Below are 221,739 nucleotides of genomic sequence, written 5' to 3'. Positions count from 1 at the left end.
AATTTCAAAATAATGAAAAAGAAAAGCGAGCGGCTGAACTCGTTATCGCCAATAAAGAACTTGAATTTCAAAATAATGAAAAAGAAAAGCGAGCGGCTGAACTCTTTATCGCCAATAAAGAGCTTGAATTTCAAAATAATGAAAAAGAAAAGCGAGCGGCTGAACTCGTTATCGCCAATAAAGAACTTGAATTTCAAAATAATGAAAAAGAAAAGCGAGCGGCTGAACTCTTTATCGCCAATAAAGAGCTTAAATTTCAAAATAATGAAAAAGAAAAGCGAGCGGCTGAACTCGTTATCGCCAATAAAGAACTTGAATTTCAAAATCATGAAAAAGAAAAGCGAGCGGCTGAACTCGTTATCGCCAATAAAGAACTTGAATTTCAAAATCATGAAAAAGAAAAGCGAGCGGCTGAACTCGTTATCGCCAATAAAGAGCTTGAATTTCAAAAAGATGAAATCAAGAACCTAGCTTACTATGATATGCTGACGCAGTTACCTAACCGCTGGCAATTATTTGATAAACTTAATCAAGCTTTAGCCGCTAGTGCACGTAGTGGTCATCAGGGTGCGGTATTGTTTCTAGATTTAGACCACTTCAAAAACCTCAATGATACGCTCGGACATGATATTGGTGATTTGTTACTGCAACAGGTGGCTGAACGACTAATTACCTGTATACGTGCAGAAGATACTATTGCTCGCTTAGGGGGTGATGAGTTTGTGATAGTGCTAGAAGATTTAAGCGATAATGTCATCAAAGCCGCTGCTAAAACCAACGATGTAGCCGAAAAAATATTCCTCACACTTAATAAACCCTATCAACTTAATGCTCATTACTACCAGAATACCACCAGCATAGGGGCCACACTATTCATGGGTCATGAACTCAAACCAAATGAACTATTAAGGCAAGCTGATATTGCTATGTATGAATCCAAGAGTAAAGGTCGTAATACTCTGAGCTTCTTTAATTCAATCATGCAAGAGATAATTACTGCTCGTGTTAATCTTGAAAATGAGCTATGCAGAGCGATTGAGCAAGAGCAATTTCAATTATATTATCAAGTACAAGTTGACAGCACCGGGAGGGCCTTTGGTGCTGAAGCTTTAATACGCTGGCAGCATCCAAAACGTGGCATCATTTCTCCTTTGGACTTTATTCCAGTCGCAGAAGAGACAGGACTTATTATCGCCATTGGGCAATGGGTACTGCAAACCGCCTGTGCACAGTTGAAGCGATGGGAACAAGATCCACTGACGCATCATCTCACATTGTCAGTCAATGTGAGTCCTAAGCAATTTTTTGAAACAGAATTTGTAGCGCAAGTGCAGGCAACTATACAACTTTATGGCATCAACCCTACTAAGCTTAAATTGGAATTGACCGAGAATATGTTGGTAGATAATATTGAAAAAATAATTATTACTATCAATACGTTAAATGAAATGGGCATTACTATATCATTAGATGACTTTGGGACGGGCTATTCATCATTATACTACCTAAAGAAATTACTCATTTATCAACTCAAAATTGATAAATCATTTGTACATGATATTGTCACGGGCATCCAAGATGAAGCAATTATTCGTGCAATTATTGCCATGGCACACAGCCTAAATATAAGTGTAATTGCTGAAGGGGTTGAAACAGAAGAGCAAAGACAGTTTCTACTTAATAATGGCTGCATTCACTTTCAGGGTTATTTATTTAATAAACCTGTTCCTATTGATGAATTTGAGCTTTTAATTAGAAAAAGTTGAATAATGTTTAATTGGTAAAATATATTAATTTCTGTTTGATACGTTTTTTTGCCTTACCATATGAATCGGCAACCGCAGCAATGAGTCTTAAAGCAGCCACACGAGTGAGCTGCAAATATTGGCTAATATTGCCCTAAATTTTCTCCTGAATTTGCAAAGGCTGAATGTCCGCAATTGGCTAGGAGCTGAAGTATTGAGTTAGTCACTCGTAGCTTCCGCTATGCGCACCAGGGGATATTAGTACTAAAAACTAACCAGCTTTAGGTATTGTAATCAGCATTAAAAACATTAATCATCTCTTCATTCACATGATTTAAGAGTGGAAATACTTGCTCATTATCTGAATTAAACCAATAATCGGCGTGTTCAGGCAATATAAGTACTGGCATGCGCTTATGATACTCTCCACATTTGGCATTAGGGGCTGTCGTTAATGTGACTAGTTCAGTTATTTCGTGTTCGAATAATATGCCAGCCATGTACAGTGGCATTTTGTCAGCATGCTCAAAAAGATATTTAACTTTCTTACCTTCTTCTGTGCGCCATTCAAACCAACCGTTACAAGGCACTAAGCATCGTTGATGTTGAAAAGCTCGCTTGAAAGTAGGTTTTGTTGCTACTGTTTCAGACTGGGCATTGATTATTAATCTTTTGGACCAGCTTGGCTTTATTCCCCAATTGGCATTTACTTGTTGGTACCCTAATGGGGCAGTTGTGATTGTTGCCGCTAACTGACTAAGGCTAAAGTTAGTATTGGCCGTTACTTTAAAAGAAGTATCGAACAGGTTACTAACTAGCGGAGCTATTCTCTCAACAGCACTAAATCGACCACACATTTAAAATGCCTTAACAAATAATTTTAGGAATATCATGCCATTTACTTGTATAGCTTGGCGATAAAAATTCACGCCTCATGTTCCATTTATGTACTTGGCCTGCGCTAGCGACTTCAACAGTAGCATTCCCGTATCGATTATTTATAACGTCATAGCAGTTCATTAGCTCAGGATCATCTGTATTCACTGTAAATAGATCATGTTGCTGAAACTTACTATCTTGTAATTGTATTGCACCCACGCCACAACGGTAATAGTTAACGCCATTAATAAAAACATCAGTCATAACCGTTGAGATAGCGTTAGCAATTTTTAATGTATTGTCTGTTGCGATAGGAAATTCATAGATCACCGATTTGTTGAAGTAATTATCATCATGTGGCGAACTAGCAGCAAAAATTAATAACCTTTTGATTAACGATTGTTGATTCCTTACTTTACGTGCGACAGTCGAACCATGGGTTGTTAATGCCGCTTTTAATGCATGGTAGTTAGTGACTCGTTCACCAAACGATCTGGTAGAAAATATTTCTTTTTTCGGTTGTTTTATATCTTCCCAATTGAGACAAGCAACGCCATTTAATTCATTAATAGTACGTTCAACGACAACACTAAATTGTTTACGCATCACTTTAGGTGATTGGTTAGCTAATTCCCACGCTGTATTTATACCTAAGGTGTTTAATCGTTTACCTGACCGAGAGCCAATGCCCCATACATCCGTTACTGTCATGCGCGATAAGACTTCTTTGCGCGATTTGTCATCATTAATAACCGCGACACCATCATAACCCGATAATTTTTTAGCTGCATGATTTGCAGCCTTAGCCAATGTTGGTGTTGTTCCAAAACCTACACCAACCGGTAATCGTGTTTCACGCCATACCGCTTTTCTGATGGTATGACCATACTCGTGCCAGTCAGTGATGAGTTTGTTGTAATTTTTGAACTGTAAAAATGATTCATCAATTGAATAAACGTACTGATTATCGCAGAACCTTGATATGACATTCATCATCTTGTCGCTTAGATCTGCATACAGCTCATAGTTGGAAGAACGGATCACCACATTATGCTTTGCTAAGAAATGTTTAATTTGAAAGTATGGTTTGAACTTGGGCACACCTAAACGTCGTGCAATAGGGCAAACTGCACATATACAACCGTCATTGTTCGTCAATACAACAACAGGTTTATTTCTTATGGACGGGTCAAATACTTTCTCGCAAGATGCGTAATAAGAGACAGCATCAACTAACGCATACATGCGGTAAGCTCTCTTGCTTGTCGATGTAAGCGTATTGAGCGAGTAACTACGCCCTCAATCTGAAACTCATCTTCAGGTGTTATTTTTACAGGTTGATGCAGTACGGAGGCTGATATCAACTGTGCATGCTTCTTATCAATAAATTTACAGGTAAAACAGCCATTGTAATTAGCGACTATGACATCACCATCTTTTACCTGTTCGGAGCGGTCAACTAACAACAAGTCACCATCAAATATGCCTATATCTTGCATTGATTGTCCTTTAGCCACACCGATAAAAGTAGCATCAGGGTTTGCAATTAATAATTGGTCTAGAGATAATCCAAGTTCTTTATATTCTGCTGCGGGTGATTCAAAGCCAGATATACCAGCCTCGATAAAAATAGGAATAACTTTCATAATACACAACAACTATACTGTACAAAAACACAGTATAATTTATAAGTGAAATTTTATATAGACTTTGTAATAATTATTGTGTCTTGATGTAATTATTAATAGGTTATTGACTGTTCCTGCCACACTGAAGACATTAGCACTTGAGAATTGTCACTAAAATCTTTTGTATGTTTTGATCAACAGTGGAGATGGCAGAACAACCACATTACGCTAGTAGTTTCCTGATAGCTGACATTCCCCTTAGTTGAATACAAGTGTCGTTTGATAATAACTTTTTACCAATAAGCAGCTAAGTTCGAGTGTGAACTAAGCCACCAAAGCGGTCATAGACTTCAAATAAAAGCGACTGAACTGCCTGGATAGCAGATATAATGGCCCTGATTTGGCATGCTGTTCTTATCACTTTGAGGCATTACTACTTACTAGTATTATCACAAAAAACCATCAGGCTTTACGTACAAACTTTAGGGCTTAACATTTTAGTAATTAAGTCCTCAGGTAATTCTTTTTATTGTTTCTCTCTAATTGCATTAATTCCACCCCAAAAAGAAATGTAGTTTACCTCTCCTTTATCATTAGGATGTAAGAATAAACTCATGCCAGTCATGGAGAATAACTGTTGTTCACTTTCAGGAAAAAATACTTCATTCTTAACAAACTTTCCAATATTAACTAAAAACTTACCACGTTCTTCGGTTATAACTAAAGTAGTTTCAAATGGTTCCGTTATTTTATACTCACCTAGGATAGACTTGAATAACTTAGGTGCTAATGTGGATTCAACTTTTTCTGTCGGTTTAAATTCATTCCAATGATAAATTTCACTTGCTCTAATCATGATTTCATCAATCAGTGAAGTACCATTTTCGCCATTAGTCATAATCACGATTCCATCGCCCGTTTTTGTGTGAGCAAATAAATGCGCCATAAAACCTTCGTTAGCGCCACCGTGACTAAAAGAACTAATTTCACCATCACCTTCTAAGAAAAAACCAATCCCCATAGGGGGTATTTGAGGGGTTAGCATTTCATCAATGGTACTTTTAGAGAAAAAAGAGTCTTTATTACCTAAGTCTGCAAGCTGTATTTGTGAAACTAAGCGTAATAAATCAGATGGTGTAGTCCATAGCCCCGCAGCAGATAAAGTTGCATACGTATGCGCACCACCAACTACAGGTTTACCGTCCGCATTATGGGCAACTGCCGCATTACTTTTTAAAGCACCGACTAAAGGCTGACTAAAGCTACTATGTTGCATCATTAAAGGCTCAAAAATAGTTTTTTTAGCTAATTCGGTTAATGAGCTTTTAGTTTGATCTTGCAAAACAAGTTGGGCTAAAGTTGTTCCTCCTCCTGAATATCTGAATTGAGTGCCTGGCTCAATATCTATAACAACAGGGGCAGAATTTGCAGGTTTGACACCATTGAGTAATGAAGTAATAGAAGGGACATCAGAACCATCTGTATAGCCTGCGAAGCCATGAACAGTAGTACCCGCAGAATGGCTGAGTAATTGGCGTAATGTAACTTTATTTTTACTAGCCCATTCATGAGCAGGTAGTTTCCAGCTTTTAAGTAATGTATTTACATCTACATCTATATTTAATCCATTATCTTGACGGTATTTCATCAATGCACTAGCAAAAACGGGTTTAGAAATGCTTGCCGCTTGAAAAACAGTATTCTCATCAATAGGTCGATTACTGTTCAGGTCAATAACGCCTTCAGTGTGCGTCCAGCTAATTTTGTTATCTTTTAGAAATCCTATTGAAACAGCAGGTACTTTATAATGTGCCATTCGTTCTTTTAAACTACTAAGCTTTGAAGGTTTACCCTTTATACGGACAGTAGGTTGAAGCCCTACACTTATAGGCTGTATATCCTCATCAGATCCCTTTGCTTGAACGTGAGATGGAAAAAAGCTAGCTAGTATACAAAAAACAAATATATTAAATTTCAAAGTTCATCCTTATAATATTATGAAATCAGTTAGTTATTTATAACACAGTAAAAATACGAAGCAATAGGTAGAAAAGAAACATCAAATGTTCACCTTCTAGGAAACCCTGTTGTGAATGGTAAATATTGAGCTTCAAGCAATATTTAAACTGCTAAAATTTTAATTTTTCTATACGCACAAATCATTTCGAACTCAAATTAAGTTAACGGCAGCTAAGAGCTTGAAACGGACGTTAGGTATAATGATGTTCTAACTTCCCCCTTTGCGCACAAAGTGATCATTAATATCTTTCTGTCTCGACAACTTGTGAGCGAATCTCAACTCGATGACTAAAAATCGATTTAGTTCGAAAACATCATCTCATGGAGGTGTGATTTCAATGGGCCGACTTGTTGAGATAATCTCATTTGTAATGTCTATTCACAAAAAGAGCTTGAACCGCGTCATCGCTGGGCTGTTTGTCAGGATATGAATCAGCCCAAAAATCGATAATATACCAGTGCACGTCAAGAATAGCTGTTTCCTCAAACTCACTGCTTTTAATGCATTATCAGAAAGATAAGTTACTTTAGGTTTAAGTTACCTTGTAATAAAATGACTTTGATGTGAGACTCTTACTATGGTGCATCATATCTAATACTATAATTCATTCTTGTGTTATAAATATAAGCCATTCAAAAAAGACAAATAACAGTTGCTATTTGCTCACTCGTCATTTAATTTTTCCAACTATTATTTGTCTCTTCGTGAGACGTTATGTTTTTTTTAACAGGAGTTTATTTCCTAAATGAAATCTTTGCCTCGATTATTAACCGTAATAATGATTTGTTTAATTAGTCTGTGGATTTTAATTGCTAGACCATTTATCACATCACATTCAGTGAAAATTCATGATATTGATCCGAAACTTTTAAAAGAAGAAGTGAGAAGGATTAGTCAAGATTTTTATCCAAGAGATAGCCAAAATCCTGAAATACTAGCTAGCCTTTCTGAGTATATATTTACAAAGTTTAAAACAAATACCAAAACGGTAGAGTTTCAGAAGTTTAAAGCTGGAGGGCACGAATATAGGAATGTTATTGCCAAGTTTGGGCCCAACACTGACAATGTCATAGTTATAGGCGCTCATTATGATTCATACTCAAATTTACCTGCTGCTGATGATAATGCATCAGGGGTTTCAGGATTGTTTGAACTAAGTCGATTGCTAAAAAAAATGAACCTAAAAAAGCAGGTGCATTTGGTTGCGTTTAGTCTAGAAGAACCTCCGTACTTTGCATCCGAAAAAATGGGAAGTTATATTCACGCAAAAAGCTTAAAAGAAGCTGGGATCAATATCGATTTAATGATCAGTTTAGAAATGATCGGATTTTTCAGTGATGAAGATAATTCTCAAACTTTTCCAATACCTATGCTAAGTTTAATGTACCCATCAACTGGTAATTTCGTCGCTATAGTTGATCAGATTTTTTCAAATAAAGCGTTTGAAGTTAAATCAGCAATAAATATGCATACTAATATTAATGCTTATTCGATTAATGCTCCACACAGTTTAACCGGAGTTGATTGGTCTGATCACCGAAATTATTGGGCCATGGGGTTTCCTGCTGTAATGATTACAAACACATCGTTTTATCGGAATAAATCTTATCATACTGATGCGGATACCTTTGATAAGCTTAATTATGAAAAGATGGCTGAAGTGATTTATGGTGTATTCAGGTATATACAAAGCTCTAATTCAGAAACATAGTAAGCCATTAAACAAGGAAAAAAGCAGTTGGTTTTTTTTGCTTCTTCGTTAATTTTAACCAACAATTATTTGCCTCTTAGTGAGGCGTTTTAGGTAACTAAAGGAAAAACAACCTATGTTAATTATTCACATTTTTACAGACTTTATTGCAATCCCAATTTTTATTATTGCGCTGTTAGTTTCATTCTACGTATACAGAGGAAGTAATAATAAATCACAAAAATTATCAAGTGTATCGTCGTTTAGTTTTAATATTTGTATCCTATTAGGTGTTAGCTACTTTATGTATGGTTTATCATCGGATATGGGTATTGAAAATGTAGGACCTTATGCCGCTGCCATGTTATTACCAATCCTTTACTCCGCATTGTTTTCTCTTAGCGTAAAAATTTATCTAAATAAAAGTGTTGCTTAAAATAAAATAGGAAATACGACTAGAAGTATTGTAACTCTATCTTGCTCTGTGCCCCTATTCGCCATAGAAGTAGAAATTTATGTCCGCTATATGATCGGAAAGTTGTCCTTAACATTCAGGAAGTCTTTATGTCAGGAATGCGCACAAAGTGATCCTAAATATTGCTGATTGAGTCTCAAGTATTATAACTGAAAAGTCGTCTTTTGAGAAAAGCGATCTTGGCTGTATCCCTTTAAAAATAGACAACCGTAAATGAGACTAATATCAATCATTATGCGTAGTCACAAAATTGTTCATTCAATTCTTATCTTTGCTAATGATTGATTCACCACTCATTGCCCTATGAATGGATTAGGGCAACGCAGAATAATGAGTGCAGTAAGTTATTACCCACTTTTTATTATCCGCTTTAGTCGTTTTTACACATAAACTTCATTTAACTCGACCTACATTTTTTTAACTATAGATCTATTTCATTTGCTATTTCATTTGCTATTTAAGTCAGCTGATTAAATGTATAAGCTAATTTATGTAGTAGTATAAGATGAAGTTGAAATAAATGTCGGTCAGCAGAATAACCAAAAAGGCCGTGACTTTTTGTCTAATGGAGACGCTTTATGAAAGCATCAGATCTATTTGTAAAAGCCTTAGAAGCTGAAGGTGTTGAATACATTTTTGGTATACCTGGTGAAGAAAATCTCGATATTCTTAACTCACTTGTCAACTCTAAAATCAAACTTATTTTAACTCGTCATGAACAAGCGGCTGGATTTATGGCAGCCACTTATGGTCGTTTGACAGGAAAAGCTGGGGTCTGCATGTCTACACTTGGACCGGGCGCAACTAATTTAGTTACAGCGGCAGCTTACGCACAATTAGGTGCTATGCCTATGATGATGCTTACGGGGCAAAAACCCATTAAGAGCAGTAAACAGGGGCAATTCCAAATTATTGATGTGGTTGACATGATGCGGCCAATCACAAAATATACTCGTCAGATCGGCGGCGCTGATTTAATTCCCGCTAGGGTGCGTGAGGCTATTCGACTCGCAGAAGAAGAGCGCCCAGGAGCGACACACATAGAACTTCCAGAAGATATTGCCAGTGATGTTACTGATGTACCTATCATTCAAAAGAGCTCTTTTCGCCGACCAATAGCAGAAGAAAAATCAGTCAGCGCGGCGGTTAAAATGATTGAACAAGCCAAATCCCCGCTGCTATTAATTGGTGCAGGGGCTAACCGAAAAACTACCTCAAAGATGTTACGTGAATTTGTCAGTAAAACTGGCATTCACTTTTTTAGTACACAAATGGGTAAAGGCGTGATTGATGAACGTGATCCGCTCTTTTTAGGTAATGCCGCTTTGTCTTCAGGGGACTTTTTACACTGCGCTATAGAACATTCTGATCTAATCATTAACGTAGGCCATGATGTAGTTGAAAAGCCGCCTTTTTTTATGGAAAAAGGAGGCTTTAAGGTTATTCACGTAAATTACACCACGGCATCAGTAGATGCTGTTTACTATCCACAACAGGGGGTTATTGGTGATATTGCTAATAGTGTTTGGCAATTATGTGAAAATATTAACGTGCAAGAAACATGGGATTTCTCATACTTTTTGAGCGTAAAAGAACATGTTGAACAACATTTAAGTGAAGGAATAAATGACAGTAGGTTCCCGATGTATCCACAGCGTATTGTTGCCGATATCAGAAAAGTAATGCCAGAAAATGGGATCATAGCACTAGACAATGGAGTATATAAAATCTGGTTTGCTCGCAATTATAAAGCCTATCAAACGAATACGGTTTTACTCGACAATGCACTCTCTACAATGGGAGCCGGTTTACCTTCTGCAATAGCCGCAAGTATTGTTTACCCAGATAGAAAAGTGATGGCGATCTGTGGTGACGGTGGTTTTATGATGAACTCTCAGGAACTTGAAACTGCGGTACGTTTAAAAGTAAATATCACCGTGCTAATTCTTCGAGATGATGCATATGGCATGATTAAATGGAAACAGGAAAATATGGGGTTTAAAAATTTCGGCTTAGATTATGGTAACCCTGACTTTGTAAAATATGCTGAAAGCTACGGTGCATATGGTCATCGAGTTGAAAGTAGTGATGCACTTATTCCCTTACTGGACGTTTGCTTTGCCACAGCAGGGGTTCATGTTATTGATGTTGCTGTGGATTACTCAGAAAATGACAGAATATTGCATCACGAGATCCAAGAAAAAAGCCGCTTAGTCAACGAGTAATACGTCACGTTATATTGGCAACATCATTGAAAATTAAGGCTGTGCATAGACAGTGAAGTTAATAGTGAACCCGTCATGATCACACTGAATGTTTATGGTTAAAAGTTTTAAGCCTCTGTGTGCTGGCGTACATACAAAAAGTCATACCACCTTGTATGGTAAAGGTATTACTTATTTATAAATAAAACCTTAATGAATATAGGAGGGTAGGGGATGTTACGAAGTTTTAATGAAATTATACGTTTCCAACGTCAAGGTATTGATGAAGAAATAGGCCGTTGTAAATATTTTCTCTTTGACACACGTTCTGGGAGAGTAAGTTATATGGTGGCTGACACCAATAAATGGCTTCCTGGTGGGAGAAAAATATTAATCAGCCCATATCACTCTTTGCTCCTAACTGGGAAGAACATTAATTTCCGATTAATTTAACCCGAGAAGAAGTTAAAAATAGTCCTGTCCTTAATGATCATCAATCGGTATCTCATTTATATGAATCTGAGTTTTTTAAATACTATGGTTACGGTAATCATTGGACGGATGAAGCTGAAGATTGGCATTTGCGATCAACAGATGAGGTAAAGGGATATGAGATACATGCTACGGACCAAAAAATTGGCCATATTGACGGTTTTATTTTAAATGATGAGGATTGGAGTCTTCCTTATATTATTGTTGATACGCGTAATTGGTTACCCAGTGGATATAAAGTTCTGATTAGTCATAAATGTATCGAAGCAGTAAACTGGGCTGGGGGATCTATAGTGGTTAATGTAAGTGCTAAAAATATAAAGGAAAGTCCACCTTTTGATTTATAACGACTTGTTGATCCTCAGTATGAGGTTCACCTTCGTCAGTATTATGATCTTTCGAAAAATTCAAAATACTCACAAGATCTCAAGGACAGATTATAAACAGAGATGACAAATGAGTTAAACAAAAAATTATTCACCATTCGCTTGGTATTTTTTATTAGGTTTTTATGAATTTTACTTAGCGCTTTAGACATAAAGGAGGCTCTCATGAACTCTAACAATTCATTACCGGATGATAATACAAAACGAATGCTCGTTGATATTGAATCAACTGACAGACTTACCTCAGATTCAATTGATAAGTTCTCGCGTAAACCTGCTTTGTTAAAGAGCTATTTGGACGCTTCTACTGGCCATACCTTTTCAGAATTGATTTTTCGTTTGACGCATGAAATTTATACAGAAAAAAAAGCATCGAATCTTTGGCATAAAATCGTTAAACATAGGAAAGATTTAAAAAATAAACTTAACCGTGATATGGGTATGCTTGTGTCCGCGCTTGACTATCTCTCTAATATTTCTGGCGATATTTCGAGCCCAAAAATAATGGGGGATCTGCGCATTGAAGCCGCAGCTGCTATGGCAACCCGTGATGCGTTGACCGGACTATACTTGCATGGTGTATTGGACTTTATGTTGGAACAGATGGTTGCTGAACATAGTAGATATAACAAAAGTCTTTCCCTGCTTATGTTAGATATCGATGACTTTAAGCAAGTGAACGATGTTTATGGTCACCAATTTGGTGACGAGATACTACAAAAACTGGGGAGAATAACCAAAAAAACTATTCGTGATGCCGATTTCCCTGTACGTTATGGAGGTGAAGAGTTCGTTATTGTTTTCCCTGATACTGCGATTGATTCAGCCGCTGAAATGGCAGAAAGGTTACGAATGGAAGTGAGTAGATACTGCTCGGAAAATGGACCAAAGATCACCGTGAGTATTGGTGTTTCATGCATACGTGATCCGGATGTTATTACCGCGTCTGAATTAATTCGCCAGGCTGACGATGTAATGTATAAGGTCAAAAGTAGTGGTAAAAATTGTGTCGGAAAAATGCTTGGCTCCTCTGGTTAACAAAGTACATTGAACCGACACTACAGCGTAAAAATGCTAACTATTATGGGAGTGGTTAGGAAACATTTTTCATTAAATTATAATGAATCTGTATCAATTAAATTGACTACAAATGCTGACTATTTAATCGCACCATCGTTACCTATGAGTCTTTTGGGGTCTAATCGGGCAATAAGTTCTACTTCGCTGATATCGGTTAGCTCTTTGGCAACATCTAAGACGCTTCTTTTCTGTGCATAGGCTTTTTGGGCTATTTCCGCGCTTTTTTCATAGCCGATCAAGTTTGTTAATGCGGTGGCTAATATAGGGTTTTTGACTAAATTTTGATTAATCATCAAATGATTTACACTCATGTCTTGTATAACTTTATCAGCAAGTGCAGTGCTGCTTGAACTGAGCAGTTGAATACTTTGCACTAAAGTATGAGCAATTAAAGGTAACATGGTGTTGAGCTGAAAATTACCCGATTGTCCTGCTAAGGTAATGGTTGTGTCATTTCCTATTACCTGCGTGCAGGCCATTAATACAGACTCGGGTATCACAGGGTTGACTTTACCTGGCATAATACTACTGCCTTTTTGATGTTCGGATAGCTGTATTTCATTTAAACCATTTAATGGTCCACTGCTAAGCCAACGAATATCATTGCTAATTTTACTCAGACTAACCGCGGTAGTTTTAAGTAAGCCACTTATATGTACGGCAGTGTCTTGAGCACTTATTGCTCTAAAGTGATTTTCAGCGGGTATAAATGTTAACCCTGTTTTTGCTGTTAATAGGCGAGTAACAATAGCGGAAAAATCCGGATGTGTGTTAACGCCTGTGCCAACGGCAGTGCCACCAATAGCAAGCTTGCATAAACTGAATAAGCTATTTTTAAGCTGTTCGTATGCATAGCTAACTTGAGCACTCCAACCACTTATCTCTTGGGCAAAACTCAGCGGCATCGCATCCATTAAATGCGTACGGCCTGTTTTTATGGTGTCATGATGTTCATTGGCTTTTTCATCTAAGGTGTTACGCAAATGATCTAACGAGGGCAGTAACTGTTCCGCGACAAGTTTTGCAGCACTTAAATGAATACAAGAAGGGATGATATCGTTAGAACTTTGCCCCATATTTACATCATCATTTGGATGAACGTTGATTGTATTGTGACTAGCTAACTTGACTAATGAAGCAATGACTTCATTAGCATTCATATTCGTGCTGGTACCAGAGCCTGTTTGAAATACGTCAATGGGAAATTGATTATCGTGAAAGCCATCAGCCACTTCCTTAGCCGCTAATTGAATCGCAGTAGATTTATCTGTATCGAGCAGTCCCAGCTCTTGATTAGCCTGTGCACAGCTGCCTTTTATCGTTCCCAACGCCCAAAGAAATGCGCGCGGCATTTTTAGATCGCTAATGGTGAAATTAGTCAATGCTTTGGCTGTTTCACTACCATATAAACACTCGGTTACATGCTTGTTATTGGACGTTGTATTGTCGTCTTTTTTTTGCATTTCTTTGTCCTTGTTTTTTTGGTCAATGGAATAAAGCCACTCGCCAACTACATGTTACGTTTGTGAGCCATATTAATATTTATAGTAGCTTCTATTTTTAGAAATCACTTACTCATCATAATAGAGTAAGGTTAAGAAGAGTAAATTCAATAGGGCTATTAATTAGACATTAGTGTGTTTTAAAACGCTTTGAGATAATCTGCATCCTTCAATTTATCAACTTTATATTCATGGCAAAATTTTATCTTTGCCAAATCAAGATTACAGGTGACTGTTTAATCTTGGCAATTTAAAGTTTCAAGATGCCCAGGCATAATAAGCACCTTTTTACCACCAGGAAATCAATCCCGTGTATCAACGACAAGACAACGCAGTGACCAATTGTAGGTATCCCACATTAAGTCTTTTTTATCATCTAAATCTAAAGCATGAATACTGCTACCGCTTAATGTTTTTAAATTGATTAACATTACCTTCTCCTGACTGATGAATTAGATTTCACAACTGACTTTAACCAAACAACATTAATGGCCCACTCTTAAGCGAAAACAATCACTAAGACGATCACGGTCAAAGGGGATACCGATTAAATAATTGAATACTAATTACATTACAACCAAATTGTATCGTCTCATTATCTCTAGCTCTGTGCGTTACCGTACAGGTTGTACTAGGTTAAAATGGGCTCTGTACTAAATGTTTGTGAATAGTAGATTGATACATAGTAAGCTGTTTGGCATTTTAAATACCCATACAAAAACTCGTGCATAAAATAAAGATTGATTCAATTATTTTTTTAAGTGGGGCTAACCATCACTATTTGCATATGCTCTTGTGACCATAGTCGCGCGTCACTATTTTATAGTTGATTAACATGGAGGGGGGCAGTTAACGACTTTACTCCTTAATTTATCATGCGTATTTATCGTCAGTTTAACGATGAGAAATGACATATCGTGCTCTATTTTATTTATTCATATTTTTTCACTTCCTTTGTCTTCTTTAATAACACGCTATTCACTTACTCTTTGATATTTTGCAAAATAAAATTAGTCTACATCCCTTGTTCTACCTGACCACTTGGATAACTTTTGCAGGAGTGACTGTTTTTTATGCAATTAATGGTTGACTATTTGGTCAATATTTTCAAAAATATTATATGAAAATAACAAAATTGTAACATTAGACGTTCAGTATAAAGTTGGAACTTTAACCAACAGGCGTCTTTTTTAGCTAATAGTAATTATAAATCTGGAGAGATAGAATGAATAATAGTCAGGCAAGGCCAAGTCGATTTTTCGGCTATGGTAAATTAAATTTAAGTTTGATCGCACTTTGTGTTGCTTCAACCTTCGTTACTCATAGTGCATTTAGTGGCGAAACACTATGGTCAGAAGATTTTAATGACACACCGTTAAATAATAAAGGTGCCGTGTTTGATACCCTTGATATGAGCGGTGTTACGCGTTGGTCTATTGATATTAGTAATGCTCAATTAACGGCGAACAGTGATTGGTTTAAAGTAACCAATAGCAACCTTGAGGCAAGAGATGTCGATGGTCGTGTTGATTGGCTGTCAGAGCCTATTAGTATTGTAGGAAAGACCAACATTGAGCTATCTGTTTTAGCTGAGGAAAATGGAAATCACGAATCATCAGACTTTTTTGATCTTTCATACGCTATAGATAACGGTCCCTTTGTCAGGGTAGAGAACTGGCAAGGTAAGGGAAATGATAGTCATACGTTAATTGATGACTTTACTTCGGTTACCATCACCCAAGTCATTCCTGAAGGAAGCACTTTGCAAGTTAAAGTGTCGATGGCTAATAATTCAGGCAGTGAATACATCCGTTTAGATGATGTTTTTATTACTTCGGGTATTGTCGATGGAGGAGGCAATGATGATAGTAACCTCGTCACTGATGCTTGCTTTAACTGCCCGGACTTGGGCCGGATAGCAAGTGCAGCTGAATTTGATGATGCTACTTATTATGCACCCGTTATTAATGCGATCAATTCTGAACAAAGTGCAGAGGTGATACGCATTAACATCAATGATGTTATTTCTGCCAATCATAAGCAATTAACTTATTCAGAAGCCTGGACCGCTTTAACGGTTACCGATGAAGATCCCCTTAACGCCGATAATGTTATATTATTTTACCGTGGCATTTCTAAAGCAAAATTCTCAAACGGTAGCGGTCCACAATCAACCAACCCAGATAACTGGAATCGCGAACATGTATGGGCAAAAAGCCATGGTTTCCCAAGTTCTAGTGCACGTGCTTATTCAGATATTCATCACTTACGACCTACTGATATTTCGGTTAACTCATCAAGAGGTAATTTAGACTTTGATAACAGTGACGCACCTTTACCAGAGTCACCAGAAAATCGTGTCGACGGTAATTCTTTTGAGCCAAGAGGGGCAGTAAAAGGTGATGTTGCACGTATAGTGCTATATATGGATACGCGCTATGCCGGATTAGACTCGGTGACACCTGATTTACACGTTGTTGATATGCTAACTTCTGGTGGTGAGCCAAAGTTAGGTAAATTATGTACGCTTTTAGCGTGGAGCGAAGCAGACCCTGTTGATGAATTTGAAATTAACCGAAATAACAAAATTTATGAGTTTCAAGGAAATCGTAACCCGTTTATTGACCACCCTGAGTGGATTTCAACACTTTATAGTTCATCATGTTCTAATGTTGACCCAGTAGATCCGGTAGATCCGGTAGACCCGGTTGATCCAGTAGAACCCGGCGTTGATTTGTTTTTCTCTGAATATGTTGAAGGGTCAGGCTATAATAAAGCGGTAGAGATTTATAACCCTACCAATGAAACGATTGCTTTAGGCGATTACCAATTCAACTTTTATGCTAATGGTAGTCCGTCTGTCACCAGTAGCTATACATTAACAGGGCAGTTACTTGCCAATGATGTTGTAGTACTTGGTTCAACTCAAATCGCAGATGACTCTACCTTAATCCCTTATATTGACCATTTTGTCAGTGCTATTAATTTCAACGGTGATGATTATATCGAACTTGTTCATGGCGATATCATTATTGATAATGTTGGCACTTACGGCGTTAGACAAAATTGGGGTAAAGATACTTCATTAGTTCGTTTAGCTTCAGTAAACTCGGGTGACAGCGACCGAACAGATGAATTTATTAAAGCTGACCAATGGCAGTCAAATCCAAAAGATACTTTTGAGAATTTAGGCGTACATCTATCAGCGCCACCAACTACAGAGCCCGGTGACTCGCCTGTCATAGGTATGTGTGGTGATGAAGCTGATTTTATTCATACCATTCAAGGCAGCGGCAGTGATTCAACGGTTATTGGCGCGATTAAGGTTATTGAAGGTACCGTTACTTTTGCTGTGCCAAGTTTAAATGGTTACTTTGTGCAAGAAGAAACCGTTGACACTGATGCTGATACCACAACCTCTGAAGCCATTTTTGTTTATTTTAGTAATATTACAAACTTTCCTACCCAAGGTAATAAAGTCAGAATAAACGGTACCGTTAAAGAAAATTTTGGTCGTACACAATTGACCGCGACCACGCCTTTTGTTGATTGTGGTGTGGGTGAATCTATTGAAGCGACAATGGTGTCTTTACCTGTTATTAGTAACGACTATTGGGAAACAATAGAAGGTATGGCGGTTAGTTTTTCTGAGACATTAAAAGTCAGTGATACATATAACTTAGCACGCTTTGGTCAGTTAACCTTATCAAATGGACGCTTGATACTTCCTACCAATATTTATAACGCAGGCAGTGAACAAGCTATTGCTTTAGCGGATAAAAATAGCCGAAATCGTATCACCCTCGACGATATGAATAATACGCAAAACCCTGATAACGTGGCATTTCCTGCGCCAGGGTTAAGTTATCAGAATACGCTACGTTTAGGCGATTCCGTTGCTAACTTAACCGGAGTTATTGACTATAGCTACAGTACCTTCCGTGTTTTACCAACCGTAACACCACAATTTAGCGCGAGTAATGCGAGAACGTCACAACCCAATATTAGCGGCGGTGGTTCTTTAAAAGTCGCTAGCTTTAATGTACTCAATTACTTTAATGGAGACGGTGAGGGTCAAGGTTTTCCAACCGCTCGAGGGGCTGATACTTTTGAAGAGTTTACCCGTCAAAGTAGTAAAATTGTTTCTGCTCTTGTTGAAATTAATGCCGATATTGTTGGCTTAATGGAACTAGAAAACGATGGTTTTGCCAGTACTAGTGCTATTGCTGAACTTGTTTCGCAGTTAAATTTCAAGTTAGGTGAAGGAGCATATAACTACGTTAGCCTTAATCAAGCTGGTGTCGGTGGTGATGCAATTACTGTGGGTTTACTTTATAAGCCAGCGACCGTTGCCTTAATCGGTAATGCGGTCACGACAAGTCAGAGTCCATTTGATTTTGGTAATCGTCAACCGCTTGTACAAACGTTTAAAGAAATTGCGACTGATGAAACATTAACGATTGCCGTTAATCACTTTAAGTCAAAAGGCAGTTGTGGCAGTGCTTCGGGTAATAACCTTGATCAAGGTGATGGACAAGGATGCTGGAATGAACTGAGAACTCAAGCAGGCAGCGCATTAGCAGCCTGGTTAAATACTAACCCTACGGGATCTGCAGATACTGATTTTCTTATTATTGGTGACTTAAATGCTTACGGTAAAGAAGATCCAATCAATGCGATAACAGCCAGTAATTACCATAACTTGGTCGCTGAGCATATGGGCAGTGCAGGTTATTCTTATAGTTTTGGTGGTGAAATAGGTTACTTAGATCATGCACTAGCCAGTAATGATTTGGCTAGGCAAGTCGTTGATACAACGGTTTGGCATATCAACGCTGATGAACCTCGTATTTTCGATTACAACACCGAATTTAAATCATCAGAGCAATTATCAAAATATTTTGCTGAAGATGCTTATCGAGCATCAGACCATGATCCCGTTATCGTTTTACTTAACTTAAATAGTCAAGTTGAGCTGGTAGGTGATTTTGATGCAGATGGTGATATTGATATAAATGATGTTAGAGAGTTCTCGATGCTGATCCGCAGCGGCGAGCTTAACGATATTAAATACGACTTTAATCAAGACAACGTAGTAAATGGTCGTGATGGAAGAGCATTAATGTCTTTGTGTACGCGTTCGCGCTGTGCAACACAATAAAAATAATTTTAAGTTACTCAATACATAATTAAAAAGGACGTAATCATGAAAAAAATAATCATACTATTAACAACACTTTTTGTTTCGCTAAGTAGTCAGGCAACATTAATTACTGTTGAGCTAAACCAAAATACCTACCAAGTTGGCGATGTGCTAACAGCAAACTTTATTATTTCTGAGATTGAAGATGACGCCTCAGCGTTACAAAGAATGCTGAGTGGCTTTGGTTTTGATGTCTCATGGAATAATATGATGATTGAATATTCAGCCGTGCGTTTTGGCGATAAACTTGATGCAGCCCCAGGATTTAGTGTTCAATCACCTATTAACCTGATGGCAAACAGTTTAACGCTGTCAGAAACCAGTTACTCATGGTCTGATGAACTCTTTGCAGTACAAAATGGTTTAAGCCGTTTTCTATTAGCGAGTGTTGATTTTAACGTGGTAGGTGCCGGTAATGGTTTGGGATCTTTAGATTTATCAAATGTCGTATTATGGGATGATTTCAATATTGACTTTTCTGACATTAATAGCAGAAACAAAGAGTATTCAGTGACATCATCAACCCCTATTGATGTGCCAGAGCCTTCGTCAATGGTGTTAATGCTAATGGGATTCATCTTCTTGGTTCGTAAAAAGATAATGAGTTAACCACTTTGTTTTACTTATCGGCATTAGGTTGTCGATAAGTCAGCGAACTAACTAAAACCCTTATCTTTTTGATAAGGGTTTTTTATTTTAACCTTTGAGGCTAGCTAAGCGGTGCAAGCAGTGAGCTTAAAATATCATCAGTTAAGCTTAACTTATTATCACTCACTTCTTCAGATAACAGTGCTTTTGCAAGCGCAGCTTTATTTTGCTGTATTTTTTGAATTTTTTCTTCTATTGAGTTTTCAATAATATATTTGTACACAAAAACAGGTTTGTCTTGGCCAATACGATAAGCTCTATCGGTGGCTTGGTTTTCAACTGCAGGGTTCCACCAGGGGTCAAAATGAATAACCGTGTCTGCTGCTGTTAAGTTTAAGCCCACGCCACCGGCGCGTAAGCTAATTAAAAATACGGGTACTTCACCTTCTTGAAACTTATCAACAACTTCTTGTCTTTTCGTGGTTGCGCCTGTCAATTTAACAAAGTCGATTTTAGCGGTTACCAGCTCTTCTTCTATCAAAGCAAGCATACTGGTAAACTGTGAAAAAATTAATATTTTACGTCCTTCAGCAATTTGCTCCGGTAGCGTTTCCATTAAATGGTCAAGCTTAGCTGATTGATTTACTTTTTTAGCGCCTTCAAGTGACAGTAACTTAGGATGATTACAGACTTGTCTTAACTTCAATAACGCGTCTAAAACTTCTATCTGGCTACGTTTTAAACCTTTGTCTGCAATGATATCTTTTAAGCGACTGTCCATCGCCAAGCGCACTGATTCATAGAGTTCAGCTTGCTGGCCTTCAATACGTAACTTTTGAATTATTTCAGTTTTTGGTGGTAATTCAGTGGCTATTTTGTCTTTAGTTCGGCGTAAAATAAACGGTTTAATACGTTGATTTAATAACTGCTTACGCTCAAGTTCACCGTGTTTTTCTATCGGTGTTCGAAAGAGTTTAGTAAATTGTCTTTGTCCACCTAAAAAACCCGGCAGTAAAAAATTAAATTGAGCCCAGAATTCGCCTAAATGATTCTCCATAGGCGTACCCGTTAAACACAACTTATGCTGCGCTTTAAGGGTTAAAAAAGCTTGGTATAATTTAGTTTTAGTATTTTTTATATAATGAGCTTCATCAAGAATAAGGTAATAAAAACTTTGCGCATTATAGAGCGCTAAATCTTTAGTAATTAACGCATAGCTAGTAATAATTATATCAACCGGATTTTCAATACCTTCAGCACCTTCAAGGCAACCAAAGTGTTGCTGGCGTTTACTACCGTGCAATACTTGATAAGATAGCTCTGGGGTAAATTTTTCTATTTCATTTGCCCAGTTAAAAATAACACTGGTAGGCGCAACAATTAAGACGGGTTTGTTAAGTCGGCCTTGCTGTTTTTCAATTAATAAATGCGCTAAGGTTTGAATCGTTTTGCCTAAACCCATATCGTCAGCCAAAATACCGTTTAATTGATACTCTCGTAAAAACTGTAACCAGTTTAGCCCTTGATGCTGATAAGTTCGCAACGTTGCATTCAAGCCTGTTGGTACCGGAACTGTGGTAACTTGTTGGAAATCTCTTAGTTTATCAGCCAATACTCTTAATTTAGTGGTGCCAGTTGCTATCATTCCTTGGTCATCTAACATGGATAACGTTTGATGCCCTTGAAAACGCGATAGCTCCATTGTGCCATTTTCATTTAAAGCATTAGGCATAAACAATTCAATAAACTGTTTTAATATCGGCTGGACACTTTGATAGCGTAAGGCAACAAAATCGCCATTTTCGAGATCAACATATATAGGGGAGTTAGGCGCGATAAGCTTTTCTTTTTCTCGGTCAAGTAATGCCGACTTTGGGAGTTGTTCAATAGCACCAAGCAAAATAGGAAACGCGGGCATTTTTTTACCATCGATGGTTAAGTTTAACCCCAATGAGAAAAAGTCGTGGTCATCCGTTTGAATGACCTCGGCATCAAAGATGCTGTCGGTAGCGAGGGCTTTATAATAAAAATCATCAGCAAAGCTAATATTCCAGCCAAGATCTTTAAGTAATTGTACTTCTTGGTGTAAAAAATGATGCCAAAGGTAGCGACCTTGCATGAGCATTGAGAACTTAGGCGTTTTATCTTTATTTAAGTAGTCTTCATTGGTAAACGTGTAACGCTTAGCTTTGGGCTGAGGGGTAAATTTTAAACCGGTTAATTTATCAACAACAGCCTGTTCAAAGGTTAAATCTCGATACAATTTAACCTTAGTGTCGATGTCGCTTGTCTTAGAAGGTGTAACCGTAACATTTTCATTATGCGGATTAACTAAGTTGCCTTGATAAGAAAAATTAACTTTGACAAAGCCTGACTGCGGATCTTTTTCTCGTGGAGTAGAAAAGTGTAAATACACTTCAGGTTTTGTTAATTCTTGAGAAAATTCTGTTTTGGGTTTAGGCAAGCGCTGCACAGCATCACCTAAAGACATAGACAGCTTATTCATGACCCAGGGTAATTTGTCTTCTTCAAAAATAGGTGAATTAAGTAGGTCTGCTTCAAAATTACACTGAGTATTGGTATTAATCTTTCCAAAGCAATTTTTTTGTTCATCATAATAACAAAGAGGTTGTGCTTTTATAATAAGAATACTTTCTGAAGGTTGCATAAAGACAAGCTGCAAAGTGTGTAATTTATTATCAAGCGCTAACCATTGCCACTGAGCCTCTAATGGCTCACCTAAAGTTATTGCCTCGTTAAGATCATAACTTGTTTGCCAAAAACAGCGATTAGTTTTGATAATGCGCTCGAATAAATCAAAATACTTAATGTTATCGCCATACTGATTGGTACGGATAAGTTCAGTAAGTACAGCAACATCGTCGTTATTGGCATAAGCGCTATTTATTAACGAGCTTGCAGAAAATTCACTGCCAAGCGAGCTACTCCAGCCACCACTATTTTTTGGGCGTGCTGATTTTATACCTAAAGTAAAATAGTCGTCTTCGTTATAGCTGTTGGGTTTTAAAAAGTATAATAATGATTTTTGCTGACTGTTGGGCTGGTATCTACTTGGCTGAGCTTGAAAGCGGCTAAGCCATTTATCAATTACTTTTTCAGAGGTGGCAATACTATTTTGGTCAAAGTGTTCATGAATAAAGTACTGCGCGAGGGCAGCGCCATGTTTACAGTCACGTCCTATGTAACAATCACAATAACTGGCCATACCATCATACTTAACATTTAACACTAAGCGCGTTAAATAACTGCTTTGGCGAGAGCGCTCACTAAATACGACTCCCCGAATTATTTCACCATCAAGGGCGCAGGTTTTAATACCTTTATCCTGAAAAATGCGTGTTCCTTTTTTCCATTCATTTTTGGTAAAGTGTTTTTCAAGTAATTCAGGTGTAAAAGTGTTTGTAGCCATAAGTTTTTAATTATTCAGAATTCAAATAGAGTGTAAATGGATAAATTAGGTTTTATCTCCTCTTGATAGAATAAAAATATCAAGAGGATGATAAATATACATTACTGCAATAGCATTTTCAGGACTTATTGCTAAGAGCTGATCATTTATTATATCATCTCAATAGTATCACTGAGAATTAAAACCTTCAATTTGTCTTAATACTTGTCATTAATAACAATATTTTTAAGTAAAGTTCATCAATAGCCAACATTAATATTGACCTATCTCTCTATTTTTCCATGCGGTGATTAAATAAGATGAAATAGAATCACCACTGCTTGTTCTATATTCATGCTTTTCTTCATTATTATCTAGAGTAGTCTCGGTAATATTACCCGTTTTATTGGGAGCATGAGCACCGACATAAAATTCGGCTAATTGTTCTCTAGAAAACCATTGGCAATCCTCTAAGTCGTCTTCACTAATATCAATAGAGGTAGAGGTCGCAACTGCAGTAAAGCCTAACATCACTGAAGCGGGAAATGGCCAAGGCTGAGACGTTATATACTGAGGATTTTCAACATCTACAGCTGTTTCTTCTAAAACTTCCCTTATTACGGCTTCTTCTAGTGTTTCACCCGGGTCTACAAAACCGGCTAATGTTGAATAAATCCCAGCTTTCCAGCTGGCTTGTCGGCCTAATAAACAGCGAGCGATACCATCAGGAAACATATGCTCAACAAGCATTATTACCGCGGGATCTGTACGGGGAAATGACATGTTACGACACTCAGTGCAGCGCCTAGCGTGTCCTGCATAAACAGATCGATTGGCGTTGCCACATTTACCACAGTAAAGATGTGTTGTATGCCAATAAACTAAAGCTTTAGCTAACGCTTGAATTGACACATCTATAACAGTTAAATTTGGTGTCGCTTCACGAAGTTTTTGCCACTTACCTAGATTAAGTAATTGCGCTTGGGTTGAAAAACGTAATTTTTCAAAATCTACGGTGAACAATGAGATACTTCTGGTAGGTTCGTCTGACGTAGACTCTTTCCCCAGAGTCCCTTTACCTAAATAAATGCAACTTTCAATCGTTAAATTATCAAGCTGAGATTGATTTAAATAAATCGGGGTAAAAGTATCATCATGAGAAAAAAGGCCCATGCCGTCGTTAATAACGCAAAACAAGGTTTTTTGATGATTAAATTCTGATGTTAGCCAGCGTTTGTCTTTACGTTGATTACTACACCGGTCGAGCGGCATATTTGCGTATGTTAAACTCATACATCGTCCTTTTTTATTTGGCTAGCCCATTGCAGGGACCATTCTCCGAGTGGAGAAATCACTGAAAACAATCCTTGCCCTGTTAGCGTTAATTGATAACCATTTGGCGTTGACTCAACGAGTTGTAAAACTTTTAATTCTTTTAAACGGGTGTTTAAAAGGCTTGGTGAAATTTGCTCACAACGTTGCTGTAATTGTCTAAATGTTGCACTTCCTTGGCTTAACTGCCAAACAATACCCAATGCCCATGTTCGACCCAGTAAATCGAGTAACGCCATAATAGGTTTACCGGTTTTAGAGCCTCTAACTTGCTCTCCGGGTATCGGTAATGACATAATTTCTCCTTAATAACCAATATAACAATGCTACAATATTAGTAGCGATATTGCTAGTGGTGAGTATAATGCAGTACATAAGTAGATAACGAATTCTCTGAAAAGGAATAGTTTATGATTTCAAAAAAAGTAAGAGAGTTGTTCGTCTCTTTAATGGAAGCCACAGATGCTTCTGCCGTTTCTTATGATATTGAAACTGAACAATACAGTGGCAACTTCAATGCCGCAGTTGTTGATAAATATGCTGAATTAGGCGCGCTGGTACTTGTTGAAGGAGTAAGCAGCTCAACAACCATCTTGATCAATAACAGAGATGATTTTTTAAGCTCTTTTGCTGCTGGCGCTAGAGAGGCTAAAAATGGGAGTGATCAGTCTTACGCAGACTACAATGCAAACCCATTTGCCTTCTCTGTTGGTTATGAACATTACTATCAAATAGCAAAGAAAAAACGGCCAGTAAGTGGTTATCTATGCCATGGTTTTGAAAGAGAAGACACTGGTTTAATACACCAACAATAATGTTTTACTTACCGTGGTAAGTCAGTGCTGAATAAATTGTTGTCTTGGTATTATCCCATTGAAATGAGATGCGCAGGAGAAAAAAATTAGAGAATCTCGTTAAAAATCATTCCATATATTTTTTCTAAAGTGTTTGATAATGGCTATCTTTTTTGATTTTATCTAATGCTTCCTGTAATTGGACTATTGTTTTATTTGATGTTTTTTTACTTATGTGCAAAATAATATTCAAGCTCGCCTGAAAGTAGGTAGACGGGGTCAAAAATATTTACGTTTATCTCCGGTGTAAGCAATTTTAATCGCCATTCCAATTCGACAGGACTAAAGGTAACAAAGTCAATTCTGCCCTTGATTATCTTATTGATGTTTTGGTTTTCCCTCGTCACAAAGGCTAAATTATTCCCTTCTTCAAAACCAGCGTTAATTAACTTCTCAGAAGATGAAGAAAGATCTTAACTGGACAACAGGTAATTCAAGTGGTGGTTCAAATGGTTTAGGCGGAACCGTTGTTTGCTTGGGCTTTAGTTCTGGTAATGGTAGCGATTTCAATGAATTAAATGCCTCAGAAAATCAAGCAGCAATGTTAGGTTTAACCGGTACTTTAAATGTAGGTGTTGCTGATTTATATCGTTTTGAAGTTAGAAATGGTCAAATTGCTCCTCCAACAGACGTTCCAGAGCCTACAATATTCGCAATTTTGTGTTTAGGCTTACTGGGTTTAGTGGGCTTTTTATTGCTTGTCATTGTATGTTTATAAAGTCCCCCTCCTACCTTTAAAGCTAAATTAATAATAAAAAGTATAGTCACTCCTTTTTAGAACAAATGATAAATTTTATTACAATGTTGAAGCAAATAACGTATAAATTAATAGGCATTAAAATGTTAGTAAGGTTTCCTAATGAGTTCTTTAATCATTTGCCGATAGATATTCAAATATATAAAAAGGACTATTGTTCATACTATTAAGTAAAAGTTATTCAATTCAGAAAAAATCCCTGTGTTGATTATTGATATTGTTGTGCTCTGCGCTATTTGCTCGGTCTATCAGGTAACCGATTTACCCAACCTTATTAACAATGACTCTTATTTTACTTTACACAACCTCAAAACATTGGTGAGTCACCCAGAACATGGTTGATTATATTCCATCAAGTACGGCAATTTTACTTAATCAATGTTGATAGCAATTCTCGATTATGGGTCATATTAAAGTCTATATGAGGACCTACCGGTAAAATACGGGTTGAATTAATCGTTTCGTGGCTGTCATAGTAATGTGCCTTGATCTAATCCATTGCGACAGTTTCTTCAATACCGTGCACTTGATACAAGTCGCGTAAGTAACCCTAAATATTTGGGTAGTCGACGATTCGACGTAAATTACACTTAAAATGCCTGACATAAACGCTGTCGAAACGCACTAAGGTTGTACATAATCGCCAGTTAGCCTCTGTTATCGTATTACCCGTTAAGTAACGACGATTTTCTCAATGTACTTCTAAGGTATCTAGTGCATCAAAGACTTCGACCACCGCTTCGTCATAAGCGGTTTGTGTTGTAGCAAAGCCAGCGCGATATACACCATTATTAATGGTTGGATAAATAAACGCATTTAGCTCATCTATTTCAGCTAATAACTCTGGTGGTGAAAAGTCACCCAGCAAGGCCCCTATGTCGTCAAATGCTGAATTAAACATGCGTATAATTTTAGGAGATTCCTTGCTAACGATGGTATTGGTTTTTTATCCCATAAAATAGGCACGGTTACTTGCCCCGTATAATCAACTTACGCTCTGGTATAGATTTCATGCACGTTAATTGCGTTCAAAATGGGATCAGCTACCACACCGTCACCTGGTGCGAATGTCCAGCCTTCGTCACCCATAAACGCATTCACTATCGACATGGATATGATGTTTTCCAAACCTTTAAGTTTGCGATAAATAATGGTGCGATACGCCCAAGGGCAGGCCAGCGATACATATAAATGGTAACGATTAGCCTCTGCTTTAAAGCCGGCAATACCTCATTTTCCAGCACGACCATCTTTGGTGTTCCAGTGACGAAAGCTGGGGGCTTTTCGTTCAAAACAGCCACCACTCGATTTTGTGTCGTACCATTGGTTTTGCGATTTTCCTTCAACTAATAGTCTCATAGTGCTCTCCTTAATTATTCGATTAAAACGTTAGCCAAGTGAAGAGGAATGAAGCCATCATCCCTTAGCTTAGTTGCTCATTAATAGCATAACGTCTTTATTTAATATTAATTAAGTGTGTTTTTAAACGTGGATTATCTAGAGAAAAAACTCCTGGATCATAAACAAATAAGGTTAAAAGCCACCCGCAATAGCAATATTTTTCATGAAGTTAGTCATTTCTGCTTGGTTACTAAAATCGGCATGAAAGAGTATTGCTGAAAGTATGCTAAAACTGGCTAAAGCAATGGCAGCATATTTTGTTTTCCATCCTAAAATAATCGCTAAACCACCCAACACTTCGAACAAAGTAACTAAAGGTAATAAAGCCCCCAACACGCCCATTGCTTCCATATAACCTTGTGTTCCGACATATTGTGATATTTTTGTTATTCCAGACATAAAAAACATGACAGCTAACAAGAAACGTCCCGTTGGGGCTGCAAAAATTTGTAAGGTATTCATTGTAAATCTCCTCATATATTTGAGTGAAAGTTCATGTTATTTATCAACGTTAGGCGTTTTGTAAAGTGACTTACTTTGTTGATGAGGCTATCTTATTCGTAATTAAAAAGTGAACAAACATAAAAAAATAAGTATTTGTTCTTATTTTGACAATAATTAGATGGGTAAAACTGATAGTTACTTGATCACGTATATAGAGACAGTCATAAATATAAAGAGGGTGGTGGTGTTTATAGTGATAAAAAGGTTATTTTGATGGCGTAAAGCTAGTTTAGCTGACTTTCAAAAGGTAGTGTTTTGTCTGTGTTTAAACAAAACACCTCAACTTCACCCCTATTGATCCCAATAGGGATTATCACCAAATCGCTCAACCAAAAAATCAATCAAGCTACGCACTTTAAATGGCAGGTGCCTGTTGGGAGGATAAACGGCATAAGCATGCATGGTAGGGAGTTTATATGCCTCTAACACGGGGACTAATGTTTGAGTGGCTAGTGATTGCCACACAATGAACGTGGGTAAATAGGTGATCCCGTGACCCGATTCAGCGAGTGATTTTAGAAAGTCGCCATTATTTGCGATAATATTGGGTTCAAGATGCACAATATGTTCTTGCCCCTCTTTACTGAGAAGTTTGATACCACTTTGTTCAGAACTACCATATCTAATAACGCTGTGTTGTTTTAAATCGTCTGGTGTTATTGGCTTTCCATGTAACACTAAGTAATCAGGACTCGCACATAACACATGTTTTATCGGGGCAATTTTTCGCGCTTGCAAAGTAGAATTATCTAATTGACCAATGCGAAAGGCCAAATCAACTCCCTGTTCAACGATATCTATTTTTTGATCTGAAAAATTAATATTTAATTTTAAATCGCTATGCTGTTGTAAAAATAAATCAAGTGCTGGAGCAAGATGAGTGAGTCCAAACGATAACGGGACGGCAATATTTAATGTTCCTTCTAATGCGCTATTACTGCTTGTTGTTTGACTATTTAATTCATCTACTTCATCTACGATTAATTTACTTCGATGGTAATAACGCTGTCCCGCTTCTGTAATACTCGATTTTCGAGTGGTGCGATTGATCAGCTTAATGCCAAGTTTTTGCTCTAACAAAGAGAGTCGCTTACTGACTGCTGATTTAGCAATATTCATTTGCTCAGCTGCTTTGGTGATGCTGCCTGTTTCAACAACACGCAAAAATATATACATATCTTCAAGTTGTCCCATATCATCTCCACTTATGTTCAAGAACGATTGTTTCTTTTTGGTAAACTATGTTTTTAGTTAACGGGTGTTTATTCTCGTAATGTAAACAATTATTATGTGTCTATCAAGTTTGAATTATCTACTGAGAGTTAAGAACTATCTTAGCGATATACTTATACTTACAGCAAAATTAACAAGGTACATTAATATGACTCAAGCGACTGTAAATATCACTATGCGAGAGCTGTCATCTCTCTCTCAAGGACAACTTGGCTCAGATGGCGATGGCGTAAAGCTTACGCGCTTTATTGGCAACAACGTGCTGAATATGCTTGACCCATTTTTGCTACTCGATCTTTTTGAATCTGACCAACCCAATGATTATATTGGTGGTTTTCCAGAACATCCACACAGAGGTTTTGAGACCGTTACTTATATGTTGGCGGGGAGAATGCGCCATAAAGACAGTGCAGGTAATGAAGGGGTTATCTCTGCGAATGGTGTGCAATGGATGACGGCAGGAAAAGGCATTGTACACTCTGAAATGCCTGAACAAGAATCTGGCTTGCTTAAAGGGTTTCAGCTTTGGGTCAATTTACCTAAAACACATAAAATGACCGAGCCGGTATATCAGGAGTTTCCCGCGGATAAATTAGCAATGGAATACGGTGACGATGGTAGTGAAATAAGGATTATTGCTGGGGTAACGAATAAAGGAACTGTTGGTCCAGTTATTAATAACCATGTTAAACCTACCTATATGGATGTGCATTTACCCGCAGGAACGATATTTGAACAAACCCTGCCTATTGATGACAATGCCTTTATTTTTGTTATTAAAGGGAGCATCTCGGTAGGTAGTACGGGTAAAAACCTTCCTCAAAATCATCTTGGATTATTATCTAAAGGTGATTTGGTGTCAATTACTGCATCATCGGAAATGAGTCAGTTTTTACTGATATCAGGCAAGCCACTTAATGAAGCTGTTGCTAGAGGCGGGCCCTTTGTAATGAATACCGAGGCCGAAGTTATGCAAGCATTTAGTGATTTTCGAAACAATAAATTTTAGCAGGGCAGGATGAAGCATTACGTTTACTTTAGCTAGCACTCGAGTTTTTGGAGTAAAAATATAGTCGTTTGGCCAAGTTCTTTATCATTGAACAGCTGATAGGGGATATTTTCTAGCATATAAATATTTAGGTATTTTAACCCCCAAAGGTGCTGTTTTAAGTTTGAGTAGAGTTACTAACTTTACCTATAGAGGGTAATTCATTCACTTTTTTAACATTATAAAGTTAATAAAATTGAAAACCTGCCGATACAATAGTCAGTAGTAATTAATTAGGTATTCAAATGGAAACTAAATTAGACGTAAATTCAATCAAATTAACCTCAAAATATATTAATAATGCGGTTGCTGATCAATCCATCCAATTTAATAAAAATTTACTAAGAAAACTAAGCGAGAAAGCACTCAACAGAGCATTTGAACTTGACAGAGCTCGCACATAATACGGGTGATTTTTACTCATTTTATTAAAATCACCTTCGGTTTTTTATTGATAGTGATCTTAAGCCTATTATTGTAAATTAATCACAAACTATTTTTATTACCAGAATATATAAATCAGTGGAATGCTACCTCCCACAATAATTAACCAGCCACGCTTTAAACGCCAAGCACTATATTTTCCCTTCACCATAAAAAGTGCCGACAAAGCCAAGAATAGCAGTAAACCCGCATAAATATCAGAAAAAACAATCCAACCCTTTTTTGCTTCATTGAGATGTAAAGTATTAAATTGTTTAAAAATAACACGTTCCTGAAAATATTCGTAAACGGCAGTTTCTTTAGCAAAATTGACCGTTATTGCACCACCATTTTTAAAAAACAATTTGTATTGTGTAACTGATTCCCAATAAGTTGCCTTAATCGGCTCACTGTTTGGAAATAACATTAATAGCTCAACGTTTAATTGTTTGTCTGGTAAGTCACTCTTAGCAAGAAATACTTTTTCAGTGCGCTCAACAATATAATTTGGATCCCAATCTCCTACATGGTTTAAAGCGATGCCAGAGATAGCGAAAACAATGGTAAAGCCGATACAAAGATAACCAATATCTCGGTGTAAGGTGCTATTGAGTTTAAACCAGTCAATTGAACCTACTTTAATCAAGAATTTTTACCCCAATTGGTGAAAGTTGATAAATTGACATTGCCACCGTTATATTTTCGGTATCTATTGTGTCGCCACGACGTTTAGCTAAATTTACTTTGTACTTTTTTGTTTCTTCTAAACTTAATTCAATCGCCTGAAGCGTGCCGGTTGCCAATGCCTGACGGCCTTTCGAGTGAATGGGAAAAACCATATCGCCATCACGTACTTTAATACGTAATTTTTCGAACTTTGCATCTGAGGCTATATCCACCCAACATCCACGACTACTACAAACACCAACAATAGTGCCTGAAATAGTCACTTCTTTATCTAAAAATTCAGTTGGGCTTGCAAGTAATGTAGAAATACTGACTTTTGCCTCTTCATTGACGGCTTTGCCAAATAAAATTTCTTCAGAAAATACTGACGTAGACATTATTAACGTCATGAACAATAACGATATTTTATTTATAATTTTCATTTTACATTCCAAATTTAATATTAAATATAGAGGTAATTCTTATAATACTATTTTACACATTACCTCCCCATGAAAAACTTGGCTTGGTGGTGTTAGTGGTGTTTTTAAATTAAATCAAAGGGAATATTCTAAAGCGCTAATAAAGGGGCAGGGCTGTTTAACGTTTTTAATAGCGCTAAATGTCTCACCGCTTATTATGGGACGACCCTTAAATTTCTTCCATAAAATTAAATTTTTCTTAATATTACACAATATCAATAAATTATAAAACGAAAACAAATTGTTTTTTATAGCATGAACTCGCTTACTGATCATTTTTTGATCACTTAACTTAGTTACTCTAAGTTTTTAATCACATAGTAACGTTATTTATGGTCACTACCATTGAAGTTAGCTTCGCCTATTGGTTTACACTTGCTACAAAATCTATATGATTTAAGAAAATATTAAAATAAAAGTAATATATGTCAAAGGGTTTAATTCTAATCGCTGATGATAAGCGTGATGTGATCATGGCGCTTGAAGCGTTGTTACGTAGCAGAGGTTTTACGACGAGTTCAGCTCAAACACCTGCTGATGTTATACGTTTAGTGCAGTGCAAAGCATTTGATGCCGTGTTACTCGATCTTAATTATTCGAGAGATACCACTTCAGGTCAGGAAGGCTTGAGCCTGTTGTCTGAAATACAAGATATAGCGCCACATTTACCGGTCGTTGTTATGACCGCTTTTGCCAATATGGACATTGCCCTTGATGCAATGCGCAAAGGGGCACGAGATTTCATCGAAAAACCATGGGATAACGAACGTTTACTGGCTATTTTGCAAAATCAGGTTGCTCTGGGTCATGCCCTTGATCAGGTAGATAATCTTAAAACTGAAAACAAACGTCTATCCGGCGCAGATAAAATAGACTTTGTTGCTACCTCAAAAACCATGCAACCTGTGCTTAATTTGATCGCGCGTATTTCAAAAACTGATACTAATGTAATGATCACTGGCGAACATGGAACGGGCAAAGGCGTTATCGCTCGATTGATTCATGACCAGTCTGACTTTTCTAATAATACAATGGTCAGTGTTAATATCGGCGCAATTCCTGATAACTTATTTGAGAGTGAGCTTTTTGGCCATGTCAGAGGCGCTTTTACCGATGCAAAGTCTAATCGCGACGGTCGCTTTAAATTGGCCAATAATGGAACGATTTTTCTTGATGAAATTGGCAATTTATCTATGGGTATGCAAGCCAAGCTCCTTCGGGTAATTGAAACGGGTGAATATGAAGCTGTGGGTTCATCGTTAACTGAGCACACTAATGCTAGATTAATTTCAGCGACTAATGCCGTGCTAAGTGATTTATGTGGCTCGGGACAGTTTCGCGAAGACTTGTTGTTTCGTCTTAATACCATAGAGATAAAACTGCCACCACTGCGTGAGCGTGAGGAAGATATTCAAGCGCTGGCGGATAATTTTCTGCAAACCTATAGTCAAAAATATAATCGAGCAGCGTTAACCTTTTCGCGTGATTGTCTTGAATTAATGCGTGTATATCCTTGGCCAGGTAACGTCAGAGAAATGGATCATTGTATACAACGGGCGGTATTAATGGCTCAAGGTTTACAAATTACCTCCAAAGAACTGGGTTTAACTGCTAAATCGAGCAGTGCGATTGATGATTATGAGAACATGACTCTAGAACAAGTCGAGCAACTGCTGATTGAAAAGGCAATAAATCAATATCATGGCAATATGAAAAAAACCGCCGAAAAACTTGGTATCGCCCGAAGTTCATTATATCGACGTATTGAGAAATATGGACTGGAAGTGAATCGATGAGTTCACCAAATAAGTCTAAAACCAAAGGCGAACGTAAATCAGAACATAAACCCGAACTTTGGGTACTTATCGCTTCCTTAATTGCGATATTACCACTTTGCTTTGTCAGTTTAATTTTACTTTCTATGGCTAAATTGCCAGAACACCTTTTTTGGACATTGCTATTTATGGTCGTTGGCTCGTTTATTTGGTCATTGGTCTATTTACAAAGGCGAATATTGTTTGCCTTGCGAAGTATCTCAAATGCATTGATGTCTCTAGCAGAGTCGGACTATTCTATTCGACTTGGGCTTTGTGAGCGTGGTCAAATACTTGATGAAGTCGTGCGTTCAGTTAATCGACTCAGGGATTTATTACATGCTGAACGCACCGGAGCTGCCGAAACGGGTGCCTTGTTTGCAAGGGTGGTTGAAAAAGTTGATGTAGCGCTTTTTGCTTTTGATCCCCACGGCAATCTTTGTATGGTCAATGAACGAGGTTTGTTACTGCTTAACCGATCACGCAAAGAGGTATTAGAAAAAAGTGCGCAAATGTTGGGGTTGGCTGCTTGCTTGGCTAGTGCAGATAACAAGGTGTTGCGCTTAAATCTTGCAGGTAGTGCCAGTAATTGGTTGATTAAAAAAGCACAATATAGAGAGTTTGGTGCACCAAGAGAATTGGTAATTATGTCAGACCTTACCGCACCATTAAGAGAAAAAGAGCTAGAAGCTTGGCAAAGGTTAGTCGCTGTATTGCGTCATGAAATAAGTAATGCTCTCGCGCCGATAAAATCTTATAGTCAGACATTAGGCTGGACGCTCAGACAAACAGAACGTCATGAAGGTTGGGAACAAGATTGTATTGAAGGGTTGGCTGTTATCGAACGTCAGACAACGGCACTCAATTATATGATGCAATCTTATAAGAACCTCAATCAGTTACCTACACCTGTGCCTCATTATTTTGATTTACAGCCTTGGCTTGCTGAAATAGTGAAGCAAGAGTTACGCCTTCCAGTGCAAATTTTTTCAGGTGAACCGTTAGAGCTTTATGGCGACCGTGAATTATTAAGCCAAGCTTTGGTCAATATTATCAATAATGCGATTGAGGCGAGCACCAATGCACAACCACCAATAATTAGTTGGCAAGTGCTTACTCGGCCAGGTAATAATCACACTTGGTTAACGTTAGATATTACCGACTTTGGAGAGGGTGTTGCCAATGAAGATAATTTGTTTGTGCCATTTTTTACCACCAAAGCTAAGGGGTCAGGTATTGGTTTATTAGTTTGCCGCGGCATAATTGAAGTCCATGGCGGTCATTTTAACTTGATGAATAAAGCGCATGGTCAAGGGTGTATTGCCAGAATACAATTACCACTGCCATTAAGTGCTCATCATTAAAGTGTCCCGTATCGGGACAGTACTCTGTCTCATTACGGACATTAATCACAAATCTTACACCGTCTAATTAATCTAAGTGTATGAATAAATTGAATTAGTATCACTTGGCATGGTCTCTGCTGTCTTATAGTCATAGTTAACCAAGGAATAAATAACATGAAAAATAAAAAGCAGCAGCTGTCTCCAGTGATTAATATGCAAAATATTCAAAAGCACTTCAGCGGTAATGGTGTTGAAACTCTTGCTCTTAGTGGTATTAATCTTGAAATATATCCAGGTGAATATACGGCGATTTGTGGCCCGTCAGGTTGCGGTAAATCAACATTATTATCTTTGATCGGCCTGCTCGATGGTGCGAGTCAGGGAAGTTACCAGCTTAACGGTGCAGATGTTTCCTCGCTAAACCTCAATCAACGTTCGGCAATTCGTAACCGTGAAATAGGTTTCATCTTTCAAAACTTTAATCTTATTGGCGATCTTAACGTTTTTAAAAATGTCGAGTTGCCTTTGGTCTATCAAGGTGTACCTGCCAAAGAGCGTAAAGAACGGGTTGAAGCGGTATTGGCTCGAGTGGGTATGTCTGAGCGAATGGCACACTTTCCCACGCAGCTCTCTGGTGGTCAACAGCAGCGCACCGCTGTTGCTAGAGCATTAGTGACTGATCCGGCGATTATTCTTGCTGATGAGCCTACTGGAAATCTAGATTCAGAGCAGGGTAATGCGATTATGTCTTTGCTCGACAAACTGCATGGTGAAGGTGCGACTATTTGTTTGGTGACCCACGACCCCCGATATAATAATTATGCTGAGCGTCAGATCAATTTACTCGATGGAAAAATAATCAGTGAAAATATTACTGATAGTAGCGTTCGTCTAAACAAAAAAAGCGCATAAGGAGATGATGATGATTGACTCTTTATGGCAAGACATTCAATACGGCTTTGTTCAAATAACAAGGCGTTTTAAGCTCAGCCTAGCGATCATTTTTTGTATTGCGCTGGGCATAGGGCCTAACACCACACTATTTAGCATGTTCAACAGCTTGTTGTTAAATGAACCTGCCGTTATGGCACCCGAACAGTTGGTTTCAATTCATAAGTACCGCCCAGGAAAAGAGGGGCTTCCTACATTTACTTACCCTGATTTAGTTGATTTTAACGATCAAGTGTCTCAGCTTGAGGGCATTTTGGGCTTCAGCTATCAAAGTGCAAGTGTCTCAATGCCCGAAGGCCCTGAAATGTTACCTGTTGAGATGGCAACATCGAACTTTTTTGATCTTTTAGGTGTTCAACCCTTGTATGGCGAAACCTTTCACCGCCAGACCAGCCAAGCGCCGGGTTCTATGCCGGTTGTTGTTTTGTCATATAGCTTCTGGCAACAACGATTTGCTGAAGATAAAAGCGTTGTTGGCCGCAAGATAAAATTAAATGGCAGTGACATGACCATTATTGGTGTGATGCCAGCAGATTTTACCGGTGCGCTTGGCGCTTTTGGCTCAAAAATGTGGTTGCCGATGGTGATGATGAATATTATTGATCCCGATTCACCTGCTCGCTTAATATCACGTAATGATAACTGGATCATACCGGTTGCGCGTTTAGCGAAAAACGCCACATTGGAGTCGGTTAATCAGGAAATGGCCACTATCGATAGTAAACTTCAGGCACAATATCCAGAAACTAACGAAGGCAACACGCATAGAGCAGTGCCTTATTCGAACATTCCGTTTATACCTGAAACGGCTCGTTCTATGGTGGTCTTCGGTGCCTCATTGGTTGTGGGGTTAATCTTACTGGTGGCTTGTTCAAGTGTGGCTGCGTTATTGTTATCGCGCGCTACAGAAAGGCGTCAGGAAATATCGGTAAGGCTTGCGCTAGGCGCGCCACGTTACCGGGTTGTACGTCAGTTGATGATTGAAAATTTAATGCTGGCATTGGTCGCGAGTGTGGTTGGCTTTATCTTTTCGCTTTGGGCTGTGGTGGTATTTAAACAAAGTTTGCCAGCAGAAATTCCCTTTCAGCTCAGTTTAGATCCAAGTCTTGATGCCAACATGTTGCTTTATACCTTAGGCGCCGCTTTTTTATCTAGCCTGTTATTTGGTTTAGTGCCCGCACTGCAGGCAACTAAAACTGACTTGTTCAGCGCGCTTAAAGAGCAGCCTCAGGCTGGCGGTACGCAGGTACAAAGTTCAAAGTTACGTAGTTTCTTTTTGATCACTCAATTTTCGCTCAGTGTTTTTCTCTTGGTTATTGCGGGTTTAACCATTAAAGGACTGCACAATTCTGTCAATATTAATCCAGGTTTTGATGCCACTAATCTGTTGACATTTAAGACCGACTTGTCTTTGTATGGCTACCTAGATGATGAAAAAACAGCGTACTCTCAGCGGTTAAATCATGAGTTAGCAAGCCTTGCTGGCGTTGAGTCGGTGGTTATCTCGCGGACCCCGCCAATGAGCGGCGACAAAACCGCAACGTTAGTTTCATCTTTTAATGAGGCTATGGAAGCCGGAGAGGAGACTAGAACCTTTTATTCGATTATTACCCCTGGCTATTTTGCGACTATTGGCGCAAAACTTCTGCGAGGACGTGAATTTACCCTTGATGATCAAAGTTACTTATCGCCTAAGGTGATCATTAATCAGGCAATGGCCAAGACGTTATTTGTTGGAACAGATGCCATGGGTAAATATCTTTCTGTACCGAGCAGTGACGATGCTTTTGAAATCATAGCCATTGCTGAAAATATTGCTAATAGTAGCATTGGCAGTATGGATGAGCCTTATATGTATATTCCGCTAGGGCAACGCTTTGACCATGGTTTGGTTTATGTGGTTCGTACCGAGCAAGACCCAGCGTTACTGATCGATAACGTAAAAGCTAAAATTGCTGAGCTTAACCCTGATATCGCACTAAATATGATAGAAACAATGACAGATACCGTCTCTCGCTCGTTGTTCTCGTTACGTGCGCTGGCAATTGCTACCAGTGGTCTAGGTTTACTGGCACTGTTACTCGCTACTATTGGTACTTATGGTGTGGTTTCTTATAGCGTTAAATTACGTCAGCACGAAATAGGCGTTAGGTTGTCGTTGGGCGCCCAACCCCGAGCGTTGGTCTTTATGCTAATGTCTTCTGGCCTAAAACTGATCATCATTGGTTGCGTCTTAGGATTAGGACTATCGTTTGTTGCTGGCGAATTGTTAAGTCCAATGTTGTCGGGTGTTGGCCCGCGAGATCCCCTGGTATTTATACTGGTACCATTATTCATGTTGAGTCTCTCTTGTTTGGCGATATATTTTCCTGCGAGAAAGACCAGTCGAGTGGATCCCATGCTGGCACTTCGCTACGAATAACCCCCATTTGTAATCTAATATCGGCAAGGCTTAGGCTAGCAATAGCTGTAGATTTGGCGAAATAGGAACACTAATATGACAATTGTTAATTTTACTAAGGCGCTTATTTTTAAGCTGCTCTTTCTTACTCTCTTGGTAAGTGCTGATGCTCAATCGATGGCGACGAGCGGGCCATTAAATATTGAAGGTGTTGCAATTCACCGTGATACCATTGTATTTGCCAGTAATGGACAACTCTGGATGGTGGCTGTTACAGGAGGAGAGGCCACAGTACTGACTCCTGCTAAAGGGGATGATGCTTTTCCTGTTATTTCAAAAGATGGCTCTAAGGTTGCTTTCACTCGCCGTAGTACAGGGCGAGGCGATGTGTATGTACTTGATTTAACAAGCCGTCTGACCAAACGTCTAAGCTACCATCCGTTAGCTGATGTGCCCGTTGCTTGGAGCATAGATGATACTAAGGTAATTTTTCGCTCAGCACGTGAAAATGGTCGTGCCCATCGCTTATATCAAATTGCGGTCAATGAACAATGGCCAACTGAATTATCCCTTCCTTTTGGCGTACAGTATGCCTTTGGTGATAGCGATGCGGGTAATTTTTATGTGCCCATGGGCATTTTTCCGGGCTTAAGTGAATTTCGCTATTACCGAGGTGGCATGCGTGCGGGTATCTATAAGCTAACACCTAAAACGTTTGACACTCAGCTGATTGTCGGCGAAAAATACAATGCGTTTTCTCCAATGCTTTATAACACCAGCATCAGTTATATATCTGATCAAACCGGTACTCATAATCTTTTTGTTTGTGATGTGTCTGGCGCTAATATTAAGCAACTAACCGATTTTGATAAATATGGCGTGCGCTTTGCGAGCATTGATAGCGAGCAAGGGAATATAGCGTTTGCCCGTGATGGCGCTTTGTATACCTTAAACTTAGCGAGTAACCGGGTAATCAAACTGAATGTAAGCGTCACATTAGATCGTTCTTTGATGAGAGATCGTCGAGTCGATGTTTCACGTTGGTTAACTGATTATCAGCTAATGCCCGAAGGTGAAAAGGCAATTTTATCAGCGAGAGGTGATTTATTTAGTTTTGATCTCAATAGTAAAAAATCAATTAATTTGACACAAACTCCAGGGGTAAGTGAATTTGGCGTCGCCATTGCTCACAATAGTAAGCATATCGCTTACTTCAGTGATGTCCATGGCGATAATCGTCTGGCATTAATGAACCTTAAATCAAAGACAACAGAAGCATTTATTATCGAAGAGCATCCGTCGGTTTATTATGAGTTAAGTTGGTCGCCTAATGGTCAATATTTAACGTTTGCTGATCACCGGTTGAATTTATGGTTGTTTGATAGAGTCACAGGTAAGGCAAGGATAATCGATAACTCCAACGATCCCGGTCAAGACTCTTGGTCTGGGGTCTGGTCTGGAGATGGTCGTTATTTTGCCTATATAAAAAAGCTTTATAATTATTTACCAACATTGTTTGTACGTGATTTAACAACAGGAAAAAGTCATCAAATGACTAAGGGCGATATCTATGTGGCATCACCCGCTTTTGATCAAAACGGTCAGTATCTTTATTTTATGTCGAGCTATAATCGTGCTGCATCAGACTTTAAATGGAGTGTCTTGAGTGCTTATGATCAAAGTAGTCATCTTAGTGGTCATTTGAATGTGATTTTACTGCAAAAAAATACTCCCCCTCCGGTGTTACCTGTTATTAATCAACCTAATATGAATGTAAATTGGTCTGTTACTCAACAAGGGGGCGAGATTGATTTTAATGAGATAGGTGAACGGATTATGCCGTTAGCATTACCTCATAAAGGCCTAGAAAGTATTACTGCATTATCGCCGGGGAAAATGCTGCTACAAACCATGGAATGGCCAGTTAACCCTGCGCAAGTGTCAGAACCCAGATTGGCGTTATATCTTTATGATCTTAAAAAACCTGCGAAACTTACCCAGCTAAGCTATTCAACCCAGCAGTTCACTGTTGACGCTTCGCGCCGATATGTTCTTTATAAAAAGGGCGCTAACTTTACTCTCCAAGATTTTGGTGAAGAAAAACCTCAAGTAATTGAAGTTAGCATACCGTCACTGGGGGCAAAAATTGATGTGATTAAGGAATGGCAACAGATCTATCAGTCTTCTTGGCGATACCTTAGAGAACAGTTTTACGATGCCAACGTTCATGGTTATGACACGATTGAGTTAGAGCAACACTATCAACAGTTTATACCTAACATTACCAGCCGTAGAGGGTTGAAGCGTTTTAATGATCGTATTTTCTCTCATACCTCCGTTAGTCATTTAGGGTTAGGAACTGGTGACAATGGCATTAAAATACAAAAAAATAGTCAGCCGGGATTATTAGGTGCCGATTTTATAGTGGCTAATGGCCGTTATCGGGTATCTAAAATATATCAGCAAGGGCATTACGATCGCAGAGATGGAGTTTATGGACCTTTAGATCAGCCAGGCAGCAGAGTGAAAAACGGAGAATACCTAATTTCAATTAATGGTCAAGCATTAACCGCTGAGCAAAATCTTTATCGTCCGCTAATGAATATGGCAGGGAGAGTCATATCTTTGGAAGTCTCTACCAGCGCGAATGGTGATAACAGTCGAACAGTAAAAGTAATTCCTTTGATGAGAGACGATCAACTACGAATCGCTGATTGGGCTGAAAATAACCGACGTAAAGTGGAAAAGCAAAGCGCTGGACAAGTAAGTTATTTACATATTGACGGTTATAACGCTCAAGGTATTGAAAACTTTTTGCGCGGTTATTACGGCGCGAAAGCTAAACGAGGGTTAATTATCGACCAACGTTTTAATGGTGGCGGTATCACTTCTGATCTTCTGATCTCAATGCTACAGCGCAAGCCTCTTTACGCGTATAAATTTAGATATGGCCAAGACCTTAAGGTTCCCGTCAATAGTTTTGAAGGCAAAAAGGTTTTATTGACCAATGAATGGAACGCTTCGGCAGCAGAAACATTTGCAACTATGTTTCAAAAGGCAGAGCTTGGCATTAGCGTTGGTAGACAAACGTTTGGTGCAGGTATAGGTCCGTGGGGTTTTAAAATGCAAACGATAGATAACGCAAAAGTTCAAATTCCAAATCGAGGAGCTTATCTCCCCGATGGTGATTGGGGGATTGAAAATCAAGGAGTACCGGTAATGATTGAAAAACAGATTTGGCCAAAAGACTATATTAAAAACATAGATCCGCAATTGCAAACGGCTATTAATGAGGCAATGAAGAATAATCAGAACGTTATTTTTTCTAACCCCAAATACCCTATTCATCCTGGAAGTTCCAGCTATTTAAACAAAATAATGCCGCTAGGGTTAATTCAGTAATACACAACATTAGTCGGGGGAATAGTTTATAAAGCCTAAAAATAATCGGTAAAGGACCTATATAAAAAGATAAGTTACCATTTTTTTAAATGCTTTTACAAAATATACAGTGGGTGGTGAGAGAAACCAATTCACTGTATTTCGCTGCAAGGGGGGAGAAGTAAAGTCATATACGGTCTATGTCAGGTTACTTTTTAAATAAATGACAGAAAGTTTGTCTCTATTACTGCCAAAAGTGAGCAATTAAAATTAACGTAGCAATTTTCTGCTTTTAGCGATTAAAAGTCATAAGTAAATTTTCGATGCTAACGTCTGCACTGCCCAAGAAACTGGTCTTACAACAAGGGCTAAGGTATCTATTTGCTTACTTTTAGGTGTTTTGGCAATGGTCTTTAGCTAAATAAATAAAGTTTAACAACTCACTTGACTCGCTTTTGGTAACTTAAGCAGTCGTCTTGATAGGATATCAATAACGACATTGAGCAGGGCGGTACAGGTGATCAGTACCAGTGCATTGCTGTAGCGTATTTCGCTGAAGCTACTGTCGATATAAAATCCTAAGGTCATAATACCTAAAATGCCAAACACGGCAGTTTCTCGTACGATTATCTCAAAACGATAGAACATTAAGGCCATTATATTAGGATAGATACTCGGCATTATGTGGTAGTTAAATTGGTTTAGCTTACTTATCTGCATTTGCTGTGGTGCAATGGTGTTACTTTGTCGAACAGCCAAGTAGGCGATAACGCAGCCATTGTGTATGGCTAATGCGATTATTGCCGGTAACATTGAAGGGCCAAGCAGCATTAAAAAGATAAATGCTAAAATATATTCTGGTACGCAGCGGCCTATTAATAACATTAACTGTCCCAACCAAGTTAATGGCACTGGCGATAATTGTTTACTTGCTAAAGCATGAGCATTTAAAGTAACAAAGTGGGTAGCTGACAAGGCAAGTAAGGCTAAAGTCATGGTCGCTATTACGCCTGGAATCGCTTGCAGTGTTATAATATCGCTAAGCCAAACATAGAGTGAAAGCCATTGCACTTCTGCAAACGTCGCCGTGTTTACCAACATCGGTGGCAATATATCTTGGCTAATAAACCGGACTAATAAGCTGCTGTCTACCGCAGGAATCTCTACCAATGTGACGCAAGCAATAACGAGGTAAACCCCGAGTAATTTAGGTGGGCACCAATAACGAATGGTGCCAATAAGAGCAACGAATAGCATCAATAATGCGGCGCCTTCGTTATAATTCCCTTGTTTAAAAGCTGTTTCCATATAAAAACCTAGCGTTGGCATACCAATAAAACCGAGGACGGCGCTACTGCGTAGGGCACATTCAAAGCGGTAACGAGTGTAGGCCATAAGTTGCGGCAGCACCTGAGCTATTTTTCCATAAATATAACGGCTAATAATATCTGCGCGGCTATCGATAATTTCTAAAGGGCTGTCTGATGATTGGTTGACAATATCGTGAAATACTCGGGCAAAAGTTGCGGCAAATGGGATCGCTATCGCTAAAATCCCGGTGATGGGAGAAAGACCAAAAACCTGTAAGAATAACAGTGCCCAAAAGATTTCATGAATAGCCCGAAAAAAAGAGCAGCAGCCAGAGACTATGGGGTTTTGATATATTAGGGCAAGGGGTGCACCAACTATTAACCCTAAAAATACACCGATAATGGCAAAATTAATGGTTTGAATTACCGCTTGAAAGAGGTATTCGGTGGCAAAAAAATTGGGGGACATTAACCCTTGTGCCATCAGCGTTAATTCAAGAAAAGGGTCGAAGTTTACAATTTCTATATCGGCGAAAGGAAGAATAACCAAGGCGATAAGCCAAATTGATAAAGTGACTTTTTGCCAATAGCCCAAAGGATATTGTCTATTTTTAAGCGGCGCCATAAAATAAACCTACGCGACAGCGCTCGTTTGAAAGAGCTTGGTAATTTGTTGTTGGTTAATACTCTGCTGTTTGCTGTCGAGTACCAGTCGACCTTTATCTAAGGCGATAACACGGTCGAAGGCGTTCATTGCAAGTTCTCGGTCATGCATCACCATAATGACGCTGTTGTGCTGTGCGAATACGATGTCGAGTAATCTTGCCGTCATTAATGGGTCAAGCGCAGAAAAAGGCTCGTCACCAATAAAAATTCCTTGTTGCTGATACAAGGCTCTTGCTAATGCAACTCGTTGTCTTTGCCCTCCAGAAAGCTGATTTACTTTTTTAGCCAAGGGTTGGTCTAACTCTAACTGCTGACAAAGTGCGGTGATCTCGTTGAGGTTTTTTTTGAACGGCTTAATTAAATTTATTAAGTTATATAACCAGTGATGGCGGGCTAAAGTGCCCATAAATACATTGTGATAAATACTTAAATTATCAACTAAGCCTTGTCGTTGAGAACAAAGAGCTGCACGGCTTTGTAAGGTTTGATACAAATGGTGCAGTAAGCTAGATTTTCCTGCACCTGATGGACCAATAATCGCAACTTTTTCACCTTCATTGATGGTTAGGCTCAGATCAAAAATAACCTGTGTAGATGCCTTATGCTTACCGGTGCTTTTACCTGTGTTCTTATCGGTAGTTTTACCAGAGCTATACTTGGCTGTTTTATTATAATGAAGGTTTAGGTTGTCGATTATTATCATTAATCGATAAGTCCTATCTTTTTAGCGACGGTTAATACCGGTTCAAAATCTTTATTTGTCGCGTTAACAAATGAAGAACGAGGAAAACTTTTTAGTAGCTCAAGATTATTCATGTTAAGCAATGCCGCCTGTACTTTATCTTTGAACCCTTTGCCAAACTTAGCATCAACACCTGCGCGTATTGTCCATTGGTAGTCAGGGTAAGCAGGTGTTTCCCAAATCACGCTGACTTTATTCGAGTCTATTTTTCCTGAGACAAGGGTTGTTTCCCAGACTTTATAATTAACGGCACCAATTTCATAAGCCCCCGCTTGCACTTGGGCAATAGTACGGCTATGGTCACCGGAAAAACCAACACGTTTAAACGCTTGCTGTGGCTTTTTCTCTAAATGCTTTTCGATATAATATTGTGGCATCAATCGACCTGATGTAGAGCCTTTTGAACCAAAGGTGAAGGTTTTCTGGCTAATAGCAGGAAAACTTTCGCTGCGCTCTAAGCCCGTACTATAGTGAGCAATAAAATAGCTTTTAAAAAACTGGTCTTCATAACCTTGGGCGATCGCTTGCGAATCTGGTACTAATCGTCTGGCTTGTACACCAGATAAACCGCCAAACCAGGCAAGTTGCACTTGGTTATTTCTAAAGGCTGTTACCGCTGCAGAGTAAGACTTTACCGGTACATACTCTACTTTAACGCCAAGTTTTTGCTCTAAATAAAGAGCAACCTTCTCGAAACGGGTTCTAAGTTGAGATTCGTCTTCATCAGGGATCGCAGTAAAAGTAAACGTCGCGGCGCTTGTGTTGATATTTACAAATAGGCTTAGGGTTAACGCACATAATGTTATTAGTTTAGTGACTGTTTTCATCATATCTCTGTTTATTAGCAATTTATCAATACAATCAACGTTATATCGTTAATATCATAAACTACGGAAGTTCGATGGCGCATTATCACTTAAAAAATAGGAATTCACACTCTTTTGCTTTGTTATTGAATTTATATCCCATAACCTCAATTTTTTTGATAACACATTATTAAAGAATAGCTTTATGTTTACTGATGTTAGGTTGATTCTGAATCGCCAGTTGTTATGGGTCTTAATTTTTTGGCAAATTTTTAACGGATTAGAAGTAATAGCAGTGTAACGTCTAAAGATAATGATTGATTATGTAACTACGGGGAGTTGAGTCAGTTATGCATATCTGATACTAATTACACTCATTACTTTGAGAGGCAATACATAAAGGTCAGTATTTCTCTATTTCTGTATTTGAGTGTTAGGGTAAAACCAAGTTAAATATTGGGTTAACATAAAATAAAACGAATATGATGGTTTGATAACGTCGTGCTGAACAACATTAAAGTATTGTCTGATCGAATTCACTAACTTACCCGCCATAAATAAGCTAAAATAGCGGCACTTATCTAAGCTTTGAGCCCTTTAATTAATGACTTCTGTCGCAACCCCAGCAAATTTTAACGAACTTGGCCTTATTCCCCCTTTGTTAGCTCGATTAACTGAACTGGAATATCAGCAACCTACGCCTATTCAAGCACAAGCTATACCCAGTGTATTAGCGGGGCATGACTTAATTGCAGGGGCAAATACAGGCTCGGGTAAAACAGCCACTTTTGCATTACCACTTTTGCAGCACCTTTTTCAGCAAAAAAGCGTGGATAAATCATTAAGTAACAAAGGTAACTATGTATCTGGACTGATATTAGTGCCGACCCGTGAACTGGCTAAACAAGTTGCTGACAGTATTAAGTCTTATTCGGCACATTTTAACGGCGCGATTAAAACGCTTGCTGTTTTTGGTGGGGTATCAGCGAATACACAAATGCTGGCATTACGTGGTGGTGCTGATATTTTGGTTGCAACGCCGGGTCGACTACTCGATTTGATCTCAAGTAATGCCGTCAAGCTTGATTTGGTGAAAACCTTAGTGCTTGATGAAGCCGACAGAATGTTAAGTTTAGGCTTTACTGAAGAGCTAACTGCGCTGTTAGCTCTATTACCTAAGAAAAAACAAATATTATTATTTTCAGCAACTTTTCCTGATCAAGTAAAAGCGTTAACTCAAGCGTTACTGCACAATCCGATTGAAATACAAGTGCAAAGCAGCGATGCGAGTACTTTGGTACAGCGTGTTTTTACCGTTAACAAGGGTGATAAAACCGCTGTGTTAGCACATTTAATTAAAGAAAATGAATGGCGACAAGCGCTGATTTTTGTTAATGCTAAACACCATTGTGAGCATTTAGCTGAAAAATTAGCTAAACGTGGTATTACCGCCGAGGTGTTTCATGGTGATAAAGGCCAAGGTGAACGCAGTAGAGTACTTGACGGCTTTAAAGCCGGTGAGATTGACGTGCTAATTGCTACTGATATTGCTGCACGCGGTATAGACATTGAAAAACTGCCTGTGGTGATCAATTTCAATTTACCGAGAAGTCCATCAGACTACATGCATCGTATTGGCCGAAGTGGCCGCGCGGGCGAAGTAGGCTTAGCATTGTCATTAATAGATCATGAAGACTTCCACCACTTTAGTGTCATTGAAAAAAAGAATAAAATTCGTCTTGAACGTGAGCAAGTAAAGGGGTTTGAAGCGGATGAAGTGAGTAGTGATTCAATAACTGCCGCAGAGAAGCCAATGGCAAAACCTGAAGGTACAGGTAAGAAAAAACGTAAAAAGAAAACGCCAGTCAATACCATCAACGCCGATATCTGGTCTGGGTATGCTGATCCAGAATAAACGGCAAATACTGATATAGTCTCCAGTCTTTTGTGGGTTCATTGATTTATTAGATTCATTATATCGTGGGTCCTCGTGGCCCAGATAAGTGTGCAAGGGATTGGCGCGTATAAAAGGCTATACAGGTATCTAGCGGTTAACGTTAATTTTGAGCTTTTTAGTGGTATTTTAAGCCATAAGCCAAACCAAGAGATGCAGATTGATTTTAGCATCTCTTTAGATACATTTATCATAGAGATGCTGGTATATACTTTGTAAACTTGCCCACCTATTAAAGTCTACGATTACCTCATTTATTTCATTTTATAATCCAGTGTTAACCAAGCTACATTATATGAAAATCTATGGCACACCACTCCATCGCTAAATACTGGGTAGAAGCGTTTTACAACCAACTAAAAAATGGTAAAACGTTTTTGGAAAAAAAACATGCCCTCTTAAACGCCCTAAATAGTTTATAATAGCCTTAAAATAACCCTTTATTTTAGTACGTTGATTTATATTGTTGTCGGCTCATCAATTAAGCATCATTTTAATAATAAGCTTGTCTCCATGGATGAAAGCTCACTGAAGTTTCAGGTATTGAATTTGATAAAAAAGGTAAGCTTTGGTCAATAAATGATGGAGGAGATCAACCTAATTTATACAGAGTTGAACCTGATGGGACAATAAGTAAAACGGTTTTTATCACTAACGCTAAGAATATTTACTGGGAAGACATGACTCAAGATGATTTTGGACATTTCTTTTTAGGAGACTTTGGTAATAACGAGAATAAGCGAAAATGGTTAACGATATATAAAATAGAAAACCCTATTGATATTAAAGGAGAGACTACCAGCGCTGAAATAATTAAATTTATGTATCCAGAGCAAATAAGTTATCCGCCAAAAGAAAATCAGAAAAAATATGATTTAAAAGCGTTTGTTTTTTACAAAAAGAAATTGTATTTATTGACAAACAATAGAACGGTGCCGTTTGATGGAGAAACTAACTTATATCGAATAGGGGCTTATGCAGCTAATCACCAAGCCAAGAAACTCAGTGCATCTAGCACTTGTACCCATCATGAGAAACTTTGTTGGATAACTTTGGCGGCACTAAGTCCAAACAAAAAGAAATTGGTATTACTCGACTCACAAAGACTAGGGTTATTTGAAAATTGGCAAGATGATGACTTCTGTTCAGGTGATGCTTATGAAATAGATCTAGGCACCATTACGCAAAAAGAATCGGTGACTTTTTATGATGATAATACCGTTGTTTATACTGACGAAGAGTTTATGGGCATTGGTAGGAATGCCTATTTAATTAAACTTGATGAGCAGAAAAAAATCCCTGTTCGATAAACCGCTTAGTTACACGATGTAAATATCTCTATTATTTTGTATTCGCTCTAAAATAAAATATGCGGAGTAAACTTTACTCACATTAAATAGAGTGAGTGAATCAAGAAAATATATTGGTAAATGTCTGTTGAAATAGCGACAATAGCAATTATATAATTTTTATAGTTTTAGGAAAAATAATGAACCCAATTATTCAGGCGTTAAAAGAATTAAATGTAAGTGAAGAAAAAATTAAAGAACTTTTTCAAGTGCTAACTGAAAATCCAATGATGGCGATGATGAATATTCAATCATTAGGTTTACCACCTGAGAAGCTGCAATCAATTATGATGATGGTGATGACTAGCCCTGATCTCATTAAAGAAGCGGTTGAAGAATTAGGTTTAGATTTTGCTAAGGTTGAAGCGGCTAAAGCTAAACTAAAAGAAAATCAATAACGGCTGACATTTTTAACTGATGGCTAAGCCTAATAAGAAAGTCCCGGAAAAGTCTGTCGATATTTATTGCAGTAAGTGCAGAGCACCTTTGTATAAGTATAAAAAAGGCGGTAAAGGGGCTTTAGTTAAATGTTTTAAAGTACGTATAGTTAAAGACTTTACTGTTATCCCTTGCGTTTGTCCAAACTGCGAAAGTATCTTTTCACGTGAGATGTTAATTCGTGGCATGCCTGCATTTAAAATGATTGGCGGCAAAGTTACTTTTAAATAAATCTTGTTTCATTAGCAAGCGGACTAAGGTGTTGTAAATGAACGAAGACGATATTTTAAATTTCTGGTTTAAAGAAATAGAACCGTCACAATGGTGGGTGAAAGATTTAGCGCTTGATGAACTTATTATCAACAGGTTTTCAACGGTCCATCAGTTGGCCAACAACTGTGAGTTATTTCTATGGCGATCAACACCTAAAGGTCGGCTTGCTGAAATTATTTTATTAGACCAATTCTCTAGAAATATGTACCGTAATACGCCACGTTCTTTTGCTGCTGATAAGCTTGCTTTAGCGCTTGCCCAAGAAGCGATTAATGTTGGTGCTGATAAATATTTAAATGCACTTGAAAGAAACTTTCTCTATATGCCGTTTATGCACAGTGAATCTCTAGCAATACATGAAGTTGCTATTAAGTTGTATTTTGACAATGGCGTTGATTCAAGTATAGATTTTGAACAACAGCATAAAATAATAATAGAAAGATTTGGGCGTTATCCGCACCGCAATAAAATACTAAACAGAGTATTAAGCAATGAAGAAATTGAGTTTTTAACACAAACTAATTCTTCTTTTTAATGAAGGAGCAGTGATCTACATGGATTCAAAAATTGACTTTACGTCATATACATTAGAAGAACTACATTCAGCAGCAGACACTATCGATAGTGAGAAGTACCCTGAAAGAGCAGAGGAAATTAACCGGTTGATTCAAGAAAGGCCTGTTATTCATCCTGAGGAAGTTGACAATACAAAAAGAGTTGGCGAAAAAGCAACAAGAGGTGATCGCTTCATTGCCGCCTTAATCGACGGTGTTATTGGCATAATTTCTGTCATACCTATTTTTATTTATGTTGATTTTGAAATACTTACTGACCCCACGTTTTCTTTATCGGTGATGTTACTTGCTTATGGCATTATGGTAGGTTTTATTTTACATGGTTATCTTCTTTACCATTATGGCCAAACGATTGGTAAGAATTTTATGTCAATTCGTATTGAGAATTTAGATAATACCAAGGCAAATTTAACGACAATTTACTTTAAGCGTATGATACCGATGCAAATACTTTCAATAGTGCCTTTTGGTGGTCAATTTATTGCAGGTATTGTTAACCCACTCTTTATTTTTGGTAAAGAAAAGCGTTGCTTACATGACTATGTAGCGAAAACAAAAGTGTGTTATACCAATAATTAGACGCTACAGAGAAGGGGTGAATATTCACGATAAGCTGCAGCGTTTTATTATTTACTATGATAATAGACGCTGCAACGTTATGAATTATAAGGGCTAGTTACAATCCCGTGTGATACTGGCTGTCAGTTGACTCTGGCACCATAACATTCAGTGTTTCAGAAACGTTTGAATTACCTTTAAGTAACGCCTCAAACTGAGTAATTAACAACGCTTTTTCAGGCATTTCTTTATCACCAGAACCAATGTTCGTTAAATCAACCATAAAGCCGTCAAATAAATCACTTAGGTCTTCAATAATCTCAGTATTTAAAAACTGATCTTGATTATAAATACTTGGGTAACCTGCTTTTTGTTTGTCGATAGCAAACGAAACACCTTTCAAATTAGTAATGCTGGTTGATTTATCACATGACAGCATACAGCCATTATCAATACGTGGTTTTTCACAGCCAACACTTTGTTGAAAGAAACACTGTCTGCTGGCCATTAATAAAATGGGGTGGTAAATACTATAAAACAGTTTGAAATTTTCAGGGCGAGCAATATTTCTGATTTGCTGACGGTTTATTTCGTTAGAAATAAACGCTCCTTTACAATCAAACCCTTCTTGCATCGCAAGTAAAGCGTAAGAGTTCGTGGTGTTTAGAAATGGACCTGCTATCCATTGAATACCTAACCGGTTGGCTTCATAAGCGATACCGGTATTATTAGTCACAATAAGCTCAGGTCTTACTTGTTCTAATATGTTAACTGCGACGTCGTAATCTTTACCAATTAATACCGAAGAAAACCAAGGGATAAGACGAGGGTTGTCTTTTAGAAAACCAACATATTTAGTGCAACCGCGTTTATAAGCTTCAGGCAGTTTAAAGTAAATGTCAGCATCAGTTAAACTGGCTAATTCTACATCACTTTCATCACAAATAAGAATGGATAGCTCTGCTTTTGCATCAACCGTGGTTGTTACTTTCGGATGCCTAGTTAACTTAGGTAATTGCACTTCAGCTATTACGGGTTTTGAATTGTTTAAAAGGAATGCGGCTTGATTTTTTAACACCGTTAATTCTTTAAAAGGAATACTTAAACCGTCTTCTAAGCCTTGTGTGAGTATTTCTACAAGGTTGAAATGTGCATTATTGAAACTCTTAAAGCGCTTTTCAACGGTCTCCCTATCAATACTGATTTTGCCACTTTTTACTAAAACACTTTGTGACTTTAGTTCAAAACTTTTAGTTTCTATGCCTTTATCGCTGTTGTCAGCATCAACAAAAGGTTGTTGTTGAGAAAGTTCTTTTGTGGTTACTGTTAAGGTGAGTGGTTGATCACTCTGCCCTGAAAAAGTTAACGTTAACGGTATTTTATCAATCGTTAAGTGTTTTATTTTATCGTCAACAGAAGCGTTTATAACTTGCTTCTCATCATTAAGCTTTTGCTCAACTTCTTGAATTTGTACAACAGAAATCGCATTACTTTTATCTACGGCATAATATTTAGAATTATCACGCGGGTTTTCTGTAAACATTGATTGGTTTAAATCGCCACGTAAAAAGGCGTTAGAAAAATCGCGGTTAAATACTTTGTATAGTCTTTCACCGTCTTCAAGTAGCTCACCCGTTTTAAGAAAACCATCAATTTGCTTACGAAAGCTGTCAACAACCGTGTGTACATAGCTCGCGCCTTTAATTCGGCCTTCAATTTTAAATGAATGAACACCCGCTTCAATAAGTGCAGGTAAATCAAAAAATGCAGAGTTATCTTTAATATTTAACGGGAATTTATTACCTGTTGCCGTTGGCTCATATTCTTCACGACAAGCTTGGCTACAACGACCACGATTACCTGAATTACCGACACTGGCAGAAGTTGAATAACACAGCCCAGAAAATGCGACACATAATGAACCATGCACGAAAACTTCAGTTAACGTATCATGCGCTTTACCTGCTGCTGCCATAGCCGTTATTTCACGTAAATCTAACTCTCTTGATAAATTCACGCGTGACGCGCCAAGTTTTTTCAAGAAAGGTATTTGACCAACATTATGTGTTGTTAATTGTGTTGATGCGTGAATATCAAGTGTTGGGAAATACTTTTTAAGAATGTAGAACATACCAATATCTTGCACAATAACGCCATCGAGTGTGGTGTTAGCAAGTTTGGTTAATAATTTAGCCAGTGAAGCAAATTCGCGTTCTAAAATAACAACATTCAAGGTTAAAAAAATTTCGCATTGATACTGATGAGCTAAGCGAATAACACCCACAAGCTGATCAAATGAGATATTAGTAGCACGATTTCTGGCGTTAAAAGTATCTAGGCCACAGTAAACGGCATTGGCGCCAGCAATAATAGCTGCTTTAATTGCTTCGACATCACCGCCGGGTGCTAATAATTCTATTTTTGGATCCATGAGGTCACTTATTCTTCACTTAAATTTAAAGGTGGCGATTTTACCGATATATTTCCTTAATGAATACCGTTAAAGTAACTTATTCTTGTATATTTTTTATAAATAAAATCACCATGACGTCAAATTTACCCTTACCTATATTATATTCTCTTCGAAACTGTCCGTATGCTATGCGTGCAAGAATCGCAATATATTATGCAAAACAAAAAGTTGCACTGCGAGATTTAGTGTTAACTGACAAACCTGATGAAATGCTCAAGGCATCACCTAAAGGAACTGTGCCCGTTTTAGTCACTGAACAGGTCCCAGATAAAATAGTCGTTATTGAAGAAAGTTTAGACGTTATGTTATGGGCTTTACATGAAAGTGACCCTGATAACTTGTTGCATAGCGAAACGCCTCACTTATTATCTGAAATGTTATTGCTAATTTCACAGTTCGATAATGAATTTAAAGCCTGTTTTGATAAATATCAATGTGCAAAACGTTATCATGAAGATTCACTTGAAAATGACAGAAAAGCATGTGAAAAGTACATCGCAGATTTAGAGCAACGTTTACAGTTCAATGATTTTTTGATGTCAAACAAAGCCAGTGTAGCTGATATCGCCTTGTTGCCTTTTATTCGTAAATTTTCAAAAGTCGAGCGCCAATGGTATCTACATTCACCATACCCCAGACTACGAGCATGGTTAAATAACTATTTGCAAAGCCGAATGTTCAGTAAAGTGATGACCCAATATCCATTATGGCTAGAAAAAAGAGAGCTCGTTATTTTTGGTGGCGAAACTTAAAAAATACTTTCTTAAGTTTTCCTTAAGAAAACTGAATTATCATTGAATTACTTATATTTTTTGATGGTATTTTAGTGAATATACACCTTATCGAACATCCCTGTAAAACCGCTCCTTCGGTGGCTCAAAAACTTCAATTCGTTTCTTTATTAACGCTAACTTTTTTTCTGTTTTTAAGTGCTGCCCAAGCACAAAGTGTCGCAAAAATTTCAGCTAAAACGCAATTAGACCGCTTAATCGCTCAGCACCGTGGTGAAGTGATTTATGTTGATTTTTGGGCGTCTTGGTGTGGACCTTGTCGTAAATCATTCCCGTGGATGAATAAAATGCAACGTGAGCATCAATCAAAAGGCTTTACAGTGGTTAGTATTAATCTTGATGCGGAACAAGCCTTGGCAAAAGAATTTTTACAGGATAATTCTGCCAACTTTGCAGTTGTTTATGATCCTAAAGGAGACTTAGCGCGCTTTTTTAAAATTCAAGGTATGCCAAGTAGTTTGATTATAAACAAGGAAGGCGAGATTAAATACGCACACAGTGGTTTTTTTACCGCAAAAGTTTCACAATACGAACAAGAAATTCAACAGTTACTTGCTCTCTAACCGATAATACAAAGAAAATAACGAGGTTTTTAATGAAAAATAAATTTAAGTACTCATTCATCTTGGCTACGGTAACTTTAGCATCTGGTTGTTCTAGTTTAGGTGTCGAACCTTGGGAACGCGATCTGTTAGCAAAAGAGCAAATGGCCTTAACATCTTCGCCAATTGATTCAGCACTTGATGACCATATTTATTTCAGTAAAGAAGCATCAAGTGGCGGTAAAAGCTTTGGTGGAGGAGGTTGTGGATGCAATTAATTAATGATGATAATGAAATGAAAAAAACGGTGAATAAAGCTAACCTTAAAGCGGCGTTAACTTTAGCAACAACAGCTTTGTTAGGCAGTGTTCAGGTTGCGGCTGCGACAACTTCGGTTGAGCCTACTGAAGATAGCTGGTCTTTTGATTCAGCCTTTTTATACTACAGCGAGGCTAATCGTGTCTCAGCGGCAGAAGCCGTTTTTAATGCGAATAAAATCTACAGTGACGACAGTATTTTAAATGTAAAGTTAACCATCGATGCATTAACGGGCGCTTCAGCCAATGGCGCGGTGGCACAGCCAAAGGTACAAACATTTACCCGACCTTCAGGTAAAGGCGATTACGATATCAAACCGGGTGATACACCACTCGATGATACCTTTCATGATACTCGTGTGCAGTTGAACGGACAATGGACTCAAGCATTAGCTCAAAATTATACTGGCAGCGCAGGGGGACATATTTCAAAAGAATATGATTACCTATCTTTAGGGGTGAACGGTAATATTGCTTATGATTTCAATAAGAAAAACTCCACCGCTTCGTTTGGCTTAAGTCATTTTCAAGATACCTTTACGCCAGAAGGTGGTTTACCTAAACCTTTTGCGTCGATGACCGCTGCCTATCATGATGATGGCGATGAAAGTAGCCACGATGCAACTCGAATGGGAAGTGATGACGATAAAACCACCACCGATATTATGGTCGGTTTTACGCAAGTGATTAATCGCAATATGGTGACGCAACTTAACTATTCATATTCAGTCGTTGATGGTTATTTAACGGATCCATTTAAAATATTAAGTTTGCTTGATTCAAACGGTATTGCGCAAGACTATTTATATGAAAATCGCCCTGATAAACGCACTAAGCAAAGTGTTTTTGCACAAACAAAATATCATTTTGATGAAACTATTTTAGATGTGTCTTATCGTTATATGTGGGACGATTGGGAAATAGATTCTCATACGGTTGATACACGCTTTTATATTCCATTAGGAAACGGTAGTTATTTAGAGCCACATCTACGTTTTTATCAACAAGCTGCTGCAGAATTTTATCAACCTTTCTTGATGCAAGGTGATGCACTACCTGAGTTTGCTAGTGCTGATTACCGTATTGGTGAAATGACAGCTTATACGGTGGGTCTAAAATATGGTATGAAATTAGCTGATGGCAACGATTTATCTTTTAGACTTGAGTATTATCGCCAAGACCCAAAGAGTGCTGGGCAAAAGTCTCCTGGCGTTTTAGCAAATATGGAAATATATGAACGTATCGATGCTATTATTGCGCAGGTCAGCTACTCGTTTTAAGCGGTAAACTTTAGCCAAGAGTCTTTATTTTTTTATAAGTTATGTTGTAAGCTCTTATTTCATTAATAAGGGCTTTTTTATTTAGCGCCTAACACTCTAATAGGTTTTGAAAAACATATCGTGATCGGTAATAAATATAGCAGGTTAAAATTTGAGTAAGCGAAGAAAAATAATAACGACTGAACGTGAAGACGGTTATTGTATTGAGTTTGATGCAATGGCAAGTCCGTGTGAGGTCATTATTGAAACGTCGGATAGAGCACTTGCCAACTTTGTTGGTAAAGCAATTAGTACAGAGGTGTGGCGTATAGAGGACAAGTATAGCCGTTATAATCGCCAAAGCCTTTGTAGCCAAATAAACCAAAGCCAAGGCAACCCTCTCGCTATTGATGATGAAACGTTTGCTTTATTAAATTTTGCAGACACCTGCTATCAACTCAGTGATGGGGTTTTTGATATAACGTCAGGGGTGTTAAGAAAGGTCTGGACTTTTGATTGCTCGAGTAATCTTCCTAGCCCGCTGGCAGTTGCTAATGTCATGAAAAATGTTGGTTGGCATAAGGTCAAATACAACCAGACACAAATAATATTACCTGCTGATATGGAAATTGATTTAGGAGGAATTGGCAAAGAGTATGCGGTAGATCGCGCTATTTTGTTAATTACCTCCTTAACGCAGCAACCAGTACTTGTAAATTTAGGGGGAGATTTAGCCACAAATTCACCCAGAAAAAATGGTCAACCTTGGCAGGTAGGTGTAGAGCATCCAGGATTTGTTAATAAGAAAAAAATGGTGGTGTCGTTATTTAAAGGGGCACTAGCAACAAGCGGTGATGCTAAACGTTTTTTATTAAAAAATGATCATAGATATAGCCATATTCTTAATGCTAAAACGGGGTGGCCAATCGAGAATGCACCTCGTTCAGTGACAGTTTCTGCGCCACAGTGTATTCAAGCCGGAATATTAGCCACATTGTCACAAATGCAGGGTGAGCATGCTGAAACGTTTTTAGAGGAACAAGAAATTAAGCACTGGGCTATTCGTTAATGTTACCTCGTGATTTTTTGTCCATATATTTATTTAAGTGCAATAATAAAGTCACGACGCCTCGATGAGAATATCCGTGGCTACCGTCATTCATGACAAGGACTAACACTTAGGAAAACCATGAAATATATATTCATTATTATTATCAGTTTATTTTCTACGCTTATTACCGCTGAACAGTTTGTTAAAAAGGGTATTGAAGTTATTGGCAAAGGCTCTGTAAGCGCTGAGCCCGACCAATTTACTTTTACCGTTTCAATTGACAAACGCGGTAATATTGCCAGTAAAGCTAAAGCATGGGTTGACCAAAAAAGTGGTTTAGTTACCAACCTGTATTTATCAATGGGGATTGCAAAAACGGCTATCGAGTCTTCTCGCTTAGAATTAATGCCTCGCTATGAAAAGCGTACGGTGCTCCCTGAGTATGAAATACATCAAAGATTGCCTACCCCAAATGAAAATAAGCTAAATAAAGAAAGAAGTAATACAAAAGTAGTGATCAGTAGTCGTGAATTAGCGAACAATACGTTGCATGAGCAAGAAAAAATTTACTTTGAGGTATCTCGAACAATTACGGTGACCTTTACTGACTTCTCTCTTTACGACCAGCTACTTGATAATGTGGTAAGAATAGGTGTTAGTCGGATCTCTGCTCTGCAAACAGAAACAACAAACAATGAAATTTTGTATCAACAAGCCCTACTTAAGGCTTTAGAAAATGCGCAGCTAAAAGCAAGAGCTATCGCAAATAAAATAGGTGTTCAACTTGGTAAAGTCTCCAGTTTTGAAGAATCTTCTTACCACACACCAAATGCTTATGCTATGGCAAGTAGAAGTAACGATGGCTTTAGTTCGCAAGTTGGCAAAAAGCATGTTTCAGCACAGGTAAGTGTTACTTTTGCTATTAAATAGGTAAATAATGACGCTAAGTTTACTAAAACAGGTGAAATATAAGTTAAAACCACATAAAATCTATAATAAGTACTTTAACTTCACGGGTTATCGGGTTATGTTATGCGCTTTTTGACCATCACTTATCTTTGATAAACTAAGAATACTGTTATTTATGAACAAAAATGAATTATATCAAGAACTTTACCAACAAGTTGATGCCTTAATCAACGACGAACCTGATCTTATTGCTAATATGGCAAATATTAGCGCCTTACTTTTTGAGCATTTATCAGAAGTTAACTGGGTTGGATTTTATCGTTTAATTAATAATGAACTGGTATTGGGTCCTTTTCAAGGGAAAGTAGCTTGTATTCGCATTCCTGTTGGCACGGGCGTTTGTGGTACAGCCGTTAGCGAAAGTCTCACACAACGAATTGCAGATGTTCATTCATTTGATGGTCATATCGCTTGCGATGCAACCAGTAATTCAGAAATTGTTATCCCTGTAAAAGTAGATGGTAAGATCATTGCGGTACTTGATATAGACAGCACCTCTTACGATCATTTTGATGAAGGTGATCAACAAGGACTGGAAGCAATAATTAATTTATTTGAAAATATGATCATCAAGCACAGCGTGATAAACTAATGAAAGAAATTATTGTTATTCATGATTACCTCGTCAGCGAAAGTATTGTCGGTGACTGGGATGGTCAAGAAGAATTCGTTGCCGAACGAATAAATGAAATTTATCACCTGATTTATGATTTAGCCGAAGAAGATATTGAACCAGAGATATTAGCGCAATTATTATCTTTGGTTTGGGACACTTGGATTTGCCAAGAATCACTACCTGATATAGATAGTGAAGATATTTATGACTGGTGCCAACATTTGTTGGATAACCGTGAACAGTACCTTCAGGATTTAACCTCTTAAAATTTAAGAATTTTTAAAAAGTTGTATTTATGGACACTAAAATAGAAAACGAAGTGAGCAAAACAGAAATGACTGACACTGAAGCTAGTATTGAAATTAGTACTGAAGTTGCAGAACTAACACCGGTAACCGCTGAGCAAAACACTGAAGTTAAGCGTTTAAGCACAAAAGAAATTATCGCTTATTTAGCTAATAAATTTCCGAAATGTTTCTCAATTGATGGCCCAGCTAAAGCCCTTAAAATTGGTATATTCCAAGATTTGTCTGCAAAATTAGCTGAAGACGAAACGGTGAGTAAAACTCGTTTACGTCAAGCGTTAAGACATTACACAAGCAGCTGGCGTTACTTGAAAGCCGTTAAGTTAGGAAGTTTTCGCGTTGACATTGACGGTAACGACTCTGCTGAGATTGATCAAGAGCAAGCAGATTATGCGATTAAGACGCTTAAAGAGAGCCAAGACAAATTTGGTAACAAAAATAAACACGACAAAGCAAGCAAAAAGCCTTATAAGGGATCTAAGCTTAATAAGTCTGATAATTCATCTGAAGTAAAACCGTCTACTCACAGCCAAGAAACAAAGCAAGACAAACAAGCTAAGTTTAAATCAGTAAAGTCAACTAAACGTACTCCTATAAAGGAAGAAGTTAAACTTGTTCCTGTTGAAGACAGTGCCGTTGTTGTTGGTAAAAGCGTTAAAGTTAAATTAGGTAATTCACCTATGACCGCTATTATTACAGAAGTTGCTGGTAAAGATGTGAGTGTTCAATTAAATTCAGGAATGGTTGTTAAGACGCAAATTAAAAATATATTTACTGAATAAATTGGAGTACTTGGGCATGCTAAAAATTTGTCGTATCGCAATTGCCGTTTCTTTATCGATATCAGCAATGAACGTATTTGGTTTTGAAAGTCTTGCTAATGTGGATAACCTTCCTATATTGGCGCCTGAAAGCCAGCATGCCATATCGAGTAAACGCATTACCGCGCAGTTTACTCGTGCTCATTACACCCAAGTTAAAATGGATAATGCACTCTCTGAAAAAATATTTGATCGTTATATAAAACAACTTGATTATGCTCGTAATGTTTTTTTAGGAACAGATATTGATGATTTTCAAAAATATCGCTTTGAATTTGACCTTGTTATTTCTCGGGGTAAATTAGATATTGCCTATGAAATATTTAATTTAAACCTTCAAAGACGTTTAGAACGCTATGAATATGCGCTAAGTCTCCTAGAAAAAAAGCCTTTCGATTACACCACAGATGAAGTCTATAACTTTGATCGAGAAGAATCCGATTGGCCACAAGGTATAAAAGAATTAAATGAATTATGGCGTTTAAAAGTTAAATATGACGCTCTTAATTTAACGTTAGCGGGAAAAGAGTGGCCTAAAGTTCAAGAAGTTCTGGGTAAACGTTACCGCTATGCGATTAAAAGATTAAAACAAAGTGAAAGTGAAGATGTTTTTCAAGTTGTCATGAATAGCTTTGCTCGTGTTGTTGAACCTCATACGTCGTATTTGTCACCGAGGAATGCTGAAAAGTTTCAAATGGACATGAATTTGTCTCTTGAGGGCATTGGCGCGGTACTTCGAGCGGAAGAAGACTATACGGTTATTAATAGTGTTGTTCCGGGTGGCCCCGCAGACAAATCAAAAGATGTTAAGCCTAAAGACCGAATTGTCGGCGTTGCTCAAGATGATGATAAATTTGAAGATATCATCGGTTGGCGTTTAGATGATGTTGTTGATCTAATTAAAGGGCCTAAAGGGACAAAAGTCCGCTTACAAATCTTACCAGCAAAAGCTGAAAATGATGCGGTCATTAAAGTTGTTACTATCGTTCGCGATAAGATAGTACTTGAAGATAGAGCAGCAAAGTCTGAAGTTTATTTTGAAACCAATGGTGATGAAAAATCGAAAAAACTAGGCGTTATTACTATACCTAGTTTTTACAATAATTTGTCCCGTGACGTTAAAAAAGAGCTCGATAAATTAAAAGCAGAAAAAGTTTCTGGTATTATTATTGATTTACGTGGCAATGGTGGCGGTTCGTTACGCGAAGCAACACTACTAACGGGTTTATTTATTGATAAAGGCCCCGTCGTTCAAGTACGTGATGGCGCAAATAGAGTACAAGTTAACAGTGATGATGACGGCGTAAGCTCTTATGATGGCTCATTAACGGTCATGGTTGATCGCTACAGCGCTTCTGCCTCTGAAATTTTTGCTGCAGCAATCCAAGACTATGGCCGTGGCGTTATTGTTGGCGAGCATACGTTTGGTAAAGGCACTGTTCAGCAGCATCGAGGATTAGGGCGGGTTTATGATCTTTATGATAATCCATTAGGCAGTATTCAATTTACTATCGCTAAGTTTTACCGTATAAATGGCGGCAGTACTCAGCATAGAGGGGTACTTCCTGATATTTCTTTTCCTACAGCGGTTAACCCTGAAGACTGGGGTGAAAGCCGTGAGAAAAATGCGTTACCATGGGATCAAATTCCTAAAGCAAGTTATAAACGTATAGGAAACTTATCGACAGATTTATCTTATTTGAATTCATTACATATTGAACGTGTTAAATCTAATCGTGAATTTAACTATCTACTTGATGATATTATTACTTATCAAAAAGAAAAAGATGATAAAACTATTTCTTTAAAACTTATCGAGCGTAAGCAGAAGCGTGAAGAGAGTAAAGAAAAACAACTTATCCGTGTCAATGAGCGTTTAGTTGTTATGGGTAAAGAAAAAGTAAAATCATTAGAAGATTTACCTGACGAGCTGGAGGCATTAGATCCGTTTTTAGACGAAACCGCTAAAATTACTTTTGATTTAATTTCCCTAGGTAAGATGGCTAAAAAGTAATCAAAAAACAATTCAACAAAAGCCGCTTTATTGCGGCTTTTATGTAAGACAAAAGGCCAAACTAATTTTTCAACAGATTAGTCAATAAACGTTATCCTGACTTTCAGGGTTTTGTGATTAAAACATTAAAAATTATAACTATAATAAAACTTAAGGTCAGCATCGCACATGACAGAGCCAGAAAATAATAACCAGACCCCTTCAATGCACTTGCCAAAAGAACCCAGTATGCTTGATGCGTTAATTCCTATTTTTGCATTGGTTGTTATGTTAACAACGGCTGTATTGTATTTCGCTGATAACTCATCTTATGGACCAAATCAAATTGCTTTATTACTCGCCATGGGAATTGCAATTGTTATTGGCATTAAAAATGGTTATACATGGCAATCTATTGAAAAGTCTATTGTTGGTGGTATCTCTATTTCCCTGGGAGCTATCTTAATCTTATTGGCTGTTGGCTCATTAATAGGTACTTGGTTACTTTCAGGCACCGTGCCTACAATGGTTTATTACGGTCTGAAAATTATTGACCCAAGTTGGTTCTACGCGGCTGCTTGTTTAGTTTGTGGTATTGTTGCTATGAGTATTGGTAGCTCTTGGACGACAGCTGCGACCGTAGGTGTTGCCTTTATTGGTATTGCTAATGGCTTTGAAATGTCTACTGCGGTTACTGCTGGTGCGGTCATTTCGGGTGCATATTTTGGTGATAAATTATCGCCATTGTCTGAAACAACAAATCTTGCACCTGCCGTAGCTGGAAGTGAGTTATTTGAACATATTCGCTATATGTTATGGACTACTATACCTTCGATTAGCATTGCTCTTATTTTGTTTTTACTTATTGGTTTTGACCACTCTTCAACTGTCACAGGTGATACGGCAAGTATTGATGCACTATTAAATACACTTGATACTACTTATAATATATCTGTTCTTAACCTTATCCCGCTCTTTATACTACTTTATTTAGCCTTTAAAAAAGTGCCTGCGTTTCCCGCCGTTGCTATTGGCGCTTTAATTGGTGCTGTTTGGGCGTTAATTTTTCAACAAGACCTTATCTTGAGCATGGCCGCGGAAGGAGTAAGTGGTGTTAAAGCTTATATTACTGTCGTTTGGACAGCCTTCTTTGATGGTGTTGTGGTTAACTCCGGCAATAAACAAATTGATGAGCTGCTCAGCCGTGGTGGTATGTCTAGCATGCTAAACACCATTTGGTTAGTGATGTGTGCACTGAGCTTTGGCGCGGTGTTAGAGCATTTAGGCATGCTAAATAAGTTTGTTAAGGCTATTTTATCAACAGCTAAATCTACCGGTAGTTTAATTGCGAGTACCGTTGCAACATGTATTGGCACTAACTTAATAACAGCGGATCAATACATGGCGATTGTTATGCCAGGTAGAATGTTTAAAGCTGAATTTAAACGTCGTGGTTTTCATCCAACCCTATTAAGCCGTACTTTAGAAGATTCAGGGACCATCACTTCACCTTTAATTCCTTGGAATACTTGTGGTGCTTTTATGTTTGCTGCATTAGCATTAACTTCATATGATTATATTTTTTATTGTTTTTTCAATTTAATTAATCCAGTACTTGCCATAATTTATGGCTATACCGGCTTTAAAATTAAAATGTTAGCAACAAGTAGTGATGAACTTATAAAGAGCTAGCATTAAATACAAAGAGTATTGCCGGAGAATAATACATTCTTTTATTTGCTCTTAATCCCGACTTAATATGAAGCCTGTTTATGCAGGCTTTATATTTTTTTCAAAAGGAATATCTCATGACTGATTTTACAGCACGCTATTTATCTGACTACCAAGTGTCAGATTTCTCAATTTCCACGGTTGATCTAACATTTGAGCTTGCCGATACGGCGACCATAGTTACGAACACAATGACAATAAAGCGTGAAAATAAAAAGGCTAAGCAATTAGTACTTGATGGTGAACAACTCAAACTTGTTTCGCTGCAAATCAATCAACAAGCTTTACCTACAAGCTTTTATCAAGTGAGTTCAACACAGTTAACTGTTGATGTTAATGCAGAAGAGTTTATGTTGACGATTGTTACTGAAATTGACCCACTCAATAATACGTCACTTGAAGGCCTGTTTAAATCGGGAGGCGCTTTTTGTACACAGTGTGAAGCCGAAGGTTTCAGACGGATCACTTATTATTTAGATCGCCCTGATGTTATGGCAACATTCTCCACTAAAATTATTGCTGATAAAAAACTATACCCTTACTTATTATCAAACGGTAATAAAACTGGTGAAGGGAATTTACCACAAGGCAAACATTTTACGTGTTGGCAAGACCCTCATCCAAAGCCTTGTTACTTATTTGCCGTTGTTGCAGGGGATTTTGATTTATTATCAGATACGTTTACGACAAACGATAAACGAGATGTTGCTCTAGAAATATTCGTTGATAAAGGTAACTTACATAAAGCTCATCATGCGATGTCATCACTTAAAAAGTCAATGCGTTGGGACGAAGAAACGTTCGGTTTAGTTTATGATCTTGATATTTACATGATTGTTGCAGTCGACTTTTTTAATATGGGTGCAATGGAAAATAAAGGCTTAAACGTTTTTAATTCCAAATTTGTTTTAGCTGATGATGAAAGTGCTACCGACACTGATTTTTTTAATATTGAAGCTGTTATTGGCCATGAATACTTTCATAACTGGACAGGCAACCGTGTTACTTGTCGTGATTGGTTTCAGTTAAGCTTAAAAGAAGGTTTAACGGTATTTCGCGATCAACAGTTTAGCGCAGACATGCATAGTGCAGCGGTAAACCGTATTAAAAATGTTAGATTGTTACGCTCTCAACAGTTCGCTGAAGATGCTGGGCCTATGGCACATCCTATTCGTCCAGAAAAAGTGTTGGAAATGAATAACTTTTATACCTTAACTGTTTATGAAAAAGGTGCTGAAGTGATCCGAATGATCCATACCTTATTAGGAAAAGATAACTTCAGAAAAGGCATAGATTTATATTTTGCTCGTTATGATGGTATGGCCGTTACTTGTGCAGACTTTATTAATGCAATGTCTGATGCTTCAGAGGTAGATCTCGCTTTATTTAAAGCTTGGTACCATCAGTCGGGCACACCTACTTTAACGGTCAAAGAAAGCTTTTTAAATGGAAAGTACCAGTTAAGTATTACGCAGAGAAGCCCTGCACAAAAAGATGGCAGTGCAGGTAAGTCGTTACATATTCCTGTTGCGATTGAACTTATTGAAAATAATAAAGTAACAAAGCGCCAGCTACTTGAGTTAACTTCTGAGCAGCAAACGTGGACTTTTGACCATTTTTCTGAAAAACCTGTAGTAGCGATCTTAGCTGATTTTTCTGCGCCAGTGAAATTGAGTTTTAACCAAACAGATAAAGAGCTGGCAACCATTATGGCTTTTGCGGATGACGAGTTTTGTCGTTGGGACGCGGGTCAGCAATTAATGTTGAATTACATTAAAGCATTAGTGAATGACGATACTTTTGTTTTACCTAAGAGCTTATTAATTACCTATCAAGCTATTTTTGATGCAAGCACTGACAATGCATTTAAAGCTGAGCAGTTGTCCTTACCTAGTTTTGATGAAGTTGTTGCTGAAATTACACAGGTAGATCCCATAAAAGTAGTCAATGCAATTTCAGCCGTGAAATTATTTTTAGTTAAAGGCTTAACGGCAAGTTTTGAAAAAGCATTCACTGATAACAAAAGCTCACAGTATGTATATGGTGGCAATGAAGTGGGTAAAAGAGCATTAAAAAATGTTTGCTTGTCTTATTTATCGCTACTCAATGAACCACAAAAAAATGTGGGGTTACAATTTAACTCATCAGATAATATGACAGATACTTTGGCTGCTTTGGTATGTTCAGCTAAAAATAACTTAGTCGACTTTGATGAGCAATTACAAAATTTTGAGAAAAAGTGGCACAATACACCATTAGTTATGGATAAGTGGTTCAGTATTGCTGCCCAGCAATGTGATACTGATATTTTTAGTTCACTTGATACTTTACTCGTTCACCCCTTATTCAGTTTAAAAAATCCAAACCGAGCACGTTCATTACTCGGTAACTTTAGCGCAAATAATCCTCGTTACTTTCATTGTAGAACAGGACAAGGTTATCAGTTTCTGGCGAAACAAGTCGCGTTGATGAATGAAATAAATCCACAAGTTGCCTCAAGGTTAATAACGCCACTTATTCAATTTAAAGCTTTTGATTTACCGAGACAGCAATTAATGCGAGCAGAACTAGAAAAATTGACTAAGCTTAAAAAATTATCAAAAGACTTAAAAGAAAAGCTTGATGCTGCCTTAGCTGGCTAATTGCTTTATGAAATATTACTTTTTAATCAATATGACTTCTGCTGAGTTTTATCCCTATTATGAAGGTAAAGCTCAGCACATGGTTGTTACAACAACTGAAGGTCTGCGAGTGCAATTTCCAGCAATGCACATGAGAAAATATTTATTATCTAATGGAATTAAAGGCTGTTTTTGTATGGAAACTAAAAATAATAAATTTTTGTCTTTAACTAAAATCACATAGTTAGAGTATTAGCTTTAAACAGTGGTCGGACCATCTAGTGTGTTTGAAGCTATCTAGTCAGTTTCGCTGTAACACTTAATACAAGTCACTACTTGTTGAAAACTATATGAAGAATTTTTTGTTTTAAACGGTTGTTTTAAACAAGAGTGTGTGATTAGGCTTTTATTGATTAGAAGTCATTAAAACATAGGGTCTTATCAATTTTTTTTAGCTCTTGCGCCATTGATAAAATGATGCAATTATTGTTTTAGACCACTTATTTCAAATAGTAAGTAGCGATGATAAAAATAAAATATAATTTACACGCTCTGGGGAGAGAATAAATGAAATATAGCCCTCGCAACAGGTTTTACAAGAAGCCTTTGGCTGCAAGTATAACCGCTGCACTTGTTTGTTTAGCGACAGTAAACCACGTACAGGCAGAGAATTTTACATTAGGTAACTTTGATGTAAGTTTTGATTCAACATTTAGTTACGGCCAAAGTTGGCGTGTAGAAGACCGCAATTGGAACGATAACGTCGGAAAATCAAATAATCCTAATAATGGTTTTGATTTCAGTAGTTACCATCCATCATTAAATCCAACGCCTGATACTGGGACTGTATGGAACGGACAGGGTGGTTACTCAACAAATGGTGATAACGCTAACCTCAATTATAATTCAGGCGAAAGCTTTTCTCAGATAATCAAGGGTTCACATGACCTTGAAGTTCGTTATGAAAATTTTGGATTGTTTGTTCGTGGTATGTACTTCTATGACTTAGAAATGAGTGACAGTGACCGAGCATGGGCTAATCCTTTGTCAGGGGTAACTAACGATCCTTGTCGTGACGGTGAAGCGAGTGATCAATTATGTAGTGACGTAAGGTTGCTTGATGCCTTCGTTTATGGTGATTTTTATGTTGGCGATATGCCGCTTTCAATTCGCGTAGGTCAGCAAGTTATTAGCTGGGGAGAAAGTACTTTAATTTCTCATGGTATCAGTGAGCTAAACCCTGTTGATATTGCACGTCTTCGTGCGCCTGGTTCAGAATTAAAAGAAGCTTTTATTCCTTTTGGCGCTGTTTGGGCATCATTAGGTATATCTGAAAATTTCAATATTGAAGCTTTTTATCAGTACAACTGGGAAAAAACGGTATTACCAGCGCCTGGTAGTTACTTCTCAACCAATGACTTTGCTGGTGATGGCGGTCAATATAATAATGTTCAATTAGGCTTCGCTAGTAACCCAGATCTCGATTTAGATTACCTTATTTCAGGTCTTAATACCCTCAGTGGAGCAATTGCTGCAGGTGCTGTTCCTCCTGCAAGTATTGGTGGTGCTTATTTAGGCGCCTTTCCAACCAAAGTGACACTACGTCAAGATGATGCTGAGAATGAGCCTGAAGATGGCGGTCAATACGGTTTACGTTTATCGTGGTTTTTACCCGATTTCAATGATACCGAAATTAGCCTCTACCACATGAATTACCACAGCCGTCGTCCAATATTTGCAGGTGTTACTGCAGACTTCAGTGACGCGGCAATTGGTGACGATATTGGTATGTTACTTTCAGGTCCTATTACTGAAGACAACTACACTAATTTAAAAGCTTTCTCACGAGTTGAGCTTGACTACGTTGAAGATATTAAAGTTTACGCAATGAGTTTTAATACGGTGTTAGGTACTACCTCAGTAGCGGGTGAAGTAACTTTCCGTCAAGACGAACCATTACAAATCGATGATGTTGAGTTGTTGTTTGCAGCTATGCCACAACAATTAGCGAATGACCAAGGTCGTAGCGAACTTGATGGCATTTCTCAAATGCCAGTATTCCAAGGGGGAGAGCACGCAGATGGTTTTGTCTTATCTGATACACTTCAAGCACAAACAACGCTAACTCACCTTTGGGGTCCTTCATTTGGTGCAAGTCAATTAACAACATTACTTGAAGTGGGCGGCATTAATATTCAAGATATGCCTGACCAAGATGTATTACGACTGAATGGTCCTGGTACTGCACGTAATGGTGGTATTGCAGGTAAAGAAGGCTTAGAGTTGGCTGTGCAAGACGGTGTCGAAACTAACCCATTTCCAGATGCATTTGCTTGGGGGTACCGCGCAATTGTCAAGTTAGACTTTAATAACGTGGTTGCAGGTATTAACGTTTCACCACGTATGGTTTTTTCACATGATGTGAAAGGGACGACACCAGATCCATTATTCCTCTTCGTTGAAGAACGAAAGTCAGTAGCTTTAGGCATCAACTTTAATTATCAAAGCCGCTGGTCAGCAGATATAAGCTATAACGGCTTTTGGGATGGCGTAGGAACAACCAATAAAATGGAAGACCGCGATTACATTTCATTCAGTATTAAATATTCAATATAAGGCTAAGTTAATGATCAATATTATAAAAAATTCACTTAAAAAATTAACATTAGCCTCAGTTGCAGTAAGTTTGGCTATTGTGTCAACGGCAACTCTCGCTAAAGTTTCACCGACAGAAGTCGCTAAGTTAAGTAAAGAATTAACGCCAATTGGCGCGGTTCGTGCTGGCAATAAAGACGGTTCTATTCCTTCATGGAGCGGTGGTATTACTTCGGTTCCTGCTGGATATACCGTGGGTGACCATCACATCGATCCATTTTCCACAGATAAAGTAAAATATACGATTACTGCGGCTAATGTTGCAGAACACAAAGCAATGTTAACACCGGGCCAGGTAAAGCTTTTTGAAACTTACCCTGATACTTATAAAATGAATGTCTATCAATCAAGGCGTTCAGCTTCTTATCCTGAACATGTCTATCAAGCAAGTATTGATAACGCCGGGCGTACAGAATTAGTTGAGGGTGGTAACGGCATTGAGAATGCAGCTGTTGGTATTCCATTTCCTGTACCAAAAGATGGTCTTGAAGCTATTTGGAACCATATTTTACGTTACCGTGGTGAATCTCTTTCACGTGAAGGCGGTCAAGCCGCACCAACAGCTTCAGGTGATTACACTTATTTAGGTTTTGATGACCAGTTAATAATCCCTTACGGTGTTAAAGGAGCTTCAGCTGAGAAACTTAAAGAAACTAATATTTTGTTTAAGTTTAAGCAAAAAGTTACTGAGCCTGCACGTTTAGCGGGTACCGCATTATTAGTTCATGAAACAATGAACCAAATACAAACACCTCGCCAAGCTTGGACATATAACACGGGTCAACGTCGTGTTCGCCGTGCACCTAATGTTGCCTATGACACGCCAGGTACAGCGTCTGATGGTTTGCGTACCACTGATGATTTCGATATGTTTAATGGTGCGCCAAATCGCTATAACTGGACACTAAAAGGGAAACAAGAGTTGTTGATCCCTTACAATGACTATCGTTTACATAGTGACAAATTAAAATATGCTGATATTTTACAGCCAGGTCATATTAACCCCGAGCATGTTCGTTATGAAAAACATCGTGTGTGGGTTGTCGAAGCTAACTTAAAATCAGATACACGTCATACTTACAAAAAACGTGTTTTCTTTATTGACGAAGATAGCTGGCAAATAGCGGTTACCGATATTTACGACAACCGTGATGAGCTGTACCGTGTTGGTGTTGCACATGGTTTGAATTATTACGAGGTTCCGACGCAATGGTCTACACTTGAAGTATTTCATGATTTACAGTCTCGTCGCTATATAGCAATGGGCTTAGATAATGAAGCTAAAATGTATGACTTTTCTGCAGAGTTAGAAGATATTTCATTTACTTCTTCTGCATTACGACGTGAGGGGCGCAGATAGCATTTAGCGCCTAAAACTTATAACGGCTGGCGAATGTCAGCCGTTATACATTATGAAATATGATGATTTCACAATTTCATCGACGATGAAACAACAGAAAAACCTTAATTTTTAACCAATGAGTACCTTCTCTTATGCAACGTTTGTTGGCTTTCCTTTTTAGCACCTTATTTTTCCTTAGCGCTTCTTCACAGCAATTACCTGCTATGCAAGCACCTCTAGCCAGTAAATCACTTATGCTTGATATTTTCAAAATCAATGATAAGCAGATTGTTGCTGTAGGTGAACGTGGCCATATTCTACTTTCAGATGATGCAGTAACTTGGCATCAAGCTAACGTACCTGTTCGCACCACATTAACCGCTGTCTATTTTGTTGATGAAAAGCACGGTTGGGCTGTTGGACATGATGCGACAATATTATTTTCCAGTGATGGCGGAGAGAATTGGGAAATACAGCAACACCTCCCAGAGAAAGAAAAACCATTACTTGATATAATATTTAAAGATAAAAATCAGGGGATTGCTATAGGTGCATACGGGCAATTATACCGTACTATTGATGGCGGTCTAACTTGGAATTTTGAATTTCACGGCGAATTTTTATTTCCTGAAGATTTAGAGTATCTAGCAGATCTTAAGGAACACGATAAAGAAGCTTATTTAGATGAGCAAGGCAGTATTCTTGCGCATTTCAACAGTATTTTTAAAGATGGCCTTATCCTTTATATGGTTGGCGAAGTCGGGCTGATTGCCAAAAGTGATGATTTTGCACAAATATGGCAACCACAGGATAAAATTTATCAAGGGTCATTTAATGATATTGCTCGTACTCAACAGGGTAATTTATTAGTGGTTGGTTTGCGTGGTAACGTTTTTCGCCGTTTGGAAAGTGGCTCACCCTGGCAGCAGATCCCTACGGGAACGAATGCTTTACTAAACTCAATCCTTCTTGGTGATAACGGTAGCATTTATGTTTTAGGTAATAATGGCGTTATTTTAAAGAGCGATGATGACGGAATGAGTTTTTCTTTAAATATTCAAGCTGACGGCAAAGCCCTTATTAGTGGTATTTGGTTTAATAACCAGCTTGTGATAGTTTCTGAAGTGGGTATTAAAGTCATTCCGCTGATGAAGTTAAAGTAAAGTAAAAAAATTGTTGTTATTACCGTCAATCCAAATGAAGTAAATTAAATGAAAATTGAATCCCTTATTAATGTTATTGAAGCCACGATGTTCCGCAAAAGAGTTCTTGTGCTTCTGGCTTTCGTACTCGCGAGTATTTTTCTTGTTTTTCAAGCAAGTCAAATAAAGCTTGATGCAGCTTTTGAAAAGCATATTCCCCTTAATCATACTTACATGAAAACCTATTTAAAATACCGTGAAAACTTTGGAGGTGCCAATAATGTTCTAATCTCTGTCTGTGATAAAGAAGGAGATATATTTAATGAACCTTTTTTTGGTGCTTTAAAAGGTGTTCATGATCAATTATTTTTTATCCCTGGTGTTGATCGTATTCAAGTAAAATCACTGTATTCACCGAGTACACGTTTTGTTGAAATAGTTGAAGATGGATTTGCCGGAGGTCCAGTGATCCCCGCTAATTTTCAGCCTGACTCGCAAGGTTTAGCCATTGTTAAGTCAAATATCGAAAAAGCAGGCATTGTTGGCAGTATTGTTGCTGACGATTACAGTTGTGCCATGGTAAAAGCTTCATTAATGGACACTGACCCACAAACGGGTGAACGATTGGATACACTCGTTATTGCTGAGCAACTTGAACAGCAAATTAGAGGACAATTTGAAAAAGATAATATCAGCATTCATATCATTGGTTTTAGTAAAATGGTGGGCGATGTTGCAGAAGGCGCAAAAGGAGTTGTTGCTTTTTTTGCTATTGCTATTGTCATCACCACTTTGATGGTTTTCTGGTTCTGTCGCTCTATTAAACTGACTCTTTTACCTATTGCATGTTCTCTTGTTGCCGTTGTATGGCAGTTAGGTATGTTATCAACACTGGGTTTTGGCTTAGATCCAATGTCTATTCTGGTGCCATTCTTAGTGTTTGCCATTGGTGTTAGCCATGGTGTACAAATGATTAACTCGGTTTCAAAACAGGTCACAAAAGGGGCAACCTCTAAAGAAGCTGCACAAATGAGTTTTCGTTTATTATTGATCCCAGGCGGCGTTGCTTTGCTTTCTGACACAGTAGGTTTCTTAACGCTGCTTTCAATTGATATTGGTATTATTCGCGAACTGGCCATTACTGCATCTTTAGGTGTGGCGATGATTATTTTGACTAATCTAATTTTATTGCCGTTACTTGTCTCTTTTATTCATGTACCTAAAGTCGAGCCAATAACGCAAGACAAGAATAAAGTCACCATTTGGGATGTAATGTCTTCATTTGCCACTAAACGTATTGCAACAATAATCCTTGTTATTACCGCTATTTTATATGTGGCTGGCTATTATTATTCTCAAGACATGAAAATTGGAGAATTGCATGCGGGAGCGCCATCATTACACGAAAATTCGCGCTACAACCAAGATACGTTTTTAATTACTGACCGTTATGCTATTAGTGTTGATTATATGTCAGTCATCGTAGAAAGCCCTGCCGATTCGTGTACGTATCATGAGACAATGAATTTAATTGATGATTTTCAGTGGCAGATGGAAAACACGGTTGGTGTTCAATCGGCAATTAGCTTAGCGTCAGTCGCTAAAATTGTTAATGCTGGTTATAATGAAGGTAATGCTAAGTGGCGTGTTTTATCACGTAACCAACAAACCTTAGTGCAATCTATCGCGCGGATACCGTCATCAAGTGGTTTATTAAATAACGACTGCAGTGTTATGCCCGTTATCTTGTTTTTAGAAGACCACAAAGCTGAAACCATTAATCGCGTCGTTGATAAAGTTAAAGTTGTGGCCAAGTCATTGTCTACGGATGAAGTCAAGTTTAAACTCGCATCCGGACCTGTAGGTGTGATGGCCGCGACAAATGAAGCGGTTGCCGAAGCACAAACACCAATGATGCTCTATGTTTATGGAGCGGTTACTTTACTGTGTTTTATTAGTTTTAGAAGTATTCGTGCCACGATTGTTGTTATCGTGCCACTTTACGTCGTGTCAACGTTAGCGCAATGGTTAATGACCGCACTTGATATTGGCTTAACGGTTTCTACTTTACCGGTTATTGCTTTAGGTGTAGGTATTGGTGTTGATTATGGTATTTATATTCTGTCAACAATGAGTATAAAGTTACGTGAAGGCTATCAAGTTCAAGAAGCTTATTTATTAGCGTTAAAAGAACGAGGCAGTGCAGTTTTGATCACGGGCGTTACATTAGCTATTGGTGTGTCAACGTGGTTTTGGTCTGATTTGAAATTTCAAGTTGATATGGGAATATTATTAACGTTCATGTTTTTGGTGAATATGATTGCTGCAGTGCTGGTCTTACCAGCTATAGCCGCTTTTTTATGGCCTAATAAAAAATAAATTTAAATCGTTATTCTTGAATAAATAAACAAGAAAATGGCCGTAAGGTCATTTTCTATTTATAACAAGTGAATAAACACTTACTCTCAGTAATTTAGATCCTTCCTTCGAAACAATCATTCTCAAAAAATAGTAAAATATTCCTCGCAATAGCCTAAAATTCTTAATAAAATCGTACATATAGTCTATTCTTTTAGACAATAATAAAAATTTATAAAATAAATAATACAAATTACACATTAATTGTTGTTGATATCAGATTTTGAAGCAATTAGTACAACAGCGTTTTATCCAAAAAGGAAAACGGCATGACGTTAGTAGACGGTTTACCCTCAGTGATACTTTCGAACGTAGCACAGTTAATTCAGCAAAAAGTACCCGCTAAAACGGCTCCGCTTGTCGAGCAGTTTGCAGACCTCCTTTATAGTAATATTTCCACGCTTGACTTAGAATATCGCAACGATAGTGATATGTATGGCGCAACGTTAAGTTTATGGAATTCGTTAAATGACCACCAAGACAATAACCCAGTGGTTAACGTTTTTAATCCTCAAGTTTCAAAGCATGGTTGGAAATCAAGTCATACAATCATTGAAGTTATTATTAAAGATATGCCTTTTCTCGTCGATTCTTTACGAATTGCGCTCAACCGTTTAGGTTTATCCCCACATTTAATGTTAAACAGTCCAATAAATATTATACGTGACAAGAATAACCAAATTACCCAGTTTGCTGCCGCTGCTAATAAGTCATTAAAATCATCATCTGTTGAATCTGTCTTTTTTATTGAAGTCGATCGCCAAACTGATCAAAAAGTACTAGATAAAATTGCCAAAGAAATTCATTCAGTTGTTGATGATATCGCGATAACCGTTGATGATTGGCAAGCGATGCGAACACGTTTAGGCGAATTGATCACTGAAACCACTGAAGCAAAATTACCTTGTTCAATTAATGAACATGATGACGCACTAGAATTTTTAAAATGGATGCTAAACGATAACTTCACCTTGTTAGGCTACCGTTCATATGATGTAAAAACCTTAACGGGTGACAAAGCATTATCTGCCAATGTTGAATCAAGTTTAGGACTAATGAAGCGCTCTGATGGAACCGTTGAACGTCTAATTTCAACTTTATCAAGCTCAGCTCGTGAACTCGCATTAGGTGTTAACCCTTTAATTTTAACCAAGACCAACTCTCGTTCGCGCGTTCATCGTCCTGCTCACCTTGATTATATTGGGGTAAAGCGTTTTGATGATAAAGGTAATGTTATTGGTGAAGAGCGCTTTGTCGGCTTATTTGGTTCTGCGTATTACACTAATAGTGCTTTGGATTTACCGTTAATAAAATCAAAAGTGACTAACGTTTGTGAAAGCTCTGGTTTTGCTCGTGGTACACATGCTTACAAAGCCTTAATTAATATTTTAGAAACGTATCCACGTGATGAAATATTACAAAGTAGCACTGTCGAGTTATTGAAAAATGTTTTAGGCATTTTTCAAATGCAAGAACGAGATTACTCTGGGTTATTTGTGCGTCGTGATGCCTTTGATCGTTTTTATTCTTGTATGGTTTATGTGCCAAGAGAGCGTTACAACACGGAACTTCGTGTTAATACTCAAAAATTATTGAAAGAAGCATTTGGTAGCGATCAAGAAGTAGAGTTTACCACTTACTTTTCTGAATCAGCACAAGCACGTACTCATTATATTGTACGTGTTAAATCAACTAAAGCAGATATCAACGTGAAACAAATTGAAAAGAATTTAAATGAAGCGGCAAGAAGCTGGGATGACAAACTCGCAGCATCGCTTAACTCTCACAAAGGAGAGGCAAAAGGGAAAACATTAAGTCGTAAATATTGCAGTTTTCCGCAATCATACAAAGACGAAGTTTTACCAGGCACAGCCATCGTTGATATTGAAAAGCTTGAGTCAATATCTGCTGAAAACCCACTTGAAATGCTATTTTATCAACCCCAAGAGGAAAGTGCAGATAGCCGTCACGTAAAATTAAAATTATTTCATACTGGCGACCCAATCCACTTATCCGATATTTTACCTATTCTCGAAAACTTTGGTTTGCGTGTTATTGGTGAAAGCCCTTATTTAGTAAAAACCTCAAGTGGCGAAGCTTGTTGGATTTTAGACTTCTCGATGTTGCTTACCGGTCAAGGTAAGTTCACTCTTGAAATAGTACAAAACCTCTTCCAAGACGCCTTTGCTAAAGTTTGGGCGGGTGATTTAGAAGATGATGGTTTTAACCGTTTAATTTTGGGCGCCGAACTCGGTGGTCGTGAAGTCTCAATTATACGTGCTTATGCTCGATACGAGCGCCAAATTGGTGGTACTTTTAGTCAAAGTTATATTGAAGATACCTTTGCTCGCTACCCCAATATTGCTGAATTACTGATAAAATTCTTTAATTTCCGTTTTGATCCCACCACAAAAATTTCAGAGAAAGCGTTAAACAAAGTCAGTGCTGATATTGAAAAATCTCTCGATAATGTGGCGAATTTAGATGATGACCGTATTATCCGCCGTTTTGTTGAAATGATCAGTGCGACTATTCGTACGAATTATTTTCAACCTCATGCGGTCACCGGTGAAAAATCTTATATCTCATTTAAGATTTTACCCCGCCAAATTAGTGATGTTCCGCTACCAATACCTGAATTTGAAATCTTTGTTTATTCACCACAACTTGAAGGTGTTCATTTACGTGGTGGTAAAGTCGCTCGTGGTGGTTTGCGTTGGTCAGACAGACAAGAAGATTTCCGTACAGAGGTTTTAGGCTTAGTAAAAGCACAACAAGTTAAAAATACTGTCATTGTGCCTGTTGGTGCTAAAGGTGGTTTTGTTTGTAAGCAATTGCCAGTAAATGGTAGTCGTCAAGAAATATTTGAAGCGGGTAAAGAATGTTACCGTACTTTTATTCGTGGTTTGTTAGATATAACTGACAACATTATTGATGGCATCGTTGTTCCACCTCTTAATGTTGTTCGTCTCGATGAAGATGACCCTTACCTAGTGGTTGCAGCAGATAAAGGAACGGCAACGTTCTCAGATACCGCTAACGCAATTTCTGACGAATACAACTTCTGGATGGGTGATGCGTTTGCTTCTGGTGGTAGCGTTGGTTACGATCATAAAGCGATGGGGATTACGGCGAAAGGCGCTTGGGAATCTGTTAAACGTCATTTCCGTGAGATGGACATTGATTGTCAGTCTACTGATTTTACCTGTATCGCTATTGGTGATATGGCGGGTGATGTATTTGGTAATGGCATGTTATTGTCAAAGCATATTCGTCTACAAGCTGCCTTTAACCACATGAATATCTTCATTGACCCAAATCCAGATGCAGCAAGCTCTTATGTAGAGCGTGAACGTTTATTTAACACTCCAGGTTGTACTTGGGAAGACTATAACAAAGCCTTAATTTCTGAAGGTGGTGCGATTTTCAGCCGCCATGTTAAATCTATTAAACTAACACCGCAAATCAAGAAAATGCTGGGTACGCAAAAGCAAAGTATGTCGCCGCTTGATTTAATGCAAGCCATTTTAAAAATGAAAGTCGATTTATTATGGAATGGTGGTATCGGTACGTACGTTAAAAGCTCTAAAGAGTCGCATCTTGATGTTGGCGATAGAGCGAATGATTCATTGCGTATTAATGGCAACGAATTACAAGCAAAAGTTGTCGGTGAAGGCGGTAACTTAGGCTTTACACAACTAGGGCGTGTTGAGTTTGGTCTACGTGGCGGAAGAATTAATACCGATGCGGTTGATAATGCAGGTGGTGTCGATTGTTCTGATAATGAAGTAAACATTAAGATACTCTTAAACAGTTTAGTTCAAAACGGTGATTTAACCGTTAAACAACGTAATAAGCTACTTTATGATATGACCGATGATGTTGGTGAAATTGTTATTGAAGATTGTTACCGTCAAACACATTCATTGTCAATTACGGCAATGCGTGGTGTTAAACAATTAAAAGAACAAGAACGCTTCATTCATGGTTTAGAAAAAGCAGGGAAATTAGATCGTGCTTTAGAGTTTATTCCAACTGATGACGAAATTTCTGAACGTCTATCTAAAGGTCAAGGTTTCACCCGTCCTGAACTTTCTGTACTACTTGCCTATGGTAAAATGGTCTTAAAAGAAGATTTGGTTTGTCCTGGAATTACTGATAATCCATACCACGACCGTTTATTACTTGAAGCTTTTCCTCCTCAGTTACAAGTTAAATATCAAGACCAAATGCAGCTACATCCTCTGCGTGCTGAAATTATTGCGACTAAGTTGGCTAATAATATTGGCAACGACATGGGCTTTAACTTTGTTAATCGTATGCATGAAGAAACAGGTGCAACAATCGCTGAAATAGCTAACTGTTATGTTATGGCGAGTGAGGTTTTTGAATTATCTACGATTTGGAACGAAATAACGAAATTAGATAATAAAATTTCAACGTCTATTCAAACTGAAATGCTATTCCAAATGCGCCGCACAATAAGACGCGCTACTCGTTGGTTCTTACGTCATCGTAATAAAGCATTAGGTATTGCTGAAACGATTGAGTTTTACCGACCTACCTTTATAAATTTAGCCAGTAATTTAGATCAATTACTTGTTAAGGCTGAAGTCGAGCAATTAAAGCGTGTTGAAACAGATCTTGTTACAACAGGCGTTCCTGAAAATATTGCGAGACGCATATCACAGCTAAGCTCATTATTCCCTGTGATGGACATTGCTGATATTTCAGTAGCCGATGGGCGCTCTATCGAACTTGTTGCTCATTTGTACTTCAAATTAGGTGTGCGTTTACATTTACATTGGTTCTTAGACCAGATCACGGGTCAGCCGGTAGCGAATAATTGGCAAGCACTTGCTCGGGCTTCATTCAGAGAAGAACTCGATTGGCAGCAGCGCTCATTAGCTCAAGTGGTATTACGATGTAACTGTAGTGCTGAAGAGCCTGAGATTGAAGTATTACTTGACCAATGGATCGAGACAAATGCTCAGCCTCTTGAACGTTGGCACCAAATTTTAGCTGACTTTAGAATTGGTCGAACTCACGAGTTCGCTAAATTCTCTGTTGCGTTAAGAGAGCTTATGCTTTTAAGTTTAAACTGTGATCCAACAAAATAAATGAAGTGTAATAATCGAACTTTAACGAGATTGATTTAACTGATAAAATCCCTACTATTAAGTGGGGATTTTTTTAAGAGGCAATATGTTTTATTCCGCAATACGCAAAGTATTATTCAAGTTTGATCCTGAAACTATTCACGAGATGACTATTAAAGGTTTTAAAGCGACAGGTTCTTCGCCGCTAAACCTCTTGTATAAACAAAATATTACTGATAAACCCGTAGAAGCGATGGGCATTGTTTTTCCTAATCCAGTAGGCTTAGCAGCAGGTTTAGATAAAAATGGTGAATGTATTAACGCTTTTGCCGCTATGGGGTTTGGTTTTGTAGAAATTGGCACTGTTACGCCTAAACCGCAACCGGGTAATCCAAAGCCTCGTATTTTCCGTTTACCATCGGCTAACGCGGTAATAAATCGTATGGGCTTTAACAATAAAGGTGTTGACTACTTAATTGACCAAGTGCGAAAAGCAAACTTTACCGGTGTGCTTGGTATTAATATTGGTAAAAATAAAGATACGCCTGATGAGCATGCAAAAGACGATTATCTTATTTGTATGCGTAAGGTTTATAACTACGCCACCTACATTACGATTAATATTTCATCCCCCAACACCCCCGGCTTACGTTCATTACAATACGGTGATGCATTGAATGAATTACTAGCTGCGCTTAAAGCTGAACAGAAAGTACTGGCAGACCAACACAGCAAATATGTACCATTAGCTGTTAAAATAGCGCCTGATTTAACTCAAGAAGAAATTGAATCGATTGCTGACTGTTTGATTCGAAATAATATAGACGGTGTTATTGCCACAAACACCACACTTTCTCGTGAAGGTGTTGAAGGTCTTGAGCATGGTGAAGAGCAGGGCGGCTTAAGTGGTAAACCGGTAAAAGACAAAAGTACCGAAGTTATTCGTTTATTGGCAATAGCGTTAGACAATAACTTACCTATTATTGGTGTTGGCGGTATATCAAGTGGCCGTGATGCTCAAGAAAAAATGACTGCCGGAGCTAAATTAGTACAAGTTTATACGGGTTTTATTTATCAAGGCCCTGAACTTATTAAAGATATTGTAGATACACTTTAAGAGTAACTTCAACTTATTTTCTTAGAGGTTATAACGCTATTTCTTAGACTTGATTAAATTGGAAATAGCGTAAGCTGCTTGGCAATTAAATTGATAACTTTATGCAGTTTAGTTTCAATATAACGAGGCAATAATTTATTTTGTTGTTCGAGTAATATTAACTCGGCAGGTGTTATCGCGATAAAACAATTTATTTTTGGTGTTTCTTTTTGATAGACACTAAAAACATCATCAGCGAAGTGGTTAATGTCGCCTTGATGATCTTTTTTTATTTCACACTGAAAAACCTCGTTAGTTTCTAAATAAAGATTGATCAACAAAATATTATTCTCATCACCATACCAATTTGCTGTTAGTGTTTGAAAATTAAACTGTGCTTCAAGCTTATTAGAGACTGATTTTATTTGCTTAAATTTTGCCATTAAATCGTTGCTGGGCATAATAGCGATAGGTAGCTTTTCTGTCATAGTATTAGGGTTAGTTTAAATATTAATATTTAAACATTACCAATATTAATTAATAACATAAAGCATAACGAATTATTTTTATTACATTTATCTCAATTGTTTATGTTCGTTGTGATAATAAAGCGTAACTCTTCCTAATGCTTAACCTTGGTTTTTATGTTTTTTTAGTATAACCAGTGTTATTGGCTCAATTGGCTGGTTTACCACAACAAATTTTAAAAATGCAGTCTATGTTAAAGCCTTAGGGCAAATAGAGTTCTTTATGACTTTATTCTTAACCTATTGAATTTTTAAATAACGTATTAATGTCTAGGCATGTTTTTAATTGTTGCCAGTGTGGTTATTATATTACTTTGGGCGTAGTGGCTAGACACAGTTTTTGCTACACTCGCTGAAAATTATTATTGTATTAAATAAAGTGGATTTAAAATGAAAATTGCAAACAAAACGGTTGTTCAGTTTCACTACACGTTAAAAGATGAAGCGGGTAATCAAATAGAGTCATCATACGCTAGTGATCCTTTAGCCTATCTTCATGGTTATAACAATATGTTAGTGGGTGTTGAAAATGCCTTAGCTGATAAAGAAATGGGTGATAAATTTTCAGTAACGTTACAACCTGCAGATACTTACGGAGAGCGCAAAGAAGATATGATTCAACGTGTACCTTCAAAGCACTTACAAGATGGACAAGGCACAACTAAATGGAAAGCAGGCATGACTGCAACTGTTGAAACTGAGCAAGGTCAACGTCAAGTGACTGTTGTTAAAACCGGTAAATTTATGGTGACTGTTGATATTAATCCACCACTTGCGGGTATGGTATTAACCTTTGATTTAGACGTTGTTGATGTTCGCGTTGCGACTGATGAAGAAATTGAACATGGTCACGCACACGGCGCTGGTGGTCATCACCACTAATTTTTTCGTTGCACTATTATTTATTTGAACATTAAAAGGGTCAGTTTTGCTGATCTTTTTTATGTCACTGACTGTTTCACAATATTGCGTCAGGCAGTAAAGTTAGCTACCAATTTTACTGATTGAAAGTACGGTTATTTCAAGGCTTGATTGAGCTTGCCATAAAATATTTAAATCATAGAGTATCATCCCATAGATTTTAGTGTCTTCTTGTTGTTTCTTATACGCAGGCCGGGGATCTTGAGCTAACACTTGTTCTATAAAAAGTGATAAATCAGCATACACTTGCTGATACTTTCTAGCCTCTTCTTGTGCTTGCTTAGAAAATTTTATTGATAACGCTTGAAAAGGTTGCTGCTGTGCAAAGCCTGCTTGCGCACCACTGATGCTGTCAGAGTAGGGAATATAAGGTTTAATATCAATAACGGGTGTTTGGTCAAGAAAGTCCAAACCCGCAATATTGATGATTAATTGTTTATTTTTTTGTTCAATATTCTCTAATTTTACGACCGACATACCAATGGGGTTTGGTCTAAAAGTAGAGCGAGTTGCTAATACTCCCAATTTTTTATTTCCCCCTAAACGTGGAGGTCTAACGAGCGGTTTCCAACCTTGTTGCGCTGTAGCATGAAAGATAAATAATACCCACAGGTGACTAAATTGTTCAATGCCACGTACCAATTCTTCGTTGTTGGCATTATCAATTAAAGAAATTGATCCCTTCGCTGCACTCACTAACCCTGGTTGGCGAGGAATGGCGAATTTTTCTTTGTAAGGAGAGTTAACTCGACCAATATAATTAAAAGTAATCTGGCTACTTGGCTGCTCTTGCATTATTGAATACTGCTCGCCTGCTCAATTTGATAAGCCTTACCATAGCAAACAACTGTTTCAATACATTGCTTATCTGCTTGGTTGTCATTTATTAATGCACAACCCGTAAAGATTATTGCATTGGCATGTTGTTTAAAGGCTTGTCTGCGTGCCTGAGTTTTTGCCATTACTTTGTCTGGTGCTGCATGATGAATTTTTGTTTGACAGTCTTGACCTTCAACCATGCCTATAAGTTTATACTTACCGAGTAACTCGCTCTCATCTTTAATAACGTTGACTTGTGTGTGACTAAAGTAAGTTTGAAAGTTTTCTTTATCCAAATTGGTTGAAACCGTATATTGAGAAGAGCATGCCGATAATGTTATTGAGGCTGCAATAAGCATTAGCCTTAACATATTTGTGTTTTTTTTGTACTTATTATCTGTATTCATATCTAGGGACTACTTCTTTATAATTACTTTTATAGGGGCTTTATTGCTTATCCAATAATCAAATAATTTATTGATAATATTACTTTGCTGCTTCATGTTGATCCAATTACGCATAAATAGCTCAAAAGCTTGATCATTATGATTAATTGGAAATGCCATTGATATAGGTGCTAGCAAAGGTTTAGGCACAATAACGGTATATTCAGGGTGTAATAATGTCCAAGCAGAGGCGGCAGCAGCACCAAATAACATACCGTCAATATGTTGATACTTTTCTTTAAAGAATAACCTTGGCGTCGAAATTTTCCACGCCTTATTGTGAATAAAATTACGCTCTACGGCGGTTTGATAAAAGAAAGTTTCAGGGATGCCGATAATCAAGTCTTCATTTGCAATGATATTTGACCATTGTTTGAATTCTACGCGCCGTTTGTCTTTAACAATAAAGGCTAACGACTGCTGAGAATAAGGTACCGTAAGCGTAAATTTAGTCATATTGTCAGGGATCACAGGTATACCTGTCGTTATATCTAAATAGCCTGATTGTAGGAGTGCTTCAGCTTGGTGATGAAAAATCTTAACAAATTCTACATTCACCCCTAGATCAATAGCGAGTTGGTTCATTATTTCAATATCAAAACCAACTAATTTACCGTTATTGTTATGAAAAGCGTAAGGTAAGTCATCCCTAAAATAGCCTACACGGATAAATCCACGTTGTTGAATTCTTTTTAACACCGAAGAAAACGAAGCATCGCTTTTTAACCGTTCTGGGCTTTTTTCAAGGTAAGTACTTTCAACATGACCAAATAAAAAATCGCGTTCAATAAACTTTGTATAACCTTCATATTGGTGGGTAATTGAGTCAAAACTGAAACGTAATGAGATAAAAGCAATCACTGAAATAAGTGGGATTATCGCTAAATTACGCAAGAGGACACGCCACTTTATTGTAAAGCGTTTCACCATGGCTGTGGCGATTAATAAAGGTAAACAGCTAGAAAATACTACTGAGAAAACAGCACTTAATCGAGCTCCAATGAGGTTTTCGGAGACTAAGTAAAAATCGAACATGGCGCCCGATACATTAAATAATTCCAGCAAGTTATGCATAGCCAAGGTGGTGCTACCAAACAACTGCGGCAAACCAGCGATAATCAAATTGATATGATCAGAAAAAGAAATATAGGCACCAGAGAACCAAGCGGCAAATAGCACGAAAAGTAAAGCGAGTAGTTTGCCACCCACCGGTAAACTAAAAGAGATAGGGACTATTATTTCAGATATTTTCTCAAGTTCGTTTTCATGGGGATACTTCTGTTTGAGTAATTTTTTCGTATTCTCAACGATAATAGGCAGTACTGAAAAGAAACTGCCTGTAGCAAAAGCAGTGATCATAGGCTCTCGCGATACCAGAATTATCTCTCGATAGCCAAAGGGTGTGATTGTTGCAACAATGGCAGGAAAAACCACAAAACAAAGCAGTATAACCAAGACAATAGCACTCAGCATGTAGACAACTAAGCCATCGAGTTGACTCGCATCAAGGGTAACCGCCGCACGCCAACCGATACAAAAAATACCCAGTGGTGCAAATTTCATTATAAAGCTATTAATATTCGCAGTGGCTTGTTGTAAGTTGGTCAGTAGTAATAAGGTTTGTCTTTTAGACTTTATTTGCATTAAGCCAAGGCCCATACAAATACTAAAGAAAACTACCGCAGGAATTAACGTATTCGCAAGGGCATTAAAAGGGTTTGCTGAAATGAATAAATCAACCAAGCTAAATTCAGGTATCGTTTTTACAGTATTAATAGAGTAGAACTCAGCCTGCTGCCATTGAGGAAAAGATAATGGTGTGCCAAAGATAAAAAATAGCACAACAACTATCATCATCAAAATAATGAATAAACTTTGTTTAGAGACTTTTTTAGCTCTGCTTGGAGAAAGTCCTCCGATGCCAACAATAAGTGAAAGCACAATATAAGGAAGCACTGTCATTTGCAGGGAAGTGACAAATGCATTGGCAGTATTATTAATGACTGAATATTCTACTGAAAAGAAATAACCTAACAGCAAGCCCAAAACCATCGCTAAGATTATCTGTACTAATAAAGGCGGTTTACCAAACAACATATAAAATATTGAAATCCTATTTTTTACCATAATATCGATTATAACGAACTATTTATAAATTATTTATAAAAATAACAAAGTGATGCAATTATATTATGGTGTCATGTTATCGAATAATGTTAGAAATAATGGCAATGATTTTATAAAAAAGGCAGTGAATTTTCACTGCCTTTAATTAACGAAAAGTAAACTTATTTTTATTTTACCCGCATACCTGGTTGTGCGCCGTCATCAGGGCTTAATATCCACAAGTCTTTGCCACCAGGTCCTGCGGCGAGTACCATGCCCTCAGACATACCAAAGCGCATTTTTCTTGGCGCTAAATTAGCCACCATAACGGTATGCTTACCAATTAAATCTTCTGGTTGGTATGCTGATTTTATACCGGCAAATACCTGACGTGTTTCACCACCTTCTTCTTTTGAATCAAGTGCTAGGGTCAAGCGTAATAATTTATCCGCTTTTTCTACATGCTCAGCGTTAATTATTTTTACGATACGTAAATCAATTTTAGCAAAATCGTCAAATTGAATCTCTTCACTGATCGGATCACAACCTAAAGGGTCATTAAGAGCTGCAGTGTTATCAACCACTTTTGCTGCTTTAACTTTTTTAGCTGGTTTCTCAGCCTCCTCTTTCACGAGTAAGTTTTCTTTGGAGGCATTTGTTACCGCGTTAACTTTGTCCATATCAACACGCTGTAGCAAGGCTTTAAATTTATTTATTTTATGACCTGTTAATAAGGTTTTATGGCCTTCCCAGGTTAGCTCATCATTTAAAAATGTTGCTGTACTGTCTGCTAATACCGGTAACACAGGTTTTAAATAAATCATTAATGTGCGGAACATGTTGATACCGAGTGAACAAATATCTTGTACTTCTTGTTGTTTAGTTTCGTCTTTTACTAATTGCCATGGTTCTTTTATGGCAATATATTCATTAACGTTGTCTGCTAAAGCCATTATTTCACGCATACCACGAGCAAAATCACGTGCTTCATAGTGAGCGGCAATAGAGTCGCCTGCAGCCATGACTTCATCAGCAAGTTCAGGGTTGTCGATATTAATAGATAGCATACCGTCAAAACGTTTAGTGATGAAACTTGCACAACGAGAAGCAATGTTAACCACTTTACCGACTAAATCTGAATTTACTCGTTGCGCAAAATCTTCAAGATTTAAATCTAAATCATCAATTTTATGTGTCAACTTAGCGGCATAGTAATATCGTAAGTATTCAGGATTCAAATGTTCTAAGTAGGTACGGCCTTTGATAAAAGTACCTTTAGATTTAGACATTTTTGCGCCATTAACGGTAACAAAACCGTGCGCATGAATCGCGGTAGGCTTTCTAAAACCTGCACCTTCAAGCATAGCTGGCCAGAATAAACTGTGGAAATAAATAATGTCTTTACCAATAAAATGATAAAGCTCAGCGTCTGAATCTAACTGCCAAAAATCATCAAAGTTAATACCTTTTTTATCACATAAATTTTTGAAACTGCCCATGTAACCAATAGGAGCGTCTAACCACACATAAAAGTATTTGCCCGGCGCGTTAGGTATTTCAAAGCCAAAATAAGGGGCGTCGCGGCTGATATCCCATTGTTGTAAACCTGACTCAAACCATTCAGCTAACTTGTTAGCCATTTCATCTTGCAATGCGCCACTGCGTGTCCAGTCTTCTAACATTTCACCAAAAGCAGGCAAATCAAAAAAGTAATGTTCAGAATCTTTGAAAACAGGCGTGGCACCAGACACGACAGAACGTGGGTTCAATACTTCTGTTGTAGAGTATGTTGCACCACATTCATCACAGCTGTCACCATTTTGATCTTCTGCTTTACACTTCGGGCATGTTCCTTTTACGAAACGATCAGGTAAAAACATGCCTTTTTCTGGATCGTAAAGCTGAGAAATAACTCTGGTTTTGATATGCCCTTTAGCATGTAAACGATTATAAATTTCGTGTGCAAAGGCTTCATTCTCAGGACTATGAGTTGAATGATAATTGTCGAAACTGATATGGAAATCAGCAAAGTCAGCCATATGTTCATCACGCACACCGTTGATCATATCTTCTGGTGTTACACCTAATTCTTGTGCTTTAAGCATAATAGGTGTTCCGTGGGCATCATCGGCACAAACAAAATAAGTTTCATGACCACGCATACGTTGAAAACGTACCCAAATATCGGTCTGAATATGTTCAAGTAAATGACCTAAATGAATAGACCCATTGGCATAAGGAAGAGCGCAGGTTACGAGAATCTTACGTTTATTTTTAACGAGTGATGATGACTGAGTTAACGACATATAAAGTTTACATTTATTGGTGGTAATTATGTTGGGAATGGTACAGAATTTGTCACTACTTTTCATTAATAATTATTGCCTAAACGCGATAAAGTGCCTTTTAAAATGTTCTCAAAGATATTTTCCTCAAAAACACTCTCAAGTGATACGAAACAAGCGCTTCTTGATACTTTACATAGTTATCGTAGTGAAAATTTCCCCAAAGGGATTTTATTTCCAGATATTTGTCCTGAAATCACCTTAGAGAAAAAAAATGTCGTTATTAAATTAACATTACCCTTTCCATGTATGGGTGAGATTGAATTATTAAGTGAACTGCTAACAAAGCAACTCCAACAAACCGTGAGATTTGATATTAGTTTTGATGTGCATGCAGTACGTATTCATGAAATTACCGGTATTAAAAATATTATTGCTATCGCTTCTGGTAAAGGGGGGGTAGGCAAGTCAACGACAGCTGTAAATGTTGCCTACGCTTTAATAGCTGAAGGAAGTTCAGTTGCTATTTTAGATGCAGATATATATGGACCTTCAGTCCCTACATTATTAGGTATGAAAGGTAAAAAACCCAGTTCCGTCGATGGTAAGTTATTAACACCCATAGATGCTAATGGCTTAAGTGCAATGTCTCTTGGCTTTTTAGTCGATGAAAATGATGCAACAGTTTGGCGTGGGCCTATGGCAAGTCGAGCTTTTAGCCAACTACTTAATGAAACCGATTGGCAAGGCATTGATTATTTAATTGTTGATATGCCACCAGGGACCGGTGATATTCAATTAACGTTATCACAACAGGTGCCTGTTGCGGCTTCAGTTGTTGTAACAACACCACAAGATATAGCACTGGCTGATGCAATAAAGGGCATTGCAATGTTTGAGCAAGTAAAAGTACCTGTTTTAGGTATTATTGAAAATATGAGTTATCACCAATGCGAAAACTGTGGCCATCATTCACACTTATTTGGTGAGGGAGGCGGAAAACGTGTTGCTGATAAATATGGCACACAATTACTAGGACAGTTACCGCTTGATGTGAGTATTCGCTCTGATGCAGATAATGGTGTTTCGCCGATATTAGCAGATAGTACTAGTAACATTAGTCAGCAATACCGTAAGATAGCGCGAAATATTGCCGCTCAGTTATATTTGCAGCTGGACTCACGCAGTCCTAATACTGCGAGTATATTGATTGAAGATTAGCGTTTATCGCTAATCCCCTAACCTTAAAGCATTAACGTAAGAAGAACTAACATGAGATTGTCCGACAAAGACATAGAAACATCGCTTGAAAGAGGTGAAATTATTATCTCACCTGCACCCGATAGCAGTATGATTTCAGGGGTAAGTGTTGATATTCGTTTAGGTAATGAATTTCGCGTTTTTCAAGATCATACCGCACCTTATATTGATTTAAGTGGTCCAAAAGCTGAAATGCAAAAAGCGATGGACTCAGTGATGAGTGATGAAATTGTTATCGCTGATGGTGAGGCTTTCTTTTTACACCCAGGTGAATTAGCATTAGCGGTTACTTATGAATCGGTCACTTTACCAGACAATATTGTCGGTTGGTTGGATGGTCGTTCATCATTAGCACGTTTGGGCTTAATGGTGCATGTAACTGCGCATCGAATCGATCCAGGTTGGTCAGGGCAGATTGTTTTAGAATTTTATAACAGTGGTAAGCTTCCTTTAGCACTTCGTCCTAAAATGAAAATAGCAGCACTTAATTTTGAAACGATGTCTTCGAGGGCCTTACGTCCCTATAATAAACGTGAAGATGCAAAATATAAAAATCAAACCGGCGCTGTTGCTAGCCGTATTAGTCAAGACGATTCGTCTAAAAACTAAAAACTAAAAACTAAAAACTGTAAAATGAGCGAATCATTTTACGGTTTTTTTATTTGCTATAAAAGTTATGCGGAGATAATTTGTTGCTTATCAATATGACTTACACAAAGTTTCAATGCATTCAACAGTTTCTCTTTATCATGGTAGAGACTCCCTGAACTATTTGATAGGTTACAGTGAATGATAGGTAGAATTTCTGATGTGACGGTTTCATCGTGACTAATAACGCTATCAATGGGCAAACATCCAATATTTTCTTTTATCCAGTTAAGTTTTTCATCTAAAGAAAGCGCCGCTGCGGGGCTATCTTCGGGGCCTAAATTATCAATAAACACACAATGAGCAGAACTCGCTTGAATTGCTTTAGTGATATCTCTCACTAATAACGGCGGAATAACGCTGGTAAGAAAGCTTCCTGGACCTAATATAATTAAATCAGCAGATCTGATTGATTCAATACACAAGGGTAACGTTTTAACTAAAGGGGCTAATAATAATTTTTCGGGCATTATCGGCATTTTATCAACAGATAACTCACCCACTTTACAGCGACCCTTTGGGTAAAAAGCCATTAAGTCGGTTGGTGTCTCAGACATTGGATATAAGGGAGTTCTAACGCCCAATAAACGTCTAACAAGCTTTATTGAATCAAGTGGTCGAGACTGCAATTGAACAAGCGCATATAAGATAAGGTTACCTAAGTTATGGCCACCAAGTTCATCTTGGCCATCAAATCTAAAATTAAATAACTGACTGCCAATAGAATCCTCATCAACGAGTAATGTTAAGCAATTTCTTAAATCACCCCAAGCAATAGAACTCGTTCGCTTGCGCAATCGACCTGTAGAGCCTCCATTATCTGTTGTAGTAACGATACCGGTTAACTGTTTTTTTAAAAAAGAGAGGGTAGATAACACACGACCTAAGCCGTGCCCTCCACCTATTGCTACAACATTTAGCTTTTCGAATTGCATGAATAATTCTTATTATCAGATCTTAGTACAACTTTACCTCCTATTTTGTCATAAATAAACCATAAACCTTGATCTTGCCTAACCTGTTTATTCAAAAAGAGTATGAGAAACTCACCATTGTAAATAAATACCCTTTAACATTAGTAACATCGGGGAAGAGAGAATAAATAAAAGCGTTATTAAAAAGTAGACATGGATAAACGACTGATTTAAACAAAAAATAATCAACTTGGCGCTTAAGTAAACACTTGGCAAGAAACTTTGAAAAAAATACCTTTTTATCTAAAATAAGAGTTGACAGTTTTGGGGCGGGTGCTTAGAATGCGCCTCGCTTTCAACGAGTGATTAATCATTTGTTTGGCAATGAATTTATAGCATATTAGGCCATGTTATATATTTATAGCGGGGCTATAGCTCAGCTGGGAGAGCGCTTCGCTGGCAGCGAAGAGGTCTGCGGTTCGATCCCGCATAGCTCCACCAAGTTTAAAGTTGATTAGATAAGATGTTTTTATTTGAGCAATATTGGTTTTAAGTTTTAATCACTTAAAATAGAAAAGTTTACTTTTCACGATAGTATTTGTGTCCCTATCGTCTAGAGGCCTAGGACACCGCCCTTTCACGGCGGTAACAGGGGTTCGAATCCCCTTAGGGATGCCACTTATTTTTTTGTCTTCTTTATTGAAAGTCGCTAAAATAAGTAAATAGGGTATAACAAACTAGGTCTTGTTATCTCCTTTGGATGAATATTTGTATTCGACCATAAAAACAAGATGTGAATCTTGTCTGATACTTTTCTAAAGTAGCTGCACATTGTTAGTTCAATGTTTGCCTATTTAATAGTTTTAGTGTCCCTATCGTCTAGAGGCCTAGGACACCGCCCTTTCACGGCGGTAACAGGGGTTCGAATCCCCTTAGGGATGCCACTTATTCATAACATTTCATTAATGAAATGTTAAAAAGTAAGTAAAAGGGTATAACAAACTAGGTCTTGTTGTTTCCTTTGGTTGAATAGTTAATTCAATCATAAAAGCAAGATGAAAATCTTGTTTGATGCTTTTCTAAAGTAACTAGACATTGTTATTTAATGTTTTTTACTTAATAGTTTTAGTGTCCCTATCGTCTAGAGGCCTAGGACACCGCCCTTTCACGGCGGTAACAGGGGTTCGAATCCCCTTAGGGATGCCACTTATTTGTTATCTGATATATTTACTCAATAATCAGTGATATAAGTAATAGAGAAACCGACTTATTGTCGGTTTTTTTATGCCTAAAATTTGATAAAAAGTCAGCATAACCCCTGGTGTTTAATGGGCGTTTTCTTGTTGTAGGGGCTGGTTCTTATATAAGAATAAATCACGACTGATGCTAAGTTACTTGAGTTGTTTGTTAGATTCTTGCCATTGAAATAAGCTATTAGCAACTTAGTCATGGATTAGCGAGCTTAAAACAACTAAAGTGACTCAATGCATCGTTGATCTTTTGCTTTGCCTTCTGAGTCGTTTGAGCTTCTGCGTGCATGCAGATGTATACACCTTTAATTTTTTAATATTATCCGTTTACCCATAAGCTTTCCAAAATAGTACCAAACGAAAGTCTAATGCCACGCCCATTAATATCGAGCTACTGGAATATGTAACTATTAATTACTTCACTTGATATAAATCATTATCATCGTTAATAGAGGGTTTCATCATCGCTAAACTTTCTTCAGCAAAACCAACACCGGCTTCGGTATAGAAGTTAAACACTTTATCTACGCCATAGGTTTCAATTTCTTGTCGCTCATCGTCAAAACGAGCGATAGCCGCTATTTTTCCTTGATAATTTGCGTACCTTAGTTGTAGGGTTATATTTTTTATGTCTTGAATTTTTGGGAGAGCGAGTAAGATCAATTCCAATTTATCTATCTTTATGTTCTCCCAAAAATCAATGTTTTCAGCGTCACCACAAAAAGCTTGTATGTCGTTGTTATTTAACCAAGCTATTTTACCTTGGTCTGCATCTAATCCCCATACTTGACCATTGGCCTGGTTATCTAAAGCTTTATACGCGCCCATACCGACACGCCCCATACCAATAACAACAATGGGGGCGTCACAAGGTTGTATGAAATTATCTTCACTAAGTTTACTTTTTCTTTCGTATTTACAAATAAGTGATTTATGTCGCGTAAAAATTTGATGAGCAAAATTGTAAATGATATTAGTGATAATGAACGATAAAGACACTGCTAATGATAAAATAACCAGCCAATCATTACTTAACCAGTTATTCTTTGTTGATAGCGAAGCGATGATCAAACCAAATTCACTAAAGTTACTTAACGCTAGCGCGGTTAAATAAGAGGTTCTGCCACGTAATTTGAACTGTGTGAAGAGAAAAAAGAACAAACAAAACTTTATTGGAATAAGAAGGGTGAGTAGACTCGCCATAGCAAGCATTTCCAAAGTGGGTAATGCGGTAAAGCCAATAGATAAGAAAAAACCAATCAAAAAGAGGTCTTTAAAGCCCATCAATGACTTATTAATTTCGCTCGCTTTACTGTGCGAAGCTAAATACATACCAACGAGAAGCGCACCTAAATCGCCTTTAATACTCACTAATTCAAAAAGTTCATAAGCACCAAAAGCTAAAAAGAAGCCAGTAAGCGGTATAAGCTCACCATGACCTACTTGGTCAATAAGTTTATTTATGAGCGGTTTTATGAAAAAAGCACTCAACAGTAATAAAGCCCATAAGGTGGGTGATTTACCCGTAGCTACGACTAAGAAAATTACAGCAACAATATCTTGTATTACTAAAATCCCTACTGCTAATTTGCCATGGCGAGTTCGCATTTCACCATGATCTTCCATCAGTTTAACCACACAAACTGTACTACTAAAACTTAAGGCAAAAATAATTAAGCCAATGGTGTAAAAAGATAAATCTGTAAAATAACCAATGGCGGCAAGCGCGAATAACTTTAGTATGAGGGCGCCTAACAATATCCAAGTAACACTATGAGACAAACTCCCTAACCAAACTTCTTTTTTTAATAAATCTTTAACATTAAGTTTTAAACCAATAGTAAATAACATTAATGTTATGCCTAGGTTTGCTAGGGTATTTATACTTTCGTCTGCTTGGAAGCCTAAGAAATTCAATAAAAACCCAGCAAATAAATAGCCAATTGAAGGGGGAAGAGAAAATGACTTTGCTGTGATACCACAACCAAAGGCAAATAAAATCCAAATAAAGTCCATTTTATTTTGCCATGATTTGTTGAAACTGATTAGCGACAAACTCAGCAATAATAGGCTGAGCTTTAATACTAGGGTGAATGCCATCTTCTTGCATTAAGCTTGGGTCAGTTATTAGAGGCTCAACAAAAAAAGGTAATAAGTTACTGTTAGTTTCAGCGGCCACATCCATAAAAACTTGTTCAAACATTTTGTTATATCGGGGTCCATAATTTGGAGTGATTTTTATTTGATATAGGGTTATTGGAATATTTTTATCTTGAGCGAGCTTTATCATTTGTAACAAATTATTTTTTATTTTCTTTGGCGAATACCCTCTAAGACCATCATTGCCACCAAGCTCTATCACTAAATGGTCAACCTTTTCTTTGGCCAATATCCCCGGTAACCTTGCTAAACCGCCTGTTGTAGTCTCACCACTAATGCTAGCGTTTGTGATCTTATAAGCGCTTTTTTGCGTAGTTAATTGTTCATTTAACAGGTGAACCCAGCCTTGGTTTTGTTTCATTCCATAGCTTGCACTAACACTATCACCTAGTAGTAAAATAGAATGCTTGGCTGGAAGGTTAGCCAATGCCAAAAAAGATGTTGAAGCTAAAGCTATTAAGCTAAAAAATAAAATATAAATGGGATGTTTATTCATGAAGTCAAATTCCGAAGCCATATTAAAAGTAAGTGCGTTAACTAAATCTGTGCAGTTAGAAGAGAAAACCCTTGAGCTACTTCAACCTGTTCATTTAACAGTGAATACAGGCGAAACTTTAGCGATAGTAGGTTCATCAGGCTCCGGTAAAACAACGTTGTTATCTATCTTAGCGGGCTTAGATTTACCTACATCAGGTGAAGTTTATCTTAAAAACCACCCATTACACCAGTTTAATGAAGAGCAACGTAGCCAAGTGCGCGCGGATCATGTTGGATTTATCTTTCAACAATTCTTATTAATTAGCAGTTTAACTGCACTTGAAAATGTCATGTTACCTGCAGAGCTTGCCAATTTACCTGATGCGAAAGAGCTTGGGCTTGAATTACTGGCATCTGTTGGATTAGGGGAACGTGCAGAGCACTACCCGTCACAATTATCAGGTGGTGAACAGCAGAGAGTCGCTATAGCTCGCGCTTTTATTACTAAGCCAGATGTACTATTTGCTGATGAACCCACGGGTAATTTAGATACTAAAACCGGTATTCACATTGCTGATCTATTATTTCAATTAAATGAGAAACACGGCACCACTTTAGTGCTAGTTACCCACGATCGAAAATTAGCGCAACGTTGTCAACGTCAAGTTGAAATGGACAGTGGTGTTTTACAAGAAGTTAATTTGAATAACATCACTGAAGATGAACGTTCAGCTAACATGAAAGTAGGCTAACTATGAGTGAATTAATCGTAAAGCCATCAAAGACTTGGGTTAAACAATCGTTACGCTTGTTACATCATGAATTTAGACGTGGCGAATTAACCATTATATTTTTAGCGATTGTACTTGCTGTAGGAACGGTGTTTTCATTAACGGGCTTTTCAGAACAAATTAAACAAGCCATTATCACCAACAGCGCTAATACCATAGCGGCAGATCGTGTGTTGGGCTCCAGTAGAGAAATTCCCACTGAATATTTAGATAAAAGTGACAGTCTATCACTCAATGTGGCATCTAAGATATTACTCGACTCTATGGTGTTTTCAGGCGATAACATGCTGTTATCTGAACTTGATGTCATTTCTGAGAAGTATCCTTTGCGGGGGCAATTTCTGGTTAAAATGTCGTTAGATCAAGCCATACCGACGTCTGTTGGCGCGCCAAAGCAAGGTACGGCTTATGTCGAAGAAAGTATTCTCAGTCGATTAGACGTTAAAATTGGTGGCACAATAGAAGTGGGTGTTTTACCACTGACTATTGCGGGGGTTATTGTTGAGATCCCCGATCGGTCATACCGTATGTTTGTGGCTGGGCCTGCAATATTTTTTAATATTAAAGATATCGAAAAAACCCAGTTAATAAAACCAGGAAGTCGCGTTTATTATCAATATCTGTTTGCGGGTGAACGAGATGATGTTGAAGCATTTGAAACCTGGGTAAAGCCAAAGCTTAACGAAACTCAAAATTGGTATGATGCTAAATCAGCGAAGAATCGCTTATCAAAAGTTTTAGACAGTTCAGAGAAATTTTTATCGCTCGCTAGTATGTTAGGTATTGTACTCGCTGCAGTCGCCGTTGCAGTCGCCAGTAGACGATACGGACAACGCCATCAACCTATGGTTGCTGTTTTTAAAGCGTTAGGCGCTTCAACGTCACATGTTAAAAAATTATATATGCTTAATTGGGGGATACTGAGCTTAGTTAGTATCATAGTCGGACTTATTGTTGGTTATGTGCTGATGATGGCGGGTGTTAGCGCTATTGAGAGCTATCTGTCATTAGAGGAGAGTCAGTTAACCTTTAAACCTTTTATAACCGCAATTATTACCGGGCTACTTTGCGCAGTTGCTTTTGCTATCCATCCGATCACAGAATTAATTTCGACAAAACCACTCGATGTTATCCGTGGTTTTAGTCAAAGTGTTTTACCGCGTTTTGGTTGGCATCAAGTTATTCCACTAGTGGCACTTTTCGCGTTACTGATGTTGTTTAGTCAAGACCTAATAATGAGCCTGTCACTGTTACTTGGAGGCATACTTGTTTCAGGTGTTTTATTGCTCCTAGGGCGATTAATTATGGGCGCTGGGCGAAGTGCAGGCGCTAAAGCGGGTAAAGCTTGGCATTTAGCCTTAGCCAACTTAAAGCGTCGAGCCAATGAAAACAGTGTGCAATTAGTCAGTTTTACTATCGCTATTCAATTATTACTGTTAATTACGGTCATGAAAAGTTCAATTATTGATGAATGGCAAGCACAGTTCCCTAAAAACACGCCTAATCACTATTTACTCAATATTGCGAACGAAGAAGTTGCTCCACTTAAAGCCTTTTCTGAAGAATTAAGTCTTGATAATCAAGGTTTTTATCCTATTTTTAGAGGGCGTTTGTCAGCTATTAATGGTGAGAAAACAGTGAGTGTTGACGATGAAGGCAGTAAGGATTCATCAACAGTAAAAGAAAGTAAAGCGAAAGAAAGTGATGAAGAAAAGCCGAAAGAACGCAAAGGTGCTGGTCGAGAATTAAGCTTAACATGGCAAGCAGAGTTACCGATGACCAATGAAGTTGTGGAAGGGCAGTGGTGGCAAAAAGCTGATACCTTGCCACAAGTTTCTATGGAAAAAGGGATGGCAGAGCGCTTAGATGTTAAGCTCGGTGATGAGCTGACTTTTACGATAGGCACTGACGAGTTTTCTGTGCCTGTTACCAGTATTCGTGATGTTAATTGGAAAAGTCGACAGTTAAATTTCATTATGATTTTTAACGAAGCCGCTGTTATTGATATCGACACCACCTATATTTCGGCGTGGATGATTGCAGAACCACAAAAAAATGAAGTTTATCGTTTTCTCAGTGAATACCCCACCATTTCAATTATGGACTTTGGTGCGATTATGAAACAGCTAACGAGCATGATCGAACAAGTCTCTATCGCTATTGAGCTTATTTTAGTGTTAGTTATTTTAGCGGGAAGCTTAGTGTTAATCGCACAAGTACAAGCGAGTATGGAAGAGCGAGAACGAGAATTGGCAATTTTACGTACATTAGGTGCAAAAGGTTCATTACTGCGTAATAGTGTTTTGTTCGAGTTTGTTGCACTTGGTGCTGTGGCCGGTTTAATGGCAAGTATCGCTATGGAAATAGCGGTGTTTTTCTTACAAACTCAAGTATTTGAAATGTCACCGAGTTTCCACTTCAGTTACTGGTTAATAGGTATAGGGGCAGGCGCTGGGTTTGTTGGTGTCATGGGAATGCTAAGTTGTTGGCGACTATTGAACCTGTCCAGTTTGACATTGATCCGCCGTACTATGTAAACACACTCGTTTTGTCTCGACCGAAACTTAAGTTTATTAGCACTAGATTTAAGTTTCGGGTATAGTTGTTACCACAGTAACGTTTTTTAAAAGATAAAGTTAACACTATGGGATTAATAGAAAAATCAGGTGGCGCAGTAAAAATGCTGGTGGTAACAGCAGCACTGTTTGTTGTTTTTGCGGGTATAAAAACCGCCGCTAATATTTTAGTACCATTTTTACTCTCTGTTTTTATCGCTATTATTTGTAACCCGCTTATTGCGCGGGCAAGTCGCTATAAAATACCGAAAGTTGTTGCTGTACTTTTAGTGATCGCCTTGTTTGTTATTATTGCTTTGTCACTCGCTGGGCTAGTAGGTAAGTCGCTCACGGAACTTTCTTTAAAGCTACCTGAATATCGCGAACAATTAAATGTGCAATTTGTTTGGTTAACCGCACAATTAGCCGATAAAAATATTATTATATCACCGGCATTACTCATGGAGTATTTTGACCCTGCAGCGGCCATGGGACTAGCAGCAGATATGCTGAGTGGATTAGGCAGCGTGATGGCCAATTTATTTCTTATCATCATTACCGTTATTTTTATGCTTTTTGAAGCATCATCTATTCCTAAAAAATTACATTTTGCTTTAGCTGATCCCGAAATGCGTTTAAAACAAATTGACCGTTTTCTTACCTCCGTCAATAACTATTTAGCGATAAAAACCTTAGTCAGTATTGCAACGGGCATTATTGTCTCGCTGATGCTATGGGCCTTTGGTTTAGACTTTTTCTTACTTTGGGGAGTGCTCGCTTTTCTGCTTAATTACATTCCTAATATTGGTTCTATTATCGCAGCAGTTCCTGCTATGTCGCTTGCAGTGTTGCAATTGAGCTTACCTGAAGCAGGTCTTATAGGTCTTGGGTATGTCGTCATTAATATGGTCATGGGGAATATTGTCGAACCACGTTACTTAGGAAAAGGACTAGGTTTGTCAACTTTGGTTATCTTTCTTTCACTCATTTTTTGGGGATGGTTGCTCGGATCAGTAGGTATGTTACTTTCAGTACCATTAACGATGATTATTAAAATTGGCTTAGAAAACGCAGAAGAAGGTCGTTGGTTTGCTATTTTATTATCAGGTGACGATGATATTAACGAACTTGAACATATTGATGTTAAGAGCTAAGCCTAAATTTATAGTATATTTACTTTTTTAGGCCCAGCTTACATTGACCGTTAGATAAAAATTGTACCGCTTCTTTACGTTTTTTACCGATGAGAAGTGGTCCATCATCCATGAACAGAAAGTTTTTCCAACAACGTTGAAAAACAGCCCACGTTGTTTCAATAACATTATTTCTAGCACTACAAAAATAAACAACAGTGTTGTTGTCCCATGCTAAATGAGCAATCACTTCTTCTGGTAATTCTGCCTGTTCGCTGTCCCAAATACTTTCCCACGCCAATGCTTTTTGCCATGTGGTTTCTTCAAAAGGCCAATCACCTTTTTTAAAGAAGTCAGGATGGTCAACTTGGCGGCTAATAAAGGTATCCCAAACAATTTGTGCCCGAGCCTGTGCCATCGGTTTTATTTTTGCTTTATCTTTATCATTTATTGGCAAGCTCTTATGTCTAAAGATCCAAGCATTTTTAAGGTCATCTAAAGGAATATAATTCATGAAGTCACTAGGGTTATTTGAGAGAGTACGGAATCATTTGTAGATGATACACCATTAAGGTTGAGTTTTTGACTTGATAACGGGTTATTTTTTTCTATGGCTTTTAAAAGGCCATTTTAAAAATCTAAAATTTGATAAATAATTAAAATTTTGCGTTTATCATTGTTACTTTTTATGTAATATTAATGTTAATGAGAAGCAAGTGGTTTTTAAATATTATGTCGCTTAATACCCTGTTTAAATTTAAGCCAATAGATATTGGCCGTGACTTAAAAGAAATATAACGTGAAGAGTAACAAAATGGAATTGAGCTTTTTTTCAGAAATAATCATTAATGGTTTATCTATTAGAACAAATTGAATATAAAAGAAAATACTCAACAGACTTTGAGTTTTATCCTAATGGTGAGCAAATAGAAGTACATATAGCGGTTAGGTAGCTTTATCTAGCCTGTTTACAGTCAGTAATTTAGCCCTTAAAGAGGGAACTTCAATGGAGTCAATAATATTGAACAATCGAAAAAGGTTATTTATATTCCTACTTGCTCTAGTGGCAGTTAATGCTCATGCGATGTCAAAATTAAATATAGGGGATATTCCCCCTAATTACCTCGGTGAAAATAGAGAAGGTGTAAAAGTTAATTTAGCCGACAATAAAGGGAAAATTGTTATTATCTCATTTTGGGCATCGTGGTGTGCTCCTTGTTTGAAAGAACTTCCTATTTTAGAAGAAATTCAAACAACATTAGGTAAAGATAAAATACAAGTGGTCGCCGTTAATTTCAAAGAAAGCAGGAAACAATATCGAAGTATCAAAAAGCAATTATCAGCACTAGCATTAACGTTAACACATGATAAACGTGGTAATTTGGGGAATAAATTTGGTGTTGAAGGAATACCTCATTTATTCATTGTTGGTAAAAACGGTGAACTCATCTATCAAAGTGTCGGCTATGGCGACTCTTCTAGAGAAAAAATAGTTAATATTTTGAATAAAGAGCTGTCGAGTTAACTATTACGGATGCTAATTAAAGTGCAAAACAAAGCTATTAATTGATTATTGGTTGTATATATTTAGGTTTTAATCTGAAATCAATTAGTTAATAGCCATAAGAGTAGCGGTATAAGTAGAAATCAGCATCAGTCATTTGTCGCGTTTCGCTTTAAAAACATATCACTTTAAATCTTGCCGCTAACGTAAAAGAACTCAATTGAAAGGAAGGGATGTAGACAGTTAAAATATGATATTTTGACTGTCTCAAATTACTAATTATATTTCAACACATTAGTTTGCTAATAAACCCATTCGTTTATATGCTTTTATGAGAAACATGATTAAAAATAATTGGGTATTTAAATGAGTAAAATTGTATTAATTGTAGATGACAGTATTGTTTCTCGAATGATGCTTAAAGAAATTGTTAAGTCTTATATACCTGAGGTCAATATCATTGAAGCTGGAGGCGGAGAGCAGTGCTTGAGCCAAATAACAGCAAAAAGTAAAATTGATATTGCGATTTTTGATTATAATATGCCTGGTATGACAGGATTTGAATTGATTTCTGCTTTAGAGAAGCTAATTTCAATCCCTAAGCGAGCTTTGCTAACCGCAAATATCCAAGATGAAATAAAGCAGCAGGCTGAACAAGTGGGTGTTGTTTTTTTAAATAAACCCATTACCGAAGAACTGATTAGCAATTTTTTAATGAGTTAGGAAGTAATATGAAGGATAATTTATCTCCACTTGAAATCGATGCTCTCACCGAGATATTTAATATCGGTATTGGTCGAGCGGCCAACGCCCTTAATAAAATGGTATCTCAACCGGTTGATTTAACTATCCCAAAAGTCGAAATTGTCTCTAACAAAATAGCAAAATCTAAATTAAAATTTACTAGTGATACAGAAATTAGTGCAGTAATTCAACGTTTTGAAGGTGATTTTAAAGGCCAAGCTTTACTCATGTTTAGTAAAGAAAGTGGTTTGCAATTGGTCAGTACTTTACTTGGTAATAAATTTCCACCTGAGGCTTTGTCTGATCTTGAGCAAGATTCTTTAGTAGAAATAGGTAATGTTATTTTAAACGCCTGTTTTGGAACAGTAATAAATTTTCTTAAATCTTCAATTAAAATCGAAATGCCTGAGTTTATACAAGGAGACATCAACAAAGTTTATGTTTATAGCAGCGAAAATGATTGGTCTTTATATATAAAAGTTAAGTTCACTTTGCCCGATGATAATATCGAAGGTTTTATCTCTTTCATTATGGATATTACTTCGTTAGAGATTTTTCAAGAATCGGTGCGAAAATTTGTCTTTGGCATTACTAAAAATAATAAAGCTTAGCTCTGTTATGAATAATTTAACAAAAGATATTTTGTTTAGTTCCGTCAATGATCTTTCTCTTGGTATTATCATTATTGATGAAAATCATCAGATTGTTTTTTATAATCGGTGGATAAAAGATCATTCTGCTATAGTTGATAATAAAGGTTTTGGTTGTAAACTTGGTAATATTTTAGAGGGGTATAACGATTCTCGCTTAAGTGATGCATGTAGTGAAGCGTTAACGTTAGGGCTGCCCACTAAACTCTCTAATACATTTAATCCTAAACCTTTAGCTTTATTCCACAAAAGTCATGTCGGTGATAATGATTATCGTGTGCAACAGCAAATATCGATTAAAAGCATCAACACTTTCCCCAATGAACGCTTATGTGAAATTCTTATCCAGGATGTTTCTAGTTCGGTTAAAAAAGAATTGATGCTGAAAAGTTTAGCCGATGAAAATAAGAAACAACAATTAAAGGCTGAATTAGCCAATAGAACAAAGTCACAGTTTTTGGCTAACATGAGTCATGAAATTAGAACGCCCATGAACGGTGTTTTGGGTATGTTGAATTTATTATCAACAACTCATCAAACCCCAGAACAGGTTCACTTTACTCGTTTAGCACAATCAAGTGCGGATACTTTACTTCATATTCTTAATGATATTTTAGATTTTTCAAAGATAGAAGCGGGTAAACTTGAAGTTGAATTAATTACCTTTGACCTTTTAATAAATTTAGGCGATTTAATTCAGTCTTTATCGATGAGTAGTAAAAAGAAAAAATTAGAAATTATTCTTGATGTCACCGGTGTTACTCATCAAATGGTTATTGGCGATCCTGGCAGGTTAAGACAAATCATTACTAACTTAGTGGGTAATGCAATTAAGTTTACCTCAGCCGGTGAGATCATTGTTAAAGCACTAACAACTTTGAATGAAACAGGTGATATTACCCTAAATATCAATGTTATAGATACGGGTATAGGCATACCTACTGATAAGTGTTCAATACTCTTTGATGCATTTACTCAAGTTGATGTATCGACAACACGAGAGTATGGTGGCACAGGATTAGGATTATCTATCGTAAAACAATTGTGTCAATTAATGGGAGGGGGAATTACCGTTAGCAGTGTCCTTGGTCAGGGGAGTGAATTTAGTGTTAAAATTCAATTAAAACCAAGCGCGGAAAAACCACGTAATAAACCAAATATTAATTTAAATGGAATAAAAATTTTAATCACTGATGATAATCAGACTAGCCTAGATATGCTTAGCAAACAGCTAAATCTTTTTAATATTGCAGTGGTACAAGCTAATAGTGGCAGTAAGGCTTTAAAAATACTAAAAAAATACGATAGTGATTATTTTTCTATGGTTATTATTGATATGCAAATGCCTATAATGTCAGGTGACATGCTATGCGCTGAAATCAGAAAAATTAAGGCTCTTGATAACCTTAAATTAGTGATGCTTACTTCAATGGGACAGGTTGGAGATGCTAATTTTTTTTCAAAATCAGGTTTTTCAACTTACCTAGTAAAACCCGTAGTCGTTAATGGATTACTTAAGACAATAAATAGTATTCTTAGCAATGAACCCACATTAAACAATGCAATTACTCAGGTAACTAGACATAGCATTGTAAAGGTGGAAAGTGCAGAACAGGTCGTTGTTTCGAAGATATTGTTAGTTGAAGATAATAGAATCAATCAACAAGTTGCAGTAGGTATATTGAAAAAACTTGGTTACTCTGTTGATATTGCTTTCAATGGTGTAAATGCGATAGAAGTTCTAGAGAAACAAAATTTTGAGCAACCTTACCAGCTAATTCTGATGGATTGTCAAATGCCAGAAATGGACGGTTATCAAGCAACAGAACATATTAGAAAAAATATGGACAGTGCCTTATTCTCGGCTATCCCTATTATTGCCATGACAGCAAACACTATGAAAGGCGATAAAGAAAAATGTTTAGCTTCAGGTATGAACGACTACATTTCTAAACCTATTATCCCTAATTTGTTACAAGAAAAAATTATTCAATGGTTGAAAACGAATAATTAATTCATAACTATTTTGAGTTTTAGTGATGGCTGTTATTTACTACAATAGATCAGAATCGCTGGTGTGATAATTAAACAAATAGAAACCGGCTTTTATCTTAGTTAGTCAAAAGTTAGCCATATATTTAAATCTCCCTTTTAGCAGACACTGAAAAATTATTCTACTTAACTACCACACTCACACTAATGCTAATGAAAAACGGTATAGTTACGCACTTCTGAACGTCCTGAATAAAATTCAAGATGAATTAGAAAAAAAAGAGAATAGCGTACTCTAGAGTTAACCCAAATAAACAAAAAATTAGTTGTAGTATTTGAGTCTTTAACGTGAAACAAGACCAACCGGTTGAATTTGAGGAACTGACTGCATTGGCTAACATAGTTGGCGTTACTGCTTACGAAATTAATACCCCATTGGTATTGCTGTAAAGGTGCTAGTAATTTAGATCGAGCATCAGAGCTTGTCAGAAACTTTAAGATGATTGCTGTTAATGAATATCCACAATTTATCATTGCATTTCTTAGAAAATTTAGAATAAAGGTAGTTAGCTTACATTTTAGGTATTCCTACATCACGTATTTAACGTACAGGTTAGCCCAGCATTATGAATTATCCTTAATATAAGTTTCATTCAATAACCGTTATATATGTTAGAATTCAAATAATCTTATTATTTAACATTATTAGGCGTATATCATGTCAGAACACACAATTATCGACATTTGTGTTAAACCTATAGAACTTTGTAAATTACTCAAAATTGCCAAGATGGTTGTTGGTGGCGAAGCTAAAACCATGATCAGTGAAGGTCATGTTTTAGTCAATAATGAAGTTACCATTCAAAAGCGTAAGAAAATTAGCCCTGGCGATATTATCGAATGTAATGGTAAAATTATTGAGGTCGCTTATAACCCAACCAAAAAATCAGCAGAATTTATTAGTACCGTAGTGTCAGCGAGTAAAAATTCAAAAAAGAAAAAAAGAGCTAAAAGTAAAGCACGGGTTATATCATCAGAAACGGTTACTGAACCATCGTTAAAGCGATCGAAAAGAAAGCCTATTTCACGTTAGTTTTTCGTTAATACTTTACGGTAATTTAAAATAAATGGTGATATTTAATGGTAAAAATTTCAATTTACTGTGAATTTCAAAAGGTAGTATTAAAAATGTTATCTCATAATAACTCCGTAAAACTATCCTTGATATAGTCTCACAGGTCTTAATTGGGCCTTATCTGGCCGTTACCGTCTGCAAGCTTATAAAGCTTCTCCAACCTATGTGTTGGTTAGTCGTTTTGTTAATTTGGCTATTTTGGAGTACCGCAACTTAGTGGATGTGTCTGGTGCGACTAAAAAGTGTCGATGTTACGTTATTGAAGGCGTGGACATAAAGATTCATAAAGCTTGTTTATTCAGGCTTTATAGATCTTTCATGAAGCTGAGTTTGTTGCTGCCACTAGACTCTATTAATGTTTTAAACCATTTTTTAATTAAAAATATTTTATTTTTGTTTTACTGCTTTGTTGTAAAGTCATTAACCAACAAACAACTTAACAGTATTCCTTCTCTGCCCCAACAACAAACTACCACTAATTGAATAAAAAAGAGATTTAGGGTTTTCTTAAATCAATGTGATGCTAAACCCATAATTTATAATGCAAAAATGGCAAGTGTTGATGGTTCTGACACTACATGCACTGTATCTCTTACCAGCATATATGTACTGACAGAATTTGCGCGACCATTATTATCGTAAAAATTATGTTCAGTGTAAATAGAGTCATTTATTGACACCCAAAGGCCTAGCTCCGGATATTAAGCCGTAAGTACCGTAGTTACTGTTATTGAATTCCGTCAAAAACTATTGACTAATCCAGAGAATGAATAGAAAACGCTTGCATACATAAATGGCAGTAAAGCACCCGCCTATGCCTTAGACAAAAGATTAAGGCGAGTTTTGATGAATAGGAGTAAACACCTAAATTATGAAGTAAGATATACTTTAGATATTAAGAAAAAACATGCATGTTACTTAAATTCAATAATAAATTTTACGAAATAAAGGAATGAATATGGTTAATAAATTGGGCTTATTGTTGATTTTGTTATGTTTACCAACCCTTACTCATGCCAGTCAAGATGTTGTTTTTAACAAGCCTCTTTCAGCTTTTGACCCACGATATACATATACGTATGAACTAATGGAATTGATTTTTAAAGCAACTCCTGAATATGCTAATGCCCAAATTAAAACAACAGAAATGAATATGACTAGAAGCCGAATTTTTCATGAATTGAAAAAGGGTAAGTTACTTAATGTTGTTGCTGAAGCTCCTCAACAGGAGTGGGATAGTAATTTAATTGCTGTACCTATTCCAATTAGAAAAGGTATTCAAGGCTTTAGAGTTTTTATTATTAAAGATAAAAACCGTGAAAAGCTTGCCCATGTTGATAGTTTACAATCATTAACTGCTTTGTCTACAGGGTCTGGAAGTGAATGGTCAACTAGACTTGTGATGGAGCAGGCTGATTTTTTTGTTGTGACGGCAAATCGTTATGAGTCGTTATTTAGTATGTTATCAATGCAGCGTTTTATTACTTTTGGCAGAGGCATTAACGAAGCCTACCAAGAGGTTGAAAGCCATTTAGCTTTATATCCTGATTTCGTAGTTGATGACCATATTTTATTAGAAATTCCGTTAGCTACTTATTTTTATGTTTCACCATTATTCCCCGAGATAGCAGACCGTATTAGAGTAGGGTTACTACGACTGATAAACAATGGTGAGTTTGATCAATTTTTCTTTAAAAAGTATTGTTCAGATATATTAAAAGCAAATATGCCTGAAAGAATGCTGTTGAAAATTGATAACACACAAGTTTCAGTAGAACGAATGATTTCTTTAGTGGGAGAGGGTTTTCTTCTTAATCCTCATAAGTCTTATCAAAAACTTTGTTTGGCAGTAACATGATGAAAATCGGCTTTCTTTTTTTACAGTTGCTAAACAAGTAAAAAAGTTAAGTTTGCCTGTTACTAATTAAACGATAGAAATAATGTATTAGAAAATATATGGCTAAAATTTTATAGGTTAATTGATACTAATTAAATAAAACTTATGGGACGGACATTAGTGAGAAGTTCCATAATTGTTAGGATACTTTCATGAAACTTCTTGCTGTAATTGTTGAATTAAATAGCACTATGAAAACAAATGCATTAGAGGCATGGAAAAGGCTAAAGGATAAACAGAGTATTTCATTTATTTCGGACAACTCTCCATGCCCCCATTTCATGTTACTCAGTGGTGTTTCATTTGATCGGTTAAGCCAATTAAGGAATATACTGAATGAGCTAGCTTCAGAACACCCACGATGTCAAATTAAAGGAAATGGCATAGGGATATTTGTAAGGGACACACCTGTTATACATATAAGATGGAATATTTGTCCAAACATAACATCGCTTCAACAAGATATCTTATGTCAATTATGTAATGAGGTGGATCAAAACTGGGTTGCAAAATCCTCGTTAGCATATAAAGATTCTAGCTATGAAAGCCTAAATGTGTCACTCGGTTTATTGTCTGATCTAGATTTCGAATCCTATATGCATGTTGAGTCCATAGCGATTTATCGAATAGAAACGGGTCGACCAGAAAAGAAGTTATATGAATTTATGCTAAATAAATTAGAACAGTCTTCTTAACATGTAACTAAATTGGGATTCACAAAGCTGTTATAAAATTTGCTGAGAAAATCGCCAGCTGGTATTCGACTCACTCATTAGTTAGGCGTTACCAATACAAAAAGTAATCCAAATCTGTGCTTTTATTTCACTGCTAAATGTCGTGTTTGGGCATTTAGAGTCTATACATGATCATAAAAAGTTTCAAAACTGATGACTTTACATCGTATTTATTTGTTTGATATTACTTACTATTGATAACTTACCCGTTGCCGAATTTTCAATATGCTGCGACTACCAACACATTAACACCCGCCTACGTTCAAGATATTCCGCGCGGCTATATGCGCGGCGCACTTCATTTTTATCAACATGAGCAAGGGCGGCTTCTATAACGTCTGGATCATGGCCTTGTTCGTTTAAGGTTGTACTCGCTAATGCCCGTAAGCCATGGGCAACGAGCCTATTTTTATAACCCATACGACTCAATGCTTTATTAGCTGATTCAACGTTACAATGCTTGTGATGGTTAATATAAGAAGGGAATAGGTGTGTTCTGTCACCGCTGAACGGTTTTAAGCACGCTAATATTTTAATGGCTTGTGGTGATAACGGTACTTTGTGCTCTAAGCGCATTTTCATACGTTCGGCAGGAATGACCCACAATTTATTCTCTAAATCTATTTCTGACCACTCGGCCTTAGCGCTTTCGCTGGGGCGAGTCATTGTGTGAAGTTGCCACTCAATTAAACATCGGGTGACTAGCTTAATGCTGGCGTAACTGATGTCCTTCATTAGCTTACCTAATTCATGTGGGCGAATGGTTGCCATATTAGTAGCTTTAGCCGTTTGAAACGCGCTACGAATACATGATAAAGGGTTATGGTGTAATATCCCCGTATTAACCGCATGAGTCATTACATTGTTTAAATGACCGATGATCTTCCCTGTAGTTTCTAAGTTACCTTTATCCGCTAATGGCTTTAATACTTCAATAGCTTCAGGCGCTAAAATTTTATCAATTGGTCTGTGGCCTAGCTTAGGAAAAACATGATTTTCAAACTTACGCCATAGGCTTTTAGCGGTATTTTCTGCAATGTAGTCTTCTTGATGTCAAACCAATCTGTCGCAACACTCTTTAACGTATGGCTAGCTAAAAGCAATTGCTCTCTGTGCTGGTCATCTTTGTATTCTTTAGGAGCAATACCTTTGGCTAAAAGCTCACGTGCGGCTACGCGCTTTTTTCTTGCTTCAGATAATTACGTTTCAGGATATGAACCAAAACCAATGCTGGTACGGGATTTTGTGTGGGGTTTATAGTCATCAAATATCCAAGTCTTAAAGCCGTTGGGTTTTACTCTTAATAATAAACCACCGCCATCACTAAGCTTATATAGTTTTTCTTTTGGTTTAGCTTGTTTAACTTCTGTGTTGGTTAGTGGTTTTGTTAATTTTGCCATTTTGGAGTACCGCAACTTGATAGATTTGTCTGGTACTCCTAAAAGTACTACTAAAAAGCGTGGATTTCAAAGAACGCTATGAAATAGCTTGAGACATAAAAAAACCCGTAAAACCTTTGGTTATGGGCTTTACGGGTTCTTTTAGTGGGTTATTGAACCCTAATTTGGTGCTCGCTACTGGACTCGAACCAGTGACACCTTGCATGTCATGCAAGTACTCTAACCAACTGAGCTAAGCGAGCAATCGTTAGCTGCTTTAACCAACGGGCGTCATATTATCGATATGAAATCTTAGTTGCAAGTAGTTTTGTTCTTTTCAATTTAAATAATTCACTTTTTGCTTATTAATGCGCCACTTCGAGTCTTTTTTGAATGATAGTTAATCGCCATGCTAATAAAACGGCAGCGGTGGTTAACCCAAAAATAATACCTATCCAAAAACCATAAGGGCCAATAGGGTCAATTATCCAGTTGGTTAATCCTAAGATCAGACCTAAAGTTAAGCCAATAATCCAATAGGAGAAGAAAGTAATATACAGGATAGACTTGGTATCTTTATATCCACGTAATGCACCAGCAGAAATAACTTGTATTGCATCAGAGAACTGAAATAAAGAAGCCAAGAACATTAAGCTCGCAGCTAACTCAATCACTTTTTTGTCAAGTGTATAAATTTCTGCGATGGGATAACGTAAAGTAATCGTTAGTAGCGCTGTACCAACGGCAATAATAAGTGACAATATCAGTGAGTAATGACATATTTCTTTGGCTTTAGCTAACTCATTCTTACCAACAGCAAATCCTACTTGTATGGTCACGGCGATGGCTAAACTCAATGGCACCATAAAGACTAAGCCAGAGAAGTTAATGGCTATTTGATGGCTAGCCACAACCTCTGCGCCAAAGGGTACTAGAATAATAGCCACCGCAGCAAATAAACTGACCTCAAAGAGTAATGACATTGCAATAGGAAAACCGATTGCCAATATTTCTTTAATTTCTTGCCAATTCGGCCAGTAAAAACGTTCAAACAAGGAGGCATGCTTTAATTTTTTCGATACATAACAATATATAAACATTGAGATAAACATAACCCAGTAAACAATTGCAGTGGCAATACCGCAACCAGCACCTCCTAAAGCAGGCATACCAAATTCACCATAGATAAAAATATAGTTGGCAGGAATATTAATTAATAAGCCAATGATACTGATAATCATTGTTGGCTTGGTATGCGATAAGCCTTCAGAATAATTTCTTAATACAAGATATAAACAAAAACCTGGTCCACCCCAAACGATGTAACCTAAGTAATCAAACATTAATTGTTTTAAATGTGCCTCTAATGGTATTTGTTCAATAACTAAAGGGGTGATCACATAATATAAAGCGATTAATAAAATACCTAAGGTTAATGCTATCCATGCGGTTTGATATGTCGCCCTGGCAACGTAATGGAATTTTTTTGCTCCAGCAAGTTGCGATACTATGGCAGCAAGTGCCATGACCAAACCATATATAGTTAATATTAAAGGGAGCCAAATACTGCTGGCAACAGTTACGGCCGCCATGTCTGTCGCACTCACTCTACCGGCCATCACAGTATCTGCAAATCCCATGAGTGTTTGTACGAGTTGAGCGATCAAAATAGGATAAGCCAGTTTCATTAGGCTTTTGGTGTTTTTTCTAAAATCAGTAATATTCATTGGGAAAGGATACTTATAAAATCATCATTTTAAGCGTAAAAATGAGCAGTATAAGAATGATATAGGTTTAAAGCAGTTGTGCAATGCTTGTCTTGTTAATTTACAAGTAAAACAAAGAAAAAGGATACCGACATCTATGGTCTAACTAGAACACTTGTTCGTCGTCACTATCAATGACCAATTGAATTTTTTGGCGGTATTCATCAATGTGCATATTTAAATGAATATCTCGACAACAAGACGGGCATTCTTCGTAATAATCTTGATCGCCGGCTGAGGCATCTAAAGTTAAGTGCATATGATGACCACAATGAGGGCAGCTAATACGTTTGTCTTTTGTTACTTTTAAGTTTGATTCCTGGGACATGTTGCCTCCTAGACGGTTTTGTTACTAATGCTTAAGTATGCTTACATTCGTAAAAACCGCTAACTAAATTAAGAATAAACGGGTATAAATTATTTAACGTGTTGTGTTCTTTAACTATTATTTTTAAATCAATGTAATGATAAAATACGCGACAATAATGCCCTTGATTGGTCAATATATATGCCACCGTATAAATTAGCGTGATTGAGAATATGATAAAAGTTATAAATAAGTTTGCGTTGTTCGTAGCCTTTATCAAGGGGGAAAACATCTTGGTAACCTTGATAAAAATCGTAAGGTAGTTGGCCAAAAAGCTCAGTCATAGCGATGTCTACTTCGCGGTCACCGTAATAACAGGCGGGATCATATATCACTGAAGCAGAGTCAGTAAATCCTAGGTTTCCTAGCCACAAATCACCATGAACAAGACAAGGTTTAACATCGTGGTGATTTAATCTGTCATGACAGATGTTAGCAATGTGATCAATATCCCCTAGTTTTATTGATTTTTCACTCAGTAATTGCAACTGCCACGCGACACGTTGCTCAGCAAAGAATGTTTTCCAATTACTTCTCCAGTTATTAGGTTGTAAGGTGTCGCCAATATAATTGTCGTGTTGCCAGCCAAACTTTCCATGAGACGAACATTTGTGCATCATCGCTAATTTAGCACCAAAATGATGCCAGTGTTTTTCAGTCGCTTTTGCAAACGGAATGTAATTAAGCACTATAAAGCTTTTATTGCGTGTGTTTCCTAACGTTATGACTTTAGGGCAGGTAACTTGTTTTAGAGAATCTATTTGATTAAGGGCGTAAGCTTCTGATTCAAAATAATTAAAGTGATTTTTGTCTTTAATTTTGACGAAGTAGTTATGATGTTCATCACTTAATTGGAAAGCTAAGTTGCTTTCACTCGTTGATATAAGGCGCTTATTTTTAACAGTAAACTTTTCGCCCGTTTTAGCTGTGATTGCTTGCTCAATACATTGCCACATAATGCACCAATTATTTATTAACCCTTCTAGTACGAGTATAGTTAATAATTGAATAATGTGTTTATTTTGAAGAGCGCGTTTTAATTCTCAATAATTAAGTGATCAATTTTATTGGGTATACCATCCCATTCTTTTGCATCGGCAGGGGCTGGAATTACTTCTGTTATTCTTGGCCACACTTTAGCGAGTTCAGCATTGAGTTCAATAAACTCCTTTTGATTTTCAGGGACTTCATCTTCTTGAAAAATAGCACCCGCTGGGCATTCAACCGGACACAAATCACAATCTATACAGTCATCAGGGCTTATGACTAAAAAATTAGGGCCTTCATAAAAAGCATCAACAGGACATACTGCGACACAATCGGTGTATTTACATTTTATACAATTGTCGGTGACTACAAACGCCATAGGTACTCTACTTTTTGAATTTCGTTGATAGAAAATATTTTGAGCTGATCATACCTAGCTTAGTAATAATTTCAATTGTTGATTTAACTGAGCGGTATGTTCAGGTAAAATGCCCAAAATTTTCTTTCTCCTTTTTTGGAACCGCCATAATATGTTGCGTTTAACAAATATTCAATTGCCGCTTGATCACCAAGAAGCCGATATTAAGAAGGCTATTCTTGATAAATTATCCATTTCTGAAGATCAGCTCATTGACTTTACCGTATTTAAACGCGGATATGACGCCCGTAAAAAAGCAAAAATAATCTTGATTTACACCCTTGATGTAAACACTTGCCTTAATGACGAATTACTTGAACGGTTTGTTAAAGACAATCAAGTAAAAGCTAGCCCTGATATGCGCTACAATTTTGTTGCTCAAGCGCCTGAAAAACCAACACAGCGCCCAGTTGTTATTGGTTTTGGTCCGTGTGGCTTATTTATCGGCTTAGTGCTGGCGCAAATGGGATTTAATCCCATTATTTTAGAGCGTGGCAAAGAAGTACGTCAACGCACTAAAGACACCTTTGGTTTTTGGCGAAAGAAAATACTTAACACCGAATCTAATGTGCAATTTGGGGAAGGTGGGGCAGGTACTTTTTCTGACGGTAAATTATATAGCCAAGTTAATGATAAAAAGCATTACAGTCGTAAAGTATTACATGAGTTTGTTGATGCTGGCGCACCAGAAGAAATTTTATTTGTCAGTAAACCGCATATTGGTACCTTCAAATTGGTAACCATGATCGAACAAATGCGCGCTAAAATTACTGAGTTGGGTGGCGAAATTCGTTTTGAACAACGTGTTGATGAGTTTCACTTTGATGAAAACCAAGGTGGAGAGGGAAGTAAACGCATCACGGGTTTAACACTCGCTAGCGGTGAACGTATCGACACTAACTATGTTGCCTTAGCTATTGGTCATAGTGCACGCGATACCTTTGAAATGTTGATTAAAAACAAAGTATCCGTTAAAGCTAAACCTTTTTCTGTTGGCTTTCGCATCGAACATGAACAGTCAGTTATCGACGATGCTCGTTTTGGTAACAACGCGGGCAATCCGATATTAGGGGCCGCTGACTATAAACTTGTTCATCATTGTAAAAGTGGTCGTAGTGTTTATAGCTTTTGTATGTGCCCAGGCGGAACCGTGGTTGCAGCAGCTTCAGAAGCAGGGCGCCTAGTCACCAATGGCATGAGTCAGTATTCACGTCACGAACGTAATGCAAATAGCGCGATTGTTGTTGGCATAGAACCTAGCGACTTTGCCAACGAAGATGATGCTTCAGATGTATTATCCGGTATTGAGTTTCAACGCCGTTTAGAAGAAAAAGCGTTTAAACTTGGTGGAGAAAATTATGACGCTCCGGTTCAATTAGTTGGCGATTTTCTCGCTGGGCGTAAAAGTGGTGAGCATGGCGAAGTTAGCCCTTCATATAAGCCGGGTGTTAAATATTGCGATTTGAGTGAAACCTTACCTGCTTTCGCCATTGAAGCTATTCGCGAAGCTTTACCTGCGTTTGAACGCAAGATTAAAGGTTTTTCAATGGCTGATGCAACATTAACGGCTGTTGAAACAAGAACATCTTCACCGATTCAAATAACGCGTGATAGAGAAACAATGCAAAGCCTGAATGTTGAGGGGCTTTACCCTGCAGGAGAAGGTGCGGGTTATGCGGGCGGAATATTATCTGCAGGTATTGACGGTATTAAAGTGGCAGAAGCTATGGCATTGGCAATGACAATGGTAGCAGAAAGATAAGTCTGCCTTTATATTGCAAATAAAGGATATTTCCCCTATATTTGCGACCTCAAATATTTCTCAAAAGAAATAGCTTTAAACATTAAAAATAAATTCAAGCGACGCTTCGTATGCGCCGCCACTGAAATAAAGGAAAATTAATGCCTGTAATTACTCTCCCTGACGGTTCAGAACGCTCATTCGACAATGCCGTATCTGTAATGGATGTTGCCTTAGATATTGGTCCTGGTCTTGCTAAAGCAACCATCGCTGGTCGTATCGACGGAAACCTTGTTGATGCTTGTGAATTAATTACCCAAGATGCTGCTTTGCAACTTATCACCAATAAAGATAGCGAAGGTCTTGAAATAATTCGTCATTCTTGTGCACATTTATTAGGGCATGCTATTAAGCAGTTATACCCAGATGTGAAAATGGCAATTGGCCCTACGATTGAGAATGGCTTTTATTACGATATTGACCTTGAAGAATCAATTACAGAAGATGATTTAACAAAAATTGAAAAGCGTATGACAGAACTTGCTCGTACGGGATATGAAGTTGTTAAGAAAACAGGTACGTGGCAAGACGCTTACGATGCGTTTACTGAACGTGGTGAAACTTACAAATTACAAATTCTTGATGAAAACATCGAGAAAACTGATACACCGGCTTTATATCATCATCAAGAATACATTGATATGTGTCGTGGTCCACACGTACCTAGCATGCGTCATTGTCATCAGTTCAAATTAATGAAAGTAGCTGGTGCATACTGGCGCGGTAATTCAGACAACAAAATGTTGCAACGTATTTACGGCACAGCATGGGCTGACAAAAAGCAATTAAAAGCATATATCGTTCGTTTAGCTGAAGCTGAAAAACGCGATCACCGTAAAATTGGTAAAACATTAGATTTATTTCATTGGCAAGAAGAAGCACCAGGAATGGTATTCTGGCATAACGATGGTTGGACGATTTACACGGAGTTAGAAAAATTTATTCGTGAAAAACTACACGAATATGATTACGACGAAGTTAAAGCGCCAATGATGATGGACAGAAGTCTTTGGGAAAAGTCAGGTCACTGGGAAAAATATGCCGATGGCATGTTTACCACTGAATCTGAAAAGCGTGAATACGCAATAAAACCAATGAATTGCCCTGGTCATGTACAAATATTTAACCAGGGTTTAAAGTCATACCGCGATTTACCTTTACGTATTGCTGAATTTGGCTGTTGTCACCGTAACGAACCTTCAGGCTCTTTACATGGTTTGATGCGTGTACGTGGCTTTACGCAAGATGACGCCCATATTTTCTGTATGGAATCGCAAGTTCAAGCAGAAGTTAAAAAGTGTATCGAAATGGTATACGACGTATACGGTTCATTTGGTTTTGAAGATGTCGTTGTTAAATTGTCTACTCGCCCTGTGAATCGTATCGGTAGTGATGAGATTTGGGATAAAGCTGAAGCGGGTCTTGCACAAGCATTAACCGACAGCAACATCAAATTTGAGTATTTACCGGGTGAAGGAGCATTTTACGGTCCTAAGATTGAATTTACTTTAATGGACTGTTTAGGTCGTGCTTGGCAATGTGGTACAGTGCAGCTCGATTTTGCTTTACCAGAGCGTTTAGGCGCAACTTATGTGGGTGAAGACAACGAAAGATATATTCCTGTCATGATTCATCGCGCTATTTTAGGTTCACTTGAACGTTTTATCGGAATTTTAATTGAAGAGTTCACGGGGAAATTTCCAACGTGGTTATCGCCAATTCATGCAACTGTGATGAATATTACGGGCAAACAAGACGAATATTGTGAAAAAGTTGTAAAAAAACTAAAAGAAAGTGGATTTAGAGTAAAACTAGACTTGAGAAATGAGAAGATAGGCTTTAAAATCCGCGAGCACACTTTGAAGCGTGTTCCCTATTTGTTAGTTGTTGGTGACAAAGAAATGGAAGCTGGCGAAATTGCCATTAGAACGCGAAGTGGTGAAGATTTAGGAAAAATGTCTGTTGATGACTTTATTTCAAAATTAAGTGAAGAAGTTAACGCTCGTAGTTAACGAATAAATTACTTATAATAACGTTTAAACAAGCATAAAAATATTTTATTAATCTGAGTAGTTGTTAAGTTAAAAATAACACCAGCGACTTGGAACAAAGTTCTTTGGAGGAACATGGCTATTAAAGGTGGACAACGAGGCGGGCAAAAAGAGCCAGCACATCGTTTAAATGAGTTAATTACAGGTATTGCTGATAATGAAGTTCGTTTGATTAGATTTGACGGAGAGCCTGGTGGCATCGTCACATTAGATGAAGCAATGGATCAAGCTGATGAAGCTGGTGTTGATCTTGTTGAAATAAGCCCTACGGCTAAACCTCCTGTACTCCGCGTTATGGATTACGGTAAGTTTATCTATGAAAAAGCTAAAGAACAAAAAGAACAGCGCAAAAACCAGAAACAGATACAGGTTAAGGAAATTAAATTCCGTCCTGGAACAGATGAAGGCGACTATCAGGTAAAACTACGCAACCTGAAGCGCTTTTTAGAAGGGGGCGATAAAGTTAAAGTAACTTTACGTTTCCGTGGTCGTGAAATGGCTCACCAAGAACTTGGTTTACAACTTCTAACTCGCGTTAAGCAAGATTTAGAAGAGTTAACTGTAGTTGAATTCTTCCCGCGTCGTGCGGAAGGAAGACAAATGGTGATGGTACTAGCACCAAAAAAATAATCAATAACCGGTATTTCAAGTAACTTATTTTTATGAAAATTAAAATTAAGTTCACCCTTATTGTTTTTAACGGGTAATTTTAGGCCTGAAAGTAGAAACTAACGTTTATTTTTGTTTAACCTTAAATAAGCAAGTTAAGTTTTTCGCCTAAGTTGCTAAATTTCAATGGCAATGTTTCTGTGTAATAACACAAACATGAATGCGGAGTAATATTCATGCCTAAAATGAAAACTAACAAAGGTGCTGCGAAGCGCTTTAAAAAAACAGCCTCTGGCTACAAGTTCAAACAAGCTGGCCTTCGTCATATCTTGACTAAGCGTCGTACTAAAGTTAAACGTCATCTTCGTGCTAAGTGCATGATTTCGGCAGCTGACATTAAGTCAGTTAAAAAACTTTTACGTCACGGTTAATAGGAGAGATATAGAATGGCTAGAGTAAAACGTGGTGTACAAGCTCGTGCACGTCACAAGAAGGTTCTAAAGCAAGCTAAAGGTTATTACGGAGCACGTAGCCGTGTTTACCGTGTTGCTTATCAAGCAGTAACTAAAGCAGGTCAATACGCTTACCGCGATCGTCGTCAACGTAAACGTCAATTCCGTCAGCTTTGGATAACTCGTATAAATGCAGCAGCTCGCATAAATGGTTTATCTTACAGTGTTTTCATTAATGGTCTTAAAAAGGCTGCTATTGAAATCGATCGTAAGATCCTAGCTGATATTGCAGTATACGACAAAGTGACATTCACATTCTTAGTTGAAAAAGCGAAAGCTGCTTTAGCTGCATAGAATTTGAAAAATCTTTGAGACAAGGACGCCAGTAGGCGTCCTTTTCTTTTTTAATCATTCTAACTTGTTCTTTAGCTCACTTTCTGCGTTTTAAAGTACTTACTAATAGTCATTAGCTCCGTGCTTTAACCTTGAAAATAAACTAAATATCTTCGTTAAAATGTATTAAAATTGTTTTATTAATTATACCGAATATTATTTTATGTACAGGATGTCAATGAGTGACGTTAATATCTAAAAATACTATTCGCTACAATTAATTTTAACTTGATAATTAAGGTTTAATCCGATGAGTCTTGCAGATCAAATTTTAGCGGTAAACAATGATTTACCTATTCGCACCGATGCACCTGTTCACAGCGGCAAAGTTCGTAGTGTCTACTGGTTAACTGATGCAGATAGTAAACGGTTAATTCAAGAAAAAGGTTATGATGTTGCCGATGATACGCCATTAGCTATTATGGTGATCAGCGACCGTATCTCTGCCTTTGATTGCATTTGGCAAGGCGAAGGCGGCATGAAAGGTGTACCAGGCAAAGGCGCATCACTTAATGCTATTTCAAATCATTGGTTTAAGCTTTTTAAAGATCAAGGCTTAGCCGACAGTCACATTCTTGATATTCCACATCCGTTTGTGTGGATCGTTCAAAAAGCAAAACCGGTCATGATTGAAGCTATTTGTCGTCAGTATATAACGGGGTCAATGTGGCGTTCATATGTAAAAGGCGAGCGTGAATTTTGTGGTATTGAATTAGCTGAAGGGTTAACTAAAGATTCAAAGTTACCTGAGTTATTACAAACACCATCAACGAAAGGTATTTTAGAAGGGATCCCTGGCGTACCCGCTGTTGACGATGTAAATATTACGCGCAAGAACATTGAAGATAATTTTGAAGCATTCAATTTCAAATCACTTGACGATATAACGTTATACGAAAAGTTGTTAACGGAAGGTTTTGACGTTATTTCTGATTCGCTCGCAAAGCTTGACCAAATTTTTGTTGATACTAAGTTTGAGTTTGGCTATGTAAAAGACAGGGCTGGTAACGACAAGTTAATTTATATGGATGAAGTGGGCACTCCTGACTCTTCACGTATTTGGGATGGCGAGCAATACCGTGGTGGCAAAGTCGTTGAAAACTCAAAAGAAGGTTTCCGCCAATTATTATTAGCACACTTTCCTGATGCAGACATTTTATTAAATAAAGCCCGTATGCCTGAACGTGAAGCCTTAGCTCGCGACAATGAATTACCGGTATCAGTATTAATGGATGTGTCAAACACATATACAGCAATTGCAGAAAAAATTACCGGGCAAAAAATTGTCTTGTCTGCTAATCCTAAAGCTGAAATTATCGATATTTTACGTGAGCAGTACCAGTTAATTGACTAAAACTTTTAGTTGAGTGTAAATCGTTGATGATTTTTATAAACCCTACTCTTGAGTGGGGTTTATTGTTTTAGCCGCTTTATTAATAATAGGTTTAAGTAAATCTTGAAACTGTCCTGACGCTTTCATTTCTTTTAACACCAATGACAATTTATTGGCGAGTTTCTCCAACCGTTTATGTTTGTTTTTTGTTTACTTAATACCCGCTAAGCAATAGTAAAAAGTGGCTCTTTAACTTGTTGTAAACTCGGGGCGTTGTCTAAGTTAAATGCTTTGGTTCTAAATAATTTGCTATTAATTACTCCATGACTTGCCCATGATAAACTTTTTTTGTTAGGCAATGCCTTGATCTCTAAACGATAGCCTAATTTTTTAAATGCAACGATAATATGCTTTGGCGTTTTGATACAAAAGGGCTCATCGCTTCCATTAAAAAAGAAGTGTTCAAAGCACAAGTCAATTTTTGTTATCGCTGAAAATATTTCTGTCGAGTTAATATCGATAAAAGGCTTAAATTAATGAGCCGCTTAAGGCTTTTATCTACTTAAAAGTAATAGAAGGTCATAAAGTTTTAAAAACCCTTTTAAATCACGTTATTCCGCTACATTTATGCTTAGATATTGTGTAGTATTAGCAATAATTTTTATTAATACAATCAGTCTAGCCAAAACTTTGAAATTTACAGCAAGGTTTTAGAGCCGCTTAGAGGAACTCATGAATTTAGACGATATTATATTGCAAGCAGAAGAAGCTATTTCTGCAGCAACAGATCCTACCGAACTTGACCAAGTTCGTGTTAACTTTTTAGGTAAAAAAGGTTTGTTCACTGAGCAAATGAAAGGGTTAAGTCAATTACCTAAAGAAGAGAAGCCTAAAGCAGGGCAAGTGATCAATATTGCTAAACAGCAAGTACAAAAATTATTGACTGAACGTGGTGAATTGTTACGTGCAGAAGTTATTGCTAAGCAATTATCTGCTGAATCTATTGATGTGACGCTACCTGGACGTAGTAATGATTTAGGTGGACTTCATCCTGTAACACGCACAATTGAACGTATTGAAAGTTTTTTTGGTGATTTGGGCTTTGAAGTCAAAGAAGGTCCAGAAGTGGAAGATGACTTTCATAATTTTGATGCTTTGAATATTCCTGAACATCATCCAGCACGTCAAGACCATGATACTTTTTACTTTAATCCAAAATTAGTGTTACGCACGCAAACCTCAGGTGTACAAATTCGCACCATGGAAAAAGAACAGCCACCACTGCGTATTATTTCTCCGGGTAAGGTTTATCGTAATGACTATGATCAAACACATACGCCAATGTTCCACCAAGTTGAAGGTTTGATGGTCGACAAAGATGTTAGTTTTACGCATCTTAAAGGTATTTTACACGACTTCTTACATCACTTTTTTGAAGAAGAAGTTGAAATTCGTTTCCGCCCTTCATATTTCCCGTTTACAGAACCTTCTGCGGAAGTTGATATTATGGGTAAAAATGGAAAATGGTTAGAAGTATTAGGTTGTGGCATGGTGCACCCTAACGTATTGAAGTCAGTGGGTATTGACCCTGAAGTTTATACCGGTTTTGCTTTTGGTATGGGCGTTGAACGTTTAACAATGTTGCGCTACGGCGTAAATGACTTACGTTCATTTTTCGAAAATGATCTTCGCTTCTTAAAACAGTTCAAGTAGGAAAGCCAATAATGAAATTTAGTGAATCGTGGTTACGTGAGTGGGTTAATCCTGCTATTTCATCGAGTGAATTAGCTCATCAAATTACTATGGCTGGCTTAGAAGTTGATGCTGTAGAAGCTGTTGCCGGTCAATTTACGGGTGTATTAATTGGTGAAGTGGTTGAATGTGGGCCACATCCTGATGCTGATAAATTGCAAGTGACAAAAATAAATCTAGGTAGCGAATTTAATGATGGCGAATTAGTCGATATTGTTTGTGGCGCTAAAAATTGTCGTTTAGGTCTCAAAGTAGCGGTTGCTACTGTTGGCGCAGTTTTACCTGGCGACTTTAAAATTAAAAAAGCAAAATTACGTGGCGTACCTTCTCACGGCATGTTGTGTAGTGAATCAGAGATTGGTTTGTCTGACAGTTCAGATGGTATTATGGAACTAGCACAAGATGCTCCTATAGGCAGGTGTGTTCGTGAATACTTAGATTTGAACGATGTTACTATAGACGTTGATTTAACCGCTAACCGTGGTGACTGTCTTGGCCTTAAAGGCTTAGCACGCGAAGTAGGGGTATTAAATAGTTTAAACATTACTGAACCAGAAATTGTTGCTGTAGCTTCTACAATAGATGATGTTCGAGAAATTACGTTATCAGCAGCTAAAGCTTGTCCACGCTATTTAGGCCGAGTCATTAAAGATATTGATGTAACGGCGAAAACACCGTTATGGATGGTGGAAAAATTACGTCGTTGCGGTACACGCTCAATCGACCCTGTTGTCGATGTAACGAACTATGTGTTGCTTGAACAAGGGCATCCAATGCATGCTTTTGATTTGTCTGCACTCGACGGTGGAATTAACGTTCGTTATGCAACACCAGGTGAAAAACTGGTTTTACTTGACGGTAATGAAGTCACACTTTCAACTGAAACTTTAGTGATCGCTGATGACAATAAAGCATTAGCCATGGCGGGTATTTTTGGCGGAAAAGAATCGGGTGTTAAATCGGATGAAGAAAACAAGTCAACTGACATCTTCTTAGAGAGTGCTTTTTTTGCTCCGTTAGCTATTTTGGGTAAAGCACGTCAATACGGATTACATACTGATTCATCGCATCGTTATGAACGTGGTATCGACCCTGAATTACAACGAAATGCTATGGAACGTGCAACGACCTTATTATTGGAAATCGTTGGTGGTAAAGCGGGTCCTATCGTTGAAGCACTCAGTGATGAACATTTACCTAAAGAAAAAATAGTTACTTTGCGTAGAGAAAAACTTGATGGCCGTATTGGTCATCATATTGATGATACTAAAGTCACTGAAATCCTAACACGTTTAGGCTTTAATGTTACTTTTGAAAGCAATATTTGGACAGTTGTTGTTCCGGCATACCGCTTTGATATTAAAGTAGAAGTTGATTTAATCGAAGAAGTTGCGCGTATTTTTGGTTATAACAATATTCCAAATGTTTCGCCAAAAGCAACGTTGGCGATGCGAGAACAAAAAGAAAAGTCTCTGCCATTAAAACGCCTACGCAACGTAATGGTTAATCGTGGTTACCAAGAAGCGATAACCTATAGTTTTGTCGATCCAAAAGTTCAATCGTTAATTCATCCTGAACAAGAAGTAATGACTTTACCGCATCCTATTTCTTCTGAAATGTCAGTTATGCGTTTAAGTATGTGGACCGGATTATTGCAATCAGTTATTTATAATCAAAACCGTCAGCAATCACGACTACGTTTATTTGAAACAGGTTTACGTTTTGTGCCGGACGACACTGCAGAAAATGGTGTTCGCCAAGAACAAATGTTTGCAGGGGTAGTCACCGGACAGCGTAATGAAGAACATTGGGATATGGAAAAGTCAGCCATTGATTTTTTTGATGTGAAATCAGACGTTGAAGCACTCCTTGCATTAACGGCAGACGCTTCGTCATATGAGTTTTCACAAGATGAAATAGCCGCACTTCATCCGGGTCAAACAGCCGCTATTCATAAGAATGGCGTGTTAGTAGGCCATGTTGGTACCTTACATCCTGAATTAGAAAGAAAATTAGGCTTAAATGGTCGGACATTTATTTTTGAGCTTTTATTGTCTGAAATTTCAACACAAAAAATCCCTGAAGCTGGTGATATATCTCGCTTTCCTGCGAATAGACGTGACATTGCAGTGATCGTTGAAGAGAAAATTAATGCAAAAAATGTCTTACAACTTATTGAAAAGGTTGGCGGAAATTATTTAGTTGATCTAAACTTGTTTGACGTATACCGAGGAAATGGTATCGATGAAGGGTTTAAGAGCTTAGCGATAGCGATGACTTTACAGGATTGTGATAAAACCCTTGAAGAAAAAGACATTAATGAAGTCGTTGAACGTGTCGTAGACACATTAGAAACTGAGCTAAATGCATCACTGAGGAATTAGGTAATGGCGCTTACGAAAGCAGAAGTAGCAGAACATTTATTTGAGAAAGTTGGGCTGAGCAAACGCGACGCAAAGGATATGGTTGAGGTGTTTTTTGAAGAAATACGCGAAACTTTAGAAAGTGGCGAGCAAGTAAAGCTTTCTGGTTTTGGTAACTTTGACCTTCGTGTAAAAAGCGAACGCCCAGGCCGTAACCCCAAAACGGGTGAAGATATTCCAATTTCTGCTCGTAAAGTTGTTACTTTCCGTCCAGGACAAAAATTAAAGAGTCGCGTTGAAAACGGTAACGGCTAATTAAACCATAACGTTAAAAATAATAGTTAGCGTATTTCTTTTTTGTATTTTACGATACATGAGAATATGTTTATTAAAGGTTGCTTCGGCAGCCTTTTTTATTTTAAAGCTTTTGCAAAATTCTCTCTTAAGTGCACCATCCTTTTAAGTAGGTAACACGCTCAAGAACAATCAGAGTCGTGAATCCATACCTTGTGTTCATCAGGTATAACCTTGCTGTGTCATTACAATAGGGTATCGTAGGCGTAATTAGGAGGGCACCAATTAAGGCCTATGATTAAACCGCGTTTATTGAGGTGATGTTATCGTTTTTTAAGTTGCTTTTCTGACGACATTTTCTTACTTATCACTTTGATCAAAGAGCTAACTATTTCTTTAATTAATAAACCAACAATAGCGATTACAGCACCGGTAACGAGTGCATTTAGCGCCAATGGAATAGTGATTGAAAAATCAGTTAAGGTATCTTTAACAATGGTTCTATCAGCATAAATAATAAAGTTATAAACTTGTTCGATATAAGCGTTGTTTGTTACACCGCTAAGTTGTGATTGTAAATAGTCAACTCTTAACATTAATTGCTTAATGATTTCAGCGGTGTTAACAATAGAGGGCTCTGAATTAGCTTGGTATTTTATTATCATGGCAGATAAATCACCTTGATAATGTCGATCAGCAAGGGTTTGAAATTGTACTAAATGCAATTCTGCTTCAGATAAATGTCCAGAAAGCCGGAGCTTATATTGAATAATTAATCCAGGTAGTTGCACACCTAAAATAAATGTTATGGTAAAAAAACAGCGATCAATAATATTATTAATAATTCTAAACATAGAAATTTATCGATTAAATAAAGATGAGCAAAAAATAACAGTAACATACCTTTGTTTATATTTTTTAAAATTTTATGGTTTAAAAATTGCATATTTCTAAAATCGATTACGCATTTAATGTGAATGCAGTAAACAGTCAAATTTTTGATGGTGGTATAAATAGTGATAAATAATATAAGTAACAACGAACAAGAAAATTTAGCGTTGCAAACAACTCATGTTCCAAAAACTATAATGTCTAAAAATTTAAGTAAGCTGCGGAATGTTTTTGCCGTTGGCGGTGTCTTTATGGCGACAAGTTTTCTTGCTTCCCATGTAAACGCGCTAGAAATAGCCGGTAACTTTCACAAAGGGCAAGAGTCTACGAGTAAAGGTTACAGTTTTGCATTAGCAGACACGTTTACCAAAGGGAGTAATTTATATTGGACTGTTGCTTATAGTAGTTTAGATGACGTAAAAGTTGAATGGAATAACGATGAGTTGTTTTTCAAAATAGATACTATTGATGCGCTGCTTAGTTATCGTCATAAAATACAAAGCTATAACTCTTTTTTTAAAAACCTCACTATTGAATATCAAGTTGGAGCATCAGCAGCCCTAACCGAAAATAAATTTACTTGGCCTGAAACACCTGGCTTAGAGGAAGAAGTTCGATACTTTTCTGAAAAAAGTGATATTAATGCCATTATAGGTGTTGGCGCTTATTATAAACTTGATCGTAATACATCAATAAACTTTGGGGTAAAATATCAACCTAGTTTTTCTGAATTCGGTGCTGTAACCTCGGGTTATATAGGGGTGAGTTATCGTTTTGGTCGTGGCTTAGATTATTAAGTTTGATTAATAAATTATTTTAACAAAAGCCCAACCTTTTTTTTTGGTAAAGTTTACTATGTGAAGTATGAGGTTAAGAATATTCGCTGCCACATTGGCACTTTTTTAATTTCAAGACGTAATAACTTGTCGTGACAAGTTATAAATATCAGTTATTGGTGGGAATATTTATGTCATTAAAAATTCGTTTAAAAGCTGTGTTACTTATATCAGTGATTATGATCAACTTCTCTGCTCATGCAGCCGTACAATGTCTTTTGCCTACGCCTCTTCTTGACGCCGACGGCGATGGCTACGATGATACGGTTATCACTGGTGGTGCTTATGACTTATTCCCAAGTGATGCTACAGAATGGTATGACACTGATTTAAATGGTGTCGGTAATAACGCTGACCCTGATGATGACGGTGATGGGGTACCTGATATTTCTGACAATAACCGTGATGGAGACTCGGTTATTGATATTTATGATCCCGCTATCGAAAACTCCTTTGAATGGTTAAACACCGACGGAGATACGCTTTGTAATACCGTTGATCTTGATGATGACGGTGACGGGGTTGTTGATGTCGTTGATGTATACCCACTTAACCCTGCAGAGTGGGATGATACTGATAGCGATACTATCGGTAATAACGCTGATACCGATGATGATGGTGACGGTATTATTGATTTATATGATGCCTTTCCTCTCGATAATTCAGAACAACTTGATACAGATAATGACAGTATCGGTAATAATACCGATACTGATGATGACGGCGACGGCATTTTAGATGTTAATGATGCTTTCCCCTTAGATAGCTCGGAGACACTTGATACCGATAATGATGGTCTTGGGGATAATGCTGATAACGACACCGATGGCGACGGTTTTGCAAACGCTATTGATATTTATCCAAATAACGCATCTGAGTGGTTTGATACCGATGGTGACAATGTTGGTAATAATACTGACACCGATGACGACACCCATGACGTTACTGGAGTTGGAGATGGTATTCCTGATATCAGTGATGACTTTCCTCTAGATGCCAGAGAATGGTTAGACACTGATAATGATGGTGTCGGCGATAATGGTGATACCGATGCTGATGGTGATGGTCGCTTAAATGTTAACGATGCTTTTCCGTTAGATAATGCCGAATTTATTGATACAGATGCCGATGGTACAGGCAACAATGCCGATACAGACGACGATGGTGATGGTGTTTTAGACAGCAGTGACCCTTTTCCGCTTGATGCAAGTGAGTCGATAGACAGTGATTTTGACGGTATAGGTAATAACGCTGATGCCGATGATGATAATGACGGTGTTTTAGATGACATTAATGGTAACGGTATCATTGATGGTTTAGATGATGTATTTCCATTAGACCCTACTGAATATATTGATACTGATGGTGACGGAATCGGTAATACTGCTGATACTGATGATGATACACATGCCGTAACTGGAGTAGGTGATGGTTCACCTGATGGAGTTGACAAGTTTCCTTTAGATCCCAATGAGTACCTTGATACCGATGGTGATGGCATAGGTAATAACACTGACATCGATGATGATGGTGATGGTGTATTAGATGATTATAACGCGAATGGTATAATTGATTGTGAAGTTATTGATAATAACAGTAACGGTATATTTGATTGTGACGATCCAAATCCATTAGATATGCTAGCTACAACCGATACAGATGGTGATGGTATAGAAAATAGAACTGATGATGATGATGATGGCGACGGCTCTCTTGATGGTATTGATAAATTCCCACTAGATCCAAATGAATATCTCGATACAGATAACGACGGTGTCGGTGATAACGCTGATACTGATAAAGATGGTGACGGTATTGCCAATGGAGTTGACCCTGACCCAACCGATCCTGCTGCAAGAACAGATACTGATGGTGACGGCCTTGCTAACGAAACTAATGATAACGATGACGACAATGATGGTGTTGCAGACAACCTTGATTTATTTCCGTTAAATGCTGCTGAAAGCATAGATACCGACGGAGACGGTATAGGTAATAACAGCGATCCAGATGATGATAATGACGGCTTTGCCGATAGTGCAGATGCTTTTTCACTCGATGTAAATGAGTATTTAGACACTGACAGTGACGGCACAGGTAATAATACCGATGATGATGATGATGGTGATGGCATTAAAGATTCAATAGATGCTTTCCCGCTAAATCCTCTAGAATCAGTTGACACTGATGGAGACCTTATAGGTAACAATACTGACAGTGATGATGACAATGATGGCTTTGTTGATAGTCTCGATGCTTTTCCATTAGATTTTAACGAAAGACTCGATACAGATAGTGACGGTATCGGTAATAATACCGACACTGATGATGATAATGACACCTATGTCGACAGTAATGATTTATACCCTTTAGATGCTAATGAGTGGAAAGACTCTGATGGTGATGGTATTGGAGATAATGCAGACGCTGATGATGATAATGATAATATTCTTGATGTTGATGATGCATTTCCCTTTAATCCAGGAGAAATCACTGATACTGATGGTGACGGTATTGGTGATGTACTCGATACCGACGATGACGGTGACGGTGTTCTAGATAATGTTGATTTATTTCCCCTTGACCCTTTAGAGTCACTTGATAGCGATAACGATGGTATTGGTAATAATAGTGATAGTGACGATGATAATGATGGTGTGCGTGATGTCGATGATGCATTTCCCCTTGACCCCATAGAAAGTGTTGATACTGACGGTGATGGTATTGGTAACGTTAACGATATAGATGACGATAATGATGGCGTACTTGATTATATTGATGCACTTCCTTTAGATCCGACAGAATCACTTGATTTTGACGTTGACGGTGTTGGTAATAATGCTGACCCTGATGACGATAATGACGGCATGAGTGATGTGTTTGAGCTTAAATATGGCTTTAACCCATTTAATGTTGCTGATGCTTTAATGGACACGGACTCTGACGGCACCATAAACGTAGATGAAGAACGTAATAACACAAATCCATTAATTGATGATTATGCGCCGGTGATCACGGTACCTGAAGCTGTGCACCTTGATGCTAACCATACCTTTACCGCACTAACACGCGAGCAGTTGGTTAAGCTAACGGAAGTTTATGTTGAAGATGGACGTGACGGCGCTAATTGTTGCTCATTAACGCCCGTTGGCTTTGAACAGGGGCAAAAGCATATTACCTCGGGGGTATACAATATTACCTGGCGCGCGGTTGACGATGCAGGAAATGTTTCAACCATACGACAAATCCTTAATGTTTATCCATTAGTGAATTTTAGTGCGACACAAATATTAGGTGAAGGTGCAACAGCTAGAGTAGATGTTATTCTATCAGGCGAAGCACCTTATTATCCTATTGAGTTACCTTTTGCTATTTCAGGTAATGCTGACTCGCTTGATTATAAGATAGCCGATAATAAAGTGGTTATTAATGAGGGAACCACAGGCTTTATTGATGTCTTGATCAATAAAGACTTTCAAGCAGAAAATGATGAACAACTTATATTGAGCTTTGGCAGTGAAATAAATGCGGGTGTACACAAAACCCATACCATTGTTATTACTGAAACTAATATCGTACCGGTGACAGAGTTGCGCATGACGCAAAATAACATAGCCGTTTCAAGCATCAGTAAAGATCAAGGTGAAGTGACGATTGAATTAAAAATAACGGATGTTAATCCTGATGATCTACACATCATTAATTGGTTATTGCCTGAGTATATCAATGCAGAAATAAGCGCGAATCAATTAAAGGTTTATTTACAACCGGATTCATTTGTTTTACCTGATGAAATACAGCGTTTAATTGTGGTAGAAGTCAGTGTTACCGATAATGGTAACGGCGAATTATCACAAACTCATCGCCTTAATATCCCCGTTAATAATATCTTAGCTCGACTCGACGGCAGTGACACCGACAGTGATGGTATAGCTGACAATATTGAAGGCTATGCTGATGAGGACAACGATGGTGTACCCGCATTTCTTGACAATAACAATATTGCTTATCTACAGCCATTGCATGTAAACGCGGGTGAAACTAAATTGATGGAAACTGAACCGGGCTTGAGATTACGTTTGGGTAAATATGCTTTACAGCAATTTTCGGATGGCGTGCAAATGAGCCAACAAGAAATGGATGCAACAGGCTTAGTGCCAACCGATGATTATGATCATCGTAGTGATTATTTTGATTTTGAAATTCATAATGTTACTCCGTTTGGTGCCTCTGCATATGTCGTTATTCCTTTAAATGATGGCATTCCAAACAATTCGCTTTATCGAAAATTTAACCGCCTAAATGGTTGGCAGAATTTTGTGGAAAACAGCAATAATAGTTTAGCGTCTAGCGCAGCAGACAACGATGTCTGTCCACCACCGCAAAGCAATTTATATCAAGCCGGTTTATCGGCAGGGCATCAATGCGTGCGTTTATGGATTGAAGATGGTGGTGCAAATGATGCCGATGGCCTTGTGAATGGTATTATTGACGATCCGGGTGGAATTGCGTTAGTCCCTAATGCCGAAGTGGCAAAAGAAACAGATCCAGAGCAATCAAGCAGTGGCAGTATGTATTGGCTGTTATTATTTATTGTAGTCAGTTTGCGCTTGAAAAAATTTAGGCAAAGCAGTCTATAAAATAGTTTCACAAACAAGTTAACATTTATGTTTGTTCGCCCGTTATTTTCCTATAAAATAGCGGGCAAATTTCCTCTGCCAATAAATAATAAGTATTATTATGTTTGAACTTAAATACCATACTCCCAAAGAATGGGCGCAAGTTGCACTCGCTGATTTTAATGCCTTTTTACTTGACCATGCTACCGCAGAAAAAAAAGCTTCAGGTATGGCAATGTCTATGATCTCACATTATCCGGATAGAAAAAATATGGTTAAAGCGATGGCTGATTTAGCTATCGAAGAACTGATTCATTTTAAACAAGTGTTAAAATTAATTAATGCGCGTGGAATTCAGTTGGGTGCAGATACAAAAGACCCTTATATCTCGCAAATTCGCAAGGCGTTTCGCAATGGCACTGAAGTCTTTTTTATGGACCGATTAATCGTTGCTGGCGTTATTGAAGCAAGAGGCTATGAACGATTTTCTCTTATTGCTGAAGCATTACCTGAAGGCAAAGATAAAGTTTTATATGACGCTATTGCAAAGTCTGAAGAAAAGCATAAAAATCTTTTTATTGAGCTTGCATACGAATATTTTGATAAAGAAGAAGTCGATATACGTTTAGACGAAGTGTTAACGCTGGAAGCTGAAATTTGTGCAAAACTCCCATTTAGAGCAGCTCTGCATTAATGCTTTAACGATAAAGTATTAACAGGCTAAGCTGATGTCAAAAGCATTTAACCAATATTTTAGCCGCTATGCTGCAAATGAAGTTGAGGTATTAATTCAGCACGAATTACTTTTACCTGACGAATTTTTGGTGGAACACGTAGTAGTGATCCCTGCTTATCAAGAAACGAGCGCTTTTATTGAGCGCTTTTTAGCTTCATCACTTGTAAAGTCTCCTGTGCTTATGGTCGTCGTTATCAACGAGCCAATAGCCCAATCTTCAGCTGCTCAAATCACTGAACGCTTTAGCAAAGATTTAAAAAATACCTACGTTAATAGTCTTAACCCTCAAAAAAAATTACACAAATACTCACTCTCTTGCGGTGATATATCGTGGCAGCATGAAAACTTAACATTAATTAAAGTACATCAAAGCCAGAGCTGGCTTTTAGTGGTTGACAGGTTTACGCATGGCATAGAAAAAGAGCAGGGCGTAGGGCTCGCCCGTAAAATAGGCGCAGATCTCTGCGCTTATTTAATCTCGATAAAGAGAGTAGATCAGCCATGGATTTGCTCAAGTGATGCCGATGCTTATTTACCCGACAATTACTTTAGTGCACTGCACTCACGCGATAAAAGTACGGTAGTTTGTTGTTTTAATTTTCAGCATAGTAGCGATGATAAACGTGTTCATCAGGCTAATTTTCTGTATGAAACCGCATTACGTTATTATGTTGCCGGCTTACATTATGCCAATTCACCGTATGCTTTTTTCACTATTGGTAGTCTTTTAGCTTTTAAAGCGGAGGTCTATGTTCAAGCGCGCGGTTTTCCAAAAAGAAGCGCAGGTGAAGACTTTTATTTATTAAACAAACTCGCTAAGTTAGGCGATGTTGAATTTATTGAAGAAGGGATTGTAACGCTTGAAGCAAGAACGTCTCAGCGAGTACCCTTTGGCACGGGGCCCGCAGTACAAAAAATTCTAGACTTACAAGAGAATAAGCAAGATTATTGTTATTACCATCCAGAAATATTCATACTATTGAAATCTACACTGTGTTCATTTTCCAACTTGTGGCATCACCGTGCTGATGTAGCAACATGGTTACAACAACGCTCAACACCAGTAAGTACAGCGTTAACTGAAATTGGATTTGATAGCTTTGTTAATAAACAAACAAATAATAGCGAAAAGCAATTTAATAAACAGTTAGACGTTTGGTTTGACGCTTTTAAAACACTAAAATTTATTCATAGTGTTCGCGCAAATTATTATCAAGATATTCCCCTAGCACAAGCATTATCAAAAGCGCCATTTAGGGTTTAATAAGCTAACCAGCTAAAGTCTTCTATAAAAAATATCACAGTTACTGATTACTAATATTCCTCAATAATATAAATAAATATGAGATCCCTAGTATACTTTTAAGAGACTGGAATTTTTTACCAAGGTCATTACATTTTTATGGGAGGATTTATGAATATTTTTATAAATAATTTCAGTAAAGTGAGCTGTTTATTCTTTTTAACTTTACTGTTATCGGCATGTCAAACCAGTGATAAGTTAGCGCATAAAAATGTTTATGTGAATGAAAATCTATATTTTGATGAGTACTTTCCTAACTACCAAGCTGTAAAAGTAGAAAGCAAAGAAGACATCTTTGCTTTAGATGATCGAATGCGGCTAATGGTAAAAGAAAAGTTAATGACTGAGCGGGATATAAAAAGAAGAGCAAGAAAACTACTTAAACATATATTTGATCAAGACAATGTAGCCTTAGCTTATAACAGTGCGGCTAATGTCAGTGCTATTGGTGCATATAATAATCAACAGGCGAACTGTTTATCGCTTACTATTATGGCCTATGCTTTAGCCAAAGAAGCTCAGTTAGCAGTCGACTTTCAGGAGGTTAAAATACCTGAGTATTGGGTACGAAATGGTGCCTATAATATGTTAACTGGTCACGTGAATTTAGTGGTTACTAAGCCTAAAAGTCCACATGCTCAAGTTGTATTCGGTAGTGACATTTTAACGATTGATTTTGATCCCTTTGTTATTAAAGCGTCATTTCCTAAAACGATTATTAGTCAGTCATACGTGTTGTCAATGTTTTATAGCAATAAAGGAGCACAAGCATTAGTCAATAAGCAGTTGACTAAAGCCTATGCCTATTTTAAAGCAGCAACGACCCTTGCACCAAACTTTAGTCCTGCTTGGGCAAACTTAGGTATTTTGTATCGCATGAGTGGCCATCTAGCCCTGGCTAAAAAAAGCTATCAATATGCACTTGAGGTTAACCCTGAAAACTTTACTGCAATGTCTAATATGTCATTATTACTTGATAATCTAAAAGACAGAAAAGAGTTAGCGAACATAAGAAAAACACTAAAAAATCAAAGAGAAAATAATCCATATTATTTTGCCCTACTTGCAAATCAAGCTTTTTATTTAGCCAATAACAAACAAGCGTTAGCTTATTATCGTCAAGCGATAAAACTAAATAAACATGAACATGCCTTTTATTTTGGTTTAGCAAAAGTTTATTATGCCTTAAATGAAAATAGAAAAGCACAACGAGCAATGGGTAAAGCTATTTTGTATAACAGGATAAATAGCATTGATGTAACATACATAGCAAAATTGAATTTTTTAAAAAAGCAGGAGCTAGATCATTAAAAAATTACTAACGTTAGGTTTATTTATGTACCTGATTTTAAGCGGCTGTGTTCGCGCTTCCATCGTCGATATAACGAATATTACACTTAACAAAGATCAATTGCTTAAGCATCTATCTTACTTATCGTCTGACGAATTAGCTGGGCGTAAAATTGACAGTGTTGGCAATAGAAAAGCTCAAAAATATATAATTAATCAATTAGTTAATCATTCAATACTCCCTTTGAATAAAGAATATCAACATGATTTTTTTAGTCGTCTGAGTGGAAGTAATATTATTGCGATGATCCCTGGTCACCAACAAATCGAGAGTTATATTGTTTTATCTGCACACTTTGATCATATCGGTATAAAAGGAAACAAAATTTATAACGGAGCAGATGATAATGCATCAGGAGCGTCTGCGTTACTTTCTATCGCTCAACAACTTATTAAAAATCCCATAAAACATAATATTATTTTACTCTTTACTGATGGCGAAGAACTTAACTTAAGAGGGGCTAAAGCGTTTGTAAAAGATCATCCCAATATTATGCGCCATACTAAACTGAATATAAATTTAGATATGCTGGCGGGTAGTAAAAGAACAAAAAAATTACGCTATATGACCCGAGGTTTTAATCAATTACTCAATGAACGTAATATAGAACAATTAACGACGTTGCAAAATTCATTCGATATTCTAATAAGAGAGGGGTTTAAGGTTAAAAGCTTTAGAGGAAACCGTCGGATAAAATGGTTATTGTCGAGTGATCACGGAGTATTTCATCAGGCAGGGATCCCGTTTATTTATTTTGGTGTGGGTACTCACATTAACTACCACGAATCGAGTGACACCTACAGTAATGTTAATCATGAGTTTTTCCATTTGGCGACTGATGCGATTTATCAACAATTGATCTTTCTTGATCACAATATATAAATATTTACTGCAGGTCATTACACTTATTTATTTTGTAAAATACAAAAAGACATATTACTGGCTCAAATTCTCAATAAATTAAGTGCTCAGTGCTTATTTACTTTCCAAATATAAGAAAAGTAAGGTATGTTAAAGTTAATAATACTTAATGACATTTTTAGTTTTAATATATGCATAACACCTATATAGCAAGACAAGCGATATTAGATAGAACCCATACCACTATTGGTTACGAACTTTTATTTAGAGATAGCCCTGATAATAAATTCCCTGAAATTGATCAAGACGTAGCGAGCTCAAAATTAATCATTCAAAATCATCTTCAAGGTGACATTCGTTCTATTAGTATGGGCAAGCTGGCTTTTATTAATTTTACTGAAAAATGTCTGGTTAACAAATACCCGTTAATGTTTGATAAAAATACGATTGTTATTGAACTTGTTGGCCATAAAATGCCGACAGAGCGTTTGTTTAAAATCATTAAGTTTTATTACGAAAAAGGTTATAAAATTGCACTAACTGAATATGATCTAGACGAAAAATGGGATGTACTATTTCCTTATATAGCAATCATCAAAGTTGACATAGAAGTGGTTAATCCTAAACGTTTACATAAAGTGCTTGAACGCTTAAAAGATCACGACATTAAACTTGCTGCAGAAAAGGTGGAAACCAACTTTCAAGTACAAGCCTTAGCAGAAGTCGGTTTTAACTATTATCAAGGTTACTTTTATCACGAGCCTGAGATAGTTGAAGGGCAAACACTTGCGCCAATAAAAGCTCAAATGTTGAATTTAATCAGTGAAACATTTCATTCGCCACTCGATTTTGAAACTATTGCGACTATCATCAGCCATGATGTAAATTTGACGGTTGGTTTATTAAAAATGGTCAACAATGTTGCAACATCAATACGGATTGAAATTACTTCTTTAAAACAAGCCACCGCTTATTTAGGCGAAGATAAACTTAAACAGTTTGTTACTATTTTGGCTTTATCTAAGTTAACTACAGAAAAAACAGATGAAGTATCGAAGCAAGCGTTGATCACCGCCAAATTGATGACTTCACTAGCAAAAGAAGGTGTGTTCAAAGAGATCAGTGATTTTGCTTTTATTACTGGCTTATTAAGCGCCATTGAAGTTATTTTACGTATGCCCATCAATGAAATTGTTAAAACAATGCCGCTGGCTATTCCAATTGAAAACGCGTTAGTTGATCACTCGGGTTTGTTGGGTGAATTACTTGATTTTACAATGAAATATATAACAGGTAATGGCGAAAATATAAATCAATTAATTGAATTGTATTCACTTGATGCCACCTTTATTCAACAAGAGTTTGTTGCCGCCTGCCAATGGTGTAAAGATCTCGATATATAACTTATCGTTCATTACTTTGTGATATTTTAAACGCCTATTCATTCCCTTTTATCTAGGCGTTTTTGTTGAGGTAACGTCACTGGGCGGTTAGCGCGAGGATATTTTCTTGGGCTGAAACTAAATTTTCACTGACTTTTTCTTTATGCATAACAGCAACCGCAAGTGGCACGGTTATCAATTGATTATTACGTTCTCCGATCATCACTTTGTTATTGCCTGCAATCAGTTCCTGTACCGCTGAAACGCCCATTTTTGTAGCTAAAATTCGGTCTTTAGCGACAGGAGAACCTCCTCGTTGAATATAGCCAAGTATACACGCGGTGCAGTCAATGTTTGCCGTTTCCTTTAATTGTCTTGCAAGCTCGGTTGCCCCACCTCGCCAAAGGTTTTCGGCTATAACAATGATGTAACTGGCATGCCTGTTTTGCTGTGCTTGGCTAATTTCTTTTGCTAAATGGCTAAGCTTTTCTTGTTCATCATTTTGAGAGAAGTTCTCGAAGGAAAGTATTTGCTCAGCAGCACAAGCAATGCCAACGTTAAACGTGATATGACCGCTATGGCGGCCCATTAACTCAACAATAAAAATACGTTCAAAAGCTTCTGCGGTATCGCGTATTTTATCAATAGCTTCAATACCGGTATTGACCGCTGTAGAAAAACCAATGGTGAAATCGGTGCCGTCAATATCATTGTCAATGGTTCCAGGAATACCAATAATATGTCCTGACCAATGTTGATTTAAAGCAAGTAGACCGTTAAAAGAACCATCGCCACCGATGACAATTAATGCGTCTACTTCTTCCTTTTTCAGTGTGACTGCGGCTAATTTTAAGCCTTGCTCTGTGAGCATAGCAGGGCAGCGAGCACTTTTTAAAATAGTGCCACCGCGGTGGATTATACCATTAACACTTGCTGGGGTTAGGGGAGTTGAACTATCTTCTATTAAACCGTTATAGCCCGAATAAAAACCGATAGTCTGTAATTTATAGTGATGGGCAGCAAGTACCACCGAACGTATCGCTGCATTCATACCGGGAGCATCGCCCCCACTTGTTAACACTGCAACCTTTTTTATCATCATAATCAGTTTTTAACGTTATATCATAACGTTTATCTTACTGAAATTTTTTACATTCGTCATTGCTTACCTTAAGTAAATTTTGCCGATAAAAAAAGGTAGCTAAAGTGCTACCTTTTTAACGTACCTATTTATTGCTTAACTTTACCCAATTAACTTAAGTGCTTTTTGGTCACCGTTAAGACTTTCAATGTATTGGTTGCACCAACAGTTTCCATCATATCACCATGAGTAAATATAACGATGTCATCAACTTTTAAATTTGATTTATTGAGTACTTTATTGAGTACTTCATTTGACAATTCTTCGTCTGAAAAATGGGTAGAGTCAAACTCAACAGGATAAACACCACGGTAAATAGCCGTTTTATTAAGTGTTTTCTGGTGACGAGATAAAGAATATATAGGTAAGCCAGAAGTAATACGCGACATTATTTTGCTGGTATGCCCTGATTCAGTCAAAGATATGATCGCTTTAACACCAACAAGATGATTTGCAGCATACATAGCAGACATTGCGATGGTTTCTGAAATTTCAGAAAAAGTGAGTTCATTACGATGGTTTGACATATTGACTGAGCGATGTTCTTCAGCGCCAATACATACAGATGCCATTGCTTTTACTGTTTCTACTGGATATTTACCCGCGGCAGTTTCAGCACTCAGCATAACTGCATCAGTACCATCAAGAACAGCGTTTGCCACATCCATAACTTCAGCGCGTGTTGGCATCGGGTTTTCAATCATCGTTTCCATCATTTGCGTTGCGGTAATGACCACACGGTTTAATTGACGACTACGAGCAATAATATGTTTTTGTTTACCCACTAATGCAGCATCACCAATTTCAACACCTAAATCACCACGAGCAACCATAACAACGTCAGAGGCTAAAATGATTTCATCAAGGATTTTGTCATCATTTACCGCTTCTGCACGTTCAATTTTAGACACTAAACGAGCATCACAACCCGCTTCTTGGGCTAATAAACGAGCTTCACGCATATCTGCTGCATCACGAGGAAAAGACACTGCTAAGAAATCGACATCAATTTTTGCCGCTAACTTAATATCTTCTTTATCTTTATCGGTTAAGGCTGGAGCGGTTAAACCACCACCTTGACGGTTAATGCCCTTATTATTTGATAAAGGCCCACCGACAGTGACTTCAGTGAAAACTGACTGTCCTTGTGTACTTAATACTTTTAGTTGCACACGACCATCGTCAAGTAAAAGTATATCCCCAGGAATAACGTCCTGTGGTAATTTTTTGTAATCAATGCCAACTTTTTCTTGGCAGCCATCACCTTTTTCTAATGTCGCATCAAGTTCAAACTTATCACCGATCGCTAATCTAATGGGGCCATCTTTAAACGTAGAAATACGTATTTTAGGGCCTTGCAAATCGCCTAAAATGCCAACATATATTCCAAGTTCTTTGGCAATTTCGCGTACGTTATTAGCACGATCAATATGATCTTGAGGAATACCATGAGAGAAGTTCAATCGAACCACGTTTACACCAGCGGCTAGTACTTCTTTCAATACGGCTTTGTCATCAGTGGCTGGCCCTAAGGTCGCTACAATTTTCGTTCTTCTAGGCATCTTAATCCTTATTATGTAATGGAGTGATTGTTGAAGACAAATATCGAGGTTTGTCTTCATTAATAATGATAGTTAGTCTTTACGCTCAAAACGTGAGCTACGTAAACTATCTTTTACTTTCTTTAAATTATCTCTAAATTTCGTCCCACGTCTTAACGTAAATCCGGTTGCTAGCACATCAATAAGTGCAAGTTGCGCAATACGTGATGACATGGGCATATATAAATCGGTATCTTCAGCAACATCAACAGATAAAACGATATTACATTCTTTTGATAAAGGGCTACCTGCGGTTGTTATTCCTATAACAATCGCATCATTTTCTTTGGCTAAACTTGCCACTTCAACCAGTGACTTTGTTCGCCCTGTGTGTGAAATGACCACCACTACATCGCCTTGGCGACTATTAATAGCACTCATACGTTGCATTAATATGTCATCAAAATAAACGACAGGGACATTAAAACGGAAGAACTTATTTAAGGCGTCATGTGCAACAACAGCAGAAGCGCCTAGCCCAAAAAATGAAATTTTATTGGCTTGTGTTAATACATCAACCGATCTGTTGATCACATTAGCATCTAAACTTTTACGAGCTAATTCAAGACTTGCCATGGTTGATTCAAAAATTTTATCCGTATATTCATCAGCCGTATCATTTTCGTCGACGTGCCGATTAACATAAGGTGTACCATTTGCCAGACTTTGTGCTAAGTGAAGTTTAAAGTCAGGGTAACCTTTAGTATCTAAACGACGACAAAATCTATTAACAGTGGGTTCACTGATATTTGCTTGCTTAGCTAATGCTGCGATACTGGCATGAATAACGGTACTGGGAGAAGATAATATTACTTCCGCCACTTTACGTTCAGATTTACTGAACGTATCTAACTCGTTGGCGATTTTTTCTAAAATATTCATGTCGGTTAATCCTACTTTTACAAAAATTGTAATTAATTTTCTGTTTAAATCACGAGAATAATGAAAATTTATTTCATAATTACCGCTAATATAAAACACATTAGCAATTTTTAGCAAATTTTTAATTAATGTTTAACCTAAAATAGCTAACCAGCAGAGAATTTTTAGTGAAATCATCTCTTGAACTCGATATATATTCATAATACCTAAAATGTAATTTAATTACAAAAAGTTCTTTACTGATGTGAGTATACCCGTTAAATTATGGATAAATGTAGTTTAGTTACAATATGTGCTGTATTTATTGATGACATAATTTTAGCTATTATTAGGTATCAGTAAAACAAGCCAACATAAGAGATAATGTTATATGAAAAATTCAGACCTTCAGTCTGCCAGTGAAATTGTTATTTTTGGTGCACTTGGTGACTTGTCTCGTCGTAAATTATTACCTGCTTTGTATCAATTAGACCAAGCCGGCTTATTGAACAATGAGAGCCGAATTTTAGGTGTTGCTAGACAAGACCATTCAGTCGAAGAATTTACTGCTTTTGTGGTTGAAAACCTTACCGAGTTTGTTAAAGAGGGTTTAGACAAACAGGTGATGGCTCGTTTTATTACCCGTTTGGTTTATCAACAATTAGATTTTAAAGATACCGCTTCGTACAGCCATTTAGCGACCACGTTAAAAGGTGGCCATGAAACGCGCGTTTATTATTTCTCAACACCTCCTGCTATTTATGGCGATATTACCGACGGTTTAAAATCAGCAACACTTATTACTGACGCAGACCGTGTCGTTATGGAAAAACCGATTGGTAATTGTCTTGCTTCTTCTAAAGTTATTAATGACCAAGTTTCTCGTTATTTTAATGAAAACCAAATTTACCGTATTGATCATTATTTAGGTAAAGAAACCGTACTTAACTTATTAGTACTGCGCTTTGCCAACTCACTTTTTACCAATAACTGGGACCGTAATAGTATTGATCATGTACAGATAACCGTTGCTGAAAGTGTTGGTATTGAAGGGCGCTGGGGATTCTATGATGACGCAGGCCAAATGCGTGACATGATACAAAATCATTTATTACAAATTCTATCTTTATTAGCGATGGAGCCGCCAGCTGATTTAAGTGCAGAGAGCATTCGTGCTGAAAAATTAAAGGCTGTGAAGGCGCTTGTACCCATTAACCGCATGAACGTGAAAGAAAAAACAGTACGCGGACAGTATGCTGATGGTTACTTAAATGGTTTACCTGTACCAGGGTATTTAAATGAAGAAGATGCCAATCAAAAAAGTGATACCGAAACTTTTGTCGCAATAAAAGCGGAAATTGACAATTGGCGTTGGGCAGGTGTTCCGTTTTACCTTCGCACAGGTAAACGTATGCCAGCTAAGCACAGTGAAATTGTGGTGCAATTTAAGCCCCAAGCTCACAATATTTTCAAAGAGAGCCATGTAGATTTACCCGCTAATAAATTAACCATTCGTTTGCAGCCCGATGAAGGCGTTGAGTTACAAATGATGAATAAAATTCCGGGTATTGCATCACAAATGCATATTCAAGAAAATAAACTCGATTTGAGCTTTTCAGAAACCTATGAAAATCAGCGTGTTGTTGATGCTTATGAACGATTGATGCTAGAAGTTATTAATGGTAATCAGTCATTATTTGTCAGTCGTGATGAAGTTGAGGCCGCTTGGACGTGGGCTGATAGTATTATTGAAGCTTGGCAGACGAGTAATGAAGCACCTAAAGCTTACCCTGCAGGAACCTGGGGGCCCGTTGCTTCGCTTTCAATGATTGCTCGTGATGATCGCCAGTGGGTTGAGTAACTAAATTTTAGTAATAATATAAATTTCAGGGAATAACTATGTATCAATTAAATGATTTTGCTCAGCGAGCAGATTTAGATAATGCTTTAGCTAAGGCAGTGGCTGAAATTTTATCAGACGCTATTAGTAAAAAAGGTAAAGCAAGCCTTGCTGTCTCTGGTGGCTCTACACCTAAAGGTTTCTTTACCGCATTATCAAATAAAGATATTGACTGGCAAAAAGTCACCGTAACGTTGGCCGATGAACGTTGGGTTGAGTTTGAGTCTGAGGCGAGTAATACGCGTTTGGTACATGAAAACTTATTGCAAAATAAGGCCTCTGCTGCTCGTTTTTTTCATCTCAAAAAAGCCGGCGAATTTAATCAAGCAACCCTGGCGTTATTAAATGCAGATGCTAAAAGTAACTTATTGCCATTAGATGTGCTTATTCTTGGCATGGGCGAAGATGGTCATACCGCTTCTTTATTTCCGTGTAGTAATGAAATATCAGCAGCACTAGCACCTGACAACACAGTAGCCTTAATGAAAGTTGTTCCTCAAACCGCTCCTAATGCTCGCATCACTTTTACTTATGCGCATTTAGCGCAGAGTAAAAATATTATTTTACATGTATGTGGTGAAAGTAAAAAGGTCGTTTTAGGGAAAGCACTTTCAAATAACAACCAAAAAGAAATGCCAATAAGGGCATTTTTACAAAACCCAGATATCAATACACAAGTGTATTGGGCGGAGTAACATATGACAATTAAAATGAATAAAAAAATCTTAGCGATCACCAATGAAATTATAGAGCGTAGTAAAATTTCACGCGCTAAATACTTAGCCAAAATTGAAGCTGAAAGTTCTCAAACTGTCCATCGTGCTGGTTTGTCATGTGGTAACTTAGCCCATGGTTTTGCCGCTTGTGGTAAAGAAGACAAAGTCTCACTACGTGGTATACATCACTCAGATATCGCCATTGTATCAGCTTACAATGATATGTTATCAGCTCATCAGCCTTATGAAGTTTATCCTGCGATTATAAAAGCAGCAGTCAGAGATGCAGGCGGTGTAGCACAGTTTGCTGCAGGTGTTCCCGCTATGTGTGACGGTGTAACCCAAGGTCAACCTGGCATGGACTTAAGCTTAATGAGTCGCGATGTTATTGCGATGTCTGCTGCTGTTGGTTTATCTCACAATATGTTTGATGGCGCAGCAATGCTTGGCATCTGTGACAAAATTGTGCCTGGTTTGTTAATTGCCAGTATGACTTTTGGACATCTACCAACCGTTTTTATTCCTGCAGGTCCAATGCCTTCAGGCTTACCCAATAAAGAAAAAGCACGTGTACGCCAACAACATGCTAAAGGTGAGGCCAATGAAGAAGAGTTACTCGAAGCTGAATCTGCATCATACCACTCTGCGGGTACGTGTACTTTCTTTGGTACGGCGAATTCAAATCAATTAGTGGTTGAGGTCATGGGACTTCATTTACCGGGCGCTTCATTTATCGCGCCGAATACCGAGCTTCGTGAAGAGTTAACTAAAGCAGCAGCACGCCAAGTCACACGGTTAACACAACAATCAGGTAACTATATGCCGATTGGTAGAATGGTTAATGAACGCTCAATTGTTAACGCCATTGTTGCATTACTTGCCACGGGCGGTTCAACTAACCTGACAATGCATATTATTGCCTTTGCAAAAGCTGCGGGCATTATTATTAACTTTCAAGATTTTAATGACTTATCTGAAGCGGTTCCACTTTTAACGCGTATATACCCTAACGGTGAAGCTGATATTAACCAGTTTCAAGAAGCAGGGGGTATGGCACTACTTTTTAGAGAGTTGATAGAAGGTGGCTTAATTTTTGAAGATGTCGAAACCATTTGTGGTCGTGGCTTAACGCGTTACACTAAAAAACCTGTTTTAGAGAGTGGTGAGCTTAAGTGGGTTGACTGTGTTGAAAAGTCACTTGACGATAGCATCATTGCTACTGTTGCTCAGCCATTTAAACCTACGGGTGGTTTACGCGTCCTTAAAGGTAATTTAGGTGTTTCTGTTATCAAGACATCTTCGCTACGCGAAGGTAGTTTTGTTATTAAAGCACCCGCGGTTGTTTTTGAAGATCAACACGAATTACAAGCGGCTTTTGACGCGGGTGAGTTAGAGAAAGACTTTGTTGCTGTCGTTCGCTTTCAAGGGCCTAAAGCCCGAGGAATGCCTGAGTTACATAAATTAACACCACCGCTTGGTGTTTTACAAGATAAAGGCTTTAAAGTTGCAATGGTGACAGATGGACGTATGTCTGGCGCTTCCGGCAAGGTACCTGCGGCGATACATTTATGTCCCGAAGCACTTGATGGCGGCTTGATTGCGAAAGTGAAAACGGGCGATATGATCCTTGTTAATGGTGAAACCGGAGAGCTGACCTTAATGGTTGACGAGGCAGAACTTGCCCAACGCAACAACGCTATTTTTCAAGTTAATGGCCACCATCAAGGTATGGGACGAGAGCTTTTTGGTTTTATGCGTCGCAACTTAAGTACAGCTGAAACAGGTGCTTGTTCATTATTTGATGAAACTGATGTAGCCGGAAAAATGTCATGAGTGAATCAACCATCAATTTAGTTGCTGACATTGGTGGTACTAATATCAGATTTGGTCTGGTTAACGACGACGGAACAACGTCTGACATTAACACTTATCAGTGCGACAAATATGACAGCTTAGCCGATGTTATTGGCGTTTATTTATCGTCACATGCATGTGACGGAAAAACGTTAAACGCTTGTTTAGCTATTGCCTGCCCGGTAGAGAATGATCAAATTACCATGACCAACTTACCTTGGACATTTTCTCAATCGGCTTTAAAAAATGAATTAAATATAAACCAGTTATTTTTAATTAATGATTATACAGCAATTGCTCATGCCGTACCTTTACTTAACAACTCACAAAAAGTACAGATTGGTGAGGGGGTTGCTATTGCAGGTAAACCAATTTCTATTTGTGGGCCTGGAACCGGTTTAGGCGTCGCTAATTTAGTACCGACCAGTGATGGTTGGTGTTGTTTAGGAGGTGAAGGCGGGCATGTTGATTTTGCTCCCATTGACGCTAATGAAATTAAAATATTAAATTATTTACTTGACCTAAAACAGCATAGAATTTCATATGAACAATTACTTTGTGGCAGAGGGTTAGAGCAAATTTATCAAGCTTTTTTGTCGATTGACAACCTGCCTAAGCACAAATTATCCGCTGAAGAAATATCAGCAAAAGCGATTGAGGGTTCCTGTCCACTCTGTGAAAAAGCATTAGAGCAATTCTGTAAGACTTTAGGCAGTTTCGCGGGTAATTTAGCCTTAACATTAGGGTGTTTTGGTGGTGTGTATATTGCTGGAGGTATTGTTCCTCGTTTTATCAATTTTATCAAGGATAGTGGTTTTAGGCAGCGTTTTGACGCGAAAGGCCGACTATCGAGTTTTATTAACAATATTCCGACGTATGTGATCACTGAAGCTCAACCTGGTTTAATAGGGGCATCAGCCTATATTCGTCAACAATTATCTTCAATGAAAGGACAAATGTAAATCATGACCATAACAAAAACTTGGCAACTATCGCCAAAAGACATTTTCGCTATGGGGCCAATAGTACCTGTTCTTGTTATCAAAGATGTTGAAGATGCATTACCTATTGCCAAAGCACTCCTTGCTGCAGGTATAAAAGTCTTAGAAGTGACTTTACGAACTCCAGCAGCACTTGATGTCATTAAAATCATTGCTAAAGAGTTACCTGAAGCTTGTGTCGGTGCAGGAACGGTGACTAACCGAGAAATGCTCCAACGTTGCCAAGAAGCTGGTGCTAAGTTTGCGATAAGCCCAGGTTTAACAAAAGACTTATTACAAGCAGGCAACGAAGGTAATATTGCACTTATCCCTGGAATTTCATCGATTTCAGAAATGATGGATGGCATTGATTTTGGCTATGATCATTTAAAGTTCTTTCCAGCAGAAGCCTCTGGCGGTGTTAAAGCAATACAGTCAATGGGGGGGCCATTCCCCGATATTCTCTTTTGCCCAACGGGTGGCATAAATTTAAGTAACGTTAATGATTATTTAGCTCTATCAAATGTTGCTTGTTGTGGTGGCTCTTGGTTGGTTACTGACGAGATCATAAAAAATAAAGACTGGCCTAAAATTACTGAATTAGCAAAGCAAGCGTTAGCCCAGGTAAAATAATGTGTTATTAAAGATGACAAGGCTGAAGTTACTTCAGCCTTGTCATCTAATTATTGGCATTTTAAGTGAGAGGGTGGGTAAAACTGAATTTCTTTAAAAAAATCTCTAATGCTTGAACAGGCAAAGGTTTTGAGAAATAGTACCCTTGGATAAAGTCACAACCGAGCTCTGTTAATATTTCTACTTCTTCTTTTTTTTCGACGCCTTCAGCGACCACGGCAATACCTAATGCTTTTGCCATTGTAATAATGGCTGTTACAAGTGTTTTGTCATCCTTAACCATCGTCATTTCTTTAATAAAACTTCTGTCTATTTTTAGAATATCAATAGAAAAACGCCTTAAATAGCTTAACGATGAGTAACCCGTACCAAAGTCATCAAGCGCTATTTTACAACCAGCATCTTGGATACTTTTTAATAAAGATATATTGTTGCCGTTTTCTGGTGCTAATACACTCTCCGTTAATTCAAAGCAAATATCACTGGGTGATAGACCCGACGCCTCGATAACATTTAACCATAAATTGTTATTGGCTTCATCTATGGGGAATTCATAAATAGAACGATTTATATTAAAAATAATATCAGTAAAACCCGCGTTTTTAAGGGTTTTAAGTACTTGGCAAGATTTCTTTAGCACAATATCACCTATTTTATCAATTAAGTTAAAGTGCTCAGCGATAGGAATAAAATCAGTAGGTGACACCCAAGTCCCGTTGTTATTCCAGCGCACAAGGGCTTCAAATTTGGTACATAATTGTGTTTTTAATGAAATTATAGGCTGAAATACGACATCGAGTTTATTACTGTTAATCGCCTCTTCAAGTTCACTTTTCACCTTTAAAATTCGAGCGGCACTTTCTTCCATATTTGAGGTGAAAAAGCGGAATGAATTTCTGCCATTATCTTTTGCATCAAACATCGCTTGTTCCGCTTTTTTAAATAAACCTGCTGCATTTTTTTCATCATGTGGAAATAGTGCAATGCCTATACTGAGCGAACAACTTGTGGTGATACCGTCTAAGTGAAACGGATCTGAGAAAGATTTCTTTATGTTCTCAGCAATACGCTGCGCTCCTTGCTCATCCGGCAGGTTTTTAATAAAAAGGGCAAAACTGTCACCACTTGTTCTTGCTACGGTGTCAGTGGCACGTATAAGTGATTTCAAACGATTAGCGACTAGCCTTAATAGCTTGTCGCCAAAGGCATGCCCGTAGGTGTTATTAATATGTTTAAATAGATCAAGATCCATAACAAGTAATCCACATAAAGATTGTATGTTCTGCGGTTCTTGGCAATTTTGCTTTATGGCTTGATCAACTTGTTGAAATAACATTTTTTTATTAGCGAGTTTCGTTAACGAATCAAAGTAGTACTGGCGCTTTATTTTGCTTTTATCTTTATTTTGTTGCGTAATATCTGAAAAAAAAGACACATAGTGAGTCACTTGATTTACTTTGTTATAAATAGTACTTATGGACAGCCATTCAGGGTATATTTCGCCACTTTTTCGCTTATTCCAAATTTCTCCTTGCCAGTGTCCTCGACGTTTTAACTGAGACCACATTTTTTGATAGAAGTGTTTGTCATGATGACCCGATTGGAAAAACTTTGGCGTTTCCCCTGTCACTTCATCGATGTGATAACCAGTAATTTTACTAAAAGCTTTATTGGTATGAATAATACGAGTGTGTGCGTCAGTAATTAAAATAGCTTCATGGCTATTTTCTATAATAGTATTCGTTAACTCCAACTTTTCAGAGTAAGATTTTTTGTGTAACTCTCTTTCAATAAACCCGGAAAATAACAGGAATAATGTTTCGATTTCATTGGTGTTAGAAATAGGTTCTTGAAAAAGAGCAACTAAAATAGCGGCAATATTTCCCTCTACATTTTTAAGAGGAACGCCAACATAGCCTTCAATACTCATATCAATTAATCGTGCATCATTAGGATATCGTTGCTGAATATTACAGCGATGGGTACAAATTAATGAATTAACTATCTGTTCACATGGCGTATTAGGCAAAGAATAAGAAATATTTTCAATGATCTTTCCTTGGCTAGCTAAAGCAATAGTGGTTGCCAATGTGTCGTTATCATCTAATGATGCAATATAGACAAAGTCAGCATTAATCGCTTTACTCAATGATAAACAAATGTCATGGAAGAAATTAGCACTGTTTATATTGGCTAAGCTTTTAACAATACTTTTAATACGATATTCGTTCATACGCTAACTTGTTGTTGAGAAGGGAAACCACAATAAAAAAGCTTAAGGTCAACACTTTAAAGAATGATCTTATCGCTTATCATTTACGTTTTATAGGGAAATGTATGGCTTGTAGAGAGGGAGTTAAACAATATTGATTAAAATCAATATTTATATAACTAAATGTTACTTATATCATTTTATTTAAATAAAAAAACCAAATATTTATATTTGGCTTTTTATATTAGAGGTATTAATAAATAATTTTAGTTTTTATAAGCACTAATGTAGGCAACTAAGTCAAGTACTTTGTTTGAGTAGCCAATTTCATTGTCATACCAAGAAACTATTTTTACAAATTTATCAGTAAGTGCAATACCCGCACCCGCATCAAAAACAGAGGTGCAAGTTTCGCCAATAAAATCGTTAGAAACAACTTGATCTTCGGTGTAACCTAAAATCCCTTCTAAATCTCCATAAGCGGCTGACTTCATCGCATCACAAATTTCTTGATAAGTTGCGCTCTTCTTAAGATTAACCGTTAGATCAACAACAGAGACATTCGGTGTAGGTACCCGAAATGCCATACCGGTAAGTTTACCATTTAATTCAGGAATAACTTTACCAACCGCTTTTGCTGCACCTGTTGATGAAGGGATTATATTTTGCCCTGCACCACGGCCACCACGCCAGTCTTTAGCTGAAGGGCTATCAACTGTTTTTTGTGTTGCTGTAGTTGCATGAACAGTGGTCATTAAACCACTTTCAATACCCCAGTTATCATTAAGTACTTTAGCAATAGGTGCTAAACAGTTGGTGGTACATGATGCATTGGAAACAATGTCTTGACCTTTATACTTGTTGAGGTTTACTCCACAAACAAACATCGGCGTGTCATCTTTTGATGGGGCTGAAAGTACAACTTTTTTAGCACCAGCGATTAGATGTTTGCGGGCAGTCTCATCGGTTAAAAATAAACCGGTTGATTCAACAACAACATCAACATCTATCTGATCCCATTTTAATTCTTCAGGATTACGAACTGCCGTTACTCTAATAATTTTACCGTCGACAATGAGTTGTCCGTCTTCAACTTCTACAGTTCCATTGAATCGACCATGTGTTGAGTCATATTTAAGCATGTAAGCCATGTAATCAATGTCGATTAGATCATTTATACCGACAATTTCAATGTCACTTCTTTGTGCTGCTGCTCTAAATACAAAACGGCCAATGCGTCCAAAACCGTTGATACCAACTTTAATAGTCATGCTGAAACCTTAAATAAAAATAATGTAGTAAAATTACATCATTTTGAGATTTTTACAAGCAATACTTTATGGCTAGTTGATTTTTAGTGATTAAAAGGTCGTTTTATTACGTATATAAGGCAGCTTTTATTGCTAGTGGCTTAGTTTTGTTCATGGTAGAATGCATGCCATTATATTTCTTAGTATTTATGGACTTTCTAATATGACACAAGACAATAGTTTGTGTGACATCGGCTTTATTGGCCTTGGTGTAATGGGTAAAAATTTAGTGCTAAATTTAGCTGATAATGGCTATAGTATTGCTGCTTTTGATTTAGATAATGAAAAGGTGCTTGGTGTTATTGCCCAAGACAAATTGGAAAATGGTGAAAATAAACAACGTGTTCATGGTTGTTCTTCATATACCGAATTACTATCACGCTTAAAAACTCCTCATCTTATTGTACTCTCTGTGCCTGCTGGTGCGCCTGTTGATCAAGTCTCTGAAAGCTTGATCGGTGCTGGTATCCAACCCGATGATATTATTATCGATACCGGTAACAGCCTTTGGGTTGATACGGTAGCCCGTGAGAAAAAATACAAAAATAATTTTATTTTATTTTCTTCGGCTGTTTCTGGCGGTGAAGTAGGAGCACGATTTGGTCCAGCATTAATGCCTAGTGGCTCTCCTTATGCATGGACACGTATTAAACCTATATGGGAAGCTATATCAGCAAAAGTTGATGCCGAATCAGGTAAGCCTTTAGAGCGGAGTAAACCTGGAGAAACAATTAAAAAAGGTGAACCTTGTGCTGCATATATTGGCCCTGCAGGTGCCGGACATTATGTAAAAATGGTGCATAACGGTATTGAATACGCTGATATGCAAATTATATGTGAAGCCTATCATACCCTCCGCGCTGGTTTGAATTTATCACCAGATGAAATCGCTGATATTTTTGAACAATGGAACCAAGGGCCTTTAGATAGTTATTTAATGGAGATTTCTGTAGAAGTATTACGCCATAAAATAACGGATGATAACATTCCTCTGGTTGATTTAATTCTTGATAAAGCAGGGCAAAAAGGAACGGGCTTATGGACAGCCGCAAGTAGTTTAGAATTAGGTACACCAGCACCTACTATAGCGCAAGCGGTATATGCGCGTTCTATTTCTTCTTTTAAAGACTTAAGAGTGCAGGGTGCGAGTTTACTTAATGGACCTGAAGCAATAGCATTAAACCCACAAGAAAAATCAGCCTTTATTGCGCGATTACATGATGCAATTTATTGCGCTAAAATCTGTGCATATGCACAAGGTTTTCAGTTAATGAAGCAAGCTGAGAAAGAACACGGCTGGGAATTAGATTTTGCCAGTATTGCTAAAATATGGCGTGCAGGTTGTATTATTCGTGCGGCATTTTTACAATCTATTACTGAAGCTTTTAAACGCAATGCGAAGCTAGAAAACTTAATGTTAGATGCCTTCTTTGTTGAGCAACTAAACGCTCACCAATTGAACTGGCGAAAAACCGTTGCAGAAACCGCTTTAATGGGAATTTCAACCAGTGCCATCAGTTCATCGTTAACTTATTATGATGCTATGCGCACAGCGGTGCTTCCTGCAAATTTATTACAAGGGCAACGAGATTTTTTTGGCGCCCATACTTTTGAACGGTTAGATCAAGAAGCAGGAAAGAAATTTCATGTCGAATGGTCTCATCCTGAGCGTGAAATGATCGAATTTGGTCACTCTAAATAAAAGGTAATAACAATATGTCTACAGACGCTTATCAAGACAAATTATCACCAGAGGCATACCAGGTATGCCGGTTAGCGGCTACAGAGCAACCCTTTAGTGGTGAATATAATGATCATTGGCTAGAGGGGACTTATTATTGCGCGTGCTGTGAAAAAAAATTATTTTCCTCAGCTGATAAATTTCAATCAGGTTGTGGATGGCCAAGTTTTTCTGCAGCGATCAGTCCAAATGTTGCTTATATTGAAGATGTTAGCCATGGGATGACACGTACAGAGATCACTTGTAGTGATTGTGATTCACACCTCGGCCATGTTTTTGATGATGGACCTCAGCCAACAGGCAAACGTTACTGTGTTAATTCACTCAGTTTAGAGTTTATTTCTCGTTAGTATCTATAAAGCGAATAGTTAAAAACATTATATTTTGGGGGCTTTAAACGTCCCTGACTTTATTTTTTCTAATGTCGACTTAGCTACTTTGTCTAATAAATTTTTGTCTAAGTTATAACCACTGATATAATTATTTAGAGAGTTTTCTGTCACCTCTTTATGTTCTGGCATATATAAACGTAAGATCCGTAACCAAATGTAGACTCGTTTTACTTGTTGCTTTTCGATAAATATAGTTGATATTGACTCAAAAACCTCTGGATTTATTTGCTCATTTTCGTTTGATAGCTCTAGAGAGTGATAAAGTAACTTGAGCGTTTTCTTTGAATCTATTTTTGTATAGTAAGTCGCTAGATTGAATTGAGACCTAGGGTTTTCTAATGCGATGCTACCTTCTTGGGCTAAAAACTTGTCTAATGCCCCTTCATTAATGTAACGTGACCAATGGTAATAAAGTAGGTGAGGGTGTTCAGAGATTTCTGTTTCTTTTGAAATTTCTTTAATACGATTCTTCGCTTTAATGGCATTGTCTACGCGCATCGTTTGTTTATGCTTTAATTTAATATGTTCAATTTTTGATGCATGAACCATACATTGTGCATAGTTTTCATAACTGAGTAGCTGGTGATATTTGTGTAAATCTGAGGCGGCTAATTTCTGTTCTAAATTCGAAAAACCCACCATGATACGTTCCCGCTTACACCATGAGTCTTCTTTAAATTCATCACAAATTTCTGTATTATTTTCACAAAGCTCCGCAAAGTTTGGTTGGTTATCACAGGCGGATAATAAAAAAAGTAGTGAAAAAAATCTTAATGTTGTCTTCATTTTAGTACCATATTTGAAAGTAAAATCCTGTGTAACTAGTGGCGAAAGTTTTCAGGTTCGATTACAATAGTGCCGCATTTAATTATTATTGTAGTTAGTGCTAATATTATAGCTAATATTAATAATAACTCATCGTTCAATTGACTGAAATAAAAAGGTTTACGCAATGACTTCTCTTCTTGAGGAACAATACCAAGCTAGCTGGCAAGAACGCCAAACATTTGCTGAAAATATGCAACCTATTATAGGGCAACTTTTCAGAAACAAAGGTCTTGAAGTATCTATTTATGGTCGACCATTAGTCAATGCTTCTGCAATTGACATCATTAAAGCACATAAGTCTGTCGCTTTACATGAAGAGAGTAAGTTACGTTTACGTGAAAGCTTTCCTTTTATTGATGCATTAAACAAGATGGACTTAGCACCTGCTCGTATTGATGTGGGTAAATTAGCTTATCGTTACCTGTTTCAAGGTCAAGCCAATGGCTTATCAATTGAACAATTTTTAGAAAAAGAATTAGTCACTATTAACAAAAATTCAGGCATTCAAAAACCTAAAGATGTTGTCCTTTATGGTTTTGGTCGTATTGGACGCTTATTAGCTCGACTATTAATTGAACGTGCTGGTCCAAGCTCAACATTAAATTTACGCGCTATTGTTATTCGTCCCAGTGGTAAGGGTGATTTAGCTAAACGTGCCAGTTTATTACGTCGTGATTCAGTGCATGGTGCTTTTAACGGCAGTATTACTATCGATGAAGAAAATAGTGTCATTAAAGCTAACGGTGCCTTTATCCAAGTCATTTATGCAAAAAGCCCTAGCGACATCGACTATACACAATATGGAATTAATGACGCTTTAGTTGTTGATAACACAGGGGTATGGAGCGACGAAGAAGGTTTAGGTCAACATTTACAGTCAAAAGGCGTTGCTAAAGTATTGTTAACAGCTCCCGCTAAAGGTGATATTAAAAATATCGTTTATGGCGTAAACCAAGATATGATTTTAGCCGATGACAAAATTATTTCTGCTGCTAGTTGTACGACTAACGCTATCACACCTGTGTTAAAAGCTATTAACGATGAGTTTGGTATTAAAAATGGTCACGTTGAAACGGTTCATTCATACACGAATGATCAAAATCTGATTGATAACTACCATCCAGCGCCGCGTCGTGGCCGCAGTGCACCGTTAAACATGGTGATCAGTACAACGGGAGCTGCTAAAGCTGTTGCTAAAGCATTACCTGAATTGAAAGGTTTGTTAACAGGTAACGCTATTCGTGTTCCTACACCAAACGTTTCAATGGCTATCATGAATTTGAACTTGAAAAAGTCGACAGATAAAGCCGCGCTAAACGATTATTTACGTAATATTTCGTTAAATTCAAAACTACAAAATCAAGTAGACTATACAGCTTCAACTGAAATTGTTTCTACGGATTTAGTGGGTTCGCGTTACGCGGGTGTTGTTGATTCTCAAGCAACGATTGTCGATGGCGATCGCGCTGTATTATATGTATGGTATGACAATGAATTTGGTTACAGCTGTCAGGTTGTTCGTGTTATGTTGGAAATGGCAGGTATTCAAGTACCCACGTTACCAATTACCTAGGTTCGTTATGAATTGACCTTTACTTTTTTTACATTGAACGTCAATTTTATTTCCCCCTCCCGCTAAATTTTAGCGAAAAAAAAACCGCATAAATGCGGTTTTTTATTTTTAAGACATACTACTTTTTACCTTTTGCTATAATAGCTCTCGCCATTTCATCAGCGACTTGACCGGTAGGTAAGTTTTTCGCTTTGGCCGTTTCAAATACATTCATTAGGGTATGATAGATATTTTGGACTAAACTTGTCGCTTTATCTGCACAGTAAGGTTCTGGATAAATCTCAAGAGCAACATTAATAATACCACCGGCGTTAATGACGTAATCGGGTGCATATAAAATACCTTTCTCTAAAAGTACTTGGTCATGTCGGCTTTCTGCAAGTTGATTGTTAGCACAGCCAGCAATGATCACCGCTTTAATTTCTGCAAGCGTATCATCATTAATTGAAGCACCTAATGCACAAGGCGCATAAACATCAACCTCTTGTTTATAAATATCATCAAGACTGACAATCGTTGCATTTAACTCTGTGGCCGCCTTATCTAAAATTTGCTGATTGATATCAGTAACAATCAGTTTTGCACCCGCAGCGTGAAGTTTTTCACACAATGAATAACCAACACTACCAAGTCCTTGAACGGCAACTTTAATTCCCGTTAAATCATCTGTGCCTAATTTAAACTTAACGGCGGCTTTAATACCTAAGAAAGTCCCTAGCGCAGTAAAGGGGCCGGGGTTACCACTTTTTCCTTCTAAACCTGATACAAAGTCAGTTACTTGGTTAACAACAGCCATATCACCTGTGGTAATATTTACATCTTCAGCGGTGTAATAGCGACCGCCTAAGTTATTTACTGCTCTACCATAAGCTTTGAATAAATCATCTGATTTTAAGTGCTTAGGGTTACCAATAATAACCCCTTTACCACCGCCGAGCTTTAAGCCGGCCATAGCATTTTTGTAGGTCATGCCCTTTGATAAACGCAAAACATCTTTTAATGCTGATTCATCATTTACGTAATCCCAAAAACGACAGCCACCTGCTGCTGGTCCGAGTGCTGTACTATGTACTGCAATGATCGCTTTTAAGCCTGTTGCATCATCACTGCAATAAACAACTTGTTCATGATTGTCGAAATCTACTAAATCAAAAATTGCCACTTCTAAATCTCCACGTAAAAAGTTTTTTAATGTTCTTTTTACTTATGTAATAAGAGTTGTAATGTTTCGGTGCGCACAATAGCATTTAGCCTAATGCTTCGCTAGATGTGGCATCAAAAAATTATTGTCGATTTGTTAGGATAAATGTATAGAATCAAGCACAACAATTAAAAAATAGGCGAAATAACAGCGGTGATTACTGTTTATAAGGGTAATAAATAGTTAGTAAGTCAGTGATTGAAAGCGAAGTTGGTGGATTTACTGACATTGTCAACAGAGCAAACCATACGCTGTCGTGGCATGCCGGCTTCCATAAAAACCGACCCCGCACTGATAAAGTTAAATTTTCTAAAATATTCAACATTATCAAGTGGGCTGTAAATAAAAACCTCATCCAATTTGAGGTCTTTTGCAATAGCGAGTAATCCTTTGACAACCTCTCGGTCGATGTGCCTTTTTCTAAAAGACATTAATACGGCTATACGAGATATTTCTCCGGTAGACAATATCCGGCCGGTTGCAACGGGCTCTTGGGTAATATCATCACAAACTAACACATGAAATGCATATTGATCTTTACGGTCAAACTCAATTTTTCGTGGAATACGCCATTCACAAATGAAAACTTTTTCACGAACATCCCTTAACAATGATGCTGCTTGTTCCCAATTCACTCTACTGACACTAAACGACATTATAGCTATTCCACTTGTTCTTATTCTACATACCAAAGCCCCATATTAAGAACATTAGTCAATAATTTTTCATTTTTCAAATTTATAATTAAACTTTTTACTTTTTCTGTGGTCAAAGTCTGCTGCTTTGTTAAGCAAGTCGCTAATGCGATTGTTTCTTTATCAATTAAGAAACTTTCGCCATTAATATATAAGTAGCTTCTTTCTATTGACTCATCTCCTTGGTGAATAGGAATAATTAAGCTTTTTATACCTGAAACGGGTACTAAGGTATTTTCTGCTTCAGCCAGAATATCACTAAGCTGTTCACTATAGATTGGGGATACTGGCATCAATATTTCTAAGGCGTGATGATTCTGAGTCAGATATTTCCCGATAAAAGGTATAAATAAATTATCGTCGTCTAGTTGTGCTTGCATGAAAACTTTTAATTTCTCAATATCAGTTTGTTCAAGCTGTTCAGGTCGATGGGTTAATGAACGTGCTTTATCAGGAAAACGTGCTTCACCTAGGTTCTCATCGATTAATTTATCAGCAAAGGCTGACCAGAGTTCTTGATTATTGGGTGCCTGAAAGCCAATAGAAAAGTTCATTGAGTTCTCTATTGATACGCCCTTGTGTGGATGATTAGGGGGAATATAAAGTAAATCTCCAGCTTCCGTCACTTCGTCTATTACAGGCGCGAACGTTGAGACCTGTTTCAAATCAGGGTGTGGTAATAACAGTTGAAGTGAACTGTCAGGTGTACCAACTTGCCAACGGCGCTTTCCTTCACCTTGAACAATAAAGACATCATATTGGTCTAAATGAGCACCAACACCCCCGTTGGGTGTCGAAAAACTCACCATCACATCGTCAATACGCCATTGAGGTAAAAAATCAACCGCAGCTAGCAGTGATTGAGTATCTCGAGACCAATTGTTTACCGCCTGCACTAGTAGGGTCCAGTTTTCTTCACCAAATTTATCGAATGACTTGAAAGGGCCATGTTCTACTTGCCACTCGTTATTATTACAGGCAATAATTCGTGATTCTATTTCGCTTTCCATCGCTAAACCCGCAAGCTCATTAGCATCGATAGGGTCGGTAAAATCTTTAAATGCGCCTTTTATTAATAAAGGTTTTTTTTGCCAATAGTCTTTTAAAAATTGCTCAGGCGTTAGGTCGCCCCAATGAATCTTTTGCATGATTTTTTTTCTCTCTTTATTAATACCGTTCATCGACGTGCGTGGATGGACTAATGCCTTGAAAGACAGGATGTCTGAGAAAGGCCTGAACATATACGTTCAATGGCATCCCTGCACATTGATGTGCTAATGTCGCAAAGGCATGGACGCCTAGGAGCTAACATGCCACCACGTTATACCGTTCATCCTGAACATAAAAAGGAACCGCGAGGTTCCTTTTTATTAGCATAAGTCTACATAAAATTAATCTAGTTCGTTAATAAATTCTACTGCACGGCCAATATAGCTCGCGGGTGTCATTTCACATAACTGTGCTTTAGCGGCATCAGGTAGTTCAAGCGTCATAATGAAAGCACGCATTGAGTCGCCATTGACGCGCTTACCACGTGTTAACTCTTTTAATTTTTCGTATGGCTTTTCAATGCCATAACGACGCATCACTGTCTGTACAGGCTCAGCTAAAACTTCCCAGTTACTGTCTAATTCAGCCGCAAGGTTCGCTTCGTTTACTTGTAGCTTACTTATGCCTTTTAACGTTGCGCCGTAAGCTATCATCGCATGAGCAAAACCAACGCCTAAGTTACGTAACACGGTAGAATCTGTTAAATCACGTTGCCAGCGAGAAATAGGTAATTTCTGTGCTAGGTGAGTAAATAATGCGTTAGCAATACCTAAGTTACCTTCAGAGTTTTCAAAATCAATAGGGTTAACTTTATGTGGCATTGTTGAAGAGCCAATTTCACCAGCAATTGTTTTTTGCTTAAAGTGACCCATTGCAATGTAACCCCAAATATCACGATCAAAATCGATTAATATAGTGTTAAAACGTGCAATTGCGTCAAATAACTCAGCAATATAATCATGCGGCTCAATTTGAGTAGTAAAGGGGTTAAATGATAAACCTAATGAAGTAACAAATTCATTAGCAAATTCATGCCAATTAACTTCAGGGTAAGCGGATAAATGCGCATTGTAGTTACCCACCGCACCGTTAATCTTACCCAATAATTCAACATCAGCAATTTGGGCACGTTGACGTTTAAGACGAATATAAACGTTGGCCATTTCTTTACCCAAGGTACTAGGAGAAGCAGGTTGACCATGGGTACGACACATCATTGGAATGGTTTTGTATTCAATCGCTAATGCTTTAATCGACGCTAATATTTTATCCATTTCTGGTAATAAAACGTCAGTACGACAGTCATTGAGCATTAAACCGTGTGAAAGATTGTTAATATCTTCTGAGGTGCAAGCAAAGTGAATAAATTCAGTTACCGCATTTAATTCAGCGTTATCAGCAATTTTTTCTTTTAAAAAATATTCAACCGCTTTTACATCATGATTAGTGGTTGCTTCAATATCTTTAATACGCTGAGCATCTTCTTCATTAAAGCGGTCAACAATCGCATTCAATGTTGCCGTTGCGTCTGAGCTAAAAGCAGGAACTTCAGCAATTTCTGCGGTGGCTGCAAGTTTTTGTAACCAACGTACTTCAACGGTAACACGGTATTTTATTAAACCAAATTCACTGAATATAGGGCGTAATGACTTAACTTTGCTGCCATAACGACCATCTACTGGAGATATTGCACTTAATGCTGAAAGTTCCATAGGGTTTTCCTAATGTTTAAAGTAAGGTTAAAAACTAATTTGAATTTGTTTAACAAGTTCTGAGTAATTGCTCTGCACACTCAACTATTTTTGAACGTGAAAATATGATACTGCGGCGTTGTCCGCCAATTTGTCGCCATAATACACTCGAACGAATACCCGCTAATAAAAGCGCACGTATTTTATGTTGATTGACGGTTTGCTTTAATATTGTAGGATCGCCGGCTACTTGAATTGGCGTTCCAAGGGGGCTGATTAAATCGCTATAAATAGAGGCTAAGCTTGAAACAAGTGTTTCACTGATAATGTCGTAATGCGCTAATTGTCGTTGGCTTTGGGTAATACGTTCACCGAGTGCATTCATCTTATCTTTACTTAAACGGCGCTCTAAACCCAGTAAGCTCACCACATAACGGGTAATTTCAGGGTCTTTGTTTGTTGACTTATTACCTAAATGGTTGACTAACGTGGTTAACCCTGTTTTTAAATGGCTAATTTCACCACCATAAACTTCCATGGTATTTTCTGGAGAGGTGATCATTACGCTATTAAGTAACAAAGCGAGTTCGTCTTCGTCTATTTGCCCACTGCGTGATATTTTTTGTACCCAATAAGCCACTTGGCAAACGGCGGCAAGTGTTAATGTTTGTTCATTTATGCTGTTCATAACTATTTAGTGCTCAACTATTTTATAACGTTCACTTAGCGAATGAGTGTGTTGATGATACCGCCACCAAGACAAATGTTATCCTGATAAAAAACCACGGATTGGCCAGGTGTCACTGAACTTTGGGGTTCATCAAACATCACTAGATATTCACCATCGCTCATCGGTGAAAAGTGGCAGGGTACATCATCTTGGCGATAGCGTGTTTTAACCGTACATTTTACTGGCGCATCAAGAGATTTACGATTAACTAAATGTAACTGATTACCGATTAAACCCTTAGAAAATAAGCGAGGGTGGTTATGACCTTGACCGACAATTAACACATTGCGCAGTAAGTCTTTTTCAACCACATACCAAGGTTCTTCACCCGCATTCGCCAAGCCGCCAATGCGCAGACCTTTGCGTTGACCCAGTGTGTGATACATTAATCCGTCGTGCTCGCCAATAACGTCACCTTCGGCGGATTCAATTTTGCCTGGCTGCGCGGGTAAATATTGTCCTAGAAAATCTTTAAATTTTCGTTCGCCAATAAAACAAATACCGGTACTGTCTTTTTTATTATGGGTAATTAAATCAGCTTGTTCAGCAATTGCACGTACAGCTGGCTTTTCAATATTGCCAACGGGAAATAAGGTACGGCCAACTTGTTCGTCGCTTAGCGTGTATAAAAAATAACTTTGATCTTTATTACTGTCTAAACCGCGTAACATCGCCCATTGCCCATCAATAAATTTACGTTGCACGTAATGACCTGTCGCAATATAGTCAGCGTCTAAGTCTTCACAAGCAAACTCTAAAAAGGCTTTAAACTTGATTTCTTTGTTACACATAATATCGGGGTTAGGGGTACGGCCCGCTTTATATTCGGCCAAGAAATATTCGAAGACATTGTCCCAATATTCCGTAGCGAAATTGATGGTGTGTAGTTTTATACCGAGTTTGTCGCAAACAAGTTGCGCATCTTCTAAGTCTTGTGCAGCAGCACAGTATTCATCGGTATCGTCTTCTTCCCAGTTTTTCATGAACAGGCCTTCAACTTGATAACCTTGTTCAATCAATAAGTGTGCAGAAACAGAGGAGTCAACACCGCCAGACATTCCAACAATAACTTTGGTGTCGCATGGTGCTTTGGTTTTAGGCGCAGAGTTTTGGCTTTCAGCGCTCGATGATACTTGTGATGACATTAAAACTACAAATCTAAAGAAAAAGGCGAAAAATTATAGCATGTCAAGATTTTGCGGCATAGATTAAAGATTGGATTTTAATGAAGATAATGATATTTTTTTTCCACTTTTCAAAATGGATAAGTAATCTTCAATGCATTCTAAAACCAGTGTACTGCGTAATTGTGATGATTTTTCTCTTATTTCTTCAAAGGTTAGCCAATGAGTGGCAATAATCTCATCATCTTGTGGGGAACTTTGCAGAAATTCATTAAGTTCGATAACAAAACAAAAACGCAGGTAGTAAAGATTAATTTCAGCTCGGTGAAAGTAATAAATACCTGAAACGTAATCAGGTGTTAATGTTAATCCTGTTTCTTCAAGTACTTCTCGTTCAATAGCACTGATTAAGTTTTCATTAGCCTCTAGATGCCCAGCAGGCTGGTTAAAGACTTTTTTACCGTTTTCAATTTCTTCAACCAATAAAAACTTATTTTGATGAGCAATAATAGCAGCAACTGTGGCGTTGGGTTTAAATTGATTTTCACCATGCGCGTTATTGATGCTATCAACGGTTAACGTCATTATCTTATTCACCTTTAATTTGTTGGTAATGACCATTTTCGATACCATTAAGGGTATATTTGCCTATGCGGTAACGAATAAGTCGTAGTGTTGGGAAATTAATAGCCGCAGTCATTCTGCGGACTTGTCTATTCCTTCCTTCCGTAATAGCGATGCTCAGCCAAGTGGTTGGAATACTCGCCCGTTCTCTAATCGGCGGGTTGCGTGGCCAAAGATCTGGCTCGGCGATTATTTTTACGTGTGCAGGTAAGGTTTTACCATCTTTTAATTCCACACCCTCTCGAAGCTTTTGTAAGTCAGACTCTTGTGGAGCTCCCTCGACTTGTGCCCAGTAGGTTTTTTCGGTTTTTTCTTTTGGGTTAGCCAGTTTATGTTGCAATTTTCCATCGTTTGTTAGTAACAATAATCCTTCACTGTCACGGTCTAAACGGCCCGCTGCATAGACATCTTTTACCGGAATAAAGTCTTTTAAGGTTTTACGCTGTTGGTCGTCAGTAAATTGTGAGAGCACATCAAACGGTTTATTAAAAAGGACCAAAACTCTATCGGCAGGAGCAGGGCGAGGCTTAACTTCTTTTAATGAACGGCTCTTCGATAGTCGACGATTGGTTGAGTTTGACGCTTTTATCGTTTTAGTGAAATCAGTCACAGTTTATCCTTTTGAAATAATTCGATATGGGGGTAAAGAATCAAGTAATTGTTTACCGTATCGTTTGGTGACTAAACGTTTATCCATTAAGGTGATAATACCGGTATCTTTTTCATTGCGCAGTAAACGTCCTGTTGCTTGAATTAGTTTTTTTGATGTTTCTGGTACCGAAATTGACATAAAAGGATTCCCCCCTTTAGTGGTAATGTACTCAGCTTGGGCTTCTTCAACCGGAGAGGTAGGAACAGAAAACGGTAATTTAGTAATAATTAAATTCGTTAAATATTTACCTGGTAAATCTAAACCTTCAGAAAAACTTTGCGTGCCAAAAATGATACTGGTTTTATCTTCATCACAGCGCTTTCTATGGGCCTCTATTATATGCTGACGTGACTGCTCACCCTGAACTAGAATCTCCATTTTGTGCTGCTCTCGTAAGGCTTTAGCGACTTGTTCCATTTGCCAATACGAAGAAAATAGCACTAAACAGGCTTTTTCTTGCTTAATTAATGCTGGTAACTCATTAATTAATTCATCGGTGAACTGAGGGCTACTTGGCTCATTTTTCATTTTAGCGATAACAAGTTGCGCATTGTTTTGATAATCAAACGGTGAGTCGACTTTTTGATATTGGGTGCCATCATTCGTTTGTAAACCGACCTGGCGTCGAAAATGCTCAAACGAATTCAATGCTAAAATAGTGGCTGAACATAATACCGCCCCTTCACATTTTGACCAGAGAATATCTTCAAGGGTAAAGCCCACTTCAATAGGGGAAGCCGACACTAAAAAGTCACTACGTTTGCCTGTCAGTTTTTCGAACCACCTTGCCATTGGAGCGCCTTTCTCACTGTCTGTTTTGGCATACATTTTCCATAGCGAGTTGAAATTTTCTAATCGTTGGATCATAAAACCCGCTTCTGCAAGTAAGGGCTCGGCAACAAACATTTTACACTCCCCGTCTTTCACTGACTCCATCAATAAATTATAGAGTTTGTTGCAATGTCCTAAACATTTTTTACTGAGCTCTGCTAAATCTTTAGCTGAGTTTTTTAAGTTCGGTGGAACGATTCCGTTTTCAAAACGATATAATGCCGCCTCGTCATCACGAGAGAAACGGCTATTTTCTTTAGCTTTTTCATTGAAATATAACGCCTGATTGTTTTCGATAAAGCTCGCTACTTTTTGCATTTCCATTAATAAATCTTGGCAATCGTCCCCTAACTTTAACGAGGGTGAAATGGCCGAAGTCGACTTTATTAATTTTGCCATTTTATCGCCGGTTTCTTTTAACTTAGTTAGCCAATCAATAGCACCTTTAATGGCAACATTCGCACTTGAATGATCACGGGTTACTTTAGGCAGATGATGTGCTTCGTCAATAATGTAAAAAGTGTCTTCTGGCGAGGGTAAAATAACACCTCCACCAAGCTCTAAATCAGCCAGTAATAAACTATGGTTAATGACCAACACATCGGCAGACTCCATGGTTTCTCGCGCTTTATGAAAAGGGCAATGGGTGTGATCGGCTAAATGTTTTAAACAACTGTGTTTGTCACATTGAATTTGTTGCCATAAATGATGAGGGATAGGGTCAGCCCAAGAATCTAGATCGCCTTGCCATTTATTATCCGTTAACGCTTTATGTAAATGATGTAATAGCTTTATATCCATGGCATTAGGTTTTTGCGCAAAGGTGAAACCGGCCTGAGGTGAATCGTCTTGACTCACAGCAAGCGCTAATTTTTGCCGACAAACATAGCGTTGGCGACCTTTGACTAAGGTAAAATTAAAATCTAAGCCTGAATGTTTCTTTAAGAAGGGTAAATCTTTATCCACTAATTGTTCTTGTAGCGCAACTGTTGCAGTAGAAATACAGACCTTTTTTTGACGTGACATCGCTAACGGAATAGCGCCTAATGAATAAGCCAAGGATTTACCCGTACCGGTGCCGGCTTCTATGATAATAATTTTTCGCGCTTTATCGTATTCTCCCGCAAAAGTTTTAGCTATTTCGGCAATCAAAAAAGTTTGCTGTTTTCTTGGATGAAAGTTTTCTAAATTTTCACCAATGGTTTTATACGATGTGCGAATTGCTACTTTAATTTTATCGCTTAGCATGCTGTTAGCCATTTAGGGTTCATTAGGTTATATACACATTCCAGTTAAATAGGCTGAATCCTGTATCTTCAAATAGGATGAGTATATACTGCTGTATATATTAACAGTTTATCGTTATCCGCAACGAATTAAAATAATTAATGTCATTAACTGTAGAAAAATTAACGCCTAGCTTGAATTATGGCTTTTTATTAACCCGTCAAGCCTATGATACCAAACAAGGTATCGAATTGTCTTTATGGGTTAAAACCCTCCAAGGTGCTGTTAATGTTATTGTGCAAAATCAACAGGCATTATTTTTTGTTGAACAAACGCAGCAAGTACACGCGCAAAGTCTCCTGTCGGAGCAGCGAATAGTAACGGCTAAAGTTACCCCGCTTGCGCTTAAAACCTTTAATCAGCAACTCGTCAGTGGCTTTTATTTTTCAACGATGCGTGAATTCTATCGCGCACGCGATATTTTAAAACAAGCCCAGATAAAATGCTACGAAGACGATTTTCGCCCCGATGAACGCTTTTTAATGGAGCGCTTTATTACCGCTGGTATTGAATTTATCCCTCGGTTAACAGCTTTATCGATAACCGAATCTGCCAAACAGTATTCACAGACTAACTTTGCTACCTTTTATAGTGACAAATGCCGTGCAACGAATAAGACTCAGTTACTTGATGATATTGCGTTAACTATGGTATCACTTGATATTGAGTGTTCAATGGCCGGGGAGCTTTATTCTATTGGCTTACATTCGCATAAAATGTCTGATGGTAAGCCGATAAAATGTGTTTTGATGATCGGGGATCACAATAATGTCTTAGCAAAAGCAAAACAGTCAACATTATCTAATGAAGAAGCCCGCGAGATCGCTGAGCACATCGTTTGGGTCGACAATGAGCAAGCGCTTTTAACGGCGCTTATCGCTTGGGTAAGGGTCCACGACCCTGATATCTTTATTGGCTGGAACGTCATTAATTTCGATTTTAATTTATTACAAAAACGTTGCGATATCCACAACATTGCCTTTAACATTGGCCGTAATTACCAGTCGCCACGGTGGCGTACCCGATCTGCAGGGGGGAGCCAAAATGAACAAAAATTTATTGATGTCGCTGGCAGAGTGGTACTTGATGGCATTGATTTACTCAAAAATGCCACCTATAATTTTGCTAGTTTTTCTCTCGACTTTGTCGCGAATGCCTTATTAGGCAAAGGAAAGAAAGTCGATGATGTTGAAAATCGAATACAAGAAATAAACGACAACTTTCATCATGACAAACTTGCCCTTGCCGCTTATAACCTTGAAGATTGTCGTTTAGTTACGCTCATTTTTGAACAGTCTTTATTACTTGAATTCACCCGCTTACGCGCAAAATTAACGGGCTTGTCAATAGACAGAATTGGCGGATCTGTTGCCGCGTTTACTAACTTATATTTACCTAAACTTCATCGTAGTGGCTATGTTGCGCCCAATATGGGTGATGGTTTGCAAGGGCTGGTTTCCCCAGGCGGTTATGTGATGGACTCCGTCCCAGGGTTATATAAGAATGTGCTCGTACTTGATTTTAAAAGTCTTTACCCCTCTATTATTCGAAGTTTTAATATTGATCCTATGGGTTTGATTGAAGGACTAAAATCACCCAAAAACAGCATTAAAGGCTTTGATGGTGCTTATTTTTCTAGAGATAAACACTTCTTACCTGACATTATTAACGAACTTTGGTTAGAGCGAGATATCGCTAAAAAAGATAAAAATTCGGCCTTGTCGCAAGCAATAAAAATTATTATGAATTCATTTTATGGCGTACTAGGTTCAACAGGTTGTCGGTTCTTTGATCCCCGTTTATCGGGCTCGATTACCAAGCGTAGCCATGAATTATTAAAGACGACTTCGCTGTGGCTGGAAAATGATGGTTATCAGGTGATTTATGGCGATACCGATTCAATTTTTGTTCATGTTGATGAAGATAAAACAGCCGAGCAATGCCAAGTCTTAGGTAAATCGTTACAAGATAAGATTAATGTTCGGTGGCAAGCAACGCTCAAAGAAGAGTTTTCAATAGAAAGCCAACTTGAAATTGAGTTTGAAACCCATTTTAGTCAATTTTTAATGCCGACTATTCGCGGACAAGAAGCGGTTAAAGAACAAAGTAAAGTAGGTACTAAAAAACGCTATGCAGGTGTAGTCAATGGAAAGCTACTCTTTAAAGGTCTAGAAACGGTTAGAAGTGATTGGACAGAGCTTAGTAAGATATTTCAGCAAGAACTTTACCGGCTAATATTTAATGAAGACCCTGTTGACGATTATATCAAAAATATAGTCGATGAACTAAAGCAAGGCCTTCATGATGACAAACTTATCTATAAGAAAAAGATTAGACGTAGCTTGCCCGATTACGTGAATACACCACCACATGTTAAAGCAGCCTTAATTGCAAACAGCAAACTAGAGGGAGAGGGCAAAAAGCCTAAATACACTAACAGAAGAACTATTCGATATGTTATCACTCTTGATGGCGTACAGCCTTTAGAATACAACGAGAGCAAACTTGATTATGACTTTTATGTAGAGAAACAAATAAAACCCATTGCTAATGATATATTGCCCTTTATAGGTAAAGACTTTGATGCAATAACCAGTAACCAAATGGGGTTGTTTTGAAGTAAATGACTTTAGACTAAAAAATTAATAATTCCCCATAATCGTTAAGCACTACTTTTTATATCAATCTTCAATTTTGCCTTTATATTAACGGTTACCTATTCCTCAAGCTCATTAAATTATTGTAAATAAATCGTGCATCATGTTTAGAACGATCATAAAGCAACTTTATTGATTTAGCTATTTAGACGGCTAAATGAATTTTATGCTTTAGGATGAAAAATCATGATTAACGATACCAAAATAGTCAATGCTGGACGAAAATCAAAATTGTAGTGGAATGGTTAATTTGGCCTACTAATAAAAGGTATCTCAGTTGGAAAATTTAAAGCTTGGCCAAGACTAGTTAACTGCTACACCTTCTGTGATGATATCGAACAAAGTTATTTATACACCTGAGAGTAATACAAATAACTTGTTTAATGAACAATAAAGTTCTTTACTAAAGCTTTTTTATTTCTTTGAATTTTATTAACAATATTTTAATGTTCACTTTGTGCGCATCAATGTCATTAACTAGCCTGAAAAATAAATCATAATTCACAGTTTTATTTGAGTTTTTAAACGTAAATTTAGAGTGTACTTAAAATAGCCACTGAATATTTATAAGCTTATTTTTTTGTAAAGTTCACTGATAACTAAAATAGCAGATGAGTAAAGTTATTAGCTGTATTATCTACTCAGTTGTTCATATCCTAAGTCTGTTTTATTTTCAAACTATGTGCTCTCCTGACATTAGCTTAGAGAACATATCAATATAATTTATAATGTTTATTTCCTTTATTTTTAATTGTGACTTTTTTGTTTATATATTGTTATTTTTTATGTATTATTAAGTGTAGATGTATTTTGTTACATATCACTTCCATTCATCCATTTACTTTGAGTGTTGTCGGTGGTTTTTGTGTTCTTAATTAACACTACTGCTAACAAACTGTTCAAGCGTGACAAAGTACAGTTGGCTAGTTCCACTTCGCTCAAGCTTATCCCACAATTTTTAACCCGCTAATTGGGCGTTGGTTTATAAGGTTTTCGATGAAATTTAAAATATTAGCTTTATTATTAGTAAGTTTTAGTTCTTTTGGATCTAATTGGACAGTTTCACAAACAACTTTACATCATGTTCAAATTGGATCTGCCAATTTGATGTATATATCTTTTGATAAACATGCCAATGTTTCTCAAATTACATGTGGCGGTTTACCTGTGAAAAATTGGGCAGCTTTACCTCTAGATTTAACAAGTCCTAAGGTACAAGCCCTAATTAGTTTGGCTTTGAGTGCCCAAGCCCAAAGTATAAAGGTTGATTTAGGCGGCCCAGGAACTTGCCAAAAAGGTGCATACCCAACTTTGGATTATATACGGATTGGCCAATATACTGGACCTGTAAAATAAAGCATGAAATTCATCCAAAAAGGGCAAAGGGTCATGGGCGTTAGCAATATTTAAAGGTGCAGTTGCACATTTGGCGACACTTTTATTTTAATTTATAGGGTAATAATGAAAATATCTTTCTATTTATCAATAATTTTAATTTTTATATCGAGCACTGCTTTGGGAGCAAGAGTCGATGCTACCGGCGAAATTGGTGAAATTCGCTACCATATAAATGAAGGGACCTTAGCGCCGGCTTGGAATAAAACCATTTGGTTTCAGCTAATCAATTCAGATAAAACTTTTTGTACAAGTAATAAAGTTAGCATTAAAGACGGTGATGATATGGCTGTTTCAATGTTACTTGCAGCCAAGATGGCTAATAAAAAAGTACTAATTACGCTAGAGGATACAATTAAGTACCCAGCGGGAACGTATTGTCTTTTACAATATATAACAATTAAGTAAACATATTGTTAACAGTAATTCAAATGTATAATGATAGTTGCTGTTGTTCGTGCATCACACACCTAGCCAGCTATTACTTACCGCTTAATATAGGCATTAGAATTTAATTAAGGTTTTACTATGAAAAAAATGTTTTTTCTTTTATTTCTGTTTCCAGCTATTGTGAATGCAGCACGTTTAGATTGCGGCATGGCAACTATAAAAAATTTATACGTGCAGGGAGAAAGACAAGATAGTGGGCTTCATCAAAACTCAGTTCTTCTCACGTTGGAAAATGACAAAAGTTCAGCTTGTAGTAATGTTACATTTGCTATGATGAAAAATACCGAACCCGCATATGGTGGAATAGTTTCGATGACTCTTTCGGCATACACAACAAAAAGTAAAATTCGTGTTGTGGTTAACTCAAAAAATCTTGGGAGTGATACTTACACTATAGAGTGGGTCAATTTTCAATAGCCAGTCCATACAAGTAGTTCAAACGGAGTGAAATAACAGTTGGTTATTTCACTCTTTTTAATATTTTTACCAACAATTATTTACCTTTATTTGGGGGTATTTATAGTATTTCAAAAAAAGGAAGTTATATGTTCAAGTGTTGTTTAATGTTTTTTTTAGTTTTTTTTTCAGGAGTAACCTTTGCTAACACTCCTATAGGACAGCGGACAGTTTCTAAGTTAATGTTCCATGATTCAGGAAATCTATATGTGTTTTTCAACGGGACGACTACGCATGGAGAAACATGTGATGATAAATCAATTTATGTATTACCAAATGCTCATAAACACTTCTCTGAAATATACTCAGGATTACTTGCTGCAATGCATGCCAAAGCAGCTGTTAACGGTTATGTTAATGGATGTGTTGACGTTTGGGGTAAAACTAAGCCAAAAATAACAAGAATAGATTTATTGTGAGATAAATAAACATATAAGCCATATCCGCAGGACTAAAAACACTTGGTTAGGTATCGCAGCGCTTCACATTTTAGCCAACTGCAATTTCCCACTTAAAACGGCGTTAGCTTTTTAAATTAACTCAGAGATATCTCAATGAAAAATATTATCTACACCATTCTATTTTTAGTATGCACATCAACTTTTGGTTCTGCGAATGCAGCATCGGGAGTAAGTACCGGAAAAATTACTACTATTCATTGGTATGAAGGCCACACAGGGGTTTTAGTTAAACAAATAGGAATGTCTGATTTAGGAGGATGTGGTCGTGCAGATTATTATATACTTGATGATACACATTCTTATTTCAACGAGATTTACTCGCTAATCCTTTCTGCTCATATTTCATCACAATCACTTTCGCTAAGTATAGATGGCTGTATTCAAGGGATATCAAGAATCAAGCACATCACTAGCAGTAAATAAAAGTTAATAAAAAAATCAACAAATAACCGTGGTTTTTGCTCCTTCGTCGCTTATTTTAACTAACTATTATTGACCTCTTAGTGAGGTGTTATGTGTTTATTCACTGTCAAGCTACTTGTTCAAAACTATGGGTAATTATGAAAATATTAATATTAGGTTTATTGAGTATTGCATTCACTGCTCAAGCAGAGACATTTAAAACAACAAAAATTGTTGAGTTTAAGTCTCATGCTGCACCTTATTACACAGAAGGGAATATATGGAGTGATGTGACATGGATTACTTTAGAAGGGGTGACTTCTGTAGGGAATATTTGTAAACCAACAGCCTGGTCAAATGGTTTAGCACCATTTTATATCCGAAATAGTAATGCGGGACTCTTATCTTTAGCGTTAGCAGCCAAAATGGCAGATAAAACCGTAATGGTAAATGTTAATCCTTTAGCTCCTATCATAGGTGGTGCTTGTAAACTGGAATATATTGGTATTTAAATCACACATAACAATAAGTTCAAACGGAACAAAAACAGTTGGTTAGATTCCGCTTCGCTACACATTATAACCAACTGTTTTGTTCGCTTAAGTGGGCGTTATACGCAAGGATGATCAATGTCATTTAAATCTACGTTTGTTTTTATTTTAATTTTGGTAACTTCAGGTTGCTCCTCTCGTGGTGCCGAAGAGGCTGGTTGCAATTTTACTTCCGGCTCTACTTATAGTGAGCACGATAAAGAAAGCTCTTGGAGCTCTGATTTTATTAGCGATATTTTTGTTGGTTTGTTTAACGTAGTAGTACAAGGTGCCCACAGAAATATTTCTCCCGAGACTTATAATTCATGTGCTAAGCAGGATGTAGCTACTAGCATAGATCCAGATGGTAATATAAAAAATAATGTACGTTAACGAAATAGCTAACGTTAGGTGGTATTTGCGTATAACAACAGCCATTCAATGATGACAAATAACAGTTGGCTATTTGCTCCTTCGTTGTTTATTTTAGCCAATTATTATTTGCCTCTTAGTGGGCGTTAGCTTTATAGGACATAGCATGACCAAATTAACTAAATTATTCTTTTACTCTTCATTCTTTTTATCAACTAATGCATTAGCCTCATGGGATGGCACGGTTGCTGGAAAAATCAATTCAATAGATGTTGCACCAGGGCAAAATTATGGTTTTAGAGTTTCATTAATCAACAGCCCAAAACTTTGTGGAAATAATCATACATGGGCATATTTAAATGAATCTGATTCTAATTATAAAACCTTCGTAAGTGTTCTTTTAGCAGCAAAAATGGCGGATAAGCAAGTAGTTCTATATACAAACCATGAAAACTCATCAGGGCAGAGTTACTGTCATATCGGATATATGGTGCTCAAGTAAAGCTAACAAGGCATTCAAGCAGGACAAATAACAGTTGGTTTTTGCTCCTTCGTCGCTTATTTAAACCAACTATTATTTGCCCATTAATGGGGCGCTATGTTTAATTAAGGATTTTGAAGATGAATAAAAGGTTAGTGACTCTGTTAGCAATTGGCTGTGCTTTTAACTCTTTAGGAGGAGAGCTCACAAAGGGATCTACTGTCTTAGAAGTTGCGTCAAATGGATAAAATGCAGCTAACTTTGCTGTTAAGGTTACAGGAGGTACAGGTTTATGCTCTGGGTGGATATACTTTCCAGAGGTAAAGGTATCTTCTATTACAACATATAATCAATCGTTTACATTAGCTACAATGGCATTGGCTGCGGATAAAAAAGTTAGAATACATAACTATTCTGATAATTCTTGTACAGGTGCTGATTTTATATCAGTAAGTAAATAAACATACAAGTTACTCAAACGGTCAAATGACAGTTGGCTTTCTGTTCATGTCTCACTTATTTTAGCCAACTATTACTTGCCGCTTAATGTGGCGTTATATTTTTCCAATAGACTTACGTATTTATTTAGGATTAATTATGAAAGAAATTATTATTACGATTGCTAGCTTGATGATTATCAATAGTGTGTCAGCTGCTGAATATTTTAGAGAAAGAACAATAGTAGGTGCTGGTGTTTACTATAGTGGTACAAAAAGTATCTTATTTGTTGATATTGACGGCGATAAATCTACGATGTCTTCATGCGCAACTACGAAACGTTTTGCCATTGATAGTAACACACCTAATTTTAAAGAAATGGTTAGCATAGTGATGACCGCATATGCAACAGGTGAAGAATCAGTAGATCTTATAGTAAATACTACTTGTAATCATTGGGGCAACGCTCAAGATCTATTGGGGATCAAAATTGGAAAAATGCCTTGGTAGCCCTAGCTGCTAAAAATATAACAAGTCAATCAAAAAGACAGTTGCCTATTTTCTCTTTCGTGGATTAGTTTAGCCAACCATTATTTGCCTCTTAATGAAGCGTTATTTTTATAAATCAATATGGATGTATATCAATGAAAACCTATGTAAAAAATATGCTTTTATTTAGTTTGATCTTGACCCCTGTAATTTCTCAAGCAGCGGAGGCAGGTTGGACTGTTTCTTCAAAAGTAGTGAAATTAGTTGTGACTCAAAATGGGGGGATAAATGTTCGTTTATCACCTGAGTTAAGTGGCTGTACTTCACAAAGTGGATATGGAGCTAAATATGCTTCTATATATCATACTCACCCTGGAATAAAGGCTATTCATGCCAACCTTCTTGCTGCATATATGAGTAATAAGGATGTTTCTTTGTGGTTAAAAGATGCTAATTGTACCGTAGGGGAAATGACTCTTGGAGGTACTCATTCCTCTTAAAATGGGGTAAATAAATATAAACCGTTCAAGCAGGACAAATAACAGCTAGCTATTTGCTCCTTCGTCGCTTATTTTTTTCAACTATTATTTACCTCTTAATTGAGCGTTATATTTAAGGTGTATCAATGAGAATATTGTGTCTATTTCTAAGTCTTGTTATTTCTAGTTACTCTTTTGCTGGAGCTTCGTTTACCGGGACTATTAATAAAGTAGTTTGCCACACAACTGGAATCAGCCAGAACTGTCAAATACAAGTTAATGGTGCTATATCAAGCCAAACTTGTGGTACTAGTTCATGGAGATTTACTTTTGATGGATCAACTAATGAAGGGAAAAATATTCTTTCTATTTTGTTGGCTTCTCAAGTTTCAAAGCAGACTATTACATTAGGTGGAACAGGACAATGTAGTCTTGCCTCAACCTCAGAAGATTTAAGGCATGCTTATATTACGACAAATTAAATATAACAAGAAATTCAACAATGATAAAAAAAGTTGGCTGTTTCACTCAGCTACACTTTTTAGCCCATTGCAATTTTCCGCTTAAAACGGCGTTAGCTTTCTAAATTAACTCAGAGATATCTCAATGAAAAATATTATCTACACCATTCTATTTTTAGTATGCACATCAATTTTTGGTTCTGCGAATGCAGCATCGGGAGTAAGTACCGGAAAAATTACTACTATTCATTGGTATGAAGGCCGCGCAGGGGGGTAGTTAAACAAATAGGAATGTATGATTTAGGAGGATGTGGTCGTGCAGATTATTATATACTTGATGATAAACATTCTTATTTCAACGAGATTTACTCGCTGATCCTTTCTGCTCATATTTCATCACAATCACTTTCGCTAAGTATAGATGGGTGTATTCAAGGGATATCAAGAATCAAGCACATCACTAGCAGTAAATAAAAGCTAATAAGAAAATCAACAAATAACCGTGGTTTTTGCTCCTTCGTCGCTTATTTTAGCCAACAATTATTTACCCATTAATAGGGCGTTAAGCAAACAAGTTAAATTAAGGTGTTTATAAATGCAAAAAAAAGTAATACCCGCTATCGTCTTCTGTACTTTTACTTCGTTATCTAATGCCACGGAACTAAAGGTCGGACCACAACAAGATTCTTTATACCCAACCGCATTTTATCTAGAGCCAGGAGATGGACTTTATGTGGAGTTTCAAAGTGGCAGTATGCCAGGTTGTAGTCACAACAAAGGTGGGCGATTAGCAAAGGCTAATCCAAATTATAAGGAATTGTATTCACTTATGTTAACTATGATGGCGAGTAAAACATTCAAAGGGACTGTGAGATATAAAGAGACAACTAGTAGTGGTTGGTGGCATTGTTCTATTGAAGGGCTCAATGTATTTCCTAAATAAATTTGTTACTTTGCCATACAAGCCATCCAAGCAGGACTTTGACAATTGGTTAGGTTCCGCTTTGCTTCACATTTTAGCCAACAATTAAAAGCCTCTTAATGGGGAGTTATGTTTAAAGGAGTTCAAAATTGAGAGTGATACTTTTATCTTTATTTCTTGTTTTTTCAGGTACATCATTAGCTACGGAATTAACTATTTCCAATGCTAAAATTACATCTATCAAGGCTTATGAAACAGCGGATGAATCTATTAATGTATGGTTACATATTAATGGAAATAGTCGCGTAGGTAATAACCCAGACAACTCAGCCGTTACTTGTGAATTATGGACACATGATAAAATTGTTCATTCAACAGCTCTTGCGGCCTTAATGTCAGGGAATAAAGTTGCTGTTACTTACGTAGATCGAGGTGATAAGTCTCATTGGTGCAATGTAAAAAACCTCACTGTATCTGGAAATTAAACATAACAAGGGTTTTCAAAACGGACAAATTACAGCTGGCTATTTGCTCGTACCTCACTTATTTTAGCCAACTGTAATTTTCGCTTAAAACGGCGTTGTGTTTCTTCATCCAACATTTGGTAATTCAAAAATGAAAACTTTATTATTAAACACATTTCTATTTATAAATATTGCAGTTGTTTCATCGACTACATTAGCTGGCTCTGTTAGTAATGCAAAAATAACTCAAATTTATTGTGGTTATTACGATGGAGCAAATATGTGCTCAATATATTTTGATAAAGCTCTCTCAGACTCTCCAACTTGCCACACTAAAAGTAGGAAGCGAATGCAAATTAAAACAGATGATGATACAGGTAAAGCAATACTATCTTTAGCTTTGACAGCTTATAGCACTCAAAATATTGTAGACGCAGGCGGGAAAAATACTTGCACCGTTTGGCCTGATACTGAAGATATGAATGTAATAACAATTAAGCACTAAAACATAACAAGTTGCTCAAACGGAAAAATAACAGTTGGTCATCGCTTCTCTATTATAGCGAACCATTATTTTCCGCTTAGCAAGGCGTTAGACTTTAATCCTAATAATGGAAAGTATATATGAATAAATTTTTTAATTATCTCATTCTCATTTTATGTACTTTTACCATTTCAATTACATATGCTGCCGAGTATGAGAAATCAAGCCGCACGAAAATAATTTGGGTGGGAGCGTATCATTCCAGTTCCGCGAGTGGTGATGTTTTAATAAGAGCTGATAAACCTTCAGCAAGTTGTAGCTCAGGATATTTATTATTAGAAGGTACAGCGGGCTTGAACTCAAGTTTAAGTATTGCAATGTCAGCATTTCATTCTAATTCCAATGTTGAAATACATGCATACACTGGCAAACCTTGGCGAGGTTCGAGTAGCTCAAAATGGTGTATTATTTAAGGTATACATATAGTTAAGTAAATAAAGTCTAACAAGCAAATTAATCATGACAAAAAAAAGTTGGCCGCGCTCGTGTCTCACAGAGTATAGCCAACCATTACTTTCCGCTTTGCAAGGCGTTAACGTTTAAGGAGTTGTGGTGCAAATTGAGATAAACAAACGTAAAGCATTATTTTACGCATTACTAAGTTTATTCATTGAACCTCCTTTAATTGTATATGGCATTTATTGGCTGTATATCGAGAAAATTAGTGTTTCATATTCAATATTATTTATAGCTATTGGTCTTATTATGAGTGTTTACTCATATGCTCAATTCTTAATTGTCAGAAGTACTTGTTTAGGACTTATTTTTACACCTGAAGGATTAATTGATCATTCAACTTTGCCTAATGACATCCTAATTGAATGGTCGGATGTTAAATTAATAAACTGTCCTGATTTGAATCCACCTCCACATTTCTCTATTCACCTAAATGATGACAATAAATTCTTTAGTAACCTTAATTGGTTCTCGAAGTTCTACTTTAAAATAACTAAGATGTGGTAGAAAACACCTATTGTACTAGTTACTGAAAATTTAAGATGTACAACAAAAGCGCTTGATGCCATATTAGAAGAATATTCAAGCTTGTATTTGCAGTAAACCTATTGCAAGGCGTTAAAACGGACATAAAACAGTTGGTTTTTATCACACCGTTCAACATTTTGACCAACTATTTTTTGCCCCTTAATGTGGCGTTATATTCAAAGAGTGTTAATCAAATTAGGTGTAAGTATGAAAAAGCATTATGTGTATTTTTAACTTAAGTATGTTCAAGTCATGCAGTTGCTGATAGTTTAGCTAATGGTGGTGAAGTTCTTGAATTATTTTCTGTTTCAACTTTAGTTGGCTCCGGAAACACAACTAAAGATGAATCTTTTGTTGTTAAAATTTCAGGCGATTGCATTGATGGTTGGGATCATAATCGGAGTTTAAATGGTTATTTTATTGTGAAAAAGTAATCTCCTTTCAACGTTATCTATCTATAAAAATATTTAGTTAGTTGCGATTCATATATAAAAAAAGGATGCGCACGCATCCTTTTTTTATATAAACGCTGACCCAATTTTAAACCGATATAACGGCTATGAAACATTCAGTGAACACGATGGCTGCAATCAACTCTTCATAAAAAATAGTGCAAATAACGTACTGAATATTTATCATTTTGGTTTTGTGATTTTGTTACAAACACCCACTGATGTTATATAGATAATTATGTCTTGTTAATATTTGGTTACATTTCCCTGTTCTTTTTCTTTACTTTAATTTAGACTAGCCGCGTTACAAGGATGCAATTCCCTTAATAGTAAGTGCTACTGGCCTAGGAACTAAGTCTCTAATAACAATAATAATAAACCTTAATAAATCAATTTGAATAAATTTACATTACCGATATGTAGCCTTTGGGAACATATTTCAGGAGTTAGTATGTTTAATAGATTCGTCAAATCTATTGTCTTTTTGTTGTGCCTTTTATCTACAGTAACACAAGCAGGAGATACGCCTTTATATCAGGAGTATCAAGCTTTTGAAGACCCCCAAGGGAATATTTACTTACAGCTCCCAAAGCAGTTTGTTCTCATTCATGCCGATATTTCTATACCTTTATCTGTTTACCCTAATAATGCCTTAGTTAGATTATATGAAGAAAATGGCGTATGGAAAGTAGAAATCCTAACCGAAGCGCAATTTAATGCCTTAACACTAACTCCTTCTGATTATAATATTGAGTATCATGACTTTAGTGGCGATGGCGATCTTGAAGTTGTTTTAAGATCTCAGAACATTCAAAATGACAGCTTTATTTTGTATGGTTTAGAAAATGGGTCAATCTCTTTTAGCGTGCACGGCGTAAACAGAGATGGTGTCGATTTATCAAAAGGTAGTGGTGCCCAATTTATTGACGTAAATGGCGATGGCTACAAAGACATTCAATATCCAAATTACACCTTGCTAGGTGATATTCATAAAAAATTCTTTAATGCCTCACGATACAAAACGAGCCAAGCTGAAATAATAGGCGCTACAGGCGGTAGCTTTAGAGTTGCAGAAGATGGCTCCGCTTCTTATCAAATACCATTGAAATTACCCCAAGGTATTGCGGGTGTTGCTCCACAAATGGCGTTTAGTTACTCATCTAACGGTGGTAACAGTAATTTAGGTCGAGGTTGGTCACTTTCTGGTTTAACAAGCATTAGCCGTTGCCCTAAAAATTATGCCCAAGACGGATATATTGCCGGAGTTAACTTATCGATTGTCGATGAATATTGTTACAACGGCCAGCGTTTAATCAAAGTAAGCGGTACGCATGGGCAAACCAATGCTGTATACCATACTGAATTTGCAGACTTTAGTGTTATTACTATCACCAGCTCCAATACCCAAGGCGCAACAGGGTTTGAAGTAGAAACTAAGTCAGGTGAAACACATTACTTTGGTACTAATACTGTAAATGCTAACGCTGCTGCTTATGTTGGCAGCATATCTTCACCGAGTGCTTACTTAATTGCCGCTATTCAAGACATTAAAGCAAACCAAATAAGTTACAACTACTCGCACGCCAACGCACTCGATGTTAGCGACACAGAGGTAGACGAAGTTAACTTAGACACAATTACTTGGGGAGCAACAGCCGCACCAAACGAGCTAAAAGTAAATTATATTCCTAACCCTAGACCTCATTATGGTTATAGATATGGCCGACAATTCGCGCAAACGAAATACATAAATAATGTCGAATTAACACAATCAGGAACACTTATTCGCCGTTATAACATTACATGGGATAACGGAATTGTAGATGAAGATGTCACCCCAACTGAAGAAAATATAAGCCGTGTCACAGATATTCAAGAATGTTTAGTTGAAAATACAACTGAACAGTGCCTCACTGCTTCGAGTTTTAATTGGAGCAGTACACAAACGGGCACAAGAGAAAAACAAGTGTGTGAAGCGTGGTTTGACGAAGACATTGACAACACATCTTATTATGGTAAACCGAAAGGGCATCAAATTTGTAAAAAATGGAAAACAATCATCCAAACTGCAAATTTCGAACCTTTTGGTGATGTTAAAAATATTAGCTTTGATAGTGACTTTAGAAATTCTGAAACAAACCTTACCGCAGATGCAAATGGCGATGGTCTGAGCGATATCTATTATGTTGATGACGGTAAATGGGCAATAGCTATTATGTCTGCTACAGGAGAAGGCGATAATAGAATTATTTATAAAACCTCTGACTCACATCGAAGTACTTTTAGTAAAGGAAGCTCTGACTACGCTAGAGTTGTTGATATTGATGGCGATGGTCGAATGGAAGTTATTTATCCACATGACAAAAAATGGTACAAGCTCGCTTTATCAGCAGATAATAAACTAACCAATACATATATCAATAGCTATAGGGATGATGACCATAAAAACACTTTATTGCTTGATGTCGACGGTAATGGCTTTATTGATATGGTTACCAAAAAAGAGACCGGTTTGTTGGTTTATTACAATTTTGGTGGTTACATAAGTCCTTTTTACAAAAAATTAATCACTAATAGCATGGTGACTAATAACCTAGGCGGCAATGCCTCAAAAGTTCATTTACAAACCCCCGCGCTTAAAAATGCTGCATTTTTAGACCTAAACGGCGACGGTATTTCAGACCTGATATCAAAGGGCTCGGTTTCAAAATATTATTGTGAAAAGTTAATTGGCACTGCTCCTACACCTAAAATTAGCAATGTCGGTCATTGGGAAATTGTTTATCATAGCTACGTACGTTCTGAAACCAAAGCCTATTGTGATCCACTTATAGCAAAAAATGAACAAACTTACCGCAATCGATCAACTTCATTAACCATACCTGTAGCTTTAATGGGGACGGTAAATAGTAGCGGTACGCCTAATTATGAGTCGGCATATCCACTAAACTTTTTAGCTTTCGTTGATGTGGAAGAAGATATTCGCATTGCTGATTTTAACGGTGACGGTTTAAGTGATGTTTTATATCGAGTAAACAGTAAGTGGCATGTAGGAATATCGAAAGGCGATGGCAAATTTATCACTAATGCTATTCCAACGAATGTTTTAAATGCATCAGATGCTGATATCTATGGTTATCATCGTTTTGCTGATATTAATGGCGACGGTTTAACCGATCTTCTTGCTTACAAAGGCAGCTATTTTGCAGTTTATTTAGCCCAAGCAAATAAGAATAATATTCCCATTTTTACTCAACGCTTAACTATATCGGTAGATGTTGACGATAAAAAACAAATGCACTTCGCAGATTTCGACGGTGATAGTCAGTTAGATATTTTATTTGAGCAAGGCAGCCAAATGAAATACAAGCTAGCTAAAATTCCACAACAACGTAAAAACGTTATTGATGTGGTTACCAGCGGTTTCGGACAAACAACAGAAATTCATTATGGTTTATTGCAAGAAGATAATAATCGTATTCAAACGGGTTCAACCTATTTAGACTCTTTAATTAACATTAGGCGAGATGCGGCCTCAAAATACTATGCTACATATTTTAAAAGTGACTTTGTACAACCAAACTTAGGCCTTTGGGTTGTCTCAAACGTAACCAATATAGGTTACGACTCTTACGGAATATACCAAGACGAGCTAAGCCGAAATAAACCTGTATCTATTAGTTATCAATATTCAGGTATGTTAATGCACAGATTCGGGCGTGGCTCATTAGGATTTGAACAATTAGCCACCATAGATAATACTACAGGCATAAAAACCACCACCAAATATAGCCAAGCTTTTCCGTATGTAGGTATGCCAATATCAACAACACAAAGCTACGACGGAAAGGTATTAAGTGAATCAACAAATACTTTTGCTCCAACTTGGAGCCCGAAATTTGGTCTATTCCCATACATTGACATTGCTACCGATAAAAAGTGGCGCTTATTAACTAACAACACTGTCGCTTTTTCTAGCCATAGCCAATTAGATTCAAATTACGACATCTTCGGGAATCTAACCGGCAGCACTAGCAAGCAATTTGCTAATGCAGGGGGGACTGTTGAGTTAGCGCGTGTTACTACCCGTAATACTTATAATGGTTTAGGTGGCGGAGCAGAAAAAGGGCGATTAGATACTTCATCAGTAACTCATACCCGTGGTAGCGAAAGCAAAACAAGAAGTTCAAGTTTTGGTTATCAAGCTAATGGCATGTTGGCATGGTCAAAAATCGATGGTTTAAAGCAAAAAACAACGTATAAATACAACGCGTTCGGTAGCAAAGAAAAGGTTTGTGTTATTGACGAAAACACCAGTGAATCACGTTGTTCAACAACACTTTGGTCTTCAGATGGCCGTTTTGTTACCGGTGTAGAGAATGCAATAGCGCAAAGTGAACGTTATTTATATAACGGACAATCGGGTAGCGTTAATGGCCGTATTTGGTCAAAAACAACCACAGGCCCTAACCAAATAGCAACAACACAATATTTTGATATTCAAGGCCAATTAGTTAAAGAGCAAAGGGCTGACGGTACAACCAGTTTGATTACTCGCGCATACAGTTCAAGCACTAATCTAGGTAACTGTATTGTTAATACCCAGAAACTTTGCTTTTCTGAAACGACAACCTCAAGTGGTAAACCAAGTTCTACGGTGTGGTACGACGCTTACGGTCGTAAAGTAAAAGCACAAACACAGTCTTTTTCAGGAAACCAATGGTCAAGCCAATATTATACTTTCGATGCACTAGCTCGTGGAAAAACCACCAGTGAAGCATATTTTGAATCGAGCCTTAATGGTTTAGCGCCAACCACAACCCTTGATAAAACCACCTTTTATTATGACGTTTTAGGGCGTGTTACTGAAGAAAAATTACCAGACGGCGCCATTAATAAGCGAAGGTATAACGCCTTAGAAAATAAATACACCGACGGTGAACAAAATACCCGCACCGAAACACTTAACGCTTTAGGGCAGTTAACTAAAGTAACAACACCCGTTCATACCACTATTACGCAAGAAACGGGTGGCGACGAAACAATGTTACAAGCAAAAGATGCCTTTAAGGGAATGTTTAGTGCGCTGTATGTTCCTACTGAACCAACGCCACCAACGACACCACCTACGACAATCACAACGTTTGTCAGGTCTATTACCGACTACCAATACGATGTGTTCGGTAAATTAACCAAAGTCAGTAATTATGCTTCTAACAATACGAGCCAAAAAGTCACTATTCATACGCAATACGACAACGAAGGCCGTAAAACCAGCATGTATGATCCTGACAAAGGGTATTGGCAATATGCTTATAATGCCTTTGGCGAACTTACGGCTCAAACAAGTGCAAATAATTTAACGTCACGTAACTATTACGATGTATTAGGGCGAAAAACTAAATCTACCGAGCAAGCGTTAGGCGGCTATAATGCAACAGTCAGTTGTTTTCATTACGGTACGAGTACAGCCGATAAAAATGTAGGGAAACTCATTAAGCAACAACAGTTTACCAGTAGTAATAGTGCATTAAGTGGCTTTAACTGTGCGTCTAAAATTAATATCACGGCCACGTGGCAGCAAAGTGTTAATTTTGATCAATTAGGCCGTTTGTCTGGCACAACTACAACCTTTGAAGGGAAAAGCTTTTTACAAAGTCAAACGTACGACGCTTATAGCCGAGTAAGTACCCAAACGTTACCCAAAGGGTTAGTTGTAAATACCCAATACCAATATGGTTACTTAAAACGCATCAAACAAGGTAACTTAACGCTACGTGAAATTACCGAAATGGACGCCGCAGGCCGAATAAAAAAGGAAACCATTGGTAAAGGTATCCGTAAAACCAACGGTTATGACGAAATAGGCCGAGTATCTAATATAAGTTTAACCAAGTCGGGTGGACAAATACTACATAACTTAAGTTACGACTACGACTATGTAGGCAACTTAACCGAGCGTAATCAAAATTATGCAGGCAGTATTAACTTTAGTGAAAACTTTGAATACGACAGTATTAACCGCGTAAAAGAAAGAAACATTGATTACAGTAATATTGATGTAAGCCAACTTGACGAAGCGTTTGCCTACCAGCAAAACTATGAATACGACTTTATTGGCAATATTACCCGTAAATACAGTAGTGAATTAGTTCGTTTTGGCGAAATTATAGACCCAAGGCCACCAGTTTTTACGCCTGGTAACCATTGGCCTATTAGTGGTGGAGAAAGAGAAGAAGTAAACCATGCAAATAATTATACCTATAATTATCAGTGGCAAACCCATAGCGACAGCACGCGCGCTTACCCGTTAAAACGCCGTGGTTTACATAATATTCAAAAAGGCAGTAACACCAGTTACCGCAACTATAGTTACGATGCTAACGGTAATGTAACCAGTGATGGTAGCAGAGACTATGATTACACACCGTTCGACAAACCTTGGCAAATTACCAGCGGCGTGCAAAGTAGTAAATTTAAATACGCGAACCGTAGCCGTTATTTGCGTGAAGATAAAATTCAAGAAAAAAATCCAAGTGGCATTAACTACTCAGGGTTAACACAATATAAAACCCATTATGTTGGCGCTTACGAGCGCATAGAACGCACCGGTGGTGCAGGCAGCAAAGTTGAACATAAATACCAAATAGCGGGGGCAGTATTAACCCGTAAAGAAGGTGAAACAACCTTTAGTACGCTCTTTGCGCATACCGACTACCAAGGCTCTGCTATTACCATTACCGACGAAAACGGACAAATGGCTGAGCAGTTTATTTATGACCCTTGGGGCAAGAAAACCAAGGTGATTATAAATAACAATGTGGGTAGTTTGGTGGGTAACTTAACGCGAGGTTCCGCAACTACGCGTGGTTATACTGGGCATGAGGGGATTGACCACTTTGATTTGATTCATATGAATGGTCGGGTTTATGATGCTGAGGTAGGGCGGTTCTTGCAGGCTGATCCGTTTATTCAATTTCCGAATAACAGCCAAAGTTATAATCGTTATGCGTATGTGTTGAATAATCCAATGAGTTATACAGATCCGAGTGGGTATTTTTCATGGAATCCTTTAAAGCGTGCTAAGAAGCTTTTACGGTCAATTGCTAAAATACCTATTTTGAATGCAGCTGTGCAAGTGGCAATAGCATATGCTTGTGGACCAGCAGCTGCTCAGTGTTTAGCTGCTTATAGTTCAGCAAGTACTTATGCTGTTACAGGTGACCTTGGCGCATCTTTAAAAGCAGGAGCTATTGCTTATGTATCTGCTAAGGCTTTTCAGAAAATAGGTAATCATTATAAAGGTAGCACAGGAACGATTGATTTTGGTGGGAATATGCTCACATCAGGCCAAGTCGCAGGGCAAATTACTGCACATGCAATAACTGGTGGTGTTATCGCTAAAGTGAGTGGCGGTAATTTTGGTCATGGTTTCTTTAGTGCAGGGGTTACCAAAGGGATTGGTGGTGCATACTTACCTGGGGGGAGTAACCTTTCAGGTGGAGATATTGCATATGGCACTGCAGTTTCTGCTGTCATTGGAGGTACGGCTTCTGTAATTTCTGGTGGGAAGTTTGCTAATGGTGCTAAAACCGCAGCATTTCAATATATGTTTAATCAGGCTGCTATAGGCCATGCAGCTAGAATTAAACGAAATTTTGAAAAACGTATGCAGAAAATGCTAAAAGTTGGTCATGCAGGTGTTGGTCATGAGCTAACATATAAAGAGTCTAGATGGTGGTGGAGAAATGCAAATGGGAAAACTCTTACCGTGGACGGTAGAGAGTTAACACCAATAGTAGTTTTTGGTCATAAAATGGTATCTCCTTTTCCAAATTTAGGGAACTTAAAAGTATTTGGGCATATAGGCATAGCACCTAATGGGCGGATTTATGATGATTTTTATGATTTTGATATTCACGATAACCCCAACAATGAATTTGTAACGGGTATACGGAACTGGTTAAACCAACAGGCTATATCCCAGCATGGGGCAGGTACACCGTTTGGTATAAACATTAGATATGAAGATAAGTATTTTTAATTATGAAAACATTTAAAAGAAATATATTAATATTTTTATCATTACTAATTATTTTTTATATTATTAAAGCATCTTTGACTGATGATTATGAATTTATCAGAAATAGAACAGATGATTTTTATATATCGAAAGGTGATAATGTGATTGTAAAACCAAGTATTATTAGTTTTGATATTGTTGATAACTATGTCGTAGGATTAAGGCTTCCTTCAATCCATTACAGGTGTTTAGATGGAGATTCTTATAATATTAAACTTTCAAATAACAAAGGTTATTTTATTTTAGATAAAATAACCGGTGTAGTAGCTTATTTTTCATTAAAGGAGGTGTTTTTAAATGAAATGGATAAACGTCAGATAAAAGATAAAGTAAACTTAAACTACGGTAAGTTTTCACAAATATGGAATAAGTACAGCCAATCATATACTAATATAGACTATTCAACTTGCACGAAACAATAAAAAGGGACACCCCAAAATTAGACTCAAAAAGAATAACTGGGGTCAGTGTAAAGTTATATCTGTTCTATACTGAAAAATAAAAGGGGTCGGTGACACATGAGATTGATTCTCATTTGGTTCAACCGATAATAGAGCAAATAGCTAGCTAAATAAGGCTATATAAATAGCTTTATTTGTTATTAAAAATTTACAGGTAAATCTATTAGGAATATATGAAGAAATTTATTTTAGGGATCGTATTACTGCTTGGGATAAACCATGTTGAAGCTGCCGAGGCAAGCCAAGCCACCACAATTTCTAGGTTCATTTCATACAATCAATTTGGTGGTGGCGATGTGGTTTTTCGTATTGCAAACCCAACGGCTAACTGTTACGGATATTGGATAAGCAAGAGCGATGCTGGTTTTAATGCGAATCTCAGCCTCATTCTTGCCGCTTACCAAGCTAAAACTAAAATCAAAGCCTATGGACATACAGATAAAAAGTGGGCAGGCAGTGGCAATTTTTGGTGTAAATTATATGCAATAGAATACCCAGGGTAATAATGAGAAAAAACAACTCAAACACCTATGGCGGTATATTATGGAAACCTCACTTCTTTTCATGAAACCTCAAAAATATAATACAGCGCCAAGCCCTTATTACATCACGTTATTGAAGTAAATCAGAAATATGGAGCTAAATTTGAAAAAAATAATATTGATAATGTTAATTATGTTGTCATTAAATGCGCAGGCTTTAGAAAGTATCGTCGGTAAAGTAACGCTCGTTGAAGCGACATATTTACCTGGCTCAATCTCATTTTATATGGACACTGGAAATGCTACATGCCCTAAAGGGAAGTGGTTTAAGTGGTCTAAAAATGAAGAGAATAATAAAATTGTTTATTCAACGCTGATGACAGCACTTGTTAGTGGAAAAAAAGTGCGTCTTTATATAAATGATAACGACACTTCCTGCAAAGGACAGTTTCTACATATTTTAGCTGGTTAACGTCATCAAAAAAATAGAAAAAATAGCAGACACCCACCCAAATACGGTTATAAAAACAACCGTATTTTAAATAATAAAATAAGACTATGTATCTTATTATTGAATAGAATATAAAGGACTAACATGAACAAATTATCAATTGCCTGCTTGTTAATAACAGGAGTCGCTAGCGCACAAGCAAATGCAGCTTATGTTTGTACTGGCAATGTTAAAGGGGTAAGTATTAACCCCAAAAACGGAGATTTATTGGCTGAATCAATAGGCCCTTTAGTGTGGCCAAAACTATGTAATTTAGAAACTGAAATATCCAGTGTCAGCCCTGAAACCTGTAAAATAATTTATAGCACTTTATTAACCGCTCAAACGGCTAACAAGAAAGTAACGCTATGGTTCAACGATGGTAAAGATTGTACTGCAGCTAGTCATCCTGCTTGGCATGACTTAACCGGCTGGTATTTTGGCCCGAAGATCTCAGATTGAAAACAATCAAAATCAAAATTAAAGTTAAAGTTAATGATTTTTCGCCTCTTAACTTGGCGTACATATCAATAAATAATATTTCGAAATAATTAAGGCAAATAATGTTTAAATTTAAACTAATTGTGTTGGCGGTGTTAGCTAACAGGGTTTGATGTTCTGGCAGACAAAACGAGTGCTACGGGTAACCTTATAACTAACGTTCGATTTGACGGCGCTGCCAAGCACTTATATTTCGAAACAGATGGGAAATGGAATGCTGAAGGCTGTGATCCAATCTATGTTTGGGTGCTTCCATCTTTACTCGGACAGAAAGAAATTTTATCAATCGGCTTAGCAGCAAAAATGGCCAATAAGAAAGTTTGGTTTTCTGGTGAATGCCACACTGAAGTAATTATTTTAAGGCAACTTACATTACCATTTTGTAATAGTTGAATTCTAAATATATATAGAAATCACTCAAAAGTACTAAATGCAGCGGGCTGTTTTGTTTTACCTGCATTTTAAACTGTAATCATTCGTCTTTTAATGGACTGATAGATAATAATTTAAGGAATATTATGCGTTTCATCAAAATTTTAGTGGGTTGTACATCAGTTTTGTTATCCAGCTCATTGGTAGCTGGTTCACATTATGCTAGTGGGAAAATTACTTCATTACTAGCATCGGCAACTGATCCTGCAATTAGATTAACAGGAAATATTTCTCCTGATAATTGTGATGCAGGTGTTTATGGTTGGATTGCTTTCTCTGGTTCTGCAGAAGAACGGAATATAGTGTATTCGAGTGCACTTGCTTTGTCTTTGTCAGGGAAAAAGGTGACGATTTACACAAATAATGATGGGAAGAGATGCCGAATAACTAACATACAAGTTACCAGTGGATTAAATTAGAGAACAAGTGAAGGCTAAGTTCTTTTTTACTGAATTTAAAATGAATTATTGTCTATTAATTAGGCGATACATTTAAAGTGGATTGTTTATGAATATAATCAAGATTGTTGTGTTAATGAGTTTGTTTGGCGTATCTGCGAAGGGCATGTCCGCTGATATTGGGCATGGAACTATTAAGGGCATTAAAGTATATGATTTCTCAAACTCCAAGGTAACAAGAATATATTTGAATGATGATGCGACACGTCAAATAGAAGAAAATTGCAAGGGAGTTGCTGATATTACACATAGTGCTCACGATGAAGCCACATCACAAAAAATGCTGAGTGTTGCACTATCAGCCTATATGGCAGGAAAAAAAGTAAGACTATATTCTGAAGTAACAGGAAGTTGTGAAGTGAGCTTGATTTCTGTTCAAGAGTCATACTTTTAATTATGTATAGTTTGGAGCTAACAAAAATACCAGCCTTCGCTCAAAGACATCAAGGCTGGTATTTTGGCCCGAAGCTCTCTACTGAGAAACATGCTAAATGTTTATTTAAACAACTTACATAGTAAAGTTGATTTTCAAATATCGATTTTTGATCATGTATATTGGTGTTATCTAATCGGTGTACTTTAGAAATTGAGGATTTATGAATTTTTTAAAATTGGGCTTAATGCTTATTGTACTGACTTACTCTGTGTCTTCTAACTCAAGACAGTGGTCGCCTTCAAGCAATATAAAAGTAACCTACGTACATAATGCTCATGGTGGTTACGGAGTATATCAATTGGATGATATGAGTACGAACCCGAGTAATTGTACATCACCAGTTTATTTTGTTTTGAGTAAAGCGAGTAACCCTGTGTTTGATGAAATTTATGCCTTAATGCTAGCTGCTCACATGTCGGGTAAGAAAGTTCAAGTGTGGACTTCAGGTTGTAGTCCACATAACCATATGGAAATTAAACATGCTCGAGTTGTTAATTAAAATGGCATACAACCATGTTTGTTCATTTAACCAACAATTTCAACCACTTTAGGTGGCATTGTTTTTACAGGGATATCCGTGATCAAATATATAGTACTTAATAAAATGGCCAGTGACACATAAGAATCATTCTTATTTGAAAAAATGCAATAACAAGAATAAAAAGAATAAAAAGAATAAAAAGGGACCCCCATGTTTTTGACTAAAATTTTTATACGTAAATGTAAGGTAAAGAGGTTAATTTTGATTAAATTATTTCTTATCGTTTAAAATTGGGTGTTTTGAAAAGCTAAACAACGTTGAAACGCTCCCTAATGGAGCGTTATATAAGGAAGTTTTAAGTGTTAAAAAAAATAATGTTAATCGGTCTTCTACTACTCAGTAATCAGGTTATGGCAAGTGGCAGTGGTTTGAAAATAAAAAGTGTTTTTTATTGTGCCTCAGATTTTTCCATGTTGATGAGCAATGGTGAGCGTTGGGTAGTTAGAAAGAGTGATGTTGGTGAGCAAAAACTAAATCACTTTATTTCAATGGCAATGTTTATGATTGCTGCTGATAAAACTACCGCGAATATTTTCCCTAAAGACCCTATTTCTTGGTGTGGTAATAACAACGTTAGACCTATCACTATTTTTAGTTTTAATAATTAATAAACTAGATAAAAACTTTTGCCAATTAATTTAAACCAAGTTTAGTAGGGTATCGAAAATTGAAAAAAGTTTTATTATTAACCACATTACTAACATCCTTTTCATCTATGGCAACTCACCATTGCATAGGTAATGTGAATTCAATTGCAGTCGCTGGAAACGGTAATATCCATGTAAATATAGGCTCGATTGGAGACGGAAACGTACTTTGTAATACAGGCGTTAAGTTAGGAGAGTATACGCCAGAGGCATGCAATTCAGCATTAAGTATGATATTGAGTGCAAAAATGGCAAAGAAAAAAATAAGACTGTATTTTAGGAATGATACCGATACATCTTGTACAAAAGGCAACTGGAAAAATTTTAGCTCAAGTGCTTATCAGCTTTATTATATAGGCTTGGAGGGCTAAGTTAAAAAGTAAAAAACATCAGAAATCTACAAAAAAAACATTATATTAAGAGATTCTACATGAACATATTTTACAGAACAGTTATAGGCTTAGGCATAGCGACTTTATTTACATTTACGGCGAATGCCGCAAATTCATTTGTTTGTACAGGTAAGATAACTACATTAGGCGTTCATAGCACAGATAGAGCTTTCTTGCGTTTAGAAGGAATGGCTGGTCCCGTTAATATCTGTAATTTAGGCAAGACGATTGGAACGGTTTATCCTGTTTCTGCAGAACAATGTAAAGTTGCATATAGTACTCTTTTAACGGCTTATTCTATGGGGAAATCAATTAGTGTACATTTTGATAACGTTTCTAGCTCTAATTGTTCTTCTGCTGGAGCCTGGGAAGTTGCAACCGCTCGCTGGGTACATCTCGACGGCTAAAATTAACCTTAATTAAATAAGCTACATTAGCTGGCGATACCCTTGTCTCGCTGATCATAACGACTATTAAAGTCATTATTAGGGCTATGAAGCTAGGTAAAGAGTACTGATGAAAAAATTAATATTAATAATGCTATTAATAATGTCTACTTCAGCTTTTGCCGATGTAGATTGTAAGGGAACAGTAAAGCTTGTTTTGGAATGGCCTCAACAATGCAACGGTAATTTAGCGTTCATGTTAGATGGTAATAAGAGCAATGGAAAATATGTTTGCACTATATCAAGTAAAAGTGAATCAATGGTTTTATCAGCCTTAATGTCGGGTAAAAGTATTAGTTTTCGAGTAAAGGTCTCTGGTGAAACATGTGAGAGTTTATCATCTCATTATTTAACCCCAATGTACTTACACGTGTTTTCGGAATAATAAATAGCAAAAAATAACAGGCACCCACTCAAACTTTAATCGTGTGTAATATTAATTAAAACCAGTTTACTAGAGTAACTAACAATGAAAAATATTTTACTATTAATCACACTTTTAACCTTCTTCTCATCATCAGTATTTGCTGGCTTTTGTGACAATAGAGGAGCAGCACAAAAGGTTAAAGATATTCATATGTTTAGTGGTTTTTGCTTAGATAAAAATTGAACCAGGTTAGATGCCAGTGCCGACGCTACAAATGCTACTTTAAGTAATATAGCGGCACTCGAGTTGAATGAATATGGGTAAAAAAACATTATGCCTTTATTGATTACTGCCTTGGCTGCAGATAAGTCGATACAACTATCATATTGTAAAGGCATAATCGGACATGGCTATATTGGCGCAGGTAACACCGTTGTTTTATTATCTTCAATTAAATTGATTAAGTAAGTATCAAAATAAATGACTAAAACGGAGACGGGAAATAACAAACATCCCTCTACTTTGAGAAATAACAGGCATCCATTCGAATTATTTAAAGTGTGCGTGTAGCAGTTTGCCGTGCAACTTAGAATAAAATAAATTTATCGAGTCAGTTTATTAAGCGAGGCTCATAGGAAATATATGAAAAGTTTAGCTTTAACCCTGATTTTATTCATTGGGTGTATTATGAATATTGCCCATGCTGAAATAGTAGCTGTGGGTGATGTAAAAATAACCGAAATATCAGCATACGATGATTATCAAGGTGGCATTATTAGAATTGAAATGACCAATGTGAACTCATCATGCCCTAATGGAGGTTACTTAAACCCAAACTCGGTAGGTTTTGATCGTCTCTATTCGCTTGCCATAGTTGCAGCAACAACTCAAAAAATTGCAAGGTTTCAACTCTATAATGACAAAATAATTGCGGGGCTTTGTGAAATAGATGCAATTCGATTGAATTTTAGTTAAATGGACAATTGCAAAGTATAGAGTGTATGGTGTGATATTTGATCTTTAAAGCCTATGTTACGGTTTTTACATTTCAGTTGAATAACAACATGTTATGCAAGAATAGTCACGTATAACATGGTGTTGAATTCGCTGTTCACTTATTAGTTAACGTAACGAATAAAAACTTTTTGCCTCGACTGAAATCCATTATACGATGCAGACACACTGTCACCATCAAAATGTAATTTACTAACTGGCTCTTTTGTTGCTCTAGCACTTAAGAATATCGCAAAAAGTGATTTGCATGTTTCTGGCCTCATGCACCTGCGACTGTCCATATTGTTTCGGATCACAGAAAAAAACAGGTGTATGCATGCTGCTTAACGTTTACCATTAACTGATTTTTTTCATGATAACCAACACTGTCAACCACCCCAGAGCAAATTAAACTAACAGCGTAACTGTTAAGTGAAAGCAATAATGAAGTTATAAATAATGTTTTTTAATTTTTTATTAATATGTAGTAAATGTAGTTAATATAATGTAAATTATGTAACAAAATAAATCTAGGCTTTGATTTGTTTGTCTAATATTAAATTTTCTATGTTGTCTCAAGGATTGAACTGTTGAAAGTATTATTCGTTATTATTTTATTCTGTTCATTTCAAGTCAACGCGAATAGCTCGTTTCCCTATGAAAAATTCAGTCAAATAATTCATTATAATTCTAAAATCGCAATGCCCAGCGTTGATGTGTCTACTAGAGATAATTTTGAAATAAAGTCTATATTGTTTAGCTCCCGCAGATTGTTCCTTTGACCAAATATATGCTGCTATTCTCGCTTCGTATTATATCGTTACCTTCTTGGTAGTTGGCTTATTCGTTGTAACAGTCGATATAGAGCACCTATTTCAACGCGTCTATATTAAACAAAAAAGCTCATGAAAAAAATTTTAAAATAAAGAGTAAAACACTTTAAAGGAATAAATATGAAACTGAAAATTAGTCTGTTCACCTTATTACTGTCAATAAGTACCTTAAGCGAAGCTGCTTTTAATTGTACTGTTGGTCTTTCAAGAATTCTTGTCTATGGCAATGGTTCGGTGAATGTTCTTCACCAAGGAAGAAATGATTTCACTGTTATATGTAGTCTAAATGAAGCTAGGCAAGGCGTCAGTATTACCACCTGTGCAATGTGGACAAGCATGTTACAAAATATAAAAAAGGAGGGTAATAAAGCTATTTTTTATTATCCTGGCTCAGGCACTTGTGCAGCATTACCTACTTACGGTAATACACCTGCGCCCGTTTATATTGGAGTTGTTTAAATTATAGCTGTTTAAGTTGTGTCTTAAATTTTTAATAAATAAGTAAAGAGTAGCGTAATTAATGAATTTTTTTATAAAAATAGCCTTACTGTTTTCGTTAGTAACTTTTTCTAACTATGGTTTTTCAGGCACCGATCTGGTTGGAAAAGTTGAACGAATACAAATTAATGGCGATGGCATGTTATGGATAAAGCTCTCAGAGCCAAGGTTCGATGAGTTCTGTAAAGTCGGTTGGTACGGTTTTAATGTGTATATTCCTCAGTCAGACAAAAACTATCCCTACTATTACGGGTTAATTACCACAGCCTTAACAAATGACCACTATGTACGGATTTCAAATATTAGTCATTTCGATGGTACTAAAGCTTGCGATATTACCCAAACGGGTTATGGCATTGTACTGTTAAAAAGCTAAATAAATTATACGTTGAAGGTATAACCATGAAATACAAACGGTTGGTTTTTTTATTTATTGCATTGCCATTTTTTGCGGCTAGTGCTGCGAATGAACAAACAACAACAGCAAGCAAGATCATTAAAGAAATTAGAATTCAAGACACAGGTACGAGTGCTACTTATTACTTTGTGCCAGAAAACGGTACATGGCAAGCACCAGGTTGTGAAAATGCAATATATGCCTATTTAGATAAAAGTTCACCTGCGGCGAGTGCAGCCTTGTCGGCTGCATTAACATCGAAAGCAAGTAAGTTGCCGATTGTTTTCCATGGATTATGTGGAAGTGGTACAGGCAATATGGCCTATATCCGCATTAACTATATTCAATTTTAATCAGACTATTATTTAGGAAAGATATAATGAAATATTTTAAATTCCTTGCTGCACTTTTATTCTTAATCGTATCACAAACCAGTATTGCTGGATGGTTGGATACTTCAGGAAAAGTGACAGGTATTGTTACCTATATGGGGAAAGAAACAATTTTGGTTACTTTATCATCCCCTGGCGTTAATGTAGCGGAATGTCTTAGTAAGAACACTTTTGCAATAAGTTCTGCAATGTCAGCAGAGGGCCGCTCAAGAATGTATGCAATGTTACTTTCTGCTCAAGCAACAGGGAGAAATATAACCGTTAGTTATAATGAAGCCGGTAGCTGTGAAGCTTGGGGTGCCAATCAGAATGTTTACCGTCGTATTGTACGGTTAAGATGATATTTTTTAACGTGCTTATGCAACGTTGTTTATTAAGTATCTATGTAAATTATAAAAAATAATAATATGTCATATTTACTTTTTGTTGGTAGATGTGGGATTAATAATTTGACTGTAAACTAAATTTTTATAGCTTAATCCTCAAATTCAGCTGTAGTAGATTTATTACTCTTTAAATAATAAAAATATAAGGAATGTGTTTCATGAGAGGAATTTCTCTTAAAATATTAACGATGCTTACCATGTTTTATTCACTTGATAACCAAGCAGATACAACTTGGATCCCAATCAGTGTAGGAGATATTACAACATTCATTCCTTATACACCCACAGGCACTTTTGCTGCGCCAGCCAATGTTCATATATCTGAAAATAACGGAATATCAACAATATCGTGGGGTGATGTAGAGCATGCTAGTCAATATGAAATTCAAGCACTAAATTCCGCAGGGCAGTGGGTCAGCATTTTAATCACTGATGAATTATCCACGATTATTGATAGTCGCTTTTCCGGTTATACGAGCATTAGAGTCATGGCGTGTACCTATAACTCTTGTTCAAGCACAGGTGGTTGGAGTGGCCAAATCAATTTAAACGTTGAACCCAATGTTGAAAGAAATGTTGCACAACCACTAGCCCCTTCCTTAGCTGCGATACCACCTATTGATGCACTTCACGATGCTCGTATTGGTTTAACGCCAGGCAGTTTTAAAGTAGATGAGTCAGGTGCTGCAATTTATAACATACCCGTAAAGTTACCAGCAGGCATTGCCAATGTAACCCCAAGTTTATCGCTCAATTATAACTCTGGAAGTGGCAACGGTAGTTTAGGAATGGGGTGGAACCTTAGTGGTCTATCTGCAATTTCACGATGTCGACAAACACAAGAACAAGACAATGATATTGGCACTATTTCATTATCAAATGATGATCGTTTCTGCCTCAATGGCCAAAAACTATTAGCTGTTAGTGGTAATTACGGCGAGCCTGAAACTGAATATAGAACAGAAGTTGACAGCCAAGTTAGAGTTATTTCTAAAGGTAACTCTGGTGATGGACCTGCGTATTTCACCGTAGAGCGGGTAGATGGCTCTATTAGTTATTATGGTGGCCAAGATATTTCTGCTGCAAGAACGGACAGTCTTCATCTTAGTGCTAATGGCACAGCCTTCACTTGGTTTATTGCCAGTACCAGTGACAATTTCAAAAACATCGATAATTCAGTTTTCTTTTACTACAATACCGAAGCAGACGGTTTTGGTAAGAATGAAGTTGTTATAGATAAAATTGAGTATAGTAATAATAAAATAGAATTTAACTACCGAAGTGGGTTAGATCGCACTGATCAAGCTTATGGTTATATGCAGGGTGAAAAAGTAGAAGCCACGGCACTATTAGACGATATAGCTGTTTACAATCACTTTAGTACAACTTCCGCTATTCAAAGCTACCATTTAACGTATGAAAATGATGCTATAACCAATGTATATCGCGTTAAAGAAATTCAAGAATGTAATGGCATCGCGAGCGGCACGTGTTTACCAGCCACAGTGTTTGATTGGCATAATCAAACAAGTGCAAGTTCAGGAGCTATGGCTCCGAATAAGAGCCTTGATTTAGGCTCAGATACTCTTAAAGTAAGTGTCCCGTTTGATCTCGATGGCGATGGTTTTAATGACCTAGCGTATATCGTAGAGACTAGAGGGCATTACGACTTGTATATCAGCTACAACAACCAAGGTACGCTTCAACCACCCTCTCGCTTAGATTCATTTTCACTTAATAATGGTGTGCAGCCGAGCATAACGCCGTTAGATATTGACGGTGACAGTAAAATGGAAATTATTTATCCTCGAGGCTCTGCTAGCTTAAATAGGTGGGTTTCATACGACCTTGATGATGCAATAATTTCTACTATCCAAGATGATCGCACCGGCATAGACAGAACTACCACAAACTATATTAAGTATTTAGGGCCAAACATCTCGCAAACAGGTACTGACGTGATGTTTAACGATATAGATGCTGATGGTGACGCCGACATGGTATACCGACATAACGGTACAAACTATATTGTTAAAAATAGCTATGGAGATTTTGGTTCAGCAGTACCTGTCAACATATCTATGACTGGTGTCAGGTACAGTTCAAGCTCTATTGGCTCATTGTCGGTTTCTTCGCTTGTGTCTCATTTACCGCCTACTGACTTTAATGGCGATGGTCGTGCCGATGCTATTTTTAGAATTAGAGGTCAGGCTCAAGTAGGCTGTGGCGTGCAAAGTTATTATTTTTTGGCCGCCTTTGAATTAGTTGAAAATAATGGCACTTACAGTTACCAACTTGTTGAAAATATAGCTGATTCATATAGTAACTCGGCAAGTACTGAACATGGTGGTTTATTCACCAGCGACATCAATAGTGATGGACTTAGTGATATTCTGCATAAAAGTAGTAGTGAATATAAATTACTCCTTGCAACAGGTGCTGGCTTTGCTGATTCTGTAATCAATATTGCTCTGAAAGACAGTAACGGAGTCACTGTTAATAATGACGACATACAAAGTATGCAGTTTGTTGATGTAAATAAAGATGGTCAAGCAGACATTTTATATTTTAATAAAAAGGATGCTGAATGGCGTGTGCATCATCAGCAAGCAACAGTGTTCGGTGCTAGCGAATTATTATTTGAAGAGTCAAATTTTGACTCGAATACAGACAGCACGTTGGTTGGTGACTGGAATGGTGACGGTAGGCTTGATACTGCTAAAATTGATTACAGCAGTAAAACTTTTTACTATCGTAGTAATTCCGATTGGTACTTCACCGGTCATTACCCTAATTTTGAAAGGCAATGGACGAACCAACCGGGTAACCGTATTCACACTATCACCAATGGTTTTGGTTTAAAAACTTATATCGAATATGATCTTCTCACCAATGATGAGTTCTATACCAAAGCAGATAACGCTGAAGATTTAACCGACTATGGTAATGGCTCACCCATTTATGACATTATCTCACCAAGCTATTTAGTGAGTACGGTTACCTCAGATGCCCCTGGTTATAATACCTCGACTAATTTGTATGAATCAAATAATCAAGTTAGCGTAAGTTATAAATATCAAGGTTTACGTGTACAAGCAGGCGGTCGTGGTAGTTTAGGTTTTGAAAAACTCACCAGTTATGATCATCAGACAAATGTTACAACCGATACGGTATATCAGCAAAACTTCCCTTATATTGGCATGCCGAAGGCGACATTAAGTTACTTTGGTGAACCGCAGCTAAATGCATTAAATATTAATGGCACAACATCGGTAGCGACAAGCCAGCGCATTAAATATGCAATAAATAGTTATGGTGAAAAATGGTTAGAATCATCGACTATTGTCTTTCCATATTTAGACGTTAGTACGGAATACCAGTACAGCCTTAACGATGCAGGTACCGCTACAGCTAAAATAGCACAAGTTAATACTGATCATACTTATCAAGTGTATAGCGATAATCATGCAAATTTACAAACGATAGCGGTAACCACAAAAAATTCATACAATACGACTCTGTCAACAGTAACGACAACTAATACTTATGCGGATGAAAATGTAAGTAATTGGTGGTTAGGTCGCGTATCGAACACCTCTGTTACCCATAATCGCCCATCAGCGCATCCAGTAGCTCAAAGAGTTATCACGCGAAACTCGTCATTCGAATATCATGGCACAAGTGGTATGTTGAGTCTTGAAACCGTTAACTTAGGTGGCTCTGAAGCGTTAAGTACTTTGCATTGCTATGACACAAAGGGCAATGAAATAAAGACCATCGCATATGCCAATGTGGGTAGTGTTAGCTGTAGTAGTGCGCATATTGAAACAGAAAGTGCCGGGACTAACGGGTTAAATAACCGCGTGTTCCGCCGTGCTTTAACTACATATGATGCTAATGGTCGTTATGTTATTTCTAAAGGTAACGATAAGTTTGCGGCGCTAAGTACTATCAATAGTCGTAATAATCGTGGGCAAGTAACCCGAACAACAGACATAAATGGTGTAGTTACTAACATTGGTTATGATGATTTTGGCAATCAGTATTATACCGGTAATAGCTTAGGGCAATGGAGTAAAAAAACACTTCATAACTATCTTGATTTCAGCTGGTCGGGTACATCAACATTACTTTATACGCAATACACCACCTCATCAGATAAGCCAAGAGTCACCAGCCATTTTAATACCAGTGGTTTAGCCGTTAGTACTGAAAAAGTTGGCTTTGACGGTACCATTGTCAAACAGAGTGTTATTTACGACGCTTACGGCAGAGCCGTAAAACAAAGCATGCCTTACTATACGGGCGCAACACAGTATTGGAATATTACCTATTTCGATGTTTTTGGTCGTGTGCAATCATCTGACACCGCAGCAGGTACCGCTAATGGTACATCAAATACAGTGGTCTATAATGGCTTAACGGTGACAACAACCGTTAACACCAACGATAGTCATAACGTCTCACAAAGTCGTATTGAAACTAAAAGTGTTTTAGGTGAAAGCACCAGTGTGCAAGATGCTGCTGGCATTATTCAATTCAAATACAACGCGGTTGGCAATTTAACAAAAGTTATTGGTGTAGATAACACAATTATCGAAACAACATATGATAATTATGGCCGAAAAATTGCCATGAACGACCCCGACAAAGGTAATTGGAGCTATAGCTATAATAATTTAGGCGAGTTAATAAGCCAAACAAGCGCTAATGGCTTTATCACCAAGTTCTATCGAGACAGTATTGGTAGAACAGTATTGCGTGCAGTTACGGGTAATAATGTTACAGATTATACCGACTATAGCTATTTTGCTTCACATTTGTTGCAATCGGAAAGTGATGGTAATCAAATCAAACAGTATTTCTATGATGCCTTTGGGCGAGTGGATATTGTTAGAACAACCTTTGACAATGTGACTTACAGTCAACAAGTTACCTATGATGAAAAAGGGCGATTATTTCAAAGTTTTGAAGCAGACAGCTCGAGCTTACAAGGCTGTGTAAACAATAGCAGTGCCGTTGGTAATTGTTGGGGCGTACAAAACCACTACAATACTTATGGTTACCTTGAAAAACAACTGGAATCAAGAAATGGCGCCAGTGCTAATGCTAAAGTGTATTACCAAGTAACAGCCATGGATGCCCTAGGCAATGTTACCCACTTTAATCAAAGCGACAACTTAACCTCTTCAATTAAAGGTTTTAACCAAGCGAATGGTTTTATTAGCACCATTAATACACAAAGCAATGGTATTGCTATTCAAAGTAATGCTTATACATTTGACGGCCTAGGTAATTTACGCAGTCGCGAAAATGATACCCTTAAAACAGGTACATTAGGGCAACTAGAAACTTTTGATTATGACGATATCAATCGCTTAACAGATATTAATGATGTTGAAAAAGTCAGGTATGCGGCAAATGGCAACATACTGTGGAAGTATGATGTGGGTAATTATTGCTATAACTCAGCTCGGCCGCATGCAGTTAGTGGCATAGGCAGTGCAGGTTGTACTACGCAAAGTTATCAATATGATCCTAATGGTAATATGACCTCTGGTAGAGGTCGAACGATTGATTACAGTCATTTTGACAAGCCCGTAAATATTAACAACAACGAAGGTAGTACTCAGTTTACCTATGGCACCGACCGTAAGCGCTTTAAACGTGTAACAACCGAAGAGGTTGATGGTATCGACGTGACAACGACAACGTATTACCTTGGTAGTGTTGAAGTGGTCAGTAAATCTAACTCGTCAGTGATCACTACGCGCCGTAACTTACCCGGTGCAATTGAGCTAAGACGTAGTAACGGTACCCGTGAAATTAGCTACTTACATAAAGACCACTTGGGTAGTATTGACACTATTTCAGACGCTAATGGCGACATTAAACAAAAACTGTATTTTGATGCTTGGGGTAAAAAGCAAGTTATTAATACGGGGAACTATGTCGCCAACTTAGGATCATTTAATACGATAACCTTAACGCAGTTACTTGATATTACGCCAAGAGGCTTTACCGGGCATGAATCTGTAGATCATGCTGATATTATTCATATGAACGGTCGGATCTATGATCCAACGTTGGGTAGGTTCTTGCAGGCTGACCCGTTAATACAAGCACCAGATAATAGCCAAAGCTATAACCGTTATTCTTATGTGTTTAATAACCCCTTAAAATATACTGATCCTAGTGGTTACAGTGCATGGACTAATTTCAGGGATAAAGTATTAAAACCGTTTGCTGGTGTGATTGTTGGTTTAGCGTTAGGAATGGTTTGTGGTCCTAATTGTGCTTATGGCGCCATGATCGCTATCGGTGGTTTTGCGGGAGCTACCAGTGCAGCAGTTAATGGGGGGAATATAGGTAGGGGAGCCTTGATTGGAGCCTTTAGTGCTGCGGCATTTGGTGCTATAGGTCAAAACTATCTTCCGGGTACTACCGAGAATATATTTGGCAATGCGCTTGTCGGTGGAATACTTTCTGATCTACAAGGAGGTAACTTTGGACATGGTTTCTTAGCCGCTGGCTTTGCTGCCGCAGCAAAACCAGCAATATATGATAAATTCGGTTATTCTCCAGATAATGCAGGGGCGAGGGTGGTAACTGCTGCGGTCATCGGTGGAACAGCTTCTGTTATTTCAGGCGGTAAGTTTACTAACGGTGCTGTAACGGCTGCTTTCTCTCAAATGTTTAATGGTGAAAGCTATGCGAAAAGAAAATGGGGGGAGATACAAAAATTTGCTTCATTCATGGCTGACAGAGTAATGTCAGGGCAAGTTAGAGATGATATTTTTGATTACGGCAAAAATGTATTCGGGTTTGTTGAAGGACTGGCAAAAGGTGGGGCTTCCGTTTTTAGAGGGGTATATCGAGCTGGGTATCAAGGTCGAAGGGAGTTTGATAATAATCCAATCGTTCAAGAACATATTTTAATTGAAAATAAGGCATTCTCTTTAGCTGCTGACGTATATTGGAATGATGATGTTATTAGAGGGCAGGTAAATTCTGCCGTAGTGAACCATATGTTATCAAGCACGAATAATTTTGGGTTTGTTATTGGGCGAACTATAACAGGGGTCGTTACTGGAGGCGGACTAATTGCTTTACCTGGAGATATTATGCACGCGGGTGACCAAGGGGTTAGTACAGCAGAAGGTTTTGCACGTTCAATTGCATTTGGTAATAAATAATGAATAAGTTGGTATTGTTTGGTACGGTGATGGGAATAGCTCTTTTTACTTTTATGTTTAAAGAGTGGTTTCTATTTTATTTTATTTCTGCGTTCTTTTTATATCCTATTTATTCATTTGTGAGTAAAAGGACTGATATTCCCAGCAATGTTTTCAGAGGCGTTTGTATCGGGTATTTAGTGTCATTTTTTTTTGGGATTATTCTGCATTTTATGAAATAAAGGAAAAAACAACAAAAAATAACAGACACCCACTCAAAAAATAAAAGTAAATAAAAGGGGTCGGTGACACTTGATAATAGAAATAAAAAGGGACACCCCCAAATTAGATTGATTAAAAAGGTCAACTAGGCTTAGTATATTGTTTGATTTTTAATTAATAGGTTAAGCCATGACCCGCGCCAAAAAAGAGCAAGTTTGTTTAGATGCTACGCCTTACTATCACTGTATTTGTCGCTGTGTACGTAGGGCGTTTTTATGTGGTGATGATAAGTTCACAGGTCAGAACTTTGACCATCGTAAGCAGTGGGTGGTTGATAAAATAACCACGCTTTCAACTATTTTTACTATTGATGTTTGTGCATATGCCGTAATGAGTAACCATTACCACTTAGTCTTGAAAGTTGATAAAGATAAAGCGGATAGCTTAAGTGATTATGATGTAGTGATGCGTTGGAAGCAGCTATTTAATGGTCATATTATGGTTGACCGTTGGCTAACCAACAAAGCAACCACTCAAGCAGAAAAAGACAAAACACTTGAACTTATTCAGGTATGGCGAGCACGCTTATATGATTTAGGTTGGTACATGCGTTGTTTAAACGAAAGCATTGCCGTACAAGCAAATAAAGAAGATAACTGCAAAGGGCGTTTTTGGGAAGGTCGGTTTAAGTCCCAAGCATTACTTGATGAAACGGCATTATTGTCTTGCATGGTGTATGTTGATTTAAACCCAATTCGCGCTGCTATTGCAGAGACACCTGAAAACTCTGATTTCACTTCCATTCAACAACGGCTAAAAACGGTTGCTAAAGCAGGGATAAAAGAAAGTAAACAAGCACAGCCTGATAATATATTACCATTTACTTATTATCAGCCACACAGTAAGCAACAAATAGGTTTACCGTTTAAACTCATTGATTACTTTCAATTGGTGGAATGGACAGGGCGATGTATTCGAGAAGATAAACGAGGGTCTATCCCTGCTCATATTAAACCTATATTTGAACGATTTATGGTGAATGAGCAAGATTGGCTTGAAACAATAACCGCATTTAATCGGCATTTTATTCACGCCGCAGGTAGCCCAGTAAATATGGCCAAATGGGCTGTTTCTACCCATCGAAAATGGTGTGCCACTCATCGAACGTTAAAATTATATAAAAATGTAGAACATTAACCCTAAATTTTTATGTGAAAGCCGAAGGTATTAATTGTTCAGACAATAACTTGAGCAAATCTGTTTTTATAGTGTTGAACATAAAATGCTTTTGAACTTTTTATGCAATGTTGTCCAAATTCAGTTGACTGAATATGGAAAGAGTTGAACGTAAAGTAATACGAACATAGAGGCGTTACTAGTTTAATGATGAATGTCTGAAATAGTGAAAGTAGTCTTATTTTAAATATAACCTGAGATCTGTTTAAGAGAGACGCTTTCTAAACAGCCATCAATCCAAATTCACTCGCTGATAATTTAATACGTGGCTTTTGCTTCTCTAAGCAATAGGCCACTATGCCTGAAATTACATTTAACATGAAACCTGTCTCACTTCGGTAGCGACTATGCCAACTTGTGAAATATTTTTTAGCTGGTCATTTATTGTTTCAATTATGTATATCTTTGATAGCATTGCTCTATCAAATAGGGACATTGCCTTAGTCTTAATATTTCTCCGAACGGTAGTTACTAAATCGATATCACTTTCAGCTAATTTTTCACTGAGATTGTACCTATATATCCTTTATCTGCATAAAGCTTTCCTTTAAGGTTTTTGCATAACTCAGGGATTGGCGTTCTATCATTTGTATTACCAGGTGTTATCTTCAGAGAAATAATTTCACCTATGTGGTTAATCAATAAATGTAGCTTAAAACCGTAAAACCAACCCATGGTTCGTTTTCCTCATTTGGCTATACCATTAAAGGCCCTATTACGTGGGATACGAATGTTGTGACATACTTTCAGGCTTGTAGAATCGACAAAGGCAATGCCTGTGGGCTTTCCTTTAACCGTTTGAAAATAAGCGCACATAGGAATAATTAACGCGGACATTTTATGTAAGAAACGCGTATAGCTTAACAAGGTAGGGAAGTCTTCTCGCCAATATCGTTGAACTAATCCCATATAGAAGTTCTTGAAATCCCTATGGTTTGATTGATGAAAAGCAATAACAATAGACAGACATTTACTCGTCGTCATCTTTGATTGGCGCCTTCGCTTCTTAGTCCCATTTGCGATTAACTCGGCTTCCCATACAGGTAAAAATTTATGAAAAAATCATCGACATCACAAAATATATCTATTAACTTATTCATCTGCCCACCTTTGTTGCTTTTAAATCGTTTTTAGTCGAAAGTTCTGATCGCGAGGTGGGCAATTAATTTAATTTTTATCCATTTCTCAGGTTAATTAACAATTTATTGAATAAAATGTAAATAGTTAGTTACAATTTATATGGAGTTATATATCATGCTTGGAAATTTATGTGTTTAAGTCGTTAGGGATGATGACGAAAAACAAATTTTCATTATTTAACCTTTCACTTTTGTCCCTATTTACTAACTCCTAGGGATTACATGCCTCAGTTATTTACTTTTTTTTCGATAATTTTAAAATTAAAAATCATTGCTTTAATGGTGTTAACGCTGTGCGGAAAGGCATTTGCGGCGTATCCAAGTACACCTAACCTTTCAGTTCCAAGTAATGATAGTGATGGTGGTTATACTGTTTCATGGCAGCCAATTACATCAGCTACTCGTTATGAATTGATGGGTGAGTTAAGCGGCACAATATATGCCGGTACTGGTTTATCATTAAGTAGAAATAAACCTAATGGAACTTACTATTATAAAATTAGAGCTTGTAATGCCAATGGCTGTAGTGCTTTTTCGATAAAGAAAGGTATTACCGTTAATATTCCACCTGTGCCATCAACGCCCTCAATGCCAAAGGCTTCTATTGCAAATGGTAATAATATAACTGTTTCATGGATTGCCACAGCTAATACACAACATTATTATCGTCAGGTGAGTATTAATAATGGCGCATGGCAAAATAGAAATAAGTATACGTTTAACACTGTACTGTTATCTAATCAGCAAGTGAGAAGCTATCGTTACAGAGTACAAGCGTGTAACATTAATGACACATGTTCTAGCTACTCCTCTGCTTCTAAATCGATATCTGTTTTACCCGAACCATCAGTTCCATCAAAGCCAAATGCCTCTATCGCAAATGGTCATGATATAACTGTTTCGTGGAACGCCACGGCTAATACGAGTCATTATTATCGTCAAGTGAGTGTTAATGGTGGTGCTTGGCAAAATAGAAATCGATATAACACTACGAGTATATTGCTTTTAGATCAGGAAGCTAGAAGTTATCGCTATCGTGTACAGGCTTGTAACTCCGATGAAATCTGTTCTGATTATTCTCCTGCATCAGATACGGTTACAGCAGCCCCAAAAAAACCAGAAGCTACAGTGATAAATGGCAATGAGATAAGGGTTTCATGGGTTGCAAATGCAAATCATTACTATCGACAGGTGAGTATAAATAATGGTGAGTGGCAAAATAAAACTCGATATGCCACTACCAGTATCCTGCTATTAGATCAGCAAGAGAGAAGTTATCGTTATCGTGTACAAGCTTGTAACCCTAATGACATTTGCTCTGATTATTCGAAGGCATCAGACCAAGTAACTATTGTCGGTCCAAAACCTATAGCGACAGTAACAAATGGCAATGAGATACGAGTTTCGTGGGAGTCATCTCCAGATGGTGAGTATTACACTAGAGAAGTAAATATAAATGGGGCCGGCTGGCAGAATGCTACTGACTTTACAACAAAGACTGCAGTGTTCATGCACCAACAGGCTCGAACCTACGAGTACCGCGTAAGAGTCTGTTACAGTCTTAATGATTGTTCACCTTATTCGCTAGCATCGGAGCCGGTTACGGCCGCGCCCCCCAAACCGCTTGCAACTATCTCAAATGGTAACGATATCACTGTTTCTTGGATTGCTGATGCACATCACTATTATCGACAGGTAAGTATCAATGAAGGGGCGTGGCAAAATAGAAATCGATATGAAACCAACAGTGTTGTCCTTGTAGATCAGCAAGCGAGAAGTTACCGTTACCGTGTTCAAGCGTGCAGCCTTGATGAGGTTTGTTCTGATTATTCATTGGCATCAGAGCCAGTGAAATCGGAACAATTAGCTATAATATATCAACTTGATTGTACGGATGATGTTGATTGTTTAGAAAAAAATAACTATTACATGCTTTATGATAACAAGTATTATCAGCTGAATTTAAATGCTGAAAAAGCCAACGTTATAGAAATGACCGCAGAAGAATGGGCAAGTTTAGGTAAGCTAGTGAAAAGTGTTTTTAAGGCGGCGATATGCGGTGCAGATACCATATGTGAAAAGTATCATGCCAATAATTTTTTAACAGTCGATGACTCTATTGTTTATCAAGCAGATGATAATAATTTTTATTTTACTTACCACGAAAAAATATTGCATTACAGTGTACTAAATGGTCAGAGAAGTCTTGTTGTAAGCACCCAAACGTGGGATAAACTTTCAGAACAGTTTACTTTAATCGAGAGCGGGTTGAAGCTTTTAAATAATGAAGTCGTAACAGGTGAACAAGAATACCTACAGTTAATTAGTGTCGATACAAGGGAGGTGTTTTCGTTTGAACATATTGATAGTAATTATGAACATGTTAATAGAAAGATTATCTTTGTAACTGATGAGTAGAGTGAAAAAAATGCTGCAAAGCATTCAAAATAACAATATAACATTTGCCAGTAGCATTAGGTGCTAAGGAATGCATAACATGACCGTAATAACCCAGCTATAATTCTTTATATTACGTTGCTTTTTTCTGCACTAAGTCATGCAGAAACAACATGGGTGCCTATAAATGTAGGTGACATAACAACCTTTATTCCTTATGTGCCTAGCTCCGGGCTAACAGCACCAAATAATGTGCAAATAACAGAAAGTAACGGTGAGTCGGTTATCTCTTGGGGTAACGTTGAGCATGCCAGCCAATATGATATTCAAGCACTAAATTCATCGGGTGTGTGGGTTAGTATATTAATAACCGATGCACTTTCAGTGGTGTTAGATGGGGTTCTTAGTTGGGTAATATATGGAAAAAACCAACCCTGATCTAGACTCCTCACCAACGGAGCCAGAGAAGGTAGATGAAGCATATTTATCCTTTAGTTTTAGAATCGAATTCAGTCTTAATCTCTATTTTAAGTGATTTTAATTGTCCAACTATAGTTGGTTGATAATAAACTTATGGTACAACTACTTGTTTAAGGTAGTAAAATTTTATTTATTATACTGATAATATTTGAATATTAATAGTTGAGCGAAGTGGAAAGTATTAAACCAAGTTTACAAGAATTAGATAAGTGGTTGAGGGTCAAGTGGTATGTACTAGGTGTACCTTGACGTGGTCTAATGGATTCGACTACCTAGTTAAGAGATAATAATCTTAACTGGAGATCGAAAATGACAAAACGTAAAAATATTCAAAAGAATTCAAACCTGATGCTATCGCTTTAGTCGTTGAGCAAAACTATAGCCAGGCAGAAGCCTCAAGAAACTAAGGTGTTAATCCTAATATGCTAGGTCGTTGGATCAAAGAAGCTGACAATGAGGATGGTCATGCTTTTCGTGGTAACGGGAAATTAACACCCGAGCAAGAAGAAATCCGCAACCTAAAAGCGTAAGTTAAACGTTTAGAAATGGAGCGTGAGATCCTAAAAAAGCGACGGTCTTCTTTGCCAAAGAAACGAAGTAAAATATTCGTTCATTGCCCAACATAAGAAGATCTGGCCTGTGGTAGTAATGTGTCACGTACTGGGTGTTAAAAGTAATAAACTCTATAGCTTTCAAAAGCGTAAAGTAAGTGCCGCTGATGATCTAACCCATCAAGAAATGATTGCGTTGATCAAAGATATTGCTAAATTCAGTGACAATACTTATGGCGCTAGGCGGATTAAAAAAGTACTCAATACATTAAGCTTTCCGGTTAGTCGACGTAAAACGGCTCAACTCATGAAAGAAGCGAACGTTTGGGTTCGTTATAAAAAGAAATACAAGGCAACAACGAACAGCGACCATAACAAACCCATTTATCAAAATGAGTTAAAGCAAAACTTTGCTGTTGAAGCGCCAGATAAAGCGTGGGTAGGTGATATCACCTACGTTTGGACATCAGAAGGTTGGCTATATTTATGTGTGGTGATTGACTTATATTCACGAAAAATCGTGGGTTGGAGCATGGGATCAAGAATGAAAGCGCAGCTTGTTTGTGATGCATTAACAATGGCTATTTGGCAACGACAACCTAAAGCAGGGTTAATAGTTCATTCAGATCAAGGCGTTCAGTATGCCAGTCATCAATATCGTCGATTGCTCAAATTAAATGGGTTTATTGGTAGTATGAGTAAAAAAGGGTGTTGCTGGGATACTCAGTCTATAATTTTAGCCAATTCTTAATGCCAACAATCAGAGGGCAAGATGTTGGTACTAAAAAACGTTATGCGGGGATCGTAGAAAAAAAGGGCAAGTATGAACTTATTTTTAAAGGTTTAGAGAGTGTTCGCACCGACTGGACAGAATTGGCAAAAACTTTTCAACGAGAGTTGTATTTAAAAATATTTAACGGCGAACCTTTTGCCGACTATGTCCGCAGTATTGTTGCTCAAACCTCTGCAGGGCAATTAGATCACTTACTGGTTTATCGTAAGCGTATTCGCCGGCAATTAGATCACTATGTTAAAAATGTGCCCCCGCATGTCAAAGCTGCACGTTTAGCTGATGACATTAATAAAATAAACAATCAGCCGTTAAAGTATCAGCAACGCGGTTGGATAGAATATTTCATTACGACGTCTGGTCCGCAAGCTAAAGGTTATGTCAAAGCGCCCTTAGATTACCAGTTTTATATTGACCGACAATTAGCGACTGTTGCCGATGCTCTTTTACCTTTTGTTGGCAGCAGTTTCGAAAAGCTAACCAGTGATCAAATGAACTTATTTCAATAAGTCTATCGCTGTAATTATTGTAAATAAATCGTGCATCATGCTTGGAAAGATCATAAGGTAACTTTATTAAGTTAGCTATTTAGATGGCTAAATGAATTTTATGCTTTAGGATGAAAAATCATGATCAACGATACCAAAATAGTCAATGCTGGACGAAAATCAAAATGGACACGTGGCGTTGTTAATCCCCCGGTAGAACGTGCATCAACCGTTGTTTTTAATACGGTTAAAGAAATGAATCACGCAACCGCTAACCGCGGCAATCAGGTGCTTTTCTACGGACGAAGAGGCACCTCAACCGCTTTTGCTTTCGCAGATGCAATGACTGATCTTGAAGGCGGTGCAGGTTGTGCCATTTATCCATCGGGTACTGCGGCGATCACTAATGCTATTCTTTCGTTTGTTAAAACCGGTGATCATATTTTAATGGTTGATACCGCCTATGAACCAACACGCGATTTTTGCGACAAGATATTGGTTAACATTGGCGTAGAAACCACTTATTACGATCCCACTATGGGTAAAAATATAGACACACTTATCAAAGTTAACACCCGACTTATTTTCTTAGAATCACCTGGCTCTATTACTATGGAAGTACAAGATGTTCCGGGTATTGCTGAAGTTGCTCACCAGCATGGCTGTATTGTTATGCTCGACAATACTTGGGCTGCGGGGGTCAATTTTCAACCTTTTGACTACGGTGTTGATATTTCGATTCAAGCCGCGACTAAATATATCGTTGGTCATTCAGATGTGATGTTAGGCACGGCAACGGCGACAGAAGAGTACTGGCCACAATTACGTGAAAATAGCTATTTAATGGGGCAATGTACGTCGCCTGACGATTTATATTTAGCGATGCGTGGTATTCGCACCTTAGGTGTTCGTTTAAAACAACACCAAGCCAGTGCCCTAAAAGTGGCTAATTGGCTGGCAACACGCGATGAAGTTGATGTAATTCTTCATCCTGCTTTTGAATCATGTCCGGGCCATGAATATTTTAAGCGCGACTTTACGGGCGCTAACGGTTTGTTTTCTTTTGTGTTAACGCGTGGTGATAAGCGGTCACTTAATGCCTTACTCGATGGTATGGAACATTTTAAAATGGGCTATTCTTGGGGAGGTTTTGAAAGTTTGATTTTGGGTAATACTAATGTCGGGCGCATACGCACAGCAACTCAGTGGCATTATGAGTACCCATTAATTCGTTTGCATATAGGCTTAGAAGATGTTGATGACTTAATTGCCGACCTTGCTAGAGGTTTTGATAGATTAAATGCGGCGTTGGAAATATCATCGTCTAGCTGATGTCGTTAAGGGTATTTACGGTTAAGTAAATACCCTTGTGAGTTATTGTCTTGATACGATTATCGAGCCGAAATTACTGGACTATTATTTAAGGTAAGGGGCAAATATCTGTTTCTATTTTTTGATAATAATCAGCGGTTAAACCAAGTAATTGTGGCACTGTTGCTGAAATTGCAATCGAAGAGAAAGTACCCACTAAAACGCCGGTGAATAGTGATATAGAAAAACCTGCTAAAGACTCTCCTGCAAACCCCCATATGGCAATAATAGTCGCTAATGTCGTTCCTGAGGTGATCATCGTTCTTACTAAAGTTGATTTAATGGCTTGATTGATCACGTTATCTATATTTGCATGATTATTTGATTTCATTATTTCTCTTATTTTGTCACCGACAATAATTGAGTCGTTTAATGAGTAGCCAATAATGGCTAACAAACTGGCTAAAATTGTTAAATCAAAGGATAAGCCAAACCATGCAAATAACCCGAGTACGATAAGTACATCATGAAAAAGAGCAATAACAGCACCCGCGGCTAAACGCCACTCAAATCTAAAAGACAAATAGATTAAGATGACAATAATTGCGGTTAATAGCGCTAATCCACCTTGGTTAATTAATTCTTCACCGACTTGGCTTCCTATGTAAACGGCGTCTTGAGGCGTGATGTTTAACTGATTTTTGTCAGCAAAATCAGTTAGCCATTCCTTACCTTGTAAACTGACGTTATTATCTGCTTGTTGAACACTCCAATGTGTTCCTTGTTCAGCAGAGGTTAATTTAAAGCTTTCAGGGAGATAAGCACTGAGTAAGGTCTTCATTTTTGTTTGGCTAAGGGGATTTTCCGTTGAAAATTCAGTAAGGTAACCGCCAGTAAAATCTAAACCAAGCGCTAAATTTTTGCTCAATAGACCAGAAAGTGCAATAACAATAAATATTGCTGCGCAATAAAAGCTGGCAATGCGAAAGTAGCTTAAAGTAAAGTATTTATTAAGTTTCGTGGTACTCATACGTTAACTCCCAATAATTGTGTTTTATTTTTTCGAATAACCATGTTTGTTAATACCTTTGAAACAAAAACACCCGTAAACATACTGGTTAAAATCCCTAAGCATAAAATAAGTGCAAAACCTTTAACCGGACCATTTCCTATAGTGTACAAAATAATGCCAGTGATCATGGTGGTAATATTGGCATCAAGAATTGTTGAAAAAGCACTTTTATAACCTTGTTCAATGGCTGACAACACTTTATGGCCGCGCTTTAATTCTTCTTTTATCCGCTCAAAGATAAGAACATTGGTATCAACAGCCATACCAACCGTTAACACTAAACCGGCAATACCGGGTAAAGTCAGTACTGCACCAGGCAGTAACGACATCAACCCAAGTAAGCTGATCAAATTCAATGTTAGTGCTATATTTGCAATGACTCCTAAAGAACGATACCAAAAAACCATAAATAACAAGGTGATACTAATACCTACGCTAAGGGCTTTAATACCCTTTTTGATGTTATTTTCACCGAGTGACGCCTCAATGGTGCGTTGTTTTACTATAGTGACTGGCGCTGTTAGCGAACCTGCTCGCAATAATAATGAGAGTTCTTGTGCAGCCTGTTGGCTTGACATGTTAGTGATACTAAATATAGAGCCAAGGTGTTGTTGGATTGTAGCGACGTTAATGACTTTACTTTTTTTGACCATTTGATTTTCAGCATTTCGATAAAATTCAGAAAATACCGTTACCATAGTATTACCGATATTTTGCTTAGAAAATTGCGACATCTTCTTACCACCGATAGCATCTAGGGTAAGATTGACTAAAGGCATGCTCATTTGATCTTGTCCTGCTCGTGCATCTTTAATATTGCTGCCTGAAAAAACCACCTGGCTGTTTAAGGTGAGTGTTCTGCCATGTTCATCTGACATGCGCAATATACCTGCTGCCTTTGAGTTTTCTGCAAGCTGATAAAAATCGAGTGAAGCTGTGGCACCTATGATACGTTTTGCTTCTTCGGGATCATGAACACCAGGCAATTCAATGCGAATATGATTTTTTCCCTGTTGCTGTGTTATCGCTTCAGTTATCCCTAGCTCTGCTATTCTTCCTCGCATTGTTTTTAATGTTTGCTGCATCGTTTCTTGACGAAATTGAGCTGTTATTTTTGAGGAGTATGACAACGTCACTTGGTTATGCTGATTTTTTTGCTGGGATAATTCAGGGTAGATTGCTTTTAGTTTGCTAAAAAGCGTATCAACTTTACTCTTCGCTACGTTAGGAAAGCTGACAGAAAGTTTTTGTTGATGTGCTTCAGGAAATTGGCTTGCCTTGCTTTGAACGACATTAACTCCTTGAATACGTGCTTCCATGGCAAGTGTTTTTATCGCTAATGCGATGTTTTTGAAACGATCAAATAAGGCTTGTTTTGTGTCAACATCAAGCACAAATAATACCCCGCCACTTAAATCTAAGCCTAATTTTATTGGCTTAGCATTGAGTGACTCCAGCCATGAGGGTAAGTTATTTATCCTATTAATTTTAATAAGGTATTTATCTTTTAACTTGTTATATAACAGTGAGTTAATTGACTTTGTGTCGGCTTTGTTACCGTGTGTAATTGTTGTTTTTTCGCTAGTAACATGAATTTTATCTACAGATAAATTCTGCTGATTGAATAAGTCTTTAAGTTCTGTTGTGGTTATTTGTTGAACACTTGAATTAATAGGCAAGAGTTCAATTTTTACTTTATCGACATATAGATTCGGTAAGGCACTGACTAATAGGAAAAGTAAGGTGAATAATATTAATAGATTTTGCCATTTAAAATAACGATATGGCTTTTTCATCGGTAAGTTCATCATAAAATCTCGTAAATTCTTGTTGCCTTCGCGTTCTAAATTTTAGAAAAGGGCATACAACAAGGGCCACGGTTAAAAAGTGGCAAAAAAAAGGAAAAAGATTGTTTAGTCATTGTTAGATGATGAATCTATGAATGGTAGGTTATGCTTGCTGTGTATAAACTATTGCCATCTTTCCAACCTGCAAGTCGATTAGAACTTGTGCGATGGCTAAGTTGCTCATACCAATTAATCTGCACCGGTGGATTAGCCAGATTTTTAAATAATCCAGCGGTGAGTTTAACTTTAAAAAACTCAATAACGAGCAGGTAGTTTGGTGTAGTCTGTATTTCGTTAGTAAATAATGATGAACAAATGCGATTTAATCGTGGCAAGTTGAACGATTGGTCAGGGGCATTTTCATCGACCAACAAGGTTAAGTCAGGGGATAAAGGAGAGTGACTTTTTTCAATCGTTAATGTAGTGGTAAAGGTTATCTTATTCGTAAAATTTTCAGCAGGCAAAGCATTAGCTGCAGAAGCTAAGACAAATAAAAACACCACTATCGAAAAATTTCGCCACATAAGAAAATTAGATTGTTTGTTGTGCCTTTATTATAGGCAGATAAATATTGAGGTTTCAATGGTTGTATAAAATAAACAGGCAGGAACTACGCTAAAAATAGGATGACAACCGCCATTATAAAACACTTTATGAATATATCGTTTTTAAGGCATTTTCTATTGGTATTGTCTGTTTAACACTGATAAGTTGTTGATGGGTTAACCATCTAGGAGTCTAGCCAGCGAGTTAGACATACACAATGAAAATAATAAAATACTAAAGTGTGCAATTACTGCCTAATTTTAGTATTGAAGTAAAGAGAAATGACTATGTTCTACCAAACCGACGACGTTCGCATTAACAAAATAAAAGAATTATTACCTCCTATCGCATTAATTGAGCGATTTCCTGCTTCTCAAGAAGCGTCTAAGTCGGTGTTTTCTGGGCGTAAAGCCATAAGTGAAATTTTTAATGATAAAGATGATCGCTTGCTCGTGGTGATTGGTCCATGTTCAATACATGATACTGAAGCCGCATTAGAATATGGTCAACGATTAGTTAAACTGCGTGAAAAGTATAAAGATACCCTTGAAATTGTCATGCGGGTTTATTTTGAGAAACCTCGCACAACAGTTGGGTGGAAAGGCTTAATTAATGACCCGTACATGGATAATACCTTTAAGCTTAATGACGGTCTTCGTATTGGCCGTAAATTATTACTCGATTTAAATGATATGGGTATGCCTACAGCGGGTGAGTTTTTAGACATGATAACGCCACAATATATGGCTGACTTTATGTGTTGGGGAGCAATTGGTGCCCGTACTACGGAAAGCCAAGTGCACAGAGAACTCGCTTCAGGCTTGTCTTGCCCGGTTGGTTTTAAAAATGGCACTGACGGCACAATTAAAGTCGCTATAGATGCTATTGGCGCGGCAAGTGCTTCTCATCATTTCTTGTCGGTGACCAAATATGGCCATTCTGCTATTGTGCAGACAACGGGTAATAAAGATTGTCATATTATTTTACGTGGTGGTAAAACGACAAATTTTGATGCTGACAGTGTAAAAGTCGTCACAGAGCAGTTAGAGAAGTCTTCACTTAATACTAAAATTATGATCGATTTTAGTCATGCTAACAGTAGTAAGAAATTTAAAAATCAAATGCTAGTTTGCGATGATGTTTGTCAGCAAATTAGCGGTGGGAATCACAATATCTTTGGTGTGATGGTTGAAAGTCATTTAGTGGAAGGTCGCCAAGACCTCGTTGATGGTGAAGTCGCGACATACGGTCAAAGTATTACCGATGCTTGTATTGGCTGGACCGATACAGAATTACTGTTGGCTCAATTGAGTGAATCAGTTGCTACACGTAGAAAATAAGTTTATTGACTGTTTCATTTTAAGTAGCATAAAAAAGCCAATCAATATTGATTGGCTTTTTATTTGCAAAAATAAATAGTTATGTCTTTGGCTGACGTATGGTGAAACAAAATAACACTCGCATTTTTTGGGCGGTGCATTTATGGTATTGCAAAATAATCATTAGCAGGCTTTCATTTGTTAAACATTCATAGACTTTCTATTCTCACTCAATTTGAACTGAACCGTATTTTTAAAACTAAAAATGGTTTAATCGCTTTAACAGCCTTTTGTGCTGTTTGGTTTGTTCTTTTATACTATGTGATCAGCTCAGCAACAGACATTGTTTTTTCGGATACTTTTAAAGTTGCTGCAAGTACTTTGTTTGGTTCTTTAGGGTTAAGTGCTTTATTAAAATGGCCCGTAGCGGAGTTTTCTATTTACTGGTTGGTGGCTGTTTATTCCTTTCCAATATTTACTTTACTGGTGACAAGTGACCAAACTTGCTCAGACAGGGCACGTGGTACTTTACGCTTTATCACATTAAGAGCGACACGGAGTGAAATACTGCTTGGGCGATTTTTAGGGCAATTTCTTATTCTTGTTAGCTTAATATTGTTAACATTATTGGCCTGTGTCGCATTAGCTGTCGCCCGAGATGGCGCATTATTGTTTCCTGCGATAAAACAAGCTGCAGTACTGTTTGTCGAGTTATCTATTATTATTTTACCCTTTATTGCGCTTATGTCATTTTTTAACAGCATTTTATCCTCCGCTAAAATGAGCATTGTTGCAGGAATTTTGTTTTATACTCTTGGTGCGTTATTGATAGGCTTTATTCAATTTCAACTAAACAGCGGTCTTTTTCTTAATTTTATTTTTCCTGGTACACAAATTAGTCGCGTAGTTTCATTAGAAATTCTCGATTTTTATCATTATTTAATTCCTCTCTTTCAAACGGTTGTTTTGTTATTTGTTGCGGATAAACTATTAAAAAGGGCGTCAATATGAGTTTACTGAACAGCCAAACAGGTCCGTTAATTCAAGTTAATAACCTGTCAAAATCATTTGGCGACCATTTAGCGTTAGATAACGTGTCATTTAACATAGAGAAAGGGCAACCTATTGCATTGGTTGGCCCTAATGGCGCAGGTAAAACCACTTTGTTCAGTCTATTATGTGGTTACTTATTGCCAAGTAGTGGCAGTATTACCATCGCTGGGTTTAAAACAGGAGATGCAAACTTATTTGGCCGGTTGGCTGCGCTGCCACAAGATGCTCAGTTTGATCCGCGTTTTTCGATTGCTGAACAGTTAACGTTTTATGCTCAACTGCAAGGATTTAGCCGTAAAAAAGCGATAAAAGAAGCGCAAAGAACATTAGAACTGGTTGGCTTAGCGGATACTTTTAATGCAAAACCTGATGAATTATCACATGGTATGCGTAAACGTGTCGCTATTGCACAAGCCTTAATAGGTTCGCCAGACATTGTAATGTTAGATGAAGCCACGGCGGGTCTTGACCCGATAAATGCTCGAGAAGTGCGTGAGTTGGTTGCGTCTTTATCATCAGAGATTACGTTTATTTTGAGTTCTCATGATTTAAGTGAGCTAGAGCGGTTATGTAGCCAAGTTTTATATTTAGAAAAAGGACAGTTGCAACAACATCAGAACTTACAAAGTGAAGAAGAACAGCGTTATTTAACGATTAGAATGAGGCAGTCGTATGATGACTTTTTATCCTTGGTGGGCTCCATTGCTAATGTACAGCATATTGAACAGACGCAAAGTAATGAGTTTTTAATCACTAGCTCTGCTATTTCGCTTGAAAGTGAACCGTTAGATCTACAAATACTTCAGCTTTGCCATAAACAGCAATGGCAATATTCACAATTAACTAACGGCAAAACATTAGAAAACAGATTATTCTAGTCTTTATCAGCAGGGATGAACTCACCATCAAGGTCGACACGTTTTTGTGTTCGACCTTTTTTTTGTAAAACTAACCAGTCTAGGTAATCGTCAATTGGCATAGGCTTTGCGTAGTAAAACCCTTGACCAATATCACAGCCAAAGCTGCGTAATGTATCTTCATCTGCTTGACTATTAATACCTTCAGCGACAACTTCTAAGCCTAAACCTTTTGCCATTTTAACCGTTGCTTCAGCAATAGTTTTACGTTTATGGTCGTCATTGACATTTTCAACAAAGAGTCGGTCAACTTTAAGCTCTTGAAAGGGGAGATGACTAATTTGTGCCATCGACGAATAACCCGTGCCGAAATCATCAATACTAATGGTAAAGCCTAAATCACTTAATTTTTGAATTAATTCAAGAGATTGTTGATTATGGCTAATTGAAGCAGATTCGGTTATCTCTAATATTATTTTTTCAGCAGGAATACCGCTTTCTTCAATAACGGTCAATGCATTAGTAAAAAAGTGCTCATGAGCAATATCTTTACCACTAATGTTAATAGATACCATATGATTATTGTTTACTAATATTTGCTGGTGTTGTACTAAAGACCGTTTAATGACCCATAACGTAAGTTGGTTAATAAGCCCTAAATCTTCAGCTAAGGGGATAAAGACAACGGGAGAAATAAATCCCTCGTTGTGATGATTCCAACGAATTAAACACTCGCTACTGCACACTCGTAAGGTTTTTAAATCAATTTGTGGCTGATGATATATTTCCAATGTGTCTTTTTCGATAGCCTCTTTTAAATCAGTCGCTAATTTAAGTAAATAGCTGGTTTGATCTGACTTTTCACTTTGATAGTAAGCCCAGCGGCCATAAACGAGTTGGGCATCATTAACGGCTAACAAAGCATGATTAATTAATAAATAATTAGCGTCGCCGTGCTCTGGATAATTAGCGATACCGATGACAGCGGATAAAGGCAGTTTAAGATCATCAATCTGGAATGTTTCTGAGATAAGTTGTTGTATTGACTTTATCAGAACGGATAAATCTTGCGTACCCTTATTTTTATTGACCACAATAGCCAAACAATTATTCTCTAAGAAGCAAATTTTTTCGTTATTAGACGATAACGATTCAATCGCATCATTATAAATGAACAATGAGCTTAAACGACGGCTTAAGCGTTTAAATAAAGCGGCGTTAGCTTTATCGTCTATATAGAGAGATATCTGTTCAATATGTTCAGGCTTAATGACTAAGACACAAAAATCGTTATTCCCAGATAATTGCAATTTATTCATCACGGCTTCAAGCATTGATTTACGGGGTAAATTAGTCAATTCATGATAGCTGATACTATGAACTCTATCCTGGTCATTTCTGCGCATGCGTTCAGCCAGGGCAAAAGCCATGAAGGTGATTTCAATCATTACGGCAAACAAAAATGCATTTTGCGTTAAAAATGTTGAATCAATATAGTTTAATAACACTAAGGGTTGGATTGCTGCCCCCGCTAGAAAAGGTATCCATGAAATAAAATAGAATCGGGCCCAAGCAAAATCTTTAGAGAGTCTTTTGAAAATAATAAATAATGAAAATAGAAAAAAAAGAGGTTGAATTGAAAAGAAGAGTTTAGTTTGAGTTATCTGGTCTAAAGACAGGGAATACAGAGCAACGAGCATTAACAATATGCTTAACGTAATACCTATTTTATAAAGATTATTATTAACTTGGTCATAGCGTAAAAAAAATAACGAAAATAATAATAAGAAAAATACGAGGGCGTAATGTGTAAATAAGATATATTCATGAATAAAGTACTGAAATTCTTTTGAGAATATTAGATAGCCATAACCTGTAACGCCAGCTAAAACGATAAAAGAAGATAACAAATAGCCGATATAAACGAGGTAAACTTTATCTTTTGTCGCAAAGTATAAAACAAAGTTATAGGTTGCCATCAACAAAATAATACCAATGAAAATACCATAGACAATTTGTGTGTAATCAATTCTCTTACCAAAATCCTCTTTGTTATAAACAACTAATGGTACATTTGGTGGGCCATTACTTTTTACATGGGCAATAAGTTGTACCGTGCTATTGGCGAGTAGGTCAAAACTTACATGGGGGAATACGTCCAATAACTTTACGCGTTTACGTGTTGGCTTTTGCTGTGTGATCGCGGTGATATTTTCGAGATTTACATTCACTTTGTAAACATCAAAAAATGCCAACATACTATTATCTGCATGTAAAACAAGCTTTTGAGTGCTTAGGCTATGATTGCTAATATCAATTCTTATCCAATACGATTGATGACCTAAATCATAAGGAATGTCATTAGCTAAGGAAGGGATAAATAAAGCCACAGAATCTTTTTGGTTAACAAGTGTCTTAATATCTAAATTGTTTTCATGATCAATATAATAACTAAACTCACTGCTGATTAAAGAAGAGTCGTCACGCAGAGCAAGTTCATCAATATTACTGATAAATGTCCACACGCTATTAAAAATAAAAACTAAAACTAGAAAAATCATAAAGATAAAAGTTAATCTAGCTGTTTTATAAATACTTGAAGGTAATTTGATCATAAGAATAATGTAAGAATAGCGACAAAAAAAATTGATTATATTTCATTAATTTAGCAGAAGAACAGTGATAAAGGCAGGAATTAATAAAAATAAAAAGCCCACTGTTTAAAAAGTGGGCTTGAGTTTTAATCGTGTGACGCGCTGTAATAATGTAAATAAAACTTATTTTAGAAAGACGTTGTATCCGTAAATAAACCTACTTTTAAGTCTTTAGCTGTGTAGATTACTCTACCGTCAACTAAAACTTCACCATCAGCAATACCCATGAAAAGTTTACGCTTTATGACGCGTTTTAAAGTGATTTTATAGGTAACCTTTTTATTCGTCGGTAAAATTTGACCGGTAAATTTCACTTCACCCACGCCAAGTGCACGGCCACGGCCAGGTCCACCAGACCAACCTAGGAAGAAACCCACCAGTTGCCACATAGCGTCTAAACCTAAACAGCCTGGCATTACGGGGTCACCTTTGAAATGGCAATCAAAAAACCAAAGGTCGGGACTAATATCAAGTTCAGCAATAATCTCGCCTTTACCATATTCGCCGCCATCTTCAGTGATAGAAATAATACGGTCCATCATAAGCATATTGTCAGAAGGCAATTGGCTATTACCTTCGCCAAACATTTCGCCCGTACCCGCTTTTACTAAGTCTTCTTTAGAGTATGAATTTTGATCTAACATGAGGTCACTTTTCTTCAGTAATAAAATTATTCGCTACTTTAGCGAACACCTGTACACTAAACAACTCTGAGCCGTACTTTATTTGAATTTTATTGATATAAAGTTAGATCATTACTGCTTTTTTAGATATTATTTAGTTACGCATAACCTTTTTTTTAAAAAAGGAAATTTGGTAACATACTGATGAAAGATGATAAAAAAGCGTTTAGCAACGCAGAAAAGCAAAAACGCTACCGTGAACGCCAAAAAGAGTGTGGAAAAAAAGAAATGCGTGGTTATTTATCTCCAGAAGCGCAAAATTGCTATGAACTCATTGCGGAACAAACTAAATGGACTGACAGTGTTATTTTAAGCAATGCCGTTCGGTTAACCTATGCGGCTTATAAAAATGGTCAAATTGGTTTACTGAATAATTGGTTGAAAAAGCATGACCTGTAGTTAAAAATCAACCTCATTGTCGGTAAATAAGGCAGAGGAAAATTTATGCTACACTTTTTTAATCAAGATAGTTAAATTCAATTGTGCTGCTTGTTAATACCCTATATGCTCTGAACGTATAAAGTATGGATATTAATGGCAATATTCTTCTACACAATAAAAATTGTAAATTAAGGTGAACCTCCGTTGATAAATGTTTTATTGGTTGATGACCATGAGTTGGTTCGTACAGGGATACGTAGAATTCTTGACGACGTTAAAGGACTTAAGGTTATTGGTGAGGCCGAAACTGGAGAGGAAGCCGTACAATTTTGTCGTAAAAATGAACCCCATGTTGTACTAATGGACATGAACATGCCAGGTATCGGTGGTTTAGAAGCGACTAAAAAAATAATCCGCTATTCGCCTGACATAAAAGTTATTGTCTTAACGGTTTATTCTGAAGACCCTATTCCTACAAAAGTTATGCAGATTGGTGCAGCCGGTTATTTAACGAAAGGGGCGGGTGCTGATGAAATGGTTAACGCTATTCGTGCAGTTAATAGCGGGCAACGTTACATAACACCTGATATCGCGCAGCAAATGGCATTGAGCCAGTTTAAATCTAATCAAGAAAATCCATTTAATATGTTGTCTGAACGTGAACTACAAATTATGTTGATGATCACGCGTGGTGAAAAAGTTCCTCATATTTCAGAACAACTTATTTTAAGCACCAAAACGATCAATAGTTACCGTTACCGAATGTTTGAAAAATTAAATGTCGGTAATGATGTCGAACTAACTCATCTTGCTATTCGCCACGGTATGATTAAAACAGAAACACTATAAACTTTGTCAGTAACTCAGCCCATTTTTGATCATCAAGCTTTTCTCTCTTCAGTTTCTGAACAAGCGGGTGTTTATCGGATGTACGATAAACACCAAGCCGTTATCTATGTAGGAAAAGCTAAGCAACTTAAAAAGCGTCTATCGAGTTATTTTCGTAAAGATGTCGGCAGCACTAAAACCAAAGTGCTCGTCAGTCATATCATTGCCATTGACGTTACTGTTACTCACACTGAGGGCGAAGCGTTAATCCTCGAAAATAATTATATTAAAAAGTATCTCCCTAAATATAATATTTTACTGCGCGACGATAAATCCTACCCCTATTTATTGATCACTGATCACAAACACCCTAAATTAGGTGTTCATCGTGGTGGGAAAAAGGTTAAAGGTGAATATTTCGGTCCTTATCCAACCGTTGGAGCTGTTTGGGAAAGCCTTCGTTTAATGCAAAAGTTATTTCCTGTTCGCCAGTGTGAAGATAGCTACTATCGAGCCCGCAGTCGTCCTTGTTTACAATATCAATTAAATCGATGCTCTGCGCCGTGTGTTGACAAAATATCAGCCATTGATTATCAACAACAAGTTGATATGGCAAAATTATTCTTACGCGGTAAAAGCTCTACTGTTATTACTAGTCTTGTTAGTAAAATGGAAGAGGCGAGTCAAACACTTCATTTTGAGAGTGCAGCGAAATACCGTGATCAAATAGCCACTTTACGTCAAGTTCAAAAACAGCAGTTCGTTAGTGGTATTGTGGCTGAGCTTGATGTGATCGGTATTTATATTGAGAAATCACAGGTTTGTGTGCACGTATTATTTATACGTGATCAAAAGATTTTAGGAAGTAAAAGCTATTTTCCAAGTGTTCCAGCTGATACCGAACCAGCAGAAGTCTACCAGGCATTTATCAGCCAGCATTACTTAGGGCAAGACCTAAACAGTGCTGTTATACCAAAAGAAATAGTGATCAGCGAAAGCTTTGAACAGATTAAAGAACTTACTCAACTTTTAAGTGAACAAGCTGAGCGTAATGTTAAAATATCAACAAGTGTCCGCAGTGAGCGCGCACAATACTTAAAGTTAGCGTGTACCAATGCACAAAATGCATTAGCCACAAAAAATAGTCATAAAGCTTCGATGCTGGCACGTTTTTTGGCATTAAACGAAGTCTTTGAGCTTGATAATGGAATTAATCGAATTGAGTGCTTTGATATTAGCCATACCATGGGGCAACAAACTGTGGCATCAAATGTGGTTTTTAATCAAGAAGGGCCCTTAAAAAGTGACTACCGACGTTATAATGTTTATGGCATCACTCCCGGAGATGATTATGCGGCGATGGCTTTTGCGCTTAACAAGCGTTATGGTAAAGTGACAAATATGGAAAACATGCCTGACATTGTCTTTATTGATGGCGGCAAAGGGCAACTATCAAAAGCAGAAGAGTTTTTTGCAAACCTTCAGGCTAATACAACCTTAGACAAAATTCCCTTATTAGTGGGCGTTGCAAAAGGAGAAGGGCGAAAGCCTGGACTTGAAACGTTGATTTTAGCCGGCAGCCACCAATTAATTTCGTTACCCCCTACCTCCTCAGCTTTACATTTAGTACAACATATACGTGATGAGTCACATCGCTTCGCTATTACTGGACACCGAGCTAAACGTCAAAAAGCCAGTAAAAAATCAACACTAGAATCTATTGAAGGTATTGGCGCCAAGAAACGTCAAGCTCTTCTAAAGTACTTAGGCGGCCTACAAGAAGTTATGCAAGCAGATAAAAGCACACTTGAAAAAGTTCCTGGTATTAGTAAAGTGCTAGCTGAAGCTATTTATAATGCCCTCCATGAAAAATAAGTGAAGTGATTTTTAAAAGAATGACTTAATATATGTTTACTTATTATGCTTGTTTTTTGATAAAAATTTACGTCAAGCCTCTAATCTGTGTAGAATGTGACAACGCTTGTTGTCATTAGTAGTAAAATAAATTTATGTGGACTATTCCAAATCAAATTACTATGTTCCGTATAGTATTAATACCTGTGTTTTTAGTGGTGTTTTATTTACCGGTATCATGGAATCATTTCGGCGCATTTGCCGTATTCTGGCTTGCAGCTATTAGTGATGCCCTTGATGGCTACTTAGCGCGTAAACTCAATCAATCTTCAGCTTTTGGCGCGTTCATTGATCCAGTGGCAGATAAGCTAATGGTTGTTGCCGCTTTAGTACTCCTTATTCAAGACTATCAATTATGGTGGATTTCAATTTCAGCCATCTTAATGATTGCTCGTGAAATATTCATTAGTGCCTTGCGTGAATTTATGTCTTCTCGTGGTAAACGAGATGAAATCGCGGTGTCGCAAATGGGGAAATATAAAACCGCTGCACAAATGTTAGGTATTATGGGACTCATTTGGCAACCCGATTATGATATTCCGTTAATATTGTTTAATTTTCCACATGAAATATTAATGTTTATCGCTTATAGCTTTTATGCAATAGCTACAGTGCTTACTTTTTGGTCGATGGTCGCTTATTTTAAAGTAGCTTGGCCTGAGTTAGTTAAACAAAACAGTTAGAAAATGATGTTTTTAGTTAAAAAAACGTCAAATTAGCCGCTTTTTAAGCAGTCAAAACAAAATTGAAATTAAACTGTTGACTCCAAATAATTTCAATGTAGAATGCGTCCCAAGTT

The 221,739-nt window shown here is 37.3% G+C and carries 177 protein-coding genes, 5 tRNA genes and 6 pseudogenes; 133 read left to right on the top strand and 55 right to left on the bottom strand.

All coding sequences use genetic code 11. The annotated features are described in order from the left end of the window. Positions 1–1,766: bifunctional diguanylate cyclase/phosphodiesterase (locus tag H4J52_RS06565; RefSeq protein WP_259367825.1), on the top strand; the 1,766-nt coding region annotated here is incomplete at its 5' end. A gap of 260 nt (positions 1,767–2,026) precedes the next feature. On the opposite strand, the gene H4J52_RS06560 is transcribed toward H4J52_RS06565, so the two are convergent. The 4 genes from H4J52_RS06560 to H4J52_RS06545 all read right to left on the bottom strand — a co-directional run bounded on the left by H4J52_RS06560 (position 2,027) and on the right by H4J52_RS06545 (position 6,230). Next, entirely contained in the window at positions 2,027–2,602 is a 576-nt protein-coding gene (locus H4J52_RS06560; protein WP_182224389.1) for an SOS response-associated peptidase, read from the bottom strand. A gap of 10 nt (positions 2,603–2,612) precedes the next feature. Continuing rightward, positions 2,613–3,869 (bottom strand): Y-family DNA polymerase, encoded by a 1,257-nt coding sequence (locus H4J52_RS06555; RefSeq protein WP_182224388.1) that lies wholly within the window; start codon positions 3,867–3,869, stop codon positions 2,613–2,615. After that, the gene (locus H4J52_RS06550; RefSeq protein WP_182179787.1) at positions 3,857–4,270 is read right to left on the bottom strand and encodes a LexA family transcriptional regulator; all 414 of its coding nucleotides are present in this window, start codon (positions 4,268–4,270) and stop codon (positions 3,857–3,859) included. Before H4J52_RS06550 ends, H4J52_RS06555 begins: the two co-directional genes overlap by 13 nt. Positions 4,271–4,778: 508 nt before the next feature. Further along, positions 4,779–6,230: a serine hydrolase gene (locus H4J52_RS06545; protein ID WP_259367824.1), complete on the bottom strand. Its 1,452-nt coding sequence runs from the start codon at positions 6,228–6,230 to the stop codon at positions 4,779–4,781. 787 nt (positions 6,231–7,017) lie between these two features. Here H4J52_RS06545 and H4J52_RS06540 point away from each other — a divergent pair. The 5 genes from H4J52_RS06540 to H4J52_RS06520 all read left to right on the top strand — a co-directional run bounded on the left by H4J52_RS06540 (position 7,018) and on the right by H4J52_RS06520 (position 12,557). Further along, positions 7,018–7,983 carry a M28 family peptidase gene (locus H4J52_RS06540; RefSeq protein WP_182179789.1) on the top strand — a complete coding sequence of 322 codons (966 nt, stop codon included), beginning with the start codon at positions 7,018–7,020 and terminating at the stop codon, positions 7,981–7,983. A 115-nt stretch (positions 7,984–8,098) separates the two neighbouring features. Beyond that, on the top strand, positions 8,099–8,398 hold the full coding sequence (locus H4J52_RS06535; protein ID WP_182179791.1) for a hypothetical protein: 300 nt from the start codon (positions 8,099–8,101) through the stop codon (positions 8,396–8,398). Positions 8,399–9,015: 617 nt separating this feature from the next. After that, a complete protein-coding gene (locus H4J52_RS06530; protein WP_182179793.1) occupies positions 9,016–10,662 on the top strand; it encodes an acetolactate synthase large subunit in 1,647 nt (548 codons plus the stop codon). A 560-nt stretch (positions 10,663–11,222) separates the two neighbouring features. After that, complete coding sequence (locus H4J52_RS19655) at positions 11,223–11,480, top strand: hypothetical protein (RefSeq protein WP_220461068.1); 258 nt, start codon at positions 11,223–11,225, stop codon at positions 11,478–11,480. Between the two features lie 204 nt (positions 11,481–11,684). Further along, positions 11,685–12,557, top strand: coding sequence for a GGDEF domain-containing protein (locus tag H4J52_RS06520; RefSeq protein WP_182224387.1), 873 nt, complete (start codon positions 11,685–11,687; stop codon positions 12,555–12,557). Between the two features lie 119 nt (positions 12,558–12,676). On the opposite strand, the gene H4J52_RS06515 is transcribed toward H4J52_RS06520, so the two are convergent. Both H4J52_RS06515 and H4J52_RS19925 read right to left on the bottom strand, forming a co-directional pair. Next, entirely contained in the window at positions 12,677–14,062 is a 1,386-nt protein-coding gene (locus H4J52_RS06515) for a lyase family protein (protein ID WP_182179797.1), read from the bottom strand. Between the two features lie 341 nt (positions 14,063–14,403). Then, positions 14,404–14,532, bottom strand: a complete 129-nt coding sequence (locus tag H4J52_RS19925) for a hypothetical protein (RefSeq protein WP_259366745.1) — start codon at positions 14,530–14,532, stop codon at positions 14,404–14,406. 794 nt (positions 14,533–15,326) lie between these two features. On the opposite strand from H4J52_RS19925, the gene H4J52_RS06510 reads away from it, so the two are divergent. Beyond that, complete coding sequence (locus H4J52_RS06510) at positions 15,327–19,262, top strand: ExeM/NucH family extracellular endonuclease (RefSeq protein WP_182224386.1); 3,936 nt, start codon at positions 15,327–15,329, stop codon at positions 19,260–19,262. A 45-nt stretch (positions 19,263–19,307) separates the two neighbouring features. Continuing rightward, positions 19,308–19,913 (top strand): PEP-CTERM sorting domain-containing protein, encoded by a 606-nt coding sequence (locus H4J52_RS06505; protein WP_182179801.1) that lies wholly within the window; start codon positions 19,308–19,310, stop codon positions 19,911–19,913. 100 nt (positions 19,914–20,013) lie between these two features. On the opposite strand, the gene H4J52_RS06500 is transcribed toward H4J52_RS06505, so the two are convergent. From H4J52_RS06500 to H4J52_RS06490, 3 genes are all read right to left on the bottom strand, one after another. Then, entirely contained in the window at positions 20,014–23,322 is a 3,309-nt protein-coding gene (locus H4J52_RS06500; protein WP_182179803.1) for a DEAD/DEAH box helicase, read from the bottom strand. Positions 23,323–23,574: 252 nt separating this feature from the next. Continuing rightward, positions 23,575–24,594 (bottom strand): NAD(+) diphosphatase, encoded by a 1,020-nt coding sequence (gene nudC, locus H4J52_RS06495; protein ID WP_182179805.1) that lies wholly within the window; start codon positions 24,592–24,594, stop codon positions 23,575–23,577. Then, positions 24,591–24,929, bottom strand: coding sequence for a helix-turn-helix domain-containing protein (locus H4J52_RS06490; RefSeq protein WP_182179807.1), 339 nt, complete (start codon positions 24,927–24,929; stop codon positions 24,591–24,593). Before H4J52_RS06490 ends, nudC begins: the two co-directional genes overlap by 4 nt. A 114-nt stretch (positions 24,930–25,043) precedes the next feature. Here H4J52_RS06490 and H4J52_RS06485 point away from each other — a divergent pair, with 114 nt between their 5' ends. Both H4J52_RS06485 and H4J52_RS06480 read left to right on the top strand, forming a co-directional pair. Further along, positions 25,044–25,448 (top strand): hypothetical protein, encoded by a 405-nt coding sequence (locus H4J52_RS06485; RefSeq protein ID WP_182179809.1) that lies wholly within the window; start codon positions 25,044–25,046, stop codon positions 25,446–25,448. A 439-nt stretch (positions 25,449–25,887) separates the two neighbouring features. Then, on the top strand, positions 25,888–26,205 hold the full coding sequence (locus tag H4J52_RS06480) for a nidogen-like domain-containing protein (RefSeq protein WP_182179811.1): 318 nt from the start codon (positions 25,888–25,890) through the stop codon (positions 26,203–26,205). A gap of 406 nt (positions 26,206–26,611) precedes the next feature. Here the strand turns inward: H4J52_RS06480 and H4J52_RS06475 are convergent. From H4J52_RS06475 to H4J52_RS06465, 3 genes and pseudogenes are all read right to left on the bottom strand, one after another. Then, a pseudogene (locus tag H4J52_RS06475) lies at positions 26,612–27,603 on the bottom strand (glutathione S-transferase family protein). A gap of 174 nt (positions 27,604–27,777) precedes the next feature. After that, positions 27,778–28,107, bottom strand: a complete 330-nt coding sequence (locus tag H4J52_RS06470) for a DoxX family protein (protein ID WP_259366744.1) — start codon at positions 28,105–28,107, stop codon at positions 27,778–27,780. A 333-nt stretch (positions 28,108–28,440) separates the two neighbouring features. After that, a complete protein-coding gene (locus H4J52_RS06465) occupies positions 28,441–29,364 on the bottom strand; it encodes a LysR family transcriptional regulator (RefSeq protein ID WP_259367823.1) in 924 nt (307 codons plus the stop codon). Positions 29,365–29,530: 166 nt separating this feature from the next. Here H4J52_RS06465 and H4J52_RS06460 point away from each other — a divergent pair, with 166 nt between their 5' ends. Beyond that, on the top strand, positions 29,531–30,391 hold the full coding sequence (locus H4J52_RS06460) for a pirin family protein (RefSeq protein ID WP_259366743.1): 861 nt from the start codon (positions 29,531–29,533) through the stop codon (positions 30,389–30,391). A 284-nt stretch (positions 30,392–30,675) separates the two neighbouring features. Continuing rightward, complete coding sequence (locus tag H4J52_RS06455) at positions 30,676–30,834, top strand: hypothetical protein (RefSeq protein WP_182179815.1); 159 nt, start codon at positions 30,676–30,678, stop codon at positions 30,832–30,834. Between the two features lie 98 nt (positions 30,835–30,932). Here the strand turns inward: H4J52_RS06455 and H4J52_RS06450 are convergent, their stop codons facing one another. Next, positions 30,933–31,499 carry a hypothetical protein gene (locus tag H4J52_RS06450; protein ID WP_220460043.1) on the bottom strand — a complete coding sequence of 189 codons (567 nt, stop codon included), beginning with the start codon at positions 31,497–31,499 and terminating at the stop codon, positions 30,933–30,935. Then, positions 31,492–31,962: a DUF4920 domain-containing protein gene (locus H4J52_RS06445; RefSeq protein ID WP_259366742.1), complete on the bottom strand. Its 471-nt coding sequence runs from the start codon at positions 31,960–31,962 to the stop codon at positions 31,492–31,494. The genes H4J52_RS06450 and H4J52_RS06445 overlap by 8 nt, the downstream gene beginning before the upstream one ends. A gap of 464 nt (positions 31,963–32,426) precedes the next feature. Between H4J52_RS06445 and H4J52_RS06440 the strand changes: the two genes are divergently transcribed. The 5 genes from H4J52_RS06440 to H4J52_RS06420 all read left to right on the top strand — a co-directional run bounded on the left by H4J52_RS06440 (position 32,427) and on the right by H4J52_RS06420 (position 41,915). Continuing rightward, a complete protein-coding gene (locus H4J52_RS06440) occupies positions 32,427–33,797 on the top strand; it encodes a sigma-54 dependent transcriptional regulator (RefSeq protein WP_182179817.1) in 1,371 nt (456 codons plus the stop codon). Next, positions 33,794–35,179, top strand: a complete 1,386-nt coding sequence (locus H4J52_RS06435; protein WP_182224385.1) for a PAS domain-containing sensor histidine kinase — start codon at positions 33,794–33,796, stop codon at positions 35,177–35,179. The genes H4J52_RS06440 and H4J52_RS06435 overlap by 4 nt, the downstream gene beginning before the upstream one ends. Before the next feature lie 156 nt (positions 35,180–35,335). Beyond that, positions 35,336–36,073, top strand: coding sequence for an ABC transporter ATP-binding protein (locus H4J52_RS06430; protein WP_182224384.1), 738 nt, complete (start codon positions 35,336–35,338; stop codon positions 36,071–36,073). Between the two features lie 10 nt (positions 36,074–36,083). Next, on the top strand, positions 36,084–38,534 hold the full coding sequence (locus H4J52_RS06425) for an ABC transporter permease (protein WP_182179823.1): 2,451 nt from the start codon (positions 36,084–36,086) through the stop codon (positions 38,532–38,534). A gap of 75 nt (positions 38,535–38,609) precedes the next feature. Continuing rightward, positions 38,610–41,915 carry a S41 family peptidase gene (locus H4J52_RS06420; RefSeq protein WP_182224383.1) on the top strand — a complete coding sequence of 1,102 codons (3,306 nt, stop codon included), beginning with the start codon at positions 38,610–38,612 and terminating at the stop codon, positions 41,913–41,915. Between the two features lie 411 nt (positions 41,916–42,326). Here the strand turns inward: H4J52_RS06420 and H4J52_RS06415 are convergent, their stop codons facing one another. Genes H4J52_RS06415 through H4J52_RS06405 form a run of 3 tightly spaced genes read right to left on the bottom strand, consistent with a single transcriptional unit; the run spans position 42,327 to position 45,439 of the window. Beyond that, a complete protein-coding gene (locus H4J52_RS06415) occupies positions 42,327–43,829 on the bottom strand; it encodes an ABC transporter permease (protein ID WP_182179827.1) in 1,503 nt (500 codons plus the stop codon). A gap of 9 nt (positions 43,830–43,838) precedes the next feature. Continuing rightward, positions 43,839–44,573 carry an ATP-binding cassette domain-containing protein gene (locus H4J52_RS06410; protein WP_182179829.1) on the bottom strand — a complete coding sequence of 245 codons (735 nt, stop codon included), beginning with the start codon at positions 44,571–44,573 and terminating at the stop codon, positions 43,839–43,841. Continuing rightward, positions 44,573–45,439 carry a putative selenate ABC transporter substrate-binding protein gene (locus tag H4J52_RS06405; protein ID WP_182224382.1) on the bottom strand — a complete coding sequence of 289 codons (867 nt, stop codon included), beginning with the start codon at positions 45,437–45,439 and terminating at the stop codon, positions 44,573–44,575. The genes H4J52_RS06410 and H4J52_RS06405 overlap by 1 nt, the downstream gene beginning before the upstream one ends. Before the next feature lie 583 nt (positions 45,440–46,022). Here H4J52_RS06405 and H4J52_RS06400 point away from each other — a divergent pair. The 6 genes and pseudogenes from H4J52_RS06400 (at position 46,023) to H4J52_RS06375 (ending at position 50,586) form a co-directional block, all read left to right on the top strand. Then, positions 46,023–47,333, top strand: a complete 1,311-nt coding sequence (locus H4J52_RS06400; protein WP_182179831.1) for a DEAD/DEAH box helicase — start codon at positions 46,023–46,025, stop codon at positions 47,331–47,333. A 450-nt stretch (positions 47,334–47,783) separates the two neighbouring features. Next, a pseudogene (locus tag H4J52_RS06395) lies at positions 47,784–48,682 on the top strand (hypothetical protein). A 179-nt stretch (positions 48,683–48,861) separates the two neighbouring features. Next, positions 48,862–49,119, top strand: a complete 258-nt coding sequence (locus H4J52_RS06390) for a DUF2999 family protein (protein WP_182179833.1) — start codon at positions 48,862–48,864, stop codon at positions 49,117–49,119. Positions 49,120–49,138: 19 nt separating this feature from the next. Next, positions 49,139–49,390 carry a hypothetical protein gene (locus H4J52_RS06385; RefSeq protein ID WP_182179835.1) on the top strand — a complete coding sequence of 84 codons (252 nt, stop codon included), beginning with the start codon at positions 49,139–49,141 and terminating at the stop codon, positions 49,388–49,390. Between the two features lie 37 nt (positions 49,391–49,427). After that, positions 49,428–49,967 carry a DUF924 family protein gene (locus tag H4J52_RS06380; protein WP_182224381.1) on the top strand — a complete coding sequence of 180 codons (540 nt, stop codon included), beginning with the start codon at positions 49,428–49,430 and terminating at the stop codon, positions 49,965–49,967. 19 nt (positions 49,968–49,986) lie between these two features. Then, positions 49,987–50,586, top strand: coding sequence for an RDD family protein (locus H4J52_RS06375; RefSeq protein WP_182179838.1), 600 nt, complete (start codon positions 49,987–49,989; stop codon positions 50,584–50,586). Positions 50,587–50,683: 97 nt separating this feature from the next. On the opposite strand, the gene H4J52_RS06370 is transcribed toward H4J52_RS06375, so the two are convergent. Next, the gene (locus H4J52_RS06370; protein ID WP_182179840.1) at positions 50,684–52,996 is read right to left on the bottom strand and encodes a DUF3656 domain-containing protein; all 2,313 of its coding nucleotides are present in this window, start codon (positions 52,994–52,996) and stop codon (positions 50,684–50,686) included. A 113-nt stretch (positions 52,997–53,109) separates the two neighbouring features. On the opposite strand from H4J52_RS06370, the gene H4J52_RS06365 reads away from it, so the two are divergent. From H4J52_RS06365 to pyrD, 19 genes are all read left to right on the top strand, one after another. Next, entirely contained in the window at positions 53,110–53,790 is a 681-nt protein-coding gene (locus tag H4J52_RS06365; protein ID WP_182179842.1) for a glutathione S-transferase, read from the top strand. 74 nt (positions 53,791–53,864) lie between these two features. After that, positions 53,865–54,392 carry a TlpA disulfide reductase family protein gene (locus H4J52_RS06360; RefSeq protein ID WP_182179844.1) on the top strand — a complete coding sequence of 176 codons (528 nt, stop codon included), beginning with the start codon at positions 53,865–53,867 and terminating at the stop codon, positions 54,390–54,392. Positions 54,393–54,424: 32 nt separating this feature from the next. Next, entirely contained in the window at positions 54,425–54,649 is a 225-nt protein-coding gene (locus tag H4J52_RS06355; RefSeq protein WP_182179846.1) for a DUF4266 domain-containing protein, read from the top strand. Beyond that, positions 54,640–55,968: a DUF3570 domain-containing protein gene (locus H4J52_RS06350; RefSeq protein WP_182224380.1), complete on the top strand. Its 1,329-nt coding sequence runs from the start codon at positions 54,640–54,642 to the stop codon at positions 55,966–55,968. The genes H4J52_RS06355 and H4J52_RS06350 overlap by 10 nt, the downstream gene beginning before the upstream one ends. A gap of 151 nt (positions 55,969–56,119) precedes the next feature. Then, on the top strand, positions 56,120–57,016 hold the full coding sequence (locus H4J52_RS06345; RefSeq protein ID WP_259366741.1) for an FAD:protein FMN transferase: 897 nt from the start codon (positions 56,120–56,122) through the stop codon (positions 57,014–57,016). A gap of 120 nt (positions 57,017–57,136) precedes the next feature. Continuing rightward, complete coding sequence (locus H4J52_RS06340; RefSeq protein ID WP_182179850.1) at positions 57,137–57,928, top strand: SIMPL domain-containing protein; 792 nt, start codon at positions 57,137–57,139, stop codon at positions 57,926–57,928. Positions 57,929–58,082: 154 nt separating this feature from the next. Further along, entirely contained in the window at positions 58,083–58,559 is a 477-nt protein-coding gene (locus H4J52_RS06335) for a GAF domain-containing protein (protein ID WP_182179852.1), read from the top strand. Beyond that, on the top strand, positions 58,559–58,849 hold the full coding sequence (locus H4J52_RS06330) for a hypothetical protein (RefSeq protein WP_070376584.1): 291 nt from the start codon (positions 58,559–58,561) through the stop codon (positions 58,847–58,849). Before H4J52_RS06335 ends, H4J52_RS06330 begins: the two co-directional genes overlap by 1 nt. Before the next feature lie 29 nt (positions 58,850–58,878). After that, complete coding sequence (proQ, locus tag H4J52_RS06325; protein WP_259366740.1) at positions 58,879–59,670, top strand: RNA chaperone ProQ; 792 nt, start codon at positions 58,879–58,881, stop codon at positions 59,668–59,670. Positions 59,671–59,686: 16 nt separating this feature from the next. Beyond that, positions 59,687–61,723, top strand: a complete 2,037-nt coding sequence (prc, locus tag H4J52_RS06320) for a carboxy terminal-processing peptidase (protein ID WP_182179854.1) — start codon at positions 59,687–59,689, stop codon at positions 61,721–61,723. A gap of 168 nt (positions 61,724–61,891) precedes the next feature. Beyond that, positions 61,892–63,394, top strand: a complete 1,503-nt coding sequence (gene nhaC, locus H4J52_RS06315; protein ID WP_259366739.1) for a Na+/H+ antiporter NhaC — start codon at positions 61,892–61,894, stop codon at positions 63,392–63,394. Between the two features lie 116 nt (positions 63,395–63,510). Further along, positions 63,511–66,075 carry an aminopeptidase N gene (gene pepN / locus H4J52_RS06310; protein WP_182179856.1) on the top strand — a complete coding sequence of 855 codons (2,565 nt, stop codon included), beginning with the start codon at positions 63,511–63,513 and terminating at the stop codon, positions 66,073–66,075. A gap of 7 nt (positions 66,076–66,082) precedes the next feature. Then, on the top strand, positions 66,083–66,298 hold the full coding sequence (locus H4J52_RS06305; protein WP_182179858.1) for a DUF2835 family protein: 216 nt from the start codon (positions 66,083–66,085) through the stop codon (positions 66,296–66,298). Positions 66,299–66,621: 323 nt separating this feature from the next. Further along, positions 66,622–68,670: a DUF1302 domain-containing protein gene (locus H4J52_RS06300; protein WP_182179860.1), complete on the top strand. Its 2,049-nt coding sequence runs from the start codon at positions 66,622–66,624 to the stop codon at positions 68,668–68,670. 10 nt (positions 68,671–68,680) lie between these two features. Further along, positions 68,681–70,069: a DUF1329 domain-containing protein gene (locus tag H4J52_RS06295; RefSeq protein WP_182224379.1), complete on the top strand. Its 1,389-nt coding sequence runs from the start codon at positions 68,681–68,683 to the stop codon at positions 70,067–70,069. A gap of 134 nt (positions 70,070–70,203) precedes the next feature. Beyond that, positions 70,204–71,214: a YCF48-related protein gene (locus H4J52_RS06290; RefSeq protein ID WP_182224378.1), complete on the top strand. Its 1,011-nt coding sequence runs from the start codon at positions 70,204–70,206 to the stop codon at positions 71,212–71,214. A gap of 48 nt (positions 71,215–71,262) precedes the next feature. After that, entirely contained in the window at positions 71,263–73,572 is a 2,310-nt protein-coding gene (locus tag H4J52_RS06285) for an RND family transporter (RefSeq protein ID WP_182223242.1), read from the top strand. A gap of 308 nt (positions 73,573–73,880) precedes the next feature. Beyond that, positions 73,881–78,731, top strand: coding sequence for an NAD-glutamate dehydrogenase (locus H4J52_RS06280; protein ID WP_182179868.1), 4,851 nt, complete (start codon positions 73,881–73,883; stop codon positions 78,729–78,731). A gap of 85 nt (positions 78,732–78,816) precedes the next feature. Next, positions 78,817–79,827: a quinone-dependent dihydroorotate dehydrogenase gene (pyrD, locus tag H4J52_RS06275; protein ID WP_182179870.1), complete on the top strand. Its 1,011-nt coding sequence runs from the start codon at positions 78,817–78,819 to the stop codon at positions 79,825–79,827. 53 nt (positions 79,828–79,880) lie between these two features. Here the strand turns inward: pyrD and H4J52_RS06270 are convergent, their stop codons facing one another. Next, positions 79,881–80,294, bottom strand: a complete 414-nt coding sequence (locus H4J52_RS06270) for a hypothetical protein (RefSeq protein ID WP_182179872.1) — start codon at positions 80,292–80,294, stop codon at positions 79,881–79,883. 429 nt (positions 80,295–80,723) lie between these two features. Here H4J52_RS06270 and H4J52_RS06265 point away from each other — a divergent pair, with 429 nt between their 5' ends. Next, entirely contained in the window at positions 80,724–81,215 is a 492-nt protein-coding gene (locus tag H4J52_RS06265) for a peptidylprolyl isomerase (RefSeq protein WP_182179874.1), read from the top strand. A gap of 102 nt (positions 81,216–81,317) precedes the next feature. Here H4J52_RS06265 and tsaA read toward each other — a convergent pair whose 3' ends face one another. From tsaA to metG, 4 genes are all read right to left on the bottom strand, one after another. Further along, positions 81,318–82,049, bottom strand: a complete 732-nt coding sequence (gene tsaA, locus H4J52_RS06260; protein ID WP_182179876.1) for a tRNA (N6-threonylcarbamoyladenosine(37)-N6)-methyltransferase TrmO — start codon at positions 82,047–82,049, stop codon at positions 81,318–81,320. Continuing rightward, positions 82,049–82,480: an Rcs stress response system protein RcsF gene (gene rcsF / locus H4J52_RS06255; protein ID WP_182179878.1), complete on the bottom strand. Its 432-nt coding sequence runs from the start codon at positions 82,478–82,480 to the stop codon at positions 82,049–82,051. Before rcsF ends, tsaA begins: the two co-directional genes overlap by 1 nt. Positions 82,481–82,489: 9 nt before the next feature. Continuing rightward, the gene (locus tag H4J52_RS06250; RefSeq protein WP_182179880.1) at positions 82,490–84,616 is read right to left on the bottom strand and encodes a cation:dicarboxylate symporter family transporter; all 2,127 of its coding nucleotides are present in this window, start codon (positions 84,614–84,616) and stop codon (positions 82,490–82,492) included. A gap of 197 nt (positions 84,617–84,813) precedes the next feature. Beyond that, positions 84,814–86,931 (bottom strand): methionine--tRNA ligase, encoded by a 2,118-nt coding sequence (gene metG, locus H4J52_RS06245; RefSeq protein ID WP_182180022.1) that lies wholly within the window; start codon positions 86,929–86,931, stop codon positions 84,814–84,816. Between the two features lie 105 nt (positions 86,932–87,036). On the opposite strand from metG, the gene apbC reads away from it, so the two are divergent. Continuing rightward, complete coding sequence (apbC, locus tag H4J52_RS06240; protein WP_182179882.1) at positions 87,037–88,131, top strand: iron-sulfur cluster carrier protein ApbC; 1,095 nt, start codon at positions 87,037–87,039, stop codon at positions 88,129–88,131. A 51-nt stretch (positions 88,132–88,182) separates the two neighbouring features. Next, complete coding sequence (gene dcd, locus H4J52_RS06235; protein WP_182179884.1) at positions 88,183–88,779, top strand: dCTP deaminase; 597 nt, start codon at positions 88,183–88,185, stop codon at positions 88,777–88,779. A 65-nt stretch (positions 88,780–88,844) separates the two neighbouring features. Here the strand turns inward: dcd and yvcK are convergent, their stop codons facing one another. After that, positions 88,845–89,753 carry a uridine diphosphate-N-acetylglucosamine-binding protein YvcK gene (yvcK, locus tag H4J52_RS06230; protein ID WP_182224377.1) on the bottom strand — a complete coding sequence of 303 codons (909 nt, stop codon included), beginning with the start codon at positions 89,751–89,753 and terminating at the stop codon, positions 88,845–88,847. A 404-nt stretch (positions 89,754–90,157) separates the two neighbouring features. Between yvcK and H4J52_RS06225 the strand changes: the two genes are divergently transcribed. The 4 genes from H4J52_RS06225 (at position 90,158) to H4J52_RS06210 (ending at position 90,938) form a co-directional block, all read left to right on the top strand. Then, a tRNA-Ala gene (locus tag H4J52_RS06225) sits at positions 90,158–90,233 on the top strand. Between the two features lie 101 nt (positions 90,234–90,334). Continuing rightward, positions 90,335–90,410, top strand: a tRNA-Glu gene (locus tag H4J52_RS06220). 190 nt (positions 90,411–90,600) lie between these two features. Then, positions 90,601–90,676, top strand: a tRNA-Glu gene (locus H4J52_RS06215). Positions 90,677–90,862: 186 nt separating this feature from the next. Further along, positions 90,863–90,938 (top strand) — tRNA-Glu (locus tag H4J52_RS06210). Between the two features lie 458 nt (positions 90,939–91,396). On the opposite strand, the gene H4J52_RS06205 is transcribed toward H4J52_RS06210, so the two are convergent. Beyond that, positions 91,397–92,998 carry a cation:proton antiporter family protein gene (locus tag H4J52_RS06205; protein ID WP_182179888.1) on the bottom strand — a complete coding sequence of 534 codons (1,602 nt, stop codon included), beginning with the start codon at positions 92,996–92,998 and terminating at the stop codon, positions 91,397–91,399. Between the two features lies 1 nt (position 92,999). Further along, positions 93,000–93,638 carry an arylesterase gene (locus H4J52_RS06200; RefSeq protein ID WP_182179890.1) on the bottom strand — a complete coding sequence of 213 codons (639 nt, stop codon included), beginning with the start codon at positions 93,636–93,638 and terminating at the stop codon, positions 93,000–93,002. Between H4J52_RS06200 and H4J52_RS06195 the strand changes: the two genes are divergently transcribed. The 3 genes from H4J52_RS06195 (at position 93,637) to H4J52_RS06185 (ending at position 98,119) form a co-directional block, all read left to right on the top strand. After that, positions 93,637–94,371: an ABC transporter ATP-binding protein gene (locus H4J52_RS06195; protein WP_182179892.1), complete on the top strand. Its 735-nt coding sequence runs from the start codon at positions 93,637–93,639 to the stop codon at positions 94,369–94,371. The genes H4J52_RS06200 and H4J52_RS06195 overlap by 2 nt on opposite strands. Positions 94,372–94,373: 2 nt before the next feature. After that, positions 94,374–96,947, top strand: a complete 2,574-nt coding sequence (locus tag H4J52_RS06190) for an ABC transporter permease (RefSeq protein ID WP_182179894.1) — start codon at positions 94,374–94,376, stop codon at positions 96,945–96,947. 107 nt (positions 96,948–97,054) lie between these two features. Next, a complete protein-coding gene (locus H4J52_RS06185; RefSeq protein ID WP_182179896.1) occupies positions 97,055–98,119 on the top strand; it encodes an AI-2E family transporter in 1,065 nt (354 codons plus the stop codon). A gap of 19 nt (positions 98,120–98,138) precedes the next feature. Here H4J52_RS06185 and H4J52_RS06180 read toward each other — a convergent pair whose 3' ends face one another. Beyond that, positions 98,139–98,612, bottom strand: coding sequence for a DUF2947 domain-containing protein (locus H4J52_RS06180; protein ID WP_182179898.1), 474 nt, complete (start codon positions 98,610–98,612; stop codon positions 98,139–98,141). A 492-nt stretch (positions 98,613–99,104) separates the two neighbouring features. Here H4J52_RS06180 and H4J52_RS06175 point away from each other — a divergent pair, with 492 nt between their 5' ends. From H4J52_RS06175 to H4J52_RS06145, 7 genes are all read left to right on the top strand, one after another. After that, a complete protein-coding gene (locus tag H4J52_RS06175; RefSeq protein ID WP_182179900.1) occupies positions 99,105–99,623 on the top strand; it encodes a TlpA disulfide reductase family protein in 519 nt (172 codons plus the stop codon). Between the two features lie 345 nt (positions 99,624–99,968). Beyond that, positions 99,969–100,325, top strand: coding sequence for a response regulator (locus H4J52_RS06170; RefSeq protein WP_182179902.1), 357 nt, complete (start codon positions 99,969–99,971; stop codon positions 100,323–100,325). An 8-nt stretch (positions 100,326–100,333) separates the two neighbouring features. Next, positions 100,334–100,957: a chemotaxis protein CheX gene (locus H4J52_RS06165; RefSeq protein WP_182179904.1), complete on the top strand. Its 624-nt coding sequence runs from the start codon at positions 100,334–100,336 to the stop codon at positions 100,955–100,957. A gap of 7 nt (positions 100,958–100,964) precedes the next feature. Beyond that, positions 100,965–103,010: a response regulator gene (locus H4J52_RS06160; protein ID WP_182179906.1), complete on the top strand. Its 2,046-nt coding sequence runs from the start codon at positions 100,965–100,967 to the stop codon at positions 103,008–103,010. Between the two features lie 696 nt (positions 103,011–103,706). Further along, positions 103,707–104,081 carry an RNA-binding S4 domain-containing protein gene (locus tag H4J52_RS06155; protein WP_182179908.1) on the top strand — a complete coding sequence of 125 codons (375 nt, stop codon included), beginning with the start codon at positions 103,707–103,709 and terminating at the stop codon, positions 104,079–104,081. Positions 104,082–105,081: 1,000 nt separating this feature from the next. Next, the gene (locus H4J52_RS06150) at positions 105,082–105,981 is read left to right on the top strand and encodes a hypothetical protein (protein WP_182179910.1); all 900 of its coding nucleotides are present in this window, start codon (positions 105,082–105,084) and stop codon (positions 105,979–105,981) included. A gap of 191 nt (positions 105,982–106,172) precedes the next feature. Further along, on the top strand, positions 106,173–106,715 hold the full coding sequence (locus tag H4J52_RS06145; RefSeq protein WP_182224376.1) for a hypothetical protein: 543 nt from the start codon (positions 106,173–106,175) through the stop codon (positions 106,713–106,715). A 198-nt stretch (positions 106,716–106,913) separates the two neighbouring features. Here the strand turns inward: H4J52_RS06145 and H4J52_RS06140 are convergent. The 6 genes and pseudogenes from H4J52_RS06140 to fdxA form a co-directional block, all read right to left on the bottom strand. Next, a pseudogene (locus H4J52_RS06140) lies at positions 106,914–108,154 on the bottom strand (tyrosine-type recombinase/integrase). Between the two features lie 165 nt (positions 108,155–108,319). After that, positions 108,320–108,396, bottom strand: a tRNA-Val gene (locus tag H4J52_RS06135). 102 nt (positions 108,397–108,498) lie between these two features. Further along, on the bottom strand, positions 108,499–109,860 hold the full coding sequence (locus tag H4J52_RS06130; protein WP_182224375.1) for an MATE family efflux transporter: 1,362 nt from the start codon (positions 109,858–109,860) through the stop codon (positions 108,499–108,501). Between the two features lie 145 nt (positions 109,861–110,005). Continuing rightward, a complete protein-coding gene (locus H4J52_RS06125; RefSeq protein WP_182179916.1) occupies positions 110,006–110,227 on the bottom strand; it encodes a CPXCG motif-containing cysteine-rich protein in 222 nt (73 codons plus the stop codon). Positions 110,228–110,355: 128 nt separating this feature from the next. Next, on the bottom strand, positions 110,356–111,222 hold the full coding sequence (locus H4J52_RS06120; RefSeq protein WP_182179918.1) for a fructosamine kinase family protein: 867 nt from the start codon (positions 111,220–111,222) through the stop codon (positions 110,356–110,358). An 80-nt stretch (positions 111,223–111,302) separates the two neighbouring features. Continuing rightward, complete coding sequence (gene fdxA, locus H4J52_RS06115; protein ID WP_182179920.1) at positions 111,303–111,632, bottom strand: ferredoxin FdxA; 330 nt, start codon at positions 111,630–111,632, stop codon at positions 111,303–111,305. A gap of 151 nt (positions 111,633–111,783) precedes the next feature. Between fdxA and H4J52_RS06110 the strand changes: the two genes are divergently transcribed. The 9 genes from H4J52_RS06110 to H4J52_RS06070 all read left to right on the top strand — a co-directional run bounded on the left by H4J52_RS06110 (position 111,784) and on the right by H4J52_RS06070 (position 122,740). Then, the gene (locus H4J52_RS06110) at positions 111,784–113,433 is read left to right on the top strand and encodes an NAD(P)/FAD-dependent oxidoreductase (RefSeq protein ID WP_182179921.1); all 1,650 of its coding nucleotides are present in this window, start codon (positions 111,784–111,786) and stop codon (positions 113,431–113,433) included. Between the two features lie 140 nt (positions 113,434–113,573). Next, a complete protein-coding gene (thrS, locus tag H4J52_RS06105; protein WP_182179922.1) occupies positions 113,574–115,484 on the top strand; it encodes a threonine--tRNA ligase in 1,911 nt (636 codons plus the stop codon). 114 nt (positions 115,485–115,598) lie between these two features. Then, a complete protein-coding gene (gene infC / locus H4J52_RS06100) occupies positions 115,599–116,153 on the top strand; it encodes a translation initiation factor IF-3 (protein ID WP_182179923.1) in 555 nt (184 codons plus the stop codon). A 215-nt stretch (positions 116,154–116,368) separates the two neighbouring features. Beyond that, complete coding sequence (gene rpmI, locus H4J52_RS06095) at positions 116,369–116,563, top strand: 50S ribosomal protein L35 (protein WP_070373745.1); 195 nt, start codon at positions 116,369–116,371, stop codon at positions 116,561–116,563. 15 nt (positions 116,564–116,578) lie between these two features. Next, on the top strand, positions 116,579–116,938 hold the full coding sequence (gene rplT, locus H4J52_RS06090) for a 50S ribosomal protein L20 (RefSeq protein WP_182179924.1): 360 nt from the start codon (positions 116,579–116,581) through the stop codon (positions 116,936–116,938). A gap of 289 nt (positions 116,939–117,227) precedes the next feature. Beyond that, on the top strand, positions 117,228–118,331 hold the full coding sequence (locus tag H4J52_RS06085; RefSeq protein ID WP_182224374.1) for a phosphoribosylaminoimidazolesuccinocarboxamide synthase: 1,104 nt from the start codon (positions 117,228–117,230) through the stop codon (positions 118,329–118,331). Positions 118,332–119,042: 711 nt separating this feature from the next. Beyond that, positions 119,043–120,023 carry a phenylalanine--tRNA ligase subunit alpha gene (gene pheS / locus H4J52_RS06080; RefSeq protein ID WP_182179926.1) on the top strand — a complete coding sequence of 327 codons (981 nt, stop codon included), beginning with the start codon at positions 119,043–119,045 and terminating at the stop codon, positions 120,021–120,023. Positions 120,024–120,034: 11 nt separating this feature from the next. Then, positions 120,035–122,446 (top strand): phenylalanine--tRNA ligase subunit beta, encoded by a 2,412-nt coding sequence (pheT, locus tag H4J52_RS06075; RefSeq protein ID WP_182179927.1) that lies wholly within the window; start codon positions 120,035–120,037, stop codon positions 122,444–122,446. 3 nt (positions 122,447–122,449) lie between these two features. Continuing rightward, positions 122,450–122,740, top strand: a complete 291-nt coding sequence (locus H4J52_RS06070) for an integration host factor subunit alpha (RefSeq protein WP_070373739.1) — start codon at positions 122,450–122,452, stop codon at positions 122,738–122,740. A gap of 302 nt (positions 122,741–123,042) precedes the next feature. Here H4J52_RS06070 and H4J52_RS06065 read toward each other — a convergent pair whose 3' ends face one another. Next, on the bottom strand, positions 123,043–123,573 hold the full coding sequence (locus tag H4J52_RS06065; RefSeq protein ID WP_182179929.1) for a DUF2937 family protein: 531 nt from the start codon (positions 123,571–123,573) through the stop codon (positions 123,043–123,045). A gap of 162 nt (positions 123,574–123,735) precedes the next feature. Here H4J52_RS06065 and H4J52_RS06060 point away from each other — a divergent pair, with 162 nt between their 5' ends. From H4J52_RS06060 to H4J52_RS06030, 7 genes are all read left to right on the top strand, one after another. After that, positions 123,736–124,407, top strand: a complete 672-nt coding sequence (locus H4J52_RS06060) for a hypothetical protein (protein ID WP_182179931.1) — start codon at positions 123,736–123,738, stop codon at positions 124,405–124,407. A gap of 170 nt (positions 124,408–124,577) precedes the next feature. Further along, positions 124,578–129,086: a thrombospondin type 3 repeat-containing protein gene (locus H4J52_RS06055; protein WP_220461067.1), complete on the top strand. Its 4,509-nt coding sequence runs from the start codon at positions 124,578–124,580 to the stop codon at positions 129,084–129,086. Between the two features lie 100 nt (positions 129,087–129,186). After that, positions 129,187–129,759, top strand: coding sequence for a tRNA-(ms[2]io[6]A)-hydroxylase (locus H4J52_RS06050; protein WP_182179935.1), 573 nt, complete (start codon positions 129,187–129,189; stop codon positions 129,757–129,759). Positions 129,760–129,793: 34 nt separating this feature from the next. Beyond that, the gene (locus H4J52_RS06045; protein ID WP_182224373.1) at positions 129,794–131,065 is read left to right on the top strand and encodes a hypothetical protein; all 1,272 of its coding nucleotides are present in this window, start codon (positions 129,794–129,796) and stop codon (positions 131,063–131,065) included. A gap of 150 nt (positions 131,066–131,215) precedes the next feature. After that, the gene (locus tag H4J52_RS06040) at positions 131,216–132,415 is read left to right on the top strand and encodes a tetratricopeptide repeat protein (RefSeq protein WP_182224372.1); all 1,200 of its coding nucleotides are present in this window, start codon (positions 131,216–131,218) and stop codon (positions 132,413–132,415) included. A gap of 25 nt (positions 132,416–132,440) precedes the next feature. Beyond that, positions 132,441–133,337, top strand: a complete 897-nt coding sequence (locus tag H4J52_RS06035; protein ID WP_182224371.1) for a M28 family peptidase — start codon at positions 132,441–132,443, stop codon at positions 133,335–133,337. 170 nt (positions 133,338–133,507) lie between these two features. Then, positions 133,508–134,719: an EAL and HDOD domain-containing protein gene (locus H4J52_RS06030; RefSeq protein WP_182179943.1), complete on the top strand. Its 1,212-nt coding sequence runs from the start codon at positions 133,508–133,510 to the stop codon at positions 134,717–134,719. A gap of 76 nt (positions 134,720–134,795) precedes the next feature. On the opposite strand, the gene H4J52_RS06025 is transcribed toward H4J52_RS06030, so the two are convergent. The 3 genes from H4J52_RS06025 to H4J52_RS06015 all read right to left on the bottom strand — a co-directional run bounded on the left by H4J52_RS06025 (position 134,796) and on the right by H4J52_RS06015 (position 138,322). After that, positions 134,796–135,797 carry an ATP-dependent 6-phosphofructokinase gene (locus H4J52_RS06025; protein WP_404851848.1) on the bottom strand — a complete coding sequence of 334 codons (1,002 nt, stop codon included), beginning with the start codon at positions 135,795–135,797 and terminating at the stop codon, positions 134,796–134,798. A 152-nt stretch (positions 135,798–135,949) separates the two neighbouring features. Next, entirely contained in the window at positions 135,950–137,401 is a 1,452-nt protein-coding gene (gene pyk / locus H4J52_RS06020) for a pyruvate kinase (protein ID WP_182179947.1), read from the bottom strand. Between the two features lie 72 nt (positions 137,402–137,473). Further along, positions 137,474–138,322: a MurR/RpiR family transcriptional regulator gene (locus tag H4J52_RS06015; RefSeq protein ID WP_182179949.1), complete on the bottom strand. Its 849-nt coding sequence runs from the start codon at positions 138,320–138,322 to the stop codon at positions 137,474–137,476. 370 nt (positions 138,323–138,692) lie between these two features. On the opposite strand from H4J52_RS06015, the gene zwf reads away from it, so the two are divergent. The 5 genes from zwf to H4J52_RS05990 are packed head-to-tail and all read left to right on the top strand — an operon-like array spanning position 138,693 to position 144,384. After that, positions 138,693–140,162, top strand: a complete 1,470-nt coding sequence (gene zwf, locus H4J52_RS06010) for a glucose-6-phosphate dehydrogenase (RefSeq protein WP_182179951.1) — start codon at positions 138,693–138,695, stop codon at positions 140,160–140,162. 38 nt (positions 140,163–140,200) lie between these two features. Then, a complete protein-coding gene (gene pgl, locus H4J52_RS06005) occupies positions 140,201–140,896 on the top strand; it encodes a 6-phosphogluconolactonase (protein ID WP_182179953.1) in 696 nt (231 codons plus the stop codon). A gap of 15 nt (positions 140,897–140,911) precedes the next feature. After that, positions 140,912–142,750 carry a phosphogluconate dehydratase gene (edd, locus tag H4J52_RS06000; protein ID WP_182180024.1) on the top strand — a complete coding sequence of 613 codons (1,839 nt, stop codon included), beginning with the start codon at positions 140,912–140,914 and terminating at the stop codon, positions 142,748–142,750. Beyond that, positions 142,747–143,733 (top strand): glucokinase, encoded by a 987-nt coding sequence (locus H4J52_RS05995; protein WP_182224370.1) that lies wholly within the window; start codon positions 142,747–142,749, stop codon positions 143,731–143,733. The genes edd and H4J52_RS05995 overlap by 4 nt, the downstream gene beginning before the upstream one ends. A gap of 3 nt (positions 143,734–143,736) precedes the next feature. Continuing rightward, positions 143,737–144,384 (top strand): bifunctional 4-hydroxy-2-oxoglutarate aldolase/2-dehydro-3-deoxy-phosphogluconate aldolase, encoded by a 648-nt coding sequence (locus tag H4J52_RS05990; protein WP_182179957.1) that lies wholly within the window; start codon positions 143,737–143,739, stop codon positions 144,382–144,384. Positions 144,385–144,445: 61 nt separating this feature from the next. On the opposite strand, the gene H4J52_RS05985 is transcribed toward H4J52_RS05990, so the two are convergent. Continuing rightward, on the bottom strand, positions 144,446–146,617 hold the full coding sequence (locus H4J52_RS05985; RefSeq protein WP_182179959.1) for a bifunctional diguanylate cyclase/phosphodiesterase: 2,172 nt from the start codon (positions 146,615–146,617) through the stop codon (positions 144,446–144,448). A 245-nt stretch (positions 146,618–146,862) separates the two neighbouring features. Next, positions 146,863–147,867, bottom strand: coding sequence for a type I glyceraldehyde-3-phosphate dehydrogenase (gene gap / locus H4J52_RS05980; protein WP_182179960.1), 1,005 nt, complete (start codon positions 147,865–147,867; stop codon positions 146,863–146,865). A 202-nt stretch (positions 147,868–148,069) separates the two neighbouring features. Here gap and gndA point away from each other — a divergent pair, with 202 nt between their 5' ends. Both gndA and msrB read left to right on the top strand, forming a co-directional pair. Next, positions 148,070–149,608 carry an NADP-dependent phosphogluconate dehydrogenase gene (gene gndA / locus H4J52_RS05975; protein ID WP_182179963.1) on the top strand — a complete coding sequence of 513 codons (1,539 nt, stop codon included), beginning with the start codon at positions 148,070–148,072 and terminating at the stop codon, positions 149,606–149,608. Between the two features lie 14 nt (positions 149,609–149,622). Then, positions 149,623–149,997 carry a peptide-methionine (R)-S-oxide reductase MsrB gene (gene msrB, locus H4J52_RS05970; protein ID WP_182224369.1) on the top strand — a complete coding sequence of 125 codons (375 nt, stop codon included), beginning with the start codon at positions 149,623–149,625 and terminating at the stop codon, positions 149,995–149,997. 27 nt (positions 149,998–150,024) lie between these two features. Here msrB and H4J52_RS05965 read toward each other — a convergent pair whose 3' ends face one another. Beyond that, positions 150,025–150,825: a DUF2989 domain-containing protein gene (locus H4J52_RS05965; RefSeq protein WP_182223716.1), complete on the bottom strand. Its 801-nt coding sequence runs from the start codon at positions 150,823–150,825 to the stop codon at positions 150,025–150,027. 166 nt (positions 150,826–150,991) lie between these two features. Between H4J52_RS05965 and H4J52_RS05960 the strand changes: the two genes are divergently transcribed. Beyond that, positions 150,992–152,440 (top strand): glyceraldehyde-3-phosphate dehydrogenase, encoded by a 1,449-nt coding sequence (locus H4J52_RS05960; RefSeq protein ID WP_182179969.1) that lies wholly within the window; start codon positions 150,992–150,994, stop codon positions 152,438–152,440. Between the two features lie 118 nt (positions 152,441–152,558). Here H4J52_RS05960 and H4J52_RS05955 read toward each other — a convergent pair whose 3' ends face one another. From H4J52_RS05955 to dinG, 9 genes are all read right to left on the bottom strand, one after another. Continuing rightward, complete coding sequence (locus tag H4J52_RS05955; RefSeq protein WP_182179971.1) at positions 152,559–153,602, bottom strand: amino acid dehydrogenase; 1,044 nt, start codon at positions 153,600–153,602, stop codon at positions 152,559–152,561. 230 nt (positions 153,603–153,832) lie between these two features. Further along, positions 153,833–154,297, bottom strand: coding sequence for a GNAT family N-acetyltransferase (locus H4J52_RS05950; RefSeq protein ID WP_182179973.1), 465 nt, complete (start codon positions 154,295–154,297; stop codon positions 153,833–153,835). Positions 154,298–154,317: 20 nt separating this feature from the next. Next, positions 154,318–155,484 (bottom strand): cupin domain-containing protein, encoded by a 1,167-nt coding sequence (locus H4J52_RS05945; protein ID WP_182179975.1) that lies wholly within the window; start codon positions 155,482–155,484, stop codon positions 154,318–154,320. Positions 155,485–155,727: 243 nt separating this feature from the next. Beyond that, positions 155,728–157,098 (bottom strand): adenylosuccinate lyase, encoded by a 1,371-nt coding sequence (gene purB, locus H4J52_RS05940; protein ID WP_182179977.1) that lies wholly within the window; start codon positions 157,096–157,098, stop codon positions 155,728–155,730. Between the two features lie 49 nt (positions 157,099–157,147). After that, positions 157,148–157,765, bottom strand: a complete 618-nt coding sequence (gene hflD, locus H4J52_RS05935) for a high frequency lysogenization protein HflD (RefSeq protein WP_182179978.1) — start codon at positions 157,763–157,765, stop codon at positions 157,148–157,150. A gap of 35 nt (positions 157,766–157,800) precedes the next feature. Next, a complete protein-coding gene (gene mnmA / locus H4J52_RS05930) occupies positions 157,801–158,952 on the bottom strand; it encodes a tRNA 2-thiouridine(34) synthase MnmA (RefSeq protein ID WP_182179980.1) in 1,152 nt (383 codons plus the stop codon). Between the two features lie 63 nt (positions 158,953–159,015). After that, on the bottom strand, positions 159,016–159,516 hold the full coding sequence (locus tag H4J52_RS05925; RefSeq protein ID WP_182179982.1) for an NUDIX hydrolase: 501 nt from the start codon (positions 159,514–159,516) through the stop codon (positions 159,016–159,018). Positions 159,517–159,520: 4 nt separating this feature from the next. After that, the gene (locus H4J52_RS05920; RefSeq protein WP_310649656.1) at positions 159,521–160,165 is read right to left on the bottom strand and encodes a pseudouridine synthase; all 645 of its coding nucleotides are present in this window, start codon (positions 160,163–160,165) and stop codon (positions 159,521–159,523) included. Positions 160,166–160,168: 3 nt separating this feature from the next. After that, on the bottom strand, positions 160,169–162,286 hold the full coding sequence (dinG, locus tag H4J52_RS05915) for an ATP-dependent DNA helicase DinG (protein WP_182224391.1): 2,118 nt from the start codon (positions 162,284–162,286) through the stop codon (positions 160,169–160,171). A 140-nt stretch (positions 162,287–162,426) separates the two neighbouring features. On the opposite strand from dinG, the gene H4J52_RS05910 reads away from it, so the two are divergent. From H4J52_RS05910 to H4J52_RS05735, 38 genes and pseudogenes are all read left to right on the top strand, one after another. Then, entirely contained in the window at positions 162,427–164,943 is a 2,517-nt protein-coding gene (locus H4J52_RS05910; RefSeq protein WP_182179984.1) for a DNA polymerase II, read from the top strand. 1,035 nt (positions 164,944–165,978) lie between these two features. Continuing rightward, on the top strand, positions 165,979–166,338 hold the full coding sequence (locus H4J52_RS05905; RefSeq protein WP_182179986.1) for a hypothetical protein: 360 nt from the start codon (positions 165,979–165,981) through the stop codon (positions 166,336–166,338). Positions 166,339–166,443: 105 nt separating this feature from the next. Beyond that, positions 166,444–166,785, top strand: coding sequence for a hypothetical protein (locus H4J52_RS05900; protein ID WP_182179988.1), 342 nt, complete (start codon positions 166,444–166,446; stop codon positions 166,783–166,785). Between the two features lie 120 nt (positions 166,786–166,905). Continuing rightward, positions 166,906–167,244 (top strand): imidazole glycerol phosphate synthase, encoded by a 339-nt coding sequence (locus H4J52_RS05895; protein WP_182179991.1) that lies wholly within the window; start codon positions 166,906–166,908, stop codon positions 167,242–167,244. A 146-nt stretch (positions 167,245–167,390) separates the two neighbouring features. After that, positions 167,391–167,702 (top strand): hypothetical protein, encoded by a 312-nt coding sequence (locus H4J52_RS05890; protein WP_182224368.1) that lies wholly within the window; start codon positions 167,391–167,393, stop codon positions 167,700–167,702. A 135-nt stretch (positions 167,703–167,837) separates the two neighbouring features. Further along, positions 167,838–168,167: a hypothetical protein gene (locus H4J52_RS05885; RefSeq protein WP_182179995.1), complete on the top strand. Its 330-nt coding sequence runs from the start codon at positions 167,838–167,840 to the stop codon at positions 168,165–168,167. Positions 168,168–168,304: 137 nt separating this feature from the next. After that, complete coding sequence (locus tag H4J52_RS05880) at positions 168,305–168,658, top strand: hypothetical protein (RefSeq protein ID WP_182179996.1); 354 nt, start codon at positions 168,305–168,307, stop codon at positions 168,656–168,658. Between the two features lie 117 nt (positions 168,659–168,775). Next, on the top strand, positions 168,776–169,069 hold the full coding sequence (locus tag H4J52_RS05875) for a hypothetical protein (RefSeq protein ID WP_182223714.1): 294 nt from the start codon (positions 168,776–168,778) through the stop codon (positions 169,067–169,069). A gap of 145 nt (positions 169,070–169,214) precedes the next feature. Then, the gene (locus H4J52_RS05870) at positions 169,215–169,550 is read left to right on the top strand and encodes a hypothetical protein (protein WP_182181148.1); all 336 of its coding nucleotides are present in this window, start codon (positions 169,215–169,217) and stop codon (positions 169,548–169,550) included. A 239-nt stretch (positions 169,551–169,789) separates the two neighbouring features. Then, positions 169,790–169,990 (top strand): annotated as a pseudogene (locus H4J52_RS19920) (DUF5992 family protein); the annotation flags it as partial. Positions 169,991–170,126: 136 nt separating this feature from the next. Next, the gene (locus H4J52_RS05865) at positions 170,127–170,477 is read left to right on the top strand and encodes a hypothetical protein (RefSeq protein WP_182181146.1); all 351 of its coding nucleotides are present in this window, start codon (positions 170,127–170,129) and stop codon (positions 170,475–170,477) included. Between the two features lie 134 nt (positions 170,478–170,611). Then, entirely contained in the window at positions 170,612–170,956 is a 345-nt protein-coding gene (locus H4J52_RS05860) for a hypothetical protein (protein WP_182181145.1), read from the top strand. 125 nt (positions 170,957–171,081) lie between these two features. Beyond that, positions 171,082–171,417 (top strand): hypothetical protein, encoded by a 336-nt coding sequence (locus H4J52_RS05855; RefSeq protein ID WP_182181144.1) that lies wholly within the window; start codon positions 171,082–171,084, stop codon positions 171,415–171,417. 574 nt (positions 171,418–171,991) lie between these two features. Further along, the gene (locus tag H4J52_RS05850; RefSeq protein WP_182181143.1) at positions 171,992–172,339 is read left to right on the top strand and encodes a hypothetical protein; all 348 of its coding nucleotides are present in this window, start codon (positions 171,992–171,994) and stop codon (positions 172,337–172,339) included. 128 nt (positions 172,340–172,467) lie between these two features. Beyond that, complete coding sequence (locus tag H4J52_RS05845; protein ID WP_182181142.1) at positions 172,468–172,803, top strand: hypothetical protein; 336 nt, start codon at positions 172,468–172,470, stop codon at positions 172,801–172,803. A 130-nt stretch (positions 172,804–172,933) separates the two neighbouring features. Then, positions 172,934–173,287, top strand: coding sequence for a hypothetical protein (locus tag H4J52_RS05840; RefSeq protein ID WP_182181141.1), 354 nt, complete (start codon positions 172,934–172,936; stop codon positions 173,285–173,287). A gap of 119 nt (positions 173,288–173,406) precedes the next feature. Beyond that, entirely contained in the window at positions 173,407–173,739 is a 333-nt protein-coding gene (locus H4J52_RS05835) for a hypothetical protein (RefSeq protein WP_182181140.1), read from the top strand. A gap of 1,474 nt (positions 173,740–175,213) precedes the next feature. Beyond that, positions 175,214–182,806, top strand: a complete 7,593-nt coding sequence (locus tag H4J52_RS05830; protein ID WP_182224367.1) for an FG-GAP-like repeat-containing protein — start codon at positions 175,214–175,216, stop codon at positions 182,804–182,806. Between the two features lie 2 nt (positions 182,807–182,808). After that, entirely contained in the window at positions 182,809–183,267 is a 459-nt protein-coding gene (locus tag H4J52_RS05825; RefSeq protein WP_182224366.1) for a hypothetical protein, read from the top strand. 212 nt (positions 183,268–183,479) lie between these two features. Beyond that, positions 183,480–183,809, top strand: a complete 330-nt coding sequence (locus H4J52_RS05820) for a hypothetical protein (protein WP_182224365.1) — start codon at positions 183,480–183,482, stop codon at positions 183,807–183,809. Between the two features lie 142 nt (positions 183,810–183,951). Continuing rightward, positions 183,952–184,260, top strand: a complete 309-nt coding sequence (locus H4J52_RS05815) for a hypothetical protein (RefSeq protein ID WP_259367822.1) — start codon at positions 183,952–183,954, stop codon at positions 184,258–184,260. Between the two features lie 123 nt (positions 184,261–184,383). Then, positions 184,384–184,740 (top strand): hypothetical protein, encoded by a 357-nt coding sequence (locus H4J52_RS05810; RefSeq protein WP_182224363.1) that lies wholly within the window; start codon positions 184,384–184,386, stop codon positions 184,738–184,740. Between the two features lie 557 nt (positions 184,741–185,297). Next, a complete protein-coding gene (locus tag H4J52_RS05805; protein ID WP_182224362.1) occupies positions 185,298–185,630 on the top strand; it encodes a hypothetical protein in 333 nt (110 codons plus the stop codon). Positions 185,631–185,718: 88 nt separating this feature from the next. Beyond that, the gene (locus tag H4J52_RS05800; protein ID WP_182224361.1) at positions 185,719–186,063 is read left to right on the top strand and encodes a hypothetical protein; all 345 of its coding nucleotides are present in this window, start codon (positions 185,719–185,721) and stop codon (positions 186,061–186,063) included. 202 nt (positions 186,064–186,265) lie between these two features. After that, positions 186,266–186,604, top strand: coding sequence for a hypothetical protein (locus H4J52_RS05795; RefSeq protein WP_182224360.1), 339 nt, complete (start codon positions 186,266–186,268; stop codon positions 186,602–186,604). Positions 186,605–186,945: 341 nt separating this feature from the next. Further along, positions 186,946–187,254 (top strand): hypothetical protein, encoded by a 309-nt coding sequence (locus tag H4J52_RS05790; RefSeq protein WP_182181134.1) that lies wholly within the window; start codon positions 186,946–186,948, stop codon positions 187,252–187,254. Positions 187,255–187,313: 59 nt separating this feature from the next. Further along, positions 187,314–187,664: a hypothetical protein gene (locus H4J52_RS05785; RefSeq protein WP_182181133.1), complete on the top strand. Its 351-nt coding sequence runs from the start codon at positions 187,314–187,316 to the stop codon at positions 187,662–187,664. Between the two features lie 59 nt (positions 187,665–187,723). Then, positions 187,724–188,092 (top strand): hypothetical protein, encoded by a 369-nt coding sequence (locus tag H4J52_RS05780; protein ID WP_182181132.1) that lies wholly within the window; start codon positions 187,724–187,726, stop codon positions 188,090–188,092. Positions 188,093–188,201: 109 nt separating this feature from the next. Further along, the gene (locus tag H4J52_RS05775) at positions 188,202–188,516 is read left to right on the top strand and encodes a hypothetical protein (protein WP_182181131.1); all 315 of its coding nucleotides are present in this window, start codon (positions 188,202–188,204) and stop codon (positions 188,514–188,516) included. A gap of 84 nt (positions 188,517–188,600) precedes the next feature. Continuing rightward, on the top strand, positions 188,601–188,741 hold the full coding sequence (locus tag H4J52_RS05770; RefSeq protein WP_182181130.1) for a hypothetical protein: 141 nt from the start codon (positions 188,601–188,603) through the stop codon (positions 188,739–188,741). 90 nt (positions 188,742–188,831) lie between these two features. Then, the gene (locus tag H4J52_RS19915; RefSeq protein ID WP_259367821.1) at positions 188,832–188,966 is read left to right on the top strand and encodes a hypothetical protein; all 135 of its coding nucleotides are present in this window, start codon (positions 188,832–188,834) and stop codon (positions 188,964–188,966) included. Between the two features lie 174 nt (positions 188,967–189,140). Further along, complete coding sequence (locus H4J52_RS05765; protein WP_182181129.1) at positions 189,141–189,473, top strand: hypothetical protein; 333 nt, start codon at positions 189,141–189,143, stop codon at positions 189,471–189,473. Between the two features lie 971 nt (positions 189,474–190,444). Continuing rightward, positions 190,445–190,783 (top strand): hypothetical protein, encoded by a 339-nt coding sequence (locus H4J52_RS05760; RefSeq protein WP_182181128.1) that lies wholly within the window; start codon positions 190,445–190,447, stop codon positions 190,781–190,783. A gap of 61 nt (positions 190,784–190,844) precedes the next feature. Next, positions 190,845–191,198: a hypothetical protein gene (locus H4J52_RS05755; protein WP_182181127.1), complete on the top strand. Its 354-nt coding sequence runs from the start codon at positions 190,845–190,847 to the stop codon at positions 191,196–191,198. Positions 191,199–191,224: 26 nt separating this feature from the next. Beyond that, the gene (locus H4J52_RS05750) at positions 191,225–191,572 is read left to right on the top strand and encodes a hypothetical protein (protein WP_182181126.1); all 348 of its coding nucleotides are present in this window, start codon (positions 191,225–191,227) and stop codon (positions 191,570–191,572) included. Positions 191,573–191,598: 26 nt separating this feature from the next. Then, the gene (locus H4J52_RS05745) at positions 191,599–191,952 is read left to right on the top strand and encodes a hypothetical protein (protein ID WP_182181125.1); all 354 of its coding nucleotides are present in this window, start codon (positions 191,599–191,601) and stop codon (positions 191,950–191,952) included. Between the two features lie 203 nt (positions 191,953–192,155). Continuing rightward, entirely contained in the window at positions 192,156–199,193 is a 7,038-nt protein-coding gene (locus H4J52_RS05740) for an RHS repeat-associated core domain-containing protein (RefSeq protein ID WP_182224359.1), read from the top strand. A gap of 390 nt (positions 199,194–199,583) precedes the next feature. After that, entirely contained in the window at positions 199,584–200,591 is a 1,008-nt protein-coding gene (locus H4J52_RS05735) for a transposase (RefSeq protein WP_182224358.1), read from the top strand. A gap of 260 nt (positions 200,592–200,851) precedes the next feature. On the opposite strand, the pseudogene H4J52_RS05730 reads toward H4J52_RS05735, so the two are convergent. Then, positions 200,852–201,730 (bottom strand): annotated as a pseudogene (locus H4J52_RS05730) (IS982 family transposase). A gap of 261 nt (positions 201,731–201,991) precedes the next feature. Here H4J52_RS05730 and H4J52_RS05725 point away from each other — a divergent pair. The 5 genes and pseudogenes from H4J52_RS05725 to H4J52_RS05705 all read left to right on the top strand — a co-directional run bounded on the left by H4J52_RS05725 (position 201,992) and on the right by H4J52_RS05705 (position 207,807). Beyond that, positions 201,992–204,187, top strand: coding sequence for a fibronectin type III domain-containing protein (locus tag H4J52_RS05725; RefSeq protein WP_182181122.1), 2,196 nt, complete (start codon positions 201,992–201,994; stop codon positions 204,185–204,187). Between the two features lie 156 nt (positions 204,188–204,343). After that, complete coding sequence (locus tag H4J52_RS05720; RefSeq protein ID WP_182224357.1) at positions 204,344–204,604, top strand: hypothetical protein; 261 nt, start codon at positions 204,344–204,346, stop codon at positions 204,602–204,604. A gap of 395 nt (positions 204,605–204,999) precedes the next feature. Next, positions 205,000–205,918: pseudogene (locus tag H4J52_RS05715) on the top strand (IS3 family transposase); the annotation flags it as partial. 29 nt (positions 205,919–205,947) lie between these two features. Then, positions 205,948–206,496, top strand: a complete 549-nt coding sequence (locus H4J52_RS05710) for a DNA polymerase domain-containing protein (protein ID WP_182224356.1) — start codon at positions 205,948–205,950, stop codon at positions 206,494–206,496. A 120-nt stretch (positions 206,497–206,616) separates the two neighbouring features. Then, a complete protein-coding gene (locus H4J52_RS05705) occupies positions 206,617–207,807 on the top strand; it encodes a cystathionine beta-lyase (protein ID WP_182224355.1) in 1,191 nt (396 codons plus the stop codon). Positions 207,808–207,895: 88 nt separating this feature from the next. On the opposite strand, the gene secF is transcribed toward H4J52_RS05705, so the two are convergent. The 3 genes from secF to H4J52_RS05690 all read right to left on the bottom strand — a co-directional run bounded on the left by secF (position 207,896) and on the right by H4J52_RS05690 (position 211,229). Next, entirely contained in the window at positions 207,896–208,816 is a 921-nt protein-coding gene (gene secF, locus H4J52_RS05700; RefSeq protein WP_182224354.1) for a protein translocase subunit SecF, read from the bottom strand. Then, positions 208,813–210,669 carry a protein translocase subunit SecD gene (gene secD, locus H4J52_RS05695; RefSeq protein ID WP_182224353.1) on the bottom strand — a complete coding sequence of 619 codons (1,857 nt, stop codon included), beginning with the start codon at positions 210,667–210,669 and terminating at the stop codon, positions 208,813–208,815. Before secD ends, secF begins: the two co-directional genes overlap by 4 nt. 125 nt (positions 210,670–210,794) lie before the next feature. Next, positions 210,795–211,229 (bottom strand): hypothetical protein, encoded by a 435-nt coding sequence (locus tag H4J52_RS05690; protein WP_182224352.1) that lies wholly within the window; start codon positions 211,227–211,229, stop codon positions 210,795–210,797. 309 nt (positions 211,230–211,538) lie between these two features. On the opposite strand from H4J52_RS05690, the gene aroG reads away from it, so the two are divergent. The 3 genes from aroG to H4J52_RS05675 all read left to right on the top strand — a co-directional run bounded on the left by aroG (position 211,539) and on the right by H4J52_RS05675 (position 214,501). Beyond that, positions 211,539–212,591 carry a 3-deoxy-7-phosphoheptulonate synthase AroG gene (gene aroG / locus H4J52_RS05685; RefSeq protein WP_182181115.1) on the top strand — a complete coding sequence of 351 codons (1,053 nt, stop codon included), beginning with the start codon at positions 211,539–211,541 and terminating at the stop codon, positions 212,589–212,591. 177 nt (positions 212,592–212,768) lie between these two features. Then, positions 212,769–213,581: a hypothetical protein gene (locus tag H4J52_RS05680; protein WP_182224351.1), complete on the top strand. Its 813-nt coding sequence runs from the start codon at positions 212,769–212,771 to the stop codon at positions 213,579–213,581. Then, complete coding sequence (locus H4J52_RS05675) at positions 213,578–214,501, top strand: ABC transporter ATP-binding protein (protein ID WP_182181113.1); 924 nt, start codon at positions 213,578–213,580, stop codon at positions 214,499–214,501. Before H4J52_RS05680 ends, H4J52_RS05675 begins: the two co-directional genes overlap by 4 nt. Here the strand turns inward: H4J52_RS05675 and H4J52_RS05670 are convergent. Further along, a complete protein-coding gene (locus H4J52_RS05670) occupies positions 214,498–217,041 on the bottom strand; it encodes an EAL domain-containing protein (protein WP_182224350.1) in 2,544 nt (847 codons plus the stop codon). The genes H4J52_RS05675 and H4J52_RS05670 overlap by 4 nt on opposite strands. 221 nt (positions 217,042–217,262) lie before the next feature. Beyond that, positions 217,263–217,778 (bottom strand): bifunctional 3-hydroxydecanoyl-ACP dehydratase/trans-2-decenoyl-ACP isomerase, encoded by a 516-nt coding sequence (fabA, locus tag H4J52_RS05665; protein WP_182181111.1) that lies wholly within the window; start codon positions 217,776–217,778, stop codon positions 217,263–217,265. 183 nt (positions 217,779–217,961) lie between these two features. On the opposite strand from fabA, the gene H4J52_RS05660 reads away from it, so the two are divergent. The 4 genes from H4J52_RS05660 to pgsA all read left to right on the top strand — a co-directional run bounded on the left by H4J52_RS05660 (position 217,962) and on the right by pgsA (position 221,623). After that, positions 217,962–218,216, top strand: a complete 255-nt coding sequence (locus H4J52_RS05660) for a hypothetical protein (RefSeq protein WP_182181110.1) — start codon at positions 217,962–217,964, stop codon at positions 218,214–218,216. Positions 218,217–218,402: 186 nt separating this feature from the next. Next, positions 218,403–219,047: a UvrY/SirA/GacA family response regulator transcription factor gene (uvrY, locus tag H4J52_RS05655; RefSeq protein ID WP_182181109.1), complete on the top strand. Its 645-nt coding sequence runs from the start codon at positions 218,403–218,405 to the stop codon at positions 219,045–219,047. A gap of 3 nt (positions 219,048–219,050) precedes the next feature. Next, a complete protein-coding gene (gene uvrC, locus H4J52_RS05650) occupies positions 219,051–220,901 on the top strand; it encodes an excinuclease ABC subunit UvrC (protein ID WP_259366679.1) in 1,851 nt (616 codons plus the stop codon). Between the two features lie 134 nt (positions 220,902–221,035). Then, on the top strand, positions 221,036–221,623 hold the full coding sequence (gene pgsA, locus H4J52_RS05645) for a CDP-diacylglycerol--glycerol-3-phosphate 3-phosphatidyltransferase (protein ID WP_182181108.1): 588 nt from the start codon (positions 221,036–221,038) through the stop codon (positions 221,621–221,623). Positions 221,624–221,739 lie beyond the last annotated feature (116 nt).

Origin of the sequence: Colwellia sp. MB02u-14, assembly GCF_014076915.1 — a bacterium.
In the GTDB taxonomy this organism is placed as follows: domain Bacteria; phylum Pseudomonadota; class Gammaproteobacteria; order Enterobacterales; family Alteromonadaceae; genus Colwellia_A.
Note: the sequence above shows the minus strand (reverse complement) of the source record. Positions and strands in the feature narration are given on the sequence as shown.

Coding starts and splice junctions, on each gene's coding strand:
- dcd (WP_182179884.1), top strand. CDS start 88,183: ATGAGATTGTCCGACAAAGACATAGAAACATCGCTTGAAAGAGGTGAA.
- H4J52_RS05675 (WP_182181113.1), top strand. CDS start 213,578: ATGAGTTTACTGAACAGCCAAACAGGTCCGTTAATTCAAGTTAATAAC.
- zwf (WP_182179951.1), top strand. CDS start 138,693: ATGAAAAATTCAGACCTTCAGTCTGCCAGTGAAATTGTTATTTTTGGT.
- H4J52_RS05880 (WP_182179996.1), top strand. CDS start 168,305: ATGAAAATATTAATATTAGGTTTATTGAGTATTGCATTCACTGCTCAA.
- H4J52_RS05740 (WP_182224359.1), top strand. CDS start 192,156: ATGAGAGGAATTTCTCTTAAAATATTAACGATGCTTACCATGTTTTAT.
- aroG (WP_182181115.1), top strand. CDS start 211,539: ATGTTCTACCAAACCGACGACGTTCGCATTAACAAAATAAAAGAATTA.
- H4J52_RS05855 (WP_182181144.1), top strand. CDS start 171,082: ATGAGAATATTGTGTCTATTTCTAAGTCTTGTTATTTCTAGTTACTCT.
- H4J52_RS05775 (WP_182181131.1), top strand. CDS start 188,202: ATGAAAAAATTAATATTAATAATGCTATTAATAATGTCTACTTCAGCT.
- H4J52_RS05755 (WP_182181127.1), top strand. CDS start 190,845: ATGAATTTTTTTATAAAAATAGCCTTACTGTTTTCGTTAGTAACTTTT.
- H4J52_RS05660 (WP_182181110.1), top strand. CDS start 217,962: ATGAAAGATGATAAAAAAGCGTTTAGCAACGCAGAAAAGCAAAAACGC.
- H4J52_RS05705 (WP_182224355.1), top strand. CDS start 206,617: ATGATCAACGATACCAAAATAGTCAATGCTGGACGAAAATCAAAATGG.
- H4J52_RS06435 (WP_182224385.1), top strand. CDS start 33,794: ATGAGTTCACCAAATAAGTCTAAAACCAAAGGCGAACGTAAATCAGAA.
- H4J52_RS06550 (WP_182179787.1), bottom strand. CDS start 4,270: ATGAAAGTTATTCCTATTTTTATCGAGGCTGGTATATCTGGCTTTGAA.
- H4J52_RS06285 (WP_182223242.1), top strand. CDS start 71,263: ATGAAAATTGAATCCCTTATTAATGTTATTGAAGCCACGATGTTCCGC.
- H4J52_RS06180 (WP_182179898.1), bottom strand. CDS start 98,612: ATGAATTATATTCCTTTAGATGACCTTAAAAATGCTTGGATCTTTAGA.
- H4J52_RS05770 (WP_182181130.1), top strand. CDS start 188,601: ATGAAAAATATTTTACTATTAATCACACTTTTAACCTTCTTCTCATCA.
- dinG (WP_182224391.1), bottom strand. CDS start 162,286: ATGCTAAGCGATAAAATTAAAGTAGCAATTCGCACATCGTATAAAACC.
- H4J52_RS05795 (WP_182224360.1), top strand. CDS start 186,266: ATGAATTTTTTAAAATTGGGCTTAATGCTTATTGTACTGACTTACTCT.
- H4J52_RS05810 (WP_182224363.1), top strand. CDS start 184,384: ATGAACAAATTATCAATTGCCTGCTTGTTAATAACAGGAGTCGCTAGC.
- pgsA (WP_182181108.1), top strand. CDS start 221,036: ATGTGGACTATTCCAAATCAAATTACTATGTTCCGTATAGTATTAATA.
- mnmA (WP_182179980.1), bottom strand. CDS start 158,952: ATGTCATCACAAGTATCATCGAGCGCTGAAAGCCAAAACTCTGCGCCT.
- H4J52_RS05905 (WP_182179986.1), top strand. CDS start 165,979: ATGAAATTTAAAATATTAGCTTTATTATTAGTAAGTTTTAGTTCTTTT.
- H4J52_RS05670 (WP_182224350.1), bottom strand. CDS start 217,041: ATGATTTTTCTAGTTTTAGTTTTTATTTTTAATAGCGTGTGGACATTT.
- H4J52_RS06410 (WP_182179829.1), bottom strand. CDS start 44,573: ATGATAATAATCGACAACCTAAACCTTCATTATAATAAAACAGCCAAG.
- H4J52_RS06085 (WP_182224374.1), top strand. CDS start 117,228: ATGAGTCTTGCAGATCAAATTTTAGCGGTAAACAATGATTTACCTATT.
- H4J52_RS06380 (WP_182224381.1), top strand. CDS start 49,428: ATGAACGAAGACGATATTTTAAATTTCTGGTTTAAAGAAATAGAACCG.
- metG (WP_182180022.1), bottom strand. CDS start 86,931: ATGTCGTTAACTCAGTCATCATCACTCGTTAAAAATAAACGTAAGATT.
- H4J52_RS06420 (WP_182224383.1), top strand. CDS start 38,610: ATGACAATTGTTAATTTTACTAAGGCGCTTATTTTTAAGCTGCTCTTT.
- H4J52_RS06520 (WP_182224387.1), top strand. CDS start 11,685: ATGAACTCTAACAATTCATTACCGGATGATAATACAAAACGAATGCTC.
- gndA (WP_182179963.1), top strand. CDS start 148,070: ATGACACAAGACAATAGTTTGTGTGACATCGGCTTTATTGGCCTTGGT.
- H4J52_RS06485 (WP_182179809.1), top strand. CDS start 25,044: ATGATTTCAAAAAAAGTAAGAGAGTTGTTCGTCTCTTTAATGGAAGCC.
- H4J52_RS05925 (WP_182179982.1), bottom strand. CDS start 159,516: ATGACGTTAACCGTTGATAGCATCAATAACGCGCATGGTGAAAATCAA.
- H4J52_RS06110 (WP_182179921.1), top strand. CDS start 111,784: ATGTTGCGTTTAACAAATATTCAATTGCCGCTTGATCACCAAGAAGCC.
- H4J52_RS05995 (WP_182224370.1), top strand. CDS start 142,747: ATGAGTGAATCAACCATCAATTTAGTTGCTGACATTGGTGGTACTAAT.
- H4J52_RS05710 (WP_182224356.1), top strand. CDS start 205,948: ATGCCAACAATCAGAGGGCAAGATGTTGGTACTAAAAAACGTTATGCG.
- H4J52_RS19915 (WP_259367821.1), top strand. CDS start 188,832: ATGCCTTTATTGATTACTGCCTTGGCTGCAGATAAGTCGATACAACTA.
- secD (WP_182224353.1), bottom strand. CDS start 210,669: ATGATGAACTTACCGATGAAAAAGCCATATCGTTATTTTAAATGGCAA.
- prc (WP_182179854.1), top strand. CDS start 59,687: ATGCTAAAAATTTGTCGTATCGCAATTGCCGTTTCTTTATCGATATCA.
- pgl (WP_182179953.1), top strand. CDS start 140,201: ATGTATCAATTAAATGATTTTGCTCAGCGAGCAGATTTAGATAATGCT.
- fdxA (WP_182179920.1), bottom strand. CDS start 111,632: ATGGCGTTTGTAGTCACCGACAATTGTATAAAATGTAAATACACCGAT.
- H4J52_RS05735 (WP_182224358.1), top strand. CDS start 199,584: ATGACCCGCGCCAAAAAAGAGCAAGTTTGTTTAGATGCTACGCCTTAC.
- H4J52_RS06300 (WP_182179860.1), top strand. CDS start 66,622: ATGAAATATAGCCCTCGCAACAGGTTTTACAAGAAGCCTTTGGCTGCA.
- H4J52_RS05950 (WP_182179973.1), bottom strand. CDS start 154,297: ATGTCGTTTAGTGTCAGTAGAGTGAATTGGGAACAAGCAGCATCATTG.
- H4J52_RS05965 (WP_182223716.1), bottom strand. CDS start 150,825: ATGAAGACAACATTAAGATTTTTTTCACTACTTTTTTTATTATCCGCC.
- H4J52_RS06560 (WP_182224389.1), bottom strand. CDS start 2,602: ATGTGTGGTCGATTTAGTGCTGTTGAGAGAATAGCTCCGCTAGTTAGT.
- H4J52_RS06480 (WP_182179811.1), top strand. CDS start 25,888: ATGAAGAAAGATCTTAACTGGACAACAGGTAATTCAAGTGGTGGTTCA.
- H4J52_RS06430 (WP_182224384.1), top strand. CDS start 35,336: ATGAAAAATAAAAAGCAGCAGCTGTCTCCAGTGATTAATATGCAAAAT.
- H4J52_RS06400 (WP_182179831.1), top strand. CDS start 46,023: ATGACTTCTGTCGCAACCCCAGCAAATTTTAACGAACTTGGCCTTATT.
- H4J52_RS05960 (WP_182179969.1), top strand. CDS start 150,992: ATGACTTCTCTTCTTGAGGAACAATACCAAGCTAGCTGGCAAGAACGC.
- H4J52_RS05835 (WP_182181140.1), top strand. CDS start 173,407: ATGAATAAATTTTTTAATTATCTCATTCTCATTTTATGTACTTTTACC.
- H4J52_RS05750 (WP_182181126.1), top strand. CDS start 191,225: ATGAAATACAAACGGTTGGTTTTTTTATTTATTGCATTGCCATTTTTT.
- edd (WP_182180024.1), top strand. CDS start 140,912: ATGAATAAAAAAATCTTAGCGATCACCAATGAAATTATAGAGCGTAGT.
- H4J52_RS06385 (WP_182179835.1), top strand. CDS start 49,139: ATGGCTAAGCCTAATAAGAAAGTCCCGGAAAAGTCTGTCGATATTTAT.
- fabA (WP_182181111.1), bottom strand. CDS start 217,778: ATGTTAGATCAAAATTCATACTCTAAAGAAGACTTAGTAAAAGCGGGT.
- pyrD (WP_182179870.1), top strand. CDS start 78,817: ATGTTTTATTCCGCAATACGCAAAGTATTATTCAAGTTTGATCCTGAA.
- H4J52_RS06445 (WP_259366742.1), bottom strand. CDS start 31,962: ATGAAAATTATAAATAAAATATCGTTATTGTTCATGACGTTAATAATG.
- infC (WP_182179923.1), top strand. CDS start 115,599: ATGGCTATTAAAGGTGGACAACGAGGCGGGCAAAAAGAGCCAGCACAT.
- H4J52_RS06530 (WP_182179793.1), top strand. CDS start 9,016: ATGAAAGCATCAGATCTATTTGTAAAAGCCTTAGAAGCTGAAGGTGTT.
- H4J52_RS06130 (WP_182224375.1), bottom strand. CDS start 109,860: ATGAATATTACTGATTTTAGAAAAAACACCAAAAGCCTAATGAAACTG.
- H4J52_RS05690 (WP_182224352.1), bottom strand. CDS start 211,229: ATGTGGCGAAATTTTTCGATAGTGGTGTTTTTATTTGTCTTAGCTTCT.
- H4J52_RS06200 (WP_182179890.1), bottom strand. CDS start 93,638: ATGAATAAACATCCCATTTATATTTTATTTTTTAGCTTAATAGCTTTA.
- H4J52_RS06270 (WP_182179872.1), bottom strand. CDS start 80,294: ATGACAGAAAAGCTACCTATCGCTATTATGCCCAGCAACGATTTAATG.
- rplT (WP_182179924.1), top strand. CDS start 116,579: ATGGCTAGAGTAAAACGTGGTGTACAAGCTCGTGCACGTCACAAGAAG.
- H4J52_RS06175 (WP_182179900.1), top strand. CDS start 99,105: ATGGAGTCAATAATATTGAACAATCGAAAAAGGTTATTTATATTCCTA.
- H4J52_RS06015 (WP_182179949.1), bottom strand. CDS start 138,322: ATGAATATTTTAGAAAAAATCGCCAACGAGTTAGATACGTTCAGTAAA.
- H4J52_RS05840 (WP_182181141.1), top strand. CDS start 172,934: ATGAAAACTTTATTATTAAACACATTTCTATTTATAAATATTGCAGTT.
- H4J52_RS05895 (WP_182179991.1), top strand. CDS start 166,906: ATGAAAAAAATGTTTTTTCTTTTATTTCTGTTTCCAGCTATTGTGAAT.
- msrB (WP_182224369.1), top strand. CDS start 149,623: ATGTCTACAGACGCTTATCAAGACAAATTATCACCAGAGGCATACCAG.
- pheS (WP_182179926.1), top strand. CDS start 119,043: ATGAATTTAGACGATATTATATTGCAAGCAGAAGAAGCTATTTCTGCA.
- H4J52_RS06290 (WP_182224378.1), top strand. CDS start 70,204: ATGCAACGTTTGTTGGCTTTCCTTTTTAGCACCTTATTTTTCCTTAGC.
- H4J52_RS05985 (WP_182179959.1), bottom strand. CDS start 146,617: ATGAACGAATATCGTATTAAAAGTATTGTTAAAAGCTTAGCCAATATA.
- H4J52_RS05800 (WP_182224361.1), top strand. CDS start 185,719: ATGAATATAATCAAGATTGTTGTGTTAATGAGTTTGTTTGGCGTATCT.
- H4J52_RS05890 (WP_182224368.1), top strand. CDS start 167,391: ATGTTTTTTTTAGTTTTTTTTTCAGGAGTAACCTTTGCTAACACTCCT.
- H4J52_RS06440 (WP_182179817.1), top strand. CDS start 32,427: ATGTCAAAGGGTTTAATTCTAATCGCTGATGATAAGCGTGATGTGATC.
- gap (WP_182179960.1), bottom strand. CDS start 147,867: ATGACTATTAAAGTTGGTATCAACGGTTTTGGACGCATTGGCCGTTTT.
- H4J52_RS05870 (WP_182181148.1), top strand. CDS start 169,215: ATGACCAAATTAACTAAATTATTCTTTTACTCTTCATTCTTTTTATCA.
- H4J52_RS06500 (WP_182179803.1), bottom strand. CDS start 23,322: ATGGCTACAAACACTTTTACACCTGAATTACTTGAAAAACACTTTACC.
- H4J52_RS06145 (WP_182224376.1), top strand. CDS start 106,173: ATGAAACTTCTTGCTGTAATTGTTGAATTAAATAGCACTATGAAAACA.
- H4J52_RS06555 (WP_182224388.1), bottom strand. CDS start 3,869: ATGTATGCGTTAGTTGATGCTGTCTCTTATTACGCATCTTGCGAGAAA.
- H4J52_RS06460 (WP_259366743.1), top strand. CDS start 29,531: ATGACTCAAGCGACTGTAAATATCACTATGCGAGAGCTGTCATCTCTC.
- H4J52_RS06030 (WP_182179943.1), top strand. CDS start 133,508: ATGCATAACACCTATATAGCAAGACAAGCGATATTAGATAGAACCCAT.
- H4J52_RS06425 (WP_182179823.1), top strand. CDS start 36,084: ATGATTGACTCTTTATGGCAAGACATTCAATACGGCTTTGTTCAAATA.
- H4J52_RS05850 (WP_182181143.1), top strand. CDS start 171,992: ATGCAAAAAAAAGTAATACCCGCTATCGTCTTCTGTACTTTTACTTCG.
- H4J52_RS05725 (WP_182181122.1), top strand. CDS start 201,992: ATGCCTCAGTTATTTACTTTTTTTTCGATAATTTTAAAATTAAAAATC.
- pyk (WP_182179947.1), bottom strand. CDS start 137,401: ATGCCTAGAAGAACGAAAATTGTAGCGACCTTAGGGCCAGCCACTGAT.
- H4J52_RS06050 (WP_182179935.1), top strand. CDS start 129,187: ATGTTTGAACTTAAATACCATACTCCCAAAGAATGGGCGCAAGTTGCA.
- H4J52_RS06265 (WP_182179874.1), top strand. CDS start 80,724: ATGAAAATTGCAAACAAAACGGTTGTTCAGTTTCACTACACGTTAAAA.
- secF (WP_182224354.1), bottom strand. CDS start 208,816: ATGAGTACCACGAAACTTAATAAATACTTTACTTTAAGCTACTTTCGC.
- H4J52_RS05860 (WP_182181145.1), top strand. CDS start 170,612: ATGAAAACCTATGTAAAAAATATGCTTTTATTTAGTTTGATCTTGACC.
- H4J52_RS06330 (WP_070376584.1), top strand. CDS start 58,559: ATGAAAGAAATTATTGTTATTCATGATTACCTCGTCAGCGAAAGTATT.
- H4J52_RS06160 (WP_182179906.1), top strand. CDS start 100,965: ATGAATAATTTAACAAAAGATATTTTGTTTAGTTCCGTCAATGATCTT.
- proQ (WP_259366740.1), top strand. CDS start 58,879: ATGGACACTAAAATAGAAAACGAAGTGAGCAAAACAGAAATGACTGAC.
- H4J52_RS06515 (WP_182179797.1), bottom strand. CDS start 14,062: ATGCAAAAAAAAGACGACAATACAACGTCCAATAACAAGCATGTAACC.
- H4J52_RS06540 (WP_182179789.1), top strand. CDS start 7,018: ATGAAATCTTTGCCTCGATTATTAACCGTAATAATGATTTGTTTAATT.
- H4J52_RS06470 (WP_259366744.1), bottom strand. CDS start 28,107: ATGAATACCTTACAAATTTTTGCAGCCCCAACGGGACGTTTCTTGTTA.
- H4J52_RS19925 (WP_259366745.1), bottom strand. CDS start 14,532: ATGTTAATCAATTTAAAAACATTAAGCGGTAGCAGTATTCATGCTTTA.
- H4J52_RS06205 (WP_182179888.1), bottom strand. CDS start 92,998: ATGGACTTTATTTGGATTTTATTTGCCTTTGGTTGTGGTATCACAGCA.
- H4J52_RS06340 (WP_182179850.1), top strand. CDS start 57,137: ATGAAATATATATTCATTATTATTATCAGTTTATTTTCTACGCTTATT.
- H4J52_RS06280 (WP_182179868.1), top strand. CDS start 73,881: ATGACGTTAGTAGACGGTTTACCCTCAGTGATACTTTCGAACGTAGCA.
- H4J52_RS06295 (WP_182224379.1), top strand. CDS start 68,681: ATGATCAATATTATAAAAAATTCACTTAAAAAATTAACATTAGCCTCA.
- H4J52_RS06375 (WP_182179838.1), top strand. CDS start 49,987: ATGGATTCAAAAATTGACTTTACGTCATATACATTAGAAGAACTACAT.
- H4J52_RS06365 (WP_182179842.1), top strand. CDS start 53,110: ATGACGTCAAATTTACCCTTACCTATATTATATTCTCTTCGAAACTGT.
- H4J52_RS06170 (WP_182179902.1), top strand. CDS start 99,969: ATGAGTAAAATTGTATTAATTGTAGATGACAGTATTGTTTCTCGAATG.
- H4J52_RS06065 (WP_182179929.1), bottom strand. CDS start 123,573: ATGTTTAGAATTATTAATAATATTATTGATCGCTGTTTTTTTACCATA.
- H4J52_RS06405 (WP_182224382.1), bottom strand. CDS start 45,439: ATGAAAACAGTCACTAAACTAATAACATTATGTGCGTTAACCCTAAGC.
- H4J52_RS05830 (WP_182224367.1), top strand. CDS start 175,214: ATGTTTAATAGATTCGTCAAATCTATTGTCTTTTTGTTGTGCCTTTTA.
- H4J52_RS06505 (WP_182179801.1), top strand. CDS start 19,308: ATGAAAAAAATAATCATACTATTAACAACACTTTTTGTTTCGCTAAGT.
- rpmI (WP_070373745.1), top strand. CDS start 116,369: ATGCCTAAAATGAAAACTAACAAAGGTGCTGCGAAGCGCTTTAAAAAA.
- H4J52_RS06185 (WP_182179896.1), top strand. CDS start 97,055: ATGGGATTAATAGAAAAATCAGGTGGCGCAGTAAAAATGCTGGTGGTA.
- H4J52_RS06335 (WP_182179852.1), top strand. CDS start 58,083: ATGAACAAAAATGAATTATATCAAGAACTTTACCAACAAGTTGATGCC.
- pepN (WP_182179856.1), top strand. CDS start 63,511: ATGACTGATTTTACAGCACGCTATTTATCTGACTACCAAGTGTCAGAT.
- H4J52_RS06035 (WP_182224371.1), top strand. CDS start 132,441: ATGTACCTGATTTTAAGCGGCTGTGTTCGCGCTTCCATCGTCGATATA.
- H4J52_RS05780 (WP_182181132.1), top strand. CDS start 187,724: ATGAACATATTTTACAGAACAGTTATAGGCTTAGGCATAGCGACTTTA.
- H4J52_RS05765 (WP_182181129.1), top strand. CDS start 189,141: ATGAAAAGTTTAGCTTTAACCCTGATTTTATTCATTGGGTGTATTATG.
- H4J52_RS05885 (WP_182179995.1), top strand. CDS start 167,838: ATGAAAAATATTATCTACACCATTCTATTTTTAGTATGCACATCAACT.
- H4J52_RS06025 (WP_404851848.1), bottom strand. CDS start 135,797: ATGATAAAAAAGGTTGCAGTGTTAACAAGTGGGGGCGATGCTCCCGGT.
- H4J52_RS05825 (WP_182224366.1), top strand. CDS start 182,809: ATGAAAACATTTAAAAGAAATATATTAATATTTTTATCATTACTAATT.
- H4J52_RS05820 (WP_182224365.1), top strand. CDS start 183,480: ATGAAGAAATTTATTTTAGGGATCGTATTACTGCTTGGGATAAACCAT.
- H4J52_RS05900 (WP_182179988.1), top strand. CDS start 166,444: ATGAAAATATCTTTCTATTTATCAATAATTTTAATTTTTATATCGAGC.
- H4J52_RS05990 (WP_182179957.1), top strand. CDS start 143,737: ATGACCATAACAAAAACTTGGCAACTATCGCCAAAAGACATTTTCGCT.
- H4J52_RS06190 (WP_182179894.1), top strand. CDS start 94,374: ATGAGTGAATTAATCGTAAAGCCATCAAAGACTTGGGTTAAACAATCG.
- rcsF (WP_182179878.1), bottom strand. CDS start 82,480: ATGAATACAGATAATAAGTACAAAAAAAACACAAATATGTTAAGGCTA.
- H4J52_RS06455 (WP_182179815.1), top strand. CDS start 30,676: ATGGAAACTAAATTAGACGTAAATTCAATCAAATTAACCTCAAAATAT.
- H4J52_RS06355 (WP_182179846.1), top strand. CDS start 54,425: ATGAAAAATAAATTTAAGTACTCATTCATCTTGGCTACGGTAACTTTA.
- pheT (WP_182179927.1), top strand. CDS start 120,035: ATGAAATTTAGTGAATCGTGGTTACGTGAGTGGGTTAATCCTGCTATT.
- H4J52_RS06150 (WP_182179910.1), top strand. CDS start 105,082: ATGGTTAATAAATTGGGCTTATTGTTGATTTTGTTATGTTTACCAACC.
- H4J52_RS05760 (WP_182181128.1), top strand. CDS start 190,445: ATGAAACTGAAAATTAGTCTGTTCACCTTATTACTGTCAATAAGTACC.
- H4J52_RS06250 (WP_182179880.1), bottom strand. CDS start 84,616: ATGTTGTTTGGTAAACCGCCTTTATTAGTACAGATAATCTTAGCGATG.
- H4J52_RS06070 (WP_070373739.1), top strand. CDS start 122,450: ATGGCGCTTACGAAAGCAGAAGTAGCAGAACATTTATTTGAGAAAGTT.
- H4J52_RS06490 (WP_182179807.1), bottom strand. CDS start 24,929: ATGTCATTACCGATACCCGGAGAGCAAGTTAGAGGCTCTAAAACCGGT.
- H4J52_RS06390 (WP_182179833.1), top strand. CDS start 48,862: ATGAACCCAATTATTCAGGCGTTAAAAGAATTAAATGTAAGTGAAGAA.
- yvcK (WP_182224377.1), bottom strand. CDS start 89,753: ATGCAATTCGAAAAGCTAAATGTTGTAGCAATAGGTGGAGGGCACGGC.
- H4J52_RS06510 (WP_182224386.1), top strand. CDS start 15,327: ATGAATAATAGTCAGGCAAGGCCAAGTCGATTTTTCGGCTATGGTAAA.
- H4J52_RS05745 (WP_182181125.1), top strand. CDS start 191,599: ATGAAATATTTTAAATTCCTTGCTGCACTTTTATTCTTAATCGTATCA.
- H4J52_RS06305 (WP_182179858.1), top strand. CDS start 66,083: ATGAAATATTACTTTTTAATCAATATGACTTCTGCTGAGTTTTATCCC.
- H4J52_RS06045 (WP_182224373.1), top strand. CDS start 129,794: ATGTCAAAAGCATTTAACCAATATTTTAGCCGCTATGCTGCAAATGAA.
- H4J52_RS06415 (WP_182179827.1), bottom strand. CDS start 43,829: ATGGCGCCGCTTAAAAATAGACAATATCCTTTGGGCTATTGGCAAAAA.
- H4J52_RS06350 (WP_182224380.1), top strand. CDS start 54,640: ATGCAATTAATTAATGATGATAATGAAATGAAAAAAACGGTGAATAAA.
- H4J52_RS06155 (WP_182179908.1), top strand. CDS start 103,707: ATGTCAGAACACACAATTATCGACATTTGTGTTAAACCTATAGAACTT.
- H4J52_RS06120 (WP_182179918.1), bottom strand. CDS start 111,222: ATGTGGCAATGTATTGAGCAAGCAATCACAGCTAAAACGGGCGAAAAG.
- nudC (WP_182179805.1), bottom strand. CDS start 24,594: ATGAGTTTAACATACGCAAATATGCCGCTCGACCGGTGTAGTAATCAA.
- H4J52_RS05805 (WP_182224362.1), top strand. CDS start 185,298: ATGCGTTTCATCAAAATTTTAGTGGGTTGTACATCAGTTTTGTTATCC.
- purB (WP_182179977.1), bottom strand. CDS start 157,098: ATGGAACTTTCAGCATTAAGTGCAATATCTCCAGTAGATGGTCGTTAT.
- apbC (WP_182179882.1), top strand. CDS start 87,037: ATGTTCTCAAAGATATTTTCCTCAAAAACACTCTCAAGTGATACGAAA.
- hflD (WP_182179978.1), bottom strand. CDS start 157,765: ATGAACAGCATAAATGAACAAACATTAACACTTGCCGCCGTTTGCCAA.
- H4J52_RS06535 (WP_182179791.1), top strand. CDS start 8,099: ATGTTAATTATTCACATTTTTACAGACTTTATTGCAATCCCAATTTTT.
- H4J52_RS05910 (WP_182179984.1), top strand. CDS start 162,427: ATGTCATTAACTGTAGAAAAATTAACGCCTAGCTTGAATTATGGCTTT.
- H4J52_RS06195 (WP_182179892.1), top strand. CDS start 93,637: ATGAAGTCAAATTCCGAAGCCATATTAAAAGTAAGTGCGTTAACTAAA.
- H4J52_RS05875 (WP_182223714.1), top strand. CDS start 168,776: ATGTCATTTAAATCTACGTTTGTTTTTATTTTAATTTTGGTAACTTCA.
- H4J52_RS06040 (WP_182224372.1), top strand. CDS start 131,216: ATGAATATTTTTATAAATAATTTCAGTAAAGTGAGCTGTTTATTCTTT.
- H4J52_RS06165 (WP_182179904.1), top strand. CDS start 100,334: ATGAAGGATAATTTATCTCCACTTGAAATCGATGCTCTCACCGAGATA.
- thrS (WP_182179922.1), top strand. CDS start 113,574: ATGCCTGTAATTACTCTCCCTGACGGTTCAGAACGCTCATTCGACAAT.
- H4J52_RS06125 (WP_182179916.1), bottom strand. CDS start 110,227: ATGTCCCAGGAATCAAACTTAAAAGTAACAAAAGACAAACGTATTAGC.
- H4J52_RS06370 (WP_182179840.1), bottom strand. CDS start 52,996: ATGGATCCAAAAATAGAATTATTAGCACCCGGCGGTGATGTCGAAGCA.
- nhaC (WP_259366739.1), top strand. CDS start 61,892: ATGACAGAGCCAGAAAATAATAACCAGACCCCTTCAATGCACTTGCCA.
- tsaA (WP_182179876.1), bottom strand. CDS start 82,049: ATGCAAGAGCAGCCAAGTAGCCAGATTACTTTTAATTATATTGGTCGA.
- H4J52_RS06055 (WP_220461067.1), top strand. CDS start 124,578: ATGTCATTAAAAATTCGTTTAAAAGCTGTGTTACTTATATCAGTGATT.
- H4J52_RS05945 (WP_182179975.1), bottom strand. CDS start 155,484: ATGCAAAAGATTCATTGGGGCGACCTAACGCCTGAGCAATTTTTAAAA.
- H4J52_RS05865 (WP_182181146.1), top strand. CDS start 170,127: ATGAAAGAAATTATTATTACGATTGCTAGCTTGATGATTATCAATAGT.